The sequence below is a fragment of the Nonlabens dokdonensis DSW-6 genome (assembly GCF_000332115.1).
Lineage (GTDB): Bacteria > Bacteroidota > Bacteroidia > Flavobacteriales > Flavobacteriaceae > Nonlabens > Nonlabens dokdonensis.
Genome location: NC_020156.1, coordinates 2,970,244 through 3,200,929 on the forward strand (window position 1 = coordinate 2,970,244; position 230,686 = coordinate 3,200,929).

Sequence of the window (230,686 nt, forward strand, 5' to 3'; positions counted from 1 at the left end):
TTAATTTAGCTCATAGATTGTTGTGATTCCGCTTTCGCGAAAGCGTAACAAATAGTAACTTTATTCTACATATAAAGTATTATGACTAACGATACCATCCTCGCAGCAGAGTTACCAAATATAGAAGAAACAGACTTTCAAAAGCATCCCAAGCGGTTTTTGAACAAAAAATTAATAGCTAAGGTGCTTGTTTTTGTGCCATTATTAGCCGGTGTTGTGGTACCTTATTTTACAGTGCCAGATCACTCATGGATCTGGAAGATCACAGGTGGTTTATGGGTGTTTTTACTCATAGCGAGTATTTTTATGTCCTATAAAGAGTATTTTGTAAGAGGTTATATTTTAAGAGAAAAAGACATCACCTATAGAAAAGGCTGGTTGTTTCACAGTCAAATTACCGTTCCATTCAATAGAATACAGCACACAGAAATTAATCATGGTCCTATTGATCGTTTATTTAAATTGTGTCAGCTGGATATTTTTACTGCTGGTGGTAGCTCTAGCGATTTAAGCATCAGTGGTCTCGATCCTAAAGAAGCTGCAAAACTCAAAGAATATATTTCTGGAAAACTATCTGCTCATGCTTGATTTAACCACGCCGCAACGACAGAGCAAGAAAATCATTCTCTTTTACTTATTTAAAAGTTTTAAGGGATTGTTCCTATATTTCGTATTTGCTATGTTAGGCAGTAGATCTAGCAGTCAGTATGGATCTTATATTACCATGTTTATTATTTTTATTGCAGTAGTCTCGTTAATTTCACCAGTACTCAAATACATATATTTTACTTTCCATATAGAAGAAAACGAGCTTATTATCCAGAAAGGGCTCTTACAAAAAGAGCGCAAATCTATACCTCTGGAGCGTATTCAGTCTATCAATATCAATCAAAATGTAGTACAGCGTATTCTAGGAATAGTTTCTCTAGAAGTGGAAACAGCAGGTTCTAAAGCAAAAGAATTAGAAATTCCTGGACTCGATAAAGTTTTTGCAAGTCAGTTCAAAGAATTATTACAAGAACGCAAAGAAGAAATCACAGAAGAAATTAATCTTGAAGAAGTAGAAGAAACATCTGCTTCAGACGAATCACAAACAGTTACTACTGAAACAGTAAATGCAGCAGCTACCAAAAAAAGAACCACAGCTCCAGAAACTGTCATTTTAAAACTAGGTTTTCTAGACATTTTAAAAGTAGGTATTACTCAAAACCATTTGAAAAGTGGTGGTCTAGCTATAGGAGTTGCTTTTGGAGGCTGGTATCAGGTAAATGATATTTTGCAAGGGTTTTTCTCTGATTATATGGAAGAATTTTCTTGGGAAAACATTATTTCCAGTGCCAGTGCAGGAATTGCGGTGAGCTTTTTGATTTTATTTTTATTCTTCTCGGTCATCATAAGTATGGTGTTAGCTTTCAATAAGTATTGGGATTTTAGTATCGTTAAAAAAGGTGATGATCTTGAGGTGAAAATGGGGCTGCTCAATAAAAAAGAAGTCAAAATTCCTTTAAGTAAAGTCCAAGTATTGGAGTTTCATTCTAATCCGTTGCGTAAGCTACTAGGTTTTAAAACCGCCCATATTTATCAAGCCCAGTCCACAGATAGCAAATTAGGAAGCGTATCTGTTCCCGCATATAAAAAAGAGCATCGAATCATGTTGCAAAATTTGATTTTTGAAGATTCTATTGAAGCGACAGAACAGGAATTACATTGCAATCCTTATTCTTATGCACGATTGAGGTTTTATATAGCATCTACTATTATTTTTCCGATCATGGCTGTCGCTTATTATTTTGAACAATATGTCGCAATTGTACCATTAATCATTGTTTTGATTTTACTCGTACTTGCCGCTTATATGTATGGGAAAAGCAGTAAAGTCATAAAAGATGACGATTTTGTGGTTTTTAAAAAGGGTTGGATTTTTCCGCAGACTATTATCTCGCCAGTTTTCAAAACTCAGGCAGTAGAAAAATGGCGTAGCGTATTTTTAAAACGTAGGCGAGAAGCACATTTTAAATTACACACTGCTGGTGGCACAAGAGGATTGAGGTATTTCAAGGAAGACCAGCTGGATCACCTAATCAATACAGTAAATAACCAAGTTATTTTTAGTGAGAAAAAATGGATGTAAGGTTGAGGTAGGAACAAGTAATTTGTTTTACCATCCAAAAGCATCATTAAGTTCTTGATAAACCACCTTTCCAGAAACGATATTTAATCCAGATCGCAATGTGGCATCTTTTTCACAGGCTTTCTCCCATCCCATTTTTGCCAATTTTAATACATAAGGTAGCGTGACATTAGTAAGCGCTACTGTTGAAGTATATGGAACTGCGCCAGGCATGTTAGCTACCGTATAATGTACTACATCATCAATAATGTACACAGGATCTTCATGAGTAGTAGGACGTGTAGTTTCTACGCAGCCACCTTGATCTACCGCTACATCTACAATCACGGTTCCTGGACGCATTTCTTTAAGCATGTCTCTTGTGATAAGATTTGGAGCTTTTGCCCCTTTAAGCAATACGCCACCTATGATCAAATCATGCGTTTTAATGTGTTTTCTAATATTAAATTCATTTGAAAACTCTGTAACTACGTGTGGTGGCATGACATCATTTACATACCTTAAACGCTTCATGTTGATATCCATTATGGTAACATGAGCTCCTAAACCAGCAGCCATTTTTGCTGCTTGAATTCCTACCACTCCAGCTCCCAAAACCAATACCTTACCAGGAGCAACTCCCGGAACACCACCTAAAAGCACGCCACGACCTTTTACCGGTTTCTCTAAGTATTTTGCTCCTTGTTGTATTGCAAGTCTACCTGCAACCTCTGACATAGGTGTAAGGAGTGGTAACGTACCATCGGCATCTTCTACAGTTTCATAAGCAATGCAAACGGCTTTTGATTTTATCATCGCCTTAGTTAAAGGCTCGCTTGATGCAAAATGAAAATAGGTAAAAACTAGTTGTCCTTCTTTTATTAAATCATACTCCTCGGCGATAGGTTCTTTAACCTTTACGATCATCTCACTACTGTCGTACACTTCTTCAATGTGATCTAGAATAACAGCGCCGGCACCTTCATAATCCTCATCAGAAAAACCACTTCCTTCTCCAGCACTTTTTTGTACATAAACCGTATGATTGTCTTTAACTAGTTCAAAAACTCCTGCAGGAGTAATTCCTACTCTGCTTTCGTTATTTTTTATCTCTTTAGGAATCCCTACAACCATGTTGGTGTTTTTTAAATTAAAGGGCTAAGTTGGTTTATTTTATATAAATATGAAAGTAATTACTAAATTTTATAGGGTATGAGGTTTAAAATAATACGATATATGTATTTATACCCTATAAAAAATAGGGTGTAATATCAATATTGTATTTTAAAGAATAGGATGAAATAAGTTCCGCTTTCGCGAAAGCGAGATCAGAATAAAAATTATTAAAAGTTTCACGAGTTCAAAAAATCGATAGAACACGACCGATTTCTATAAAATTAAAAAGCGTTCAAGTATGTAAATCTTCTCTTCTATTCTCCTTATTATCGTGAAAATAGGCGCGTAAAAGATAAAGCCAACACAGAAAAATAATTGTAAAAATTTATGCTATCGCTGCGTGAGAAGCAGTTTTCTTGTGCTGAATTAAATCTGTAATGGCATCCCAAAGCTGAATGCGCTTTTCTAAAGATTGCTTAGCAACTATGAGTGTTTCATTCCATTTTTGGTCATCGTCCTGACACAATTCTGCAACCATTTCTAGCGATAATGGTCCGTGCTCATCGCCATCCAGCTCAATATGTCTATTGAGGTAATAATTGATCTTGCTGTATTGATGGTCTTTTTGCTCAGCATTTTCTAGAATTTCTAGAAACATATCAGGAATTACATCTTCACGTCCAAAGGTAAATGCAGACGCTACTAGGTGCATTTTATTAGTCTCGATAATAGAGAAGGTGAACTTTACAAAATCTGCTATTTTTTCCTCAATGCCTATTTCATTCAAGGCAAAATTTACCGATTGTCCTGATTTTATATGATTGATAAATGCATCTATTTCACTCGTAGAAGCATCCATTTGCTGCATGGCTTCCAGATACATTTCAAAATGACTTTTAGGTTCTCCTAGCTCGTTTACATCGCTTTCTTCACCATGCACTATTTCATTGATAAATCTCGATAGGACTGGGTTTTCTGGCGGAGTCCATGGTGAGTTAACATTAGTAAGATTTACTTGAAGAGTTTTTAATAAAGACATAAAATCCCAAACAGCAAACACATGATTTTCCATAAAAACTTTAATATCCTCTATGTTTTTGAGGTTGTTATAAAGCTTATGATTCTTTAATTGAGATCTCAGGTCTACTAGTTCGTTTTCTATATGTTGTATTCTCGTCATTGTAGGAATCTTTGTCTTATGGTTATAAGTAAGTTGCTTACTGAAAAAGCAAAAATAATACTATTCAGTTCGAACTTTTTCTTAAAACTTTCAACAAAATGGTAAGTTTACTAGATACAATGCTGCGATCGAAATTCCTTCATTTGCGATCATTCATATGAAAGTACTTTGGGGATAAATTGAAGCAGGTTTTAGTAGTTTTATGCTGCAGTGCTTTGTTTTAAACAGTTATTTTTATTCGTTTTATTTGATTTTGGTATTGAATTTCAGTTGTTGATAATGCGTTTTGATCAAGTCCATTATGAATGGAAAAAAAATTATCATTATCAGATTCCGATTCTTTTTCTAACACGAATTCTATTCCAGTAAGTATATCTCCGGTCTCATATTTTTCTCCAGTTTCTACTGATTGACTCAAAAAATTGTAGGTTAGAATATTGATTCCTATAATTGGCTTATTCAAGTTTTTAGTCAACTCCGATTTTCCGTCTTTTTTCCAAACTAAAGGCATTTCTTTTTCCAATCCATACCAATCCAGTTTATCAGTCAATTCAAACGAATTAATTGTTAAGCTAAATTCGTCCAATTTATAAGCAGTAAATTCAAATCTTTTTCCCTCAATTTCGAGAACTATTGGTCCATCTGTCAGCCATTCGTTTTCTTTTGTGTTCCACATTATCCAAAATCGGTCTATGCTCTTTCCTATAAGTTCAAATAAGATTTTGTCAAATTCTATTCTAAAACTCTCTGCTGAATTATAGAATTTTGGTTTATAAGTAGGAATTCCGAGCATTCTTTTTTAATTGGTAACAAAGGTCTAGTATAAGAAAATAAGGGCAATTGTAAATGATACTTTTCAGATTGAGCTAAAGCCGAATTTTAAATTTTGTTAATTATTTTAATCTTTTTAATTAAGTCAAATTTAAAAATTTGGCGACTTTCCAAATATACCTTACTTCAATTAAGCAACTGACTAGCTATAAGCCGTATAAGTTGTCGTGCATAGTTATTTAATGTCCGTGACCTTGATTTTCACTATTCATTTTTATAACTTGTAACCTTTGTTCCGCTAAAGTTTCTACTCCGTATTCAATTCGTTCAGCATCGGTTATTTGTGTCGTATCAATTTCTGATAGTATCCAAGGTTCGTCTCCTTCTTTATAAAATTGAGTCCCGTAAATTTGTGGTTCTCCTTTGCTTAATAAATATCTGTCAGTTGTTGCTGCAAGAAGCCATTTGTTAATTGTTGAATCCAAGTCAATGGCTTTTTTCATTAACCTTACTGCTTTTCCATAATCAGTAGAATCGTTTCCGTGTTGAAAAACCATTGCAGCATTCTTGTAATCTTTCGCAGTTTTAATTTTATTCAAGGCTATAATTTCATTTACTCTTACTCTTCTTAAACTGTCTCTTTTGTTTAATTCTTGCCAATTTATGTTGTCAGTTTTTCGGTCATTTTGGTCGTTTTCATAAATTTCAATTAATTCAGCATTGTCAATTTCGCTAATTTCTTTTTCAGATTCCTGTTTTTTTTCAGTTTTGCAACTTAAAATAGTAACTATTAAAATCAATAATGATATTCTTTTCATATGGTTTGGTTCAAATTATGCGCATTTTTTATTTTACTTGCAGCGTGCAAATTAGAAAAGTATTTTCGGATAAAGCTAAAGCCAAATTTTTAAATTTTACTATATTCTTGTAATAGAAATTGGCCTAAATTGTTATTTAGATTTGGCTTTTAAAACAAGCCTTTGCCATTGCAAAATCAGGATACATTTATGATGATTCTTACAGAAATACTCTAGTGATGAAATAAAGCAGATTTCACTTATTTTTTACCACAGCACTTTGTCGTCCTACGTTATTCTTTTGATTAGTTTTTCGTATTTGTACTCAATTTCTTTCCTTCTGTTAGATTTTCCTTTAATTTGTCCATAAACTTTATCCGACTTTGATTTATATTCTATCGAAGTTTCTGAACAACCCCACATAAAGTAATCGTCTTCTTTTTCGTTTGTAAACCTATCAAACGAGTACTTTGATAAAGTTGGTACAATCACATAACTTTTTCCCTTTTTCAAGTGTCGTATTCCAGATCTGCATACAGCACCTCCAAAAGAACCAAATAGTCTTATTTTTCTCTTATTTAATATACCTTTTATAACGGATAAAACTTCTAAATCTACAGATTGCCAATATTCAGCTGTTCCGTTATAATCTGTTTTTAATGTTTCATTTATTGTTTCTTCAAGCGAATGAAAAGTTTTTCCATTGTCAAGATGAAAATTTTCTTCAATTACTTTAACCGTCAGAACTAAATCAGCTTTTTTCGCCGTTTTGATAAAATTTCCGCCCCAATCGCAGCTACAAGCAAATCCTGAAGTTGAGATAAATAGTGAAAATATTATTAGCAAGTTTTTTGTCATAATGTAGCACAACGATTTGTATATGGTTTGTTGGGTGTTTTAAGCACTTAATTTAGCAAATAAAAACCGAATAGAAAATCTGCGAGGATTTTAGTAAGTAGGCTATAACTAGCAATTAATTTTATACTGTGTTGTGTGTAGGCTTTTCTTTCAGATTATTAATTTCAGTTATCAATTCCGCTTTTTGATTTTCCGTCAGTTCATTAAATAATTTGACTTTCTTTCCTTTATACTTAAATATTATTTCTCCCATTATATGACCAAAAAGTAATTTTCTATTCAGAGCGATATTCCGCAATGTTTTGTCATAAGTCGATAATGAGTTTTCTTGGGTTTCATTCCGAATATTTTCTACGTGTTTCAATTCAAAACTTTGTGTTTTAGTTAGAAAAGTTCCTTTTTTACTTAAAGTCATTTTTCCTTTTTCAATTCGCAATTCTTGTCGTCCATTAATCAGCCACAAAAATTGTCTTAATCCGATAGTCGCTGCAATTGGATGAACAACAAAAAACACAAGTATAAATTCCGTTGAAATTTCATTTCCGTTTATAAAACCTTCGATAATTCCAGAAAAAAAGAGTCCACAAGAAAATAACGTAAATCCGAGTGCAATAAATGTATTTCTTGAATTATTTGATGCAAATAAGCTATTACTTTTCGGTAAGCACACAAACTTTTTCCTATTCAAACCGAAAGTAAAAATTCGGCTGTATTGGTATTGAAAATTTATTAATTTATCTTTAATGTTCATTGGTTTGTCAGCTCACACACAACGGCAGTTCGTCTCAAAACTGCGTGATTTCAGTTTAAATATACGTTAGAAAAGTGAAGTGAATGGATTTTGAGAAAGTGAGTTGGTAAGATTATTTTTGGTTTGAAAAGGCTTAAAAATGTTGATAGGAGCTTAAAAATGGCTTTATGGCGTTGTTTATTAAGTATAAAGGCTAGTTTTCCTTGCTCTTTTATGATGTTTAGGATTCTTTTGAGGTTGTATGCGATAGCGATGAGGCCAAAATCTGCACTGGCGTTCTGGATTCCTTTTTTAGTAATAATGTGATCAAAACCCCATTGGCGCTTTATGGTGCCATATGGATGTTCTACGATGGCTTGTCTTTTTTTATAGATCTCTGGTTGTTGTTGTACTCGTTTAAAATTAGCTTCTATGTACTGTTTGTATTCACTACGCTGGACTATTTTACCGTTTGCTTTTGATGTGGTGCATAGCGACCTGACTGGGCAGCTTTTACAGGCGCTACTCTTATATTGCTTAAACTTATAATTACGTGCTTTGTACCAGTTTCCATTGCTTTTAAGCTCGTGACCTTGCGGACATTGATAGCTGTCAGATGCTTTATCGTATTTAAAATGTTCTACGTTATAAGCTGGATCGGGCGCTTGACTTTTACGTCCTATAGCTGGTATGGCTACTAGGGTATCGATACCTAAATCGTGTGCTGTTTTAAACTCGCTGCCCGTGTGATAGCCTTTGTCGTAGAGAGCGGTGAATTGGTTGGTTTTAAGGATGGATTTTGCTCTGCGCAGCATGTTTCCCATCGCTTTTTTATCATTCTCGTTAGTAACTTTATAATCTAGGAGTACTTTATGGTCAGCATCTACCGTGGTTTGTGCGGTGTAGCATACTTCTGTGATCATCCCACGAGTAATTTGGTGCCTGCTATCTGGATCGCTGGTGGACAACTGCGGATTTTCGGTCGTGGTATCTTCCTTCAGCGTTTTATTGATTCCTTCGTAACGCTTGCGCTGTTTGTTGTGCTTGTCGATTTGGTCTTTGTGGTCTTGCTTTTCTTGGTCGTTGTCCGCTTTTGCAAGAGCGGTATTATGCTCCTCTAATTTTTTATCGATGTACTCGATGTGTCGGGCTACTTTTTTGAGGTTGTAATTGTTTTTCTTGCTGTTTTGAGCTCTGAGTTTAGTGGAGTCTCCAGCGATTAAGGTGGCGCCTATCAGGTTGTGGTTTTGGGCGATACTCACGGTGGCTCTAAAGACGCGTTTAATGGCTTTGGGGTTGTTTTTTCTAAACCTAGAGATGGTGTTGTGGTCTGGTTTGAGATTGCCTAGCAACCAGATGAGCTCGATGTTGCGATTGCATTCCAGTTCTAGTCTTCTAGAGGATCTCATGCGGTTCATGTAGCCATAGATGAAGAGTTTGAGAAGATCTGCTGGATCATAAGGTGGTCTTCCTTGAGATGCTAGTGATGCAAAGCCTAGATGTTCTAAATCGAGACTGTCTACAAAGGTGTCAATAGCCCTAACGGTATTATCAGCGGCAATCATGTCATCTAGGCATGTGGTGTATAAAGTGAGCTGACTGCGCGACTCTTTTTGCAAGTATTCCATATATAAATATCGGAAAAATCGATATAAATATCAAGCAGAATGGGAGAGTTTTGAGACAGTCTGACGGTCTCGGCTATGAGTAGTTGCGTGGGTTAGCACTTAACTTTGCAAGTACACACCAAACTGAAAATCCGCGAGGATTTTCAGAAGTAAGCGAAAACAAGCAATTACTTATAGCCATTGTTGTACACCGTTTTTTTATTCAGTTGTTATTAGTTTTTCGTCAAACCAAACATCTTCATATTCCTTTTTGTCAATTAAGAAACGATATCCAACGTCAAGTCCGAAATATTTAATTAATTCAGGTCGAATTTGAAGTAAATGTTCCGCACACATTGGTTGGAAAAAATCTTCAGATTCCGAATATTCTCCTGTCCATATGTACCAACCTGTAATTCCTTTTTCTTCTGGATGTCTTAATCCGTGAATTGGGTCAGCATTTAAGTCCGAGCCGATTCCAACTTTCAGTTTTTTATTTATCGGATTCCATTTAGACTCGTATTTTTCACAAATCTTTTTTTGTCTGTCGATATGTACATTCCACAAATTATAATCCACTAATAAATCCTCATCCGTTTCCAATTGGTGTTTCCAAAGTCTTATGTTCTGTTTCGTAATCGGAAAGTTAATTTCTGGACTGTCCCATTGATAAATGATGTCAGATATAACATCATCTTCCCAATCAATGTGTTCTTCGGTTATTAGATTCCACGCATAATTTTCAAAATCCTTTTCTTTAATTTCTCCATTCAGATATTGGTCGCATTTTGCGATTAAGTCCGAACGTGATATTTTGATTTCTTGATTCAATTCTGCGTTTTTCTTAAATGGTGTACAACGTGTTCTATCTACTCAAATATACACTTTATCCACCTTAAAATCAGGATAAACCCATAGTACTTAAAGTCATAACAAACTAAATATAAGTTATGCAACTCTGTTATTGTACAGCAAATTTGGAGATTTTAAAAGGAGCTAATGTGTTGATGCGATTTTCTTTAAAAGCAGTATCATTACAGCTCAATCAGTATAAAAACATCTTTGACAAGCTCAGACTGACAATTAAAGACTTATGCGCTCAGACAAACAACCTCTTAAAATTGAAACAATTTCCCTTTACCAACTAACAATCTTAAACTAATACCTACTTCAGTAAACTCAAAACCTGCGGCTGTGGCGCTGGCGATGTTGCTGTATTTTCCATAAGCGCCTAATTGTAATCTTGGCGAAAAGCTGTACGTTGCTCTTGCTTCTGCTCTTAATAAGGTAGTCGCGTCGTCGTTTTCTACAAATTGGTATCCACCAGCGACATTGGCATTGTAATTCCATTTTCCGGCAGTTCCATTAAGATCTAGAAATGCTTCAACGGCTTGGTATTTACTTGGGCTAAAGTATTGCTCAGGGATTTGCTCTGCATAACTCAAGTATTGGTAATTGATGCCGCCTTTTAAGGCTGGAGATTTAGTAAAGGTGTAGTACAAAGAAGTAAATAATAAGTTTCTAGAGTTACCATCGGTTTGTTGTGTATGCATCAATCCTGTGTACCATCCAAGATTAAAAGTCGTTCCCATATTATAATTGAGCATGTAGTTATTCAAGAAAATCTTTTCGTCTATCAGCGCAGCGTTAAAATTTTGTAGTTCGCGGCTGTAACCTATTTCTAGATTTTGTAAAGCAAAAGGTTGTGTTTTTAAGAAAATAGAACCGTTAACATCTGTATAGCTATTAGTGTCTGCATCTGCTTTGGTAAAACCTACTGTATTCTCAATCCAGGTGTTGTTTTTGATTCGGTATTTAGAACCTAACACGATATTGGTGTTGTTTGCCATATTACCTTGTGTCATGTTTTCAGTCGTTCTATAACTGTAATTTAAACTAGTCGTAAATCGATCAGAAAACGGAATCGTAGTGTTGATGCTAGCTCCATAAGCTTCGTTATCGCCGTTATCTCTCGTGTAAGCCGCAGTAGTATTTACAGATGGCGTTAAAGAATTATCTATGATGCCGATCAATGCTTTGGCATCTTTTTGTTCTGGATAATAGCTCAATGTTATTTGAGCATATTCATAAGCTCTGGCAAGATTTCCTTGACCTCTGTAGGCGTTGGCTATTCCTAGATTACCAGTAAAAGAAGTACTGTCTTTTGCGAGAATAGCTTTGTAATAATCAATACTTTTATTGATTTTTCCAGTATACATAGAAAGTGATGCGCTCAACGCAACCATACGGCTATTAGTTCCTAATTGATCGGTTAGTGAATCAATATGTGTTCTTGCTTGCTTGTATTTACCGTTCCAGATTAAGGCTTGTACATATCGTTCCTGACTGTCCATCATTTTTATAGAATCGTTTTGTGCAAGTTCAGTAGCTTTAGTGGCAAGTTCTAGAGCGTTTTTATCTTTTCGCATCAAATGTGCTACGAGTGACTGACCTATAAGACCAGTTACTGGATTTTCTAAACTGCTGTACACCGCATTTGCTTTTTCAAAATCTTGGCTCGTTACATAAACGTTTGCTAGTGACATAGTAGAATCATGATCGTTTGGAAAATCTTGTAAATTTTGTTCTAATAACGCAATGGCTGTCTTATAATCTTGAAATACCAAAACCTGAGCCGCTTTTCCTAACCTCATATATTTTCTAGAAACCATAGCATTTGCATTTCCAGGCAGGATCACAAGGGCTTTATTCACATATAATAAGGCGTTGTCATATTCTTTTAAGTTAGATAAGGTGTTGGCATAGCCTAAAGTCGCAGGAAAACTAGTGGAATCTTGCTGCACCAAATTCACATACATGGTTTTTGCATCTTCATAATCTTTATTCCACAACAGTGATTCGGCTACATTCAAGGACACTTCAAAGTCCGTAAGATAATCTGCTTGTAGTTTTGTAAACAACTCTTTTGCCTGAACCGTATGACCGTTAAGTCCTAAAGCACGACCGTAGCAAAGTCTAGCCGTCTTATTATTAGGATAGCTTTCAAGAATGGTGGCAAAAAACTCTTGCGCCTCGCTGTATTTACCAGTTTCTAAGTAAGTAAAACCGGCACTCATATCTTGTGCATAAGACGTCGCGCTGATCAATACGATAATAAGGAAAACTAACTTTTTCATTGTGGGATTATTTACAGTTGCAATTTATAACCACTTCCAGCCGAGTTAATCTGTGGCTATCTACCATTCGACTATACATTTGGTCGATTCAAAGAGGTTCATTTTGCAAAAACGTCAGTTCAGCGACCTCAATCAGAAAAAGTTGTTCTTTATGAAGACGTTGTAATCTCTATATAAAGACGGTTTTTATTCCGCTTTCGCGAAAGCGAGCTGCTCAAAAGAAAGCAGAACACATATTCAACCCATAATCTGGTTAAAAGTTATTTTCTTACCACTCGTCTACAGCATATTTCATCTCGTCGAAATACTGGGTTTTAGACTTTGATAAGACCGCATATTTGTACCGTAATTAAAAAATCAGAACAGTTATGTCTTTAACACTTATAAAAAACAACGACCCATTAAGAGTAGTTCATAATGTGAAAGCAGCACCTGAATATGCTGGATTATCCATCGTTCACAGACGAGTGAATAGAGGTGTGATCCAATTAGTAACTTCTATATAACAGCATCATGATCGCCATCGCACACAAAATAAAAAAGACTTTTACACAAGAACAACTCTTTATGCTGAGCGCCTTTGTAGTGAATGGCGGGAATTATTTATACAATTTATTATTAGGTCGTTATTTAGGACCAGCTCAATTTGCCGATGCTGCGATATTGATCACTTTGCTACTTGCACTCTCATTTGTAGCGATGACGTTTCAACTTACCGTAACAAAATTCACGGTCGAGTTAGCACAGCTACAACGAGAACACCTCATTGCAAAAGCATACAAATATGCCCTAAGCACAGGAATCGTTTTAGGAATGGCTACCGTAGTTTTTGCTGGCGAGTTGCAAACTGTTTTCCAGACGCAATCTGCTGGAATGTTCGTTGCATTTGGACTGGCGATACCTTTGTATTTTATCATGAGTGTGAATCGTGGGATTTTACAAGGTGATAGTAAATTTGGACCTCTGGCGATGACTTATCAATTAGAAATGCTGTGCAGACTGCTACTCACCTTTACCTTTTTGATCCTATTTGATTTACCATCAGAATATGCCGTTTCCATAGCTATCGCGGTTTCTTTTATCGCTGGTTTATTTCCTTTTCAAAAAGGTGCTTTAAAAAAAACACAACAACTCATTCTACCTAAAGAACAGCAGAAAAAAATTACACTTTTCTTTGTGCTTACTGCTTGTTATGAGCTCACGCAAATCGTGTGTAACAACAGTGACATCTTATTAGTAAAACATTACTTTCCATCTTATGATGCAGGATTATACGCTTCACTTGCCTTAATAGGTAGAGTGGTTTATTTTGTAACCTGGATGTTTGTGATGCTGCTGTTACCACAAGTATTAGAAAGCCGCAAAAATGGTAAGAATCCAGTTCCTGTATTAAAAAAGTACCTAGGTTATATTTCTTTACTATCTCTTGCGATTGTAAGTTTCACGTTCTTATTTCCAGAATTTGCTGTAACCATTCTTTTTGGCGAGCAGTATAAAAGTATTGCTGGACTTTTAGGGTGGTATGCGCTGGCGACTTCGTTTTTTGCACTGTCTAATATTTTTGCGTATTACTTTCTTTCTATTGATAAGTATCAGCCTATTATCATTACAGCAGTTTTTGGTATGTTACAAGTGGTGGCGATTATCTTTTTTCACGAGAGCCTTTTTCAAGTAGTGATGGCTCAGGTTTATGTGATGGCAGCGCTGCTTGTAGCACAAGTTTCTTATTTCTTTTATGATCAGTATAGTGGTTGATTATGGAGTTTTATAAAAAGCGAATAGAAAATTTGTAAAGTTTTTTATCAGGTGGCTCATATCCTAATTGCTACTTATCTTCCTTCTAGTTAAAGTGAATTTGAATAAAAAAACTGGATTATATTTAATCAAAGAAGATAAGAAATAAGAAGTTGAGAGGTCAGTTTGAGCGCAGTCGAAAACGATTAAAAAAGGGAAATCAATAAACAGTCTCGACGGCGCTCGACTTGACAATTTTATGAAGACTTGAAAAAGAATGCTTGATTAAAAACTAAGATCAAATTCTCGATAGCTAGTACTTTTTAATCATAATGAAATCTGCATTTTGCAATCAAAATTTCGTTTTCTCGGTATTGGTAGATGAGTCTATGTTCGCTATCAATTCGTCTGGACCAAAAACCTGCGTATTTATGTTTTAATGGTTCTGGTTTTCCTATTCCGTCAAAAGGATTTCTAGCGATGTCTTTAAGAAGTTCATTTATTTTCTTCAGTTTTTTCTTATCTGTCTTTTGCCAGTACAAATAATCTTCCCAAGATTCGTCTACGAAAACATACCTCATTTTAATCTTCTATGAGGTCTTGATTAAACGTAGTTCCGTTTTTTAACTTGTCTATAGCAGCATCTAATCTCAATTCATTTTTTCTTGAAGAAAGCTCGTGATTTGTAGCCATTAAAGAATTGTACTCTTGTAATGACATCACTACAATTCCAGCATCTTTGCCACGATTGATGAGCAAGGTCTCAAAGTTCATTACAACTCGGTCTAAGTAAGTCTTAAGGTCTTTTCTAAAATCAGAAACGGTTGTTATTTGCATGGCAATGTATTTAATATGTACAAATATATGTACATAATATGGTTTATGCAATATTCTTTGATGACAAGCAGCAGTATTAAAAAACTCAAACGAGCGGAAACGATCATTCATCGATACATAATGTCGATCCATCGTAATTTCTCAAAATCAAGGGAAGTATACTAGATATTTGTACTGTCAAATAACAATAACAACAGTTAAAAATAAATACCATGGCATTAGAAATCAAAAACATAGAAGGAGTAATTTGTTTAAAAGGAGCAGTATCTAGCTCTCATATTACTGAGGTAGTAAATTTCTTTAAAGGATTAATAGCGATAGAATCTAGAGTAATTGTCAACTTTTGTGATGTAACATCAAACCAGAAATCATTACTTAGAGAATTCATCAAATTAGAAAACAATCTGACTGATGATCAAGAGTTCCTTTTTTATGGAGCCACTCCAGCTGATGCTGTACAGTTATACAAAGAGATTAACAATCCGCAAAACTTTTACAGCATAGCCGCTTAATATTTCCAAATAGTTCCAATACTTTAAAATCAAGATTATGAAATTAGCTTTAGTAACCGCATATCCTCCAAGTAAAGTAACGCTTAATGAATACGCTTTTCATTTAGTAAAACACTTTAGACGGCATGAAGAAGTTACAGAAATCGTTTTACTTACTGACGACACTGCTGCAAATGCTGAGATTGATTTTAAAGAGGAAGGTTGCAAAGTAACAGTGCAGCCATGCTGGAAGTTTAATAGTTATAAAAATCTGTTTAGTATCGCAAAGGCAATAAGAAAAAGCCGTCCAGATCACGTACTGTATAATTTACAATTCATGAAATTTGGCGATAAGAAAGTACCTGCAGCATTAGGATTGTTCTCTCCATGGTTGACTAAGTTGATGAAAGTAAAAACAACTGTTTTACTTCATAATATTATGGAAACAGTAGATTTATCTAGCGCTGGTTTTACAGATAATAAAATTAAAATGGCAGCTTTTAATTTCATTGGAGAAATGCTTACTCGTGTAATTCTTAAAGCAGATAAAGTAGTACTTACCATTAGTAAGTATGTAGATATCTTAGAAAATAAATACAACGCAAAAAATTGTGTATTGATACCACATGGTACGTTTGAAATCCCAGAAGAGCCAAGTTATGAACTTCCTGAAGGACCACTTAAGATTATGACTTTTGGGAAATTCGGTACTTATAAAAAGGTAGAGAAACTTATTGAAGCAGTAGAACTAGTTAGAAAAAATACAAGACAAGATCTAGAAATTGTGATCGCAGGAACTGATAACCCTAATACCTTAGGATATCTAGAAAATGTTCAAAAGCAATACCGTCATGTTTCTAATATTACCTTTACTGGCTACGTAGCAGAAGAAGACGTTCCGGTAATCTTCTCAGAAAGTGCAATGGTGGTATTTCCTTATACATCTACTACAGGAAGCTCTGGCGTATTGCACCAGGCTGGTAGTTATGGAAAAGCTGTAGTGATGCCAGATTTGGGAGATTTAAGCATTTTAGTGAAAGAAGAAGGTTACAAGGGCGAGTTTTTTGAGCCAGAAAGCGTAAAAAGTCTAGCTGCAGCAATAGAAACTCTTGTAGTAAACAAAGCCTATAGAAATAAAATTGCCAAAACTAATTATCAAGCTGCAACTGCATTACCAATGTCAGTAATTACTAAAATGTATTTGAACACTTTTAATGATCAACTGGTAGCAGCCACTCAAATGGCTGTTGCAGCTTAATTGTTTTGAATATTTATTATCTAACATGCCAAGTATTTCTCTTGGCATGTTTTGTTGAATAAGAAATACTTTTCGATTAGATCTATATTAAGCAGACACGAATAGTTGACATGTCAAATCTTACGAATTCTTTTAAGAACTCCTTTCCTTAGAAAAGGAAAGGTGGGCAAATTGGAGTTTACGGAAATTTGGTCGGATAGGTTGAATGATGCTGGTATTGAAACCTAATACTTTTCTTGTCTAATTGAAATGAAAGGAAACAAATACTAATCAATAAAAAAGTATCGAGAACTGATTTAGACGATGCCAACACGAATAGATGATTTGTCAAAACTTTCGGTGTTGTTTCCGTTCCTCAACCTTAAAGGATTTGGAAACAAAAGTTCTTTAGTTCTTAAGGATTAGAAACCTTACCCTTTAGGGTTGGGGAAAAGGTTTCGAACTAATTATTTTTAATCAACAAATAAGCAGGCTTCACACCAGTAGAATCGATAATCCCAAAATGCGCCTGTTTATTCTTACGCCATGGTAAGGAACCAGCAACATCAGTTGGGATGTCATCAAAATCATATAATGTCCAAAAGAGATAGTTCACGCTGTCTCTTTCTTGAGTTTCAAGAAGTTTACCGTAAAATTCGGCTTGATCATAAACGTTGTTTCCATCTAGTGTCCAGAAACCATCATAACTAGGCAATCCTATTTCTTGTAATACAACAGGTTTTGAAGTTTGACTTTCTAAGGCTTTGTGAGAAGCGCTTAAGTCATCGATATCTTCATAATAATGGTAGGAAATAAAATCAACTTCATTTTCTAAATGCAACGCAGATTTAGTATTGGACCAACCTATAGTTACTGGGTGAGTGGAATCTATTTTCTTAACTGCTTTTATGGTCTGAGATAACCAAGAAAGGACATTTTCTTCTCCACGGTTTTCAAAATCAAGATTAGGTTCGTTTTTAATGTCCCAGGCTAGAATTCCTGGATGATCCTTAACCTCACTTACAATAGCTCTCAGATGTTTATTTGTCAGAGTCCAGTTTTTCAGATCATAATCACCATAGAAATCAAAAAGCGTGATCATCACTTTTAAGTCGGCTTTATGAGCTTGATCGAGTAGCGTTTTTAGTCTTTTCAGTTTTACTCGGTTCACATTTGCTTTTCCAAAATCTTCATAACCTATAAAAACACGTATCGTATTTAAGTTCAAATCTTTTATGATTTTAAAATCATCAGCCAGAAGCGTAGAATCAACAGCTTCATTAAACGTGTCCCAAGGATGCGCTTGCGGATAATAATTAACTCCATTGATCATCTCTATCTCCAGCGGAATCGTTTGATTATAAGTCTCCACTTCATTTATAGCTAGCTTTTCAAAATGACGCACACGCCAGAATCCATCTTCCAGCAGTAGAATAATTCTGTAATCTTCATTAAACTCTCGCTCATTTATAAACTGTTTGTTGTGGTAAATTTTCTCAATTCCTGTAACATTTTTGTCTGTTAAAACAGCGATGGTTCCATCGGCGCTATAAAATTCTAGAGAAATGTTATGACTTAAAGTTGTGGATTTAATTTGGAGTTCTTGAGCTGCATTGTACTCAATTAATGCATTTACTTTTTTTCGAGCACTTTCTGTATAATGATCATAAACTCCATCATTGTTGTTGTTCTCTAAAGCTAGATTTTTAACGTACCATGCGTCTAGATAATCTTGTTCTATTTTTAGCTGATTTGCAGGTTCCAAAGGTCTTCCAGGATTGTCAATGTTTTCCCAGGTTACTTCAGGCAAGTAATAGTCTGTACGAGCAAGATCTAAGTGCAGCATTTTGGAAGTATCTGCACCAGTATTGAGGTATGCGATCACCTGACTGATTCCGTAAATAATTACAGCATTAACCGCTAGAAAAGCAATAATGATAAATGATCGATATAGAAGTTTGTTTTTTTTCACTTCAGCTCTATAAATTTGGTGGTCGTTAATCCTAAAGTTTTGATCTGGATATCATAGGTGTTCGGCTCAATTATTTTTGTGTCAAAGGTGTACGTCGCGATACCGTTATGTGTTTTTAAAATGATTTCGCTGCCATCAATTTTTAATTGTACAGGAATTCCATCTGGAACGAGTTGTCCTAAATAACTGGTTAACGGTCCTATAGTAACTGTTTTATTTTCTGAAAAAGAAAAAGGTATTTTATCAATGATGGATTTAAATGTGATGTTTAATTCTGGACTTTCTACCATTCCATTGATCACTCCTTTTACCGTCCAGGTAGATGGTGCTTGTGGATGTAACGCTTTCGCGAAAGCGTAACCATTAACCGTATTCGCCGTAGTTTGCCAGCTATTGTCATGGTCATCTTTAATGAAAAAAGTAACTAAAGTCCCATCGGTCATAATATTACCATGTGAATCTTTTATTTGATCGGTTTGTAAAATTATAATTTCATTTCCATCAGCATAATTGTGATTGCTGGATTTTGTGATTTTAAAAGGGACAGCGATGTCTGGAAAAATGTCCACGACCAGTTCTTTAGAAGAAATTTGTTGCAACGTACTTCCAGTGATTAATCTACCAGTAGTCAACGGCGCTGGAATGCGCTGCCAGGCAAATCCAGATTGAATTTTCTTTGTAGTAGTAGTAATATCGCCTTTGAACTGCTTGCTCATTTGTACAACTGTTTGATCTGGTAACATGTTATCCAGGCTATCTGCAGGAATGCTCACCAACATGGTGTAATCGCGCTCATTTGAAATAATACTGCGTGGCCCGACGTAGTTCTCTACAGTTTTAAGTTGTTTGATATTAGGTAATAATTTAAAAGAACCTCTTTCTAAGGTTGTTTCTCCCGCAATAAGTTTCCATTCTATAATTCCTGCATGTTGAGAAATAACTTCTGGAATGTGAATAGCTAACTGATCTTGATCCAGCTGAGGTTTTATAACCGTAGTTCCGTAGGTTCCTGATACGACAAACTCTAGTAATTCAAAATCCTTTTTATCAAAGGACTGAAATTTAATTTCAATTCCATTTTTAGTTACCACTTGATCAATAGGTGTAACTATTTTAAAAGCGTCGGCGGCGATGGCTGTTTTTCCTATTTTTTGCTTTTCTGAACAAGAATAGATGATCGCTGTCATCACGATAAGAGCCCAAAACGTTATGTTGCTAACTAACTTTCTCATCGCGGATTCCCTATATAGGCGTTAGTAGTTATCGAGATAAAGGAATAAGGTTTATTGTAGACAGATAGTAAAAACTCCTTCTCACCAGACTTATTTCTATTAGGATGCACTTTATCAGAAATACTTTGATTAGGCAATCCGTTGATAGATACATTATCCAGATGTGATGATAGAACGATAGGTAAATCTAAATCATGAAGAACGATAGAAAACGGTCTTTTGCGTTGTGGGCGCACACTTTCATCTATATAAACTGCCTCAGTCCAGATCAATTCCTTGTTCTCATTATAATAGCTGATGAGTAGTTGTGGTATAGTCGCTGCTTCAATACTAGGGTTAAATAAAAATCCATTTAATTGCGATTCATTAATGTCAATCTGTGAAGGAGCAACGGTTTGATACAAATCTGTAGTAGCGACATTTGCTTTTACTTGCACTTCAAAATTAGAAGGCACTTGGTATAACTTTTCCTCATCATAAGTAATGTCAAATTGAATCAGGAAAGGAGTTGTTTCCTTGGGTAGTAATTTATGTTTCACGATATCTTGTGAATTATATCGCGCTATTTCTTTATTGTCGCGGTCATACAAAGCTCCAGTTACGGCAATATCTGCTGGAATATTATCTACATTTTGAATAGATCCCACAATATAGAAAGTAGAATCGCGCTGTATCATTTTGGCCGTAGTAACTTCTACAACAGGTTGTTTCAACACATCTTCATGAAAGGTTTGTTCTGAAGTGATTTTACGTTTTCCATGATTAAAAAATCGCGTTCCGCTTTCAAACATCAATTGATCTGGTGGGATGTCAGGATCTACTTCTTCGGGAACGATAAACCAATCTCCTTTATTCTTTGTTATAGAAAGTGTATCTGTGGTCTGGATTTCTTTAAGAGGTGTAATCCATTTGATTTTTGCAATGGCTTTTGCGGTGGATTCATTTTGGTCGACAACGGTTACCGCGATACTGTCCATTTTTGCATAAGAGCTCAGTAAACCATCAGTAACAGATACTTCTAGCATGAACTGCGAGATATCTTTTTCACTTGCAGGATAGATGTAAGAATGGGCTCTTTCAAATTCTTTAAAATCTATCGCATCATAATATGCGGCTACTACACTTTCTGGAGTCAATTGTACTGACTTCTCAACGTAAATTCCATACACCATAATACTAGCTAGTACAATCATAACACCTAACCAGAATATGGAGATCCCGTATAACCATCCTTGACCTTTCTGTGTTTCAGGTCCGTTTTCATATATATAGAGACGCTTCTTTTCTTTCTTCCTGTAAGAATAGAACAGCATACTTCCTAAATACAAGAATATAGAAATCACAACTGTAGAAAATGGTATAATTCCCCACATTAATTTTTGAAATAAGGGAACATCATCTTTAGGTAAAATACTTGGTAATGGCGAGATTCCTGCTTTTTCCCAGACGGTAATTCCGTTTTCTAATAAACTCAATCGGTGCCAACCGGTGAAGTAGAGTAGTGGATCATAAAATTTATCATTAGAAAACACATATTTCAAATGAAACTTTTCTGGTACGGTAAGAAATTGTTGCAAAGAACCTAGTCCTTCAATACCGCGGTATTTAGAATTTTCTAGACGTTCTACAGCTCTAGAAGTAAGCTCTGGCAATCTTCTTGCCGAGTGGTAATTACCGTCCACCGTAGTCGCATTAGTCTGTGCAGATAGCCATGCCATTTGATCACCGAATCCCAAAGGCAAATAACGCCATTTATCATGATCGTCTTCATTTAAGAAGTTTACAATGGGTTGCATATTGATCTCGTCTGGCTGGCTAGGTCTGAATTTCCCTAGTGTGATGGTAAATACAGCCATGAAAATAAAGGCAACAGCAAGAAATCCGCCAGTGGATCGATGTACTACAGCGCCCCATTTTCTTTGTAAAATTTCTTTGTAATCGCCATCTGTAAAACGATAACAAAATTCACCAAACAACGGTAACGCCATGATCGATGCCCATAAGGTAAATCGGTCTAAAGTCAGAATGTTAAAAGCATTTTCACCTAGTAACTTGAGCGGTACAGGAGTTGTTCCACCAGTTCCCAAAATAAATAGTAAACTAAAGGAGAAGCCAAAAAACAACAATCGCTTGCTGTAAAATCTATATAAAAAGTAGGGTAAAAACACTAATAAAATTCCCCACGGAATAACAAAAAACACCAGTCCAGAAGAGGTCACTTCTAGAAAATTATCTCTAGAACCGTGCGGGATAGGTACTTGAGTAATAGGGTTGTTTTTGGTATTGATCCAGTAAGGTAGGATACAACCTATAATAAGGATTAATGAACAGGCACCAAATGTGATAATACGTCTCAGTTTGTTCCAGAGTGCTTTCGCGAAAGCGGAAAAAGTAATTTCCTTATTGCTATTTACTTGCTCTCGTGCGGCATCCATGATCACCGTACCTATCAAAGGAAAAATAAAAAATACCATTCCGAAAATAGGAGTGACGTGATGAGAAGTCACCGTGACAGCTAGTAAGGCAAGAGCTTTGCAGAGTGCGATTTTCTTTCCCGTTTTGAGCCATTTATAGATTTCGGGCAAGGCATGCATGAGAATGGAAATACCGATAATACTGGGCAACTGGCCAAAAATATGCAAGGTTTCTACAAAGCAAGAGGAGAAAACCGCCATGATAGCAGCATAACCGGCAACTTTTTCGTTAGGAATTAAAACTTTGGTAAATCGATAGACACCAGTAATAAACAAGACAACGCCTAGTAAAGCAACGGTAAACATCCCAAATTTAAGACCGCCGATTAAAGAAAGCACTCCGATAGTTTGATGTACCAGCGGCGGATATCCCATAACTGTGAATCCAGTATACCAGCTATAACTCCACGGCTCAAACCAGCTGGTAGCATAATGATTTGCAAAAAACAAATGAATCAAGGCATCATAAGTACGCTCTACTGTAAAAAACATTGAGGTACCATGGAATATGATTCCAAGTAGAACAGCCGTGATGAGGTATTTATTTGTTTTTGATGCCTTCATTAAGAATTTGAAATGTACTGAATCTTTAGACGATGTAAAGATAATTCTTTCGATAAATGGTACATCTATCGACGAGTGGTTTCTGTCGATGGTTCTCGTTCATCCATCGAAAAGCGCCGATTTGGGGCGCGTTAGCAAGATATGTTTGCAGTGTAATTGATAACAACTTAAAAATATATCACATGAAAACTGGAATTATAATCCCTTGCTACAATGAAGAGAAACGACTGGATCAAGACGCTTTTGTTTCTTTTATCAAAGAAAATGAAGACTACCATTTATGTTTTGTAAATGATGGAAGTAAGGACCAAACATTAGATGTTCTCCACACTATGAAAGATATGGCACCAGAGTCAATTAGTGTTATAGATGTAAAAAAGAACTCTGGTAAAGCAACGGCAGTTAGAGCAGGAGCACGTTTCTTATACAGTCAGTCGCATATTTCTAACATTGGTTTTATGGATGCAGACCTTTCTACCGATTTTAAAGATTTCAAAGACCTAGTAAAAACCTTAGAAAAAGAGAATAAAATAATGGTATTCGGTTCTAGAAATTCTGGTGGAAGCAGTAAGATAGAACGTGACTTTATGAGGAACGTTCTATCAAAATTCATCAAACAATTCATCTTACTGATTTTGGGAATGTCTATAAGAGACACACAATGTGGCGCAAAAGTATTTACAAGAGATATCGTACCTGTGGTTTACAAAGATGCTTTTTTAAGTAAATGGCTCTTTGATGTAGAGATTTTCTTAAGACTTAAAAGACATTTAGGAGAAAAGAACGTGATGAAAAGAATTACCGAGCAGCCATTAATGAGATGGGTTCATGTAGACGATTCTAAATTAGGAACAAAAGACGCTTTAATTATTCCAGCAAAATTGACACAAATCTGGTTGAGCTACAATGTGATGAGAAAAGCAGATACAATTCATAACATTTACGGAGGTGCTTTTGATTTGAACCCAACATCAACTGAATTTTCTATTGCCGCATAAACTTTTACTAATCATTAAAACATTAGATCATGACTACTTATCCTATAAAATTTGAACCTATTTTACAAGAAAAAATCTGGGGTGGAACTAAATTAAAGTCACTTCTTAATAAAAAATCAACCAGCGATTCCATTGGAGAAAGCTGGGAAATATCAGGAGTAGAAGGTCATATATCTGTAGTGAACAATGGTGCTTATAAAGGTAGTAGCATCACAGACTTGATTAAAGAACACAAACAAGACTTTGTAGGAAGTAAAAATTATAGTCAATTTGGTAATGAGTTTCCGTTGTTGATTAAATACCTCGATGCCAACACAGATCTTTCTGTACAAGTACATCCAGATGATGAAATGGCAAAAGCAGAGCACAATTCGTTTGGTAAAACAGAAATGTGGTACATCATGGATCGAGAAGAAGATGCTACCATTATCAATGGATTTAAAAACGAGAAAGTAACTACCAATTCTTTGAGAGCGATTACAAAAGAAAATGTAGATCAAATCTTAAACAAACAAAAAGTGAATAAAGGAGATGCCTTTTTTATTCCAGCTGGTAAAGTCCATGCGATAGGAGCAGGCGTTCTCGCAGCAGAGATTCAGCAAACATCTGACATTACATACAGAGTTTATGATTGGGATCGAGTAGATACATCAGGAAAAGGAAGAGAGTTGCATTTAGAGCAATCTATTAAAGCAGTAAAAAGAGATGAAGCTGCAGCAAACCCATCAACCGAAAACAGTTCTTGTAGTAATTCAAAAGTTCTAGCCAGTTGTCCTTATTTTACATCCACAGTTATGGATTTAAAACAACCTACATCTGTAGATTATAGTTCTAAAGATTCTTTTGTGATCTATATGTGTGTAGAAGGCTCCTTTGAAATTAAGATCAACGGTAGTATAGAAAAAGTAAGTAAAGGAGAAACGGTTCTTATACCAGCAAATGCCACTCAAGTTTTTCTAGATACTCAAGCCGCTAAAGTAATTGAGGTTTATGTAGGGTAGAAAAACTTATCCATTACAACAAAAACCCCAAAACACCACCCAAAACCATTACTACAATCTTAGCCAGATTAAATTTATGATTTTCACTAGCTTCTAAAATCAAAGTCGTAGAAACATGAAGAACGATTCCTGCGACTATCGCTTTTATAGGTAACATCACCTCTTGAAGAAATTCAATATTTCCAGCAGTAAGACTTCCTAACGGTGACATTGCTGCAAAAAACAAAATGATAAGGATTGTTTTGTAGGTTTTAAACTTACTATTCAGTAAAAACGAAGTCAGTATAAATGCAATAGGAATTTTGTGTACAGCTATTCCATAAAGCATTCCCATTCCATGATTGTGATCGTGCCCGTGACTTTCCTGCAGTGGCATTCCTTCTAAAAACGCGTGCAAACACAAACTTCCAAATAACAAAAACGGAAAAACACTCACGTCTTTATTCACATGCAAATGACCATGCTCTGCACCTTTTGAAAAGAACTCTAGAATAATTTGTAAAAAAACGCCACCCATAAGATAGGCAGCATAAGTACTTTCTCCAGTTCCATAGATCTCTGGTAAAAACTCACTGGCAACCGCGCTCAGTAAAAAAGCACCAGAAAAAGCCAGCAACAATTTCATACGATTTGCAGACTGAGGCTTGATAACTATAGCCGCAACAAACCCTAGAAGAACAGCAAGAAAAGGTAAAAGTAAATTCATATTTTGTTCAAAATCATCTCAGAAAATTTGGCTCAGAGATAATTAATTATGTAGTCATGCAATTTCCAAATTTATCAGAGATCTGCTTTTGCAATCGCAAATTTAGTTAATTTAGGTTTCCCCTTTGGGGAAATGTCCGCTAGGACAATGGGGCTGGCGCAAGAGTAAAAACTCACAGCTCACCAACTCAAAGACTCAGAGACTACTTTTCCTCCTCACGAGCTCTCACTTTATGCAACTTCTTCGTCCCTTTATACATTTCGTATTTCACAAGTTTAGCCTCAATTTTACCATTGTACAATTGGATCTTGCGTGATGGACGCAAACCTACAAATTTTAATGCCTCCAGATTTCCAGTAATCATCCATGCGGTAGAACCGGCATAACGTTGTTTTAACGTATCACCTATAGACTTATAAAATTCTTCCACATCTACAGAAATACGCTCATCATACGGCGGATTGAACATCAAGAATGCACTCGCGCTTTGATGATCTCTAAAGAAATCACCTTTTTCAACCGATATAAAGTCCGTGAGATTGGCGTTTTTTACGTTTTCTATCGCTTTCTCGACGGTATAACCATCAGCATCGCGGGAGATAATTTTACCGTCAAATTCGCGCATTTTTTTCAAACAACTTGCCTGTATATTTTCAAACAGCTCATTATTATAATCGGGCCATTTTTCAAAACCAAATTCTGGTCTATTAATATTAGGAGCAATGTTAGCGCCTATCATGGCTGCTTCTATAGCAATCGTTCCACTACCACACATGGGGTCAATAAAAGTGGAACGCTGGTCCCAGTTGCTCAACAATATAATTCCAGCTGCAAGCACTTCGTTAATAGGAGCGACGTTAGTCTTATCTCTATAACCGCGTTTATATAAAGGTTCTCCACTGGTATCTAGGGAAACATCTACATTTTGATCATTGATATGCACAGAAATTCGTAAATCAGGATGTTTGGTATCTACATCTGGACGCTGTCCCGTTTTATTACGTATTTGATCTACAATCGCATCTTTCGTCTTCAACGCCACATACTGACTATGATTAAAATATTGCGATGCAATCGTACCATGAACCGCAAGAGAATCGTGATGTGTCAAGTGCTTAGACCAGTCGTACTGATAGATACCGTCATACAAGTCAACTTCGGTGCGCGCTCTAAAACTATAAATAGGTTTTAAGATTCTTATCGCAGTTCGCAACATCATATTTGCTTTGTACATAAAGCCTTGGTCGCCAGTAAATTCTACCATGCGTACACCACGTTTTATGTTCATAGCACCTAGTTGTTTGAGCTCTTGTTCAAGGACTTCTTCTAGGCCAAAAAGCGTTTTGGCAATCATCTTAAAATTTTGGGACATCATCATGAGATTTGAACGGCAAAATTACGGTATTTTTGCGGTCTATGAGCAATCAAAACACATCAGATCAGTGGTACGCAAATTGGTTTGACACGCCATACTACCACATTCTCTATCGCGATCGTGATTATAAAGAAGCTGGCGAATTCATGCAGCGACTCACACAGCGGTTAGAATTGGATAGGAACGCTCATATCATGGATTTAGCCTGCGGTCGTGGTCGTCACAGCATGTATTTGAATCAGCTAGGATATCGTGTAACTGGTGTTGATTTGTCAGATAGTAGTATCGCTTTCGCGAAAGCGGAATTACAAAAATCTGCATCGCGAGTATCAAACAATCAAGAAAATGACATTCTAAGTCCTATCGATGCTTCTCGCATTGAGTTCCATGTGCACAACATGACCGTTCCATATGATCAAACTTTTGATGCGGTTTTCAATCTGTTTACCAGTTTTGGGTATTTTGATGATGCAGCAGACAATTTAAAGACCATAAAAGCTATAAAAGCTAATCTAAAGCCTGGAGGCTATGGTGTCATCGATTTTATGAACTCGCATTATGTGATCAAAAATCTGGTAGCTCAAAATTCCAAAACCGAAGAAGGGATTACTTTTCACAATTCTAGACGTTTTGAAGATGGTTTTATTTATAAAGACATCAAATTTAGGGACAACGATCACGATTACCACTTTACAGAACGAGTAAGCGCGCTCACTTTAAAAGATTTTCAAAGCTATTTTAAAGAAGCTGGACTGGATTTACTAGATGTTTATGGTAACTACCATCTCGAGGATTATGATGAAAAAACATCAGATCGTTTGATTATGGTTTTTAGGAATTAAGATAACTGTCATTCTTCTACTGTGTGCGGTTGTTTAAAAGAATTTCATAATATTTTATAGAAGATTTCCATTACCGCATTAACCTTTCCGACCAAAACTCGCTGCCGCTCTCTTTGCCCACCTTTCCTTTTCCAGAAATTTGCTTGAGCAAAATATCAGGGACCTTAAAGGAATTTTTTTAAAAACTCCTCGCCTAAGAATAGGCGAGGACAGATTGGCCTCGTGGCTCCAGCCGCGATGCAATCAGGAGTGGTTTAAGGATGCTTGAAATTTTCTCAAGGAAAAACATATTCCAATTCTTAAGCCTAAAGGCTGAAAATACTGTTTCACCAATTTTTATAATAGATTTAGAGTAGTTTCCAATACCGCATCAACCTTTCCGACCAAAACTCGCTGCGGCTTGCTTTGCTCATCTTTCAGATCCCAGAAATTTGCTTGAGCAAATTATCAGGGATCTGAAAGGAGTTTTTTAAAAACTCCTCGCCTAAGAATAGGCGAGGACAGATTGGCCTCGTGGCTCCAGCCGCGATGCAATCAGGAGTGGTTGAAAGATGTTTGAAATTTTCTCAATAAAAAAAACATATTCCAATTCTTAAGCCTAAAGGGTGGAAATACTGTTTCACTAATTTTTATAATAGATTTAGAATAGTTTGCAACACTGCATCAACCTTTCCGACCAAAGCTTGCTGCCGCTCTCTTTGCTCATTTTTCCTTTCCCAGAAATTTGCTTGAGCAAATTATCAGGGATCTGAAAGGAGTTTTATATATGTTTCCCCTTTAAGGAAATGTCCGCAGGACAATGGGGCCGAGATGCTGGAATAATAAATAAAGTGATTTTGAAATGATTCTAAATCAACTCAGCCATTTGTTTTTGCAATTCAAGAGCTTTTGCTCTTGCAGCGTCAGCAAAATCAGTATCGTTGGATGCGTATATAATACTGCGAGATGAATTAACAAGAAGACCTACTTGATCATTCTTGCCATAGGTAACCACTTCTTCTAGGCTACCGCCTTGAGCGCCTACTCCTGGAACGAGTAAAAATGAATTGGGAACTATCTGACGTATTTCTTTTAAGTATTCTGCTTTTGTAGCACCTACTACATACATTAATCGGTCACTGTTTTTGTATTGTGAAGCTGTTTTCAAGACTTCTTGATATAAGGGTTTTTCATCGACAGTTTTAGTCTGAAAATCAAAAGCACCTTGATTAGAGGTTAAAGCTAGTAAAATGGCAAACTTATCCTCAAATTCAAGAAACGGCTCCACCGAATCTTTCCCCATGTAAGGAGCGATCGTGACACTGTCAAAATTTAAATCTTCAAAAAAAGCTTTTGCATAACGAGTAGAAGTGTTTCCTATATCGCCACGTTTAGCATCGGCTATGGTAAAGTGATCGGGATAATTCTTATTGAGATAATTGATTGTTTTTTCAAGTGCCATCCATCCTTTTACACCATAAGCTTCAAAGAAAGCGGTATTGGGTTTATAAGCTACACAAAGATCATGAGTAGCTTCTATTATTGCTTTCGAGAAAGCGAAAATAGGATCTTCCTCCTGCAACAGATGAGTTGGAATCTTTTCAAGATCAATATCTAGACCTACGCAAAGGAATGATTTTTTGTTTTCTATTTGTTTGCTGAGATGTGATAAAGTCATATCGAGATGTTTTTGATCAGAAAATGAAATTTAGTAAAAGTACTTTTTAAGTCTTAAAAATGGTTTTTCAAATGCATAATAAGAAGTCATACTTAATAGTATGGTACAAATTAATGCTACTATTGAAAATAGATGCCAACTAAAACCTAGTTCAAGCTGGTCTAATAGCTTTAATAATAAATTGACTATAATGATATGAAATAAATAGAGTCCGTAAGTAAAAATACCTAACTTACTTATCCAGTAGTTATCAGGTATTTTAATCTCATTTTTATGACAAAGCGTAAATAGAATTAAGCTGGTAAAGGAGATGCCATATAAAATAGGTGCTACATAATAGAGTGGTGCGTACGATACATTAGGAAGTAAAAAACTGAGCGCTAAAATCGCAACGGCAATTCCATATTTTATAGATATAGGAATAGAAGATAATATATTAATAATCTGTCTTTTTTCTATCCACAAAAAAGCTGGAATAGCACCGAATGCAAAATAGTCTAAGTTAGTTAACAGATCTAAAGTCGGTAATCCTAGGTGCTGGTAAACGATTCTAAAAACAGAAGCGGTAATGATAGATCCCAATATTAAATGCGGTACTTTTTTGATAGGAATGTAATACATGATAATTCCCCAAAGAATATAAAAATGTTCTTCAATACAAAGTGTCCACATCAATCGTAATGGAGATACGTTAGGGAAACTATTTGTCATCATCATTTGATAGTTCTCTAGAAAAAACAATGACATAAGCCAGTTGGGTTCGTAACCTTCATTTGAAAATGGAAGCTGGAAAAACTCTAGAATATAAGGCGTTAAAAAAGCAAAAAGGATCATTCCATAAAACAGAGGCCATATTCTCAAAACTCTGCGCATGAAAAATTTTTGAAGTAAAATTTTTCCTGTTTTAGATTTTTCTTCTAATAGAATGTAAGTGATTAAAAAGCCACTTAATACAAAGAAAAAAATGACACCTACGCCACCACTTTTTGAGAAAAACGAGGCGTAATGTGATGATGGTACTGGAATATGATGTAAAAAAACCAGCAAAAATGAGAAAAACCGCAAGGCATCAAAAGTGTGAAAATGTCTTCTGGTCTTTCCCATAATTGGGGATTCTATTTGATTCTACTTTATGTCAAACTATTTAGTTCATAATTTACAAAAACATGAAAATTATATAACAGGCTTTAATAGTTCTTTTATAATTCGTGACAGATAAAATGGAAATAATATTTATCTATAATAATATAAATTATGTTTTAAAGACCTATATCTAATCCCATTGATAAAACTGCTTTTCTATAACGGACTTGATAAGCAAGAAAGTCTATATAAATTATTTATTAAATTGTACATCCAAAATAAATCCAGCTAAATCGGTGCCATCCCCAATTTGACCACTAAAGTTACCTTGAAATTTTATATCATCATTTATGTTGCTTCCAACATTCAAAATGTGTCTGTTATCAATTGCAGTATTAGTAGATAATAGATTACCGTTGATATCTGTATATTCAATTAATATAAAGTTATTGGGATTGTCAGTCAAGTTACTGGTAATTTTAAGACTTCTATTATTAATGGCATCTGTTAATAATACAGAGTCACCGTTTGATGAGGTCACGTACTGAAAATTGGTAAAGATAACTTGACCATCAGGTGCATTACCTTCTAATTGTCTAAAATTGACACTAGCTAATTCCTCTTGAAAGGTAGAATTATCTGTGGATTCATCATCGCTGTTATCACATGACTGCAATAGGAAAATGCTTAAAAATAGTAGTGAGAATTTTAATAATTTATTCATAGCTGAAGTATTTAAAAATAGTAATTGTGGTTGAAGTCTATATTGCTTTTGTTGTTTTGATACACTTTTATTGTTAGTGGTTTATCTCGATTGATATCATGTGCAATTCTGCGTGTTATAAATCATTATATCCCATCATCATTCATTTGTAACTTCTCTGTATTATCTACTAGTTGAAGTTCGTCTATGATTTTTTGAATATCACCATTAATGATATTATCTAGATCATATAAAGTAAGATTAATTCTATGATCTGTTACACGACCTTGAGAATAGTTATAGGTTCTAATTTTTGCACTACGGTCACCAGAGCTCACCATACTTTTTCGTTTCTCAGAGTCGGCTTCCATCTTTTTTGCAAGCTCCATTTCGTATAAACGAGAACGTAAAACCTTTAAAGCTTTTTCTAAGTTTTTGTGAGAAGACTTTTGATCCTGACAACTTACGATCATTCCCGTAGGCTCGTGGTGTAATTTAATGGCAGAATAGGTAGTGTTCACCGATTGTCCACCAGGACCAGTAGAAGTGGTGCGTTCAATACGTACTTCTGTCATGTCTAGTTCTACGTCAAATTCTTCAGCCTCTGGAAGTACCATTACTGTTGCTGCACTGGTATGCACACGACCTTGAGTTTCGGTTTGAGGAACACGTTGTACACGGTGTACTCCAGCCTCAAACTTGAGAGTTCCGTAAACGTCTTCTCCATTTACTTCAAGGATGATCTCTTTATAACCACCACTTGTACCATGACTCGTATCTACTACCGATGTGCTCCAGCCTTTACTAGAACAGTATTTTTCATACATACGGAATAAATCACCAGCAAAAATACTTGCCTCATCTCCACCAGCACCTGCGCGTATTTCCATTACAGCATTCTTAGCATCTTCAGGATCTTTAGGAACCAGCATCATTCGTATTTCTTCTTCAAGGGCAGGAATAGCTTCTTTAGCTTCGTCTAGCTGCATTTGAGCCATTTCTACCATATCAGCGTCGCTTCCGTCTGCAATAATCTCTTGCGCTTCTTCTAGGTTTGCGGTCAATTCTATGTAAACCTCACGCTTGTCCATAAGCGCTTTAAGGTCTTTATATTCTTTAGTAAGTTGTACGTATCGTTTTTGATCTGAGATAATATCTGGCTGAATGATCAAGTCATTTACCTCGTCAAAACGATTTTTTACAATGTTTAATTTATCTATCATGGTCTTTGTGAACTGCTGCGAAAATACGGAATTTGCTTGTAATTTTTCGGCATAAAACTTGTTGAATCTCTGTCTTACTAAAAACACTTTTACATGAAAAATATTCTTATGGTATCGAGCATTTTAATTTCAATGACTTCTATAGCACAAACCTTTGAAATAGGAGCTGGAGCAGGAAGTGGAGCGTTTTATTTTATTGAAGATATTGATGCTAACGCTGTTGCTGCCTATGATTCTCCGGCATCGCTCTATCTAGATGTTAAATATAATTTTAAGGATCGTATTGATGGTTTGAAACTAAGATTACAAAATACGAGTGTGAACGTGGTTGGAAATGATTATCAAACTCTAGCACCTATAGATGGAACGGTAGAGATGTTTACTACATCTTTGTTATACGAGCGATTGAGAACTGATAAAAAATTTAACGTCGGTTATAATGCAGGTATGGGAATTACTCATCAAGAATTTGTGAGAATTAAAAACATGAATTTACCTCCTAGAGAAGATAAGTTTATGACTCTATCTTTTGACGGTATTTTTACTCTAAGATTGGATCAAAATTTGAGATTGAACCTCAATACAGGATTATTATGGACAGATCCTATGAACACTTTTAGAGGTTCTGATAATTGGCAAACGGCAGGAGAAGATTTGAGTTTTTTAGCACAGATAGGAATCTCCTATAAATTTAATTAAATTGACATTTAAATTAGGTTTAGGTGGAGGCTGCCACTGGTGTACAGAAGCAGTTTTTCAAGCGGTAGAAGGTGTTCTTAAAGTAGAACAAGGTTATATTTCTAGCCTTGAACCATATGATCAAAAAAGTGAGGCTATTATAATTCATTTTAGTGACTTAAAGCTTTTAGAAAAAATCATTGATATTCATTTACAAACGCATGCTTCTACAAAACAGCACAGTCGTAGAAGTGAATACCGCAGTGCGATTTATTATTTTGACCTAGAAATGAAAAGTAGAGTAGAGGCTGTAACGGTCTCGCTTTCGCGAAAGCGGAATCAAAATTACATCACTCTAATATTGCCTTTTGAAACTTTTGAATCATCTAGGGAATCTATTCGGAATTACTACAAAACAAGACCTGATGCTCCTTTTTGTAAACGTTATATTGAGCCGAAGTTAGAAGTTGTGAAACGAATGAATTGATAAAAAACTTAATGTAATCTGTCATGCTGATTTTATTTCAGCATCTACTCATTGGGGACGAAAAAATTATTAATTTTAAGCTAATGGCTTTTAAATCGTTACACCTATACTGGATCTATATCTTAACGAATAAGAAACGCGGTGTTATGTATGTAGGAGTTACTGGCGGAATTGAGGATAGATTGAGAAGACATCATTTAGGAGAAGGGTCGGTTTTTACGAAAAAATACAATGCTAATAAACTCGTCTATTTTGAAGAGTTTCAGTATATAAATGATGCAATTGCAAGGGAAAAGCAATTGAAAAACTGGCATCGAGAATGGAAAATCAACCTGATAGAAGAAGAAAATCCAGATTGGAATGATTTGTCTGAAAATTGGAATACAGATTGAAACCTTTATCAAGCACTGATAAGTTTGCGAGAGAAAATTGTATTATCGTACCTATCTATGAGAAGCTGAACTAAATTCAGCTTGACAGTTAATAGGTTTTAATACTCAAAAACCCCAAACTCACTATCGATAGTAAGCTTTTTAGAATCTGCAGCTTCTACGCGACCTATAATCTTTGCATCTACATTAAATGAATTGGATATATCGATAATGTCTTGTGCAATAGATTCATTTACATAAAGTTCCATACGATGTCCCATATTGAATACTTGGTACATTTCTTTCCAGTCTGTACCAGATTCTTCTTGGATCATTTTGAAAAGTGGTGGCAATTCAAACAAATTATCTTTTATAATATGAAGGTCTTTTACGAAATGTAGAATTTTAGTCTGAGCACCACCAGAACAATGCACCATACCGTGAAGGTCATCTCGGTTGACATCGCTTAATATTTTCTTGATAATAGGTGCGTAAGTACGAGTAGGAGATAGCACTAATTTACCAGCATCCAGCGGACTTCCATCAACAGTATCCGTTAAGTTTTTTGAACCTGAATAAACCAGATCTTCTGGAACGGCAGCGTCATAACTCGCTGGATATTTTTCTTTTAAACTTTTATTGAATACGTCGTGTCTAGCGCTGGTAAGACCGTTGGATCCCATTCCGCCATTGTATTCGGTTTCATAGGTGGCTTGTCCTGAGCTAGAAAGCCCTACAATCACATCGCCAGCTTTAATGTTTGCATTATCTACTACATCACTACGTTTCATACGAGCGGTTACAGTAGAATCTACGATGATAGTTCTTACAAGATCACCAACATCTGCCGTTTCTCCACCAGTGGAAATGAGTTCTACGCCGTGAGATTTAAGATCGGCGATGAGCTCTTCGGTTCCATTGATGATGGCCGAGATTACTTCGCCAGGAATCAAATTTTTGTTTCTACCTATGGTGCTAGAAAGTAGAATATTATCTGTCGCACCTACACAAAGTAGATCGTCTACATTCATAATGAGCGCATCTTGAGCGATCCCTTTCCAAACCGAGATATCTCCAGTTTCTTTCCAATACATATAAGCGAGACTGGATTTAGTCCCAGCGCCATCGGCATGCATGATGAGACAGTGGTCTTCAGATCCTGTAAGAGAATCGGGAACGATTTTACAAAAGGCTTGTGGAAACAATCCTTTATCTACGTTCTTAATCGCATTATGTACGTCTTCTTTGCCAGCGCTCACACCACGCTGTGCATATCTTTTAGAAATGTCTTGGCTCATGTTGCAAAAGTAGTATTTAGTATGTAGTAGTTTCTATGTAGAAGTTAGAATTTAGGAAAAAGTATGAAGAGGTTGTTAAGAAATATAACAGTCATGCTTTCGCGAAATTGGAACCGTTCCAAAAGCTATAAATTAAAAATCTTGATTATTTCTTAACCTTTGTAGCTTTTCGAGCGGCATGTATTTCCTTTACTTTATTCAATCGTTCTGGACTATACCTAAATGCTCTGTTGAATAGGTTTTTTAGTGATAAATCGTTCACATCTTCGGTAACTTGTTCTAGTTGAGCGACACGAGTACGTAAGTTGTTTAATATTTCTAAGCGTTTTGCGTCTTGATTAGAAGTATTTTCTAGGTACTTTTTAACTTGGTATGGTAAATCAAAATTTAGTACTGTTCCTAATTCTTGCGCCTGCGATGCGGTCATTAGCAAATTCCAGCCTAGTCGTTCCCAACTGTAATTAATTTGCATTCCAGCGATGCGAGTAGCTACTTGATCTTTTAATTCTACAGAAAGTACTACGCTCAAGGAGTCGCTATATTTTGTAATGCGTTCTTTTATAAACTTACCGTCCGTGAGTCCTTTTTGAAACACCTCATGAGGTACTTGAATATGAAAATTTTGATCTAAATATTCATAGTCATAAGATAACCAGTCTATGGTTTTTACACTATCTATCTTTTGACGCTCTTGATCGCTTATCAAGCTTTTGGCATTTTCAGGTATTTTTTGAGCAGTGGTAATACAACTTATTAAGATGCAGAGCGTACGTATCGTAAAATTCATAAAGGTTTTTGAAAAAGGTTTGTTATTCAGTATTGTTATCCTTTGGTATTAAATTTAGATTAACACGTTGTGTTCTTGTTTCTAGGGTTTCTAGAAATGCAATAACCGCATCGATTTCTTCTCTAGTAAGTTCTAGCTTTTTAAGTAAAGGTGATGTTGTAGGTATAAGAGAATCTCTACCTTTTCCTAAATATTTCTTTTGAATAGGAGCTGGATTTCCTAAGTTGTAAAATTCTACGACGTCTAATAAAGATGGAAAATGACCATGATGCATCCATGGACCAGTCCTTGAAACTTCTCGTAGAGTAGGAGTTCTAAATTTACCTAGATCTTCTGGATTTCCTGTGACATAATATCTTCCAAAATCTTCATCTTTAGTTCCAAAAAGAGCCTGTCCATCATTATGATATTTATTATCACTGAAGTAAGGTGTATTATGACAGTTGATACATTGGGCTTTTGTCCTGAACAGGTGTAAACCTAATACCTCTTGATCTGTAAAGGCGTCTTTTTTACCAGAAATAAAACGATCGAATTTACTTTTGGGGCTTACGATACTACGTTCAAAAGTGGCAATTGCTTTTTGAATACGTTCTAGAGTTACCTGTTTATCGCCAAATGCTTTTTTAAACAATGGCGCATACCCATCTATGGCGGCGATATTATTTACTGCTATATCCAGATTAGAATTCATCTCTACATTATCAGGTATAGGAAATTGAGCTTGATCTTCTAGGCTACTTGCTCTTCCATCCCAAAACAACTCATGCGCATAACCGCTATTCATAATAGTCATGGCGTTGCGTTTACCAGTTTTACGTAGGTGACCGAAGGATCTGGTGAGATTATCTGTCCAGCCTAATTCTGGATTATGACAAGAGGCGCATGCTATTTGACCGCTTTGAGATAATCTTGGATCAAAGAATAGGGATTTACCTAGAGCCTTTTTAGCTGGAGAATATGGATTTGTTTCTGGATATTTAACTTTAGGCAATACTCCTATATCCTCAAATTGTGAACGCTTTATGGAGGCATCTAACTGTGGATCAGGCCATTTTCTAGCATCATTTTGTGAATATAAATTTCTTAATTCATCTATTTTGATGTAGCCTTTTTCTTGATCTGTTTTACAAGAAATGCAAAAAAACAATGCTACGACAGTAGGTATTATAAGATATGTAGGTATTAATTTCATTGATTTCTAAGTCTGTAATAGAGCGTTTGCTTACATTTTAATGAGGCGTTTTATTTTAGTATGTTCCGCTTTCGCGAAAGCGAAATAACTATTAAATCTATTTTTTTACAAAGCCTGTGGTGTAAAACAGGCATCATTTAATAATGGTGGATCTAAGAAATTACTTGTGTTATAAAAATGGTATCTTACGGTGCGCGTTCCTCCAAAAAGTCGATTATTAGTAGCGTTAAAATCTAATATTATTTCATAAACGCCTGGACTTATTTCGCTAAAAGTTCCATTACCGCTTATATCTATAAATTCACTAATACTACCGTTGCTAGCGCTTGTCCCTATCAAAATAGTTTGTTCTACGACTTGAACAATTCCAGAGCTAGGCGTTATCTCATCTGGAAAAAACTCTAGTGCAGGACTTACATTGAAACCAGGAGAGTTGCTTGCACTGGTAGACTCGTTTGTAAACCAGCGACGCAAGTTAAAGGAGTTTGTAGTGTTAGAATTAGGTGGCTCAAAACCTATTCTAAAAGCATGGTAATACAAATCGTCACTGGTGTCTGTCGTGCCCATATCATCACCTAGTATTGCATTAGGATCTGTTGCTGGTACTTCTACTGGAACAGTAAAAGCATTAAAATCGCGCCACTCACAAATGCCGTCTTCATTAAAATCCATCCAGTTGACTCCATACGTTCTATAAAAAGCATCTGCAGTGTTGTAAAAATTAGAGGCAGTATTGAGGTTTATGTCACGAGGCGTGATAGGTAATCTACTTAAAGAAATGGTGGAAAAACCATTGATGCTATAATTAGGAATTCCTGCAAGTGCAAAACTAGTTTTGTAGAGTAAATCATCATCGGTAAAATCTTGATCTAATGTTACTCTATAAGTAATTTCTCTAGAATTAGTAATAGGTAGTTGAGTTATGGTATAATTAAAATTACTCTGAGTTTCTTGAAGTAGATCGATACCGTCTATTTCACTAGAAAGAAAACCATTTTGAAAACCGACAGTAATATCATAAAAGTCGCCGTTAATACCGCTTACAGGTACTGTATTAGGAGAAGTAATGATGGAGTAATTTAATTCTAAATGGTTAAAATTTATAGTAAGTTGATCTAGAGGCGCCACGTCATTAGGCATTCCTATTTTTATGTTTTCATCACTTACTTCTGTCAATTCTATAAATAGACTAGGGTTAGTACTTGCGTCCCAACGTTCATTTACTTCAACAAACAAAGTGTCTACAAGTTGGGTTCCAGAAAAGGAAAGAGTAGAAGGAGTAATCTCTATATTATTTAGGTTATTCAATTGCACTGAGTAATCCACAGTTATTTCTTCCACAGGTTGAGATGTAAGAGCAACAGGTATTTTAATAGTTGTAGCGTCATTTTTATTGAACTCACTTATTGCCTGGGTAGTAGGTGCTATAGCTGGCGCTTCAATAGGTTGATTGTTACGGTCTAATTGCAAGAAAAATCTAACAAACTGACCGTTATCATTACTATATCCAGTATTATCATCTGTATCGCAACAGGTGAAAGCAGCCATTACAAGTATCAGTAATATTTTATTAGTAACCTTCATTCTGGATCATGTTTTGATTTAACTCAATACTCTCAAATGGTATAGGTAAAATAAAGAAATTAGATGGATAATTTAAATTGCATACGTTTGCTATACAGCCATTATCACGCAATATATCTCTTTTGAATCTTGCGATGTCATAAAGTAAAAAGCCTTCTACTGCTAGTTCTCTACGTCTTTCAAGAAATATTTCTTCTAGTACGTTATTGGTGTTTGTTATAGAGGCTAATCCTGCGCGCATGCGTATATCATTGAGCCATATTAAAGATTGTGAATTACCAGGTGAGAGCCGTTCTTGTGATTCGGCAGCTATTAAGTACATCTCACTCAATCTTACATTAATTCTAGAAGATGCTATTCTTACATCATCTAATAATGTAGATCCATATTTTGTAGTAAAGTAGTAATCTTGAGAAATTAGATTGCCATTAATCAGTGTAGGAATGTTTTGTAAGCTATATAATTGCGACCTAATATCACCTGGCTCAAATAGCTCTATTAAGTCCAGAGATACCACATATTCCTCATAAAGTGTAGGACTAGAATAAGAGTAAAAATCTTGAATAGAAGATGTTGTTCCATTATTATCTGATGCTAGTGGTGTATTGAAAGATAATAGCGTTTCATTAATACGATCTACACTTTGCCACTGTTCAACATAATTTATCGCTGGTGTTAATACAATGCCAGAGGTATTGATAACATTTGAAGATTGATCTAAGGCAGTTTGCCAGTCTTCCATTTGTAAAGCGATTCTGGAATAAATAGCTCGAGTGCTTATTTCATTAAAATACCCTATAGGGTTTCTAGTATCTATAAAAGGAACATCTGTATATAATTGTAAAGCTATATCCAGATCTGTTTTCATAGATTGATAATTTTCTGCCACGGTTGCTCTCGCAGGAAAATCAACTGCTACCTCTATGGGTGTTGTGTTATAAACAATGCCTAGATGACTGCCATTTGAGGTAAAACCGTGGTGTTGTGAGAACTTTAAACTTAATAAGTAATGCGTGTAAGCTCTTGAAGTGAGTAATTCAGCTTGCAGTTGATTGATTCTTTCTGTAGATAAGAAATTGAAGTCATTAATACGTGACAGTAATATATTTATATGATTAATGATGTTGTAATAACTTTCATAAGTGCTCTGGAATTCTGATTCCATCGCCATATCATTAAACTCGTAAGAATTTGTAAAATTATTATCAATATCTACTTCAGGAGTTGCATCTAGGTCCGGTGAGAAAGAAAGGTTGCCGCCTATTAAATCGGGATAAATAAACACACGTTCAGAAGTTACTGTAGCTTCTAGATCTAAATACATGCCACGTAAAGCCTCTTCAACACCTGTCTCTGTAGTAAGTTGCTCATCAACAGAAACAAGTAAACCTGGTTGGACTTCTAAAAAGTCACTACAGCTATTTAAGCTTATTAAAATGGTGATGAAATAAATAATCTTTCTCATGATCAAAAAGTTGTGTTAATTCCTAAAGAAAATGTTCTCATTTCTGGATAGCTGTTCCTTAGTTCTGCGATGCCGTTAGATCCTGTAGACCTATCATTAAAGAACCAGTAATATAAATTACTCCCATTAACATTTACTGTACAGGTTTTGAGAGGTATTTTCCAGCCTTCGGTATTAAAATTATAACTTAAAGTAACTGCCTTAAGTTGCACATTTGATCCATCATAAACATACCTAGAAGAGTTGCTTACAGAAGGATTAATTGCTACAACAGGAAGAGCAGCAACATCTCCAACTTCACGCCATGCATTGTTAAATATATCTACACTGTTATTTCTATTAGATATTTGATTATAATTATCAATTAATTCCCTTCCTATGAGTATGTCGTTACCTATACTATAACTTGTAATAATGGAAAGATTAATTTTTTTGTATTTAAAATTATTGCGCATACCACCATAAACGTCAGGCTGGCTATCTCCTATAATCTCCCAATCTGCTGAAGTGAAATTCTCATTCACAAATTGCGCATCATGCACCTGACCATCTACTATAAATAATTCTCTACCAGTAGCAGGGTCAATGCCTAATGAATTAAAACCCCAAAAAGCGCTGGTTGAAGTTCCTACACGCTGTGCTCGTGCTTGTTGTTCTGTACTTTGATTAGATCCTGTTCCTTCAAGATCTAATACCTCATTATTTAAAGTAGCTAGATTAAAGGACGTACTCCATGAAAAAGATTCTGTATTTAACCAATTTGCGTTAAGTGTTAATTCAACTCCTTGATTAAGCATGCGTGCACCGTTAATTTGTATATTAGAATAACCAGATTCTGGTATGGCATCTCTTTGCACGATCATGTCGCTTATATCGTCTTTAAAGTACTCAACAACTGCACTGTATTTTTTCAAAAAATTAAAATCAACACCTACGTTAAACTTAAAGTTGCGTTCCCAACCTAAGTTAGAATTGGGCGCCGATTCTTCTGGTTGGACGTATCTTAACCTATCAGATCCGTCAAATAGGATTTCATAAATACCTAAAGACCTGAAAGATCCTATTCTTGAATTTCCTGTAAAACCGCCACTTACTCTTAACCTTAAAAAATCTACAAACGTGCTAGATGATAGCATATCTTCTTTAGTTAATACCCAACTAGCACCTAAGCCACCGTTATAAGCAGTATCATTATCTTCTCCAAAAGCTGAACTCTGATCTATTCTAAAATTTGCAAGCAAGAAATATTTTTTATCAAAATCATAATTGAACTGACTAAAAAAGGAGCGATTATAACTTTCTAGAATATCTTCATCAAAATCACTGATTTCTGCCTCACTTATAGGCCTAGGTCTATCAAATACAGCAAAACCACGACCTCTTGAAAATGAGAAGTCTGCTTTTTGCCCTCTGGTTTCCAGACCTGCAATAGCTTCAATATTGTGTTTCTCATTAAACGTATTTTTATAGTTTACATTAAAGTTCCAGTTCCAGTTGCGAGTATCCCTATCTCTTAAATTGCGACGCCCTATATTGCCATTACTATCTATACCTGAGCCATTTAATCCATTAAAAAACTGTTCTTGATCTTTATTAGAAAAATCAAGTCCTACAAGTGTTCTTACACTCCATAGATCATTAAATTCATAACTTAATTGCGCACTTGATAGTAAAGCTGTGGTAGTTGCTTCAGATATATTTTGTTCTATTGCTGCGATAGGATTACCAAAAAAATCTACTTGTGTAAAATTTCCACTCATATCTCTTACAGGAATAGTAGGGTCTAGGGCAAAATTAAATAAGGTATTAGGGTTGTTTTTGGTAATTAAAGAAGGAGCAACTTTTAATGCAGCTTTGAATTTTTTACCTTCATAGTTGATACCAAAAGATGCATTTATCTGATCAAAACTATTACCTACTTGTGATTCTTGACGATTTTGGTAGGTGACGCTTCCGCGAAAGCGAAAATCACCAACTCCACCATTAGCTCCAGCCGTATATCTTTGATAACTTCCTGTTTGATTTAATAATTCAAACCAGTCTGTATTTACACCATTCCAAGGAGTTACTAAATTAAAATCGCCGTTATTAAAATTGAATAGGTTGCGTACCTCATTGTACTGCTCACCGTTCATGTATTGTATTCTATTAAAAGCGGTACTCACACCTGCCTGTACACTGGCGTTATAAGCAATTTTACCACTCTTTCCATTTGCAGTGGTAATTATAATAACGCCGTTTGCGGCATCTGCGCCGTAAAGTCCTACCGCAGCGGCATCTCTTAAAATCTCTATACTTTCTATATCCTGAATACCTACTCTTGCTAATGGATTCAAAAAGTTTTCATCAAAGCGACCATTTCCATCAAAAAAGCTACTGCCGTCTATTCCTAATTCTTCACTTAAAAAAATACCATCTACTATGATTAATGGTTGCGTAGATGTTCCTATACGGGAGCTATTAAGAGGTGTTAAACTTCCCTGACCACGTATATTGATATTAACCGGTTCTCCTAAATTAGGATTAGTTTCTATGAATACCCCTGCGACTTGACCTTGCAGAAGCTCGTCTATACTTGTAGCAGGTTGTTCCAGTCCTAATTCCTTAGGTTTAATAGACGCTATACTTCCTACTACTTCTTCTCTTCTTTTTTGAGTTCCATAAGAAGAGGTAATAACTACCTCACCTAAAGATTCTATTTCTTCCTCTAATTCAATAATGAAGACAGACTTATCTCCCACAACAATTTCTTGAGATTTGTATCCCAAATAAGATATTAATAAAACGGCATTATTAATATCATTTGATTTTATAGTGTAATTAAAAGTACCGTCCATAGAGGTTACTGCACCTTTTTTAGTTCCTTTAATAAAAATAGTAGCACCTAGAATCTCTTCTTTATTAGCTGCATCTACTACCTTTCCAGAAATGTTACGACTACTCTGAGCTGATAAAGAACAGCTTATCAAAAGCATGTATAGTAAAAGTAATTTTTTCATAAAGTCACAATGTAAAGATACTAATTAAAAAGAGCCGCAAACAAATGAATGAAGTACGGCTCTTTTTTAATAATGAAAATCTTACTCAACAATAAACTTGCGAGCAATGGTTTGATCAATAGAATTTAGTTTCAAAATATAAATACCGTTGTTTAAATCGTCGTTAATTTGGTCATTTTGTAAAATGCCTCCAGACACTTTTCTACCAGAAAGGTCATAAACTTCATAAGAACTTACATTTGAAGTGTCACCGCTTAAATTAAGCGCACCTCGTGTAGGATTAGGATAAATAGATATACTATTCAAACTAGTAACTTGTTCAATAGATGCCGTAGCTGGGTCAAAAACAAAAAGTTCATTTCCTGTCACGCCATCCTCTTCACCTTCAAAATAAAGTTTATTGTTATAAACTACCATGTCATCCACATCTTTTATAGTAGCATTCAATTGTGTGGATGTTATTCCATTTGTAGAATGTAAGTATTTTGCACTATCAACATCGCTGTCTCCTGCATAATAAATAACACCATTCAACTCAATTAAATCACTAGGATTATGATCTTCTATACTGTTGGAGCTTATTTGAATGATGGTGCCAGCAACAGTATCATACTTGAATAATTGATCTATAGAAGATGGAGCAATAAGACCTTCAAAATAAAGATCAGTACCTATTGCGGCATACTCTCTAACACTTCCTATGCCTTGAATAGTAGCCTGACTTACTTCAATTGTGCCAGCCGCAGTTCCGTCGGTTTCCCATAAATTACCTAATGCTTCAAAATATAATTTAGTACCGATAGTCGTAAAATTACTAATTCCTGAATTGCCTGATCCTGCTGATATATCTAGAACTAGAGTGTATGTGTCTGTCGCAGGATTATAGGTGTATAACTCTCTTCCAGTAGTCGCTTCATCTGGAGAGTATTCCATATACGCATATATCAAATTGTTCCAAGATGTTAAGTCGCTAGCAAGAGTCGTCGCGGTTGGATTGACGGCATCTGGAGCAATAATTGCTGTCGTGCCATTCCATTCTGTCAGCTGGTTATTCACACCATTTTGATTTGTAGTTAAAAAAACTGAATTGCCTAGAACAACGGCGTTATTAGGGACGTCTCCAGCTATAAGAGGGAATAAATCTACTTTAGTTGTTCCCGCAGCAGTTCCATCTGAGGTCCATAATTCTGAAGCGCCATCATTTGCAGTAAAGTATAAGGCATTATTAAATATGAAGTAGTTAAACGGACTACTACCAGCAGAACCTGTTCTAATATCTGCGACCAGACTAGTTCCAGCGGCAGTGCCGTCCGTTACCCATAATTCACGACCTACGTCAGTTCCGCCTGTGTTTGTACCAGAAGAGTCATCTGCATCAAAATAGATTAAATTATTAAATACGGTTAAGTCTCCTGGTGATCCGTTGCTAGTTCCAGGATTTATATCAAGCACTAGAGTAGGTGCCTGACCATAAACTAAAGTTGATAATATTACAAAGATACTTAGAGAATAAAGTTTTTTCATAGCTTGTTATTTATAATGATTCAAAATTACGATAGATATAAAAACTAACCAATTTATTTAGAGGGATTTTTTGTGTTTAATTTAATGAATTAGATATAGTGCATGTTGTAGTGACGTATGATATCGTTTTTAACAGTATACAAGATTATTCCGCTTTCGCGAAAGCGGAATTATTAAAAAAGCCCTAGAAATTAATTTTCTAAGGCTTTGTAATTTATAAAATAAAAGTGAATTATCTAGTGAAAAGTAACTCACGATATTTAGTTAGGGGCCACATTTCGTCGTCAACCAATAATTCTAATTTATCACAGTGGTAACGGATCTCGTCAAAGTATGGCTTCACTTCATCACAATAAAGTGCCGCAGTTTCTTCGGCATCTTTTGCATTGTTTGCTTTCTTACGAGCATCAGTCATTTCAGTAATTCCTTTGTTGATTTTCTCGATGTGTTCTGAGATTTCTTCAATAAGAATCATTTGCTCTTTGGCCATTTTCTTGAAATCTTTACCGTAGATTTCTTTTAATCCTACTACGTTTTCTATTAATCTGTTTTGGTATTTAACAGCGGTAGGAATCACATGATTGCGTGCCACATCTCCTAAGATACGTCCCTCAATCTGTATGCGCATTGCATATTCTTCTACCTCAATTTCATAACGAGCCTCAGACTCGATCTTGCTCATAATGTTTAGATCTTCAAAAAGCTTGATGCTTTTCTTAGAAACTTTTGCTTTAAGAGCGTCAGGAGTAGTTTTATTATTACTTAATCCACGTTTTTTAGCTTCTTTTTCCCAAGCTTCTCCATATCCATCTCCTTCAAAACGAATTTTCTTAGACTGCTTGATGTATTCACGTAATACGTTAAAAATCGCCTCGTCTTTCTTAAGTTTTTTGTCTTTTATAAGAGCGTCTACTTCTGCTTTAAATTCAATTAATTGTTGTGCAACAATGGCATTAAGCACTGTCATTGGATTAGCACAATTTGCAGTAGAACCTACGGCACGTAACTCAAATTTATTACCTGTAAATGCAAATGGTGACGTACGGTTACGGTCTGTATTATCCAGAATTACTTCTGGAATTTTACCCACTACGTTTAATTTAAGGTCTGTTTTTTCTTCTGGAGAAAGTTTACCGTCGGTGACTTTTTCTAGTTCGTCTAAAACATTAGTTAATTGAGAACCTATAAAAACAGATATAATTGCTGGTGGCGCTTCATTTGCTCCTAGTCTGTGATCATTTGATGCACTTGCGATAGTTGCTCTAATCAATTCTTCATGATCGTGTACCGCTTTGATGGTATTCACAAAGAAGGTTAAGAATTGTAAATTCTTCATAGGTGTACTTCCTGGAGAAAGTAAATTCACACCTGTATTTGTCGCAAGAGACCAGTTATTGTGTTTTCCAGATCCGTTTACACCTGCAAATGGCTTTTCATGGAATAGAACTTTAAAGAAATGTCTCGCTGCAACTTTTCTCATCACATCCATTAATAAGGAGTTGTGATCTACTGCAAGGTTTGCTTCTTCAAAAATAGGAGCTAGCTCAAATTGATTAGGAGCTACTTCATTATGACGAGTTTTTACAGGTATACCAAGAAGCATACATTCTGTTTCCATATCACGCATAAAATTCAATACACGAGTAGGAATAGCGCCAAAATAATGATCGTCTAATTGCTGTCCTTTTGCAGAAGAGTGACCTAACAACGTACGGCCAGCCAATTGTAAATCTGGACGTGAGTCTGCTAGCGCGCTATCGATAAGGAAGTATTCTTGTTCCCAACCTAAAGTAGCTACTGTTTTAGTTACGTTTTTATCAAAATATTTACAAACATCTGTTGCAGCACTATCGATAGCTTGCAAAGATCTTAAAAGAGGTGTTTTATAATCAAGTGCCTCACCTGTATAAGCTACAAATACAGTAGGAATACAAAGAGTTGTTCCCATAATAAATGCAGGAGATGTAGGATCCCAAGCGGTGTAACCACGAGCTTCAAACGTGTTTCTTATTCCGCCATTAGGAAAAGAAGAAGCATCTGGCTCTTGTTGAACGAGTTGTCCACCACCAAACTTTTCTAAAACCGTACCGTCCATTTCCAATTCAAAAAATGCATCATGCTTTTCGGCAGTTGCACCTGTTAATGGCTGGAACCAGTGCGTGTAGTGAGTAGCACCATTTTGGATAGCCCACTCCTTCATTCCTGTAGAAACATGGTCTGCAACGCTACGGTCTATTTTGCTTCCATTATTGATAGCATCTTGCACACTTTTGTAAGCATCTTTGTTCAAATGCTGACGCATAGACGCTTTGTCAAAAACGTTTTTACCGAATATATCGCTTCTTCTAGCAGGTTCATTTACTGCTATTTCTTTGCGATCTAAAGTTTCTTTTAAAGCTTGAAATCTTAATGTAGACATCGTTATATGTTTTTTTATTATAAGATGCTGCAAAAGTAATGTATTAATTTATTAGTACCCTAAAATTTTATAGGTCAAGTATTAAAATTAATAATTATTTAATGCACAAACCCTAATTTTTATAGGGTTGAAAAAGCTAAATAAAGAAAAAGTAAGTAAGCTCCTAAGAAAGCGATGCCTTTAAATCTGGAAATCTCATATTTTTTAGGTATAAATGCCATAGGAAGTAATAAAAAGGCGATTCCCAACATCCAATAAATGTCGTTGTTGAGTAAACCCATTCCTTTTTCTTCAATTTGAATAGGTTGAATAATCGCAGTTATTCCTAAAACAGAACCTATATTGAAGATATTAGAACCAATTAAATTACCCAATGAAATGGCTTTCTCTTTTTTTAATGCTGCAATTATTGATGCTGCTAGCTCTGGAACAGACGTTCCTACGGCAACCATCGATACTGCGATAATACTTTCTGGAATGCCTAGGCTTGCTGCAATATCTACAGCTCCTTTTACGAGTAGCTCACTACCTTGCCATAAAGCGAGACCACCGAGTATGAGGAACATAATAATCTTCCACCATACGGCTTCTTGAAGTTCTTCTTCTATTTCTATAGCGTCTGGCTTTTTACGAGCTCTTCTTAATAAAAGAAAAATGAATAAGATCAAAAGTGTTAATAATACAAATCCTTCCCAGCGTACCAAGTTATTTCCAGAAAGTAATAACACATATAATAGGACGCTGAAAGCCATCATCCACTGCCAATTAAATTTAAAGAAGTCTTTATCTATGGCTAGAGGCGCAATAAGTGCCGTAGCTCCTAATACTAAAGCAATGTTTGCGATATTAGAACCTATAACATTGCCTAATGCAAGACCGGATAAACCATCTAAAGCAGACTGTATGCTAACGATAAGTTCAGGCGCACTAGTGGCAAAAGATACTACCGTAAGACCGATGATCATTTTTGACAACTTTAGTTTTAGAGATAATCCTACTGAAGACCGCACTAAAAACTCACCACCGATTACTAGAAGCACCAATCCTATAATTAGATAAAAAAGACTCATGAATTTCAACTGTTTTAAGATTGTAAAAGTATCAATAATTAATATTCTGTATTGAAGATAACATCAATTCTTTCTAACCATTTAATTACCTTAGAGTAAAAGAAAAAACGCCCAGATTAGGGCGTTTTAAATTTAATAGAGGGAAGATTTTAATGAGAATGATTACCATTATGGTCGTGGTGATCATGAAATGTAACTTTCCCAGTTTCCATGTCATAAACTGCTGAAACTATAATTATTTCACCTTTATCTTCCATTTGTGCCATGACTGGAGACGTGTCTCTTATATCTTGTACAGTTCGTATGGCATTCTTTTCAATAACATCGTTTGTGAATTTAGTATTAGTAGATTTACGCTCTCCATCAGTTTCAACTCCAGTAATAGAAGGTTCGATCTTTTCAAGTAAAGCAGCTAATGAATTCATATTCAAAGATTTTGCATCCACTTTATCAATAGTAGATTTAACGGCGCCACAAGAGGTATGCCCCATAACTATCACAACCTTAGAACCAGCAACAGCCGTAGCAAATTCCATCGATCCTACCATATCTTCATTCTCAATATTTCCTGCAACACGCGCTACAAATATATCACCTATACCTAAATCAAAAACATCCTCAACTGGTACACGGCTATCTACACATGATAACACTATAGCCTTAGGATACTGTCCTAACATCGCTTCTACACGTTGTGCAGAATGATCTCTTCTGGTTAGGTTATTATTTACAAAGTTTTCATTCCCTTTTTTCAATCTGCCAATTATTTCTGCAGGAGACATGTCAGCTTGATCCTCGGCTGTTAAGATGCTTTTTACAGGTTTTTCTAATTCTTTAACAGCAACAGTAGGAATCTCTTCTGTTGTTACTTCATTTTCTGTATTTTCATTACAAGCGACTAATCCAGTCATGATTAATGCAGTTGTAAATAATTGAAACGTTTTCTTCATTTTTTTTATTTAAAGTTAGTTGTTAAAATGTATGATGTAAACTGAACTGCAGCTGGCCTTTGCCCCAGTTTACTGTTTTTTGATTCATCCAGCCCAATTGTAATCTCAATTTGTTAGTGAGCGCATATCCTGCACCTAAATAAGTACGATTTCTATCAAATAATTCTATTTCTCTGCCATCACCTATTTCAGTTTGACCATTTATAAAAATTTCATTGTATAACGCGATATAGATGGCATTTTTAGATAAATCTTTTTGATTTATAGGAACGTTTAAAAATAGGTTATAGCGATATCTCGTTCTAAAATCTTGGTTTTCTACAAAACGTTGCTCGTACCTGAATCGGTGTGTGATGTAAAAACGTTCTCCTAATTTTTGAGGTAATAAAGCTTCTTGATAGATTCTGTTTTCACCACTGGTATCGTCTGACTCGCCAAATTCCCCTGTTGTAATATTAGCATATCCTACAGTGAATGTAATATTTGAATTATCAGGACTGTAAGTGATTCCTGATCTCAAAAGTAGTTGCTCCATATCTCCTAAACCTTGCCAGTCTCGGTATTGAAAATCTCCTTGAATTCCCCAATTAGAATTACTAAACTTAGCATTGTAAAAATACATATACCATGCGCCCGTTTGAGAACTTTCAAGTTGCGCAATACTGATGCTACTGGAAAGAATAATTATAATGAGAATTAGTTTTTTCAATTTGATGTTTTTTAAAATTCGATAGCGCAAATTTAAAGTAATACTCACTTTTATAATAGTATTACTATCATAAATAATTGTTATAATTTTAAATAGCTCTCAACGAATGCTTAAACATCTGTAAAACAGATTTTTGAACAGTATTTTCACATTCTATACCGTCATATGTATTCCATATTTTTCTTTTAAAGGAAAAGATTTTAGGTTCTCGCTTTCGCGAAAGCGAGATCAAAAACTAACTTTATGGAGTAACAAGTTGAAATGGGATGTCATAGAACACTTTGCAAAAGCGTCTATGTTATAAAAAAAAAATAGCTCGTAGTAAATAATGACGCAAGAGACTCTTTTAAATTGAAGGATAATTATAGAGGCTAATCAAGCAAAGCAGGCAAAACAATTACATGAATAGTAGGTATCAACTTCACGCCATTTAATGTGAAGACACAAGCATAGATGTGTTGAGCTTTTGAAACGGCAATGGAAAAGTCTATAAATTGATCAGTTTATGTTGTTAGAAGTAAACTTGCTAATCGTCAAGCGCGACGACATCATCTTCATCCAGAATTTCACAAATACATCTAAAGCCAGTTTTTAACTCTTCTTGATCGTAATATTCGAGCTTGCGATCTAGTAAGGAATTGTAGACACCATCTTTAGCGATTTCTTTGATTTCCATGATAGTCATTTGATTTTGATCATCTTGCATTCTTCTAAATAAACTGAAATCGCCGGTATAGGCATAAATTTGATCTTGATACTTGGTTAATTTGAACTCTCGTTCTAATTTATTTTGTGCAGCTACGACTTCTCTTTGAGTAGGTAGTCTATATTTCACTTTATAAGGGAATCTAGCTCGTTGAGATTTATTTTTACTTTTGATAGCATAAACAGAGTTAGCTAGATCAGTTCTCCACAGGCAATATAATTCCGCTTGTTCTTTTGAAATATCAACTACGGGATGCCATTGAAAGAATGGACTGCTGGTGTAATTACCCATACTCAATTTAGTAGTTATCATCTTGCGAGGATCTTGATGGGTTACCTCCATTAAAAGTCTGGTGTTTCCCGTCCATGGAATAAAAACACTGTCTTTATCAACATCGTATCTAGGAAATGATTTGAGTTTTTCATGTTTTTCAAGAGACCAGTAGTTTTCTACATTGCTTAAAAACTCTTTATACATCAAGTTAGTGACTGGTACACGATCGATGTATAAATCTTCAGTGAGCATGATAGTTCCTGGAGGCGTTGAAGGATCTTCTTGATAAGGATCGTTTGCATCAACAGATTGAAATAAACCGCAACTGCTTGTAAGTGATATTAGTAAAATTATTACAATCGAGTACTTTGTAATTTTGGTCATCATGGTAGTATGTTAAAAACTAAAGGCAAAAAAAACATTCAAAAGTAAATAATTAACAATTGTAATCTTCATTTTTGTAGAAATTAGTTAAACAGTAAATATTTACCGATGAAGTTTTTTATAGATACCGCAAATTTAGATCAGATCGCCGAGGCTCAAGACATGGGAATTCTCGATGGAGTTACCACTAATCCGTCGCTTATGGCAAAAGAAGGGATTACTGGTCAAGAAAATATTATCAACCATTACAAGAAGATTTGTGAATTAGTCGACGGCGATGTAAGTGCCGAGGTTATTTCTACCGATTTTGATGGCATGGTCAAAGAAGGTGAGGCGCTTGCAGCTCTTAATGAACAAATAGTTGTAAAACTACCTATGATTAAGGATGGTGTCAAGGCATGTAAATATTTTACTGATAAAGGAATTAAAACAAATGTAACTTTAGTCTTTAGTCCAGGGCAAGCACTTCTTGCTGCCAAGGCTGGAGCCACTTATGTTTCTCCTTTTATAGGTAGACTGGACGACATAAGCACTGATGGACTCAACCTCATTGCAGAAATAAGAATGATTTATGATAATTATGGTTTTGAAACAGAGATTCTAGCTGCCTCTGTAAGACATACCATGCATGTTATAGACTGTGCAAAATTAGGAGCAGATGTGATGACAGGTCCTCTTTCTTCTATTGAAGGATTATTAAAACACCCACTTACTGATATAGGACTTGCTAAGTTCCTAGCAGATTATAAAAAAGGAAATTCTTAGAACTAACCTTCTTATAAAACTGAGAATAAAAAAGAGCTTTTTCGGTTAGAAAAAGCTCTTTTTTATTCTCAGTGATTGAAATTATTATCTGCTTAAATATCCCAACAAGGTGGTTTCTATTTTATAATGAAATAAATTGATATTAGGATCTAGAATGATTAACTCAGGTCCTATTAACATACTTCTGTTTTCGTTTCTTAAAGCGAGCTGCTTGCTTATAGATTGATTATCTACTAGTTGAAACTCTGAAGACTCATTGAACCCAAACTTTGAACTGGCTTCTCTCCATGTTTTGCTTTTAGGATCATCGAGGTTAATTCCTATAAAGTTAATTTCAGGATATTTAGATCTTAATCCGTTAACTAACTTATGAATACGCAGCGCATAAGTCTCGTTTTTATCAGACCAATAAAATAACACACTCAAACCTTTAACTTGATCTGATAGCTGCGTGGTATTTTGATCGTATGTATACAATTCAAAATCAGGAAGTTTATTCCCAGGATCTAAATTGATATAAGTGGCTGCCATTTTAGTAATCTCATTTTTCAATTGTTCATCTTCAGACAGTTCTAAAAATTGATCTACAAGTTTGTTGATTTCGGCAATGTTTTTTCTACTTCTTATAAAGTTTCTAGTTTCATTTCCAGCAAAAAGACTTTTTAAAGTTTCATTGTTGAAGAGACTATCGATAACGTTTAATTTTTCACTTCTGTATTCAAAGCCGTTGCGATCTACCAGTTTCCCGCTACCATGTTTTAATGCGCAATTGTATAAAGCTATATTGGAGACTAAAGAAGTTATGTAAGGCCTATAAGTGTATTTGTTAAGTAACTCCGTATTATTTAATTCTAGCTTGTGGCGGTGTGCATAGAAATTTGAAGGTAAAAAATCACTTTTTAAAATTTCGTTTTTACCAAAGTGCGTATAAGCATATCGTTCTAGTCTGGTCCAAGAATTAAACTCAATAATACGCTCTGTTCCTTCTACAAAATCATCAGTAAAATTATTTTCCTTAGCGATTTTCTTCAATTGTTTAATTGTAGCACCAGTAAGACTATCAATCATTTTTTTGAAGTCTATAGGTTCACGCTGGTACTCGCTTAATATTTTTCTATTATTTGTTTCTGTTTCTAGAAATAATTTAATCAAATAATTATTTTCTTTAGAAGTGGCTCCTGTAAAAGCGAGGGACTCATCAAAAGCTTTGGTATTTAGTCTCCATCTCAAAGAATCTCCAGGACCTATGTAAATGGATTGGTATTCATTTCCATGAACAAAAGTGTAGAATCCGGTGGCAATATTTTTATATTTTTTATCAAAAACACCCTTATCGTTCAGTTGCAGTGTATCTTGAATATCTATGTAGTTTCTAATCACCACATAATCTGTAATAGGATTGATTATTTTTCCTGCTATAGAAATCGACGTGGTTTTACTCGTCGTTTTCTCCTCACAACCTATTAAAAGTAACAAACAACCTATAAGTAATGTAGCAGGGAAAATGTAATGGTTACGCTTTCGCGAAAGCGATATAATATCAAACATAAAAACGATACAAATTTCAGATTAAAACAAAAAAAGGCTTATTGCTTTAATTGTCAAGTTAAGGCACTGTTAAATTGATAGCAAAGAGTTCTTTTTAAACACTAAAGAATCAGTATTTTTGCAAATTCAAAATTGAATTTATGTTAACGGTTTCTAATTTATCGGTACAATTCGGTAAACGTATATTATTTGATGAGGTAAATGCAAAATTTGGCGGGAGCAATTGCTATGGTATCATAGGGGCAAATGGAGCAGGAAAATCTACATTTTTAAAGATGCTTACGGGCAAAATGGATCCTACAAGCGGTCACGTACATCTGGAATCTGGAAAAAGACTGTCTGTTCTAGAGCAGGATCACAATGCGCATGATGAAGATACGGTACTGGAAACCGTGCTTAAGGGTAACAAGCCTTTGCATAAATTAAAAACAGAAATAGATGCGCTTTATGCCGATTATACTGATGAAAATGCAGAGAAAATAGGTGAGCTTCAAGTAAAGTTTGAAGAAATGGACGGCTGGAATGCAGACAGTAGTGCTGCTTCATTACTTTCTAATCTTGGGATAGGAGAGGAGTATCATTACACTCTTATGGGTGATATGGATAACAAACTCAAAGTACGTGTGCTTCTTGCGCAGGCACTTTTTGGTACTCCAGATGTTCTTGTAATGGATGAGCCTACTAACGATCTAGATTATGAAACCATCACGTGGTTAGAGAATTTCCTTGCTAATTATGAAAACACCGTCATTGTGGTTTCTCACGATAGACACTTTCTAGATGCGGTATGTACTCATATCGCCGATATAGATTTCGGTAAGATCAATCAGTATTCTGGAAATTATACCTTCTGGTATGAATCTTCTCAATTGGCTGCAAGACAGCGCCAGCAAGCCAACAAAAAGGCAGAAGAAAAGAAGAAAGAGCTGCAAGAATTTATCGCTAGATTTAGCGCAAACGTTGCCAAATCTAAACAAGCTACATCTCGTAAGAAAATGATTGATAAGCTTGATATTTCTGAGATCAAGCCTTCTTCTAGACGTTATCCAGCCATCATATTTGATCGCGATAGAGAAGCAGGTGACCAGATTTTAAATGTAGAAAAGCTTACTGCTTCTATAGATGGAGAGGTTCTTTTTAAAGACATTGATATCAATCTTGCTAAAGGTGATAAAGTCATTTTATTCTCAAGAGATAGTCGTGCTACCTCTTTGTTTTATGATATATTAAATGATCGCGCTACAGCAGATTCTGGTAAATTTAATTGGGGTGTTACTACCACTCAAAGTTATTTACCAGTGGACAATGCAGAGTTCTTTGACGTAGATATGAATCTAGTAGACTGGTTAAGACAGTATGCACAAACAGAAGAAGAGAGAGAAGAGGTTTACTTAAGAGGTTTTTTAGGTAAAATGATATTCTCTGGAGAAGAGGCGTTGAAGAGCGCAAGAGTTCTTTCTGGAGGAGAAAAAGTACGTTGTATGCTTTCTCGTATGATGATGAAAAGAGCTAATGTACTAATGGTAGATGAACCTACAAACCACTTAGATCTAGAATCTATTCAGGCTTTTAATAACAGTTTAAAAAACTTCAAAGGAACAGTATTGCTCACTACTCATGATCATGAGTTTGCTCAATCGGTAGGTAATAGAGTTATAGAACTTACTCCTAACGGTGCTATAGATCGTTACACCACGTTTGAAGAGTACATGGACGATAAAACTGTAAGAGAGCTTAGGAATAAAATGTATACGGTCTAGTTTACCGTTTAAGTTTTCAGTCTCTGCATCCAAGATACTTTGCATGCTGCGCTATTAAAGGTTTATAAATTTCTCCATCCATTTTCCCCTTTTTGGGAAATGTCCTAAGGACAATGGGACTTGGGGAAATTTCCGCTATGACTATAAAGGTTGTTGTAGTTATTTTATTTTCACTTTATATTAGGAACAGTCTTTGCTTTAATCATGAGAGGAATGATTAAATTTGTAAAACACCAGAGATTATGGGAATAATAGGTCGCAGAAAGAACAAAAAATACGATTACGAACCAAGGTATTATAAAAACACTACTGGAAGTAAACCATTTGAAATCAAACACAAATTTGATGACCAGCGTACAACAGTTCAAAACGTAGGTTTAAAAGGTAAGTTTGGAAATGCCATGCAAGATTTAAAGCACGGCGCAGATGCTGTAGTAAAAAGAAGGTTACTCATTATTATTTCGATTCTTGTACTCATTTTTCTCTGGATTATAGACTTTGATTTATCCATTTTTAGATTCTAATTGACTTCATGTCAGATATAATAAAATTATTACCAGATCACGTTGCAAATCAAATTGCAGCTGGAGAGGTTGTTCAACGACCTGCTAGTGTGGTCAAAGAATTATTAGAAAACGCCATTGATGCTGGTGCAACACAAGTACAACTTATAGTTAAAAATGCAGGTAAGACACTTGTTCAAGTAATTGATAATGGTAAAGGAATGAGCATGACAGATGCTCGCATGGCTTTTGAACGACATGCCACTTCAAAAATTTCAAATGCAGATGATCTTTTCAACTTACACACCAAAGGCTTTAGAGGTGAAGCATTAGCATCTGTTGCAGCAGTTTCTCAAATTTCTGTGAAGTCTAAAAGACAAGAAGACGACCTTGGGACACTTTTAGAAATAGAAGGTAGTAAAGTAACAAAGCAAGAACCTGTTGTTTCCTCACAAGGAACCATGATAAGCGTACGTAATTTATTTTACAATGTACCTGCGAGAAGAAAATTTCTAAAATCCGACCAAGTAGAACTGCGCAATATTACCGACGAATTTCATCGAGTAGCGATGGTACATCCAGAAGTTGCGATGAGTTTTTCTCATAATGATAATTCCTTATTCAACCTAATAAAAAGTACTCATAGACAGCGTATTGTGAGTATTATGGGTGGTAAGACTAATGAAAAACTTGTACCTGTAGAAGAAGAAACAGAGCTCATGTCTATCAAAGGGTATATCGGTAAACCTGAATTTGCAAGAAAGACCAGAGGATTGCAGTACTTCTTTGTGAATGGAAGATTTATAAAGCATAACTATTTGAATCATGCAGTGCTAAGTGCATTTGATGGTTTATTAAAAGAAAAGTCAAATCCAGCTTACTTTCTGTATTTGACTGTTCCTCGCGATAGTGTGGATATCAATATTCACCCTACAAAAACGGAAGTAAAATTTGACGATGAGCACAGTTTGTATGCTATTCTAAGGGCAAGTGTTAAACATGCATTAGGTCAATTCACGATTAATTCTATTGACTTTCATCAAGAAAAGCAATACGAGGTACCTTATGAGGTGGCAAAAAATAAAACTTCCAATTCTCCCAGGATAGAAGTTGATCCAGATTTCAATCCGTTCCAGCAGGAGAAAAGTAATGTGAGTAACACAAGAACTCAAAGTTTTCAAAAACCAGCTGCTGCACCATGGGAATCATTGTATGCGGGAATTGAAGAAAGCTCTAAACTCATAGACGAGTCAGAAAAAGAGCAGGTAACTTCTTCTATGTTTGAAAAGCATGAAGTAGAACAGCGCAACATTTTTCAATTGCAACGCAAGTTTGTTATCAGTACTTTGAGTAGTGGTTTATTAGTAGTTAATCAGCAAAGAGCACATGAGCGTGTGTTGTATGAAAAATTATTGCGACAGCTTACAGTTCAAAATGGAGTAAGCCAGCAATTATTATTTCCCATTAAATTAAACCTTCCTGCTGAAGAGGTTTCTATATTACTCCAGCTTCAAGACGAGCTAGAGCATACTGGTTTTTTATTCAAAAGCTTACACGACAATGTAGTTGAGATTGAAGGATTACCTCTGGAGTTGAAAGAAAAAGATGTTCCTTCTGTACTTGAAGCGGTTATAGCAAAGGAGCAAGAAGATGTACCAGAATACAGCTATTCTCCAGCTGATGGACTAGCACAAACCATGGCGGCTTCTATGTCTATTAAAACAGGCGAAGCGCTAACCAAAGAAGCGATGGAAAATCTAGTGGATGAATTGTTTGCTTGCAAAGAGCCTGAAATTACCGCATCAGGCAAAAAAATATTTATAAATCTATCAGGAGATAGTCTTAACTCAAAATTTAATTAGATGTTCAATATCAGATTATCACCTATGGTTAAGAATTTATTGATTCTTAATGTTGTAATTTTTGTTGGAATGGCCTTTCTAGCGCGTGATCTAACGCCTTTCTTTTTTGAAACATTTGCTTTGTGGTTCATTGACAATCCTAATTTTCAGGTTTGGCAGCCGCTCACTCACATGTTTATGCACAGTTTGTCAGACTACACACATATTCTCTATAATATGTTGTTTTTAGTTTTTCTAGCTCCAGCAATTGAACAATGGATGGGTTCTCAGCGTTTTCTTTTTTTCTATTTAATGTGTGGTATTGGAGCGTTTTTAACTGTTACCGCAGTAGATTATTATAGTTTCTTATTTGACACTGCAGAGTTTATGAATGATGGATATTATAGACCTTCCGTAGGAGCAAGTGGAGCAATTTACGGAGTCATGGCTGCATTTATGTATTTATTTCCTAATCGTACGCTGGTTTTGTTTCCTATCCCAATTCCTATAAAAGTTAAATATTTGATAGGGTTTTATATGATCAAAGAATTACTTGCTACCTTGGGCTATATTGATAGTGCCAAAAATGTTGGTCACCTTGCTCACTTAGGTGGAGCATTGTTTGGTTTTATAATGATCTGGTACTGGAAGAGAAATGATATGGACGAATACAGAATAAATTAACTATGAACGTTTGGGATCAATTTAAAGCAAAATACGCCGTTTTTGATACAAGTGGTAAACTCATTACTGTAATATTTGCGACCACACTGCTAGGTTGGATATTGAGTTATGCTTATGCTCCAGCTTATTTACAAATTGTTCTTCCTAATGGTTTTTTACCTGCTTTGTTACAACCATGGAGTTGGGTAAGCTATGGATTTCTTCATGATGGTTTGTTTCATTTTATAGGTAATGCTTTTGGTATCCATATAGCAGGAAGGTATATTCTTAACATTTTTAGAGGAAGGCAGTTCCTAACATTATTCTTTTTAGGAGTTTTAGCAGGTGCTATTTCGTTTGTGGTAGCTACTGGATTACTACCAGATTTTTTCAGAGGTAACTTGCTATTAGGTGCAAGCGCTGGAGTTTTTGCCTTGATCTTTTTTGCGTGTACTTATTTTCCAGAGTCTGAGTTTCGTTTGATTTTTGTAAATATCAAATTAAAATATTTTGCTTACTTCTTTCTTGCTTCTAATCTCGTTATGGTTGCTTTACAGGTGAATACTGGCGGCAGTCTTGCCCACTTAGCTGGTGCTGCTGTAGGCTATTATGCAGCCACTCGTATGAGAAGTGGGATTGATGTTCTTGAAGGTTTTTCAAAAACAGGAGATTATATCGTGAATCTTTTTAAGTCAAGTCCTAAAAAACCTAAATCACAGCGTAAAGCCAAGATGAAAACGGTTTATAAAGGGAAAACTTCTCAAACAAAGGCATCAAAAGTTGCTGCGACAGATCAAGCAAAGATCGATGCGATATTAGACAAGATCTCATCTAGCGGTTATGAATCACTATCTAAAGCTGAAAAGGACTATCTTTTTAAAGCTGGGAACGATAAGTAGCCTATAAATATTTTTATTAGTTTCAATGATGTTCTTTATTCCGCTTTCGCGAAAGCGAGATCCTCAACCTACTTCTTATTCTTAACTTTAATTTTCTTAAGTTCTTGTTGTGTATATGGCGTAGGCAACTTCAGTTTAAAAACCACAGCTAGAATACGTGTAGCAATCACCGTTATAGCAGATACTGGAAAAACGATCTCGTTAGGAACTTTCAATTCTACCAGAATAAAATAAACGCCACCACCTAATATACAAGCTGTTGCATAAATGTTTTTCCTGAAGATTACCGGAATCTCATTAATTAATATATCTCTTAATACACCACCAAAACAAGCTGTGATACAACCCAATGTGATGCAAATCAAAGGATGCAAACCTGCTGTTAATCCCATTTCTAGACCTACGACGGTGTAAAGGCCTATACCTATGGCGTCAAACAAGAAGAGTGTTTTACGTAGTTTAAGGAGTCGTTTTCTAAAGAAAAATGTGATGACAACACATAAAAGAATGGTGTAAACTAAATTCATATTACGCATCCAGGAGACTGGCTCTACGCCTATAAGAATATCACGTAAGGTTCCTCCACCAGCTGCTGTAACAAAAGCTATAATTACAATACCAAACGGATCTAATTTCTTTGAAAAGGCTGCGAGCGCTCCAGATATTGCAAATGCTATTGTACCTAATAAATCGATTACTTCGATAAAATTCATTGGCCTTGAGTTAAGTAAGTGTAATCCTTGAGTACCGTGCGTATGTAAACGCCGTCTCTTAAGTCTGATTGTGTGCTGAGAAGCGATTCTACTTTAATGCGTAAAGCTCGAAGTGTCATATAATCGCGGCTTTCTCCTGCAAGTCGGTAAATATCTTTGATTTCATTCACATCGGCATCAGATAATATATAAGCATTTTGGAATTGTGGTTGATAGTCGGGATCCAGCTCCTCTAGAATAGTGTGTGAAATTTTAGTGCTTTTTCTGGTATTAATGACAACTGTTTTTGCACCTAGATCGCCCATGCGTTGTTTTCTTTCTGAGAATAATATTCCAACAACGCCTACTGTACCTACAAACAACCATATGTCTACTAGTCTAAATATCCAGCGCACCAAAAAATCTGACCACTGTGCGGGCGAGCCATCTTCTTTTACAACCTTAATTCCCATTACAAATTTACCTACGGTGCGACCATTAAATATAATGTGCATGAATAAAGAATAACAAAATATGGGAATAAATGAAAGTTCGGCAATACCAAAATTATTATCCTTATCAAATAGTCCAACAGCTTGGTAAACGGTGAAGGATAAAATTAATATATAAATGAAAAACACCACTAAATCGAGCAGAAAAGCAAGTAAACGTTTCCCGATTCCAGAATATTCGTACTCAATGTTTACATTTTGTGCCGTGTTAATTGCAGTATTTGACATACAGTTGTAAGTTTATATCTTTAAAAAAAAAGCTCATGCGTGAAGCCGCTTTTGTGAAGCAAAATAAAGAAAAATGGATCGCCTTTGAAAGAGCATTAGATGCTAATGTGAAAATTAATCCTGATCATTTATCAGACTTGTACATTCATCTTACTAATGACCTTGCTTATGCGCAAACCTACTATAAGAATTCAAATACTTTAAAATATCTGAATTCGTTAGCGAGTCAAGCGCATCAAAAAATCTATATCAATAAGAAAGAAAGCAAAAATACTATTGTAGATTTCTTTAAAACTGATTTTCCATTATTTTTTTCGTCCTACCAAAAAGAATTTTTATACGCTATTATCGCCTTCTTTGTTGCCATTTTTATAGGAACCATAAGTACCATCTATGATGATAGCTTTGTGCGTCTTATTCTAGGAGACGGATATGTAAATATGACACTTGAGAATATTGCCAAAGGAAATCCCACAGCTGTTTATCAAGATGCAGGTCAAGGTGGAATGTTTTTAGGAATTACCATCAATAACATTAGAGTTGGGATGTTGTGCTTTGCTTTTGGACTGCTTACCTCACTAGGTGCCATTTATATTATTTTGAGCAATGGTATTATGGTAGGTGCATTTTTTACTATGTTTTATAAAGAAGGAGTCACATTTGATGCCTGGCGTGTTATAATGTTGCATGGTACGATAGAACTTTCTATTATCGTAGTATGTGGAGCAGCAGGTATCATTTTAGGAAATGGAATTTTATTTCCAGGAACTTATGAGCGCAAATACTCTTTTGTAAAAAGTGCTAAAGCTGGTTTAAAAGTCATGGTGAGTACCATACCTTTATTTATTATTGCAGGTTTTATAGAAGGTTTTATTACTAGATATGCGTTTATGCCTGCTATAGTCAACTGGTTGATAGTCATCGCGAGTGCCGCATTAATAGTATGGTATTACGGAATTTATCCTAGAATAGTTAAAAATAAATATGAGCAAATATATAGAGCCGAGGCTGCGTAGAGATTTTGGAGGTGTTGTAAATGCCTACTTCGACTTTCTTAAGGGTGATCATAAAAATATGTTTAAGGTGTTTATAACCTATAACTTTATTTTTATCATCCTTCTTTTTCTTACTAATTACATAGCAGATACTGGAGTTTCTACACTGATAGCATTGTCCTCTGGAACTTACCTAGATCAGACGCTTGATAATTCTCTAGAAACTAGTTTTGCAGCAAGCGCTATTGCATTGATTGTTAATTTTATAGTGACTTTATTCAATGCATGTCTAGCTGGTAGCTATATGAGGATTTATGAAAGAGATCGCGCTAATAATCCTAATGCAAAAGAAGTATTTCATTATGCCAAAAAGAAACTGGCAGGTATGTTCTTAATTATGTTAATAGGTGGTATTGCGGTAATTCCAGTTGCGATAGCATCTGTTATAGCGATAATCATTCCTATAATAGGAGCTTTAGTCATATTTCCGGTCATTATGATTTCTTATTTCACCTGGTTAGGCTTAAGTATGTTTTCTTATGCTTATGATGAAAATCTCGATGCTGTTGCAGCTCTAGGAGTAGGATGGAATCTTCTTTTTTCTAAATTCTGGAAAGCCATAGGAGTTTCTTTTGTAGTAAGTATGCTGTTGTACATCATGTCTGCTTTATTTCAATTAGTACCTACAGGTTTAATATGGTTTATAAGTTATAATAGTAGCGGCGATAACGTTGAGCTAGAAGAAAATGTCCTATTACGTATTGTAAAGTTTATCTTCTATGCGCTAAATAGTGTTTCAGGTATGTTAGTTTATTTCTTAATTATGTTTATGATAGGCTACTTATACTTCAATTTACATGAGTCTAAGTATAACGTCTTTCTTAAGAATCGCATCGCAAAACTAGGAGTAAGGGATGAAGAATAACTTTAGAATCTTACTTTTCATTCTATGTATAGCGAGCTCTTTTTTATCCAGTTCGCAAATAATTGAAAACTTAATTAAAGACATTGAAGATCAACCAGTGGAGATAGTTGATACTTTAAATCGAGTTTATGATACTCGAGAATTAACCGTAAGAGAAATTGATAAAGATCTCAGTGAAGAATATTCTGGTGGAGAATATAATTATGAGCGTGTTCAAGGTAGTAGTGAGAATATTTTTGCACGATTCATGAGCTGGGCACTTCAAGGTCTACAAGATATTTTTGGTTTCACGCTTACTCCTTTAACGGTCGAAATCTTGACCTATTTGTTTTATTTCATCATTGGTGTTCTAGTGATTTACATGATAGTAAAACTGGTGAGTAATGAAAGTGCATCAAAGTTGTTTGGTAAGTCAAAAGAGAAAGGAACGGTAGTAACTATAGAAGATACTCATATTGAAGAAATAGATTTTACAGAAATGATTCAAGATAGCGAGCGAGAAGGAAACTATAGAAACGCCATTCGTTATCAATATTTATCGCTATTGAAAAACTTAAGTGCCAAACAAATGATCTCATGGGATTTTCAAAAAACCAATACCGATTACTATAAGGAATTGAAAAATCCATTAGATAAAGAACAATTTAAAAAACTATCCTATCTATACGATTACGTATGGTATGGCGAGTTTGCCATAGATCAAGATTCTTATAAAGAAGCAGTAGATGAGTTTAAAACTCTTAAAAACCGTGCGGCCTGATGGATAAGAAATCTAAAATATACTTATATATCTTCTTCGGATTAGTCACGCTACTTTTTATTGCTGAACTTGTAACGCCGCCACCATTGAGCTGGGAAGAAAGTTATACCAGTGGTGATAAGATTCCTTTTGGCGCACATGTGTTGTACGATCAGCTGGATGACATTTTTGAGGATAATGAAGTGAGCACTGTAGAAGTAGATCCGGTGAGTTTTCTTAAGAATAAAGAAGATGAGGTAAATGCTAACTATGTTTTCATAAATAACTACCTAGGTTTTGATAAAGTTGAGGTAGATTATTTGATCAAGTTTGCAGAGCGAGGCAATAAAGTATTTGTTTCTACCAGAAGCATTACTGGTGCTCTCGGAGATTCTTTAAAACTAGAATCTAATAGATTTTACCAGTATTATGAGCAGGATACGGTACGAGTGCGTTTGAATAATCCGCAGTTTGAGAATCGCAGTTATATTTATCAAAGAGGTAGCGCTTACCGTCATTTTGTTAATTATGATACTACTAGAACCACAGTTTTAGGTGAAGTCTTACCATTTGAGCCGGTAAAAGGTTATTTAAAAAAGTTCCTTGGTGAAAAGAAAGATTCTACTAATTCTTTGATTGAAAGTGCCATCGAGAAATCAAAGTCCAGACAAGTACCTCAGGCTAATTTTGTTGAGGTAAAAGTAGGCGATGGAGCTATTTACTACCATTTAAACCCTATCGCTTTTACAAATTATTATATGCTCCAAGAAGGAAAAGAACAGTACGTTGCAGAAATTCTTTCTTACCTAAATGATGGACCAGTATATTTTGATGATTATGGTAAATCAGGTAGACGAGTAGTGGTATCACCATTACGTTTTATACTGACTAATACTGCTTTAAAATGGGCATGGTACGTGACTTTATTTACGGTGTTCATTTATTTTTTATTTAAAAGTAAGCGAGAACAAAGAGCTGTTCCAGTAGAAAAACCACTTGAAAATAGTACGGTGGAGTTTACCAAAACTATAGGGAATTTATATTTTCAGAGTGGTGATGTAACAGGCATCATCAATAAAAAAATCAATTTTTTCCTAGAAAAATTGAGATCTAAATACTTTGTGAATACAGAAAAAATGGACGAGGTATTCATTAAACGGCTTTCTGTTAAAACAAATATGCCAGAAAAGCAGACTAAAGACATCATAGAATATATTAATCACTTGAGATCTAAACCAGTACACAGTGATTACGAATTAAAACAACTCAATAAAAAGATACAAGACTTTTTTAAAGAATAGGAAATGGAAGACACGACTCATAACAATAACATGGATTCTTCGCAAGAAAATTCAGCAAGCCAGCCACCACAGCAGCCTGCACAAGAGCAATTTGTTCATAAAAGTGAAGAGAATAGTAATGATAACGCTTTCGCGAAAGCGGAACAACCATCATCATCTCAACAACCACAAGTAGAAGACAAGAATGCATCCTTACAATTTCAAAACAGGCTGGACTTGAACCACCTGAGCGCGGCAGTTTATAAAATCAAAACCGAATTGCGTAAGGTAATCGTAGGACAAGAGGAAATGATCGATTTACTAATTGTTTCTATTCTTGCAAATGGACATTCCCTAATTGAAGGTGTTCCTGGTGTGGCAAAAACAGTTACTGCAAAATTGCTTGCAAAAACGATGCAAGTAGATTTTTCTCGTATTCAATTCACTCCAGATTTGATGCCTTCTGATATTCTAGGAACCTCAGTTTTTTCAATGAAAGAAAACGAGTTTGAATTTAAGCCAGGTCCTATTTTTTCAAATATTATCTTGATAGACGAGATTAACCGTGCACCAGCAAAAACACAAGCGGCATTGTTTGAAGCTATGGCAGAGCGTCAAGTGACGATAGACGGCAAAGAATATGATTTAAATGCTCCATTTTTAGTATTTGCAACACAAAACCCTGTAGAACAAGAAGGAACATATAGATTACCTGAAGCACAATTAGACCGCTTTTTATTTAAGATTAACGTAGGTTATCCTAATCTAGAAGAAGAAATTAAGATATTAAGTGATCACCACGCTCGTAAAAATAAAGATGCTGAAGCAATGGTTACTGGTGTACTGAGCGCCCAAGAGATTAAAAAGTATCAAACTACAGTAAAGGAGATTGTAATAGAAGATAATCTTATTAAATACATTGCAAAAATCATACTTGATACACGTAATAATCCTAATCTTTATCTAGGTGCCTCACCTCGTGCTTCTATCGCAATAATGAACGGTTCAAAGGCATATGCTGCAATTATGGGACGTGATTTTGTCACGCCAGACGATATTAAATATATCGCCACTGCTGTTATGCGACATAGAATTATACTCACTCCAGAAAGAGAAATGGAAGGTCTAACTGCAGATCGTGCTGTTGCTCAAATTTTAGAAAATATAGAGATTCCTAGATAGTGAAGAAATTTTTTAAAAGCCTCTTTTTGCAAAAACGATTTTTTATCGCACTAGGTGCTCTAGTGGTGCTATTTGTTTTTGCATTCTTTTTTAAGCGACTAGAAGATTATCTTAAACTTGGTTTCTTTGTTATCATAGCTTTATTACTAGTAGATATTCTTTTGCTATATAGATCTAAGAATGGTATTAAGGCTAGTCGTATTTTACCTAGTAAATTATCAAATGGTGATAGCAATCCTATAGAAGTGCTAGTAACAAATCAGTATAATACGGCAATTGATATAAAAATCATAGACGAGTTACCTATTCAGTTTCAGAAACGGGATTTTGGAATTAATTACCATCTCAAGGCAAAAGAATCAAAGACTTTTACTTATACCATAAGGCCTACAGAAAGAGGTGAGTATCATTATGGCGCTCTTCAAATTTTTGTCAGTAATTCATTAGGTTTTGCGCAACGTCGTTTTTCATTTAATGAGAAAGCGATGGTTCCTAATTATCCATCTTTCTTGCAAATGCGAAAGTATGAGCTAATGGCTTTTACAAATAAGTTGAAAGACTATGGTCTTAAAAAGATAAGAAGGATAGGGCATACCATGGAATTTGAGCAGATTAAGGATTATGTTCAAGGAGATGATGTGCGTAATATCAACTGGAAAGCTAGTGCAAAACGCAACCAATTGATGATCAATCAATTTCAGGATGAGAAGTCACAACCTGTTTATTCTGTTATAGATAAAGGTCGCGTCATGAAAATGCCTTTTGAGGAATTAAAACTAGTCGATTATGCTATTAACGCAACACTAGTCATCTCTAATATCGCTTTAAAGAAAGGTGATAAGGCAGGAATGTTTAGTTTTTCAAATAAGGTTTCTAATCAAGTAATGGCACAAAAAAGAGCCTCTCAAATGAACTTGATTCTGGAGACTCTATACAATCTAGACACCGATTTTAAAGAAAGTGATTTTGCGAGATTGTATATAGATATCAAAAGAACTATTACACAACGCAGTTTGTTATTATTATATACAAATTTTGAAACTATGGATGCACTTCATAGACAACTTCCTTATTTACAAGCGATAGCAAAAAGTCATCTACTTGTTGTGATCTTTTTTGAAAATACAGAACTTAAAGAGCTTGCGTTAGCTCCCGCAAATTCTACACAAGAGATATATCAAAAAACCATAGCCGAGAAATTTGTCTATGAGAAAAAATTGATTGTGAATGAATTAAATAAATATGGAATTCAGACCATACTTACAGAACCTCAAAACTTGACTGTAAATACAATCAATAAATATTTAGAAATTAAAGCACGTGGACTTTTATAATGGAGAAACAAAAGAAACTATACTTTTTTAATGACAAACTTAAGGATTTACCTAAATGGGTATCGACGAGTTTAAGTATAGGTTTAGGTATTCTTCTTGCTGAAATGATTTTCAAAGTCACCGAATATTCATGGCCAGCTTATATTGTTGTTGCTATTTATCTAATGATTATAGGTTATTCTATATTTAAAAGCACTAGAAAAAACGCTTTTACTTGGGTAAAAGAAACGGAGTTCAAGATTGAAATAAAAGGTAAAAAATTAGACGTAGATGCTACGTTTTTATCTGATTTCTATGTTGAAGAAAACCAATTACACATTATTAGAATCAATCGTTTAGATAAATTTCCAATAGATCATTTCTCAGAAAAAGACATAAAAAAAATGTTGCACCTAATGAAGTTGCAACAAGCTAATGCTAATAATTGATTTAAAACTAGTCAGAACATATTTTTGATCTAATTAAATCAATATCTTCTTTAATCTCCAATGCTTTATCATTAAGCGCATCGCTATAATCCCGATCCTTTAGGGCTGCTTCAAAAGATTGTTTCATTAAGGAGCAATAGCGCTTTTCTAAACGTTCTAATTGCGTCAAGTCGGTGTGAAAAGTGTCTGGATTTTTTTGCATTGTGAGCATGAATAAGCTATTCTATTTTCAAGATTCAAAAATAATTTCTAATCTAAACATCTTCACTTAGGGTATTGTTAAGGTTTTTTACAAATCGGTTAAAGTATTACTAATAAAAAAAGCTATGAATTGAGTTTCATAGCTTTTCTAGTATATGGTTGACTAAAAAGTACTTCTTATCGATTGTCTTGTAAAGCAAATACTCGTTGTAAAAGATCGGTACTTCTTGCGCTTACTTTGTTACGTATTTCTATTTCTTCTTGAGAGATCATTTTGAAAACACCTTCCAGTGCTTTTTGAGTTACATAGTCAGTTAAATCTGGATTTACAGAAGATGTGAAAGGAAGAGTGTTGTATTTGTTTATAGCACTTCCCCATAACTCTGTAGCACCTACTTGACTTAGACTTTTTTCTATCACAGGCGAGAACTTGGCATAAAGAGCTTGTTGAGTTCTATTCTCCAGATAAGAAGTCGCCGCACGTTGATCTCCAAGCAAAATATTTTTGGCATCATCAAAGGTGATGTCTTTTACCGCGTCTACAAAAATAGGTAGAGCTTCTTTAGTAGCGTCTTCTGCGGCACGATTTAATAACTTTAAACCTTCATCTGCAACACTGCTCAAACCTATCTTCCTAAGACCATCATCTACCTTTTGTAATTCTTGGGGCAACAATATTTTTACAAGCTCATTCTTGTAAAAACCATCTTTGCTCATAAGTTTACTCACTTCTTTATCGATTCCTTGGTCTAAGGCTTGTCTTAAACCATTTCCTATGTCTACTTGTGATAATGCGCCTCCACCTTGAGGTAAATTATTAACTATTTCTTGTAAACTTCCACAACTGCTCAAGGTGAGCATAGTAATTAAGACGATTGCAATTTTCTTCATGAGTTGTATTTTTTTCAAAGATATGTGAAAACATACGTTCTAGTAAATAGAAATTTATAGTATAATGGCATTAAATTTGATCAAAAACTTATTTTTTTAGATAAATGCGAACATTTTTTTTACCTACCATATTAATATTATTATTAAGTAGCTGTAGTAGTACCAGGAATCTTGAAAGAAATATAAAAATAAGACCAATAGAATTGAATAAAAACATACTCACCGGTCTTTATGAAAACAAAATTCCTGATGATAGTTCCAATAGTTTATGGAATGACCTTTGTCTACACCTTCCAGAAATGAAACACGCTCTTTCTGAAGGAAATAAAGTGTTCCTAGAATATAAAAATGATAATAAAATCATTGCAGAGTTATATCAGGATAATGAACTTTTAGATAAAATGATATTATCTGGTAAACCGAAAAAGAGTTATTTTTTAATTACTAAAGGCAGTAATTATTCAACTATTATATTAGTTTCATCATCTATAAGTAAGAAGTCGATTATAGGGAATGATGTACATGGCGATTTATTGCTTTCACAAAATAAATCCAGTAATGCCATGTTACTTGATAAAAACTTAGCAAAAGAGCAAAGTGAAGTAACAGCGACCTATATGAGGTTAGGAAATAAACGTCCTGTCAAAATTAGTAATTAACCACCCTTTTGAATTTTTTGATTTTATATTATGAAAAACTTATTCATTCTTGTTCTTTTGGCTTGCTTAACGGTAAGTTGTTACACAACTCAAAGTCTAGCTAACAGAGTTGAAACGAAACCAGTCGTTTTAACCAAAGAACTACTAACTGGCTTGTATGAGAATAAAATACCAGATGACTTTGAAAACAGTTTGTGGAACGACTTGTGTTTACATAATTCAAAAAAAGTGCATAATGTAAGTGAAGGCAATCAAGTATTTATAGAGTTTACAGAGGACAAAGAAATAAAAGTAGAACTCTATCAAAATTCCATTTTGTTAGATACTATGACCTTACCTGGAAAGCCTAAGAAAAACTATTTTACAATCAGAAAAGGCAGTCACTTTTTTACGCTTATTATATTGACCTCTAAGGTGAGTAAGAAAACCATTATCGGCAATGATGCAAACGGCGATTTACTTCTTTCTCAAGGAAATTCAAGTAACACAATGGTTTTAGAAGATGATCTTGGAGACGATTTTGAAACAGTTACCGCTACCTATATGAGATTAGGAGATCAAAGACCAGGTCTTTAAAGTCGCAAAAACAAAAAGCTCTTAGATAATTATTCATCTAAGAGCTTTTTATTTTGTATAAGATTCAATTATAAATCCAATCTATAAATCACATCAAAACCTAAAAAGACAGCACTAGCAAACTCAGTGTTCAATCTATTTCTATCATCTCCTTCCACTTGAAAAGTCAGAATTTGAGCTCCTACAGTATCGCCTGTTCTATACAAACCATAGTCTGTCGTGTCTAATCCAGCTTTTGCTCTCAATATCAGTTGGTCTTTTAACAACGAGTAGCCTGCATAGAAACCAAATCTTATGGACTCTTCTTGAACATAGCCATCTAAATCACCACCTACGTTATAAGACTTAATAGAGGTACGTAAATCTGCTCCAAGGCTGAATTTCTTAGTAATGCTATAGTTAGCCTCCATACGTATAGGGAAGGCAGCATCGATGTAAAATTTATTATTAGGTGTTCTGTAATAAACTCCTAAAAGAGGCGTAATAATAGCACCAAATTCTTCTGAAGAGCTGTACAAACCATACTTTGTTCTAAATCTATTCTTATGACGGTATTCTAGTAATGCGATGGCACCAAACTGAAAATCGTTGGAACCTACATCATTAAAATTAGAAGCTAGCTTAGGAAGTATCAAATACGTACCAGTCCACTTTCTAGAATGGTAAACTTTTGCTCCTAGATTTAATCTAGTCATTGTAAGTCCTTCACTACCTATATCAGATCTTAAATTAAGATTTGTATTCTCAACAGTTAAACCTGTTATCAAAATCGTTTTATCATTTACAGGAGTAGGGTAGAGGAATTCAAAGTTAAGGTTAGAAACGTCTGTTTCATTTTGTCCATCTACGTCTTCTAAGGTAGTATTACCTACATTTAAACGAGCGAGATCTAAATAGTTTTGAGCACTTGCAACTCCAAAACTAAAAACTAGAGCCATTAAAGTAATTGTATATTTCATAAGGGTTTGTTTATTTGATTCGTAAAAATATACAACGTGATCTATTAAATGTTCAAAAATTCTATTTTTTTATTCATTTTTCTACCTTTCGGAATCAAAAAAGCCTTTGAATTTTATAATCAAAGGCTTTTTGCTTATATAAATTAGGATTAAGAGTCAATAGATCCCATTACTTTTTGGGCAAAACTGTTTGCAGCTTCTATGCTGCTCATTCCTTGTGCAATATTGTTGTGAACCTCTAGCGCTCCACAAATATTGGTAATGAGTTCTCCTACTACATCCATTTCTTCTTCAGTAACCGACCTGTGCTCAGTAAAACTTTCAAGAACTTCAAGAGTTGCATTTAGAGATTCTGGAGTAGCATTTTTTTGTAAATGTCTAATTACTGGTAACTTCATGTACGAGGTCTTTTAGATTTTCAAATTTATTAGTCTGTACTTGGTTAACAAAAGCTCCGTTTTTAAAAGTTGCAAATGTAGGCAAGTTGTCTACTGTCGCTAGTTTACGTGACTCTGGAAATTTCTCAGCATCGGCAAGTACAAAAACGGCGTTTTCGTTTTCTTGATCTAACTTTTTAAATTTTGGTTTCATTACACGGCAGTTACCGCACCATGAAGCCATATACTGTACTACAACTGTTTCATTTTCTGAAACTATTTGCTGTAGATTATCTTGATCTAATGTTTGCATTTTGATAGTTTTTTAAAAAAGACAAGGAAAGTAGGAAAGAAATATCTCTCTACTTTCCTTGTCAATTTGATAGAATATTCTAATTAGTTTTTAGAAAGATACTCTGCAGTGGCGTTGCGATTTGCGCCCATTGCTTCTTTTCCTTCTTCCCAGTTTGCAGGACATACTTCACCATTTTTCTGTACGTGAGTATATGCATCTATCATTCTTAGGAATTCGTTTACATTTCTTCCTACTGGCATGTGATTCACACCTTCATGAAATACAGTTCCTTCTTCATCGATAAGGTAAGTTGCTCTATAAGTAACATTATCACCTACAAGAATGTGATCATCTAGCTCATCGCTAAATTCTACTTCTACATCTAAAATATCTAAAGTACCTGCTAGATTACGGTTAGAATCTGCAAGGATGTTGTAAGTCACACCTTCAATTCCTCCATTATCTTTTGAAGTGTTTAACCATGCAAAGTGTACCTCTGGAGTATCACAAGAAGCACCGATTACGATAGTATTTCTTTTTTCAAATTCTCCTAAAGCTTCCTGAAATGCGTGTAACTCAGTTGGGCATACAAAAGTGAAATCTTTTGGGTACCAAAATAAAAGAACTTTCTTTCCCTTATTTTTTGCTTCATCAAGTACATTTAATTTAAATGTATCTCCCATTTCATTCATTGCATCTACATCTAGATTTGGGAATTGTTTTCCTACTATAGCCATTTTTATTTATTTAAAAAATTAGTTTTTGTTTTCTGGTTGCAAAAATAGTGTCCGCTTTCGCGAAAGCGGAATAATTTCTATCTAGTTAACAAATGTTATAATAGTTTTTGCCTATTTAATAAAGCATTAAGAATAGAAGTATCTGATAATTGCTGAGGAGTTGAAGCAACGACCTGCTTGCAATAACCTAAAACAAGCCAGCAAAACTAGTAATTTATGATGAATGGAGATTCCAAATAATCTTCACCGTAGGAATAGAATCGCCATCGATGACTTGGTAATTTTCTTCTATAGAAATGATTTCTTCAAATTGTACTTCTTTTTGTAAACTAGAATCCCAGTAGGTTTGAATACCGCGGTAACTATATGGATAACTTGAATTATGGAGAATAGGAGTAAGTTTTATGCTTCTATATTCAAGGCCAGATGTGTATAGTTTTTGAGGACTTGGTTTTGTTGTATTAGGAAAATTAGCGTTATTTCTGTTTAGTTGGTGCTCTTCTACTAATTCTTCAAATTTCTCTTCAATGTAACCTTCATAAAAAGCCACTTTATCAAAATCTTCTTCTACCGCAAGCTCATTGGCATCTTCTGTCACTTTGTAGCTCATTTCATCGGCGGCATTTTTACAACTGGCGATTATCACAATAAGTAGTAAGATTACATACTTTTTCATCTTTGAATTCTAAATTTTAACTTGGTTATTTGCTCATTTCTATAGGTCGTTTCGATAATTTCAAGACGTTTTAAGGTAGATGTGGGCGTTGTTAGTTTATTGATAAAATCTGCTTTTTCATACAAGGTAACACCTATAGAATGAGGTAAGACTTCCATGATGATGGCATCTCTAGCGATGAGCTGATTTAATTGCGCTTTACGCTTTTTAAATTCTTCTACCTTACCGTTAGAATAGTAATCCAGCATGAGCGCATAATCATCTGTGCGTAACGGTAATTGCTCAAATTGTTCTCCATTTAAAACTCTAGTGATGGTATCATTTTTATAATAAGGAGAAGATACTACAAACTTAATTAAACTGCCAGATGTGGTTCCTTTAAAGCATCCTAAAGAGTCCGTTTTGAAATATTGCGGGCTTTCATTTTCATTCAAGACTTTGATGTCTAAGATTTTGTTTTCGATAGGTGATTTACTATAAAAATCAATAAAGCAAAATTCGTATTCTGTTTTAGAATTCATAAAAGAATATATCCATGAAATACACATAATTACAACGACAAGAATCAGGATGATGTAAGGCTTTTTTGATCTTAGCTGTCTAGGTTTTTGGATGTGTTGCGATCTTGTTTCTTCTATTTTGAATGGTTGTTTGTGTTCCGCTTTCGCGAAAGCGTGCCAATTATCCTCACCTATATATTGCGCCAGCATATTTAGTATGTCAATGCGTGGCAATTTTTCAGGATTATTTTTAACGTAGGTATAGAACCATTTTTCACTTATGGTACTGCCAGTTTTAGACCTTAAATCATCCTGAAAATGTATAATTTCTTGTCCTTTCCAGCTTTTAATCTGACCGACATCATATCCTGTAGAACTTTCATACTGCTTTTCTACTCGATGCAGCAATATTTTGAATAAGTCAATGTCAGTAATGGTTTTCATAGAATGCGGTAGCTAAAATACCTTTTGTAAAACAGTTTACAAAGCTTTTACAAGAGCTTTACAAAGAGATTTTTGCTACCGGTAATAGGTTTGTGATTCATTATAAAAATAAATATCATGAAAAATACCATTTCAATTATAGCGACAATAGCTTTATTGCTTCTAAGCAGTTGTCATCAAGAAGGAGCTTATCAAGAGAGCCTAGAGATGCAAAACGAGAGCACGCCTACAACTGTTGAGGTACGCTCAACTAACGATCAAAGCAAAACTTCTGCTCAAAAACCCAGTTACAATCATCTTAAAATCATTAAAACTGCAGACGCTAAGTTTAAAGTTAAAAATCTAGATAGTTGTACCAGCAAAGCACAAGAGTTGATCCATAAATGGAATGGCTATGTGGCAGATATGCGATACACTCAAAATGATTACCAGCTTGAAAACAGAATGGTATTTAAAGTGCCTGCGGCCAACTTTGACCAACTACTGAACGATTTTACCCAACTAGCAGATTTTGTTGATTATAAGAACATCACAAGCCAAGACATTACCGCAAACTATGTGGATCTTACTACACGACTAGAAACCAAAAAAGAGGTCAAAGAAAAGTATGATAAAATCTTGCGCAGCAAGGCAAAAACGGTTGAAGAAGTACTTAAAACCGAGGAGAAATTAAGAGTCTTGCAAGAGGAAATAGAAGCGGCAGAAGGTCGTTTGAAAATGATGCAAAATCAAGTGTCTTTAAGTACGATTGAGATTGAGTTTTATGAAACAGTTGCTTATAAAAAAGAGCCAGAAAGTTATGTCATCACTTTCAAAGATCAAGCGATCAATAGTGTAGGTTATGGCTGGGGTTTTATAAAAGGAGCTGCGTTGTTGTTATTGACTTTATGGCCTTTGTTTTTTATAATTCCTTCAGTTTACTTTGGAATCAAATGGTTAAGGAGAAAATAGATTACGATAGAGTAGAGGCAACCTCAAACTTTGATTTAAAGTTTGAGGTTGTTTATGGTTTTAGAGCTTACGAATCAATAAGAATGTCACAAAATAGATTCTGTTCAAGTTACTCCGCTTTTCTTTATGACTCATAAGCTCTTAAAACAAGCTTTTGCCATAGTAAAATCAGGACTCATTTACGATGATTCTTACAGAAGTACTCTAGTGATAAAATAAAGCAGATTTTACTTGTTTTTTACCACAGTACTTTGTTAGTGGCTTTTTTCTTTTACTATTTTAATGATGGTTTTATTGAATTTATCAGGCTCTTCTTCAGGTGGTTCGTGCCCTGATTGTTCAAACCATATATATTCTTTTTGCGGAGCCTTTAAACTTTTTAGATATCGCTCTGCAACAACACCAGGCAAATTCCAATCATGACGACCAGCCATGAAAAAAACTGGAATTTCTAAAGACTTAATACCTGTTAGATCTGTGTCGAATACTTTCGATGTTAATCTAGAGCTCGTATAATTATAAGCTTCATACCAGTCATAATCCTTGTAATCATCATAAACGTGTTGCTCGGCTTTCTCGATTTCTTTAGCAACTTCTGGATTGAATATCGTTCCGTTGTATTTCACTAACAATTGATATTTGCTCATAAAACAATCCAATTTTGTTTTACAAACAGATGTGTCTCTTTGTTCTATCAAGCTTAGTTGATTTAACACGGCAGTATCTTGTTTTTTTTGTGCTTGGTCTTTTAGCCATTGCATAGATACATCCCAATTTTCTTTTGTATCAATAATTTGAGAGACACCTAAATAGGCATAATAGTCTTCAGGGTACTTTTCGGCTAGTTTTAGACCAATAACGCTTCCATAAGAAAATCCGAGTAGAACAATTTTCTCTTTATTGAATCTCTTTTTGAGGTATAATGTCAATTCATGGGCATCACTAACCAAACTTTCAATGCTTAGATTCTTTGGGGTTGGGTTTTTTTGATAAGAAAGTCCACAACCTGCTTGATCCCAAGAAACTAAAATCATTTCTTTGGTTAAATCAGCATTAAAATATCGGAGATGCGGTGTCTGTGGCCAACCTGGTCCACCATGTAAAAAAAGCAATACAGGTAATTGATCTGAAGCACCTGTCATTTCTACATATTGCTTTTCACCTCCTAATTCGACAAAAGTTTTTTCTTGAACAGGTTTTGTGCTTTCAGATTGCTCTTCTTGTCCATCTTTTTTGTTTTGACAACCCATCATAAGAAAAACAGATACTAATACTATAATATTTTTCATTGCTTTACTATTTTATTCAATCTCAAGAATACTTTCGTTAATATCAAATTGCCGCTAACGGGCAAAGGTATAATGCGTGTGAGGCGTTTTAGCTGAGTAGCGTTATCCTTAGTTGTTTTAGTTATAGTTGTAAAGTTAACTAAATTTTGAATTGATTCGCCTCGCAATGAGCATTTAAAACGCCTGATGCGCTTTATGCTATGGCTCATGCCAGTTAGTTGTGGCAGCGATAATTGACTAAGTATGCACCGGAATTTAGATAAGGCGTTTTACACCTTTGCCCGTTTCTGTCTCCGACGAGTATAACGAGAGGAAGACATGAAGTAGTTTGGGAGTCTTAAAATTGTTAATTTGTTGAGCCTACAGATAGGTTAATCGTTTTCACAACAATTGCGTAATCTTATTTTAGTATCCTAAACAACCAATTAAAATTTTATAGCTTAGAACTACGGCTTCAAGTAATTGGCCTGAATGGTCTAGTGAATGAAACTTAGCGAATTTTACGCACTACTTTTTCAGTTTAAAACATATTGTAATTTATTGATATTCATTTATATAAACTAAAAAAAAAGCTACTTTTCAGATCTGTTGTTAATCTTTCGTTATTTTTTATTTAGAGCTTCAATCCTTTCTTTATAGTAATCTTTACCACTTAATTCAAAGGCCTTGTTTAAGTATTTTAAGGTATTCTCTTTATCGTTTTGAGATTCATAATATTCAGCCATTGATTCATAGGCAGTAGCATTTTTAGGATTGTATTTGATATTCATTTCAAAAAACATGAACGCCTTTTTAGGTTGTCCCATTTGCATATTCATGTAACCATAGCCACTTAACATTTCGTCAATCATTGGTGCAGTAGGAACACCAAAATGTTCTGTATAAATTTGTTCCTGTACCTTCAATAGCGAAACCAATTCTTCTATAGAGGTTTCTGGGTTATTATATTTTTGAGGAGATTTAAACTGATACCATTGAAAAAGAAAAATTAGCCCATCTCTTATTGATGGTAAAGGAACTGTACCATGTAAATCTTCATTATAGACTTTCCATGAAAAATTTAATCCATTCTGTTTTTGAGATGTAGTATAATTTGAAAACTCAATGATTGAACGCGCAAACAATGTAAATTCTGAAGAGTCATCCATAATATTCTCCATGTTTATTTCTTCATTCCACATATGTAGCTGCTCTGCAGCTAAAGACACAAAGAGGGACTTTCCTTCATAACTTTCTGTACTCAGTTTTTGTTTTGCCTGTTTCAATAATTTTTGGTCATCCCAATCCAGACTTGGATCTATGGCTATATAGTTTTGAAAGAGATGTTTATGATTAACCAACATATTTATAGTAAACAATCCGGCATAAGAATGTCCAATTAATGTACGATAGTTCATGGTTGGATACTTATTGTCAATATATGGGATGAGTTCCTCTTCCATAAATTTGGTAAAGGTTTCTGCACCTCCAGTTTCATAATCAAATGCACTACCGCGTCTCATTTTTATCTGCGATGTAGTTAAATCTCTTGTTCGCTTCTTGCGATTAGAAACCCCAACAAGTATCATATGCGGTAAGTAATGTCCCCAATAATTACCATAAACAGCTTCCAAAGTGCTTTCTAGTGAAAATCCATCCATTAGATAAATCACGGCATATTTTTCATCACTATCTGGCTGAAAATTATCTGGTAATCTAACCCAAAAGTCACGACTTTCATTTAAAGTTTTAGAAAATATGGAATCCACTATTCGATTTTGAAATTGCTCCGTTTGGTACTCAGTTGTTTGTGCAATTGCATTTTGATTTACCATTAAAATCGATCCGATAAGTACTAATAAGTAGATGGAATGTTTCATTATTTTTTTTCTTGAATTTAAATTTACTAATTAATTTATTCTTGGAAATTTATCATATTTAAAAATTTGGCGGTCTCCAAAAATAGTGTCTAAATTTAATGAAGAAAAAGGTTGTTTTTTACCTCAGTTCTTTGTTGTGTGTAGTTTTTATATTCGAACACATTTGAACGATTTCCATTGATTTTTCAGATATTTGCTAGGTAAGTTATCACCATTTCTATCCATTATTCTATTAAGTGAATCACAAACAGCCCTTTCAGCTCTTATATCACAAGCATTCTTTTCTTGACGGTTAATAGCGTCTTTTAAACATTCAGTATATTTTTTAATGGCCTCGTTTATGTCTTTTCGAATAGTGTCTAGAATCCTCATATCAATCTGCATAAGAGAATCAATAAAATCCTTTGCCTCATTTAGGTCAAAATTTGATGGTTTATCGATTTCCTTTTTATCAAAAAATGAGCGAATATTTTCAACGGTTGATGAGAGTCTCTCAGAAATCAAAAAATCAGCGACTTTTATTCCAGTTTCTATATATTTCAAAACTACTGCTCCACTAGCTGCAGCTGCTAATGCTCCTAAGGCCATAAATTTATCGTTTTAGTTATAATAATATTACTTTAAGTTTCTTCAAATTACACACAACGTCTCGTATATGAAACGTAGAGTGGAAAAAGACGCTATAGTTTCGGATTATACACAAGCCGAATTTTTTAATTTTTCTTATTATCTTTTTTTCTTAATAAGCCAAATTAAAAAATTTGACGGACTAGCCAATATGGCTTAACTTAGATTAAGCAACTGAATAGCAATGAGCTATATACGACTTAAGTTTGAATCTTATTAAATTTAGATATAAATAAGAAAGAACAAAAGAGAGGAATAAGGTTATTATATACGCAGAGACCTAGATCTCGTCAACATTGAAAATCACCTCTCTCTTTCTACACAGATTTCGTACAGTTCTATGAGGCTTTTTAGACCTCGATTTTAAGTCGTTGAAACTCGCGTAGGTAGTCCTTTCAAAAATCATTTAGTTATGAATAAAGATATTAAATTTTATGGAATTGATATCAGCCATTTAGTCTTTGATGTTACGGACCATTGTGGAGATCATTATCAGTTTAAAAACTCTCCTGCAGGATTCAAAAAGTTTGCAAAACTCTTAGATCAAGATAGTCATTGTGTAATGGAAGCAACAGGATATTATCACTATCAATTAGCTTATTATTTACTAGAAGAAGGTATCAAAGTATCGGTAGAGAATCCATTATCAGTAAAACGATTTATACACTTGTCTCCGACGAGTTACGCTTTCGCGAAAGCGTGACGAGAGGAAGACATTTGTCCAAAATAAAGACCGATAAGAGTGATTCAAAACTAATCTGTGAATATGCAAAGCAGGTTGAATTAAAGCTCTGGAGAGGTAATTCTAAGCATCAATTAGAGTGTCTTCAAATGACTAGACTGCTTGCTGTGTATACAAAACAAAGCACAGCGCTTAAAAATAAACTACATGGAGAATCGGTACTAGGAAATCCAAGTAAAGCAGTTGTAAGCTCTCTTAAACGTAGTTTACGACAAATTAAAAAAGAGATGGAAATGCTAGAGGAAAACTCCAGATCTTAGTTAAAGAAGTTCATAGCGATGTGCTATCACGATTAAAAACGATACCAGGAATAGGAAAGAAAACAGCGCTGATGCTAGTGGTTCTAACCGATGGATTTGATCGATTTACCAGTGCTGCAGAATTATGTAGTTATGCCGGATTAACACCAGTGATAAGAAAGAGTGGAAGTAGTGTAAAAGGAAGAAGTAGGATCAGTAAAATAGGAAATCAAAAATTAAGAAACCTATTATTTATGTGCAGCTTTAATGCATGTAAATACAACAAGGCATGTAGAGAAATTTATGAGCGAATAGTTGCCACTTGTCTCCGACGAGTGAGGCACGATCGAGAGGAAGACATGAGTAAAAAACTAGCCCTAATTGCTGTCTGTAATAAGCTCTTAAAACAAGCCTTTGCCATAGCCAAATCAGGACTCATTTACGATGATTCTTACAGAAGTACTCTAGTTATAAAATAAAGCGGATTTTACTTGTTTTTTACCACAGTACTTTGTTGTGAGCTGGCTTTTTACAGGTATTCAATTAAGCTAATTTTTTGCACCTTATGTTTTTTAAATTTTATTGGATTCAGTTGTAAAATTATATCATCACTTTTATATTCAATCTCAACTTGTTTTGGTAATAAATATTTAGTTTTATTTCTTTTGAGGTCGTTGAAATATTGAATATCTTTTTTGAACCGATTTGTAACGTATTCTTTTAAGTGTGATAATTTTATACTATCCAAATAACCAATAGCTCTTTCAATCGAATCAATTTCAATTTGAAATGTTTTTTTTGCTCCAAGCGTATCTTTAGGTTGTAATAAGTGGCCAAACAAATGCAGTAAAATGTAAAATCTATCATCAATTTTTAAATTACAATCGATTTTAATACTTAAACCATCAGATTGTCCATTAATTGGATGCTTTAAATTGTTAGAAGCATCAACTATAATTCCAATTTTTTTCAATTCATTTAGTAAAATGCTATAATCATTTTTTTTTATCATTATGGCTTGAGCATTTGAGAACCAATATTAGCAGTCACTTGTACAACAAAATCTTTTAATTCTTTATAAAATACAGATTCTGTTAACCTTTTTTGATTAATTATTTTGTGATAGTCTTTAAAATCTTTAAAGTTATATTCAAATTGATTTATTATACTATCATAAAAATCTTTTGGTAAGGAATCAAAAGCTTCCCTAAATGAATTGGGGTATATTATTTCTAAATATTGATTTTTATGAGATGTAATGATATTTAAAACTAAATCTTCATCTTCAAAAAGGATTTTTTCTGCAAGCCAGAAGTCGAAGTGTTCATTATCGTCTTTATAATTGAAATCTGAAAATGGGATATTTGCAATATTATTATTTTTCAAGGCCTTTTCAGTTGCTATGTCTGGTACTCGAGCGGTTAAAAGAGTATTGACCATAAAGTACGGACTTTTCGATTTCGGTTGATTTTTTTTATAGTAAGTAATCATTTTATTTAATCGTGAATGGTTGATATGGTAAATAAAATATTTACTTTGACTATTCCACTCTGATACATTAAAATAACATCTGTTTGCGTCTATGTTTAATCCCTCTAAATTTAAATCTAAAAGAGCATATATCTTTTTTGACATTAAACCTTGAGAATCGATACAATTTAAAATGTATGACTTTTCTAGAACTCTATAAATTGAACTTAAATTCCTGCCAAAAGTTTCTGCAATTGAGCTGGCAAAATCACAAGAAATTGGATAATTAAAATGAATATACCTTATTCCTCCAAACTCATTAATTTCGATAGTTTTAGCTGCTTCTTCTTTGGAACTTTCACAAATAAACTCAACTAATAACTTCCTTGAATCATTTGCAAGATTTATAAAAACTTTAATTGGTTTATTTTCAATCCAAATCCTTCCATTTCTCAAGTCAAAATTATTAGCTTTGAGTTGTTTATATAATAGCATTCTTAAATATTCGAAAATCGATTTTTCAATATCAGCTTCTTTATTCGCTAAATCGCTAAAAGATAAATTTATTAGATGTAATTTGAAGTTTTCCAAAATGTTTTTTTAAGCTTGCTCACAACGGTAAGGCTATGATTCGTTTCACGCATCAACCCTTACCGTTAATTCTTAGTTGATTGCTTTAAAGATATTACTTTGATCTAAATTACTGTCTTCTCTTTGAAATGAATTATCGCTAGTGTTGTTAAATGTCAATCATTTGCCACTCGTCAATAAATGAAAATAAAACTTCATAAGGAATCTATGCCCTTTATACCTGAGTATAAGGGACGTTGATTTCTGTAAGATCATTCTGTAGCTGTCATAATTTCAGAGTGTTAATGCGTATTTCTATTCTATTTACGCTACCTTTTACAAGTTGTTTGTACGTTTTTACGTTCTGAAAACACGAGTTTTCAACGATGCAATCGAAACAACTTGAAAGGCCAGCTACATCGTAATATCCAGCATAATACTGCTAAATTAAACCTGTGCTCAGAATAGGATCGATGAATTTCAATGTTGCGAAATCGTTGATTTTTTTCAACGGTTAGTATAAGAATAGTAGTGGATTAAAACTCGATAACTGTTCGGTTAAGCACAAAGCTTTTTTATATTCACTTACTTTGGATTTAGCACTAAAACCGCTATTATTTTTATACATTGTTACCCAACGTATTTTTCTTCATTCCAAAGTTCAATCCTTTTTTCTATTTCTTTTATCGGAAGCCTATTATTTAATAGCATTAATTGTTTGATTTTTTCAATTGCGTCTTGAAAACTTATCAGATTTTGAATTAAAAGTACATCAAAGAGATAAATTATTCCACGAACTTCAATTTTATCTTTACTGGCTTGTTTTCTTAGTTTTCCGTCACCAGTTAAAAGAATTCCTGACATTTTCTTACTGTAATACCAAACAGAACAATCTTCAAAACTTAGTCCAGTACTTTTTCCCAAGATTGTAGTTATACCTTGAAAATCTATTGTTTCTGTGGTTTCTATTACCGTAAGTTTTTTTCCATTGTTTAAATTTGTAATTGGTGTCTTCTGCTCATCATTTAATTCATCAAGAACAAAGTCTGTCGTATGTAAATCAAAATCTAATTTGGAAAAAGCATCTATAAGTTCGAGTTTTACTAAGTCGATTAAGATATTAGCATCATTAATAACAATTTTCATAATGCTAAAACTATATTAACGAACTTTCCTTAACATTCTCAATATTCTTATTTAATAGTGAGGATGCTTTACTTATGGAAATGTTTTCTTGGGATAAAGCTCTGTAAACTAATTGTTCGAATCGAGAAGATTTTTCTGGGGTTTCAAAACGTGACGCGTTTACTTCTCTATTTAAAGAAGGATTAAACCTAGTTTTTTTATAAAAATCGGTATGTCGTTGTTTACTCAAAATTCCAGAATCAACTAATCTATATACAATTGCTGGAATACTTATTCCGTATTTTTTTTGAGTAGCGATTAATTCAGCAAGAGTAATGTGGTTTCTTTTTCCGCCAAATTCTTTAACAACAATTTCTCTAGGGAAGAGAAATTCAGCTGCAAATTTGTTACAAAACTGTTCTTCTTTTTTGGTTTCACAATTAGGAAGATTGAGTAGTAAATGTCCTAGTTCGTGAAGTAAAGTAAACCTCTTTCGTTCAACAGGGAAATTTCCATTAACAACAATTACTGGGTATTTTCCATTAACATAAGTAGCTAAACCATCAAACTTGTCGTCAACGTCATACAACTCAATAACTTTAATTTCTTTATCTTCTAATAATTGTATAATATTATGTATTGGGTCAATGCCAATATTCCATTCAGTTCTTAATTCTAGTACTGCTCTTTCTACGTCTTCCAATTTGTTAATGCTAATATTCTTTATTGCGTTTTTAAAACGATAGTCAATAGAAAGAGTGTCTTCTAACCAAAGATAATTTTCTAAATTAATTTTGATTTGTTCTTTTAAAGAGCTTTGTTTTTTTATCGAAAAACTAGATTTTTTTCGAAAATTTATTTCGCCTAGTTCAACTTGAAAAGAACTAAAGAAATAGTCGATTTTCAATCCGAATAACTTTGATAATTTTAGAAATTTTGAACTAGTCGGTATAGCTTCACCATTTTCATATTTGCTTACCATTTGCTTTGAAACACCTAACTCGTCCGCAACATTTTGTTGAGACAAGCATTTAAGTATTCTTGCATTTTTAATGCGATTAGCGATTAAGTTTTCCATCATTCAAGTTTAGTGGTTGACAAAAGTATATAAATTTAATGAATTGTCAACTAAAAAACAAAATATTAACGGTTTTCTTATATGTTGGGTAACGGCAGTTCGTCTCAAAACTGCCTAAATTTAGTTTAAATTTACGTTAGAAAAGTGATGTGAATAGATTTTGAGAAAATGAGTTGGTATAATTATTTTAGGTTTGAAAAGGCTTAAAAATGTTGATAGGAGCTTAAAAATGGCTTTATGGCGTTGTTTATTAAGTATAAAGGCTAGTTTTCCTTGCTCTTTGATGATGTTTAGGATTCTTTTGAGGTTGTATGCGATAGCGATGAGGCCAAAATCTGCACTGGCGTTCTGGATTCCTTTTTTAGTAATAATGTGATCAAAACCCCATTGGCGCTTTATGGTGCCATATAGATGTTCTACGATGGCTTGTCTTTTTTTATAGATCTCTGGTTGTTGTTGTACTCGTTTAAAATTAGCTTCTATGTACTGTTTGTATTCGCTACGCTGGACTATTTTACCGTTTGCTTTTGATGTGGTGCATAGCGATCTGACTGGGCAGCTTTTACAGGCGCTACTCTTATATTGCTTAAACTTATAATTACGTGCTTTGTACCAGTTTCCATTGCTTTTAAGCTCGTGACCTTGCGGACATTGATAGCTGTCAGATGCTTTATCGTATTTAAAATGTTCTACGTTATAAGCTGGATCGGGCGCTTGACTTTTACGTCCTATAGCTGGTATGGCTACTAGGGTATCGATACCTAAATCGTGTGCTGTTTTAAACTCGCTGCCCGTGTGATAGCCTTTGTCGTAGAGAGCGGTGAATTGGTTGGTTTTAAGGATGGATTTTGCTCTGCGCAGCATGTTTCCCATCGCTTTTTTATCATTCTCGTTAGTAACTTTATAATCTAGGAGTACTTTATGGTCAGCATCTACCGTGGTTTGTGCGGTGTAGCATACTTCTGTGATCATCCCACGAGTAATTTGGTGCCTGCTATCTGGATCGCTGGTGGACAACTGTGGGTTTTCGGTCGTGGTATCTTCCTTCAGCGTTTTATTGATTCCTTCGTAACGCTTGCGCTGTTTGTTGTGCTTGTCGATTTGGTCTTTGTGGTCTTGCTTTTCTTGGTCGTTGTCCGCTTTTGCAAGAGCGGTATTATGCTCCTCTAATTTTTTATCGATGTACTCGATGTGTCGGGCTACTTTTTTGAGGTTGTAATTGTTTTTCTTGCTGTTTTGAGCTCTGAGTTTAGTGGAGTCTCCAGCGATTAAGGTGGCGCCTATCAGGTTGTGGTTTTGGGCGATACTCACGGTGGCTCTAAAGACGCGTTTAATGGCTTTGGGGTTGTTTTTTCTAAACCTAGAGATGGTGTTGTGGTCTGGTTTGAGATTGCCTAGTAACCATATGAGCTCAATGTTGCGATTACATTCCAGTTCTAACCTTCTGGAGGATCTCATGCGGTTCATGTATCCATAGATAAAGAGCTTGAGAAGATCTGCTGGATCATAAGGTGGTCTTCCTTGAGATGCTAGTGATGCAAAGCCTAGTTGTTCTAAATCGAGACTGTCTACAAAGGTGTCAATAGCTCTAACGGTGTTATCAGCGGCAATCATGTCATCTAGGCATGTGGTGTATAAAGTGAGCTGACTACGCGACTCTTTTTGCAAGTATTCCATATATAAATATCGGAAAAATCGATATAAATATCAAGCAGAATGGGAGAGTTTTGAGACAGTCTGACGTCTCTGTATATGGCTCGTAGCGTGCAAATTATGAAAATATTTTCGGATGAAGCACGAGCCGAATTTTTTAATTTTTCTTATTATCTTTTTTTATCAATAAGCCAAATTAAAAAATTTGGCGGACTAGCAAATATACCTTAACTTCGATTAAGCAACTAACTAGCTATGAGCTATATACGTTGTTGTAAGCAGTTTTTATTTTTCCGATATTTCAAATCTAAATTTAGCAAGTTCTTTAGTCTTTTCTCTAACAGCAGCAATCATATCAAAGTGTATTTCTATTAAGAACTTTTTTTCCATTTCGTTTGAATGTATATCCGTGTAATTCACATTCAATTCGAGTGGTGGAAAAAAGTCTTCTAATGATTTTTTCGGTCCTTTTTTGCCAATTTGGTTAACCATATACAACCAATACAAACTAATGAAATAGTCAGGAATAACAATTTCAGTTTCTCTATTTTCATTAGAATATGGAAGTATAAAATTGAAATTTCCACCAATATTATCTTCATTAACATCAAAAGCCCATTTTATATTTGCTTTTTTAGAGTCAATAGTCAAAAAATCATCTCCGCTTTCCCATTTTACGCCTTTGTTTTTACAAATAACTTTTTGTGCTTGATTTAGGTCGAAAGTCCAAGTCCATCTAACATTTTTTGCAACACCAAATCCGATATTATTAATTCCGATTTTCAATTCGTTAAATCCGTCTATTTTTTCATTTTCCTCCTTTTTATTCTTGTAAGAATACAGATAAATTGAATCAATTTCATCATCAAAATCTCCTTTATAGACATAAAATGAAAAGTTTGCCATATTTATGTCTGGATGATAACTATGAACTCTTTGCTTACGCATTTCATTTATAGTAAGAAGAGCAATAATTGTAGTAATAAAAGTTATTGTGGCGATAACTATATTTATCCAATCAGCAGTAGTTATGTTTAGTAAAATATTCAAATGTTTCTATTTCGGATATTGGTTTGGTTAAATTGCTTACAACGGTTAGTATATGGCAAGTAGGGCAGTAGAAAGCAGTAACCTTTCATGTTTGCACTGAGCCAAAGCGTTGTATTTTGTTTTTATCTTGTTCATTTTAAAAGCCAAATCAACGATTTGGCGTTGTTTGTAAATAGCACTGGACTTTCCTAAACCGCTGAAAGCCCTATTTGCTATATACAGTGTTACAGGCAGTTTTTATTTTTAGAATGTTTCGTATTCATATCTAAATATTTCTCTGTTTCCATTAAAGTCTTTCTTGACGAGTTCAACTTTGTCAGTCTTATCATATTTATATGAATAGACTGTTTTTTGCTCTCTACTTAGGTTCTCTTTAACAAGCTTTGTTAATTGTCCTTTTGAGTTGTAATTATAGGTTTCTATTCTTGTCTGATTGTCGTCCTCATCTAGCAATTTCATCTCAATCAAATTACCGTTTTTATCGAAGCTATCAATTCTGAATAACCTTTCATCATCTTCGGTATAATGTTCAAGTCCATTTTTGATTTTAACTTCATCCAAATATCTTTTCTCACTAACTTTTGTTCCATTCTTGTCAAATTGAACTTTTGTTACATACTTTTTGTCGTCCAAATATTCATAATGGTATTGAACATAAATCTTGTCATTTTGAAACCTTGTTTCAAGTAGCCATTTCATGTCATTATCCTTTACATATACATTCTTCAATATGATTTTCCCATTCTTATCATATTCTGAATATGTGCTGATATTCTCATTTTCTATAGATGTTCGTTTCCTGAAAAGTAGACTGTCCTCAATTTTGTACATCAATTGGGCGCCATCTTTATATTTATAGTAGTAACCATATCTAAATGAACCATCTGTCGAATAGTGTTTTTTCTCAACCATTCGGTTTTGGTCATCCCACTTGTAAGTCGATTTTCGGACGGCATTATTCTCCATTCCTATTGTAGTAATAAAATTTCCATTTGTGTCAAATTCCATTGAGGATGATAAAAGAGTATCCCTGTAGAAGGTTACTTTTTTCAGTTTATGCTCCTTGGCAAATTCATTAGTTGCTTGTCCAATGATTAGCTTATTGAAAATACGTTCAGGTTCATGCTGTATTTTACTCTGTGCAAAACCAACTTGTGAAATAAGAATTAATATTATTAGTAGTCTAACTATCATTTGGTTCAAATTGCCTGTAACGGCAGTTCGTCTCAAAACTGCGTGATTTCAGTTTAAATATACGTTAGAAAAGTGAAGTGAATGGATTTTGAGAAAGTGAGTTGGTAAGATTATTTTTGGTTTGAAAAGGCTTAAAAATGTTGATAGGAGCTTAAAAATGGCTTTATGGCGTTGTTTATTAAGTATAAAGGCTAGTTTTCCTTGCTCTTTTATGATGTTTAGGATTCTTTTGAGGTTGTATGCGATAGCGATGAGGCCAAAATCTGCACTGGCGTTCTGGATTCCTTTTTTAGTAATAATGTGATCAAAACCCCATTGGCGCTTTATGGTGCCATATGGATGTTCTACGATGGCTTGTCTTTTTTTATAGATCTCTGGTTGTTGTTGTACTCGTTTAAAATTAGCTTCTATGTACTGTTTGTATTCACTACGCTGGACTATTTTACCGTTTGCTTTTGATGTGGTGCATAGCGACCTGACTGGGCAGCTTTTACAGGCGCTACTCTTATATTGCTTAAACTTATAATTACGTGCTTTGTACCAGTTTCCATTGCTTTTAAGCTCGTGACCTTGCGGACATTGATAGCTGTCAGATGCTTTATCGTATTTAAAATGTTCTACGTTATAAGCTGGATCGGGCGCTTGACTTTTACGTCCTATAGCTGGTATGGCTACTAGGGTATCGATGCCTAAATCGTGTGCTGTTTTAAACTCGCTGCCCGTGTGATAGCCTTTGTCGTAGAGAGCGGTGAATTGGTTGGTTTTAAGGATAGATTTTGCTCTGCGCAGCATGTTTCCCATCGCTTTTTTATCATTCTCGTTAGTAACTTTATAATCTAGGAGTACTTTATGGTCAGCATCTACCGTGGTTTGTGCGGTGTAGCATACTTCTGTGATCATCCCACGAGTAATTTGGTGCCTGCTATCTGGATCGCTGGTGGACAACTGCGGATTTTCGGTCGTGGTATCTTCCTTCAGCGTTTTATTGATTCCTTCGTAACGCTTGCGCTGTTTGTTGTGCTTGTCGATTTGGTCTTTGTGGTCTTGCTTTTCTTGGTCGTTGTCCGCTTTTGCAAGAGCGGTATTATGCTCCTCTAATTTTTTATCGATGTACTCGATGTGTCGGGCTACTTTTTTGAGGTTGTAATTGTTTTTCTTGCTGTTTTGAGCTCTGAGTTTAGTGGAGTCTCCAGCGATTAAGGTGGCGCCTATCAGGTTGTGGTTTTGGGCGATACTCACGGTGGCTCTAAAGACGCGTTTAATGGCTTTGGGGTTGTTTTTTCTAAACCTAGAGATGGTGTTGTGGTCTGGTTTGAGATTGCCTAGCAACCAGATGAGCTCGATGTTGCGATTGCATTCCAGTTCTAGTCTTCTAGAGGATCTCATGCGGTTCATGTAGCCATAGATGAAGAGTTTGAGAAGATCTGCTGGATCATAAGGTGGTCTTCCTTGAGATGCTAGTGATGCAAAGCCTAGATGTTCTAAATCGAGACTGTCTACAAAGGTGTCAATAGCCCTAACGGTATTATCAGCGGCAATCATGTCATCTAGGCATGTGGTGTATAAAGTGAGCTGACTGCGCGACTCTTTTTGCAAGTATTCCATATATAAATATCGGAAAAATCGATATAAATATCAAGCAGAATGGGAGAGTTTTGAGACAGTCTGACGGTTTTGTATATAGAAAGTTGCGGTTTTTGTTTGTTATTTTTTGGCATTTTAGTTAATTTAATTTCTTACTGGTTTTTGTGTTGTCAATTAGTTGAGCAATTTTCTATATACCGTGTTGTGCATAGTGTAATTTTCGTTATGTTTGGTTTATGACTATACAAGAATTTTTAGACGAACACTACCAAAGACTTTCGGATTTCACTTCAAAACAAATATCTGACTTTAATCAAGACTTCCCTAACAAGGCAGACCACTTTATAAAACGTTCTCATTATTTAAGTCAACAGATAATCGAAAACTCAAACGATTTGATATCCGATGTATACTCGGATGAAAATTTAGACCCTGAACAACGAGTTATTATAAAAGGTACTTCTATACCGATGACTCAATTTTTACTAATGGGTGTGTCTAAAAACCAAATAGAGTGTTTAAAAAGATTTGATGATGCAGTGGAAAAGCTTTTTATTCAGTCTTTTGAATGAATGTTCCGTAAAGATTTTCTATTTCTGGATCTACTTTTATTTCGACGGTAAAAGGCAATAAATCTTTAACTTCATCTCTTTGGCTAATATCGATTGCTTGCTGAAGTAATCTCGTTAGATACATACTTATTTTTAGGTTAATCTGCGATAACAGTTTTACTTTTTTTTCAAGTTCCTCATAACTCGGTTTTTCTTTTGTTGTACTCATAGTTTGTTTTATATTATGCACAACGGTCTTGGCTATGCGCAGTTGCGTGTCTCAGCCTTATGTTTCTAAATATAACCAAACCGTAGAAAATTTCGCAGAAATTTTTGGGATGAGCAAGAACCGAGCAATTGCGTATAGCCAGTGTTGTGCAACGTTAATTCGCGAAGTAATTTAATATTCGGTATTCAATTTTAGTGTTGGTTGCACTTATCACTTCAAGTCTCAATCCTCTAAACCCAATAATTCTATCTTCACTTAAATCGTACTGCAAATCTTGTGTAAAAGCAGGTCTTGCATAATCATTTACAAACTCTCGGTATATAAATTTAATTCCATTTCCAACTTTACCATTATAAATGAATTCCTGCTTATAATAATCATCACTTTTAATTGGTCTTTGAGTAGAAACGTATTCTATCTGATACTTTGAAGGTTTTAATCTTAATCCAGTTCCTGTAGGTCCTGTGCTATAAACTTTTGGCATTTCCCCATTTTTTGAAATAGCTATACCATAAGTTTGGTCATTCACATTTTCATACAATTCAAAATCTTCCGTTTCAAATTTTTTGATAAACGTTTCTCCTACCTCTAAAGTTTTTACCAGCATATTCGGCTTAATCTTTACTTCCTTAGTTATTTCTATCGCACTATATTTTTTCGCAGTTTCCTTAGAAACAAGGGTAATTCCAATTTCAGAAGTGTTTATTTCATTAATCTCAGGCGTGAGAATAGTTTCGGAATTTGGTATTACGGGAAATTTTTTGATTCCGCAAGATGTAATAAAAACAGACAATAATAGTAAAGTGTAAATTTTTTTCATTTTTTGTTTTAGTGTTTGGTTATAATGTTGCACAACGGCAGTTCGTCTCAAAACTGCCTAAATTTAGTTTAAATTTACGTTAGAAAAGTGATGTGAATAGATTTTGAGAAAATGAGTTGGTATAATTATTTTAGGTTTGAAAAGGCTTAAAAATGTTGATAGGAGCTTAAAAATGGCTTTATGGCGTTGTTTATTAAGTATAAAGGCTAGTTTTCCTTGCTCTTTGATGATGTTTAGGATTCTTTTGAGGTTGTATGCGATAGCGATGAGGCCAAAATCTGCACTGGCGTTCTGGATTCCTTTTTTAGTAATAATGTGATCAAAACCCCATTGGCGCTTTATGGTGCCATATAGATGTTCTACGATGGCTTGTCTTTTTTTATAGATCTCTGGTTGTTGTTGTACTCGTTTAAAATTAGCTTCTATGTACTGTTTGTATTCGCTACGCTGGACTATTTTACCGTTTGCTTTTGATGTGGTGCATAGCGATCTGACTGGGCAGCTTTTACAGGCGCTACTCTTATATTGCTTAAACTTATAATTACGTGCTTTGTACCAGTTTCCATTGCTTTTAAGCTCGTGACCTTGCGGACATTGATAGCTGTCAGATGCTTTATCGTATTTAAAATGTTCTACGTTATAAGCTGGATCGGGCGCTTGACTTTTACGTCCTATAGCTGGTATGGCTACTAGGGTATCGATACCTAAATCGTGTGCTGTTTTAAACTCGCTGCCCGTGTGATAGCCTTTGTCGTAGAGAGCGGTGAATTGGTTGGTTTTAAGGATGGATTTTGCTCTGCGCAGCATGTTTCCCATCGCTTTTTTATCATTCTCGTTAGTAACTTTATAATCTAGGAGTACTTTATGGTCAGCATCTACCGTGGTTTGTGCGGTGTAGCATACTTCTGTGATCATCCCACGAGTAATTTGGTGCCTGCTATCTGGATCGCTGGTGGACAACTGTGGGTTTTCGGTCGTGGTATCTTCCTTCAGCGTTTTATTGATTCCTTCGTAACGCTTGCGCTGTTTGTTGTGCTTGTCGATTTGGTCTTTGTGGTCTTGCTTTTCTTGGTCGTTGTCCGCTTTTGCAAGAGCGGTATTATGCTCCTCTAATTTTTTATCGATGTACTCGATGTGTCGGGCTACTTTTTTGAGGTTGTAATTGTTTTTCTTGCTGTTTTGAGCTCTGAGTTTAGTGGAGTCTCCAGCGATTAAGGTGGCGCCTATCAGGTTGTGGTTTTGGGCGATACTCACGGTGGCTCTAAAGACGCGTTTAATGGCTTTGGGGTTGTTTTTTCTAAACCTAGAGATGGTGTTGTGGTCTGGTTTGAGATTGCCTAGTAACCATATGAGCTCAATGTTGCGATTACATTCCAGTTCTAACCTTCTGGAGGATCTCATGCGGTTCATGTATCCATAGATAAAGAGCTTGAGAAGATCTGCTGGATCATAAGGTGGTCTTCCTTGAGATGCTAGTGATGCAAAGCCTAGTTGTTCTAAATCGAGACTGTCTACAAAGGTGTCAATAGCTCTAACGGTGTTATCAGCGGCAATCATGTCATCTAGGCATGTGGTGTATAAAGTGAGCTGACTACGCGACTCTTTTTGCAAGTATTCCATATATAAATATCGGAAAAATCGATATAAATATCAAGCAGAATGGGAGAGTTTTGAGACAGTCTGACGGTATTGTATATGGCTCGTAGCGTGCAAATTAGCAATTATTTTTCGGTTAAGCACGAGCCATATTTTTAATTTTTATGTTTAATTTTTTACAAAAAAAAGTAAATTTAAAATATGGCGGACTCGTAAATATGCCGTAATTTTGAATTAATCAACTAACTAGCTATGAGCTATATACGTTGTTACCTGCTGGCTTTATTCCGAATTTTTTATTTAAAATATTCTTACAATTCCAACTCCTAAATTCCAATTATCATAAGCATTGAATTTTAAATCATAACTCAGATTAAAAATGACTTCATATTTGCTATTTATCTTGATATTTGGCTCCAAACCTAAACGCACTAAAGTAAACGTTTCTTCTTCGGCATATTCTATTCCTACACCTGCAATGATGCCTAACTGGTGAATAGGCTTGAAGGTTGTAGCAGCTACTAAAGAAATAGGATAAGAACGTTCTATAATAGCGCCTTCTTCAGCATTACGACTTAGGTCTTGTACGACAAAATCTTCTATAATTATATCTGTATGAATTCCTATTGACCATTTTTTAGACAGACTGCGATTATAACTCATCATCCAAGATGGTAAAGCCAGCCATTTTGTTTTCTCATTTTGGATACCTTGGCTAATGTGCGCGTGACCTACCAAAATACTAAAACTGTTTTTATGATGTTCTGTGTGGCTCACAGCTTGTTGGTTTTGTGCGGCAATTGTTTGCGAGAGTAATCCGAACAAAAAACAAAAAATAAAAGCAATTTTATTTTTTTTAAATTTTTTCTTATGGTTCATAATTTTTATCTATTACAGTGTGTACCCATTCAATAGCTAAACTCAATGTATCAAAAACTCCATACGGTTTATTGTAAAATTTTCTTTCAAACTCAGCATTAGAGCGCATTTTTTGGGTCTTAGGTACTATTGCTATGGCTACCAAGTTTAGTATCTTTTCAGTTTCAGGATATATAAGAGGATTAACGGCATATGAATTTACACGGTTAGAGATATATACCATATCCTTACCTTTAAAATGCTTTTGAATAATATCGTTTAATTCTTCCTCGTGTGGCATATTTACCAAAACACCTTCCTTAATTTGTATAATCAAAAATTGGTCAAAAATAAAAATGTCAGATTCTTTTAGATTATAATGATGAAACATTTCCAAATAGCTGATTTTAATGGTACTTATTTTCTAGTTTGAGTTTTTTCCGATGACTTTCTTATAAGATAATAACTTCCTGAAAGCCCTATTAAAAGTATGCCCAAGCCAAGATAATAAAGTGGTTCTTTATCTAATTTTAAATCAATGATATGTCTTGATAATCCTATGATAGCTACCAGAATTACGACTTCGGCATGGACAACATTTTTTTCCAAATAAATCTTCATTGTTTGAAGAAGTTCAATACCAATTAGCACAAGCATAAAACCACCAAAAATAGTGTGTAGCGAGAGTAAAATGTTCTGTTCTAATGTAACTGTTTGTGAGATACTATCTACGATACCGTTATATAGAAGCCATAGGAAAACAACAATGCTATAAAGTACTACAGCGAGTAAAGCGGTAAGTAAAACGATAATAAGAAAACGTTCTATTTTAACAACTATGTTCAATATTTTTTTATTCTGACTCATAAACTATCTTTCCTTCTTTTATAGTATTTAAAACTTTGATGTCTTTTATGGCTTCAGTATCTACTTTTAAAGGGTTAGCATCCAGAATTACAAAATCTGCTATTTTACCTTCGGTTAGTGTTCCTTTTTTGTTATCTTCCCAATGCTGATATGCACTCCAATCTGTAATACATTTCATTGCTTCATAAGGTGTTAATCGCTCATCTGCACCAATTGATTTTCCGCTTCGTGATGTTCTACTTACCGCTGTCCAAACCATACGCATTAGGTTTGGTAATGCTACTGGTGCATCTGTATGAATAGTAAGTTTTAGGCCTTTATCTAACGCTGTACGTGTTGGACTAATTTTTTGCCCTAGTTCTTCTCCTATTAATTGCTCGTGCCAATCTCCCCAATAAAATGTATGTAATGGAAACAGCGAGACAATAACATTCAATTGTTTAAGCGAATCCAATTGGTCAGGTCGTATATATTGTCCGTGGATAAGTACGTTACGTAAGTCTTTTTTTCCTAATTCTTTTTCGGCAGCTTGCAAACCTTTAATCATTTGGTCAGCAGCAGCATCGCCATTGGCATGGGTTAATATCTGCCAATTGTTTTTATATGCCATTTTATAAACATCAGCAACGTCGTTATCATCTGGTATGGCTGGATAACCTTTGTAATCTCTTGGTGCGCCATCTGGCGGCAGTAGATAGGGCTCTGTTCGCCAAGCAGTTCTTCCTTGCGGCGAACCATCGAGTGTCATTTTTATACCACCAATTCTGTAATGACCATTGTACTCTTTTGAATTCCACTTTGTATCCATATATTTTGCCGATGGATAGTCCATGTAAGATACCACATCAATATCAAACATTCCTTTATCTGCAAATGCAGCCATAATTTCATGCTGTTGCATTGCTTTGCCTTCTTGAATAGTGGTATATCCATAACTTTTGGCCATTTCTAAGCCTGCTTGCATTTGTTTGGCTAAATTTTCTGGTTTAGATGCAGTTACTGCTTTTGCCATATAGGGAATAGCAGCTAGTTCTTCTAAAACACCATTAGGTTCTTTACTGTTGGGCATCCTTCTGATAATTCCGCCTTCTGGGTCTGGTGTTTCTGAATTAATCCCAACCATTTCCAAGCCTTTAGAGTTCATTACGCAAAAATGAGCTGAAATATGCATAATCATAATAGGATGCTCTGTTGAAACTTTATCCAAATCTTCCTTTGTAGGAAAACGTTTTTCTTCAAGCTGTGAATCATCAAATCCGAGACCGAAAATCCAACCTGTAAGTTCAATGTTTTCTGGTGTAGCCCAAGTTTTTAATGTACTTATAATATCATCAATGTTTTTAACTTGCGCATCTGGTGGCGGTAATAAGTTAGCGCCAGATGCTTGCGGACCGAATCCAAAAAAGTGAGCGTGACCATCAATAAGGCCTGGAAAAAGTGCTTTTCCTTTTAAATTTATAACCGTCGTACTATCGCCTTCAAGTTCTAAAACTTCTTCTTTGGTTCCGATTTTTTGTATTATACCATTTTTTTCAGCTATCGCTTCTACGTATGCAGGTTCATCGCCTTCCATAGTTATGATATCTCCATTTATATAGATTGTATTGGCTGCTTGTTCTGGTGTTGCCCTTTTAGTTGAATTGTTACAACTAAAAATGCAAAAAGGAAGACATAATATGATTAATTTTTTCATCATTTATTATAGATTTAGTTTATTAAAGAAAGAATGTAGCTCCTAAACGAATCGTTGTTGCTTCGTTAGTGAAATTAGGGAAATACCCAATGTTTGCTTTTAGTTTGTTGGGAATTATCATATGGTTAAGATTAAACTCTCCAGACCAATTGTCATTCCATTCTCCATCGGTATTTAGGTAGGTTAAAATAGGGTTTACAAATAAAAACCACCTTTCGTTAAAGCTAATACTTACATTGGCTTGCACCAAAAAACCTGTGCTTGAAAACTTAAATTCATCAGGAATAAGGTCGGTGGATGGCTCTGTGACGTGTACAACACTTAATCCTGGAAACATCAATATTTTTTTTGATAAAGCAAAACCATAGACTGAACCTGCCGAAAGTACAAAACTACTTGTTCCAAGACCATCTTCAAATTTTCCTGTTGGTAGCGTTATATCTAAAAAAGGTGCGATAACATTAAACTTTTCAGCTGTCATTTCACGTTTTACTACTGCGAAATAGCGTAAGCGTACATCGCCTAATCCAAAAGCAGAAGTGGCATCATTGTGCAATATCGGTATTTCGGCAAGGATTAAGTTATTAGGATTGAATGTATATTGTATATTTCCTCTAAAGCCATAAAGATTTGTGCCATCCTTTAAAGAAGTATATTCAAACTGAGTATTGACTTGTGTATAGAGATTTGTAGGGTTTGAGGCGTCAACTTCATTTTGTGAATTTGTAGCTTTATCTTGTGCAAAATTTGTTAAACAGTAAAAGCATAAGATAAAAGTTATATAGTTGTATTTCATAAATTTTGATTGTTGCTAAGATTATAATTGCAAATATATTGAGATTATATTAATGTTATTACGAATGTTTGTTTAGCTTGCAGGTAACGGTAAGGCTATGATTCGTTTCACGCATCAACCCTTACCGTTAATTCTTAGTTGATTGCTCTAAAGATATTACTTTGATCTAAATTACTGTCTTCTCTTTGAAATGAATTATCGCTAGTGTTGTTAAATGTCAATCATTTGCCACTCGTCAATAAATGAAAATAAAACTTCATAAGGAATCTATGCCCTTTATACCTGAGTATAAGGGACGTTGATTTCTGTAAGATCATTCTGTAGCTGACATAATTTCAGAGTGTTAATGCGGATTTCTATTCTATTTACGCTACCTTTTACAAGTTGTTTGTACGTTTTTACGTTCTGAAAACAAGAGTTTTCAACGATGCAATCGAAACAACTTGAAAGGCTAGCTACATCGTAATATCCAGCATAATACTGCTAAATTAAACCCAAGCTCAGAATAGAATCGATGAATTTCAATGTTGCGAAATCGTTGATTTTTTTCAACTAGTATATATGAGCAATTTAATTAAAAACTATATACTAACCATACCGTTTTGGGCGTATATGAGAACTTTTTTGGTATTTTTTTTATATTGCGCTTTTAGGTGTATATGAGAACTTTTTACGAATTTCAACAATTGTTGACAATTAAACGCTATGCGAGTAATACCATAGAAACTTATATAGGTTTGCTTATTCCGTTTCATAAAACGATAGGAGTAGACAAAGATCTAGGAATGTTGAGCGATTTTGAAATACTAGAATATTTTAAAAATATTGTTCTTAACAACAACTATGCAGCTGCTTCTCAAAAGCAGCTTTCTAGTGCCATAAGATTGTATTATAAAGAAATGTACAATCGTGAGGTAGATTTTTCTACTCTCGCCACACGACCAGTACAGCGAGCACTTCCTGTTATTCTTTCTAAGCAAGAGGTAAAACTCATTTTGAGTGTACTAAAGAATAAAAAACACATCGCGATGCTTACGACCATTTATGCCTTAGGTTTAAGAAGTAGCGAGCTTATTCATCTTAAAATAGTTGATATAGATGGGCAGCGCAATCAAGTATTCATAAAAACTGCCAAAGGTAAAAAGGATCGTGTCGTCCCTTTTCCAGAAAAGCTCAAATTTCTACTGCGTGATTACATTAAGGAATACCGTCCTAAGGAATACCTTTTTGAGGGCAGCGGCGGCGGTCTTTATTCTACTGCAAGTCTACGAGCGGTTTTTAATAAGGCCAAAAAAGCAGCAGGCATCAAAAAATACGTAACGCTTCACGGCTTGCGTCATGCTTATGCGACTCATCTCATGGATGCTGGCACAGACGTGAGAATCATTAAAGAACTTTTAGGTCACAACGACATCAAGACCACGCTTATCTATACGCACGTGACTCAAATAACGCTGGAGAACCTTCCTAGTCCATTAGACTTACTGTAAATGTAGAACGATGTAAGTATTGCTACCGCTTTCGCGAAAGCGGAACTAGTAAAAACCTCTTTTTTATATTCCAAAATTAATTCCTACCACAAAAGCACCATATTTTCTGCCACTGGTCATGCTATACACATAATCCACACGGAAAGGCCTGAACTTGCCAAAACCTATGTTATCGATTCCAGCGCTGGCCTCAAAATACGGCCTGCGGTCGGTAAACAAAGCTTTACCGCTCAAGATCAAATCATAATTGAGCTGATTCAAACCTGGGATTTTGCCCAGTACAAATCCTTTAAAATCGTGCTGCAAGTGAATTTGAGCATAATCACTATTAGTACTGTAATCGTAGTAATTCAATAAGCCAAAACCATAAGGATTTAACGCCTCTAATTTAAAACGCAAGCGGTTGCCATTAAAATGCTGGAAGTCTACAAACGAGATCTCCTCGCCATCTATAAATGTACCGGCATTCATCCAGTAACTACTGCGGCCTAGGTTGCCCATATCAAAGCTCTGATACAAATTTGCACTCAACTGGTGAAAGTTGTTACCACTCTCGCTACCGGCAAAACCACCTTCATATCGCAGTGCAATTGTAGGGTATTTCTCGTTGCGTATGTTGTACTTCTGGTCAGGATAACTCTGGTATTTCTGTCCTGGTCGTATGGTAATTCCTAAGCCTAGTTTAAGAACTTCATGCTCTGTAATAAAGGCATTTCTATTATTATCCAGTTCTACGGGATTATTACTGGTATAATCTACATCACTTTGAGTAAACCACACTTGGTCGGTCGTGTTGTTAAGTGGTTGCCTTCTCTCATAGTTTGCTCTGGCACTCAAATAAAAACCATTGGCCACTTCTTCATAATAGCTGGCGCCTACAAAATCTACTTCATAAAATTTGGCAAAATTGCGTTCAAAGGCAAGACTAGAAATCGTGTTTTCTAAAGTACTTATAGGATTACCGTTGTTGATTTGTCTTGCTTCCGTTCCAGCGGCAAGAGAGATATTCCTTCTATTAGTTCTATTAAACCTATAATTTGCTCGTGCGGTGTAGCGCAGTCTATCGTCTGAGATTCCATAATTAATATCACTACTTATATACAGGCTGCGGTTGTAGTCGTCATCAAAACCTTTAGAGTAACTAAAACTGGTTCCCAGTACATAACCTTGCACGGTATTGAATCCTTTAAAAGAGCCTAAATCGATCAAGCCATCGTAGCTGTAGCGCTCGTTTTTATTGCTATTTCTATACGTATAACCAGTAAGAAGTGAAGTCATTCTAAACTTATTATTCACACGATCTACACTGTCTTTATATTTAGGATCGTTGCGCACTTTTGCAATACTGTCTTTAACGATATAATTTTTGCTTTCTTCTACCGTAAGCGGTACTGGACGTTTTTTATTCCAGTAAGTGGTATCTTTTTTATTGGCATCGAGTTCAAAACTCAAGACTTGTGGTCCGAAGCTGTCTTTATCAAACTGCGGCGCAAAATCATAGTTGGTATAATTGGCAATAAACCTTCCATTTCCTTTAAAGCCCAAAAATGCAAATTCAAAATCGATACTCTGTGATCTTTTGATCCAGTCGCCGCTGCTAGGCTCATAGGTAAAGTCTTGATTAAAAGTCAGTTTTTCAATCACTGGCACGTTAATGTTTTCACCTAGAGTAGTAAGCTCCAGACCGTAAATAGTCCATTGATCTTCTACGATATAAATAATACCGTTAAAAGTATTATCCTTAGGACGTTTAGAAGTCACCTCTATCTTGTTGATCAAAAATTGATTCTCGTCATAAAAAGCACCTAGTAATTTGTATTTGTAATAGCTAAAAGCATAGTCTGCAATAGGAGAGACGATGCGGTTGTTTAAATCGATGTTGTTGTTATAGAAATCAAAATTAGCACTCTCTGCACTGTTAACGCTAAAGCCGTTATCGTCTCCAGAAATTTTACTCGCAATAATATGTTCTTTAAAATCGTCTGGAGCGTCATAAGCGATTTTAGAAACCGTTTCTGACAGGTAAACTACACCACTGCGCGTTATGGAATCCAGCGATCCTTCCATATCGCCTATTTCTTCTCCCATAAACTTCTCCGGTACATCTTTCATGCGCCATAAACCACGGGAATAGAAGTCTGCTTTATAGCTAGAAAATTTCTTACGGTTTTTCTCTCTGTTTGCAATGGCTTCTCTTATCACACGATTTGCAGGATTCACTCCAGAATTTACTACGACTGTTTCTAGAGAGGCTACTTCTTCTTGCATGGTTACATCTAGAACCTGACCGTCTTTTTTATAATCTACTACAATGGTTTGCGGCTGGTAACCTAAGGACTGAAAGACAATCTCATAATTTTTAAAACCATCTAATTTTAAGGAATAACCGCCATCGATGTTTGTGGTGGTTCCTTTGTAGGTTCCTTTAATGTAAATAGAGGCAAATGCGATAGGTTCATCATTGGCATCAGTTAAAGTTCCAGTAAGTTGCGCTTGCGCAAAAACGGAGACTAACAAAGCTATAATAAATGTAACAGCAGTTTTAGTAATAAAATTCATTTGGGTTGGTTTTATAACGTTGCAAATTAATAAAGCCTTGCCAATTTATTGTGTTAACAAGCTTTATCTATTGTTAAGACGTGAAGGTATTAAAATAGTTGTCTGTAAAGCAGCCTTTTTTTCTTTAAGGTAGAGAAAAGGTGTAGTTCAAGTTCATGAACAACCGATTACTTCAACTATAGGAGAATCAAAGATCGTCAGTTCGAAAGAATAAAAAAATAAAATGAAGTCAAATCATTACCTAGGTGCGGAATTGTTTCTTCACCGCATCGAGCCTGCGTTTGTTATCGCGGTCTTTTAAAGTTTCTCTCTTGTCGTATAACTTTTTCCCTTTTGCAAGAGCGATATCTAATTTTGCCAATCCTTTTTTATTGACAAAAAGTTTTAATGGAATAATCGTGTTACCAGTATTTGCGACGGCTTTTTCTAACTTTTTAAGTTCCTTGCGGTTCAATAAAAGCTTGCGTTCTTGTTTCGGCTGGTGATTAAAATAGGTGGCATGAGAATATTCTTGAACCGTCATGTTAATAATAAACAGCTCATTATTTTGAAACTCACAAAAGCCTTCGGCAATACTCGCTTTTCCTAATCGTATGGCTTTAATTTCAGTTCCAGCCAGTACAATTCCTGCCGTATACTTGTCCAGTATCTCGTATTCAAACCGCGCTTTGCGATTCTTGATCTCTATTTTGTTCTTAAATTCCATAAATACGGGACAAATATACTTTAATAGGTTATGGAATCTCTTATATCTTTGTGAAATGAAAAACAAACTTTATTTACTTTCTGTCATTTGCCTAGGAATTATTTCATGTATTGATAAAACGCCAGACGCGCGTGAGATCATGGATCAAGCCATGCAATCGCATGGTACATCAATTGCTGGAAACGGGACGCTAGAATTTAATTTTAGAGGGATTGATTACTCTGCTACTCGAGAAAATGGTCGTTTTACATATAAAAGACACTTGACGATCAATACCGACTCGATCATAGACCAGCTCGATAATGACGGTTTTACACGTTTTAAAAATAATCAACCACTCCATCTAGCAGACTCTCTTTCTACGAGGTATGCTGCTAGCTTGAACTCAGTGGTATATTTTGCTCAGTTGCCATACAGTCTTGATGGCGATGCGATTTATGTCAAGTATATTTCTCAAGACACTATTCAAGGACAAGCCTATCATGAAATCGAAGTGACATTTGACGAAGATGGCGGTGGAGAAGACCACGAAGATGTGTTTATGTATTGGGTAAATGTAGATGATTTTTTTATAGACTATCTCGCTTACTCGTACTGTGAGGAAGAATGTGGTTACCGCTTTCGCGAAAGCGAGAACAGAAGAAACCTCAATGGGGTGACCATCCAAGATTATAACAATTATAAGTCAGAAAAAGCACAACCAGACTTGTCCAAAATGGATGATTTGTTTGAAGAAGATAAGCTGATTAAGTTGAGTGATATCGATCTCAAACGAGCTGAGTTTACAAAGAACTAGTTTCCTTTTTATAATTTAATTCCAAATTGCTTCTTAGAATACCGTGGAAGAGGTAGAGTAGTGGATGGTTTATAAGGATAGTGAGCTTGTATTTTAAATTTGGGAGCGTTTGTGTTTTGTTATCATCCTTTCTCAATCGTCTAGCATATGGAACGATACTCTTTCTTTGCGTATTGAATGAGCATAAAAAAAGCCTTTGATTTCTCAAAGGCTTTAGTATAAATGAAAGTTATGTGATTTATTGTATGATCACTTTACGTGTTTGTAGGCCGTAATTAGTAAATAGTTGCACGATGTAATTACCTTTTGCAATGTTTACTGTGCTCACTGATAATATACCGTCTTGCTCACTTACGTCCCAAGTTTGTACTTGTTGTCCTAACATATTTGTAATAGTGATCGTATCGATAGTGATGTCTGCACCTTTTTTCACATTAAGTGTATCCATATTATTAGGAGTATAAACTACTAGATCGCTAGATGCAATTACCACTTCTTCATTACTCAATGTTGAAGCATCTGTAAACACTATAGAAAAACGAGTATCGTTAATTCCACCAGATAGAGTAGGGCTTACAAAGTCACCACTCATCAAGTCCGTATAGGTGTTAAGTACATTATCTTTTAAGAAGATTTGTTGCGTAGGATCTATATTTTGAACATCATCTAATTGAATAGTAAAAGAGCCTGATGCTTGTAGTTTTACCATAAGTGGTAACTCTACTGAGGAGTCCATGGAGTTGATACCTTGTATGCTTAAATTATCATTACCTACTACAAAAGCCATGTCTTCTCTTTGTTCGTCGATTTGTAAACCATCAAACGCATTATCATAACCCATGGTAGCATTAGGATCTACTGTTAAAAGGATTTGTCTGTATATAGTACTTGGACTAGCAAAACCGATTCTTACTTTAGGTCTTGTGTCAGTAAAGCTATTGTAATCGTCATAAGCACTGCTTCCAGAACTGTTTCCTGGAGCAGAAACAAATAGACTACTACCAGAAGCTTCTGTTACAAATTGTCTTTGGTCATTTCTAAACCTAATGGTACCGTCAGAGATTCCAGTTACAAAGAAACCTTGTGCCACAGGCACAAATCTTTCAGGACGCTTAGTAGGTATTCCACCTTGATTAACGTCAGGATTTGAAGTACCTATAGTAGCATTAGGGACACCACCGGAGAAATTATACATTGCATATCCACCTTGATAGTTGGCAAGAATATGTGTATTTCCACCCCAGTGTTCCCAGAAGTATAAAGTACCGTCTAAATGTGGGTTATCAGAAATAAATTCATGAGCATCTAGCGCACTAGGGTATGGATTTCCTATAAGGTAATCGTTTCCTGCATCTATATCTAAATCGATATCACCATTATTAGGCTTACCAACGAAAACATAGTTTTGCTCACCAGCAGCTCCTGTTCCTTTCATTGTGAAACCTTCTCCAGCATTTAATCCAACATTAGGACCCACATATTCCCAGTTAGAATAAGTATTACTAGTTAAGTCTCTATAAGCATACAACCATCTACCAGAAATAGTTGCGGCAGTTGTTGCATCTCCAGGAATACCATCTCTAACGTTTCTAGAAGTGAAATTTAAATTTCTAGGGTTGTTTACCAAAGTACCGTCTTTCAAGTTACCACCAATGGTGTAACCGTTATTATTATTGTTGTTGCTAATACGACTTACTGGAGATGACCAGTAATTGTAATCAAATGTAACTCCAGTACCTTGCTGATCTCTCTCTACAAATCCAGTAGAAGTAGCGAGTAAATCACTGTCGATAGTTTGAACCAATTGAGACTCACCTTTTAGATCAATAGAACTCGTAAGGTCTAAAACGTGTGTAACTGTTAAACCGTGATCATTATTTACATTAAGCTGATTGCTCTCTACAAATAAACCTAATACGGTAATATCACTACTTGTAATAGTTACTTCGCTATTTGTTTTCACAATATTCCAATCTATTCTTTCTACGCTACCATTAATCACTCGAGTGCTTCCTGGAGTATATTGTAATGAACCGTTATCCCACACGGATTGATTTTCCCAACTACCATTTGCTGCGCTTTCATAAGGAAGTGGAGCGGTTTGAGTTCTTAGTTCAAAGAAATCTTCATTTGCCATTCTACCATAACCTTTGTTAACGCTCTCATCATTCAACGCAGAACCTATAAAACTGTTCATGCTGTAATAAGCTACTAGTCTTTCCCAATCGATACCCATGATATCATTCTTAGTAATCGAGGTAGGAATTATGTTTCCTGATACAAATGAAGCGTTTTCTCGAAGCTCTTGATTCATAATAAATCGTATTTGATTTTGTGTAAGAGCTACATCCCACATTCTTATTTCATCAAGTTCACCTCTGAAGTGTTCTACAGCAGTTTCATCTTCTTCAATTCTGGCACCTAAACCTAATAAATTTGAATCGGCCATAGGAGCATCAAGTGGAGCCTGAATATCTTGAACACCGTCAATATAAATTTTTGCTAGTGTACCATCGTAAGTTACCGCAATGTGTCTCCATATTCCATTATTTAAAGCTGTGTTAGATATTACTTCTTCTATAGAGGAAGCACTGTTCCATCTCAGGATGATTCGATTATCATCTCTAAGAGATAATTGGAAACCAGAACCGTTAGCTCTTTTAGCTACTATAGTTCTTTCTGTATTAGTGCTATTTGTTCCTTGACTTAGTACCCAAGCTCCTGCAGTAAACCTACCTCCAAAGCCTTGTGGGTTATCTACAATAACGTTGTCATTAACTCCGTCAAAAGAAACACTTCTATCTTCAAACATAACATCTGCAATGGCTAGAGTAAAATATTTTACTCCATCAAAATTATAAGAAGCTCTTTGGTAAACTCCATCTTCATTAAAGAACCTGGTATCAAGGTTAGTTGTAAAGCTAGGGTCGTCAGCAACCATTAAAACATATTCTCTATTTGCACTCAACGCTGGAAGACCAGAGAAATCACTTGTAGCTACTCTTACTTCTGTAGTAGCAATATCAGTAGTTGTTTGTTCCTCAATTTTCCAAACACGGTTCATTCTAGTGATGCTAGTTAAAACAGCATTGCTTATTCCTACATCATGATTGATTATATTTGAAAATGGGTTCAAGTCTTGACCGTTATGACCCCATATGAGAAAGTCTTTGTCATTTTCAAAACTTTGAGCATTTTGACTTCCCAAATCTTCGACTCTGTTTAATCCTACAGCAACGATGCTAGTAGAATTTTCACTTTTAGACTGCTTTTGAAATAACTCTGAACTATCGTCTCTACCTATTCCAGCCACATCGTAGTTAAAGTAAGTGTTTGAGGAATAATCCCAGATGATGTTGTTATCTGAATCTAGATAGTCCCAATCTGCTCTATGATCATCAAGCGTACTTGTTGGGTTATGAAGAGAAACCCCATTTTTTATAGCCAAATAAGAATAGATTTTTTGTTGTACAGCGTCCGATTTTCTATCGCGGTAACTAAAAACTTCTGTTATTTCTCCATCTAGGTGAGTTTCAAAAGGAAGACCATTTAATTGATAACGACCAGCACCTAAATAGAATGGTTTATTTACGATGGAATTGAAATCCATATTGGCATTTGTAAATTCTGAGAAACCTGTAGCATTGTCAATTTTTCTACCATTTAAATAAATCTCTGTTCCGTTGTTGTTAGGGTTGTTCTTAACATTCAATATGTGAACATCATCAAAAGTTCTTGTTTCACTTACAAAGCTTCTTCCATAACTCTCCGGAGCAGGTGATGTCTGACTAAAAGAACTTACACTATGAGAAATTACAGGGTCTTCAAATCTAACGGAAACAGGTCCCCATCCTAAACCAGAAGGGTCTTGTGAAGGACTTTCTTTAGACACTTTAGCTCCTATTAACATTGTTTCACCTGATAATTCTTTAGTCATATCAATAGTACTTCTTACTACAATCCAATAATCGCTAGAATTAAATCCTCCTTTACCTCTCAAATGTTGCTGAGCGCTTCTATCAAAAGCAACTGTAGAATTAAAATTAATATTATTGGTAACGTTGTTTGCATAAACAGGAGCATTTGTAGCAACTTCAAATGCATCATTGTCAAGTGCTTGATCTTCCCAAAGAGGTAAAGTAGTACCGTCAGTAGAAGATATATCTTGAGATCTCAACCATAAAGTTAAGTTGTCGTTTACATCTGCAGGTCCATCTGCTGCTAGATCTGGATTTGTTTTCCTACCTGTTATAATGATGTTATCAAATAATACACCATCATCTCTAGTATTATCATTGTCACTCGCAAATTGAATTCTGAATCTTAAAAGTGGATTGTTTTCTGTAAGTCCTGGTAATTCGTGACTTGCTTCTTCAAATCTACTTAGGCTAGGATCTCTGTCGGTGCTGTCTCCAGCCCAAGCGTCGGCTCCATTTGAGAAACCGTCTACATCTCCAAAATTATACCAATTGTCACCTGTTGTATCGCTTCCTAAAGTAGACCAAGTTATTCCTCCATTTACAGAATATTGAACACGCATACCGTCATCATTGTCATTGGTATTGGTTCTAAAGTCAATGTAGAATTTTAAATCAGTATATCCCAAAGTGGATATTACTGGACTCGTTAAAGTAGCGGTACGGTTACTAGGATAATTGTTCCAGTTATCAGTGTACCAATAATTTCCTTCTCCTTTCTCATTAGGAACAGTTCCCAGACTGAATCGAAATCCACCATTAGTGGATGTGTTCCATCCAGCAGTTCCATTATCAAAATTTTCATAGTACAAAGTAGAGATTGGACTCAAAGTTTGTGCGGTAATATCAAAGTTATAAGAACCTTCATCAGCGTCGTCAGAATTGAATCTTATTGTTGCATCGCTTGTACCGATAGTCGCTCTGGAATATTCTACTGTAAAAATTTCTGAATTTCCCGCTGGTATAACAGTAGCAGGTTGTAGAACCACGTTGAAATCTCCAGCATTGGTTCCAGTAATAGTAACTGGTGCTCCAGTCAAATTTAAATCTGCTCCACCAGTATTTTCAATAGTAAACGTTCTAGTAATTACTGTACCTAAGTCAGAAGTTCCAAAATCTGTTCCATCAGCTAAATTCGGTGCATTAGAATTATCGCTAATATCGATACCGAAACCGACTACATTAATTTCTGGTGAAAGTGTACAACTACCGCCACCTGAAACATCAAAATTTGCAGAAGCTGTACTTCCTGTATTTAAGGAACCTGAAATCACGTTTGTACCTGCAACGGTTACCGTGATATTGGCTCCAGCTCCATTCCAACCATCACCGTAAAAATCATTTACCGTAAGTAAATATCCTGTATCATCTGGAAGACATCCTAAATTTAAAGTAGCAGAATGAGAACCAGCGGCTCCATTAGAACAATTTGAAGGGTCACAATAGGTGAAAATAGATGTTCCACTTGGATCAAAAATTTCAAAACTATTATCTCCAGACCACTGTGGCCAGTTAACAGAAACTATTACCTCAGAGGATTGGGCAGTAATTAAATTTGAACAAGTTAAAAACATTATAAGAGCATAATATTTTAAAAATGTAGGGTAAGTAATTTTTTTCATTCGTACCTGATTTAAATGATTTAAGTCAGGTTAAATATATAAGCAGATAAACGATCAAATACGCTTTTTAACAGTTTTATCGCTTAACAGCGCTAAAATCATACACTTAATCGATAATTTGCTATTTTAAGAATAACATGTTAAAGTGTTTTAACACTGTTAATCGATAAAATAAACTACGATTTAACAGTTTATTCACATTTGTTAATTATAAGAATAAGTGGTTTTAAAGTTAATTTTTAGAAGATTTTAAATATAGAATGCTCTTTTAAATTTGCGAATAAAATTTTTAGAAATGAAACTCGATGATTACAACAATGACTCAAATAAAGAAAGAGTAGCCATAAAAAAAGCTCCTATCTTTTAAGATAGGAGCTTCGTAGCGTGGGGCGGGCACGATCCGCCGACCTCAGCATTATGAGTGCTGCGCTCTAACCAACTGAGCTACCACGCCATTAGAATAGTGTTGTTGTTTAAGCGGCTGCAAATATACATTTATTTATTTTTTCAAACCAAATGATATCTATACTTAATTTTGAATTATTTGATTTTTGAGTAATAAAATTAAGTCCTATATTGCCGCAAAAGTTTATTCCATGCAAGATCCAATCAAATTTGATTTAGAATTTCCTATTCAAGCATCACCGACATTATTATATCAGCACATTGCAACTCCTTCAGGAATGTCAGAATGGTTTGCAGATAACGTAAATAGTCGTGGAGAATATTTTAGATTTATCTGGGATGGACAAGAGGAAAAAGCTAAAATAATGAAACGAGTATCAGGTGAAAGAGCTCGTTTTCAATGGGATTATGATGAGGATACAAAGAAATTTTTTGAATTGAGAATACAAGTTGATGAAATTACAAAGGACGTTTCCTTAATGATTACCGATTACGGTGATGATGATGATGAGGTAGAGGAGCAAAAAATGTTTTGGGAGAATCAAGTCGGAGCCTTAAAAAAAGTACTAGGTTCTAGATAATCCATTATTAAAGAATTAATTTTGAGCCCTGATGAAAACAGGGCTTTTTTTATGATATTACTGAACGGAGAATTTGTTGCCGAGCAAGAGGCAGTCTTACCATTTAATAACCGAGGAACTTATTATGGCGATGGTGTTTTTGAAACCATGAGATGCTTTGAAGGTAACGTATTACTTTTTGAAGAACATTATTTTAGACTTATGTCTAACATGCGCATTTTGAGAATGTCTATTCCTGAGTTTTTTACTCCAGAATATCTTGAAGATAAAATAAAGCAACTGCTACAAGAACAAGATTTACATCACAACCATTCTAGAATAAGAATTACGGTATGGAGGAAAACAGGTGGTTATTACACTCCTTCAGATTTATCCGTAAACTTTTCTATCGCTGCAACATCCTTAGAAACTAAATTTGAGAATGTGCTTATAAAGGAAATTGATTTATTTAAAGATCATTTTGTGTATGCATCCATGCTTAGTACTTTAAAGTCAACTAATAAGAATGTGAATATTCTCGCAGGTATTTTTGCTAAAGAAAACGATTATGATGATTTACTTCTTCTTAACCAAGATAAAATGGTTGTAGAAGCAATTTCTGGTAATGTGTTTTTACGAAAAGGGGATGAGATTAAAACTCCTCCTATATCTGATGGTTGCTTGAATGGAATAATGAGAGGTCAAGTGATTACGACTTTGAAAAAAATGATCAATTACTCTATTACAGAAGAAACTATCACGCCATTTGAATTACAAAGAGCGGATGAAATATTTATTACTAATATGATAAGAGGTGTTCAAAGCGTTACAAAGTATCGTAAGAAGACCTACGATCAAGCAACAGCAAATGAGCTGAATGAGTCTCTTAATGAATTTTTCTTTGATTAATTATAGGAAGGATTTTCTGGAGCATTAGACCACAATTCATATTCACCGCCTAATTTTTTCATCTTTTTCTTCCAGATGTCGTGCATGTTGTTAGATAAGATATTTTTACTATCGGTGTTTTCAACTACTACCCAAGAATTCCCTGCTAGTTCTTCACTAAGTTGATTTGTTTCCCAACCAGAGTACCCTAAGAAAAATTTGATCTCGTCCCCTGAAATTAAACCGTTATTAAGAAGATCGCTTACCGCGTGAAAATCTCCACCCCAATAAATTCCATCTTCAATTAAATGGGAGTCTGGTATAAGTTCAGGAATATTGTGTAAAAAATAAAGGTTATCGGTGTCCACCGGTCCTCCTTGATAAACCTCAAGTTCAGTAGAAATTTCTGGTATCAATTGATCCAGTGTACAATCTAAAGGTTTATTAAGTATAAAGCCCACGACTCCATCAGTGTTAAACTCAGTAAGTAAAACAACTGACCGTGAAAAGGAATGATCGCCAATGATTGATGGTTCCGATACTAAAAGGTTACCTCTTTCAGGTGCTTTATTTTTCATAAAATCTTAAAAGATATGTTTAAACATAATCAAAAATTACCAATTTATCACAATTCTATAGAAAATAACCATATTTGAGATGGCGATCTCATTGCGATAAGATGCTTGTTGTGCTTATCCTAATTTGATAAATGAAATAGGGTAAGTTGTAGAATCAAAAAAGTCCCTTCTTTATTATGTAAAGAAGGGACTTTTAAACAAGTTAAACTAAGATTCTTAGTTTACCGCTTTTTGTAAATCGCTACCTGCTTTGAATTTCACTACTTTTTTAGCAGCAATCTTGATAGTTTTTCCAGTTTGTGGGTTTCTACCTTCACGTGCAGCTCTTTTAGAAACTGAAAATGATCCAAATCCTACAAGAGATACTCTATCTCCTTTTTTAAGAGATCCTTCTACGTTACCTAAGAAAGATTCTAATGCTTTTTTTGCTGCTGCTTTTGAAATGCCAGCATGCTCTGCCATTCCTTCGATTAAATCTGTTTTGTTCATAATTGAATTTAAATTAATGTTGGTTAAACTAAAACGTGAAACAAATTTATACGGATTATGCGACCACACAAGGATTACAAGCTAAATCTCTTTCATTTGTTCATAAAACTAACAAATTGTTAATAACTATATGCATTTTAAAGAGATTTCTTCTCATGCCTCGCCAAATCTAGCATCTTGGTCAAACGTATAACCGTTTAAGAGATCTTTTACCTTCATTCGTTTTTTATTAGGTAATTGCATCTCTTCTACCTCTATCATATTTTCTTTACATGCTATAGTTAAAGTTCCATTTTCAATCACAAAACTACCAGGAAGCATTTGATGTTTTTTATTGATAATTTTTACTTTGTGAATCTTAACAGTCTTTTCTTCTTTATCTTGAATTACGGCCTTAGCCACTGGATAAGGATAAAGTCCTCTTATAAGAGCGTCTACTTTATTTGCTGGCTCGTTAAAATCAATTAAAGTATTCTCATTATTAAGTTTAGGGGCAGCTCTTAGATGATCGCTTTCTTGTTGAACAGACGTAGTTACGTTACCTGCAGCGATAGTATGAACGGTTTCCAGACACAATTCTGCGCCCATAATCATTAATCTGTTATATAAACTACCTACGTTTTCATCAGGTAGTATAGTGGTTTCTTTATTTGCGATTATAGCGCCAGTATCAATTTTATCGTCTATAAAAAAGGTCGTTACACCAGTTTTTGATTCCTGATTGATAATTACCCAGTTAATAGGAGCGGCGCCTCTATACTGCGGTAATAAACTAGCGTGTAAATTAAAAGTACCTAGCGGTGGCATATTCCATACTGCCTCTGGTAACATTCTAAAGGCAACGATAACTTGAAGATCTGCTTTATAGGATGCGAGTTCATTTAAAAAACTATCTGCTTTTAGATTTTTAGGTTGTAAAACTGGAATTTCATGTTCTACAGCATACTTTTTAACATCACTTTCATTTATTTTTCTTCCACGACCAGCTGGTTTATCTGGAGCAGTTACCACAGCAACTACTTCGTGTGAAGAATTATGTAATTCTTTTAAAACTCCTGTGGCAAATTCAGGTGTTCCAAAAAAGACAATCTTTAATGATTTATTCATGTAAGGTGTATTTATTATTATCGGTTAGGATAATAGTTTTGTTTTCTAATAGTTCTTTAATTGCTTTTATGACCGTTTCACGAGCTAATTTGCTGCGGCTCAAAATTTCTTGAGCACTCACTGGCTTTTTTTGAATCAATGCCAAAACTTCATTTTGTACATTTTCACCTTTTTGCTTAGTCACGCAATTACTGCAATGATTGCAATTTTCTTTAAGTTCTTCATCAAAATAAGTTAAAATCATTCTATTGATACAGTCTTCAGTATTAGTCACTAATTGTATCACAGATTTTAATTTTGCCAGCCGTATTTGATTTTGCTTTTCTAATTCTTTTGAAAACCTATTAATGGTGCGGTCATCATCCCTAGGCGTTAAATAAGTAATTTGTAAATCGGTATGAGCAATGGTCGCGTCTATAAAATCTTGGTTTTTCAAAAGCTCTATAGTTTCAAACACTAAGTCCTCATTAGTATTACTTCTCGTAGCAATAAGTGATGGATTAATTTGTAATGTTTGGTTTTTACTACTTCCGTAAGTCCTTAATATAGATTGAATGATGGCATTAACTTCAGGACGGTTTCTTACAAAGTTTATGATGTTTGTTCCGCTTTCGCGAAAGCGGATACTACAACGTCTATGGAAACCTTGTGCAAGATGGATGACACTAAAGCGGTCTAAGGCATTTAAGGCGCTGTATGCCTGCATTCCATTGAGCTCATAAGTTTTACAGAATTGAGAAAAGGATAAGGGCTGTGTTAAGTTCTCGCCTTCGCCCAAAGCGATTCTCAGAAAATTAGATAACTTTCTATAAATAAATTTGAGATAATCAACAGTAGGTTGTGATTTTACAAATTGATTATAGGCATGCTGGATGTCGTTGCGATTATAAATGAATTGAGCTGTGCTAAGCGTGCCATCACGGCCAGCTCTTCCAGTTTCTTGATAATAGCTTTCTATACTATCAGGCAGCTGCAAGTGAACAATACTGCGCACGTCTGGCTTATCGATTCCCATCCCGAAGGCATTTGTAGCCACGATGACTTGAGTTTCATTTTTGAGCCATGCAGTAGAGGTTTTTGAGCGCAATTTATTAGAAAGACCACCATGATAGAATCCAGAAGTAATACCTTGTTGTTGTAAGAGTAAACTGTATTCCACAGCGTTTTTTCTACTTCGTACATAAGTTATGCTGGAGCCAGAATGTAGCGCATAAAACTCTTTGAGTGCTTGTCGCTTATCTGCAGTATGAAGAATCTGATAATGAATATTTGATCTTTCATAACTGGACTTAAAAACTTGTGGTTGTTCCAGCTCTAACACAGTAACAATATCTGCTTGAACTTCTTTTGTTGCTGTGGCTGTCACCGCAATTACCGGTACTCGAGGATGCAATTCTCTCAAAGCATTAATCTCACGATAAGCTGGTCTAAAGTCGTGTCCCCATTCACTGATGCAATGTGCCTCATCTACAGCAATGAGGTTGACGTTCATTTTAAGTATACGTTCTTGAACAAGGTCTTGTTTCAGTCGTTCTGGACTGAGGTATAAAAAATCATAATTTCCATAAATACAATTGTCAAGAATGTCATCGAGTTCTCTGTAAGAAATTCCACCGGTAATACCAGCAGCTTTGATACCTCTTTTCTTAAGTTGATCGATTTGATCTTTTATAAGTGCTACTAAAGGCGAGATGACGATACAAATTCCGTTTAGTTGAATACCTGGTATTTGATAACATATAGATTTTCCTCCACCGGTAGGCAATAAAGCAAGTGAATCTTTTCCTTCTAGAACGTTTGCTATTATTTCTTGCTGTAAAGGTCTAAAAGATTCATAACCGAACCGATTTTTGAGTATATGTAACGAATTCTCGATCAATATTATAGGTGTTCTTTTATAAAGAGGTATCGACTATTAATGTCTAACTTAGGAACTGAGATAGGAGCATAGCCTAGTTTTTTATAAAAATTCAAAAGAATATCACCTAAAACCACTGCTTGTTCATAGCTTTCATAGCGCTCATTATCACTTTCATAAATCTGTTCCCATGGAGGCAAAAAGAAAACTTGATCATATTTATAATCTTTACAAGCTTGAATAAAATGATCTGGAATTTCATCGCCAGTAAAAACGTGGTATGCCGGTACATCAGGAATTCCTCGATCGTAAAAATTGATGCCTTCTTGGATGTTTTTAAACTGCTGGATTCTTCCTTCAAGTAACTGATTGCTAAAAGCAAATGGATCAGAAAGAAAAAGTTGCTCAATCCCTTGCTCTTGTGCTTTGGCGGTTACTTCTCTAGAGATCTCATGATGAACGTAATAGCCGTTTTCTTCTATAGTTGCAAGGACACTAGTTTTTCCAGACCCAGGACCTCCTATTATTAAGATTCTTTTGGTTTTTTCCATAAGGTTACAAAATAACTAAATCTAAGGATAGCAATCGATAGTATCATTAATTATATTTGCAGTATAGTTATGGATAGAAAGAAATCAGAAGAATTTTACACTAAGTTAAAGAGCCAGCTTTTAGATACTAGTTTATGGCCGTCAAAATATTTGTATAAGTTTATTGTACCTTCAAACGGTACTCAGATTAAAGAAATTGAACAAATTTTTGATAATACTGGTGCAGTTATCAATACCAAACAATCCAGTAAAGGAACTTATACCAGCGTTTCCATAATTGTAAACATGAAAAATCCAGATGCTGTGATCGCAAAATATAAAGAGGTAAGTAAAGTTGAAGGAGTTATATCGCTTTAAGACTTTTTTAATTCTATTTTGTGTATTTTGCAGCTCTTCATATTAAGAAATACATTTCAATTTGATATCATCATTAGAATACAATACAGAGCGCAACCAGCTTGTCATACCTGAATATGGAAGACATATTCAAAAATTAGTCGAGCATTGTAAAACTTTGGAAACAAAGGAAGAGCGCAACCGCATGGCAACAGCTATCATAGGAGTCATGGGAAATTTGAATCCGCATTTGAGAGATGTTGCAGATTTTCAACATAAACTTTGGGACCAGTTATTTGTTATTGCTGGTTTTGACCTTGATGTAGATTCTCCATATCCTATACCAGATAAGGAAGAACTTGCAGCGAGACCTAAGAAAATGACTTATCCTCAAAAGAGACCACGTTATCGATTCTATGGAAATAACATCCAAGGAATGATTAATGTAGCATTAGGCTGGGAGCGAGGTGAGAAACGTGAAGCACTAGCTTATATCATTGCAAATCATATGAAAAAATCATTCCTTAACTGGAATAAAGATTCTGTGGATGATTCTGTGATTTTCAAGCATTTATTTGAATTGAGTGACGGCGAAATTAATCTAGCTGCAAAAGAAGAAGATCTTCTTGAGTCTAAAGCACTTATTTATCGCAATACAAGTACAAATCGTTCTAGAGCTAACACAAATAAAAAGCAATACTCTAAGAAAAATAATAGAGGAAATAACAATAATAATAGACGCCGTAGAAATTAATCCTACCTAAACTATTAAATTGAAGCATAAAAAAATCCCATTTCAAATTCTTGAAATGGGATTTTTAAGTTCATCAGGTCAATTTATACTGATTTCCTTGTATCTTCTGTATTCATTCTCCATGCGTCTAACATCCATGAAGTGGTTTCTAGTTCTCTAATGTAGGCTCCTATTAAATCAATGGTACCTTCATCTCCACATTCATCAGCAGTCTCGACTACCTTTGTCATTTGGCTTAAGATATGACCGTGATCATCTATTAAGTTATTGACCATTTCCATATCAGATAATTCTGATTTAGTCTCCTTCAAATTAGATAACTCTAAGTATTCACTGTAGTTAGAAGTAGGTTGAAATCTTAGCGTTAAAATACGTTCAGCAATTTCATCTATTTTGATAATAGCGTCGTCGTACATTTCTTCAAATTTTACATGAAGATCAAAAAAGGAATGTCCCACAATATTCCAGTGGTAGTTTCTTAGCTTTTGATAGTACAAATGATAATCCGCAAGAAGTACGTTAAGTTCTTTACTTGTATTTTTTGCTTTCTCTATATCGAAGTTTAAATAATTCATTCTTTATTTTGATTTTTCTTGTTTGTCTTTGATTGTTTCAGTCTCTAAACTGAAGTCTCTATTTTTTGTTTTGGTATCTCCAAAACTTGATAAAGGTTGGTCTTTTGTCTTTCTTTCAAATTTCTTGTTCATGGCGTTTGTTTTTTATAAAGATAAGTGTAGAATCGAGTTGTTTATTTGAAAATTGAGTTAAATCATGTTTATGATATCACAAATTGCTAAGACTAATATCCTCATAGTCTTAATTTATTGCATTAAATAAATTTACTTAACAATAAAAAAACTTTCAAAATCACCAGAATCCAGCTGCATCCATACCAGCGGAGCAAATCCTCTTTCTAGACTTTTTGATGCATTTTCAAGAACTTCCCGAAAAGTGAAAGAATCTGACATAGAGAACGGTGTCATTTTCCAGGCATATTTTTCAGGTAAGAAGTAAGTGTTTTTGGTTTCCGCTTTCGCGAAAGCGGATATCTTAAAATAATACCCTACAATACATGCTTTATTGATGTATTTAAAATCATGATTCCAATACTTATGTGGAATAAATAAATGAGCTAGAAAACACACTTGCTGCCTTATTTTTTCTAAAGGAATGGAATGTGAAGTCAAGATATCTTCAGTTTCTTGAGAATAAAGGAGTGGCAGTTGATGGTTCTTGAGGTGCTTGATTTTCCTGATCAAATGATCTCTGCGATTAGGGCCTCGGTATTTGCTCAATTCGATTAAAAGATCGCTCTTCTCAGTTGAGGCAAACTCTGGATCATAGATATAAAATTTATAAACCAATTCAATATGAATGATGTGACCAGTAGAAATTTCTTTAACGATATAGTCTAATTCTCCTACGGTAACTTTCTTTTTAAAGATTTGTACATTGGAAAGCAGAAGCTTGTAATTATTAGACTCTTCTACACAAAACTTGAAGAAATATTCGGCTCTCTTGCCTAAAACTGTCCCTTGCGGAATCGACGGTAGCTCAAGAGCATCTCCTTCTTTAAGATGATTGAAATCAAAGTTTTTAAGATAAAATTGTTTTAATCCTAAAAGGCTTCCAGACCATAAACTTGCTGTTTTATAAAAGGCTTTAAAACGCGCAAAGTTATTATTCATGGATTTTATATTTTAGAATGCTGACTCTTTAAATAACTGCCAGCTGCAGGACCTAAATTAAATAAAAGGTCAAGACCGCTGAGAGGTTGTAAAAAGCCATGCTTTTCTTGGAACACCTGGATATAAGGATCTAGGATGATCGTTTGTTTGGCTTTTGCAGTAATTAACTGTTTTGCTTTACTATCGTTACTATAGGTCGAGGTATTTCTTATTTCCTTATCAATATTCAATTGTTCTAGAAGAAACATTGTTGCTTTTACATTCCAGTCCAGTAATAACTCAGGAATATCTTCATAGAGCTGTTCTAATTCATCTTGATAGTATTCAAAATAAGGACTACTGTAATAGGCACTTTTGATGCTTTTTAAGTGATTAGATTTCCAGCTTTGTGAATGATCTATTTCAATGGTTTTATAAGGAACAGAATGACCTTTTTTTTGATGAAGGATAGGTATGTTGAGCGATAGTTTACCATTAGCTGCCGCAATATTTGTACGATTTCTATAGGTTTGCTTTACATAGCTGTCGTGCACCTCAAAAGCAAGCTGAGTTGCTTTGTGAATATGGATCAAAGAAATTACATCAGGAAAATAGGAAGGATGTATGATAAGCTCCTGCATGTATTTCTCGCTTAAGATTTCTCTTTATTTTCTTTTTTGTTTTTCATGATTTTTCTCACCACAAAATAACCAGCAAGTAACACTAAGAAATAAACGAGATAGGAAGTAGGTTGTCCAGAACCATTTACCGTAGTAAACATTCTTCCAAATCTAAAACCATTAGGAAATGATTTATTACTATCATAACTCATCCATACAAAAACTGGTTTTCCTACCACATGATTAAAAGGTACATAACCCCAGAATCTACTGTCTAGACTATTACCACGATTATCTCCCATGAGCCAGTAGTAGTCTTGCTTGAAAGTGTATGAAGTAAGTGGCTTACCATTTAGAAATACTTCATTTCCTTTGTAAGTGACGTCGTTAAAGATGTTCATCTCACTACCTTCATAGACCTCTATAATTCTTTCAAAGTATGCGATGTTATTTTGATCAATATCAACTGTCATTCCTTCAGCAGGAATAATAAATTCTGCTCGATCTTCATTATTGTTTCCAGTTCTACCGTCATAAGGGAAAACATTTGGTTTGAGATAAGCAGTTTCAGGATCTTTAAAATCCCTTCTCCATTGCTTAAATGGTGATCCTACATCTAAAGTTCTACGCTTGTAGCTAGAAATGATCCCGTCATTTTTGAGACGTTCTACGGTTTCTTCGGTTGCGGTGAGTTGTAGGTCGTTGGGTATTTGTCTGTCAGCCTGAGTTATGGTCTCTGTTATATCATAATTTTCTATCATATAAGCACGATCGGCCATCAAGTCTATACGAGCGGCTACTACGTCAAATATAAATTGTGGTTTGGCTCGTTCTGGCAAGATCAATAATTCTCCATTGATAAATATATCTCCATCTTTCATGGACATTTTATCGCCAGCTATCGCAACACATCTTTTTACATAATTAGACTTTTTATCGATGGGCTTATAATAATATTTTCCATCGTCATAAGGATAAGTGTTAGTAGAGTCTGCAGGGAAATTAAAAACTACGATATCGTTTCTTTCTATTTTTTGGAATCCAGGCAATCGCATGTAAGGAAGCTGTGGACGTTGCAAGTAACTTTTAACTCCTACAATAGGTATTGTATCGTGCACCATAGGAGCTGCAATAGGAGTCATGGGTAATCGAGCTCCGTAATGAAACTTACTTACAAATAAAAAGTCACCAGTAAGTAATGTTTTTTCTAAAGAAGAAGTAGGTATTATAAATGGCTGCATCACATAAGTATGCACAATAGTAGCTGCAATTACTGCAAATAAGATCGAGTTAGTCCATTCTCCAGCTGCTGTTCTAGGATTTAACTCTCTTTCTTTAATATGATTTAAAGGTTGTGTATAGTTAATGTAATAGATATAAAACCCTAAAGTGACCACGCCTAAAAAAGTATCTTTAGGTTTATTGTAACCAAAAGACCTTAAAGTATCTACCCATACTACGATAAACATCATAATATTGACAACAGGTAAAAACAGTAGAATAGTCCACCACCATGGTCTATTCATAATTTTCATTAATGTAACAGCGTTAAATACAGGTACAAATGCCTGCCATGCTTTGTATCCAGCAGCCACATACATTTTCCATGTTCCTAATCCATGTATTACTTGGATTACTAAAAATGTAATCAACCATTCTGTCCAGTTCATATAACTATTTTGTAGTATGTAAGATTATTCTAGGGATTGTTACAGTCCTAAAACATCTTTCATGGTAAAAATTCCTTTTTTATTAACTATCCACTCAGCAGCGATAACGCTACCTAAGGCAAAACCATCTCTGGTGTTTGCCTTATGAATAATTTCTATACTATCGATATCGTTTTTATAGGCTACACTATGTGTTCCTTTAACATCTTCTTCTCTTACGGCATCAATGGCAATCGAATCCTCTTCAGACTGCGTACCTAAGTGCCATTTCTCCTTTCCTAATTTTTCAGAAATACCTTCAAATAAAGTGATTGCTGTGCCACTAGGTGCGTCTTTTTTCTCGGTATGATGTATTTCTTGCATGCTAACTTCGTACTCAGGAAAGGACTGCATCATTTGTGCTAGTTTTTTATTCAACTCAAAAAACAGATTAACTCCTAGACTAAAATTAGAAGCATGCACCATACTTCCCTGACTTTTCTTTACCAGTTCCTCAATCTCGGTTAAATATTCATTCCATCCTGTTGTGCCACAAACTATAGGTATTCCTGCTGGAATAACTTTAAACAAGTTATCTAAAACACTCTCAGGACTAGTGAATTCTATAACGACATCTGCACCTTTGATGTTTTCAACTGTATCATCTTGACGTCCTATTCTTGCGGTAATGCTATGACCGCGCTCTACCGCTATTCGTTCTATGGTTTTACCCATTTTACCATAACCTAATAGTGCAATTTTCATTCTAAAAGGAATAACTTAAATTAAAACCATAGGTGTTTCCTATAGCTAAGGTATTGTAATCAATGTAGGGAAGGACACTTAAATTGCGATCTACATTAAATTGACTTAAATGCCCATCTACGTTTGCATCAATTATTTGCAAAACATAAAGTCCTGCCGTAAATAAAATACTCAACTCTTTATTGCGTTGTGATGTTCTTTGTGCTCTTTCAAGTGCTGCTGTAGTAATAATAGGCGTACCATCTTCATTAGAAAACTCGTCATTAGTTCCACCGGCGAGTCTTATTCTGAAGGCATCTCTAAACCTGTTGTATTCTTTATCGTTTACCGTGTAAACATAAATAGGAATACCTACCGCAGCAACGGCTAGTGGTATTTTCCAATACTTTTTATTGTAAGCTTGACCTAATCCAGGAACGACTGCACTATAAAAAGCTGCTTTAGACGGTCGGTTTGCATCATAAACTCTAGTGACGCTATCTTGAGCTACAATAATGTCATTAAGATCTACAGTAGTGTCTGGATCAGTTTGCGACATTGCTTGAAGGCCAATAAAAATAAATATGTAGAATAAACACTTATTCATTAATCAATTTTACTATGCGCTCAAAGTCTGCTTTTGAGGCATAATTGATAGTAATTTTACCTTTTCCAGAACTAGACATCGTAGTAGTTACTTTAGTGTCAAGAAAAGAGTTCAAATGGCTTGTTTTCTCGGCTACATTTTCTGGTAAGGAGTTCTTTTTAGTTTGCTTTCGCGAAAGCGTACCAGTTTTCAAATCCTTTACTAGTTTCTCTGTATCTCTTACAGAAAGGCTTTCGGCTAGAATTTTTTGGTAAATATCTAACTGCTGTTCTAGACTTTCTAGGTTGATCAAAGCACGTCCATGACCCATAGAAATAAACCCATCTCTCATACCTGTTTGAATGATAGGATCTAATTTTAAAAGTCTTAAGTAATTTGCTATTGCGCTACGAGATTTTCCTACACGATCACTCATTTGCTCTTGTGTAAGATCTATTTCTTCTATTAATCGCTGGTAAGAAAGTGCGATTTCAATAGGATCTAAATCTTGACGCTGTATGTTTTCTACTAGTGCCATTTCTAGCGACTCCTGATCGTTTGCAATACGCACATAAGCAGGAATGGTTTCAATACCTAATAATTTGGAAGCACGACACCTACGTTCTCCAGAAACGAGTTCATACTTTCCAAAACCTTTTTTACGTACCGTAATAGGTTGTATAACGCCTAGTTCACTGATGGAAGATGCCAGTTCTCTTAATTGCTCTTCATTAAAGCTCGTTCTAGGCTGAAAAGGATTCATGTCTATATCCTTCAAAGGAAGATCGATCACGTTTCCTACTATTTGATCGGCATTTTTATCTTCTGCCGTCTTGATATCATTGCTAGGATCTTTTAATAGAGCAGATAATCCTCTTCCTAGCGCTTGTTTCTTTGTTGCTTTGGCCATAGTGCTTAAGCGTTTTTCTGTATAAGTTCATTTGCAAGACTCAAATAATTCTCTGAGCCTTTACTTGATGCATCATAGTTAATAATGCTTTCTCCGTATGATGGTGCTTCACTTAAACGTACATTTCTTTGAATGATTGTCTTAAAAGTAAGTCCTTCAAAATGTTGATTTACTTCTTCCACCACTTGATTTGATAATCGCAATCTGCTATCGTACATAGTTAATAGTAATCCTTCTATATCAAGTTCTGTATTGTGGATCTTTTGAACACTTTTTATTGTGTTTAAAAGCTTACCTAGTCCTTCTAACGCAAAATACTCACACTGGATAGGGATTAATACTGAATTACTAGCGGTAAGCGCATTTAAGGTAAGTAAGCCTAAAGAAGGTGCACAATCTATAATGATATAGTCATAATCATCCTTCACTTCTTTTAACGCTTCTTTCATCATGTACTCGCGTTTTTCTTTATCAACGAGTTCAATTTCTATCGCAACAAGATCAATATGTGCTGGAATAATATCTACGTTAGGAGAATCGGTTGATAAAATTAATTCTTTAGGAGCAACAGAATTCTCAATTAACTGGTACGTACCTTGAGAAATAGATTCTACATCGATTCCTAAACCAGAAGTTGCATTTGCTTGCGGATCAGCATCTATGAGCAATACTTTCTTCTCCAAAACACCTAAACATGCCGCTAGATTTACTGCAGTAGTTGTTTTTCCTACACCACCTTTTTGATTTGCTATTGCAACTATTTTACCCATGGAAGAATTTAAATTTTAAAATGCTAAAGTAAATATTTTACGGCGGATTTTAAGACCAATTATGATAATAAGATGAACAAGATTTTAAAGCTACTCAGGATGAGATTGCTATTGCAAGTAAACATAGAAATTTGTCATTTGAGATAGGTCTCCATGACTTAAAGCTGAGTAAACTGTTTAAGACCTGAGGTAACGACTATCTTAGATAGTTTATTTAAAAGTAAACGTCTTCATTCTTAGTTTTTGAAACAATAAGTATAATTTTGTCTTATGAAAAAACTCTTAGTATTAGGGAATAACTGGCCTGAGCCTACTACTACGGCAGCTGGATCAAGAATATTGCAATTATTAAAAATTTTCCAGAACGATGGATATGAAGTTCATTTTGCAAGTGCAGCTTCTAAAACGGCCTACTCCATAGATTTTAATCAACTTCTAATTAAAGAGCAATCCATTGTTTTGAATAATCCTAGTTTTGATTTATATATAAAAGATTTGCAACCAGAATTAGTTATGTACGATCGATTCATGATAGAAGAGCAGTACAGCTGGCGCATAAGAGAAAATTCTCCTGAGACTAAACATATCTTAGATACAGAAGATTTACATTTTTTAAGAAAGGCTAGGGAAGAAGCCGTAAAAAAGAAGAAGGATGTTAACTTGTTCAATGAAACGGCGATGCGTGAAATAGCAGCTATTTATAGATGTGATCTCACCTTGATCATTTCTAAAGTCGAGTGTGAGATCCTTCAAACGTCATTTCAAATCGATAGTGATAAACTATTCTACCTTCCTTTTCTAGTGAATGAAGCCGAAATAGCAACCATTATGGAATATGCACTACCATTTAAGGCAAGAGCTCATTTTGTGATGATAGGTAATTCCCTGCACCAGCCTAATTATGATGCGATTTTGTTCATGAAAAAAGAAATCTGGCCACAAATTAGAAATAATGATCCTAATGTAGAGCTACATATTTACGGTGCTTATCAAACTCAGAAGATTCTTCAATTAAACGATAAAAAATCTGGATTTTTAATAAAAGGTCATGCGTCAGATGCGATTGAAACGATTAGAAAATACCGTTTGCTTTTGGCTCCTATACGATATGGCGCAGGTCTGAAAGGTAAGATTTTTGATGCGATGAAAGCTGCGACTCCGGTAGCCATGACCACTATCGCTGCTGAAGGGATGTTTGAAAACACAGCAACTTATGGTTTTGTGGATGATGATCCTGTCAACTACGCCCAAAAATGTCTTCAACTATATAATTCAGAATCGGAGTGGCAATCTGTGAGTCTGGAAAATTCCCATATCTTGAAAAGTAATTATCTAGGTTCCGCTTTCGCGAAAGCGTTATTAACAAAAACCTCTCAACTTATTTCTTACAAATCTCCTGAAATTAACAGGAACAATTTTTCTTCAAAAATGTTGAATTACCATTCTAATAAAGCCACCAAATTTATGAGTAAATGGATTGAAGAAAGGAATGCAAGTCAGCGATGAATTTAGTCGATAAACTCCATAATTATATTGATCTAAAGAGTTATAAATTAACTAGTGCCGTTTATCGATTTTATCATTTTATTAGACTGAAATTAACGTTTGTTAATCAAATTAAGTAACCAAAGTTAATTTTAGTAGTGATTTTTGTTAGATATAAAAGACTTAACATTTGTTCAAAGTTTACTTTTTCGATAAACGGTAAGCACTTTATCGATTAATGAAATTAACGTATTAATTTGATGCTACTGATTACTAGTTAATTATCTTATGCGTGCATAATACTTATATGCAGTGCATAACACTTTACTTGTTTGAAAGGTATTGCACAACTATTCTTGTCGCAATCACTCAAAAAGTGAAAACATGAATAAAATTACATACTTAAACCGAAGGAATATCATCCTTCTTTTTTTCTTTTTTGTCTTACAAATATCGTGGAGTCAGGTAACGATTTACGATGCAAATTTCAGTAACTATTCCGGATCAAATTTCTGGACACAAAATGTAGTTTCAGGTTCAGGATGGTCCATTGGAGCAAATGCTGGGCATCCTTTTGGAGACGGAAATTATATGTTTAGCTCAAAAGATGCAAACGGCCGGTATTTACCTAATACTAATAGTTCCATAACATCTCCAGTAATTGACCTTACTGGTTATGATAGGATGACTTTCTCAATGGACATAGATAGTAAGTTTCCTAACACCTATGATGGTTTTCATATCGAATACACAAATGATGGTATTGAGTGGATTGTACTAGGTAAAATAGATGATAGAGCTGTAAATTGGTATAATTTCGGTAGCTTGTCTGGTACAACTGCTTTTGGCTTTGGTAATTGGACAGGTGACAGGACTTGGGAAACTGTATCTATCGATTTGCCTTCGCAAGGGTTTGACAACCAGTCTAATGTTAGATTTAGAATTGTATTGGGAACAAGTGGATATAATCATGATATAGGCGTAGCCTTTGATAATGTGAAAATTGTAGGTTATTCTCAACAAGTAAAAAATTATTCAGATTGTGGTCTCGGTATAGGTCAAAACTTAGAACTATGGTTGAATACAAGAACTCTTGCTGGTTTAAGCGATGGCGACCGTGTAAGTCAGTGGACTAATATATCATCACTTAATCCACTATCAAATATTAGTGCAGAGTGGACCAGTGCCACGTCTAGTGGAGCATTGCGTCCTACTTATTATGATAATCCTGCAAAAAACACCAACTTTAATCCAGTTGTATCTTTTGATGGTACTAATGAAATGTTTGGGAAATCTGGATTTTATAATAGAGATATATTTATTGTGATCAATCCGACGGCTACTATAAGTGCATCTCGTCCTACTGAAGACGTTTTCTTAGGTGATGATTATTTAACTTATGCGGGAAGTCAAGATGTTACAGGTATCTCAATTAATGACACATCAGCAAGATATGGACCTTATCCAGACATTGCGGCTTATAATCAGGGAGCGCAAGCTTCTTATGGTCGTGCCATTGTTCATCCTACTCTTGTTTATGATAGACCAGTGATCTTTAATGCGAGACTTAACGCTACTGGCGATGGAATGGATCTTTACCTCGATGGAGTTGATCTAGGTCTAACTTTAGATCCTGCCTTGATGCGAGAAGAAAATGCCACGACTTTTAAAGATATCCTTAATTCTAGATATTGGTTAGGTAGATCAGAGTTTTTTGGACCTAGTTTTACAGGAGATATTCTGGAGATCATGTCTTTCTCTGAGCGTAAACCAGATATAGATAGACAGCGTTTAGAATCTTACCTAGCTGTAAAATACGGTATCACTCTAGGGTTATTTGCAGTTCCTGAAATTAATCTTCCGCATGTTCCAGGTGCTTATTTTGATTCTGATGGGAATCCGCTTTGGAATGCCGTTAGCGATGCTGGTTATACCTATAATGTAGCAGGAATAGGTTATGATGACTGTTCTTTACTAAATCAGAAGCAAGCAAAAAGTGTGGACCCATTTACGTTTATCACAGTTGGTCTTGGGGATATTTATGACACTAATAGTGCTAATCCGAGTACATTTGAAGCAAGTGGAGATTTTCTAATGTGGGGTAGCACTCGATCCACACTTACCGCTTTGCCTGATGCGTTAGAAGTGACTTTAGGTCCTAGTTTAGTAACGACCTTTACTGATGTGACAGAACGTACTTGGAAATTCAAGGAAATATCTCAGGTTGGTAATGACATTCCTGAAGTAAAATTATCGGTTTCTACCACTGGTTTAGCTTCCTTACCTACACTAGTAGGAAATGATGCATATGTTATGATTTTAGCCGATGACGATGCCTTTACGACAAATGTAGAAACAGTATTTCTAGAAACAGAAGGTACTAATCAAACTGCTTTCTATGATTTTGATGGAACACGTTATGTGAAATTTGGAGTGGCGCATGAGGTGATAGCTTCAAAAGATATTCTTTTTGATGGAACTAATGACTATGTTGCTATGGGCGACGAGTTAGAATTGTCTGGCGATTATACCATCTCTGCTTGGGTAAAAACCAATGGTTCTAATTCTAATGGAACTAATAAAACTATTGTTTCAAAACGTGGGTCAGGAACCGATGGATATCACTTTTACTTAAGAGATGATAACCACATTGAAATGACGCACAATGGAAGCTCTACAATAACAAGTAATACTGCTCTTAATGATGGTGTTTGGTATTATTTGACATTGACATATGATTCAGGTCAAGCAAGTCTTTACATTGATGGTTTTAGAGACAGAAGAAGAAATATTGACCCAACTTCTACAAATACTTCTAAGTTTTGTATCGGTTCTAGATATGTGGATAAAAATAATATTCTTGATAACTTTTCAGGTAGCATCGATGAAATTAGAATCTTTAATGAGGCTATTTCACAGCGACAAATTAGATTCCTAATGAATCAAGAAATTGAAAAGGATGGAACTGGTATTAAAGGAGCTATAATACCCAATACTATTTCTAGAAATGATATTTCTAGCCTAGAATGGGACTCCTTAGAAGCTTATTTCAACATGAATACTTACATAGGAACTCATTTAAATGACGCATCTGGTAAAAAGCACCGAGGTAGTTTGATACAGCCAGATAACTTTAATATTAATGAGCAAACGGCACCACTGCCATATATTTCAAATAGCGATGCTGATTGGAATACTGCGGCTGCTTGGACTAATGGAGATTCCATGTTTATTCCAGGCTCAAGAAGATTGATAAATGGAAACAATAGGTCTATAAATTGGAACATAGCGGTTGTAAATCATGAAATCACAGCAGATAACAGAAACTACACCTTATTAAGTCTAGAAGTCTCTAATACAGGAAAATTACTTGTTGAAAATGATAGAGGACTAACACTTACGCATCAATTGAAATTGGACGGTAGTATTGATCTTGTAGGTGAATCTCAGTTAATACAACAAAACAATAGTGACTTAGTGGCTTCCACTACTGGTAAAATAGAAATAGACCAGCAAGGAACTTCGAATAACTTTGATTATAATTATTGGAGTTCTCCAGTGAGCACGATCAATGATGGCACAAACAACAATGGATTCTCTATTGCTGAAGTTTTAAAAGATGGAACTTTGGTAAACAATCCTCGTGATTTGACATTTACAGCTCGTAATGTGCCTAATGGTACTCCTGGAACAGCAAGTGTAGCAGCTACTATTTCTGGTAGATGGTTATGGAAGTATGGTAATACAACGAGTAATACCTACGCAAATTGGGAATATGCTGGACCAGATGGTAATCAATTTACTGGTGAAGGATGGACCATGAAAGGAACAGGAGCAGCTGGAACAACTCAAAACTATGTATTTGTAGGTAAACCTAATAATGGTAATATCAATCTAGATATAGATAATGGCAACGACTACCTTGTAGGGAATCCATACCCTAGCGCACTAGATGCTCATGAATTTATTAGTGATAATCCTGATACCGATGGAACGGTTTACTTCTGGGAACATTGGGGTGGAAATACGCACATTCTTGCAAACTATCAAGGAGGTTATGCCACTTATAATTATTCTGGTGGAGTAGGTAATGCAACCATTGGAACCTCAAACCCAGATGTAAATCAAGGAGGAATACCTACTAAACGACCAGAGCAATTTATACCTGTAGGTCAAGGTTTCTTTGTTACTGGAATAAATGATAATGGACAGATTCGCTTTAGAAATGATCAAAGACAGTTTGTAAAAGAGTCTAGTGGACAAAGTTTATTTGTGTCAGCACCTGGTGCTTCACCTATTGCTGCTGCCGGAGACATCAATACTCCTACTGACCCACGTATGAAAATAAGAATAGGTTTTGATTCTTCAAATCTTATCCATAGACAGTTGCTTGTTACCGTTGATAGTAGTGCCACATTTGGAATAGATAGAGGTTATGATGGTAAATTACTAGATGAACAAATGGACGATATGGCCTGGAAATCTTCAAACGAGAAGCTTACTATTCAAGGTATTCCATCGGTAAACGATCTAACAGAATTACCACTTTTCATTAAAATAAATAACGATAGCACATTTAATATTGTGATAGATGAGTTGAGAAATGTACCTGTAGATCAAGATGTATTTGTAAAAGATGCCGTGTTAAATACTTATACAGACATTAAAAACGGTAGTTATACTAGTCCTATGCTTGCCTCAGGAACTTACGAAGATCGTTTTTCTATCACTTTTTCTCAACAGTCTACTTTGAGTGAAGAAGTGCCTCTTATTAATGATAATGATCTTATAGTTTTTACTCCTAGCGGATTAGAACAATTGCACGTTAAGAAGTCTAATACGATATTATTAGAAGACCTTACTCTTATCAATATGTTAGGGCAAAATGTGAAAACTTACGATATCTCAAATGAAAACGATATTATCAAAGTGGATATTTCACAATTAGCAAGCGGAAACTACATTGTTAAGATGAATTCTAATTATGGTATTTTAACTAGAAAAGTTATCATAGAATAATTGATATAACTCATATTTTATACTAAACAAGCCTGTTCTAATTAAGAGCAGGCTTGTTTGTTATAACTCGTTTCAGAGCCGGCAAACTTATTTAAATACACTTAATGATGCATTTGATTGTTATAATTCCGCTTTCGCGAAAGCGAGATAAAAACAGTCCTAACTACATTTATATAACTCAAACGACTTTATCTACACACCAACTTTTTTCTGGAAGAACAAAAATTTAAAAAGCTTGAAAACGGCCAGCGATACTATTCCTACTGCAAGACCGGTTATAAACTCTGCGATAATGGATGGAAGTGCGTGCAATAATTCTTCTATCATATGAATATTATGTAAAAAGATCCCGCCGGCAACCAAAAGCAAAGCGATAGTCCCAATAACCGATAGGCTTTTGATAATCCATGGTAGGGCATTTACTAGAAAAGTACCAATGAATTTAGAAATACTTTTTTTACCATCACTCAACTTTATAAGTCTTACACCTAGATCATCCATTCTTACGATACCAGCGACGATACCATAAACTCCTATCGTTGCAATTATCGCAACAACTGAAACAACTAATATCTGGTTTAAAATAGGTTCCTCTACAACAGAGCTCAAAGCGATAATCACAATCTCTACCGATAGAATAAAATCAGTCACAATCGCCGATTTAATTTTATCTTTCTCTAGTGCTAGAATTTCTTCTTCAGTTAATTCTGGTGCTGCAATCGTTGCTTCAGGCGATTCATGAGGGAAAATCCATTCGTAGATTTTCTCAGCTCCTTCAAAGGCGAGATAAATAGCTCCTAGCAGTAAAATTATAGTAACTACTACAGGTAAAAATGCACTTAACAAAAATGCGATAGGTAGAATGATCAATTTGTTGATAAACGACCCTTTAGTGATTGCCCATAAAACTGGTATCTCTCTAGAAGAAACAAATCCAGAAGCTTTCTCTGCATTTACGGCTAGATCATCTCCTAAAATCCCTGCTGTTTTTTTGGTAGCAATCTTACTCATAGAAGCAACATCATCCATAAGAACACCTATATCATCTAGTAAAGCAAAAAATCCTGAAGCCATTTATAAGTTTTTAATTCACTGTAAAAGTAAAATATTTTAGTGCCTTTGAAAGGCAAACTGATGTTAAGAAATGAAAGGTCGTTTGTGAACTTAGCAGGAGTTTCCTCTAAATATGCTCTATTCAAAATCTACTTTACTCTTAGGAAACTGCTGGTTTTTGTAATTTAGGATTGATTGCTTTCATTTATGGCCTCTTGCAGTACTTTTTCAAAAACCTCCACTGGTTGTGCTCCAGTCACTGCACTTTTTCTATCAAAAACAATCGTAGGCACAGAATTTACACCCAAGTTTTTCCAATAGTTTTGTTTGTCCCTTATTTCTTTTTGGGTTTCTTTATCTTCTAACCTACTAAAAGCTTCTTCCACATTTAATTCTGCTTCTTGTAAGGCTTGTTTTAATATCTCTCGATCAGACACATCATTATTATTTGTGAAAAATGATTTGGTTAATATCATTTTGAGCTCTGTTTGCTTATCAAACTCCTTAGCATATTCTAATAAAATATGCGCTTCAAAAGTATTGGACATTCTCATGTCATCATTATAATTAAATACAAAATCAACTTCGGCACCAGCAGCTTTCATTTGTTGTTGCATTTGTGCGTGCTGTTCAGGACCAGCGCCATATTTTTCAGCGAGATGTTGTTGTAAATTTTGACCTTCTGATGGCATATTGGGGTTCAACTCAAATGGTTGCCATTCTAATTCTATTTGATCTTCTATCCCTAAATTTTTAATAGCCTTTTCTAGACGTTTGTAACCTATGGTACACCATGGACATACTACATCAGATATAATATCAATTTTTAATTTACGTTTCATACGATTAGTTTTTATTCTACTGCCGCGAAAACAAAATTATAAAAAGCTCTTTGTAGCAATTGACTCTTTAAGGGAATTATGGGAAAAAGTAAGAAACTATTATTAATAGTAGTAGTGACAAATAAATTTTTAAAACAACGTTTTTTTTAGCAAAATAAGGACTGATTTATGATGATTGTTATAGAAGTACTACAGTGCCTATAATAATAGAGATTTTACTTAATTTTTACCACAGTACTTTGTTGCCAACAGTATTTTTTAGAATGGCAATTCAAGCTTTTTATCGACAAAATCTCTCAGTTCGTTTTTAGTCCTTATCAAGCTTCTGATTTCACTAAAGCTTGCCAAAAACTCAACAAAATCATCTTCTAAATCTTTACTCGTAATTTCATAGTCGTTAGCTAAATCTTTCAGAGATAAATATTCCTTCAGTTTGGTTTTATATACTATTTCTCTTAACTCGTCTTTCTCTAAAAATTCATTAATGTTTATTGAATTATTAGAGTTATGTCTCCTCATCATAATCATTTCCTTACGCAAAGACTCTATAGATTCTAAAATATACTTATCTGAACTTATCTCAGTCTCTTCAATGTTTGTTATTTTATATTCGCCAAAATGCTTTAAAAACGTAGTATAATTTGGGTTTTCCTGCGAAGCGGTATGAGTTGCAATTATCTTCTGTGACAATTCCTTTTTAAACTTAACAATTTCATTAAATCTCAAATCTCTTGGATATTCCAAATGTTCAATTGGCGATGTGTCAAAAGAATAATTTGTTTTATCATCTTTGATAATTATCGTTGGTTTATCAAATGCCAATCTTAATCCTAATTCAAACATAACGTTCGGATTTTTTGCGCTTACGTCGCAAACTACGATTGGGTTTTTATATAAATTTTGAATAATTCGCTTTTGAATAACCCCAACATCACTGCCATTACTCACTAAGTTTGCATCAAAATCACTCATTGAAACAGCGTCAGTAATTATCGACAGCACGTCTTTCCAATGTTCAGAGCTTAAGCCGTCAATTGCAGAAATAGGCATTACTATTCCGCACTTTTTTCTTTCCTCTGTATTCTCGTTTTTTAATGGTTTTTCACTCTCTTTTTTCTTAGCCATATTTTTTTTGATATTGTAGGTAACTCGTTATATCAATTCAAATATAATCTTTATCCATTTAATTTTCCGGATAAACGCATGTTTACAAACCATTAATCAAATCTTAGTACAACTTAACATAACCAAAAATTCCCAGCGGCTAGCTGGGATTTTGAGTTAAAAAGTCTTTGAGTCTTTTAAGTATTTAAGCTTCAACGGCTTCTTCTTTCCATTGAAGTTCCACCTGACGTTGTCCTTTTAAAATATCCTCCATTGTTTCTCGCTCTCTTATTAGGTGAGCAGCGCTATCGTACCACAACACTTCTGCAGGTCGATAACGAGAATTGTAATTGCTTGCCATAGAAAAACAATAAGCTCCAGCATTAGAGAAAGAGAGAATATCACCTTCTGTTATTTCAGAAATTTGACGATTGTTTGCAAACGTATCCGTCTCACAAATATATCCTACCACGCTGTAAAATCTGTTTTTACCTTCTGGGTTTGAAATGTTTTTTATTCCATGATAAGAACCATAAAGCATCGGTCGTATCAAGTGATTGAAACCAGAATCAATACCTGCAAAAACAGTAGAGGTAGTCTGTTTCACCACGTTTACTTGAGCAAGAAAATGACCAGCTTCACTCACCAGAAATTTACCAGGTTCAAACGCCATGGTGATATCACGACCGTAGTTTTTACAAAATGCGTTAAAACGCTCACTAAGTTGCTCGCCAAGATCTTCAATATCGGTAGAAACATCACCTTCCTTATATGGTACTTTGAAACCACTTCCAAAATCTATAAATTCCAGATCTTTAAATTTTGCAGCCGTTTCAAAAAGGATTTCTGTAGCATAAAGAAAAACACCTATGTCTAGAATATCGCTTCCCGTATGCATGTGCACACCATTAACGGTCATTCCTGTATTTTCTACAATTCTTAATATATGAGGTATTTGATGTATAGAAATACCAAATTTACTATCGATGTGTCCTACAGAAATATTAGCATTTCCACCAGCCATCACATGAGGATTAATCCTTATACAAACTGGTGTTTTAGGATGTTTAGAGCCAAATTGCTCTAAAATAGAAAGGTTATCAATGTTGATTTGAACGCCTTTTTCGGCTACTTTTTCAATTTCCTCCAGTGAAACACCATTAGGTGTAAATATTATTTTTTCAGGAGCAACGCCAGCAGCGAGTCCTAATTCAACTTCTTGTAGACTAACGGTATCGAGTCCAGCGCCTAGCTGTTTAAAAAGTTTCAAGATAGAGATGTTAGACAGTGCTTTTACTGCGTAGTGAATTCTTAGGTTTTTCGCTTTCGCGAAAGCGGAAACTAAACGTTCATACTGCGCTACAATGACATTTGCATCATAGACATAGACCGGACTACCGTGTTCTCGAGCTATGTTTAATAAATCTTGATTATTCATGTAATAAACTTAAGCCTACAAAAGTACTAGAGTGAGAAAAATAAAAGTGAATTATATCTTAAATTTTTAAGTATTGTGTAGATATGGAAACTAGAATAATTGTATAACCGAATTTATGTATTCTTTTAGAAAGATTTCTTTTTCTTTAATGGCTCACTTGCTTATTTTTGCTAATACTTAATTGAACTTTAAAGAACATTTATGAATCTTCACGAATATCAAGGTAAAGAAATACTCGCTAGCTATGGGGTGACCATACAAAGAGGTAAAGTTGCAACCACATCAGACGAGGCAGTAGCAGCGGCAAAAGCACTAACTGAAGAAACCGGAACAGGATGGCATGTAATTAAAGCCCAAGTTCATGCTGGTGGACGTGGTAAAGGTGGTGGAGTAAAACTAGCTAAAAACCTTGATCAAGTAAAAGAAATTTCTGGAGAGATCATAGGAATGGATCTTGTAACGCCACAAACTACCGCCGAAGGTAAACGAGTACATCAAGTTCTTGTTGCTGAGGATGTTTACGAGCCAGGAGAAGCTGAAATAGAAGAATTTTATATGTCTGTTCTTCTTGACCGTGCTCAAGGAAAGAACATGATTATGTATTCTACTGAAGGTGGAATGGATATAGAAACTGTAGCAGAAGAAACGCCACATTTAATATTTACTGAAACTATCGATCCAGCTCATGGATTACAAGGTTTTCAAGCGAGACGTATTGCTTTTAACTTAGGTTTGAGTGGTAAAGCCTTTAAAGAGATGACCAAATTTGTGAACTCTTTATACAATGCTTATTTAGGATCTGATAGTGCTTTATTTGAAATCAATCCAGTATTGAAAGCATCAAATAACACGATTATCGCCGTAGACTGTAAAATCACTTTAGACGAGAATGCATTATTTCGTCATAAAGATCTTGCTGAATTAAGAGATACAAGAGAAGAGAATGCTACTGAAGTAGAAGCAAAGGCCGTAGGATTGAATTATGTTGACCTAGATGGTAACGTAGGTTGTATGGTAAATGGTGCTGGACTTGCAATGGCAACGATGGATCTAATCAAACAAGCTGGAGGATCTCCGGCAAACTTCCTAGACGTAGGTGGAACGGCAGATGCTAAAAGAGTAGAGGAAGCTTTTAAAATTATCTTGAAAGATAAAGGTGTGAAAGCTATTCTGGTAAACATTTTTGGTGGTATTGTACGCTGTGATCGTGTAGCGCAAGGAATTATTGATGCTAAGAAAAGTATGGGTGATGCTATGAATGTTCCATTGATTGTAAGATTACAAGGAACAAACGCAGAGATCGCAAAAGAACTTATTGACAACAGCGGAATGGACGTACAAAGTGCGGTAGAATTTCAAGAAGCTGCAGATAAAGTACAGGCGGTAATAGCAAAGTAAAAAACTACAGCCATTGAGTTGGCAAATTAATTATTATATAAAAACCACGCAATTTGCGTGGTTTTTTTGTTTGAGTGATTATTGTTTAATATGACGTAATATATCTAGTCAAATAATGATGATATAATTGACTGCTTAAAGGAGTCAACTTTATTTCGAATCGATGAAGAGTAATTCACCGAAGAGGTGTTTAATCCTCATCCTCTTCAGCTTTTTTGAGGTCTTCAACGGTTATTTCTGGAAGTGCATCAGGATCTGCCATTTCTTTTTCAGAATAATCATCTTCATCAAAAGATTCCATTTGCATCGAAAGACGCTTAGAAATCTTTACTAAATATTTAGTGTCTTCAGTAATTACTTCTACAGCTTCTATAGTTTCATACTTGTGATTTTTAAATGAAATCACATCATCATCTCCATATCCATCGGGATATTTTTCCACGAGCAAGGCAAGTACTTCTGGCGTAAGTTTTTTATAATCAACAATTATATTTCTCATTGTAAAATCAATTTAATAATATCGAAAGTATAAGTTTTTTTAGAATATACAAACAAATAAAAAGGCTTATTTAATTAATTATAGCAAGCCGAAAGCCTTGATCACATCCTCTTCAGGAACAGTTTGATCTGTTATAAAAGTACCTATAGATTTTAATAGTACAAAACGTATCTGACCATTTACATTTTTCTTGTCATGTGTCATTAATTCAAGCATTTGTCTTATTTCAAACGCTGAAAATGATAGCTGCATATCTAGGTTTTTGAACCAGACTTCTATTTCTTGAAATTCGTTTTTACTCAATCCAGTATGTAAATGACTGAGAAAAGATTCTAAATACAATCCAGCTGCAATTGCTTCTCCATGAAGTAATGATTCATGATTCTCACTAGATAAACAAAAAGATTCTATGGCGTGTCCTATAGTATGACCGTAATTCAATGATTTACGAGCACCTTTTTCAAAAGGATCACTTTTTACCACATCATTTTTAATTACCACACTTTGATAAATCAAACCTTCAAAAATATCAGAGTAATAATCATCTTTTACTTCTATCATATTCTCCCAATACTTGCGATCTCCTATGAGGCCGTGTTTAAACATTTCAATAGATCCATTAAGGAGTTGCCTTTGATCTAGGGTCCTAAGAAATGTTACGTCTATTAAAGTCATTTGTGGAGGAACAATGACGCCTATCTGGTTCTTGAGATGTCCCAAGTCTACGCCATTTTTACCACCTATCGCCGCATCTACCATTCCTAAAACTGTTGTGGGCACATGAATAAAAGGAATACCTCTTTTAATTGTTGAAGCTACAAATCCTCCTAAGTCCGTAATCACGCCACCGCCTAGATTAATCATTAGACTATTGCGATCACAACCTAGCTCTATCATGGCGCTCCATACACCGCTGCAGGTTTCTATATTTTTGAATTCTTCTCCTGCATCTATCTCGATGACTTCTATGCGAGCATTAGTCTCTAATTGAGGCATAAATAGCGGATAACAATTCTCCATAGTATTCTCATCTACTAATATGAAAACACAACTAGGTTTTTGAGAATCTATGAATTTATTCAGTCGAGAATAGGCTTCTTTGTTAAAATGTATGGCGTAATTATTATTTGTAATCGAGTTCATTGAACAGTAACTGTGATGATTATATAAGTTCCGCTTTCGCGAAAGCGAGACCTAAAATAGGTTCTTGTTATTATTCTCCAAAAGTAGCGTCTATATGATTAATTTAATCTTTTATGCAATTATATTTGTTACATGAATGAGAATCCTTTTAATAATACTGCTAACGCATTTTCTTTAAAATCTGATAAAGATCTTAAGAAAGCGCATTTTATTTTCAGCTCGATGTCTAAGCCATGGCTTGTAGATTTAGGCTCTAAGGCAACCATGCTGGCGCTTAACTGGAAGTTGCCAGTAAAAGGAATTATCAAGGATACGATTTTTCATCAATTTTGCGGTGGAACGACTGATGAGGAGTGCATGCCGCTGGTCGAGAAAATGTTTGAAAAAGGTGTGAGCTCTATTCTAGATTACTCAGTAGAAGGGAAAGAAAATGAAGCCGATTTTGACGCTGTGGTAGGGAAAAAGTTGACGCTCATTCACATGGCGAGTGAAAATAACGCCTTGCCGTTTGAAGTAGTAAAACCTACTGGAATTGGAAGATTCTACATCTGGCAAAAAATTACAGAAAAAAAAACCTTAACGCCACCAGAAGAACTGGAATGGGAGCGCATTTATAATAGGGTAGATCTACTATGTAAAACAGCTGTAGATAATGATATTGCATTATTATTTGATGGTGAAGAAACATGGATGCAAGATGCGGCCGATGACTTGATACGTGAAATGATGTTGAAGTACAATCACGGTAAAGCTTATATCTATAATACCATTCAATGTTATAGACATGATCGTCTGGATTATATCATGGAATTGTATGAAGATGCCAAAGCAAATGATTTTATTGTAGGTGCAAAAATTGTAAGAGGAGCTTACATGGAGAAAGAACGTGAACGTGCAATTAAGTATGGCTATGAAAGCCCGATATGTAAGGATAAAACTGCTACAGACGAAATGTTTAACCATGTCATGCATTATATTCTAGACCGACTAGACACTATAAAGTTATGTATAGGAACTCATAATGAAAAAAGCACTCTTGATGCGATGAAAACGCTAGCTGAAAAAAACATAGAGCCTAATACAAATGATGTTTGGTTTGGACAGCTTTATGGAATGAGTGATAACCTTACCTTTAATCTTGCCGCACTAGGTCATAATACGTTTAAGATTCTTCCTTTTGGTCCTATTGAAGATGTGATGCCTTATTTAATTAGAAGAGCGCAAGAAAACACATCTGTAGCAGGGCAGACTGGTAGAGAGTTAACTCTTATCAAGCAGGAAATGAATAGAAGAGGTATATAAATTTCATATTTGAAAGTATTTTACCTTTCATGAATTAATCCACGTACCACTCGAATATACCTGAAAATAAAATTGAGATAGGTATCATCTGAAATAGAGCTGTAATAATCAAGAAGTAAAAATCAATTTTTGATTTTTTGATGAATAGATAGAGCATCATTAAGAAAAACCAAGTCAAAAAAGAATACGTCCAAATTAGCATAAATTGCTCTATCCATGGTGAATAAAATGAATATAATTCTAGCTCTTTAGGATCGGGATTATTATATTTAGGATAATACCCTAAATGATTACTTGCTTTGATATAAAATGAAAGTAAAGAAAATGAAAAAGGTAAGCTTAAAAATGATAAAAAATAAATAAAATGTTTTAAAAACCTTATCATCTCCACTATTGCGTCATTAAGTTAAATCGTGACTAAATCATTATATCGTCAAGAATATTAAAAATTACTGGCTCAATACTTTTACTACCTTAACGTAACGCTCGCAATTCTGAACCCAAAGTGAGGTGTTCTTTAGCTCCTGTCTTCCAGAAATATGATAAAAATTACATGGAATGGTATCGGTATTAGATTTTGAAAAATCTACACTACCATACTTGAGTATAAGTTGGATATCTAAAGTATCAATTTCTCTTTGTTCTAGCATCGTACGCATTTCTGGAGAGAAGCGCACAAAGTTTTTTCTACGGATATCGTTTATAACTCGATCTTCAGGAAGCCAGGTACATTGGGTTCTTTTTCCGGTAAGGAAAAATATTAAGAAAACCATTCCAATAGCAAAACCACCACCGTAAAAACCTAGTCTTTTTATAAACTTCATATTCTTTTTAAAATATGAGCAAATTTACATCGGTATGAGATAAATCATACCATTGACCTACAGATTTGTTTGTAACAATTCCATGATATAAATAAATCCCACATTTAAGACCTTGATCCATGCGTATGGCATGTTCAATTCCACCATCGTTTGCAATATTTAAAATATATGGTGTGAACATATTGCTCAATGCAACACTTGCTGTTTTGGAATATCTTGATGGAATATTAGGGACACAATAATGGGTTACTCCTAACTTACTAAAAGTTGGTTTGTCATGATTTGTCACCTCGCTCGTTTCAAAACAACCACCCATATCAATACTAACGTCTATAATTACTGCACCATTTTTCATGTTTTCAACCATTTGCTGAGAAACGACTACTGGTGTTCTATTCTCGCCTGTAAGAGCTCCTATAGCAACATCACAGCGCCTTAAGGCTTTTGATAAATATTTGGGTTGAATGGTAGAAGTGTACACTTGCTGATTTACCTTGTTCTGAACATTGCGCAATTTTGAAATGGAGTTATCAAATATCTTAACGCTAGCACCTAGACCTAAGGCAGTCCGTGCAGCAAACTCACCAACGACTCCAGCTCCCAATATAACTACATCAACAGGTGGAACTCCAGTTATGTTCCCAAATAATTGACCAGTTCTATTAGCTCCGCTAGAAAGAATTTCTGAAGCAATTAATACTGAGGCAACACCAGAAATTTCGCTTAACGCATTAACTGCTGTAAATTGACCTTCGTCATCAGTAATAAATTCATAGGCTAGTGCGGTCACTTTTTTCTCAGCTAGCTTTTTAAAATATTTTTGGTCTTGTGTTTTAAGTTGCAAAGCTGAAATCAATACGGATTGAGGTTTGATCATTTCTATTTCTTCCATAGAAGGTGGCGCAACTTTGAGGATAGTCGGACAAGAAAATACTTTTGTGGTGTCCGAGGTCATTTCGGCACCAGCATTTACATAGTCTTTATCAGAAAAGTTACTTGCTATTCCCGCTCCTTTTTCAATGAGTATGCGATGCCCATGAGCGCAAACTGCTGCCACTGCATCTGGAGTGAGGCAAATACGTTTTTCTTGATGTTGAGTTTCTTTAGGAATCCCTATGAACAGTTCTTTTTTGGTAATCGTTATCTCTAGTCGCTCTTCTTGAGGAATAAGTTGATCTTTAGTAAAAGGTGTTGCTATAGAGGACATCTACGTATTTTTTTCTTTCTAAATCTACAAAATAGATTACTTAAACCAGCGATCGCTAGGTTTTTTTATTTCATCTTCTATCTCACTTATGTCTATGCCGTGAATACGATCAAAAACTTTAATTCTAGCTAAATAAGTAAGAGAGAGCGAAATAATCACCACTGGTACTATAAAATACAACTCGCCAGAATCAATATAGGTAGAGGAGAAATCAAAAAGGTTATAAAGCTGAAATGCATAAAGACTTATTGGTATGATAATAACATGGTACCACCAATGCTTACAAGTCAAAAACCAAATGATTAATAATAGTAAAGGCACGATTTTTTGAAAAAGTATCCATGATGCCATTAGTCGATTATCGTCAAAAGATTTAGACAAAGAATTAAACAGAGAAGTATCCCAAAGCCAATCTGGCAAAGCTTCATAATAGTAAAAGGCATAAGGTAAAACCGCCATAATCACAGCAACGGCACTACCTACAGCTAATGCTTTAGTTCCTTTACTTTGCCTTCTTGATGTATTCATAGATAAAAATTATAATGAAAAAAGCTCACTGCAAGTAAATGTAGTGAGCTTTTTTAATTATATCAAATTTATTTTAGCCAGTTACTGGTGGCTTAAACTTTGCTAATAATTTCTTTTCGATTTTAGAAGTTTTTGTTTCTTCAGGTTGAAATTGCACTGCGGCACCGGCAAGGGATACACCGAAAATTGCCAATAAAGCTAACGCTTTAATAGATTTGTTGTTCATAATAAAAGGGTTTAAGTAAATAAGTGATACTAAATTACAAACAACAACCATAAATGCAGCAGTAATTTCTCACCTTTTCGATGAAAAACTGTTACCACATGTTAAACTACATGATTCCAAACTTAAACAAGAGTAATTATTTCTCTCGTTAAGATTATTGGGTATTTTGTAAAGGCTTTAAGCTTAATTTTCTTGTGTTTGAATCAATTATTTCTATTGATACTTCCTGATATTCAGATAGAAACGGTTTTGAAAACTCTGGCCACTCAATTAGCTGAAATGCATTTTTTATCAGATAATCTTCAAAACCAATGTCATATAACTGCTCAGAATGTTCAATTCTGTACAAATCAAAGTGCATCACGTCTGTTTGAACTCCTTTATACTCGTTGACTAAACTAAAAGTAGGAGAGGTGATCGCATCTATTACTCCTAATTGTTTACAGAGTGCTTTTATGAGGGTAGTTTTTCCTGCTCCCATTGGAGCATCAAACAATATTACCTTTGACTGCGCATGATTTAGAAGCTGCTCAGCAACAGCATCGATTTCAGATAAATTATAAGTAATTTCCATTATCTAGGTTCAAATATGACAAATGGTATCAACATCTCTTCTAAAGAAACACCTCCATGCTGATACGTATTTCTATAATAACTTACATAGTGATTGTAGTTATTAGGATATGCAAAGAACAAATCTCCTTTTGCAAAAATGAAACTACTACTCATATTAATCTTGGGTAATTTGATGCTACTAGGGTCTTTAGCTGCAAGAACATCTTTATCTTCATAAGATAAACTTCTACCAGTTTTATATCTTAAGTTCAAGCTTGTATTTTTATCTCCGATTACTTTGCTAGGTGAAGTAACATTAATAGTTCCATGATCAGTCGTCAGAATTAACTTAAAGCCTAACTCTTGACCTTTTTGTATAATATCAAACAACGGAGAGTTTTTAAACCAGCTTAAAGTTAGTGATCTATAACTTTTATCTGTACTTGCAAGTTCTTTAATCACTTCCATTTCTGTTTTAGAATGAGAAAGCATGTCTACAAAATTGTAAACTACAACTGTAAGATCATTGTCTTTTTGACTTTTAAAGTTATCGGCAAGTTTACGCCCTTTATTCTCATTAGTAATTTTATGGTACTGATGTGTGATGTTTAAGTTTAGTCGTTTTAACTGCGCTGTGAGAAAGGCGTTTTCATGCATGTTTTTCCCACCTTCATCAGTATCATCCAGCCATAAATCTGGATGCCTTTTCTTCATATCTTCTGGCATCAGGCCAGAAAACAACGCATTTCTTGCATATTGAGTAGCTGTAGGTAATATGGAACAGTAGGTTTCTTCCTCCACTTTCTTATAGTAATTGTTGATCAAGTTTTCAAACACTCGGTATTGATCTAATCTAAGATTATCAACTACAACAAGTAATACAGGATCTTCTTTTTTAAGATGTGGAGCTATTCTCTCTTTAAATAAATTGTGACTTAAAATAGGATTGTCCTCGTCACCGTCAAACCAATCTGGATAGTTTCTATCAATAAATTTACAGAACTGTTGATTTGCTTCGTTCTTCTGAGCTTGTAAAATTTCAAACATACCAGAGTCGTCAACATCCTCTAATTCAATTTCCCAATAAACTAATTTCTGATAGAGTTGCACCCATTCTTCATAACTATTGATCATAGACATGTCCATAGCTATTTTTCTAAACTCACGCTGATAATCACTTATTGTTTTATCATTGATAAGCCTAGAATGATCGAGATTCTTTTTTACCGCAAGTAGTATTTGATTGGGATTAACTGGTTTGATAAGGTAATCGGCTATTTTAGAACCGATAGCTTCCTCCATAATATATTCCTCTTCACTTTTTGTGATCATTATCACAGGTAATTGAGCTTGTTTTTCTTTGATTTCGTGCAAGGTTTCCAGTCCCGTTAAACCTGGCATGTTTTCGTCTAAAAAGATCAAGTCATAATTGGTCTCTTCAATTGCTTCCAGCGCCTCAGAACCACTTATTCTTGTGTCAATCGTATATCCCTTTTTCTCCAAGAAAATGATGTGAGGTTTTAATAAATCCACTTCATCGTCTACCCATAGTATTTTGATCTCTGCCATATCAGTATATTTGTATTAAAATGCTGTTCCCTTGAAACAACAGAACAAACTTAAAATATTAAACGATCCTATCTACGGTTTTATTTCGATTCCTTCAGAAGAGATTTTTAGAATAGTAGAACATCCATATTTTCAACGTCTACGTCGTATTACTCAAATGGGCTTGAGCTACCTGGTTTATCCTGGAGCACACCATACTAGATTTCATCATGCATTAGGTTGTTTGCACCTCATGCAAAAAGCAGTACAAGTACTTAGATCTAAGTCAGTTGAAATATCAGTAGAGGAAGAAGATGCGCTCTACAAAGCCATCTTGTTACACGATATAGGACATGGACCGTTTTCTCATGCCTTAGAATATCAAATTATAAATAAGGTCACTCACGAGCAACTTTCTTATCATTTTATGAATGATTTGAATCGCGAGTTTAACTGTAGTTTAACGCTTGCCATCCAAATATTTAAAGGAGAATACCACCGTCCGTTTATGTTAGAATTGATTTCCAGTCAGCTAGACATGGATCGATTAGATTATCTTAAAAGAGATAGTTTTTATACCGGCGTTGCAGAAGGTAACATCAACAGCCAGCGACTCATTACAATGCTTAATGTAGTGAATGATAAACTCGTAGTTGAGGAAAAAGGACTTTACAGCGTGGAAAACTTCCTATCTGGTCGAAGGTTGATGTATTGGCAAGTTTATTTACACAAAACAGGAATAGGCGCTGAGCATTTACTGCAATCTGTTATTAAGCGTGTTAAGGAACTTCTTGAAAAAGGAGTTAAGGTAGACTTACCAGATAATCTCAGATATTTCTTTATTAATGATCATCCTGATTTTGAAACAAATTCTTTGGATCTCGAACGATTTGCTGCTTTAGATGACTCTGATATAATTTTTACGCTCAAACTAAGCATGAATCATCAAGATTTTGTTTTGAGCGAACTTTGTAAAATGATCCTGAATCGACAGCTGCTCAAAATAAAATTTTCAAGTAAACCTATTCCACAAAGTAAAGTTCAAAAGCATTTACAAAAACTTCAGAAATCTTATCAACTAAGTGAGCACGAAGCATCTTACTTTGTGTTTTCTGGTGATGTTGTTAATCTCGCTTACGCGAAAGCGAAACCTATTCAAATAGTAAATAAAAAAGGTAAATTAATAGAACTTATAAAAGCAGGTAAGGAAGATAGCTTTAAAGCTTTGCTCAAAGAAGTGAAGAAATATTACTGTTGTTATCCAAAGCTGCAAGATTGATATAAATTAGTACTTTTGCTACAATGAAATTTACCATCAAACAAATTGCGGAAATTCTAGAAGGAACCATTGAAGGAGATCCAGCTATTGAAGTAAATAAACTCTCAAAAATTGAGGAAGGTGAATCAGGAAGTTTGAGTTTTCTCTCAAATGCAAAATACACTCCTTATATATACAAGACAGAAGCAAGTGCGGTTATCGTGAATAAAGATTTTGTTTTGGAGCAAGAAGTAGATTGCGCTTTAATAAGAGTAGAAGACGCCTACCTCGCATTTTCTAAGCTGTTGGAATATTATCAAATGGCAAAGAATAATAAATCTGGTATTGAACAACCATCATTTATTCATAAAACGGCTTCTTATGGAGACGGTTTTTACCTTGCGGCTTTTGGTTACATAGGAGAAAATGTAAAAATAGGAGACAATGTAAAGATATTTCCTAACGTCACTATTGCCGAAAATGTAAGCATAGGAAATGATTGCATCATTCAATCTGGAGTTCAAATTATGGCCGATACGATCATAGGAAATCATGTTTCTATCAACTCCGGAAGTGTAATAGGAGCTGATGGTTTTGGATACGCACCTAAAGAAGATGGTAGCTATTCAAAAATTCCACAGACGGGAAATGTAGTAATCGAAGATCACGTTAATATAGGAGCGCTTACTACTATTGATAAAGCTACTTTAGGAAGTACGATTATTAAATCTGGTGTAAAGCTAGATAACCAAATTCAAGTGGCCCATAACGTTGAGATAGGAGAAAATACAGTAATCGCTGCCCAAACTGGTATTGCAGGATCTGCAAAAATTGGTAAAAACTGTAGAATAGGTGGACAAGTAGGAATTGCTGGCCATATAGAAATAGAAGATAATGTAGGCATTCAAGCACAAAGCGGTATAGGCAGAAAATTAAAAAGTGGATCCATAGTTCAAGGTTCTCCAGCATTTGATTTCGGAGACTGGAATAGGAGCTATGTGCTATTTAAAAATTTAAGAAAAATCGAATCGAGAATCACTGATCTTGAGAAAAAATAAGGTGAAATGACGGTAACAGAATTTAAGCAAACTACAATAAAAGACGAAGTAACCCTATCTGGAGTAGGATTACATACTGGTAAAAAAGTTACCCTAGTCTTTAAAGCGGCTCCGGAAAATCATGGATATGCTTTTCAAAGAGTTGACCTAGAAGGTAGTCCGATTATTGAGGCAAATGCCAACTACGTAACTGATACTAAAAGAGGAACTACTTTAGATAAAAGAGGTGTTCAAATCAATACGTGTGAGCATGTTCTTGCTGCATTAGTTGGTCTAGAAATAGACAACTGCTTAATAGAAATCGATAGCAGCGAGCCGCCCATTATGGATGGTTCTTCAAAATTCTTTGTAGAAGCTCTTGAGAAAGCTGGTAAAGTCGAGCAAGATCAATTCAGAGAAGAATATGTTATTAAAGAGATCATCTCTTATAAAGACGAGGAAACCGGTAGCGAAATTATCGTTATGCCAGCAGACTCCTATCAAATTACCACAATGGTAGATTTTGGTACTAAAGTATTAGGTACTCAAAATGCTACACTAGAAAAGCTGAGTAATTTCAAAGATGAAATTTCTAGTTCTAGAACATTTAGCTTTCTTCATGAAATAGAAATGTTATTAGAGCATGGACTCATTAAAGGTGGTGACTTAAACAATGCTATAGTTTACGTAGATAAGGAGTTGTCAGAGAAAACAACTGAAAGCCTTAAAAAAGCATTTAATAAAGACAATATTACCATAAGACCTAATGGTATTCTAGATAATCTTGAATTGCATCATCCTAATGAAGCTGCGCGACACAAATTACTTGATGTTATAGGCGATCTAGCACTTGTAGGTTATAGAATTAGAGGAAAGGTAATTGCTACAAAACCTGGACATTTTGTAAACACACAATTTGCTAAAAAACTATCTAAAATAATAAAGAAGGATATTAAAGATAATGTCCCTCAAGTTGATATTGATAAGGAACCACTTATGGATGTCGTTCAAATCATGAACGTACTTCCACACAGGCCGCCTTTCTTGCTTATTGATAAGATCTTTGAATTATCAGATTCTCATGTGATAGGTTTAAAAAATGTAACGATGAATGAACCATTCTTCGTAGGTCATTTTCCAGGACAACCAGTAATGCCAGGAGTTTTAATAGTAGAAGCTATGGCGCAAACTGGAGGGATTCTTGTTTTAAGTACGGTTCCTGATCCAGAGAATTACTTAACCTTCTTCATGAAAATGGATAATGTAAAGTTCAAAAGAAAAGTATCTCCTGGTGATACACTAATATTTAAATGTGACCTCATATCTCCTATAAGAAGAGGTATTTGTCACATGCAAGCTTATGCTTATGCAAATGGTATTCTTTGTGCCGAGGCTGAGTTAATGGCACAAATTTCAAAAGTAAAATAATGAATCAACCACTAGCATACGTACATCCTGGCGCAAAAATCGCAAAAAACGTTGTAATTGAACCCTTTACCACTATTCATAATGATGTAGTTATAGGAGAAGGTTCTTGGATAGGATCAAACGTTACTATCATGGAAGGTGCTCGCATAGGAAAAAATGTAAGCATATTTCCTGGTGCTGTAATAAGCGCTATTCCTCAAGACAAGAAATTTGAAGATGAAGACACGGTAACAATAATTGGTGACAATACTACAATTAGAGAATGTGTAACCATCAATAGAGGTACTTCTGATAGAATGAAAACTGTTATAGGTAAAAACTGTTGGATCATGGCTTATTGTCACATCGCTCACGATTGTATAGTAGGAGACAACTGTATCTTTTCTAACAATAGTACTCTAGCTGGTCACATTACGGTCGGTGATTATGTCGTGCTTGCAGGAATGGCTGCTGTGCAACAGTTTTGTCAGGTAGGTAGTCACGCATTTGTATCTGGTGGATCATTAGTGCGTAAAGACGTTCCTCCATATGTAAAAGCTGGTAGAGAACCTTTGAGTTATGTAGGGATCAATTCAGTTGGGCTTCGTAGAAGAGGCTTTGAGCTTGAAAAAATTAGAGAAATACAAGATATTTACCGCATTCTTTATCAAAAGAATTATAACGTTTCTCAAGCGGTAGAAATAATCGAGGCAGAAATGAGTGCCACACCAGAACGAGACGAAATATTAGAATTTATTAAAAACACAAAGCGAGGTATCATGAGAGGATACATCAGCAAACAATAGAATATGGCAAGTACAAGCGACATTAGAAAAGGATTATGCATCCGTTACAATCATGATATCTATAAAATCATTGAATTTTTACATGTAAAACCTGGAAAGGGACCTGCATTTGTAAGAACAAAGTTAAAATCGGTAACCTCTGGAAAAGTTATTGATAATACGTTTTCTGCAGGGCATAAAATTGAAGATATCAGAGTAGAAACTCAAGCTTTTCAATTTTTATATCAAGATCCAGAAGGATATCACTTTATGAATACTGAAACTTATGAGCAAATACGTTTACAAGAATCTGTTCTTGATGCACCTGGATTGCTTAAAGAAGGTGAGATTGTAAAAATTCAAATTAATACAGAAGATGATTCGCCATTATCTGTAGACATGCCTCAATATGTAGTTCTTGAAGTAACAGCTACCGAACCAGGAGTTAAAGGTAATACGGCAACTAATGCTACTAAACCTGCAACCGTTGAAACTGGTGCTGAGGTAATGGTACCACTTTTCATTAATGAAGGTGACGTTATCCGTATCGATACTGAAAAAGGAAACTATCACGAGAGAATGAAGCAATAGTGAAGTTCCCTAAAGCATATACACTTTCTGAAATAGCTGCTATCATTGATTGTGGTTACAAAGGTGACGCAGCATTTCCAGTTTTGGGAATGAATGAAATTCATGTGGTAACGCCTGGTGACATTGTATTTGTAGATCATCCTAAATATTATGATAAAGCATTGGAGAGCGCCGCTACTATCGTTTTGATTAATAAAGAGGTGGAATGTCCTGAAGGTAAAGCTTTACTCATTTCAGACGATCCTTTTAGGGATTTCAATAAACTAACAAATTATTTTCTTCCTTTTTCCGCTTTCGCGAAAGCGCAACTTCCCAAAAGCATAGGAAAAAATTCTCATATTCATCATACGGCCAGTGTAGGTAAAGATGTTGTCATAGGAAGTAACACGATCATTCATGCAAATGTTAATATAGGGGATCGTACCATAATCGGTGATGATGTAACCATTCATGCTGGGGTAGTCTTAGGCGGCGATGCATTCTATTACAAAAGAAGGCCAGAAGGTTATGATAAATTACTGAGTAATGGTAGAGTGGTGATTCATGATCGAGTTGAGATAGGTGCAAATAGCACAATAGATCGAGGTGTTACAGGAGACACAACTATAGGCTATGGAACTAAGTTAGATAATCAGGTACAAATAGGACACGATACTGTATTAGGTAATCATGTTCTCATTGCAAGCCAGACTGGAATTGCTGGTTGTGTAGTTGTAGAAGATGAGGTTACCATATGGGGCCAAGTAGGGATAACTAGTGGCATAACTATAGGTAAAAAAGCTGTGATATCTGCAAAGTCTGGTGTTAGTAAAACTCTTGAAGGAAACAAACATTACTTCGGCATTCCAGCAGATGATTTTAGAAGTAAATACAAAGAAATTGCTGCGATAAAGCAAATTCCTGAAATGATGCAATTGGTCAAAGAATTAGATAAAAACCGTTAATATTTTAACGAAAAGATAGAATTTAAAACTAGGTTAACATTTCAATCTTACCTAGTTTAGCATAAAATTAAACAAATTGATAAATGGCTGTTTCAGCAAAAAAAGTAGTTTTAAATTTTTTAGATTCTGACGTATTTGTTAATACAGAATTGTTTGATAAATACATGCATAAAGATTTAAAAATGAATTGGCATGCAAGTTCTGGTTACAGAGAGTTTGACTATGATGATTACTATAGATTATGCCAGTCTACAGCGGCATCTTATGAAAGTATGAGAACAGAAATCTCTCACATTTTCAGCGATAAAAAAGAGGTAGCTGCTAGGTTTACAGTTTACGTAAGAACTAATGAAAACCCAAGAGAAGAAGTACCTATAGGTTATTTTGTTTCTATTTTTAAAGTAGAAGATGAAAAGATCATTGAAGTGCATCAATCCAGCCATCCATCACAAGATTAAATAAAAATACTCCATACATAAAATATAAAAAATGAGCGTTTTAGTAAACAAAGATTCTAAAATTATAGTACAAGGTTTTACCGGTAGTGAAGGAACATTTCACGCAGGTCAAATGATCGATTACGGTACTAACGTAGTAGGTGGTGTGACGCCAGGAAAAGGTGGTCAAGAACACTTAGGTAAACCAGTTTTTAATACAGTTCAAGAAGCTGTTGAAAAAGCAGGTGCTGATGTTACTATCATTTTTGTGCCACCAGCTTTTGCTGCTGATGCGATTAAGGAGGCTGCTGATGCTGGTATTAAAGTAATCATCACGATTACAGAAGGTATTCCAGTGGCAGACATGGTAAAAGCTGCAGATTATATTAAAGATAAAGACTGTAGACTAGTAGGTCCTAACTGTCCAGGAGTAATCACTCCAGGAGAAGCAAAAGTAGGTATCATGCCAGGTTTTGTATTCAAAAAAGGAAAAGTAGGTATCGTTTCTAAATCTGGAACGCTTACTTATGAAGCATCTGACCAAGTGGTAAAACAAGGTTATGGTATTTCTACAGCAATAGGTATAGGTGGTGACCCAATCATAGGTACAACTACAAAAGAAGCTGTCGAATTATTCATGAATGATCCAGAAACGGAAGCTATCGTGATGATAGGTGAGATAGGTGGTCAGTTAGAAGCTGATGCGGCAAAATGGATCAAAGAAACTGGAAATAAAAAGCCTGTTATAGGTTTTATCGCAGGTGAAACTGCTCCTGCAGGAAGAACTATGGGGCACGCAGGTGCGATCGTAGGAGGATCTGAAGATACAGCACAAGCTAAAAAAGCTATTATGTCAGAATGTGGAATTCACGTTGTGGATTCACCAGCTGAAATCGGTAAGAAAGTTGCCGAAGTATTAGGATAAATTTTCTTAAACCAGAACAAGTAACAGTTAATCGGCGCTTGTTCTGGTTATTTTATATAAACCAACTACTTATGAAATTATTAGAAGGTAAAAATGTCATCATTACTGGTGGTAGTCGTGGGATAGGTAAAGGTATCGCTGAGGTGTTTGCAAAACATGGAGCAAACGTAGCATTTACTTATGCCAGCTCTGAAGGTCCTGCTCTTGAGTTAGAAAAAGAACTTTCTTCACTAGAAATCAAAGCAAAGGCTTATAAAAGCAATGCAGCAGATTTTAAAGAAGCACAAGAACTTATCGATCAGGTAACAAAAGACTTTGACAGCATTGATGTATTGATCAACAACGCTGGTATTACCAAAGACAATTTGTTAATGAGAATCAGCGAAGAAGATTTTGATAAAGTAATTGAGGTCAACCTGAAGTCTGTTTTCAATATGACCAAAGCGGTTCAACGTACGATGTTAAAACAACGTAGCGGTAGTATCATTAATATGAGTAGTGTAGTAGGAGTCAAAGGTAATGCTGGTCAGACCAACTATGCAGCTAGTAAAGCTGGAATTATCGGTTTTAGTAAGTCTGTAGCTCTAGAATTAGGTTCTCGTAACATTAGATGTAACTCTATAGCACCAGGTTTTATTGAAACTGAAATGACTGGAGCGCTCAACGAGGCAACAGTTCAAGGATGGAGAGATGCCATTCCTTTAAAACGCGGTGGTACTCCAGAAGATGTGGCAAATGCATGTGTATTTCTTGCCAGTGATCTTTCTACCTACGTAACAGGGCAAACTCTTAACGTAGATGGCGGAATGCTAACTTAATAAAAAAATACTTTTATGACCGTAGTTTTGATGATTGTAGCTGCAGGTATTGCTGCCTTAATAGCTCTTTTTCAGTACGGTTATATAGGTACATCAAAAAATACTAGAAAAAAACCGTGGTTTGCGTTATTGCGCTTTCTCACGGTTTTTTCTATTTTATTACTTTTTATAGCTCCTAGATTTGACTCTAAAACCTATGAATCCTTGCTACCTCAATTAGTTATTGTAGTAGACGATTCTAAGTCTATTGATTACCTCGATTCTGGTGACGCTGTGAAAAAGGATTTGGAATCGATTTTAAATAATCAAGAGCTAAATTCAAATTTTGAGATTCAGACCTATAAGTTTTCTGAAACTATACAGCCACTCGATTCTTTAGGTTTTCTTGCGACAGAGACTGACTTAAGTGTTGCCATAACGCAACCTCAAGAGTTATTTAAGAACAGAAACAAAGCGGTAGTTGTTCTCACTGATGGCAATCAAACCACTGGAAATAGTTATTCTTACTCACAAATAGATGAGAAAACAAGCTTATATCCGGTGATCTACGGTGATACTACGCAGTATGCAGATCTACAAATTACAAACATAAACGTGAATAGGTATTCCTACCTTAATAATGAGTTTCCTGTAGAAGTGTTTGTTTCCTATCAAGGTCAGGAAAAAGAGTCGCGTTTATTTAAAATTACCCAAGGAAATAGCACCTTGTATTCTGAAACACTTTCTTTTGATTCTAAGAATAGGTCGGCAATTGTGAGCTTTAACCTTACCAGTAAAGCAGTAGGAACTCAATCTATGGTGGCGACTATAGAGGCGCTTCCTAATGAAAAGAACACTCAAAACAATTACCGAAGCTTTGCGGTTGAGGTGATCGATCAACAGACTAATGTTTTGATTCTAAGCGACCAGTTGCATCCAGATATCGGCGCTTTGAAAAAGGCAATAGAGTCTAACCAGCAGCGTAAAGTCACGATTAAAAATACCAGTGAAGATTATGATCTCAATGAGTATAATCTAGTGGTAATGTATGGTGTGAGTTCCGCTTTCGAGAAAGCGTACACACAAATAGATCAATTTAATAAAAATACATGGGTGATTACAGGTAGCCAGCCCGACATTGATTACCTGAATAGTAAATACCAAAGTTTTGAGTTAGAAAACAGTTTTGACTTTGATGAGGCACAGCCTATTCTCAATACATCTTACTCTACATTTAATCTAGATCAATTGAGTTTTGATGATTATCCTCCAGCTCAAGTGCCTTTTGGAGAATTGATTTTTAATACAAATGTTGACGTACTTTTTTATAAGAAAATAGGCGCAATTGCGACTACACAACCTATATGGTTTAATTATGAAGATGGTGATTCTAAACGTGCGGTGACACTAGCAAGCGGTTTATGGAGATGGAGAGCTCAAAGTTATTTAGACGAGCAAGATTTTAAGAATTTTGATGATTTAGTGAGCAGTCAGGTGCAATACTTAGCCAGCAATAAAAAGCGCAATAGGCTAGAGGTAACTTACGAGCCATTCTACTATCAAAATAAAAGTATTTTAATAAATGCTCAATATCTGGATAAAAATTATGAATTTGAAGACAATGGTATATTAAACTTAAATATAACTAATACTGAAAATAAGGAATTGATCACCAGACCTTTTGTACTAAGTGGTAATTCTTACGTAGTTGATTTAAGTGGTCTTGAAGCAGGTGATTATAGATTCACAGTTAAAGTAGAAAATGACCAGTTATCGCGCAGCGGTTCTTTCAGTATTTTAGAATATGATATTGAAAAGCAACAAGTAAATGCGAGTGATGCTGGAATGAAAAAATTAGTAGGTAATGAAAGGGTTTATTATCAAGGACAAACAGCTCAGTTGATAGAAAACTTGAACACAGACCCATTATTACAAACAGTAGAAAGAGCAAGTGTTAAACAAACCAGTCTAATAGACTGGAAGTACCTTTTAGGCCTTATCTTGCTATTATTAGGACTAGAATGGTTTTTAAGAAAATATAACGGATTAGTTTAAAAAAGAAAATTATGGAAAAATTACCTAAAGCAGCGGTATTCACTTTAATAGGATTAGTGATACTTGCTATTGTTATTATTAAAAGTTCGGTCGTGATTGAGTCAGGACAAGCAGGAGTTTTATTTAAAACCCTTAACGATGGTGTAGATAGAGAAAATACCTATGGAGAAGGATTTCACATCATCGCTCCATGGAATGATATGATCATTTATCCGGTAAGACAGTTGTCTGTAAGCGATAAAATGAGAGTACTTTCTGTAAATGGTCTTGAAGTAACTGTAGATGGAACCGTATGGTACCAGCCAGAATATGATAAGTTACCTTATTTACACCAAGAAAAAGGACGTGAGTACGAATCTCAAATTCTTGCACCAGCAATAAGTGCTGCAGCGAGAAGTGTGGTAGGTCGTTACACACCAGAGCAATTGTATTCTAGTAAGCGTGATGTCATTCAAAATGAAATTCTAGATGAAGTTCAAAAAGAATTATCAACGCAGTACATACAAGTAAACAGAGTTCTTGTAGAAGACGTGACGTTACCACCTAAAATTAAGTCTGCTATTGAGCGCAAATTAGAGCAAGAGCAAGAAGCATTAGAATATGAGTTTAGGCTTGCTAGAGCGACTAAGGAAGCACAAAGACAAAAAATTGATGCCGAAGGTAAAGCGGTAGCCAACAAAATTTTGAGCGCTTCTTTAACTGACAAGATTCTTACTGAAAAAGGAATCGAGGCAACTTTAAAGTTAGCAGAATCTCCTAATTCTAAAGTGATTGTAGTAGGTGGCGGCGAGAGCGGTGGTTTACCTATTATTTTAGGAAATCAGTAACAGATATTATTGAATTTTAAAAAGCGCAAATCTCATGATTTGCGCTTTTTTAGTTTATAACAGTTTGACCTTTAAATGTTTTCTTATCTTTAAGAACATTTAAACGATGGTTATGTCTAGATTTTTACTTTTAATTTTTCTTACTTTTAGTGTTCAGTTTGCGCAGTCGCAGTGTCTACCAGTAACACAGTTTGATTATTCCAATTATACAGGAACAAGTGCAGAAATAAATTGGACGCCTGCAGGAACAGAAACTGCCTGGGTAATTGAATACGGTGTGCATCCCTATAACCCAGCAACTAATTCTGGGGTGATAATATTTTCTACTGGTTCTCCTATTTTAGTAGTTACTGGATTGACACCTAATGTAGCGTATGATTTCTTTATTTCAGCAGATTGTCAAAATTTAGGAACTAGTGGTCAGACAGGACCGGTTATAGTTCCTTCTAATTCAATTAACGGTAGAATTATTTATGATTCAGATTCTAATGGTTGCAGTACCACTGATCCCATGGTGAGTGGAATGCGTATAAACGCCCAAGCTACTTCAGTTTCGTCTTTGTTCTCTGCCATTACAGATTCAAATGGAAATTATGAAATTTTAGTTCCTAGTGGAAACTTCACTTTAGATATGGATTTCAATAACTCGATAGTTAGCGTAAATCCTCAAAGTACAAATATTTCTTTTCCGAATAGTAGCAATAATTTTACACAAGACTTCTGCATTGTTCCAATAACATTACAACAAGATATAGTCGTCAGGATAATACCTATTAACCAAGCTAGGCCAGGTTTTAACGTGATGTACGATGTAATAGTCAGTAATCAAGGTACTTTACCAGTTAGTGATGTATTGAAATTCTCTTACAACAATACACTAATGACTTTTTTGTCAGCATTACCTACACAGGATAGTACAACTGCAAATAGTATTTTCTGGAACTACACTTTAAATCCATTTGAAAGCAATACCTATAGAGTTACAATTAATTTAAATGCACCAACACATCCTACTAATCCATTAAATGGTGGAGATATTATCTTACCAAATGCTAGTAGTTATCTTAATAGTGCTGATGTTGATCTTTCTAACAACTTCTATGTATTAGATCAAACTGTAGTAAACAGTTACGATCCTAATGACAAAACTTGTCTACAAGGCAATACTATTGAGCCAGATATGATAGGTGAATACTTGGAGTATCTGATACGTTTTGAAAACACAGGAACGGCAAGCGCCATTAACGTAAGAGTTAAAGATGTCATCGATACCTCTAAATTTGATATAGACAGTTTTGCGCCGTTAAACTCTAGTCATGAGTATTATGCCAGCATCACAAATGGTAACGAAATTGAATTTTACTTTGACGACATCAATTTAGATTTTAACGATGCGACAAATGATGGTTATGTTCTATTCAAAATCAAAACATTGAATTCATTAGCACTAGGCGATAGCTTTGATAATACTGCCGAAATCTATTTTGACTTCAACTTTCCGATTATTACCAATACCGAGACTGTTACTATTTTAAACACGACAAGTGTTGCAGATCCTACTGAAAATAGCATCTTGCTATCTCCTAATCCATCACAAGACTTTATAAGCCTTGATGCTGCCTTCACGATTGAATCGCTTTTGATATACGATATTCAAGGAAGAATGCAGTCGCAATATGATGAGTCGACAACGGATTTTGAAGCACCTATTTCTATTGCAAAGTTGAGTCAAGGCGTTTATTTTCTTGTTGTAAATAGCGATCAAGGTCAGGAAACGTTGAAGTTTATTAAGAAATAAAGATTCTTTAGGGTTTTGTAGTTAAAGCTCTTAGATCATGAACAAGCAACGTGTCAAACCCTTTTCGTTAGTAGCAAGCTACTTAACTTTTTTCCCTTCATCTGAAGGGAAATACTTTATTTAGATATTATTATAAGTTCCTCCTGAAATTATTGAATTCTAAAGACATTTTTAATTCTTACTAAGTTGACTTTATTAGTCATGCGTTGAATTAGTTGAGCATTTGCAATGCGGATTGCTGCAAACAAAATACGAGCAAAACAAACACCTAATAATAAATTAGTATACTTTACAAAAGCGCGCTATTCAGTATTGTTTATATTATAAAAGCTTTAGTGCTAGTACAAGCATTCTCCATCCTTTCCGACCAAACCTACGCTGCGCTCCAATTTGCCCACCTTTCCTTTTCTAAGGAAAGGAGTTTTTAAAGATGGCGCAATTTCCATATCGAGCGCATCTGTGATGCGTTTGAACTAGTTGAGCATTTTTAATGCACATTGCTCCAAGTAATAAAAGAGCTTTATGAAATGTTTTTAGGAATGAAGCCTTGAATCTGTTTGCAAAGCAATTTTCAACTTCAACTTTAACTTAAGTTTAAACTTAAACCTAAATTACGATCCATAAATACGCGTGTCTGCAATACCTACGATGACCCATTTGTCGTCTATAAAAAAGAGTGTGAACTTATTAGTTCCTATATGCGATAACAAATTATTGAAATAGAATTCATAAGTGGTAGAAACAGTTGCGACCTGAGTATCGTTGCTGTAACTGATCTCAATAAGGCGTTCTTCAAAGGGAATACTATCTGGTATACTCGCAATTCCTTTTAAGAATCCGTCTATTTTTGTTTTGTTGATCATGCGTTGTTCACCTTTGATAGACATTGAGGTAAGCATGATTTCTGGTAGGATCATTTCTTTTAATGCCACCGTATCTTGCGCGTGAAAATTTTTAAAAAAGGTCTTCACAGCATCCACAGGATTAGGTTTTTCAATAGTCACCACGGTAGAATCTTGTGATATAGGTTGTTGTGAGTAAGCTTTCGCGAAAGCGAGAACACAAATAGCAGTAAATAGAAGTCTCATATCGTATCCATTAAATTGAGCTGTAATATTAGTACTTTTGCTAGACTTAAAACAAGTTTATGTCTACCGCAAAGAAGCAATATAAAAGAGTAACCGTTAAAACCCTTGTAGAAATGAAGGGCAATCACGAAAAGATCTCGATGTTAACGGCTTATGATTATACCATGGCAAAAATTATCGATAGCGCAGGAATAGACGTGATTCTTGTGGGCGATAGTGCGAGTAATGTAATGGCTGGACATGAAACGACCTTACCGATAACGCTGGACCAAATGATTTATCATGCCAGTAGTGTGGTGCGAGGTACAGAACGTGCTCTTGTGGTGGTAGATTTACCTTTCGGTAGTTATCAAAGTGATCCTAAAGAAGCTTTGCGCAGTGCGATACGCATCATGAAAGAAAGTGGCGGACACTCCGTAAAACTAGAAGGTGGAAGCGAGGTAAAAGAATCTATAAAACGTATTCTTAATGCAGGTATTCCAGTGATGGGACATTTAGGACTCACGCCACAATCCATTTATAAATTTGGTACCTATACGGTTAGAGCCAAAGAAGAAGAAGAAGCGGCAAAACTAGTGGAAGACGCACTTGCGTTACAACGTTGGGGTTGTTTTGCACTGGTTCTAGAAAAAGTACCAGCAGCACTCGCAAAAAAAGTAGCCGACCAACTTACCATTCCAGTAATAGGAATAGGAGCAGGCGCTGGCGTGGATGGCCAGGTTCTCGTTTCTCACGATATGTTTGGGATGACACATGAGTTTAATCCGCGATTTTTACGTCGTTATTTGAATCTATATGAAGATATGGGAAATGCGGTAGCCAACTATGTAAAAGACGTCAAGGCAGTCGATTTTCCTAATGAAGAAGAGCAGTATTAAGAGTTAAGAAATAAGAATCAAGAAACAGGAATCAAGAGTTAAGAAACAAGAGGTAAGATTCAAGACTCAAGAAACTAGATTCAAATAGTATGAACGTCTCTTTTTAGGAGGCGTTTTTTTGTGGTTGGTGGTTTGGCTTTTGCTGTAGATCAGAAAGACTGCTAAAACTTTAATCCAACAGATTTTAGTTCACACACTTTTCAGAATAGTTTCTGGCGGCTTTAGTTCTTAGCAAATTTTATTAATGGATCTAAGTTACCATTATCAGCCTTTTTTAATGCTTTGATGTATTCTTTCCTCGTTTCGTTTGCTTTAACCATATTTGATTGATGCCACGTGAATATTTCACCACCAAAAATAGATTCGATAATGATGTCTGCCATCATTCTTGAATGCCTACCATTCCCATTTGGGAAACAATGAATAGATACAAGACGGTGTTTAAACCTTATAGCGATTTCTTCTGGTGGATACGTTTTATTGTCAATCCAGAACTTTGTGTCGTCCAACAAATTCTTTAATTCTATTCCAATATTTGGCCACGAGATTCCGATGTTCTTTTCAGTTCTTCTAAATTGACCAGCCCATTTCCAGACATCGCTATACATTCTTTTATGCAAGTTTTTGATAAACTTTTCTGTTAGAATATTTCCAGGTTTAAATTTTGTGTAAATGGTCCATTCGACTGCTTTTTCTATGTTAAGCTGTTCAAATTCATCCAATTCTTCATGAGTAGTAATTGACTTTATTTTTAGACCATTCTTTTCCTCTTCCTCTAATGGAGTTTGTCCATTTTTATAATCAAATTCTAATCCCATAGTGACTTTCTCATCTCACGTTTTAATTCAGCAGCAAGCTCCTTAATCGTTTTGTCCAATTTTTGATCTCCTATTCCTTGGTTTTCTAATTGCATTGTTTGATTGGTTCGCATTACTATTTTTCGGGCTAATTCCTCGGCTTTATTCTCTATCAAATTGTTGATGGTTCCATTTTTTGGAACTAACGCATATACTAACTTAAAGTCCATTGCCTCAGCTGCATCTTTTAGGGAATTAAGTGTTATCGTCCCGCTCGCCTCACTTTCTTCAATTCTTTTCACACCTTGCCTGGTTATATTTAGTTTGGTGCCTAGTTGAGCCATAGTCATATGCAGCGCAGTACGAATGGTATTGGTCCATCCACGTTCTGGGATTAATACTTTGCTAGTTTCATAAAAAGGCTGTAATTTTTTATCCAGCTGTTCGATCAAAAGGTGGTGCTTATTTCTCATCACATGTAAATGTTTACGTTTACAATACAATTTATATGTAAACATATATATTTACAAATATAATAAAAAGTAAACTTATATGTTTACTTTTGAAAACATCATAAGTAAATGATCGCGGTTTTAAGCGTAGTTTCTTACTGTGAATGTATAAAACAAAAGTAAAATAGCATCTACGCGAGTATTTCCTTATTCAATAAGCTGCTATTACAACTTCTGTAAGAAGTAGTGGTTTTTATGGGTGGTAGTTTCGCTTTCGCGAAAGCGAGTTTTTAGAAATTAAATGTCCTACATTTTGAAACCCTTATTTTAATCTATAAATGGTTTTATTTTTTTCTGCTATGTTATCCAAAATAGAAGTAACTAATTTTAAAATGGAAGATGTTATTTCGTAAGGTGGTTTCAAAACTGATACTATCATTTGATACTATCAAAGATACTATCATTAATGATTTGTTATATAGAGAAGTAGACCTTTTTTAATTGAGGACAGTGGCTTTATATTTAAAAAAAGCATCAATTGCATACTGTAGCAAGCCCTTAAAACAAGCTTTTGCCATCGCTAAAACGGATTGAAATGGTGGTTGATTCTGCTCATATTTCTTTGAGAATGGTTATTGTGTCAACCCAAATAATAACTTTTTAAATACATTTTCAGTAATTATCTTATGTTTATCAATTATAAATAATGGTAATTTATCATTGGTTTTGTTATCAATTTTCTATAATAAAAGCGTACTATTGATAGATAAATTATTTAATTATGAAAAAAATTACCATATTCTTATTCGTATTCATAGTTTTTGAGTTTGCGACAGCTCAAAACCTTGCTCTTAATGGTACGGCCACCGCAAGTTCTGTCGAAAATGGAGGGACTTTGGCAGTTAATGCTAACGATGGTAATGCTGCTACACGTTGGGCATCTTCTTTTTCTGACCCAGAATGGATTACTATCGATTTAGGTGCTAGCTTTGATATTGGACGAGTGGTATTAAATTGGGAAGGTGCATTTGGAAGTTCTTATGAAATACAAATTTCTAATGATCCTACATTCACCACATTTACTACTGCTTTCACTACAACTACTGGAGATGGCGGCATTGATGATATATCGGTTAGTGAAACAGGTAGATATGTGAGAATGTATGGCACGGTAAGAGGGACACCTTTTGGATATAGTCTATGGGAGTTTGAAATTTATGAAGCAGTAGACCCTTTAATAGACACTTCGTTAAGTGACCTTACCGTCAATGGATCAACAGTAGCTGGTTTTTCATCAAGCACCTTAGATTATAATATTTTATTACCTATAGGTACAACGGTTGTCCCAACGGTTGTAGCTACCGCAGCACAAGCATCACCAGCAACAGCTGTGGTTACTAACGCTGCATCGCTTCCAGGAGTAACTTCTATTCTAGTAACTGCGCAAAATGGAACAGATACCAATACCTACACCATTAGTTTCACCGTAGAGATCACACCTGTAAATCAAACTTTTGATTTAACTTTTGAACCAGGATCAGTTGGCAGCGTTGCTACTAATTGGAATGTGTTTGAAAACGATTCTAATCCACCATTTGAAGTGGTGTCAAATCCAGATGCCACTGGTGTTAATACGTCTCCTACGGTAGCCAAATTAATAACCTTAACAGCAGGTGAACCTTTTGCAGGTTGCGAAACACAACATGGAACCATCTGGAAATGGGTTTTAGACGGGACAACTACTACTATTACCATAGATGTTTATAAAACGGTAATTAGTGATGTTGGTATTAAAATGGTAAATGAAACTTCGGGCACTATTTTTCAGCTGTTACAACCCAATACAGTTACAAACGCATGGGAAACCTTAACCTATGATATCACAAGTGCTATAACAAGTGGAGATAATAATGACGTAGACCAAATTGTAGTCTTTACAGATTGGCAACCTAGAACTTCTGATAATATTTCTTATTTTGATAATATTTCATGGGAAGGACTTAAATTAGCCGAAGCACCTTTACTTAGCATTCCCACTATGGATACAACTGTAATTAAAGTTTATCCTAACCCTACACAGCAAGTTTGGAATGTAACCTCTAGTAATCAGGTTTTAAATTCCATTGAAGTATTTGACGTTTTGGGAAAACAAGTATTGTCCCTACGCCCAAATGCTAATGATACCATCATTGATGCTACTGCGTTAACAAACGGCTTATATATTGCAAAAATAACAACAGACACAGGTAGTAAAAGTCTAAAACTTCTTAAGAAATAAAATGTAATTTTTAGCCATTTATTTAAAAACGCTTCTTTTTAGGAGGCGTTTTTTTATGGGTGATAATTTCGCTTTCGCGAAAGCGCGTTTTATACTATTTTCACTATTCTAAATTTAAAATAAAACCACCATCAAACCATCCAAACCTATCATTACATGAGCCAACTTAACGATATCGTGTCGCAGCGCAAGAAAGGATTAAGCTCTAGCGAGATAAGACAAAAGCTGGAAGAAGATGGAGTAGAAGAGGCCCAAATCCAGTTCTACCTACAAAAATCTGACGAGCTGTTTTTTAATCAAATGATGAGTCCTAAAAAGACGGAAACTGCTTCTACTAATAATGCCACCAAAGTCATAAAAATCATTACTTTGATATTGTGCTTACTGCTCTTAATAAGCATCTTTTTGGGCTACATCACCACTGGTTTATTAGGTCTATTAATAATTTGGATTTTGATTAGGTATAGTTCTTTTTGAGAGTGAGAGTAGTAGGGAAGATTTCTTTAATAAGTTAGTTCATTGTAATCCATCGCTTTCTAGTTTAAATTACACCAAATGATTTCATCATTCTTCAAAGTGAATCTTGGAAAAAAGTTAAAATTAGTAGTAACATCAAATTCTGGTTCCAATACAATCCACCATTCAAAATTCTCTTTTTTCAAATTAATAGCAGACAAGAAATACATCGTTTGTAATTCACTTTTAGTTTTTTCCCATTTTGAATCGCGATAACATTCTTCCATATATTGGAACAATTTGTCATTTATGCTTTTCCATCTTTTTTCAAATTCTTGTATTTGCTTAATTTGTTTATTAGAAGGAACATTTTGATCTTCAACTTCAATAGTTAATTCAATTAGAGCTTTTGAAATAGGCATTTTGATAAGTCCAGACCACTCAAATTCGGTTTTATTTTTATGAAGCTGTAACTTGCCGTAATTAGCTAAGATAAATTCTGGATTTTCTTTATTCCAATTCAGCAATTTTATATTTTTTATTTAATTATACTTAAAAATTATGAATAACAAAGTATCGAAATAAATAAGTCTTTGCTATTATCGCAAAATAAGGATTGATTTAGGATGATTTGTCTATAAGTACTTTAGTTATATAATAAACGTGATTTCACTTGTTTTTCATCACAATAATTTGTTGGGGACATTTATTATAATTCGCTCAATATTTTCATAAGGTTCATTTTCCTCCATATACTGCAATGAATCAAAGGCAATTCCTGTTTTACCTTTTTTAATTTCAGAGTTAACAATTTGTTCTAGTTTTTTAATTCCGACAGCACCTACTCCGAAGTAATCTATAATAATAGAATTGCTTTTTTCAAAATGAGCTTTTATTATTAATGCTTTTCGATTTGTAAAATTTATAAGTTCTAACCTTTCGTTTAATCCAATATCAAGTTCATTTGCAATTCTTGAGGCGTTATTCTTATCAATTTTCATTTTTTGGATTAAATACTTTTCTACTGTTAAAGGAAATAAGCGTTCAATAAATGAATTTTGAGAGTAGTTTTTTGCCCATGGTAAATTAGCATTAGTTTTTTGTAAATGCTTAATTGATTCAATTGTAAGGTCAAATTCAATAATCCGAACACTTGGAACATAAATCCGTATTAGTTTTCCACTTCTGAGTTCAAAATCTGGTACAGAAATTCCGTTTATTTCAAACTCTTTACTATAAAAAATAGTGTTCGTCATAATTATACTAAATGGTTATATATGAATCTCTTAACTTGTAAATAGCGATAAGTTTAAGCACAAGTCCTACTTCCAAAAGTCTTTCACTTCCTACATGATCTTTGACGCTAGATATTTCTGGACTTCATAAACATCAATGCTTTTATTGAACTTTTTACTTACTGAAGGTATGTTTTCACTCGAAATATAAATTTTCAACTCAGCGTCCAGATCAAATGTTCCAGCAGTTTCTAAGGAAAGTCTTGATATGCTTTTATAGGGTAATGATTTATACTCTACTTTGCTTCCCGTGAGTCCTTGCACATCAATTAGTATCAATCTTCAATTCGTTATCCATAATTCTGCTTACCAGCGTATAGTAATTGAATCTATTTTTGACTCTAAATTTTCACCTCTAAGTTCAATTCTTTTTTTCTCATTATTCCACCAATCGTCATTTAGTTGTTTTTTATCTATTGAACAACTTGCATTAATCCATTCGATCTTAAAATGAATATGTTCCAAATCTGGCTGGAAATTTTCCAAATGTTCATTATGCATAATTTCCGAAATTGAAACTCCTAATCTAACGTCAGATAAAGTATGAAATTTAGTACTTTTAATACTTATTAAACGGATAAGATCATTAATATTACCGTTTTCTGAAGTCTCTACAGCTAGAAGGATTTCTCCGTTTGAATTATAAATTTCATAAGAGTCATACATATCTTCTCCTGGATGTTCACCATATGCTACAGTCTTCCTAATTTGGTTACTTGGAAGTATTGTGTACAAATCTTTAATAGTCATTCCTTTTTTTAATATTCCAACTCTATTCTTATGAATTCTAAAATTATCAAAAGTGTAAATGCCTTTATACAAATAATCAGCATTAATAGACAAGTTATTTTTAGTTTTAATTACTAAACTTTCTGAAATTTCGCCAGATTCTATAGATGTATGACAATTAGGGCAAACAGAAATTAGATTTTTAAAAACAGTATTTGCAGGGTTACCATCTATATGATGGTGTTCTAGCTTTGAAGCATCTGCATAATTACAAAACGGACATTTCAATTTAACTTCTTGAAGTAGCTTTATTTTTAATTTATAATTTGGATTTTTTCTTTTGTTCAAATTTATTGGTTCATTTTAGTCATTTACGATAATATAGTCAGATTTTTTAGTTACGAAAAAAATATTGACTTTTCAAATATACTTTAATATTGACAAGAGAACTGTTTGATTGTTTACTATACATTGCTTAAGCGGCTGTTTTTTTTCTTAAAGTTTTAATGTTTCTAACATCCTTTCTAACTCATGCACTTTATCCTTTTGATTACGATTACTATACTGCCGTTTTAGGAATAAAAACTCTTTGTCGAGCCGTTTTTGTAGTTGTTCCTTTGATTGGTCTAAAAGAGGAAATTTGTCGTTTGATAAAATATTCAAAAGCGAATAAAGATTGTCATAGTTTTCTATGAGTTCTTGCTCAAAGAATTCTTTGTGCTCTGAAAAAATTTGATTGGCAACTAAGAACAATAAGTGCAAAGGCATTTGATAGTATTCAGAGCTGTCAATATGAGAAAATCTGTCTTGCGTTAAAATATGATTAGTTAATCCTTTGAAAAAGCTTTCTTTCTCGTTTCTGCCTTTGAACCCAGATTCATTTTCAAAGAGCAACGCAACTCCCGAACAAATAAAAGATTCTTTTACCAATGGTGAAAAGTCAATTTTGGAAGGGTTCCAACCTTGATGAATAGTTTTAAATTTATTGATTAACTCTTTCGCTGTTTGAATAGGGTTGTCTTGTTGGCTTATTATAAATCCTAGACTTTTTAATGCAGACCAATATGGTTCTGTATAAGTTCTGTCCCAAAAGAATTTGTCAGAGCTAATATAATTTGTTATTGCCTCAAGTAAAGTTGAAAGGATATTTTTGTCTTCTTTGTGCCTGATAACTTCTACATAGAAATTGAACTTTTGTAAATTAAATGACTGCAAATCTAAACTCAAAAATTCAACAGATTTTTTCTTGTAAGTTTCTGTCAATAATTTTATTTCTGAATTGTAAATGTCGTTTGGCTTATACTGACGACTATTTATTCTTGGTCTATAACTAAAAATCCAATCTTCAATCTCCGAATTTGATAGTGCTTTCTTCAAAGACTGAATTATGTTCTCGTAGTTCTTTTTCTTTGTTTCAATCCATTCTATTTGTTTCTCAATTCCTTTTTCAAAAAACTGTTCATTTCTTTCATTTTTTCTTTCGGAATCTTCGTAAATGGAAAAACGCTCTGTTAGTTTATTTGATGCTTCAAAATAATTGTGTGCTACAATTAATAAGAGAACTTTCAAATTAGATTTTACAACTGTTTTTTCATCTGTAAGTTTAGAAGCTAATTGTAAATACTCTTTTGGACTAAAATTTAACGAAGATATAAATACACAATCTTGAATTATCGGAAGTTTTAGATTGTCCCAAAATTCAATCCAAAGAGAAATATCTTTTCTAATAAGAACGGAAGATATAAAACTAAACTCGTGGTTTAACATTATATAATCCGAATGGCGTGTTGCTTCTTGAGCAAAACCCCAAAGATTTTCTTTTGGAAGTTTTGATATGGAATTCTCATATCCATTAAAAAATTCTTTGTCATACGTTCTAACAGCATCAAGTAATTTGTCAGGGCTAACATTTATGTTTACCCATTCTTCCTTTTTGTTTAAAACCCAGTCTATTGGAAGATTTTCAATTAAGTCAGCATAGAAACCGTGAAGCATTTCGGTTTTATCTAATAACGATTTCAATACTACTAAAGAACTAAAGCGTGAATCTTGAGCAATGTTCAGGGCTAATTTATTCTCTAACCACGAATGAATGTAATTTTGAATAACGTGAGTTTCATTATAGTGCCCGTCTTTTTTGAATATTCTACTCAGAAATTTATTGAAAACAAATTCTGACAGACTTTTTTCTGAATGAGCTTTATATGACGTATAAAGCGGATTGTCTTCTAAAATTTTCTCTAATTCTTTATCTACGTTAGGGGCATCAACATCTTTAACCTCTGCATTTTCACCAGCTTTAATTGATTTGTATAATAAGTCAGCAACATTGCTTATAAATGGCATTATAGAATCATTCAGTGATGAAATTCCACCTAAGAGTTCAGCGAGTTTGCGTTCTGGATATTTTTGCTCAAGAGCGTAAAAGTCATATTTGTAAAAAAGGTCTTTATTCATTAAAGGTGTAAATAGGTTAATGGAATTTCGTGTTGATTGGAACTATTCCAATATTTTTGAAAAATTGATATTATAAAATCCCTTGTGTCTGGAGTGGATACTTTGAGAATTCCTGTGGATTGTTCTGATTTTAAATGATAACCTAAAGAACTACCGATTAAATACACATCGGTACTATCAATAATCAAGAATCTATCATGAAAAAATCTTCCGCCTTGATTCGCCACGTCTCCTTTATTGATAACTCTCAAACCAAACCTACAATCTTTTGCTGGTGCGATTACGACCTTTACTGCATTATGGACATCCGTTAAATATGATTGAGTTGAGTCTAAGCCTTTTAAAGTTAGAATCTTAATAGTAATGTCGTTTTTAATGTTTGTAAATATGTTTTGGTCAGCATTGGGTGGTTTTACATTGAAATAAGGATCCCAAATAATTACTTCATCAATAGCGTTATCAATCAAGTCTTGATACATCAAGGGATTGTCGCTGGGATAAGTGTCTTTATGGTAAAACCAATATTCACTTTGTCCGCATTCGTGCATTCTAAGCGCAGCATTTACAGGATTTGTCAAAAAAATATTAGCCATTTTCTGTTTCTTTAGCAAAGTCCATGATATTTTGAGAAAACTCATCTGAGCCATACCATTTCTCAATCTCTTTGATTATGAGTTTTCCTGAAGAATCAGGAACTTTAGCAATGCATGTTGCTCTGTTTCCAAATTCATTGAATGAACTTCCTATGAACCAAACATTTTTATCTGTAACAATAAATCTGTCGTGAAGAATGCTGTTGCCTCTAAGAATGCGGACTTCAATTTTTCCGAATGGTTTGCTATTGTATTCTTTAACTACAGTTGCTATTTTTTTAGCTTCTTCTTTTGAAACAGCTTCTTTACTGTTAAGTATCTTTATTTTAACCCCTGAATTTTTAATTTGAAATGCAAACTCAACAATGTCCATACTACTGAAATATGGGTCACATAAATAGCAAGTATCATTAGCGTTGTTTATGATTTCTCTGATGATAGATTTTGCGTTTTCTTTCAGTTTGCTTTTTTCAGCTTCATCTTTTGCTCCAGAATAAAAAATAAATTCTTTGCGTTCGGCAAGTTCTATGTGATGTCTTTCTTTGTCTGCGTTTTTGAAATAATATTCAGGATTGAAATCCTTGGTTTTTCCAACAACAGAAGGTTCTACTTTAGAAAATTTTTCTACTACAAATTCTTTCTTTTCTTTTTCCGTTTCAACTTTGACGTGAAAGTCTGCTTGTTTCATAGACAATCCTATTTGAATTCTCCTTAGAAATGTCGCAGGTTCGTGAATGGCAATCAAATCATTATCTTGGTTGTAGATTCTAAGTTCAAATAGATGTGGTTCGTGAGGTAGTTCTATAAGGCCTGCTTGCTTTGTTATTTCAAATGTTTTATCTAGAGCTATTGCATCTCCGTGTTTGTCTATAATTCTAAACTTCAATGACTCAAAATTCTTTTTGCGTGTTAGTATTTTGTAAAAGACACCTGTTGGGTTAGTAGAAAGGGAGATTTCCACTTCTCTAAAATATGGATTTGGTGCAGACAGATAAATGTTCCCAATGTGCTCTCTTTTTTGTAAAATGTCAAAACCTAACCACTCCATAGTTAATTCTTGCATTGCTAACATTTCCTTTGTTATACTTGCAGAAATAAATTTATTGTCGGTTTTTCGATCATTGTCAATTTGACTCCAAACCAATAAACCTGATTTTCTTTTTGGAAGGATTGAAGCAACACCTTTGTCTATGTAGAAGTTAGAAGCGAAAACTAAAGGATAATTTCCTGAAGGTTCTTTTACAAAAGTTGTATTGATGAAAGATATTTCTTGTCCGTCAATAACAAAATTTTCAAATGGTTTGTCAAACGCCTTTAAAGCAATATCAACAGAAGCTATTTCGTCAATGGAAAGATAAAATGAATATTCGTCTAATTTCGATTGATCGGTTCTAACAGAACCATTTTCCCATTTGTCGTTTGGAATATAGTAAGAATATTCATCGTCAGTTTGCAATTCAATTACAGAGAATAAATGATACCAATTTTTCGTCAGCTTGTCTTGAGCTAAAAGAGATGTCCGAATGGCTTTGGTGTATTTTTGCCCTAGTTTTTCTATCATTTACTTTATTGATTTTTAGTTGTTTGAATAGCCGCCAACTAGTAGTATTTTAATAAACACACTCCTTATCCCATAAAAACAAAAGGAAATAAAGCACATCCAACTCACCATTCCACCGCCCAAATTACAACCTCAAAATCTTCTTCCTTTACGGGAAACCGTAACAAGGAGCAATACAGCAGCAAATGATTCTTTAAATCTAAATTATTTAATCCTACCCAAAGCGGTATTTCGTACAACAAATCAAAATTTGAGTATAAATACCCATGCTTTTTTCTAACTAAAAACAGACTTTTGATCTTGTTCATTTAGATTACTACTAACTACTGCCACTGAAAACTGAAAACTGCCACTGAAAACTAAGACTTGTAACTGTTCATTACTTGTGAATACTTCACATAATATCGCTTTACAAACCACTCCAAGTTCTTTATTTTTAAAAATTACAATTAAAATTATTCATGGGAACATTTATTATCGAAGGTGGACATCAATTAAAAGGAGAAATTCAACCTCAAGGTGCTAAAAATGAAGCGCTTCAAATACTTTGTGCGGTCTTATTAACCGACCAGCCAGTAGAAATCAATAACGTTCCTGACATTATAGATGTCAATAAATTGATCGCTTTACTCAACAATCTAGGCGTTAAAGTGACTAAAAACGGTAAAGAATCCTACACTTTTCAAGCCGATAATATCAACCTGGACTGGTTACAGTCTGAAGAATATAAAATCCAAGGTCGTGGCTTGCGTGGTTCCATCATGTTAGTAGGTCCATTACTGGCTCGTTTTGGTAAAGGATACATTCCGCGTCCTGGTGGAGATAAAATCGGTCGTCGTCGTCTGGACACGCACTTTGAAGGTTTTATCAAACTAGGCGCAAAATTCAGGTACAATAAAGAAGAATATTTCTACGGTGTAGAAGCAGACGAGCTTCACGGTGCTTACATGTTGCTCGATGAGGCATCGGTAACAGGTACCGCAAACATCGTGATGGCAGCCGTTCTTGCCAAAGGTAAAACTACCATCTACAACGCTGCTTGTGAGCCATATTTACAGCAATTGTGCAACATGCTCGTGCGCATGGGTGCTAACATTTCTGGAATAGGTTCTAATATGTTGATCATAGAAGGAGTGGAAAAATTAGGTGGTACGACGCACCGCATTCTGCCAGATATGATTGAGATAGGTAGCTGGATAGGTCTTGCTGCGATGACTAAGTCTGAGGTGACGATCAAAAACGTTTCTTATGACGAGTTGGGAATCATTCCAGCCACATTTAGAAAGCTAGGAATCACTATCGAGCGTCAGGGCGATGACATTCACATTCCTGCACATACCGATGGTTATGAGATCCAGAATTATATAGATGGTTCGATTCTAACCATTTCTGACGCGCCATGGCCAGGTTTCACACCAGATTTATTGAGTATTGTTCTAGTGGTGGCAACGCAGGCTAGAGGTAGTGTGTTGATTCACCAAAAGATGTTTGAAAGCCGCTTGTTTTTCGTTGATAAATTGATCGACATGGGTGCTAAAATCATTCTTTGTGATCCGCATAGAGCGAGTGTGATTGGGTATGATTTTCAGTCGCAGTTAAAAGCAACAACCATGACCAGTCCAGACATCCGCGCCGGAATCTCTTTATTGATCGCTGCTTTGAGTGCCAAAGGTACTAGCACCATTCACAACATTGAGCAAATAGACCGTGGTTATCAAAACATCGACACGCGTTTGCGTGCTATAGGAGCAAAGATCACTCGTTTAGAATAAGTTTTTTAGGTTTCCGCTTTCGCGAAAGCGGAATTATTTTAAAGATCTGTATTTGATTTTATGACTTTTGACTTAAGAAAAGGTTGTTTCTATAAAGCTGTTGTGATAATAGCCAGCTTGTTATGTGTCGCTTATAATAGTTATGCTCAGCAAAAATTACCAGTAAAAGAGCAAAATGAAGCTTTTGTAGACAGTGTCGAGAATATATTCCCAAAGCCATTAGGATTAGTAAATGATTACAGCAATGTCTTGACTGATGATCAAGTGTCTTTTCTATCTGATTTATTAGAGAATTATAAGAAAGATTCTTCGAGGCATGTTGTCCTTGTTACGATTGATAGTATGGAGCCTTACCAAGATATCGTGAATTATGGTACTGATTTAGGTAACTTTTGGGGAGTTGGAACTAAGGAGAAGAATAATGGAATACTTATCGTATTCTGTAAACCTTGCAGTCAAGTAGGAATAGCCACTGGAAAAGGAACAGAGCTGGTTTTAACTAATCAAATTTGTCAAGAAGTGGTAAATAAGGATATGCTTCCAAAATTTAAAAACAATCTGTATTACGATGGTTTATTAAGCGGCGTAGAATCACTTTTAAAGCAATGGAAATAAATTAACTGTTGAAGATGGCAATCAATACTGCCAACACCCAACTCTTATCTTCCCTCAAAGGGAAGACGGTAGTTCGGGAGTTGTATGATCATTGCGACTTAGCTAGAAATTTAGGTTTTCCCTCGGAGGGAAATGTCCGCAGGACAAAGGGTGTAGCGCATGAGTAAATTCTTGATAATAACACCGCCAACACCCAACTCTTATCTTCCCTCAAAGGGAAGACGGTAGTTTTGGTGTTATATGAACATTGCGTCGCATCTAGAAATTTAGGTTTTCCCTCGGAGGGAAATGTCCGACCTGTGCTGAGCCTGTCGAAGTAAGGACAAAGGGTGTGCCGCATGAGTAAATACACGAGATTAAAACCGCCAACACCCAACTCTTATCTTCCCTCAAAGGGAAGACGGTAATTCGGGAGTTATATGAACATTGCGCCCTAGCTAGAAATTTAGGTTTTCCCTCGGAGGGAAATGTCCGCAGGACAAAGGGTGTAGCGCCTGAGTAAATTTTTGATAATAACATCGCCAACACCCAACTCTTATCTTCCCTCACAGGGAAGACGGTAGTTTTGTAGTTGTATGAACATTGCGACTTAGCTAGAAACTTAGGGCTTTCCCTTTGAGGGAAATGTCCGCAGGACAAAGGGTGTAGCGCCTGAGTAAATTTTTGATAATAACATCGCCAACACCCAACTCTTATCTTCCCTCAAAGGGAAGACGGTAGTTTTGTAGTTGTATGATCATTGCGACTTAGCTAGAAACTTAGGGCTTTCCCTTTGAGGGAAATGTCCGCAGGACAAAGGGTGTAGCGCATGAGTAAATACACGAGATTGGTTGTTTACACCTAAAAAAGTGTGACATCAATTTAAAACTATCGATATTTCTATTTCGAAAGCTCTTTTAGTTGATAACGACTTACTTATAACAAAACCTTTAACTAAAAATAACTTCTTTGTGATCATTTTAGGCAAGGAATTTGATAACTTGCAGGTATGAAAAAGTTAGTTGTATTTATTTTTATGCTTTCACTCGGTGTTTCTTTTGGTCAAGAGACTCCTAAAACAACACCTAGAACTATAGAACCAGTACCAGAAACAAAAAGTGGTGGCTCTATGTTGTTTCCTGAAAAGAAGGAATCTAAGACCTATACGAGACCTAAAGAAAATAATGAGATCAAGATGCGTATGGAAACCGATCTTGTAGATCCAGGCATCAAGTACAAAAATCAAAAATTTAAGAAAGATGCTCCGGTAGGTGCTGGTTTTAGAAGTGATACGTTTTTAGGCGAGATAAGAACCGGAGAGAAAATTTTAAGATTGGTATGTAGAGATCACCAATTTGAAGATGGCGATATGGTGCGCATCTGGCAAGATGATAAAATCCTAGTCGATAAAATCTACTTGAGAAATGCCTATCAAGGCGTAGCAATACCGCTTAAAGATGGGTTTAATAAACTAGAAATTGAAGCCTTAAATCAAGGGACTTCAGGACCCAACACCGCAGAGTTTAAAGTGATGGATATGAAAGGTAAAGTAGTGCAACAAAATATCTGGAATCTTGCATCTGGTGTACGAGCTACATTGATTATTTTAAAGAATGATAAGTAAGTAAATCCTTTTTTTGAGTTGTAAACTAAATCAATCTAGTTGATTAGTAACCTCTTTTACGGTTTTATAATTCAAACTTTTTACAGTAAAATCACCTATTCGCACACGAGCCAGTCGCAATACAGGAAAACCAACTGCTGCACACATTTTACGTACTTGTCTAAACTTGCCTTCCTTTAAAGTTACAGAAACCCAAGAAGTAGGACCATGGCGCTCATCTCTAATACGCTGCAAAGTTTCTGGAAGATCAGGTATATCTTCAATGATTCTTGCTTTACACTCTTTAGTTTGATATAAACTACCATTAATGCTGATCTCGATTCCAGAAGTCATTTTTTGAACGGCTTCATCGGAAATGATACCATCTACTTGAGCGTAATACTCTTTTTCTACTTTCCCTTTTTTATTGATATGACTGCTCAGTTGGCCATCGGTAGTGATGAGGAGTAATCCTTCGCTGGTTTCATCTAATCTTCCTACTGCCATGCAGCCATCAGGAAAGTCGTGTAAATCACCTAAGAACTTTTTATTTTTTTGATGCCTATCGTTAGTCATGAACTGACTGAGCATTTTATAAGGTTTGTAGATTAAAAAGTGTCGGTGACTCATGTGGCAAAGGTCTTGAAAACCTTTTAGACGTGCAGCATAATCTAAAATAAATCTCGCATGATATGAGAAGGAATTGCCAGTTCTTGTTCTTTCATATTTGCTGGAATTCGTATTAATTTAATGACCGATAATCCTGACTCGGTAAGAACTTCTCTTAATTCTTTGATTCTAGAATTAGTGAGCTGGATGCTTAAAATAGACTGCTTTCCTTTTTTGATGTGTTTAGGAACTAATGCTAAAAGTTCTCTTCTTTTTTGCTGGTCAAATTGTTCCATTTTTAAATCGAGATAAGTAACGCCTAGTTTGCGTTGTAAAGCAGTCCATATTTTTGAATACGTAGTTGAGCAAACTTTTTCTCCTATAATCGCGTAGTATTGTTGTGCTAGTTTTTTCATAATTCGAGTATTTATTAACTGTTTAGTAAGTCGTTTTTTTTAAAAGCTATTCCTTTTCTAATCAAATATGCATGATAGGCACTTGGAATATCATGCGTCCATTCTGGTAATATGAGAGTGATCAAAATACGATCGATATGAGAGATCAATCCCATGATAATAGCCATTATAAATGGAATTCCAGCATGATTAAAACCTATTAACGAGGTAAAAGCTATCAATAGTGTAATTCCCCATAATTTTGATAAAAAGGCATGCGTACATGTTTCTTTTTTAAACCTGACAATGCTGATGATGTAACAAGCGATTTCCATTGCGAGAATGGCATAAATAACAATGGCGTGATTTGCAATAAGCTCCGGATATAAGATCCAAGTTGCAAAACCTATGGAAAGCCAAAACACCATATCGGTCTGGCTGTCCATTCTTCTTAATTGAGCGCTAGAAATACCTTGTTTTCTTGCAATGATTCCGTCTAGTATGTCTGAGATCAAACCTAGGTACATCAAAATCACAATTCCTATTTTTGCACTATCTCCTATAAAATAAGCAAGGCTCAAAATTATTGGTGCAAGAAGTAAACGAAAAAGTATCAATGCTTTTGGAATATTCATAACTCATCTTTTTGAACTCACTCCAAATCTATGGGCTTCTTCAGGTTTTCGTTTTGCGCAAATCAAGTAATCTATAATTTTTAATTTGTGTAAAATGCAAAATAGAGGCAGGATGATGGATATTATTGCGCTTTCGCGAAAGCGGAATTCTCCACCAACACCGCAAAGTTTCAAGGCATAAAAAAACCGCTTCATTAATAGAGATGAAGCGGTTTTTACCTTTAGGGAAAGAAGTCTATTTCAAAAAGTCGAGCAAGATCTCGTTCAGCTCATCGGTATGAGTAACATACAAACCATGCGGAGCGTCTTTAATAATTTCTAATTTGGAGTCTTTTACCAGTTTGTGACCTTGTTTTGAACTAGGTTCTATAGGTACGATATTATCAGCGTCTCCATGAATAAATAAGGTAGGAACGTCTATTTTCTTGAGCGCGTCTCTCAAATCGGTTCTACCAAAAGCATTGATACAATCCAGCGTTCCTTTAGGACTTGCTGCAGCAGCAATTTGGAAATTGTAGTCCAGCTGTCCTTGGGAGATGCGGTCTTTGTTATCTTCATAATTTACAAAACCTTCTCCAAAACCTTTTAAGAATCCTAATCGGTCATTTTTCACATTTTCTTCCATTCCCTTGAATACATCGTCAGGAGCACCATCTGGATTGTCCTCTGTTTTTAAAAGGAAAGGAGCAATAGAACTTATAAAAATTAACTTGCTGATTCTGCTGGTTCCAAAAGTATCTACGTACTGTGCCACCTCGCCGCCACCCATAGAAAACCCAGCGAGAATAACATCAACTAAATCTAGTTTTTTGATCAGATCGTGCAAGTCCTCTGCCATGTTATCATAATTATAGCCGTTATAAGGTCGTGATGATTTACCAAATCCTCTACGGTCGTATGTAATCACGCGATGTCCAGCTTTTATCAAGGTTTGAACTTGATATTCCCACATGGCGCCACTTAATGGCCATCCATGAATAAGGATGATAGGTTTGCCACTACCGTGATCTTCATAGTATATATTTACGTCTGCGTCTTTTTGTGCTGTTGTTTTTTCCAAGTATGGCATTTTATATTTTTTTATTACTCTAAATGTAGATAATTACCACTTAAGAGTGTGGTAAGGAAATGTGAAATAGTATGGAATTAAGAATTGTAGTTAGATGATAATCGTTTCACCAAACAAATAATCAGATCACTGAAATTAATGTCTTTTTCTCAAGCTGAAAAGCTTAGTAATAACTAGCATTACGATTAGAAACAGTAAAATGGGAATAATAAGAACGCTAGCAGCTTGATAAAAACGATCTATTTCAAAGTTTGAATTGGTATAATATCTTGTAGGCAGATGATTCATTGAAATGAACGTATACGCTTTTATGATGGTATAAACCCAGCATAATTTCAAGAATACGATTATAAAATAAAGAAATTTAAACTTAGAAAACAGTTTTAAACTCAACAATAACAGCACACTTCCTAAAATAATTCCACTAGTTAATAAGATAGTAAGTGCATCATAAGACCCTATAATAAAATAGGTGTCATGCACGTTGAAATCTAGTGTAGAATCTGCCAAGTTTAATGTATAAAAATATATAAAAACAAACAATGCTAAGCTTGACATTAAAAAGATCAAGCTTGAAAAAAACTCTACTTTATGGAACTTAGATAGCAATTTTATAACTCGGTAGAACCTTTTCCTTCTCTTATAAGAACAGGCTCGTCGCCAGTAAGGTCTATGATCGTAGAACCTACGTTACCACCGTAGCCGGCATCAATAACATAATCTACTAAGTGTTCCCACTTTTCAACGATAAGACTTGGATCTGTAGTGTATTCTATAACTTCATCTTCATCTTTAATAGAAGTAGAGATGATCGGATTCCCCAATAATCTTACTAATTCGGTGGCGATTTTATTATCGGGAACACGTATTCCCACCGTTTTCTTTTTCTTAAAAACCGTAGGTAAATTATTATTTCCTGGAAGTATAAAAGTATAAGGTCCAGGCAAGTTGCGTTTGAGAATTTTAAAAGTATTAGAATCTATCTGACTTACATAATCACTTAGGTTGCTTAAATCTTCGCAAATAAAAGAGAAATTAGCTTTTTCTAATTTCACTCCTTTAATACGAGCTACTTTTTCAAGTGCTGTCTTGTTAGTAATATCGCAACCTAAACCATAAACAGTATCTGTAGGATAGATGACAAGAGCACCATTTTTCATTGCTTTGGCGATGCGTGCTAACTCTTTTTGATTGGGGTTATCTTCGTAAATTTTAACAAGCTCTGCCATGATAACTAGTATTGAGGTTGGAATAAAAGTTTAAATGGTAACCATAAAAATAACAATGCAATTATGGCAATGATGACACGTACCCAAAACTTCAAGTTGCTATTGCCAGAATTAGGAATCACCTCATAGCGGTGTTTTCCATTGCGGTCTATTTTGATCGCAACACGGCTCTTAGCATTGTCTGAATCTGATTTTTGATTTTTAACAAACCAAAACCATGCAGCTACAACAACAATAGTTAGCAATACCATTCCTACCATGTTACTGATACTAGATTGTAAAACTTGTTGTGATATGGTTTGTAATTGATTCAAACGAAATTATTTATTTGATAAATTTAATCAATAAAGTTGATTAATCTATACGTTCTACTTCACTTTCTAATTTTAAAACGCTGGCGCCATCATCTTGTTTGATATACAAAGCTTTATTGCCTTCTTCGCCATTTCTAGTGACTTCATTTCCGTCTATGGTTCTGGTCACTGACTTAGTAAATGTAGATTGTACTTTGCCTTGTGCTGTTCCGTTTCCCCAGCTCCATTTTACGTTTGTTCCTTCTTTAATCATGATTTTTTGTTTAAAGATAGTTGCGATACCGCTTTCGCGAAAGCGTGCTAACAACATATTAACCTCACATTAATAGAACTTTAAGAGGTGAGCTTACTTCACTTATAGTTTGCTCATAAGTTTTTTAACCCATTTCAGTTTATTAGAATAAGGCGCGTACTTCACTGGCAAATCGATCCACGTGCCGCGATGAACAACGCTTTTATAATGGGAGAATGTTTCAAAGCTATGTTTACCATGGTAGGAACCTATCCCACTATTACCAACGCCTCCAAACGGTAAACGGTCGTTGATAAACTGCACAATACTGTCGTTAATCACGCCACCACCGAAGGAGAATCGCTGCACAAACCAATCTTCAAATTTAGAATCACCTGTAAAACAATATGCGCCTAATGGTTTTTCATAGCTCTCGATCCAACTTTCTAACTCTTGCTCAGTGGTGTAACTTATTACAGGCAAAATAGGACCAAAGATTTCATTTTCCATCACCTTTGAGTCTCGCGACGGTTCATTGATCAAAGTAGGTGCGATGTAAAGCGATGCCTTATCATGGTTACCACCGGTTAAAATGGACTCTCCAGCTATCATTTCAAGTAATAGGTCAAAGTGTGCATCTCTAATGATTCTAGGATAATCAGGGGATTTTTTAATGTCTTCTCCAAAGAATTCTTGAAGTTGGTTTTTAATCTCAGTGACTAATTGCTCTTTAATAGAATGATGCACTAGCAAATAATCTGGAGCAATACATGTTTGTCCGGCATTGAGAAATTTTGCCCACACAATTCGTTTTGCTGTGACTTTAATCGCTGCAGATTCATGCACCACACATGGATTTTTACCGCCTAATTCTAAAGTTACTGGGGTAAGATGTTTTGCAGCCTCTTGATAGATTTTTTTACCTACACCAGGACTTCCAGTAAAGAAAATATAATCCCATGACAACGCGGTTAATTCTTGCGCCACTTGTGCATCACCTAATTGAACGGATACATGTTCTTGATCAAAAGCTTCTTCAATAATCTCTTTAAGTAAGGAACTCGTTGCGGTGGAGAACTCACTAGGTTTTAATACGACCGTATTGCCTGCTGCAACAGCACCTATTAAAGGAGCCAGTGCTAACTGGAATGGATAATTCCAAGGTGATATAATTAAAACATTTCCATAAGGTTCTGGGTATCTTCTCGCTTTACTAGGGAAATTTAGAATAGAGGAGGAAACTTTAGTGGGTTGCGACCACTTTTTTGTACGGTAAATAAATTTCTTTAACTCTGCTATGATAACGTTGTACTCGGTCAAAAAGGCTTCGAACTCACATTTTCCAAGATCGTTTTCAAGAGCTGCGTAAACGTCTTGTTCTCTTTTTTCAATGATCTTTTTAAGACGTTGCAAACTTTCTACGCGATATTTAATACCAATCGTTGTGCGACTTTTAAAGAAATTGATTTGTGCTTGATGGAGTTCTTTTATTTGCATGAGTTATAACAGGTCGTTAGTAAATAGCGTTGATGAATTTAAATGGTGTTTTTCTAATTTTTGATCTTGTAACCATTGTAGAAAAGTCTTGATGCCGTCAGGATTCATTTTACCCCATTGTTCTTTATCTCCTAGAACAGCACAAGTTAATTCAATAGCTGTTTTTAAATCCATATTTTGATCCTTTTCAGGAACTAGCTTGCGCAGTACGTCAGCAGAACGCTCAGGATGTTCTTGAGCATAATAAAAACCTTCTTTAGTCGCTTTAAGAAAAGACTGTAATGCTTCTGAATTAGATTTTACAAATGTTTGAGAACAGGCAATTACCGGAGAATAAGAATAGGGAATACCGTAGTCTTTAAGTTTAAAGTATTCCAGTTCGATATTATTTTGTTGGGCTTGGACTGCTTCCCAATTGGTAAATATCCATGTGGATTCTACAATTCCTTTTTCCATCGCTTCCCAGATTTTCAACTTATCTGGATAGACACATTCTAAGATTCCTTTACCACCATCGTTTTTAATCATTTGTCTTACTATCGCATCTTCATAACGTGCATCATAAGAAGCATAAGTGGTATGATCTAATTCTTTAGGAGAGCTTATTCCTTTACTTTTTTTACATACTATAGCACTCAGGTCTTCTTGAAATAATGCCGCAATAGCTATAAGATTAAAAGGTTTGTGTTTAGTCTGATAGCTCATTACGCTTTCTAGAGGGCATAATGCCATATCCACTCGACCTAGTTCTACCTTCTTAGCTGGTGTCGTTTTGTAGTTATCGGCATTAGGATCTAGAATTTCAATATTTAAGTTAACATCAGTATAGTAACCTAATTCTTGTGCGATAAAAAATCCGATATGATTTGCATTAGGTGTCCAGTCTAGAGCAATTTTAAGTGAAGTCATTAAGAAACTATTTTTTGAATTACTAAAATAGCGTACTTCTCAGCAGATTCACCAAAAATTATGTTAGAATGATTCTAGTAATTTCTTTTGAGGCACCAACTTAACAAATAAGAACAATTATAAATTTGCAACCAGTTTCCAGATAGCATCTTTCTTATTCACAGGAGCAATGATTTTAACGGGCTCTTTTCTCACCGGATGCACAAAGGCTAAATACCTTGCATGTAAATGAATGCTACCGTCTTTATTACTGCGTTTTGCACCATATTTTAAATCACCTTTTATGACACAGCCTATTTTTGCTAGCTGCGTTCTGATTTGATGATGACGTCCTGTTTCCAGTTGTATTTCAAGTAAGGTATAACGATTTAGTTCTTTTAAAACAGAGTAGGAGAGTGCTGCTTTTTTAGAATTAGGAACTTCGTGATCGTGCGCATAGCTTTTGTTTTGCTTTGGGTTACGGACTAAAAAATGCTCTAATCGTGCTTTTTTCTCAGGTACTTTTCCTTCCACTATTGCCCAATAGGTTTTGTTAGTTTCATGATCAGCAAAAAGCTTGTTCATACGAGGTAAAGCTTTTGAAGTACGCGCAAAAATAACGACGCCGCTAGTAGGTCGGTCTAGCCTGTGCACCACGCCTAAGAATACCGCGCCTGGCTTATCGTATTTTTTGGCAATATAGTCTTTGATCAAATCTGGAAGAATCTCATCACCAGTTTTATCACCTTGCACCAAGTCACCAGACTCTTTATTGATGGCGATAAGGTGATTGTCTTCAAAGAGGATTCTATTGGTAATGTTATGTTTATTCAAAGTTTCGAAAGTCTTGAGAACCGATAATAGTGCTTATTTCTACATAATCGGTCATAATTCTATAGTAAATGACATCAGAACCGCAAACGCATTTGCGATAACCTGATTTAATATCTTCTGCTACTTGAAAAGAATAGGGGTTTCGAGCAATGGAATCAAAATATTCATATAGTTTGTCGTAGTAACTTTCAGCTTGCGGTATTCCAAATCGATAGACACCATAATCATATATTCTAATTATATCATCCTCCGCAATAGTTGTCAGCTTATAACTTAACATTTGCTCTAGTTCTGGCTATTTCTAAGATTTCATCTTTCGTTTTTGTTGAAATCCCACTTTTTTCAGCTTTCTCGAGCTTCATTCTTATGTAATCAATTTCTGCTCTTTGATTTCTGGCTTGCCTTATGAGATCATTAACCACTTCGCTTTTGCTAGCATATTCTTTGCTAGCGACTTGAGACTTTAGCCATTCATCATTTGGTTCGGTAAAGGAGATACTTTGTCTAGACATAACAATCGATTTGGTGTAAATATACACCAATATTCTTACTGCTCAAATAGTCAAAGAGTATTTACAATATATAAAACCAATTCTACCTTGGTAACGTAAATAAACTATGAGAAACCTTACTATAGCACTTCTTTCTGTAATTTTATATTCTAATCACTTACATGCTCAAAAAATAGATAATCTCACTTCTATAAGAAATATAAATAACGATCATTATTTTAGGTTCCACTACGACAACGATTATTTTGCAGCCACTGACGAGAATTATACACAAGGATATAGTTTTGAATTAGTTACTCCGTTTTTTAAAAAGAATCCAGCTAACTTTCTATTCCTGAAGCCAAAAGATTCAGAAACGCAATATGGACTTACAATGGAGCATATAGGCTTTACACCAGACAGATATGATCTACCAGAAATTCAAGTAGGTGATCGGCCGTTTGCAGCAGCGATATATTTAAAGAGTTTCATTATAGAGACTGACACAATTCACAAGAGCCGATTCACTTCTTCATTAAATATAGGAATGATAGGACCAGCAGCCTTTGGTGGTGAAATGCAAATTGGAATACATGAAGCAACAGGAAATAAAACGCCACGTGGTTGGGGCAATCAAATAATAAACGACCTTGTTCTCAACTATGAAGTTGGATATGAAAAACAGCTCTTAACTTATAAGAACTTCTTTTCCTTTCAAACACAAGGAAACCTGAAAGTGGGAACACTCTTTACAAATGCGTCAATAGGTTTCAATGCTACTGCTGGTATCATAAACTCTTCATTTAATTCTAAAAGGAACAAAAAAGGGTTTCAGTTGTATGCTTATGCGCAGCCGGTCATAAACGTTATAGGTTATGACGCAACACTTCAAGGCGGTTTATTTAACAGGAGCAGTCCTTACACTATTGATTCTAAAGACGTAAAGCGATTAACAGCCCAATTTAATTATGGAATCGTTTTAAAAACAAAAACGCTTTATTTTGAATATACTCGATCTATGATCACAAGAGAGTTTGAGACTGGAAGTTACGCTAATTGGGGCGGCATTAGGATTGGGTTTACGATTTAACTCTAAAACTCATCCTTTGAAAACATCTTTCTTAGATTTGCTTTTTTGCTTTTCAAAAATCTTCCATAGAATTAAACTGACACTTATTGTAATTCCTAAACTATTGATAACGATAGGAGCGGTGCCATTCTCAAAAAGCCATAGATTAAGACTACAGATTAACAGCGTGATACAACCCACCATAATCCGTATACTCCAATTGAACTGAGTCTGCCAAAGCACATCGGCGATAGCTTTCATACTATTGAATTCCATAACAAGATCATATTAATAATTTGATGGATTGACAAACTGATTATCCTTAAAAATAATGAACCATACGTTGGTATGAGTAACATATCGATTTTCCCTTTTAGAAAAACCTGGAGCTAAGATTTTCATAGAAGAAATTGCATCTACTGCAAGTTTTTTTAAATCAGTATTGTTACTAATATTTCTTATGATTTCTAATTTACCATTTGGTTTGAATTTAACACCTATGTTCAACGTGTCTGCTTTTAGAATTACTTTGCGTTTATTTGCTTCATTGATTATAGAGCGACTTATAGAATTTTCTAAGCAAGATGAACTTGTGGCATTTTCACAACCTTTCACTAATGGATAAGCAGGCTGATAGGGAAATGTTTGATCAACTTCTTGTATTACTTCACTTCTCTGCTCATTTTTCTTTGTTGAACAAGAAATCAATAGCATGTTTATCAAAGCGTAAAAAAAAATAAACTGTTTACTCATGAAATTGTATATAGGTCTTTCAAAGATAAGTTACTGTTTACCACCAAAACAATCAAAAAATCCCCATTCACAAAATGTAAACAGGGATTTCCATAACTTTTAAATTCAAATTTCATTTAAAACAACCCTTCATTCTTATTATTAAAATAATTGAAGTCGTGATTGTTTTGAATCTTCAATAAGGATTCATAAATCATTTTGATTACGTTTTCTACGTCATCTCTATGAACCATCTCTACCGTGGTATGCATATAGCGTAAAGGAAGTGATATCAGCGCACTTGGTACGCCACCATTGGAATAAGCAAAAGCATCCGTGTCTGTTCCAGTGGAACGAGAAGTAGCTCTTTTTTGATATGGAATCTCGTTAGCATCTGCTGCGTCCATGATTAGGTTGCGCAGGTTGTTTTGTATCGCCGGTGCATAGGCTAGGACAGGACCTTTTCCTATTGCAGCGTCACCATTAGTCTTTTTATCAATCATAGGTGTAGTGGTGTCGTGTGTCACGTCAGTCACTATCGCTACATTAGGCTTTATAGTTTGAGTGATCATCTCTGCACCACGCAAGCCTATTTCTTCTTGAACCGAATTAGTGACATAAAGTCCAAAATCTAAGGTCTTTTTATTCTCCTTCAATAATCTAGCAACTTCTGCAATCATGAATCCGCCCATACGGTTATCTAGAGCTCTACATACAAATTTGTTTTTGTTCAATACAAAGAACTCATCTGGATAAGTAATGACACAACCTACATCTACACCTAGCGCTAAGACTTCATCTTTCGTCTCACATCCACAATCTATAAAAATGTTATCTGGTTTAGGCGGCGCTTCTTTTGATTTATTTCTAGTATGTATGGCTGGCCAGCCAAAAACACCAGTTACAATTCCACCTTTAGTATGAATATTTACTCTTTTTGATGGAGCGATTTGATGATCAGAGCCACCGTTGCGCACTACGTAGATCAAACCGTCATCTGTAATATAATTCACATACCACGAGATTTCATCGGCATGCCCTTCTATAACCACTTTAAACTTTGCGTCTGGATTGATAACACCTACTGCACTTCCATAATTATCTGTAATAAAGTCGTCTACATAAGGTTTTAGGTAATCCATCCACACCTTTTGACCGTTCCATTCATAACCAGTAGGAGATGCGGTATTGAGGTATTCTTCAAGAAAATCAAGTGATTTTTTATTTAAAATGCTAGTTTCAGCCATGTTATAATATTTAGTTTGTGAAGATAATAATATGCTTTTAAAAACGCTTGTATTGTTAGTGGTTTCTTATTTTTGGAACACTTTTGGCACTATAACTTTTATGATCAAAAATGTATGCTTTTTATTAGGTGTTTTTTGTGTTCTCGCTTTCGCGAAAGCGCAACAAAATCCTACATCACAACCTATAAAAAACGACTCTGTAAAAAAGGATACCACCGAGTATTTCTACATTGACGGTGACTCAGTAAGTTCTATAGAACTGGATAAGGTAATGCTATTACAGGACTTAAACTTTGACAGCAGGTACGAGCGCATCAGGTATTTATTATTAAAACGTAAAGTGCTTAAAGTATGGCCGTATGCAAAAATGGCAGCAGAACGACTAACGGTACTCGATCAAAGACTAGCTTCTTTAGAAACTAAAAATCAAAGAAAGAAATATTCTAAAATGGTGGAAGATTACATCGAAGATGAATTTAAAGCCGAATTGAAAAAACTGACCAAAACAGAAGGTCAAATTTTAATCAAGCTCATACACAGACAAACAGGTGATACGGCTTATGCCTTATTAAAACGCTTGAGAAGCGGCTGGAGTGCGTTTTGGTTTGATAAAACCGCCAGTCTATTTGACATGTCATTAAAAGAAGAATACTTACCAGAAACGGTTGTAGATGATTTTTATGTAGAAGATATCTTGCTCAATCATATAATTGATGAGAAACTTGAGGAACAAGAACCAGCCATAGAATTTGATTACTTTAAAGCACGCAGTAACTGGAAAGACTACGAGCGTAATTTACCTCCTACGTATGATAGCATTCAGCTAGCGGCTCGCGCACAGCGTATTAAAGAATACAAAGAGAAGAAAGCGAGAAAAGAACGACGTAAAAGAAAATAGCTGTTTTAAGAGTTATTCATTAGTGTCAAATTACTCAGTTTATTTAAAAAGATTCTAAATAACTTATTAAAAAGCTTTTTTAAATTCCTTTTCAAACTTATTTTTGCTATTTAAAATCATTCTATATAGTAAAATATGAGCAGAAAAACTTCTCAAAAAGCAAGAGAATTACACAGGTATTTAGGTTTTTTCCTTGCAGGGATAATGGCAGTTTATGCAATAAGTGGTATCGTTTTAATTTTTAGAGATACGGACTTACTTAAAAAAGAAATTATCACTGAAAATGTTATAGAAACCAATTTAGCAGGTGATCAAATAGGTAAGAATCTTAAAATCAAAAATTTCAAAATAGATCGTGAAGAAAACGGTATTGTTTATTTTAAGAACGGTAGTTATGAAATAGCTACTGGAAAAGCGACAATTATAAAGAAAAAGCTTCCTTATGTACTGGATAAAATGGCGCATTTACATAAAGCAAAATCTGGTGAGCCATTGTTTTTCTTAAATATCTTTTTTGGTCTGGCGTTGTTATTCTTTGTTCTCTCGGCGTTCTGGATGTTTATGCCAGGCACTCAAATTTTTAGAAAAGGTGTGATTTATGCAGCGGCAGGAATGGCGCTTACCTTAGTTTTACTATTTGTTTAGACATTAAAAATCCTCCAAAAGAACCAAGTTCTAAAGGAGGATTTTAAAATCAACCAACTTTAATTATACTCTTTTCAACTGTATAATACCTACTGAATTAAGTATTCGGATTATTACATAAGTAATATCAATCTCGTACCATTTCACTCCAAAATTAGCTCGATTTGCGTGTTTATGGTGATTGTTATGGTAACCTTCGCCCATCATTAAGAAATCAAAACGAAATAAGTTCTTGCTCGTGTTTTTCATTTGGAAGTTGACATATCCATAAATATGACCAAACCAGTTGATGATAACGCCATGAATAGGCGCCATTAAAAAGGCAACTGGCAATAGCAACCATTGCCACCATGCTGTCACAAAGTAAACGAAGAATAAAACATAAAGCGCAATCCACAACAAACGGGAAAAACGTGAGCTTGCAAAACGGTCAAAAGATTTCCATTGAGGTACATTCTTAGTAAATCTAGGGTCTACTGCTATGCGATCTAGATTGATATCTTGATAAATAGTTTTAGTCTTCCACATCATCGCAAATAAGTTGTCATCGTATTTAGGAGAATGAGGATCTTTCTCTGTATCGGTAAATGCGTGGTGCATGCGGTGCATGATTCCATATCCATAAGCACTCAAATAACTCGAGCCTTGAAAAATCCAGGTAAGAACAAAAGTGATGCGTTCCATAGTCTTAGACATTGTAAAAACTTGGTGCGCCGCATATCTATGTAAAAAGAAGGACTGGAAGAATAATCCTCCATACCATAATATTAAAACGAACAAAATAACCGCCATATACTTTTTTTTACAAAGGTAGCGGCGGCAATAGGTTTAAAAAATGAACCTAAGTCAAGAAATTCGCTTTCTTATTCGGCTCAAAGCTTGTGCTGTAACACCTATGTAAGAACTGATGTATTTTAAAGGCATCACGCGTATGAGTTGTGGACGTTCTTTAAATAGTTTTAGGTAACGCTCTTCAGCTGTGAGTGTTAACAGGTTTTGTTCCCGTTTTGATTTCAATAAAAATAAACGCTCTGCAGTCAGTCTTCCTATTAAATTTCCTATTTGCGTTTTTTGATACACCTCTTGCAAGTCATCATAAGTAATGCTCAACATTGTAGTCTCGGTAAGAGCTTGCAGCTGGTATAAAGAAGGTGTCCTGGTTAAAAAGGAATCGTAAGCACTTATGAATTGGTTCTCAAAGCTAAAACCAAAAGAAATATCATTTTCATCATTTTCCTTAGGAATAAATAAACGCACAATACCAGATTGTATAAAAGAAATATGATTTTCTATCTCTCCCAATTTCAGAAAAATTTCTTTTTTCTTAATGGTTTTCTGGCGCAATTTCGAGGTAAAAAATTCCCAGTCGTCATCAGAGATGTGCGCGATGCTTTCTAGATATTCTCGTATTTGTTCCATGAACTTTAAGGGACTGCAATAATAGCTTCAAAGATAAACCTAATAGTGGTATGGAATTAATGGAAGTTTGCTAATTTAAACTTAAGAATACGTTTAAAATGATAGGTGTTTGCACTGTTCCGCTTTCGCGAAAGCGAGATAATATTCATTATTTTTACATTAAACTACAAAAGAAATGAGTTCTAAAATCATCAACATACAGCAACTGGATTTCCCATGGCAAACGCAAGATCCGTTTTTATTTTGTGCGCATCATAGAGATTTGTATCCAGCAGGAGATGAGCAATTAGGAATTCCAAATCATTTAAAATCTGGCAGAAATATCGGTCAAGATTTTATGATCAAAGATGGTTTTAGAATGTATCATGGCAGTCATGTACCTGGTTTTCCTTACCATCCACACCGAGGTTTTGAGACGATAACTATTAACAAAGAAGGAGTTGTAGATCATTCAGACTCTTTGGGTGGCGCAGGACGTTTTGGAGCTGGAGACGTGCAATGGATGACAGCAGGAAAAGGAATCTTGCATAGTGAGATGTTTCCTATGTTACATGATGATAAGAAAAATACCCTAGAAATTTTTCAGGTTTGGCTCAATTTGCCACGAGTGAGTAAAATGGTGCCGCCACATTTTAAAATGCTGTGGAGTGAAGATGTACCTGTTATTACACATACAAATGATTCAGGAAATACAACTACTGTAGATCTAATCGCTGGGATGTTAGGATCGTACACATCACTAGAACCGACACCTAACTCTTGGGCTGCGCATCCAGAAAACGAAGTGCTGGTTGCAACTATGAAAATGGATACTGGTGCAACATATCTTTTGCCAAAAGCACTAAGTAGCGAGGCAAAAAGAACCTTGTATTTCTATCGTGGTAGTAAGATTGAAATTGATCATACTACCGTAAAAGAAAACCATTCCTTTGAGGTAAAATCAACTGATGATTTAGATCTAAAAAACACTGGTGATGAGCCTGCTTATTTACTTATCCTACAAGGAAAACCTATCAATGAGCCAGTTGCGCAACACGGTCCATTTGTCATGAATACACAGCAAGAAATAAGAGAAGCCTTTGCAGACTATCAGCAAACACAATTCGGTGGCTGGCCGTGGCCAGAGCAAGAGCAAGTTCATGATCGTAACAAAGGAAGGTTTGCATTACACAGCGACGGTAGAGAAGAGGTTAGGAGTTGAATTTGAACTTGAACTTGAACTTGAATAATTGCATAATCAACCTGTGAGGTTTTGCCTGTTCTAATTATTATACTAGGAGTAAAATGCAGGCAAGGCAACCTCAAAGGTTTTAGTAGTCTTCTGGTAGGTATTATCCGCTGGATTTCTAACTCAACTAAAACAAGCCTGTACTGAGTTTATCGAAATGCTCTGTTTTCAAAAATATTTTAAAGAATAAAATGGTCAGTCTGAGCTTGTCGAAGACGTTTTTCTATCTCGATCTAACCAGTATAAGTAACGACTACTTTACAATTAGGACACTCGATTTTCTTACCGGTCTTTAAATCTTTGGGGTGAAACGAGATCGGTGTGCGGCAATCGGGACATGGAATCATCGTAGAACCACCTTTCTTTTCTTTGGCAAACTTTTTAAAAAGATAAATTTTTTCAGGTTCTAGGTCTGTTTCTTCTTCAACACCTAATTTATAATCACAATTAGAGCAACTATAGACTTGACCTTTCAAATATTGATCTATATCTATAGTAATAGGTGTTTTGCACTGGGAACATAAAACGTTAGTAAGCATGAAGTCGATTGTTAGGCTCTTTCAAAAGTAATGATTTAAGTATTGTAAATTTCTCCATTTAAAAACAATTGAACTTCAAACAAGAAGAACCTAAAAGCACACCAAGTTAGATGGATTTACGCATTTATTAAAATGTTATAGATTTTAAAATTATGGGTAATTGTTAATCCTTAGGTCTAATTTTGTTCATTATTTTAATTTAAAATGGAGTTTTAGATCAACATTCTAAAAAGAACTCTTATAAATACCACTTTCAAATCATGAAAAAAGTATCCTTATTATTCGTTATTTTAATCCTGTTTGCAGCGTGTAAAGAAGCTACAACAGATAAGGTTTTAAAAGAAGAAACGTCAGAAAAAACCGAAATAAACGAAAATGCAACAAATAACGCGTTTACTCAAAGTATGGAAGAAGCTCATCAAAAAGAAGCATTTCTTAAAAATGATGCGGTACAATATGATTTTCAGGTAAGCTTTGGAGGTAATGTCTTATTAGATGCAAAAATCACCCAAAAAACAGACGGTTCTATGGTGCGTATTGATAATCAAGACGGAACTGTAATTCTAGCAGATCAAGATGAGGTTTTTTCTTCTCCTGAAATTGCGGATAACTCCATGACTCGATTTCACGCATATACATGGTCTTATTTCTTTGCCTTACCTTATAAATTAAACGACCCAGGAACACAATGGAGTGATGAAAAAAATCTCACATTCGGAGAACAACAATATCCTACTTCAAAGTTAACTTTTGAAAATGGAGTAGGAGATACGTCAGATGATTGGTATGTCGTTTATAAAAACCCTAGTTCTAATGTTCTAGAAGGAGTTGCTTATATCGTAAGTTACGGTAAAGGCGTTGAGAAAGCAGAGGAAGAACCTCATTTTGCCAAATACAACGATTACGATATGATGGAAGGTATTCCAGTTTCTACAAATTGGACTTTCCATAACTGGAACAAAGAAGAAGGTTTTACAGATCAAATAGGGAAAGCAAGCATAAAAAATGTAAATTTTCTAGACGATGCATCAATCATGTTTGAACAAAATGAAGAAATGGTAGCGGTTCCTATGCCAACTGAATAGTTACTTTGCTCAAGGATTTAAAATAAACGTTGCTGGCCGTTATGAAGATCGATACCTTCTAACTCCAGCAACTTTTTCTTTGCAGGAAGTCCGCCAGCATAGCCAGTTAAAGAACCATCAGCTCCTATAACTCTATGACAGGGAACAATAATAGAAATCGCATTAGCACCATTTGCGCTCGCAACCGCTCTTATGGCTTTTTCATTTTTTAGCTTTCGCGAAAGCGAGATATAACTACAAGTCGCTCCATAAGGAATGCTTTGTAACTCGTTCCAGACGCTTTTTTGAAAATCGGTTCCTGATAGTAATAAGGGTAGATCAAAATTTCTCAGGTCACCTTTGAAGTACGCATCTAATTGCTGACTGGTTTGATCCAGTAACTCGTGATTTCCTGATTTAAAATTAGCATCTAAATGTTTGATGATTCTAGCATCGATGGCATCTCGCATTTTGCGGTATTTCCAGTCGGCTAGGCATAGTTTATTTTCATAAACGCCTAAAATCAATTCTCCTACGGGACTTTTATAACTAGAAGTTATGATGTTACTCATAACGCAATGCCTCGATAGGATCTAGTTTTGCGGCTTTTACGGCAGGAATAACTCCAGAGAAGAAAGCAATGATGATAGAAGTTATGGTAGCAGCGATAATGGCCGTCCAAGGTATCTCAAATGGAATTTCAAACCCAGAAGAAACGGCAAAACCTATGAGCATACCCAGCAAGATTCCTAAAATACTACCGTACTGACTTATGAGAAATGTCTCAATAAAAAACTGCCAGGAAATGGTACTGCGTTTAGCACCTAATGCTTTTCTCACGCCTATTTCTCTCGTACGTTCTGTTACCGACACCAGCATGATATTCATTAAGGCGATGGAAGATCCAAAAATGGTAACTATACTTATGATCACTGCGGCAACACTCAATGCAGAGCTAACAGAATTTAAATCTTCCATCAGTTGATCACTTTGGATCACACCAAAATTATCTTCTTCCACAGGTTGTAATCCTCTAATGTTGCGCATCAATATGGTGGCATCACTTTTGGCACTTTCCATTAAATTTTGCTCAAAGACTTTAACGCTCAAATCATAATTGATGTTAGGCGATGTATAAATACCACGCGCTGCGTCTATGGGAATAAGTACTCTCAAGTCCACACTATTCCCAAAAGTGGAGCCTTTCTCTTCTAAAATACCAATAACGGTAAATTTATTCCCTCGAATGCTCAAGGTTTTCCCCATCGGATTGAACCCTTGAAAAAGGGCGTCTTCCATATCGCTACCTATAATGCAAACTTTAGAATTGTTCTCGATGTCTAGAGAAGAAAACATTCTTCCTTCATCAAGTTGTATTCCTGCATTCTCAGCATAATGTTCGTTAACACCAGCAACGATTACTTTTGGTTTTGTTTTACGGTCTTCGCTTTTTACTTCGGCCATGCTGGTGGCTTGAAAAGAAACGCCTACTTGAGTAAGAGGCGTGTCGTATTTGTCTTCAAATTCTCTTACCTGTCGGTAGTTGATGATAGGATTGATCTTAGTTCTTTTTCCACCACCTTGACGCTGGAAACTACGCGCATAGCGTTGCACGTAAAAAGTATTAGTTCCTATTCCAGAAAAACCATTGTTCAAAGTAGAAGAAAGCGCATTTACAGCACTCAGAATTCCTACTAGCGCTGTAATTCCTATGGCGATAATGATAATGGTAAGAATAGTGCGCAGCAGCTGTCCTTTGATGCTTTGTTGCGCGATACTGAAATTTTGACGTAATAACCCTAACATGAAAAGTAAGACTTGAAAAAAGAGATAAAGTTACAAGTTATAGCGGTAAATTTTCCTTTTATTAAAATTTCATTAGGAAGAGACGTCCTTGAACTGTTTATATTTGCAAGCTCAATACAAATTATGGCACAGAAACCGTCTATTCCTAAAGGTACAAGAGATTTTAGCCCGCTAGAAGTACAGCGCAGGCAATACATCATGAACATTATCAAGCGTCATTTTGAACTGTATGGATTCATGCCTATTGAAACGCCTAGTTTTGAGAACTCTGATACCTTGATGGGAAAGTATGGTGAAGAAGGCGACCGATTGATTTTTAAGATTCTTAATAGTGGAGAATACCTTAAAAAAGCAGATGCTAATTTGTTAGAAACAGGAAAAGAAAATCAGCTTACTTCTCAAATTTCAGAAAAGGCATTGCGCTACGATCTTACCGTTCCTTTTGCGAGATACGTAGTCCAAAACCAAAACGATATTACCTTTCCGTTCAAGCGTTTTCAAATGCAAAACGTATGGCGAGCAGATCGCCCGCAGAAAGGTCGTTTCAGAGAATTTACACAATGCGATGCCGATGTGGTAGGAAGCGATTCCCTACTTCAAGAAGTAGAATTGATCCAATTATACGACGCTGTTTTTACTGATTTAAAACTTACTGGTTGCACGATTAAAATCAACAACCGTAAGGTACTTGCTGGTATTGCTGAGGTTATGGACGCCGAAGATAAATTGATCGACTTTACCGTAGCTCTGGATAAACTCGATAAAATAGGAAAAGATAAAGTACAGGAAGAAATGCGTTCTAAAGGCATTGATCAAGAAGCAATAGACGTACTCGATCCTGTTTTTAGCCTTTCTGGTTCTTATGCAGATAAGATCGCTAGTATGAAAGACCTGCTTAAGGAGTCGCAAATAGGGCTTCAAGGAATTGAGGAGTTAGAATTTATCAATTCCTTTATAGATGACACTGCATTAAAAAGTGCGGTTCTTGACCTAGATATTACGCTGGCTCGCGGTTTAAACTATTATACCGGTTGTATTTTTGAGGTTGCTGCTCCAGATGGAGTAGAAATGGGAAGCATAGGCGGCGGCGGCCGTTATGATGATTTGACCGGTATTTTTGGGCTGAAGAATGTGAGCGGTGTAGGAATCAGTTTTGGACTGGACCGTATTTATTTAGTGATCGAACAGTTGGGTCTATTTCCAGATTCCGTTAGAGCAGGAGTAGAGGTGTTGTTCATCAATTTCGGTGTGACAGAAGCGCGTTATTGTGCTGGATTGTTGTCTCGCTTTCGCGAAAGCGGAATCAAAACAGAGCTCTATCCCGATAGCGCAAAGATGAAAAAACAAATGTCTTATGCAGACCGTAATGAGATTCCTTATGTAATTCTTGCTGGTGAAGATGAGATTGCGAGCGGTAAACTCAACCTTAAGAATATGCGCACGGGCGAGCAATCGCTGTTAACCGTGCAAGAGGTGATCGAGCGATTGAGATAACGAGATAAGGATCATTTTGTGTAATTTGTCGTTTTAAAAGATGCACTAGTTGGTATCAAAAACGATTTACCATGAAATTTACTCCAGGCTTTTTACTATTTGTAGCATTATTGCTGTCTATATCTTCTGTCTCGCCCGCAATGGCGCAAAAAGATGTTTTTATCAAAGAATATCTAGAACGACTGGAAACCTCAAGAAATTACCTAGTTCTCGTGGCGCGTTCTATGCCTGAGGAGCATTACAGTTTTAAAGCTACACCAGCATCCATGAGCTTTGAAGAACACCTCATGCATATCACGTGGGCGATGGACTGGCACAGCCAGTCGTTAATGGATGGACGCAAAGCAAGAGACTGGAATACCGACATGGAATTGCAAGTAGATCAAAAGTCCAAAGAAGAAATGATTGCTAAAATCAATGAGACTTTTGATACAACTATTGCTTTTATTTCTGATTTTGAAGTCAAAAGGCTTGAGGAACGTTTGGATTATTTTGGCGCAAATAGAACCAAAAGGCAAATTTTACTCTTACTATCAGATCATATCACACACCACAGAGCTCAAATGCTTGTTTACCTGCGATTAAAAGGTATGAAACCACCTAGATATGTATTGTATCAATAAGCAAATAATAAACGCAACAAAAACGTGCGTTTATCCCGGTAATTTACATGGGATAAAGAGTATATTTGAGTGGATATAACAAGTTGTGGCACATTTAAAGAAACATTGAAACAATACAAGAACATATTAGAAAATATTAATAGATACGTTTCTCTAAACGAAGATGATGAGAAACAATTTATCTCTATTATAAGGACGACAAAAATAAAACGAAGACAATTCATTGTCCAGCCAAATTTTATCTGTTCTCACCAAACTTATATACTAAACGGAGCTTTTAGAAGCTATTTTGTAAATGATGAAGGAATTGAACACACAATTCAATTTGGGATTGAGGATTGGTTTATAAGTGACTTTAACAGCTACGTAAATCAAAGTCCTGCTTCTTTATTTGTAGAAGCTTTAGAGGACTCAACAGTTCAGCAAATCTCTTATGAAGATGTTGAAAATCTTTGTGATAGAAATCCAAAATTTGAACGTTTTTTTAGACTTGTAGCTCAAAAGTCATTTGCTTTTTCTCAACGAAGAGTTTTATCAAATTTAGGTAAGTCAGCCGAAGAACGATATTTAGAATTCCTTAATCTGTATCCTGCTATTGTCCAAAGAGTACCTCAATATGCTTTAGCTTCCTATCTTGGAATGTCAGCAGAGTTTTTAAGTAAAATTAGAAAGCGTATTACTACAAAATCTTGAACTACTTCAAGAATATTTCCTAAACCAGTTCATTTTTAAAGTTGGCGCATTGCCACACCTTTGTAAAGTCAATTTTGGCTTTATATTAAACAAAGAAAAATGAATACAGAAACAAATTCTTACCAAGAAAATTTAAAAGAACTACGTACAAATTTAGGAACAATGCTTCCTAAAGACGCATTAAATGTTTTCGACCAAGATGCAGAAAACCTACAATCCAACCATAATTCCATTTTAAAACTACAAGTTGGAGACAAAGCACCAGATTTTTCACTTTCTAATGCAACGGACAAAACAACCAAACTTTCAGAATTACTTAAAAAAGGCAAAGTTGTACTTACTTTTTACAGAGGTTCTTGGTGTCCTTATTGCAATCTTCAATTAGCTCACTATCAAAAATCATTGACTGAAATTCACGATTTAGGCGCAGAATTAGTTGCTATTTCACCCCAAACACCTGATGAATCTTTAAACGTAAAAGAAAAGAACGAACTTGATTTTGAGGTTTTAAGCGATAATGGAAATATTGTTGCAAGAAAATATACAACTGTTTTTAAAAATGCAGATGCACCAGTAAATACAATGACCGAACTCGGTTTCAACTTTGATGCACATTATTCTGACGACTCAAGGGAATTGCCAATTCCAGCGGTATTTGTTATCGAAAATGACGCAACTGTTTCTTTTGCAAAATCTTTGGGTGGCGATTATAGAAATTGAGTAGAAGTTTCAGAAATCATTAACGCTTTAAAAAAATAAAAACAATGAAAAATAAAATATGGTTAATCACAGGAATATCGAGCGGATTGGGTAAAGCACTTGCTGAATCTGTAATTGAACAAGGAGATTTTGTAATCGGCACATTCCGAAAGCAATCGCAAGTTGATGAATTTAATAAAAACAGTACTAAAAACGCACAGGCAATTTTATTGGATATAACCAATGAAAAGAGCATTGAGGACAATATCAAAAACATTATTTTTGAACACGGAAAAATTGATGTTTTAGTCAACAATGCAGGGATGGGATTTGTTGGAGCAGTTGAAGAAACATCATTAAAGGAGGTAAGAACTGTCTTTGAACCTAACTTTTTTGGAACTCTAAAAATGACACAGTCTGTTTTACCATATATGCGTAAAGAAAAGAGCGGAAACATTGTTCAGATTTCTTCACACGGAGGAATTAAGGCTTTTGCAGGTTTTGGTATTTACAACGCCAGCAAATTTGCTTTAGAAGGCTTTAGTGAGGCAATGGCACAAGAAGTTGCACTTTTGGGTATAAAGGTTTCTATAGTTGAGCCAGGACCATTCAGAACAAATTTCGCAGGAAATGGACTTGGACAAGCGGAAAATGTAATTGACGACTATTCCAATACAGCAGGAGCATTTAGAACTAAATTAAAAAGTGTTGACGGAAAACAAGAAGGCGACCCAGTAAAAGCATCCAAAGCAATTATAGACTTGGTGAATTCCGAAAATCCAACGCTTCGTTTACCTCTTGGAAAAGTTGCATTAATGACAATCGGAATGAAATTAGACAGCATAAAATCGGACTTGGAAATAAACCGAAAAACCTCTGAAAACGCTGTGTACGGATAAAAACGTGCCAAAACAAAGTACTGTGGTAAAAAACAAGTAAAATCCGCTTTATTTTATAACTAGAGTACTTCTGTAAGAATCATCGTAAATGAGTCCAGATTTTAATAACATCGAGGTTGGAGCATTTTATGAAGTTTCAATATTTTTAAATGGGATATTTTCTACTAAAAAAGATGCATAGTTAAAATTTAAAAATTTGGCTTGTGCTAAATCTGAAAATAATTTTCTAGTTTGCACGCTACGAGACGTATACAGAGACTTTGGCAGTCTTTAAAGCACTCAAACTCTTCAGAAAAATCAAAGTAAATGAATAAGAAAATTTTATTAGTAATTTTGGGAGGTATTGTTGCTTTTACTCTTTATAAGTCATATTACTATGACAATATCTTTCAAATTTTTATTTATTTATTATTTGGAATACCTTTCATTATTATATTGATTAAATCAATTCTTGAAGAAACAAAATCTTATAAAGCAAATAATAAATTAACAATTTTTTCAAACTCATTAATTGGAATCTTTGTTTTACTAATAATCATTGGAATTTATTCATATAATGAAGAAAAAGTAAATAAACCATCGCTGATAAAGGCTCGAATATTTGGCGGATATGCAGATTTTAAACAAAACGGAGAATATGTTTTTGTATGTGGAAGTTGGGCAAGTAGATCACACTTCTATGGAACTTACAAAATAAAGGACAGCATAATTACAGTTGACAGAAAAGAATTTGATGACGTACTGACTACAAATAGGTTTGTTATTCGAAACTCGGATAGTTTAATTACTGAAAATTATAAACACAATGAGATAACGATTGACAAATATTTAATACAAATAGATAAAAATGGGAAAGAAATAAAGCGAAAATATAATCAGTGTAATTACAGATTACCGATTGTAGTTGATAATTTAAAATAATAACGATTTGCCAAAACCGTATAAAATTAGCTGCTGGTTTTAGCCAGTTTACGAAAGTCCTCGCGGATTTTCTATCTGGTGTTTATTTGCTAAATTAGTTACTGAAACACGCAACGAAATCATACATAACACGTGGTGCTTAATTTCGGAACAGCCTGTTTACTCAATCAAAACAAGAGTTTACTCATTATGAATTTTAGTATTTTTAGTAATGATATAGATTTGATTTATAGATAATCTTAAAATGAAAAAAACAGTTGTACTAATTATATTATGCCTTACATTTCAATATTCATTTGGACAAAATAAAAATGACTTTTACACATCATTTTCGGAAAGTGGAATAAAACATAATTTGAATTTTGACAAAAATAACATAGTTCGAATTAGCAGTATTCGTCGCCATATGTCACCCTTTTATAACTTAGTTGGAACTTATAAAAAAAGAGGAGATTCCATTTATATAAAAATTCAAAAAATCAACTCTTTGGAAGTATCAAAAGCGAAGAAATTTGGATTTGAATCATTTAGCGAAATGGAATTAGTCCTTTACGCAAATGGTTCGGAATTAATCGACCCAAAAAACCGAACTGTTTATGTAACTTCAAGAAAATTAAACAGAAAAAAGATAAAGCGACAATCTATAGCTTTTATCGACAACAAAAAATATATTTATGAAAGGCTTGTAACAGATGGTTATGGTCTAATAAGAAGAGAACCAAGAAAAAATAAGAGTTTTGATAAAGCATTAGCGGAAGTTCTGAAAAACCCTGACAATTACGAAAGAACAATAATACGTGGATTAACAGCTTACGAAAAATATGGATTGATTGGAATAAACGGAGTTTCAATTATTAATAAAAAAAACTAAGCACAACAAAGTACTATGGTAAAAACAAGTAAAATCTACTTTATTTTATCACTAGAGTACTTCTGTAAGAATCATCGTAAATGAGTCCAGAATTTAATAACACCGATGTTGGGACATTACATGAAGTTTCAATATTTTTAAATTTGACGATTTCTACTAAAAAAAGATAAATAGTAAAATTTAAAAATCTGGCTTGTGCTTAAACTGAAAAATTAATGTCTTTTTACACGCTACATTTCATACACAAGCCGTTACCACACATTTGAAAAAAACATTATTCATAATCATATCACTATTTTTATTGAATACTGCCTTATCGCAGGAAATTCACAAAACGTATATCTATAAAATTGAAAAGACTAAATCTCGATTGGGTAGCGGAATAAAATGGAATTATTTGGATATGGATAGTTTAGTATTATATAAAAACCAAACTTTCCATTGGACGAAAAAATATATGTTTCATCAAATTGACTTTACCGAATTAAAAGGAAAATGGAAAATTGAAGATGACACATTAAAAATCTATATCAAATCAGAAACCGATACTGGAATTAGAAACAAATGGAATGAAATTGATAAGTATTGCTCTTTTGAGGTAAGACGCCGAAAAATCAAACCCATTGATGGAATTGAATTTGCAACTAGAAAACTAAAACTGATAATAGATTGATTTTTATAAATTGAGCAAAAATTTTCAAGTCAAAAATTATAATCTGTCGAGAAATACGTGCTGTAACAAAGTACTGTGGTAAAAACAAATAAAATCTGCTTTATTTTATCAATAGAGTACTTCTGTAAGAATCATCGTAAATGAGTCCTGATTTTAATAACACCGAGGTTGAAACATTTTATGAAGTTTTCACGATTTTAAATTTACTGTTGTTTTATTTTCTATTTCGTAGTTGTATTTGTTCCAGAAACAATATTCAGAAAAAGACGCGTAGTTAAGATTTAAAATACTTGTACTGAATTTATCAAAGTATGGCCTGTACTTAATCTGGAAATAATGTCTTATTTTGCACGATATCAGATGGATAAAACTGTTTTGATTCATTATTAGAAAGCACTAACCAATGATAAAGTTCTTTAGAAAAATTAGAAAAAACCTACTTTCAGAAGGTAAAACAGGAAAGTATTTCAAGTATGCTATTGGAGAAATAGTTCTAGTTGTAATTGGAATTTTAATCGCATTACAGATTAACAACTGGAACAATGATCTACAAAATTTAAAAAAGGAACAAGATGTTTTAAAAAATTTAAAAGCTGAAGTTCTACAGAATTTAAAAGAGATTAAAAGAGACCATGAATTCAACGTAGAGTGTTTAGATGCTTGTTACACCCTTTTAAATATCGATAAAACCAAATCGGTAAATCCTCTTAAAATAGACAGCTTGATGGGTACGGCTCTAGACTACGCCACTTTCGACGCGCGTTTAGGTGTTGTTAATGATGTTATTTCTTCAGGAAAACTGGAGCTGATAAAAAACGAAGATCTAAGACTTTTATTAAATCAATGGACTGGCGAATTGAGCGATTATGTAGAGGATGCAATGGTACGAAGAAACTTTATTTCTAATAATTACGACATTTTAACGAGGCACATACCTGTAAGGAATGGTGATAAAACACAAGATAGATCCGATTATAAAAAAACATATACAATAAAACCCATAACTGTAGATATTAGTAATTATCAAAAATTTATTGAAGATACAGAAGTTGATAATGCTTGGTACAGCCACTATATAAATCAATCTTTTGTAACGATTAATGAAAAAGAGGTTGAGCGTTTTTTATTGAAAATTTTAGATCTAATAAATAAAAATATCGATGATTAAATTCTTCAGAAAAATACGTCTGGATGCGCTTTCGCGAAAGCGGTTTCCCAAATACTTCACCTACGCCATAGGTGAGATATTCCTTGTGGTTATTGGAATTCTAATTGCTCTAGCCATTAGTAATTGGAATAATAATCGTCAACAAAATAATACTATTAATTTTTACCTTGAAAAACTTTTAGAAGAAGTCACGCAACAAATTACGATTACCGAAGAGCACATTAAACGAAATGAGGGCTTGGTACAAAAGCAAACAAAAACGCTTAAAATACTAGCCTCAAAAAACGAAAGTGCCATTCCTGAACTTAGAGAAATAATAGGTGCTACTGCCACCGTCTGGACAAATGAGTATTCTTTTGACACCTTTAACGAGTTTAAGCAACAAGGATTACTAAGCCAAGTGAAAAATCAAAAACTAAAACAGTTATTAAAGGATTTAGAATCTATTTTGACACAAGTTAAAAGCTATGACAACTATTTAGATGACCAGTACAATACGTTAATAGAACCCTATTTTGCCAAGCATATTAATTACGCACAAAATGCATTGCCTGCCTATAGACAAGGTCTCGTTTCTGGCGGACCAAAAACGGACTATAAAGCACTATTTGATTCTATAGAATTGTGGAATGTAACCAGCCTTAAACTGGAAACAACTAATGGCAATCTCTATGCTTTAAACAAAATGTTAGAAACACTTAAGGCGTTAAAATTAAACTTAGAAAAAGAGATTAGTAATGATTAAGTTCTTTAGAAAAATACGTTTGGATGCGCTTTCGCGAAAGCGTATACCAAAATACCTCACCTACGCCATTGGCGAAATCATCCTCGTGGTCATAGGAATTTTAATTGCGCTGCAGATCAATAATTGGAACGAAAACAAAAAATCAGTAAAACTTGAGCAAACCTACTACTGTAAAATTGCCGAAGATTTACAAGTAGATATTAGAAATATTGATAGTTCATTAGTAACTATAGATAAGCGACTAGAAAGAACAGAACGGTTTTTGAAAAATCTTTTAAAAATCCAAAAGGATAAACAAGTTATTTTCAAAGACTTCATACCGACATTTAGATATTATAAATTCATCCCAACCAAACCAGCTATTGTCGATATCACTTCATCTGGAAAACTTGAAACGCTTAGAAATCAAACGTTGAAAAACAGAATTTTAAGCCATTACACTGAACAAGACAATGCATTACAAATCATTGAGATAAATGACAATGCACATATCCAAAAAATTATTGATATTGAAAAATTTGCCGATTTTGGATTCCAAGAAATACCACAATATCAAAACTTATTTGATGAAGAATTACAAGGATTGTTATCGAGCACACAATGGCAACAAAATTCGGATGACGAATTATTTGTAAAGGTTAAGGATGCTATGATTTTAAATATAATTAGAAGTGATCGGGAAAAAGAGCTGCTTAACGGTATTAAAGATAATGCCGAGGAATTGAATAATTTATTAATTGAAAACTGCAATTGATGTGCTGAAACTCTTTGAGAAACTAAAAAAAATAAAGAAATAACATAATGTATAAAAATAGTAGCGTTTTAATTGCCAAATTGAAAGTAAGTAAATTTTAAAAAGGTCTATGTTTAATTAACAAGTACGTTCTTGTAAAGATGCTACAATTCTTATAATAGAACGTCAGATGTTATAGGTCATTTAACAATAAAATGAGATAGCTGAGAATAAATCAAGGAATACACTAAACCAATAGAATTATGAATAAAATAATCAACCGACTGACTTTACTGACAACACTTTGCATAATAGCTCTTGGGTTACAAAGTTGTGAACAAAAACAAAAGGAAGAATCGAAAGCAATTGAAAAAGAATTGGTTGTTAAATCCGAAGAGCCTGAATATTTTTTGTTACGACCAGAAGTAGAAAAAGCATACGGATATTCACACGCTGTGAAAATCGGTAATAGCATTAAAATTTCAGGAGCCGTAAGCATGGACGATGAAGGAAATCCGACAGCTATCGGTGATATTGAACAACAGATGATAAACTGTTATGCTGATTTGGAAAAAGTATTAAAACACTTTGACTGTACTTTTGATGATGTTGTAAAAGAAGACATTTTTACAACTGATATGGCGCAAATGTTAGAAAAATCAGCATATAGAGCAGAAGTTTATAAGAACGGATTTCCGACTGGATCTTGGCTTGAAGTAAAGGGACTGGCGCTTCCTGAATTGATGGTTGAAATAGAACTTGAAGTACATAAGCCAGAATAAATTTTATGACTTATATAAAAAGAAAACGAGTAATTTAGACACGAAAACCTATGATAAAATTTTTTAGGAAAATTCGACAAAATTTACTTTCAGAAGGGAAGACTGGAAAATACTTCAAATATGCCATTGGCGAAATTGTTCTTGTGGTGATCGGTATTTTAATTGCATTATCGATTAATAATTTAAATGAACAACGCAAAGCAAATATTAAAGAACAAGCTATTTTAAAAAGGCTTGAAAAGGAATTCATATCTAATAGAAAACAACTTCTTGATAAAATCGAACTCAGGAATACGTTAATTGAAAGTTGTAGGCAATTACTGGAAAATTTTGATAACCCAGAAAATGCTTCACGCGATAGTGTATTTGTCTATTTAAGTACAATTCAGCCACCTACCTTTGATCCTATTCAAAATGACCTGGTAAGTTCTGGAAATATTGAAATTTTGAAAAATGAAGAATTAAAGCAAATGCTCGTTAATTGGAGCACAGATGTGATTCAACTTCAAGAAGTGGAGCGAATATTTCTCAGATTTTGTGAACAAGAATTCTATCCTTATTCCAATGAAATAGATATTCAGCGTGAATTAGCATATTACTATTACAAGAACATCCCAAAAAATTTGTTGGACCCTAGACAAGTTAAAAACCTCATACCAGGAAAATCAAAACTCGTTACAAGAACTACGGATGAACTTTTGAAAGACGTGAAACTAGAAGGTATGGTCGCATGGTCATTGACTCTAAACATGTTCAACAATCAAGAATCTGAAACATTAATGAAGAGAATTAATAGTATCTTAAACGTCTTAGATGCAGAAATCAAAAAGTAACGAAAGCACAAAAGCGTGTATAATTAATTGCAATAAATTAATAATTTTATTTACTTCTGCATTTATTTTATTATTAGCCTCATGTACTGACATAAATTTTAATTCTAGTAAATGGAAAGCTTGGAATGAAAGAACTGGTAAATTGACTTTAAGATGGGATATGTGCGATGATTTAATTGAAGAACATTTATCTATTGGAATGGAAAGAGCAAGAATTGTTGAGCTCTTAGGAGAACCATCTTCAGATTGCATTCAATCAGATTGTGATATGATCTATGAATTAGGTCCTTGTAGAAGAGGCATAAATTACGGCAGCCTATACCTGTCTTTTAAAAATAATAGATTAATTGAAATTTTTAAACACTGCGGCTGAAATTGCAAGGAATAAAATCAATTGAATCAAAAATAATATGCTTTGCGTGATCAGTATGTAACAACATTGTTGATGACTCCAGTTTGTATTTTTTTTCTATCTCATTATTATGGTGGTTTTACCAAGTCATTTTTTTGAATAATAAGTATACATAAAGTCTCAAAGTCTTACAGTACAACTATAACCAGTTTTTAACGAGTTTGATCAAAAATCAAAACCTATAGTGCCGTTTTTAAAACTTAGATTTTTAGAGGGAAATATCTGCTGCAAGAGCTTAGAATCATGAAATTTTGCAGTGGTGTGATGTGCAATACTTCCTTTATGAATGCTCACTACTTCGTCGCAAAGCGATAAGGCGAGCTGTATTTCATGCGTTGCAAAAAGTATGGTTTTATCATGCTCGTGGCAGTACTCTTTAAGTTGCAACAATAAATCGGCTTTGTGGTTGATATCGAGATGGCTCGTAGGCTCGTCCATGAGTATGTAGTCGGTATCTTGAACTATCGCTCTAGCAATTAAAACACGCTGTAACTGTCCATCGCTTAGAGTTCCTGCTTTACGGTCGTGTAGTTTATGCAAATCAAATTTTTCTAACACCTCATCAATGATTTCATGATCCATCGCAGCCAGCTTACCGATGTAGTTAGTATAAGGTGCACGGCTCAATTCAAGTAATTCTCGCACGGTTAGAAATTGACTGAAAGCTCTTTCAGTAAGCACAATAGAAATGAGTTTGGAGCGATCTCTTGGAGCAATATTTTGCCATTTTTGATTATTGATTGAGACTTTTCCGTTGATGATGTGTTCACCGCTAGCAACGGCCCTTAAAAATGTCGATTTACCAGATCCATTAGTTCCTATGAGTGCTATGAGTCTCGCTTTCGCGAAAGCGATATCACCAGCAAACTCTGCTACTACGCAATGGCCATAACCTACCTGTATGTTTTCTATTTGAATCATTAAAAATGTAGGTTACGTTTGCGCATGATCAACCAAATAATAAGCGGTGCGCCCAGTAATGACGTGACCGCGTTGATGGGTAATGAATAATTTGAAAATGGTAATTGAGAGACGATGTCGCAAAAAAGTAGAAGCGTGGCACCTAATAAAATGGCGGTAGGAATCAGAATTTTATGATTGACTGTAGGTAAAATGAGTCTTGATAAATGAGGTACCGCAAGTCCTATAAATGCGATAGGTCCAGCAAATGCGGTGATGCTACCAGCAAGAATACTGGTGATGATAATAATGATCCAGCGTGTGTTTTTAATGTTTATTCCTAGACTGAGTGCATAACTCTCGCCCAAAAGAAGTGCGTTCAATGGCTTGATGATCCATAAAAGCAATACAATTGACACCAAAAATAGCAAGCTGATGATCCATAAATCACTCCAATCAATATTTCCTAAACTTCCTAACGACCAAAATACATAACGTTTCAGCTCGTCGCTGCTGGAAAAGTAACTAAGAATACCTACTACAGCACTACTTAAACTTCCTACCATTAAGCCTACGATAAGCAAGCCCATCGTATCTTTAATGCGCAAGGACATAAGGATGATTAATAAAAGCACGGCAATACTACCTATAACACTTGCGGCGATGATTCCTATGCCAGAGATGGCGCTTATTCCTAAAGCCGTTGCGCCCATAATTACAAGCGCAACGCCTAATCCTGCGCCACTAGAAATTCCTAGAACAAATGGTCCCGCCAGCGGATTCCTAAAGAGCGTTTGCATGAGCAAACCTGCGATAGCTAGTCCTGCACCAGTTAGCACTGCCATAATTGCTCTAGGCAATCGTAAATCGGTAATAATGTAACGCATGGTTTTACTCGTTTGCCTATTATCAATTCCCAACAATGCGTCCCAAACTTGAGAAGGTTTTATAAAAACAGTTCCCAGACAAACATCTGCAATAAAAAAGAGCAGCAATAATGCGGTCAATATGAGGAGTTGTTTTTTCAAAAAGAGTAATTCTTCTATTTAAGAAGTAGCGAAGATAACGCACTAAGGTAGATTGTGGAAAACAGTGTTTACTCTTGTTGTATTTTCTTCAATTCATAGTTGGTACTGCGGCCACCAGCTTTTTCTTTTTGCAATATATTTTTCTTTATTAAATCTTGTATATCTCTCAAAGCGGTATCTGTGGAACATTTATTAATTTTTGCCCACTTAGAGGTGGTTAATTTACCTTCAAATCCATCTAAAAGCTTATTGAGCATCTTTTTTTGACGATCATTATTGACCTGTTTTGCATAGGTATTCCAAAAATGATGCTTGCAAATCACTTTATTAAGAGTAATTTCTGATGATTTCACAGAATTAAACAAGCATTCAAGAAACCAAGTGATCCATCTGGTAACATCTAGATAGCCTTGTTGTACCTTTTCTAAGGTATTGTAATAAGATTTGCGATCCTTTCTTATTTGAGAAGACATGCTGTAATACCTTTGTGGTATTCCATCAGCTCGGGCAAGCAACATGTCTGAAATGGCTCTAGAGATTCTTCCATTACCATCTTCAAAAGGGTGTATCGTTATAAACCAGAGATGTGCAAGAGCAGCCTTTATAAGTGGTTCTATAGTATCATTAGAATTATACCAATTTAAAAAGTCAGTTATTTCTAAATCTATAGTAGTTGACGCTGGCGCTTCAAAATGTACTTTTTCCTTACCTAAAGCACCAGATATTACTTGCATAGGACCAGTGGAATCTTTTCTCCAATCGCCAACTACTATCTCAAACATACCACTTCTTCCTGTTGGGAATAAAGCTGCATGCCAGTCAAATAATCGTTGTCGAGTCAAAGGCAACTGATAATTTTGTGTAGCATCTACTAACATATCAACAACACCATCTACATTGCGCTCTGAATAAACAGCGTTTTCTATTTCCAGTCCTAATCTACGAGCTAGTGAAGAGCGCACCTGTTCTACATCGAGGATTTCGCCTTCTATTTCTGTAGATTTCAGAACGTCCAAAGTAAGTGTTTCTAAAAGTGCTTCAGTTTTAAAAGAAAACCCTAGAGCTTCCATTTTGCCGACTAATTTTCCTTGTTGATTTCTTACCTTACTTACTAATGGTAGCAAAGCATCGTTGTCCCAACTAAAATTAGGCCAGTCGTTTTTTTGATAGATATAAGGTTTAAGTGTCATTCACCGCAAATTATGCGGTGAATATACGGTTTATTCACCGCATTAATAAACATTCACCGCATAATTTGCGGCGATTAGAGGTGTTATTCACCGCATTTGAATCAGAAAGTATTAATTATTGGAAATTTCCTCATTCAAAACACCACTTAAATATGCTCCCATACTCATGCAGGCTTGTAGTAAATAGCCGCCAGTAGGAGCATCCCAATCCAGCATTTCTCCTATGCAATAGTGATTGGGTTTATTTTTAAGTTCAAATGTTTGAGTAACTGCATTTCTTGAAACACCACCTATGGTAGAGATCGCTTCATCTATAGTGCTAGAATCAGTTATTTCTAAAGGAAATTTTTTAATGAATTGTGCTAAGGTTGTGGTAGTTAAATACTCTTCTTTAGTGAGATGAAAATAGAGCAAGTCCAGTTGTGCAGCGCTTAATTTGAGTTCCTTTTTTAAAATACGTGTGGTATTGCTGTAAATAGATTGCTTTAATTTCTCTATGACCTTTTCTAAAGTAAGCATAGGTTTAAAATCGATGTAAACAACCGCTTTTGAAGACGCCTCAAGCTGTTTTCTTATTTGTGGACTCAACCCATAAATTGCATTACCTTCTAATCCTGATTTGGTTATTACAGCCTCGCCTTTCTGAACTTGATCGTCGCAAGAAATAGCAATATTTTTTAGCGGACTTCCTTCATGCTTATTAATGAAATCAGTCTTCCAGATAGTGTGATAGGCACAATTAGAAGCTTTAAAGGCAGTTGTTGCTACTCCATTATTTGCAAAGGTTTCTAGCCAGTCACCAGTAGAACCAGTCACTTTCCAGCTGGCGCCACCAAGGCAAAAAACCACAACATCTGCAACTATTGATTGTTCATTAATAATAGGATTTCTATTTTCATCCCAATTTTGAAAAGTATGGTCGTATTTAAATTTCACACCTTTTTCTTCTAGATGTTTGAGAACCGCATTGAGTACTTCAATGGGCTTGATTCCTTTTACAGGATAAACTCGTTTACTACTTCCCACGTAGGTAGAAATTCCAATTTGATCAAGCCAATTCCTAAAATCAGTATTGGTAAAATGGAGTAGAGGAACAGCAAGAAAATCACTAGGTGTGTATTTTTTAATCAGTTGTTCCACAGGTTCAGAATGGGTGAGATTAAAACCACCTTTTCCAGCGACAAGAAATTTGCGACCAGCAGTTTTATTTTTTTCATAAATGGTAACAGCAAACTTTTCTGGATCTAAGAACGCCGCCAGCATAAAAGCCGATGGTCCGCCACCTATAATTGCTACTGTTTTCCTCATGCGGCAAAAGTACTAGTTAAATCTGTTCTTTACTTTTGAATGACGGTCTCATCTTACCATTCTTAGAATTATTTTTGTTGGTGTCATTTTGGAATCCTATTGATTATACCATATTTTGCCTTTTTTTCACAGATGAAATCAACTTTTTGTTTCCTTTTATTATTGCCTTTACTGGTTGCTGCACAGATAAATGAAAGCGACACGCTTCGTCTTAAAGCAAACCTTTCCTTAACCGGTCTTTATCAAGCTGGAAATGTTGAAACGGTAATTTTTAGAGCAAAATCTGATTTTAGTTTTACACCTTTTAAAAAATGGGTGTTTAAAACAACCAACTCTTATGTCTATCAAGAATTTGGAAAAGAAAAAGCAGATGAAGATATTCTAAGTCTCAATTTTTTGTATTTCAATCCAGAGCGTCGATTCTATCCACAGATCCTCACATTTTTCAGTTCTAATTTTAGAAGAGAAATCGATGTGCGTTATATAATGGGAGCTGGAGTGACTTATCAAGTATTTAATAAAGAAGACAATTGGTTAAAAATGTCACTTTCTAGCGAGTATGAGCAAACCACTTTTGACAGAGCATCATTTAACATTTCCCAATATAATGGCTGCGATGCTATAGATACGTGGAGAGGTACGTTCTGGATAAATGGCAAGCACACGCTGTTTAAAAAGAAAGTCATCTTCAATCATGTTTGGTACTATCAACCATCATTAGAGCAAAGCAATAATTACCGCTGGCAAGCAGATTTGAGTTTGGAGTTTCCTATTTGGAAATTCTTGAACTTTAAAGTGAATTACCTGCATACGTTTGAAAGCATAGTCATAGAAAATCAAAAGGAAGAAGATCAGTTTTTGACTTTTGGGTTTACTATAAAAAGTTACTAGTTACCATTTGTTTAATGGTATTTCCCTTATTTAGATGTTAATTCCGCTTTCGCGAAAGCGAGAACTGTATAAATCTATGGCAAGTTGAATAAGCATCTAAAAAAAAGTCTTTAAATTTATCTGAACAAATGCAAAGACAAAACACCTCCATATGAAAGTTACAGCCGAAAAAAACGATAAGATTGCTCAAATGACTTTTGCATCTGTGTATCCTCATTACATCAATAGATTAGAGAAAAACGGCAGGACAAAAGAAGAATTTCATCAAGTGATAGAATGGTTAACTGGTTTTGATGCAGAAAAAATACAAGAACTGATCGATCAAAAAGCAACTTTTCAAAGCTTCTTTGATCAAGCAACAATACATCCTAATGCTCACCTCATAAAAGGTGTCATTTGCGGTTATCGTATAGAAGAAATTCCAGACGAATTTGAACTGTATAGAAAATGCAGGTATCTCGATAAGTTGTATGATGAACTAGCAAAAGGTCGTAAAATGGAGAAAATTTTACGTGAAGAAAAAAAATAATATTGCTCATTATCAAATCTTACAAGTCATATGAAGTGATGGCTAATGGCAAATTTCTCTTAGACTAGCTCTATACACAGTAATTATCGAGCAAATGGAGTAAAAGCCACATTTCACTTTAAATTCTATTCCATATCATAAAAGTTTTCTTAAAGTATTAGAATAGTTGTTAGTAATTGAAGAAGCAATGGTCTAAGAGTACGAGAGATGTGTTAAAAGATTAATGATTGTTCATTTATCAAGTTACCTTTGTCATGAACAGAAACTTGAAGTAACAGTGTTTGTGAACGTTTCTCCATATGTTACTCATTTAAATCCATTTAAAAACGCTCTTGAAACAACTACTCACAACACTAGAATTATTCTTAAAAAGTTCAGACTTCGATCGAGGAGTTCGTTTAGGAATCAGTATCGTGATTCCATTTGGTGTGCTGTACTTGTTAGGCTATGTGCAGTATGCTCCAGCTTTTGCAGTAGGATCGTTTCTTAATGCGCCTGGAGACGTCCCTGGTAGTGCTAAACGCAAGGTAAACGCAATATTAATCAGCATAGGGCTGACCATGCTTATTACTTTGATCATTCAGTTTTCTAAACCTATCCTGCCGCTTTTATTGGTTGTTTTGGGACTTATTTCTTTTCTAGTCTCGATTATTTCTGTTTATGGTTTTAGAGCTTCATTAGTATCGCTATCTGGATTACTCGCCATGGTTATTGCTTTTGCAGTAAATAAAGAAACACCTTTAGAAATCATTATTCAAGTAGGTTTAATGGGACTTGGCGGACTTTGGTATCTATTAGTTTCCTTTGTTTTTAGAAAATTAGCGCCTAAAAAAGATCAAAACCAACTGCTATCTGATGCTTTATCATTAGTTGGGAATTACTTAAAATTAAGAGCCAAATTACTGACTAAAAAGTCCACTCGAGACGAGCGTTTTGAACAAATTCTTAATCTGCAGAATCAAATTAATGATAAGCACGAGACTTTACGCGAGATCATCTATTCAGAGCGCAAGCGATCGGGCCGCTCTAGATATGAAGAAAAACAATTGCTTATCTTTTTATCTACCGTTCAAATATTTGAATTGATAGAAGCGACGCGACTGGATTACAAAACCCTAGATAAAGTATTCGGAGAAAAAAAGAAATACCTCAAAGCGGCAAAAAAGCTCAATAAAATAATGGGTAAACGATTGATTTTGCTTTCTGAATTATTGATTCAAAAAGATAAAATCCCTAACGACGATAAATTAACAGAAGCTCTATCAAAAGCAGAAAGTTCTATTACCGAGTATATCAATACTATTAAACTTCCAGAAGCCAGAGAAGGCGCGTTGTTATTGAAGAATCTCTATGATTATCAAGAACAACTTATTCAGGAAATTAAAGCGATAAGACAAGCGATGGAAAATGTAAAGGAAGCCTCTAAGCTTTCTTTAAAAAGACAAGATTCCAGCAAATTCTTGACCCTACAAGAGTACCGGCTTAATGTGCTGACTCAAAACTTTAGTTTTAAGTCAAAAGTATTTCGTCACTCTTTGAGATTTGCTATCGCTATTGTGTTTGCTTATTGCATCGGTTATTTCTTTGATATTCAAAACACTTACTGGATCCTATTGACCATTGTTGTAATCATGAGACCTAGTTATGGTCTTACTAAAGATAGGTCTAAGGATCGAGTTATAGGCACACTCATAGGTGCTGCGATCGCTATAGGAATAGTGCTAGTTACCCAAAACGAAATCATCTATGGCGTCCTTGCAGTCGTCTCCTTAGTACTTGCATTTTCATTACTTCAGCGCAATTATAAGTCGGCAGCGGCATTTATAACCATAAGTATCATATTTGTATATTCCTTTATAAATCCAGACGCTTTTGAGGTCATTCAGTACCGTGTTATTGATACCATCATAGGCTCTGCAATTGCGGTAGTAGCTAACTATTTGATTTTACCTACTTGGGAAGCAGATAATTTAAAAGACGTATTGCTTAAAGCGCTAGAGACTAATAAAACCTATTTACTCGCTACGCAAAAATTCTATGCAGATGCTCAAGGAGAGAAATTATCTTACAACGTAGCCAGAAAAGAAGCATTTCTTGCCATCGCAAATTTAAATGCAGCTTTCCAGCGGCTGACTCAAGATCCTAAATCAAAGCAAAAGCAATTCCAGTTGATTTACAAGATTGTAACGCTCAATCAGACCATGATTTCGGCAGTGGCATCCATAGGTAATTTCATTAAAAATCATAAAACCACGCCAGCATCAAAAGAGTTCAATACACTTATTGCCAGTATTTCAAAATCCTTAGAAGCCTCTTACGATAGCATTGATAACAATAATGCCAAAGAAAAACCATCCATAGAAGAAGAAGATCACTCACCAGAAAAGTTATTACACAAGTATCAAGAACTATCCGACTCCAGAGATAAAAACCTTCAAAAAGGCAATACCGAGCTGGACGAAGCAACATTGCACCATCTTCAAGAAGCGTTCTTAATTGCTAACCATATGAAATGGTTGCAGTCGCTATCAAAAAGCCTGTATAAAGCCACCGAAAGCTATAGAAAATCTCTGGTAGAAGACAGTCAGTAAATTTTTCTAGCGTGTTCTTTACTAGTTTCTACTACCGCTTTCGCGAAAGCGAGTACCACAACAAACGCCTCAACCATTTTACAGACAGCTCCTACAAAAACAAGCCTTTATCTGGAGTTGCTACTGGATAAAGAGTACATTTGGGTTGATATATTGAGTAGTGCATAATGCGGAAAATCGTGCAAATCATCGACATTTGAACTAAAAAAGCCAACGCTAAATTGCAACGCTTAAAAAAATAAAAGAGCTGTTTCTTCCCAACGCTCAAAATTTGCATAGTTCAAATAAAAAGTCTAATTTTGTTACTCATAGTCAACAGGGATAAAAATGAATAAAAGCATAATAAATGAACTGCTTGATTCTCAAGAGATAGAACTCATTGAGAAACATCTCATTTATTCTTTTCTTCAAAATAATAATTTAGAACCAAGCAAAAGTCCAATAATTTCAGAACTGTTAACTGATTTTAAAACCGAACCAGAAGTTTATTTAATTGCTTCAACTCTTCACATTAAAGACTTAAAACTTTTAGAAAACTATCTTGAGCTATTAATTCCAAAAAACGACAGAAAAGTGAACGGAGCATTCTTTACTCCTACTTATGTTGTTGACTTCATTATCAAAGAAACTTCTCCAAAAATCAACGATAAATGTTTAGATCCAAGTTGCGGTTGTGGAGCATTTTTAATTGGCTTGGTAGAATATTATCAAAAGACTTTCAATAAAACCGTGAAGGAAACCATAAAAGAAAATATTTATGGTTCTGATATTTTAAATTATAATGTAAAACGCTCAAAAATAATCTTATCACTTTATGGACTTCTAAACAATGAAATTATTGAAGAATCTGACTTCAATATTTATAATCAAGATAGTTTAAAAGCTAATTGGGAAAATGAATTTGAAATAATCGTTGGAAATCCACCTTATGTTAAATTTCAAGATTTAAGTGACGAGAATAGACTATATTTAATAAACAATTGGAAAAGTATAGAAAACGGAACTTTTAATTTGTATTTCGCTTTCTTTGAATTAGGTTACAAACTACTAACAGAAAACGGAAGGTTAGGATACATTACTCCAAATAATTATTTTACTTCTTTAGCAGGTTTATCACTTCGCCAATATTTTCTGCAAAATAAATGTGTTACAAGAATTGTAGATTTTAGGCACAAAAAAGTTTTTGACGCTCAAACATATACAGCAATTACCTTTGCTAATAAAAAAATTAATGAATCTATTTTGTTTGATAAAATTAAAGACGAACAAACTTGTTCTGACTTTCTAATTTCAGCAAATGGTTCGCCAAATTTTTTGAAAAATTTAGATGTCAGTAAATGGCGATTATTAAAAACAAAAGAACAAGTAAACATTAAAATAATTGAGAGCGTGGGAACTCCAATAAAACAATTATTTAATATAGCTGTTGGAATTGCAACCTTAAAAGATGAAGTCTTTTTTATAGATTCTGTAAATGAAAAAAACGGATATTTAACAAAAACCACAGAAAACGGAACATTCTTAATTGAGAAAGAAATAACAAGACCTGTTTATAAAATATCTCAATTTAAAAGTCAAAAAGATATTGAAAACAACACTTTAAGAATTATTACACCATATCATACTAATTCCAAAAATGCTGTTCCAATTTTAGAAGAAGAGTTTATTATAAAATACCCCAAATGCTATGAGTTTTTACTTTCGGAGAAAGAAAAATTAGAAGGTCGTGGAAAAGGCAAAAAAGTGTTTTCTCCATTTTATGTTTGGGGCAGAACACAAGGAATTACGCGTTTCGGAAGAAAAATCTTAAACCCAACTTTTAGTAAACATCCAAGATTTCTATTTGTTCCAGAAGAAGATGCTTATTACACAAATGGCTACGGGATTTATTTTGACAGAGACCATTCTAATAATACAACATTATTTGAGGATTCAACACATGAAATGTCCAAAGAGGTAAATATTTTAGTCGTTCAGAAAATTTTGAACTCTATTGTAATGGATTATTACGTAAGCAACACAAGTGTTTCTATTCAAGGAGGTTTTCCTTGTTATCAAAAAAACTTTATTGAAAAATTCACTATTCCAAACTTCACAAAAGAAGAAATTCAAATATTAAATAGCCTTGATAACAAAATGGAAATTGATGAATTTTTAATTAAGAAATATCAAGTTAATATACCTGGCCCAAAACGTTTGTCGTGTATATCAAGTAACGTTCTTGTTAATCCATCATAATTTAAGTTAGCCATCGATGCTATTGAGTTAGCTGGCAAGATATTATCATTAATTAAATCTTGAGTAGTATTATAAACTTTTACAGGGTTTTGCGAAAAATCTGCAATAATCAAGGCTACTCGTTCATATTTAAAATCATCGTCTCTTTGACTTGCTCTCATATTCAGGGCAGAAAATCCTTTTATGTATTTTTCTAAATAATTGGAAGTTGAATTAGTAAAAGGTTTATAAATCACATTATTCAAAGCTAATTGTACTGAATCTAATTCTCTAACTGAAATCAAGTAAACCTCACCTAAAACCATTTTTGGTACACGTCTATGTAAATTTAATGGTTCTGCAAAAGTTCTCTCAAACATTGTATCTATATTTTTAGATAAACTACTTAATTGACTTCTAACATTTATTGATAAAACGTGTTCTGAAAACAATTCGCCATACGGTTCTGTTGTTCCTGTATTGTACAAACCATTGAAATCTATTCTTTCAACTCTCGGAGTTTTATTGTTTGGAAATACACAAATATCTTGTTTCTTAAACTTTAAAAATCCAGCTAATGTCTTTTCACCACGAGATCGTCCGCTTGGTGGTTGAATTAAAGTAGGATTAACATTTTCCGCAATTAAAGAAGACTTTACAACTTCGTGTAACAAATTAATTATTTGTTGAGAAGTGATAAGCGATTTTTTTCCATTAGCACCTGAATGTCTAATAACATCTTCTATAGCTGATTTAATTACCTCTAGAGCTTCTGTAAGACTAATTGGATTAGCAAGACAATTTGTAATTCTTGTGTCTATATCAGATTTAATCTGTTGTAATGTTCTCAAAATGCTTTGTTTTAAAAAATTCCTTTAAATCTACTCCAAGCGCTGACGAAATTTTCTCAATGTTTACAATCGATATATTTCTCTTTCCATTTTCTACACTTGCAATATAACTTCTATCCAAATTAGACGCATATGCCAAATCTTTTTGAGACATCTGCTTGACATCTCGTAATTCCTTGATACGGCTTCCTATTTTAGATTTAATCTCCACAAGTACAAAAATGAGGAAATGTTGACTATAAATCAAAGACTATAAGTAACATCTGAAAATAAAGCCAACGCATAAAGCCATACACATTTGCAATTCGCTACAACGAACTCTACGCCAAAAATCGCAAAAGAGTATGTCTTTGCCAACGCCCACATTTGAACTAAATAATAAACAACGGAAAACCAAGCAGAATGTGAAAAGCACTACTTACAACAAAGTACTGTGGTAAAAACCAAGCAAAATCTACTTGATTGTATCACTAGAGTACCTCTGTTGGAACCATTTTAAATGAATTTTGATTTGGCTATAGCAAAAGCTTGTTTTAAGGGCTTATTACAGTCAGCAATTAGGGCTAATTTTTACTCATGTCTTCTTTTTGTAACGCTTTCGCGAAAGCGTACTCGTCGGAGACAAGTAGGAACAATTTGCTCCTAAATTTCTCTAGAAGCTTTATCGTATTTATACGCATTAAAACTGCACATAAACAATAGATTTCTAAATTATTGATTTCCTATTTTACTGATCCTACTTCTTCCTTGTCACTATTGTACTTTCCTGAAATCGGTTAACTTAAAATTAATCATTTAATTACAGTCATAATAGAAGTCATCGCCTAATCAAATCATACGGATTATTTTTATATATTCGTACGTATAAAATAATTGATTATGGATACAAAACTGACTTTGAAGCTTAATCAAAGGGTTATTGAAAAAGCAAAAGAATATGCTTCCAACAAAAAAATGAGTTTATCTCGAATTGTAGAGGCTTATCTGCAATCTTTGACTTCCGAAAATGACACCTCTGAATTTGAGATTTCACCTTTTGTGAAAAGCATCTCAACAGGAACTGAAATCCCAGCTGATTTGGACTATAAAAAAGAATATTCTGATTATTTAATTGAGAAAAATAAATGAGCAAAAGGATTTTTATAGATACGAATGTTATGCTGGACTTTTTAGGAGAGCGAAAACCGTTTTATGAACCGATTGCTAAGATTGCAACCTTAGCGGAAAAAGAAAAATTGACAATGGTTGTTTCACCTATTTCATTTGCAACAGTAAACTATTTTATATCAATATTTGAGAATGAAAAAATTGCGAGGGAAAAACTAAGAAAATTTAAGATAATCTGTGAAATATGTTCGCTAGATGAACAAACGATTGAAAAAGGACTCAATTCTTCGATAAAGGATTTCGAGGACGCATTGCAATACTTTAGTGCGACAGAATCGGCATGTGAAATCATAATAACAAGAAATGGAAAGGACTTCAAAAAATCGTTATTACCTGTTATGACGGCAGACGAATTTTTGAAATCTTTGAATAAAAATTAGCTACACACAAAAGTAGCCATGAGTAATTGCTTGATCTTGCCTAACCTGGAAATTCACGCGGACTTTCTATAAGGTTCTTATTTGCTAACTTAAGCGCTTAAACACGCAACAAACCAAATACAAACACGTTGTAAAACATTAGAAGAACACCAACAAAATTGACAAATAACAGAGAAAAATTATTACTCGAATCATTAATCGACTTTGAAAATCAAGCCAACAAACTGATTGAAATACTTGCAGATGAATTTGAATTAAATCTTGCGGATGCACATCCATTTAATAAATTGATTACTAGGACAAACAATCTCTGGAAAGGATCTATAAATGGAAAATGGAATTATCAGTTTCACGGAGATGCTTGTAGGTTTGAGAATAATGAATCTGGACAAGTTGTCGATGTGAAAATAAATCGAAATGGAAATTTTGGAACAATTCATAATTTCGGTTTGTTTCACTTCATTCAAACAACTCAAAGTTTGAGTCACGTACTGAAAGAAATAAGTACTGAGGAAATTGTGTTTGAAACTCTAGCGAAACTAGAGAGTAAGGAATTTATTATTGAAATTGACGAACCACCATTCAGTACTAAAATATTGAATAGAAATAAAATAACGTTTTATAACAAAGTACTGTCATAAAAATACAAGTAAAATCTACTTAATTTTATCACTAGAGTATTTCTATAAGAACCATTTTAAATGAATTTTGATTTTGCTACAATAAAAGTTTATTTTTAATACGGAATAATGCGATAGACATCATGTAATAATGAAGTTGTTGTCTAATTGAGGTTTACACAGATTAATTTTTAATTAGTCCTTCCTTATCAAAATCCACTAACCAATGATAAAATTCTTTAGAAAAATTAGACGGAAAATGTTGACTGAAAATAAATTCAGCAAATATCTTCTTTACGCCATTGGTGAAATAGTACTTGTTGTAATTGGGATTTTAATTGCCTTATATATTAATAATTGGAACAGCATTTGAATCGCAAATGAAAACAGGATAACTTATCTTAAAAGTATAAAGGAAGATCTAGTATCTGATAAAATCGCATTTAGTGAGAATATTGAATTTTATAAAGATTTTTTAGAAAATAAAGGTAGATTGTTATCTCTTACTCAATTTCAAAACATTTCAACAGATAGTCTTTCTAACATAATCATTCCTGTATACGTGAGCTATGGTTTAAATACCACAACCTTTGACAAAATAACCAATTTAGGACTGTCTCAACTTTCTAAAGATGATAGTCTTTCCCAGAAGATATATTCTTACTATACCTATGAAAAAAAGTACTTTGATACCTTTATAAAGTGGGAAGTTGAATCTACAACTATTGAAGGGAACTACTGGTGGTACAATCAGAATGAATACGAAGTAAATTCGTTTAATAATTTTCCTCAATTTCAAGATGAAAAACAAAACCGACAAAATTTAATAAAACTTATTACAAGTCCAAAAGGAAGAAATTATCTCACGGCTTATTATGAAAGAAAACAAAGAGTTTTAGAGAGTTATGAAGGGATGAGAAATTTAGCGATTGGATTAATTGATGAAATAGAACAAGAACTAACAGGAGAATAAAATAAAGATGGTACAACAAAATGCTGTTGTAAAAAACAATGCAGGTATTTCAATAAATTGACTTATCATGCTGCGATCATAACTTTATTTATATACTTACTCTTAGCAATTACCGTTTCTTCTTTTATATTAGACCTCTTATAGTAATCTTCACGTTATGAAAATGTACATCATTGTAAAAGACACTATTCCAGATAAACTAGTTCCGGTGATTACTGCTCATGCTTCATTGGCTTGTTATAAAAAGTATGAAACAAATGAGGATATGCAAAAGTGGATCAACGGCATTTTTAAAAAAGTAGTTTGTGTAACCAATGAAATAGAATTTGAGAAGCTTAAAGATGAGCCTAATTTTGTTGCTTTAACAGAATCATCTTTAGGTAATGAAGAAGTTTGTTTAGCATTTTGTCCTAGAGAAGAATATCCAAAAAGATTTAAATTCCAAAAAATGTGGACGCCTCAGAATAATTAAGTTGTAAAGTGACGTATACCGTTGGTTAGTTGAATGAAGGAATTAGAAAATTGTGTTGAGCCTAGTTGCGCATAGAATATGAAGCTGAATTTGGAAATAAATTAGGTAATTGAGGTATACAGATTTTGGAATTGCTATACATAAGGATTTGCGTATTGATAATATGATCCACTATTAATTATATTCAAATTATTTAAAAAAAATGCAGTAATTTTATCGAAAACATCTAAAAATTTACAGTTCAAACCTATTTGATGAAGAAATCACTTTTATTAATTATTATATTAACATTAAGCTCATGTGCTTCAATATTTTTAAATACAGCTTTAGAAAAGGTTGGAGTATTTGATGATAAGGCAGAAATAAAAATCATTAGTAATAAAAAAAAGAATTTGGCTTTCATTGGTATGCATCACATAGGTCGACCAGAATTCTATAACGATGTGGCAAAAAAAACAGATTCTCTTCAGCAGTTAGGGTATGTGGTATTTTATGAGGCGACTAAAAAAGATTTATTAAACGATTCTTTATCAAATGATATTTATGAAAGGAAAGCTAGAAAAATTACAGGTATAAGTAATTTCAAATATTATGACACTGTCAATAATATAATCGGTGGAAGATTAAAGTATAAAGGAGATTATAAATTGATCAACCAACCGTCTTATCTTGAAATGAAAGTAAATATGAAAACGGCCAAAAATGCCGACGTTATTTTCAATTCGTTAATTGATAATTTTGAACAAAAGTATGGTGTCGTAGAATTAAGTGATTGTGATAAAAATACCACAGTTGATTCTAAAGAGTACAATTGTGATAAAATAGATAAAGAATTAGCAGATAGGTTTAGTGAAGAGTTTATAGTTGATTTTAGAAATAAAAATCTAGCAAAGGAAATTTCAGATTCAGAAGAAAAGAATATTTTAGTTATCTACGGGAAAAATCATTTGGTTGGCTTGATGCTAGAACTACAAAAAAATGATGTAAACTGGAAAGAAACTGTCCCAACATTGAACTCATCAATGCCATAATTATTTTTTTTAAAAAAATTGTAAAACTTTTATTTTAGGGTTAAAGCATTTTCTGTTTATTCCATAGCTTTTTTTGATTCAATAATGACCTCAAAACACCTAAAATCAATTCTCAACAAAAGACCTTTTAAAATCATTAGACTTTAAATGATGCAATTAATTGCTAATTTATAGCAAAAAGGCTCCTGAATATTCTATTCGCTTATTATTTACTACTTTAGTTATTAAATTAAGTGAGTGATTTCATACAGACTCGTAAATTAAATATCAAATGAAAAGAAAGAATCAAGATAGGAAAGTAAAAAAAACTAAAGTATTTGATTTAGATGGAATTGAAATCGTGAAAAGCGATTTATACATCAATGTAAAAGTAGAGCCGAAGGGCTCAAAAAGTAAAAAAATTGATTTTGATTTATAGTAAAAGCGATCTTTTTAAATAACCTTAAAAACCAAAAAAAATAGTATCAATGTTCCAAAATAAAACGAGACTCTTATTTATAATATTTGTAATTTCTTGTGTTTTTCAAGCATACGGTCAGGAGAGATGCATCAATGGAGATTGCTTTAAAGGTCTATCTCGTATGCAAACTGACCAAGGGATGTTTATCGGAAACTTCTTAAACGGTCAAAAACAAGGACTTGGTATAACTTATATAGATGGGAATAATGCCAAATATGTTCATTACATAAAAGGAGTAAAGCAAGGTGTTGAATATACTTTTAAAAGAATAAGTGATAATAGAACTGAAAAAGTATTTCAATACTATGATCAAGGTAAACCCATTTATCCTGCTGTAAAGTTAGAGTTTGGGGCATTCTCAGGTTTTAAAGTGAAGATGAGTAAATATGGAGGTTGGGAAAGTTTAAAAAACAAATTTGACAAGAGTGGCATATATAAATCGGGAAATAAAGAAATATATGCTGGACGAGTTGATGAAGGTTCTGTACTAATCGCTATCAATGATAGCAAGGCAATAATACCTATTAGAATAAACGATGATCAAAGTCTCTATTTAAATAACACTATTGATAGTAATTCTTATGGTTATAAGTTTAATCCATTATATATTAAATGGGTAAGTGGTGAAATGACTCTTATCACTGGTTCAAAAGAAAGCTACGAAGATGTTTATTTTCTTTATGTTAAAGGTGGTTGGTCTTTAAAAACACCTCATAAAGGATCTTGGGAATATTTTAGTAATGGCGAGATTCAAGACGGGAAATTGGAATATAAAATGGATTATGATAAACTCTTAAGGCAAAAAACTCCTGATATGCCCAGCCAAAAGGGACTAAATAAACATTTGTTAAGTGAAATACTTTCGAATCTTGAAGACATTTCAAATAACGATACAGATCAAGGGTTTTCTACCTTTCAATTAAAATATGTTTTAGAAAAGAAAAATCAATGGCCACGATTTGGCCTTGATATAAATGAATATTATTATTTAAATGTGGCTTCTGTTTATCTCACAATGAATGATTATAATCAAACGATTACAAATCTTCAAAAAGCAGAACAGTTTAATCTTAACTCCTATGAATCATTATTATATGACTTCAAAATTAAATCCTTCTTAATAGAAAAGATGTCTTCACATTTTCTTAAAAATAATAATTCTCGAAATATAAATGATGCAAAAGAAGTTATATCTAAACAAATTATGGATGTAATTAGCATTTTAGGAAGGCTTAAGAATAATTACCAGTGCGAATACAAAGACATTAAAGATCTAGATGACAAGATTGAATTTTACCAAAACATATTTTCTAAATTGAATTAAGCTACTTTAAAGTTTGAAGTATAATAATACTAATTCAGAAAAGATTATTTATTACAAGTACAGTTTAAAATAATGCTTCAATTTAATTGTTGTTGATCTTTTTCTAATTCATTTATGATTTCTAATCAATTAAAATCCATACTTGGGAATAGACCTTTTAAAATCATTAGACTTTATCTGATCAGTATTTTGTGTTTCTTATCCTTTTATTATCTAGAAACTTCAGATTTACTTGAGAAACTTTTAGAGATGCCTCTTTTTTCTCGTTTTGATGGATTCGACACAATTATTCTTTATGGATTATTAAAATATGCTTTTTTAGCCGTTGGAATATGTATAATTATTTTTCTCAGTTTAATACTGATAAAAGAAAAGATATTAAAGGCTAGATAATAACTCTTTATACTTAAAACTTCCATTATAAACACGTAGCTAATTTTATATCAAATTACATGAAACAACTTAGTTTATTTACCATTTTATTCTTGGGAGCTATTTCTATGGCTCAAAACCACAAGGATTCTCAAAGACTTTCTGCATTAGACTACATGAAATTATATAGTAATGTCAACTGTGAGAATCAGTCAGGCACTATGCTGGAACATAAGATTTGCTTGAATAAGAAATTTCAAAAAGTAGATTCTGTTCTTAATCGCCGATTTGTTTCTTATCTAGATATTATTCCAAACGACTCATTAAAATCAAAGCTAAAGGTCTATCAAGAAAATTGGGTTTCTAATAGACGCTTACAGAGTGAGTTGTATTCGATGGACGCACAAGGCAATTCCTTGGGTATCCTTTATTTGACTGCCATGATACATACTACTCAAAATAGAATTGAAGAGCTGGAACTATTAATAGGTCGGTAAAAGGTTTTTTGAAAACGATGAGCTATTTATATATCCCGCTTTCGCGAAAGCGGAATCACAACCTAAAAACTACTCACAACTAGTAGATAACTTCATAAAAATAATGTGGAGTTTGACTACTAAATCATTCAAATTGTAGAAATTTGTCACTGTAAAATCTTATATCATGGCTGCTACAATAACCGATACCAATTTTAATTTCCCTAACCAAAAGAGCGTTTATAAAGGGAAAGTGAGAGAAGTATATAACATTAATGACGATTTATTAGTAATGATCGCTACAGATCGTTTGAGCGCTTTTGACGTAGTAATGCCTAAAGGAATTCCGTATAAAGGACAGATTTTAAATCAAATCGCTACTCAAATGATGGCTGCGACAGAAGATCTTGTCCCTAACTGGTTGATCGCTACGCCAGATCCTAATGTTGCCATAGGACATTTGTGTGAGCCGTTTAAAGTAGAAATGGTGATACGTGGTTATATGTCTGGCCACGCAGCGAGAGAATACAAAGCTGGTAAAAGAATGCTTTGTGGTGTTGCGATGCCCGAAGGAATGAAAGAAAATGACGCTTTTCCACAGCCTATTATCACTCCAGCTACTAAGGCTGAAATGGGCGACCACGATGAAGATATCTCACGTGTGGACATCATAGCAAAAGGAATCGTTTCTGAAGCAGATTACCTAGTTCTCGAAAAGTATACGCGAGCTTTGTTCCAGCGAGGTACAGAGTTAGCTGCAAAACGTGGTTTGATACTGGTAGATACTAAGTATGAATTTGGTAAAACTAAAGATGGAAAGATCGTCTTGATCGATGAAATCCACACACCAGATTCTTCTAGGTATTTTTATGCAGACGGTTACCAAGAACGTCAAGATAGAGGAGAAGCTCAAAAACAGCTGAGCAAAGAATTTGTACGCCAGTGGTTGATTGCAAACGATTTTCAAGGTCTTGAAGGGCAAAATGTTCCTGTAATGACTGACGAATACATCACAAGCGTGAGCGATCGTTACATTGAGTTGTACGAAAACATCACTGGTAAAAGTTTTGAAAAGTCAGACACGTCTAACATTCAAGAGCGTATTGAAAAAAATGTTTTGAGCTGGATGAAGTCCAATTAAATTTTCAGCTAAGTAGGCGTAAAGTAATTCTTTAAATTAATTTCATTAAAATATTAGCATTTTCTTCTGTTTAGAATCTTAACAGAAATTTACCTATGGAAATTATGTTAAATCATTGATCTTTTATCAATTTGCATCAAAGTAAGAATAAACCCTTTATAAGTTACCTTGAGCGATAAAAACGAAGAATTAAAACCTAAGAAAAGAAAATTTAGATGGCTGCGCAGGATACTGCGCGTCCTCTTGGGTATCCTTATATTCCTCATTCTTTTGCTGCTTTTTATCCGCAGTCCTTGGGGACAAAACATTATTGTAGATTATTTAGTTTCCTACGTAGAAGATAAAACGGGTACTGAGGTTCAACTCGATCGCGTGTTCATCACTTTTGATGGAAATGTGCAGGTAGAGGGCTTGTATTTAGAAGATCAATCGCAAGACACGCTAGTCTATTCGCGCAGTTTAGAAGCAAACATTGGTTTGATGCCGCTTATTAACGGGACAGGAATCGAAATCAATGAAGTAGACTGGAATGGTCTTACCGCTCGAGTAAAACGCGCAGATACCATAAATGGTTTTAATTACCAGTTTTTGATGGAAGCTTTTGCCACAGCACCAGATACTACAACAACTTCAGAGCCTATGAATCTGCAAATAGGCGATATTCAACTTACTGATTTTGACATTATTTATGACGATCAAGTAGAGAAAATGGACGCTGTGGCGCAGTTCAAGCAGCTATCCTTATCCATGAACAAAATCGATCTCAATGCCATGGTGATAGATGTGGAGTCGCTAACTTTAGAAGATGCCTACATCGATTATGAGAAGGATTTGGTTACCGCTTTCGCGAAAGCGGAATCAGATTCCAACCCTAACAAAGACACCAACCTCGCTGAGGCTATAACAGATGATGCAAATGATTCTCCATTACCATTCTTTAAAGTCGGTCAATTATTATTGAATCGCGTAGAGTTAAATTACAACTCTGAGCCTGATGGAATAGTGATAAATACCAACTTATCACACCTAGAAACAGTCATTCCTAAAGCCGATGTAGAAAACAACGATATAGAAGTAAGCTATTTCAATCTATTTGATTCTCAAGTCGAGCTAAAAATGGCAACTCCTGAAAGTGCCTCAAATTCAAATGTTTCAGAACCTTTTGTTTTTGAATGGCCAGACATGAATATTAGTCTAAATGATCTAGAATTTAGAAACAATATGTTCACTTACCAAGTAAATAATAATAAACCTGAAAAAGGAATCTTTAATCCAGAAGCGGTTGCTCTAGAACAAATTGACATCAAATTACGTGACTTCAAATTAGAAAATAAAACAGCTCAAGTAACCATTAATGAGGCTCAAGCAAATGAATATTCAGGATTACAACTACATCAATTAGAAGGTACTTTTAAAGTTACCGATCAACAAATGATCGCCAGTAATCTCAAAGCGCAAATGAATAATAGCGCCGTTTATGGAATTGCACAGTTGGGTTATGACTCATTGAATAACTTTTTTAATATTCCGCAAGATGTTGCTGTTGATCTTAATGTATCCGACTACGTTTTTGATATGAGTGATATCTATTACTTCCAGCCATCGCTTGCTTCAAATGAATACATTGAAAAAATAAATCAAAACAACTTCAGAGGAAACCTCAATGCAAGCGGAACGACCTCAAATCTGTTACTCAATGACCTCAAGGTAAACTGGGGCAACAATACATCACTTACCGCAAAAGGTAAGTTGTTTAATATTACCAATGTCGATGAGTTGCGTTTTGATATCGCTTCCCTGAAAGCCAATACCAATAGAAAAGCCTTACTAGCTTTTGTAAAAGAAGAAGATCTAGGAGTTACAATACCTAAAGAAATAGCTTTAAACGCCACAGCAAATGGTTCTTTAAATGACGTTACCGCTCAAGCAAACCTTAATACAAGTTTAGGGAACGTTTCAGTAGATGGAAATTTTAGTAATAAGAATCAAATAAAATTTGACACCAAGTTAAAAGCGCAAGAAATCAACCTAGCCGAATTGCTAGCAATGCCTGAGTTAGGAAACTTAAGCCTTGCTATAGAAACAAAAGGAAGTGGTAGTGACATCAACACTCTAGATGCCACTATCGATGGGGAAATTGAGCAATTTGCTTATAATGAGTATCCGCTAGAAAATATTCCTATTAATGGAAGTATTGACAATGGTAAAGCACAAATCAAATCAAAATTTAAAGACGAAAATATCAATATCGCTCTAGATGCAAATGCTGCACTTGATACGGAATTGACTACTGCAAGCGCATTTGTAGATGTCGTTGGGATTAATCTACAAGCTTTTGGAATCGCTTCAAGAGATGTCAGAGCAGCAGGGAAATTAGGCGTAGATTATAGCGGTAATGCTCAAAAATATAAGGTAAAAGCAAATATAGACGATGGAATCGCTGTTTTTGATCAGCAATCTTATCTTCTAGGTGATCTTGATATGGATGCTTTTGTAAATACCGATTCCACATCTGTAAATGTGCGTAACAAAATGCTCGATTTAGAATTACGCTCTAATACCGACCCACAAAATCTTGCAAGTGCTTTGCAACGTCACATAGATCGTTATTTAACTTCTAGCACAGCAATGGATACGGTGCAACCTGTAAAAATGAAAATTAAGGGAAAGATAAGTCCAGCACCTATCTTACGTGATGTTATTTTACCAGGATTGGAATCCCTTGATACTATTCAAATAGGCGTAAACTTTGATGAGCGCAAGCGTATTTTAGATAGTCAGATTGAGATACCATACCTTCAATATGCAGGTAGCAAGGTAGATAGCCTAATTGTTTCATCTAACTCAGATGCAAAAAATTTAGAATTTAATGTAGGTTTTAAAAACATCGCTTCTGGTCCGATACAGATCAAACGTACTGATTTAACCGGAGTAGTTTCTAACAATATTTTGAACCTAGAATTTACCTCCTACGATGATGAAGAACGATTGATGCATTTTGCGAGCACGCTTTCGCGAAAGCGAGACCTCAATGGAATAGAAAATTTAATCTTCAATCTGTCATTAGATGATCTAATTTTAAATAAAAGACCGTGGACTATTCCTAACGACAATGAAATAGCAGTAGGAGAACAGTCGTTGATTTTTCAAAATTTTAAACTGACTAACGAAAGCCAAAGTATAGAACTGCGCAGTGACTTAAACAATATAGAAAGTGAGCACATAGGCGTGTTGTTTAAAGGGTTTAGGCTACAAGGGCTTCTTAGCTATTTAAATCCAGATGAAAAATTGGCAACTGGTGCGGTGAACGGAGAATTTATTGTTGACGACATCTATGGAACTACTGGCTTCATAGCAGATATTGAGGTGAACCAATTAAATGTTCTAGAAGTTCCTATGGGAACATTACAACTCGATGCCAATTCTCTAGATGGTTCTCAATATGATATGGATTTGACCATTAAAGGTGATGACGTAGATCTAGAATTGAAAGGCGATTATAAAGCAAGTCAAGTTGCTGCAAATCTAAATCTTGACCTATCAATTAATAAAATTGCGATGAAAACCATCGCAGGTTTATCAGGAGGTTTTTTGGCTGAAGGTTCTGGAAGTATGAATGGAGATTTTAAAGTTACGGGAACCACTTTAGAACCAAAATATAATGGAAGAATCAACTTTAATCAAGCAAAAGTGAATGTCGCAATGCTGGATACTAGTTTTGAGTTGAGAGATGAGACCATCATTGCAGATAATACGAGTATCACCATGAATAATATTAAGGTTTATGATGCCCAAGGTGATGTTTTTAGTGTTGATGGAGAAGTAGGGACTGAAAATATTTTTAATCCTACGTTTGATTTAAAAGTAAAGGCCAATAGCTTTATGGCTCTTAATAGTACTGCAGAGGATAATGATTTGTACTACGGGAAAGCCACCTTTGATGCTGACGCAACTATAAAAGGAGATTTAAATCTACCTGTAGTAAATGTAAATGCTACCGTAAAAGATGTGACCGATGTCACTTATGTTTTACCTGCCACAGAGCTAGATGTAGTGGAGAGAGATGGAATCGTACAATTTGTCAATAAAGAAAATCCAGACGCCATATTAACTCAAACTGAAGAAGAATCTGTTACACTTACTGGTTTTGATATTTCTGCCACTATAAAAGTGAAAAAAGATGCCAAAATCACTATTATTATTGATCCTGCAACTGGAGATCAATTAGAAATAGCTGGTAAAGGAGATCTTAGATATAGAATGACACCTAATGGACGTATGACGCTATCAGGTAGATATGAAGTAGATAATGGTTTTTATAAATTCAATTTATATGACATTGTTTCTAGAAAATTTGAGTTGACTAAAGGTAGTAGCGTGACTTGGTCTGGTGATCCATTTGCACCGATATTAGACGTAAGTGCTTTGTACAAGGTAGAAACCAGCGCCAGCGCATTGATGGCGACTCAAACAAGTGGAGCAGATATAGACACTAAAAATCAATTCAATAATGAATTACCGTTTTTAGTTTATTTGAATATAGACGGAGAATTAATGCAACCAGAATTAGATTTTAATATTGAGTTGCCAGATGATGAGAAAGGAGCTGCAGGTGGACAAGTAAATGCTAGGTTACAACAATTAAACACGCAAGATCAAGAATTAAATAAGCAAGTATTTTCTTTACTTGTTTTAAATAGATTTTTTCCTACCAGCGGCGCAGATGGTAGTAGTGGAGGAACGGCTACTATTGCAAGAGATAATTTGAATCAAGCATTGAGTGATCAATTGAACCAGTATGGAGGAAAACTTTTAGGTAATTCTGGTATTGATTTACAATTCGGTTTAGATAGTTATACAGACTATCAAGGTACTGGGACTCAAGACAGGACACAATTAGATATTACAGCAAGCAAAAAGTTACTCGATGATCGATTGATTGTAAGTGTAGGAAGTGAAGTAGATATTCAAGGAAGTTCACAAGACGGTGAAGAAGCTCCAGCAATAGGAAATGTGAGTCTTGAATATCTTGTGACAGAAAACGGACGATGGCGTTTAAAAGGTTTTAGAAGAAATCAGTTTGATAATGTGGTAGATGGTCAATTGATTGTAAGTGGTATTTCTATTATTTTTAATAAGGAATTCAACGAGTTCAAGAACTTATTTAAAGACACTGAAAGTCCAGAAGAGAAAAAGGCAAGAAGAGAAGAAGAAGAGCAAAAGAGAGCTCAAAAAGTAGCGGAGGAGCAAAAGAGTACCGATGAAAAGAAAAAAAAATAACTAAAAATCAAAACAATTAAACCAAACTACCTAAATAGCAATCTTATTTTAAAAACACTTATGGTCTTCTTGATCATAAGTATTTTGTCATCTTGTGCCGTAAAAAAATACGTTCCTGAAGATCAGTTTTTATTTACAGGTGCTGACTTATCTATAGAATTAGACTCACTGACTGATGTTAAAAATGTAGAGGCTTTAAAAGTAGAATTAGAAAAAGTTTTAACACCTGAGCCTAACACCACTTTTTTAGGAATGAGACCAGGTCTTCATTACTACTACAAAGTAAATAAAGATAGTGCAGGCTTCATAAGCCGATTTCTAAATAAAAAAATAGGAGAGAAGCCCGTTTATCTAGCTGACGTAGAACAAGAAGCTACAAGAGATTTATTGCGCAATAGATTAGAAAATAGAGGTTTCTTTTTCAGCAATATTACTTCTCAAACGTCACAAGACGAAAAGAGTAAAGAAGGTAAAGTTTCTTATTCTATCAATTTGCCTAATCCTTATCGATTAAAAACCTATCAAGTAGATAAAGATTCGATCCCTTTTTATCATGTTTTAGAAGAACAAGTAAAAGAGTCTCCTATTGAAATTGATTCTCGTTTTGATTTAAGCGCTTTAAAGACAGAAAGAGAACGAATAGACAACAACCTGAAAAATAAAGGTTACTACAATTTCAATTCACGTTTTTTAATCTTCCAAGCAGATAGTAATCAATATGATAACAGAAAGTTTGATCTATTTGTAAAACTAAAAAAAGACGTGCCATCTAAAGCGGTAAAACCTTATCGTATTGAAAAGGTAAATGTGTATCCTTATAACGTAGCTGGTCAAGATTCTGTACAAAATGATACTGTGATGTATGCTAATAAAAACTACATCCAGTCCGAAGAGTTTTTTAGACCAGATCGTTTAGACGATTTTATTTTATTGGAGAAAGGTGATTTATACAGTCCGTCCAAGTCTAAAGCTACGAGTCGTAGATTAGGAACCATAGGTGCTTACAAGTTCGTAAATATCGAATACACAGAGATAGATCAAAAAGAAAATGATAGCCTTAATTTTCTTGAGGCAAACATATATTTATCACCACTTAATAAAAGAGCGATAAGGACAGAACTACAAGCGGTGACCAAGTCTAACGATTTTACAGGACCAACTTTAGGAGTGACTTTTTCTAATCGTAATCTATTTAAAGGTGGCGAGTTACTCAATATCAATGCTACTGGAACCTATGAAGTACAAATTGCTGGAAATAATGAGGCAGGATTAACGAGTACAGAATTTGGTTTAGGTGCCGATCTTATCTTCCCAAGAATGCTAGCACCTTTTAAAGTAGATAAAAACTACTTTGAATACTCCATTCCTAAAACAAAAGCAAGCCTCAAGGCAGATATTCTCAATAGAAGCCAGCTTTATAGTTTACTGACATTTTCTGGGGATTTTGGTTACATCTGGCAAGCAAACAAATACGTGACACATGAGATTGATCCTATATCCATAAACTACGTGAGACCATCAAATATATCTGATGAGTTTCAAGCCATACTTGACAACAATGTTTTCTTAGAAAGTAGTTTTGATCAGCAATTTATATCTGGATTAACCTATGCATTTACTTATAACGGCATGTTGAGACAAAACAAAAAGTCACTCTTTTATGTTCACAGTACTTTTGACATTGCTGGAAACAGCATCAGTTTACTCAGTCAAGAAAATGACGAAGGTAAAAATGAGTTTTTAGGTTTAGAGTATGCTCAATACGCAAAAGCTGATGTTGATTTTAGATACCATTATCGCTTGACACAAGAATCTAAAATTGCAACAAGACTTTTTGCTGGTTATGGTTTGCCTTATGGAAATAGCACAGTTTTACCTTTCAGTAAGCAATATTTTTCTGGTGGAGCCTACAGTGTTAGAGCTTTTAGAACACGATCTTTGGGACCGGGAACTTATCGTCCAGAAAATGCAGACGACCGTTCCTTTTTTGATCAATCTGGTAATATCAGGCTAGAAGCAAATGTGGAGTACCGTTTTCCTATTTACAGCTATTTTAAAGGCGCCATTTTTGCCGACGCTGGTAATGTATGGACTACGGCAGGTAATGGACTTGAAGGTGGCGAGTTTGGAAGTAATTTTATCAACGAATTTGGGATAGGAGCAGGAATAGGACTGCGAGTAGATGTGCAAGGATTTGTTATTAGATTTGACCTCGCCGCTCCATGGCACGATCCTTCTGAGGTAGAAGGCGAGCGCTGGAATTTTGACGTAGCAAACCCAGTTTTTAATTTTGCGATTGGGTATCCGTTTTAGTTTGTTGAGGTTCTCGCTTTCGCGAAAGCGAGATAAAACTATTCCATAGCTTACTAAAAAGTCTATTAATGGTACCAAATACCTTGTTTACTCAAAGAGTTAAACCATTCTAAACTTTTACCCATAAGATATTTTCTAATTGTATTTTTAAAATAAAAACATGATCACAACCATCAATCCATATAACGGTAAAGAGCTTAAACAGTATGAAGAGCTTACCAAAAAAGAAATCAAAGTTAAGCTAGAAAAGGCACAAAAGGCTTTTGAAAGCTGGCAAACTAAGAGCTACGAACATCGAGCAAAACACATTAAAAAAGTAGGTGATCTGGTCAGAAAAAATAAAGATCAGTATGCTAAACTCATGACACAAGAAATGGGAAAACCTATCACCCAATCTCGCGGCGAGTTAGAAAAATGTGCTTGGTTATGTGATTTTTATGCAGAAAAAGCAGAAGGCTTTTTAGCAAACGAGCATGTGGAAACAGAGCATTTTAAATCCTACGTGAGTTATGAACCTATAGGTGTAGTTCTTGCTGTGATGCCGTGGAATTATCCGTTTTGGCAAGTTTTTAGATTTATCGTTCCAGCTTTGATGGCTGGAAACGTAGGTGTTTTGAAACATGCCAGTAGTGTTATGGGCTGTGCAGAATTAATAGATCAAATCTTTCAAGAAGCAGAGTTTCCTGAAGGTTGCTTTCAAAACCTTGTGATAGGTAGCGATAAAGTAAATGCGATTATTGAAAATGATATTATCAAAGCCGTAACCTTGACTGGTTCTAAACCTGCGGGAGCAGC

The 230,686-nt window shown here is 34.7% G+C and carries 221 protein-coding genes, 1 tRNA gene and 3 pseudogenes (1 of these 225 cut by a window edge); 95 read left to right on the forward strand and 130 right to left on the reverse strand.

Annotated elements, in window-relative coordinates:
* Positions 1-81: 81 nt before the first annotated feature.
* Together DDD_RS12970 and DDD_RS12975 are read left to right on the forward strand one after the other, a co-directional pair.
* Positions 82-588: a PH domain-containing protein gene (locus DDD_RS12970; RefSeq protein ID WP_015363359.1), complete on the forward strand. Its 507-nt coding sequence runs from the start codon at positions 82-84 to the stop codon at positions 586-588.
* The gene (locus DDD_RS12975) at positions 581-2,131 is read left to right on the forward strand and encodes a PH domain-containing protein (protein WP_041567162.1); all 1,551 of its coding nucleotides are present in this window, start codon (positions 581-583) and stop codon (positions 2,129-2,131) included. Before DDD_RS12970 ends, DDD_RS12975 begins: the two co-directional genes overlap by 8 nt.
* A 27-nt stretch (positions 2,132-2,158) precedes the next feature.
* Here DDD_RS12975 and ald read toward each other — a convergent pair whose 3' ends face one another.
* From ald to DDD_RS13020, 9 genes are all read right to left on the reverse strand, one after another.
* Positions 2,159-3,244, reverse strand: a complete 1,086-nt coding sequence (gene ald, locus DDD_RS12980) for an alanine dehydrogenase (protein WP_015363361.1) — start codon at positions 3,242-3,244, stop codon at positions 2,159-2,161.
* 367 nt (positions 3,245-3,611) lie between these two features.
* Positions 3,612-4,406, reverse strand: a complete 795-nt coding sequence (locus DDD_RS12985; protein WP_015363362.1) for a DUF3050 domain-containing protein — start codon at positions 4,404-4,406, stop codon at positions 3,612-3,614.
* 220 nt (positions 4,407-4,626) lie between these two features.
* A complete protein-coding gene (locus DDD_RS12990) occupies positions 4,627-5,199 on the reverse strand; it encodes a hypothetical protein (protein ID WP_015363363.1) in 573 nt (190 codons plus the stop codon).
* Between the two features lie 217 nt (positions 5,200-5,416).
* The gene (locus DDD_RS12995; RefSeq protein WP_015363364.1) at positions 5,417-5,995 is read right to left on the reverse strand and encodes a DUF6624 domain-containing protein; all 579 of its coding nucleotides are present in this window, start codon (positions 5,993-5,995) and stop codon (positions 5,417-5,419) included.
* A 267-nt stretch (positions 5,996-6,262) separates the two neighbouring features.
* On the reverse strand, positions 6,263-6,832 hold the full coding sequence (locus DDD_RS13000) for a hypothetical protein (RefSeq protein WP_015363365.1): 570 nt from the start codon (positions 6,830-6,832) through the stop codon (positions 6,263-6,265).
* 121 nt (positions 6,833-6,953) lie between these two features.
* Positions 6,954-7,583: a hypothetical protein gene (locus tag DDD_RS13005; RefSeq protein WP_015363366.1), complete on the reverse strand. Its 630-nt coding sequence runs from the start codon at positions 7,581-7,583 to the stop codon at positions 6,954-6,956.
* Between the two features lie 50 nt (positions 7,584-7,633).
* The gene (locus tag DDD_RS13010; protein ID WP_015363367.1) at positions 7,634-9,190 is read right to left on the reverse strand and encodes an IS1182 family transposase; all 1,557 of its coding nucleotides are present in this window, start codon (positions 9,188-9,190) and stop codon (positions 7,634-7,636) included.
* Positions 9,191-9,388: 198 nt separating this feature from the next.
* Positions 9,389-10,000, reverse strand: a complete 612-nt coding sequence (locus tag DDD_RS17330) for an immunity protein Imm33 domain-containing protein (protein WP_015363368.1) — start codon at positions 9,998-10,000, stop codon at positions 9,389-9,391.
* Between the two features lie 284 nt (positions 10,001-10,284).
* Positions 10,285-12,306 (reverse strand): tetratricopeptide repeat protein, encoded by a 2,022-nt coding sequence (locus DDD_RS13020; RefSeq protein ID WP_015363369.1) that lies wholly within the window; start codon positions 12,304-12,306, stop codon positions 10,285-10,287.
* Positions 12,307-12,674: 368 nt separating this feature from the next.
* Between DDD_RS13020 and DDD_RS18030 the strand changes: the two genes are divergently transcribed.
* Both DDD_RS18030 and DDD_RS13025 read left to right on the forward strand, forming a co-directional pair.
* The gene (locus DDD_RS18030) at positions 12,675-12,812 is read left to right on the forward strand and encodes a hypothetical protein (RefSeq protein ID WP_015363370.1); all 138 of its coding nucleotides are present in this window, start codon (positions 12,675-12,677) and stop codon (positions 12,810-12,812) included.
* 7 nt (positions 12,813-12,819) lie between these two features.
* On the forward strand, positions 12,820-14,061 hold the full coding sequence (locus DDD_RS13025; RefSeq protein ID WP_015363371.1) for an MATE family efflux transporter: 1,242 nt from the start codon (positions 12,820-12,822) through the stop codon (positions 14,059-14,061).
* A 302-nt stretch (positions 14,062-14,363) separates the two neighbouring features.
* On the opposite strand, the gene DDD_RS13030 is transcribed toward DDD_RS13025, so the two are convergent.
* A complete protein-coding gene (locus DDD_RS13030; RefSeq protein WP_015363372.1) occupies positions 14,364-14,621 on the reverse strand; it encodes a Txe/YoeB family addiction module toxin in 258 nt (85 codons plus the stop codon).
* Position 14,622: 1 nt separating this feature from the next.
* Positions 14,623-14,877 carry a type II toxin-antitoxin system Phd/YefM family antitoxin gene (locus tag DDD_RS13035; RefSeq protein ID WP_015363373.1) on the reverse strand — a complete coding sequence of 85 codons (255 nt, stop codon included), beginning with the start codon at positions 14,875-14,877 and terminating at the stop codon, positions 14,623-14,625.
* A gap of 212 nt (positions 14,878-15,089) precedes the next feature.
* Here DDD_RS13035 and DDD_RS13040 point away from each other — a divergent pair, with 212 nt between their 5' ends.
* Positions 15,090-15,389: a hypothetical protein gene (locus DDD_RS13040; RefSeq protein ID WP_015363374.1), complete on the forward strand. Its 300-nt coding sequence runs from the start codon at positions 15,090-15,092 to the stop codon at positions 15,387-15,389.
* Between the two features lie 37 nt (positions 15,390-15,426).
* Positions 15,427-16,626 carry a glycosyltransferase gene (locus DDD_RS13045; RefSeq protein ID WP_015363375.1) on the forward strand — a complete coding sequence of 400 codons (1,200 nt, stop codon included), beginning with the start codon at positions 15,427-15,429 and terminating at the stop codon, positions 16,624-16,626.
* A 442-nt stretch (positions 16,627-17,068) separates the two neighbouring features.
* Here the strand turns inward: DDD_RS13045 and DDD_RS13050 are convergent, their stop codons facing one another.
* Genes DDD_RS13050 through DDD_RS13060 form a run of 3 tightly spaced genes read right to left on the reverse strand, consistent with a single transcriptional unit; the run spans position 17,069 to position 22,847 of the window.
* Positions 17,069-18,577, reverse strand: coding sequence for a glycoside hydrolase family 2 TIM barrel-domain containing protein (locus DDD_RS13050; RefSeq protein WP_015363376.1), 1,509 nt, complete (start codon positions 18,575-18,577; stop codon positions 17,069-17,071).
* A complete protein-coding gene (locus DDD_RS13055) occupies positions 18,574-19,809 on the reverse strand; it encodes a hypothetical protein (protein ID WP_146250824.1) in 1,236 nt (411 codons plus the stop codon). Before DDD_RS13055 ends, DDD_RS13050 begins: the two co-directional genes overlap by 4 nt.
* The gene (locus tag DDD_RS13060; RefSeq protein ID WP_015363378.1) at positions 19,806-22,847 is read right to left on the reverse strand and encodes an integral membrane protein; all 3,042 of its coding nucleotides are present in this window, start codon (positions 22,845-22,847) and stop codon (positions 19,806-19,808) included. The genes DDD_RS13055 and DDD_RS13060 overlap by 4 nt, the downstream gene beginning before the upstream one ends.
* 182 nt (positions 22,848-23,029) lie before the next feature.
* Here DDD_RS13060 and DDD_RS13065 point away from each other — a divergent pair, with 182 nt between their 5' ends.
* The gene (locus DDD_RS13065; protein ID WP_015363379.1) at positions 23,030-23,845 is read left to right on the forward strand and encodes a dolichyl-phosphate beta-glucosyltransferase; all 816 of its coding nucleotides are present in this window, start codon (positions 23,030-23,032) and stop codon (positions 23,843-23,845) included.
* Between the two features lie 29 nt (positions 23,846-23,874).
* The gene (locus tag DDD_RS13070; protein WP_015363380.1) at positions 23,875-24,846 is read left to right on the forward strand and encodes a type I phosphomannose isomerase catalytic subunit; all 972 of its coding nucleotides are present in this window, start codon (positions 23,875-23,877) and stop codon (positions 24,844-24,846) included.
* A 13-nt stretch (positions 24,847-24,859) separates the two neighbouring features.
* On the opposite strand, the gene DDD_RS13075 is transcribed toward DDD_RS13070, so the two are convergent.
* Positions 24,860-25,552: a ZIP family metal transporter gene (locus DDD_RS13075; RefSeq protein ID WP_015363381.1), complete on the reverse strand. Its 693-nt coding sequence runs from the start codon at positions 25,550-25,552 to the stop codon at positions 24,860-24,862.
* 202 nt (positions 25,553-25,754) lie between these two features.
* Positions 25,755-26,924 carry a THUMP domain-containing class I SAM-dependent RNA methyltransferase gene (locus tag DDD_RS13080; RefSeq protein ID WP_041567163.1) on the reverse strand — a complete coding sequence of 390 codons (1,170 nt, stop codon included), beginning with the start codon at positions 26,922-26,924 and terminating at the stop codon, positions 25,755-25,757.
* 44 nt (positions 26,925-26,968) lie between these two features.
* On the opposite strand from DDD_RS13080, the gene DDD_RS13085 reads away from it, so the two are divergent.
* Positions 26,969-27,769: a class I SAM-dependent DNA methyltransferase gene (locus DDD_RS13085; RefSeq protein ID WP_041567164.1), complete on the forward strand. Its 801-nt coding sequence runs from the start codon at positions 26,969-26,971 to the stop codon at positions 27,767-27,769.
* Between the two features lie 847 nt (positions 27,770-28,616).
* On the opposite strand, the gene pyrF is transcribed toward DDD_RS13085, so the two are convergent.
* From pyrF to prfA, 4 genes are all read right to left on the reverse strand, one after another.
* Positions 28,617-29,426, reverse strand: a complete 810-nt coding sequence (gene pyrF / locus DDD_RS13090) for an orotidine-5'-phosphate decarboxylase (protein ID WP_015363384.1) — start codon at positions 29,424-29,426, stop codon at positions 28,617-28,619.
* Between the two features lie 30 nt (positions 29,427-29,456).
* A complete protein-coding gene (locus DDD_RS13095) occupies positions 29,457-30,530 on the reverse strand; it encodes an acyltransferase family protein (RefSeq protein ID WP_015363385.1) in 1,074 nt (357 codons plus the stop codon).
* A gap of 232 nt (positions 30,531-30,762) precedes the next feature.
* Entirely contained in the window at positions 30,763-31,233 is a 471-nt protein-coding gene (locus tag DDD_RS13100; RefSeq protein ID WP_015363386.1) for a hypothetical protein, read from the reverse strand.
* Between the two features lie 125 nt (positions 31,234-31,358).
* Positions 31,359-32,435 (reverse strand): peptide chain release factor 1, encoded by a 1,077-nt coding sequence (prfA, locus tag DDD_RS13105; RefSeq protein ID WP_015363387.1) that lies wholly within the window; start codon positions 32,433-32,435, stop codon positions 31,359-31,361.
* A gap of 93 nt (positions 32,436-32,528) precedes the next feature.
* On the opposite strand from prfA, the gene DDD_RS13110 reads away from it, so the two are divergent.
* From DDD_RS13110 to DDD_RS13120, 3 genes are all read left to right on the forward strand, one after another.
* Positions 32,529-33,134: a hypothetical protein gene (locus DDD_RS13110; RefSeq protein ID WP_015363388.1), complete on the forward strand. Its 606-nt coding sequence runs from the start codon at positions 32,529-32,531 to the stop codon at positions 33,132-33,134.
* Between the two features lies 1 nt (position 33,135).
* Complete coding sequence (locus DDD_RS13115) at positions 33,136-33,600, forward strand: peptide-methionine (S)-S-oxide reductase (RefSeq protein ID WP_015363389.1); 465 nt, start codon at positions 33,136-33,138, stop codon at positions 33,598-33,600.
* Between the two features lie 83 nt (positions 33,601-33,683).
* Complete coding sequence (locus DDD_RS13120) at positions 33,684-33,992, forward strand: GIY-YIG nuclease family protein (protein ID WP_041567458.1); 309 nt, start codon at positions 33,684-33,686, stop codon at positions 33,990-33,992.
* A gap of 98 nt (positions 33,993-34,090) precedes the next feature.
* Here the strand turns inward: DDD_RS13120 and DDD_RS13125 are convergent, their stop codons facing one another.
* From DDD_RS13125 to DDD_RS13175, 11 genes are all read right to left on the reverse strand, one after another.
* Positions 34,091-35,269: an AIR synthase related protein gene (locus DDD_RS13125; RefSeq protein WP_015363391.1), complete on the reverse strand. Its 1,179-nt coding sequence runs from the start codon at positions 35,267-35,269 to the stop codon at positions 34,091-34,093.
* A gap of 145 nt (positions 35,270-35,414) precedes the next feature.
* Positions 35,415-36,056, reverse strand: coding sequence for a hypothetical protein (locus tag DDD_RS13130; RefSeq protein ID WP_015363392.1), 642 nt, complete (start codon positions 36,054-36,056; stop codon positions 35,415-35,417).
* 22 nt (positions 36,057-36,078) lie between these two features.
* Entirely contained in the window at positions 36,079-37,251 is a 1,173-nt protein-coding gene (locus DDD_RS13135; RefSeq protein ID WP_015363393.1) for a cytochrome-c peroxidase, read from the reverse strand.
* Positions 37,252-37,356: 105 nt separating this feature from the next.
* On the reverse strand, positions 37,357-38,835 hold the full coding sequence (locus DDD_RS13140; RefSeq protein ID WP_015363394.1) for a hypothetical protein: 1,479 nt from the start codon (positions 38,833-38,835) through the stop codon (positions 37,357-37,359).
* Positions 38,822-40,300 carry a RagB/SusD family nutrient uptake outer membrane protein gene (locus DDD_RS13145; RefSeq protein WP_015363395.1) on the reverse strand — a complete coding sequence of 493 codons (1,479 nt, stop codon included), beginning with the start codon at positions 40,298-40,300 and terminating at the stop codon, positions 38,822-38,824. Before DDD_RS13145 ends, DDD_RS13140 begins: the two co-directional genes overlap by 14 nt.
* A 2-nt stretch (positions 40,301-40,302) precedes the next feature.
* Positions 40,303-43,299 (reverse strand): SusC/RagA family TonB-linked outer membrane protein, encoded by a 2,997-nt coding sequence (locus DDD_RS13150; protein ID WP_111474791.1) that lies wholly within the window; start codon positions 43,297-43,299, stop codon positions 40,303-40,305.
* Positions 43,300-43,380: 81 nt separating this feature from the next.
* Positions 43,381-44,823 (reverse strand): T9SS type A sorting domain-containing protein, encoded by a 1,443-nt coding sequence (locus DDD_RS13155; RefSeq protein WP_015363397.1) that lies wholly within the window; start codon positions 44,821-44,823, stop codon positions 43,381-43,383.
* 232 nt (positions 44,824-45,055) lie between these two features.
* A complete protein-coding gene (locus tag DDD_RS13160) occupies positions 45,056-47,242 on the reverse strand; it encodes a glutamine synthetase III family protein (RefSeq protein ID WP_015363399.1) in 2,187 nt (728 codons plus the stop codon).
* Between the two features lie 119 nt (positions 47,243-47,361).
* On the reverse strand, positions 47,362-48,312 hold the full coding sequence (locus DDD_RS13165; RefSeq protein WP_041567167.1) for a calcium/sodium antiporter: 951 nt from the start codon (positions 48,310-48,312) through the stop codon (positions 47,362-47,364).
* A 149-nt stretch (positions 48,313-48,461) separates the two neighbouring features.
* The gene (locus DDD_RS13170; RefSeq protein ID WP_015363402.1) at positions 48,462-49,262 is read right to left on the reverse strand and encodes a carbonic anhydrase family protein; all 801 of its coding nucleotides are present in this window, start codon (positions 49,260-49,262) and stop codon (positions 48,462-48,464) included.
* Between the two features lie 22 nt (positions 49,263-49,284).
* The gene (locus DDD_RS13175) at positions 49,285-49,971 is read right to left on the reverse strand and encodes a DUF2490 domain-containing protein (protein ID WP_015363403.1); all 687 of its coding nucleotides are present in this window, start codon (positions 49,969-49,971) and stop codon (positions 49,285-49,287) included.
* Positions 49,972-50,104: 133 nt separating this feature from the next.
* Between DDD_RS13175 and DDD_RS18035 the strand changes: the two genes are divergently transcribed.
* On the forward strand, positions 50,105-50,275 hold the full coding sequence (locus tag DDD_RS18035; RefSeq protein ID WP_015363404.1) for a hypothetical protein: 171 nt from the start codon (positions 50,105-50,107) through the stop codon (positions 50,273-50,275).
* A gap of 222 nt (positions 50,276-50,497) precedes the next feature.
* Here DDD_RS18035 and DDD_RS13180 read toward each other — a convergent pair whose 3' ends face one another.
* Positions 50,498-51,337: an SUMF1/EgtB/PvdO family nonheme iron enzyme gene (locus DDD_RS13180; RefSeq protein WP_015363405.1), complete on the reverse strand. Its 840-nt coding sequence runs from the start codon at positions 51,335-51,337 to the stop codon at positions 50,498-50,500.
* A 105-nt stretch (positions 51,338-51,442) separates the two neighbouring features.
* On the opposite strand from DDD_RS13180, the gene fsa reads away from it, so the two are divergent.
* On the forward strand, positions 51,443-52,099 hold the full coding sequence (fsa, locus tag DDD_RS13185; protein ID WP_015363406.1) for a fructose-6-phosphate aldolase: 657 nt from the start codon (positions 51,443-51,445) through the stop codon (positions 52,097-52,099).
* An 84-nt stretch (positions 52,100-52,183) separates the two neighbouring features.
* Here the strand turns inward: fsa and DDD_RS13190 are convergent, their stop codons facing one another.
* Positions 52,184-53,647 (reverse strand): redoxin domain-containing protein, encoded by a 1,464-nt coding sequence (locus tag DDD_RS13190; RefSeq protein ID WP_015363407.1) that lies wholly within the window; start codon positions 53,645-53,647, stop codon positions 52,184-52,186.
* Positions 53,648-53,787: 140 nt separating this feature from the next.
* Here DDD_RS13190 and DDD_RS13195 point away from each other — a divergent pair, with 140 nt between their 5' ends.
* From DDD_RS13195 to DDD_RS13215, 5 genes are all read left to right on the forward strand, one after another.
* Positions 53,788-55,407: an ABC-F family ATP-binding cassette domain-containing protein gene (locus DDD_RS13195; protein ID WP_015363408.1), complete on the forward strand. Its 1,620-nt coding sequence runs from the start codon at positions 53,788-53,790 to the stop codon at positions 55,405-55,407.
* Between the two features lie 242 nt (positions 55,408-55,649).
* Complete coding sequence (locus DDD_RS13200) at positions 55,650-55,931, forward strand: hypothetical protein (protein WP_015363409.1); 282 nt, start codon at positions 55,650-55,652, stop codon at positions 55,929-55,931.
* Between the two features lie 8 nt (positions 55,932-55,939).
* Positions 55,940-57,772, forward strand: coding sequence for a DNA mismatch repair endonuclease MutL (gene mutL, locus DDD_RS13205; RefSeq protein ID WP_015363410.1), 1,833 nt, complete (start codon positions 55,940-55,942; stop codon positions 57,770-57,772).
* Positions 57,773-58,435: a rhomboid family intramembrane serine protease gene (locus tag DDD_RS13210; protein WP_041567168.1), complete on the forward strand. Its 663-nt coding sequence runs from the start codon at positions 57,773-57,775 to the stop codon at positions 58,433-58,435.
* 2 nt (positions 58,436-58,437) lie between these two features.
* Complete coding sequence (locus DDD_RS13215; protein ID WP_015363413.1) at positions 58,438-59,313, forward strand: rhomboid family intramembrane serine protease; 876 nt, start codon at positions 58,438-58,440, stop codon at positions 59,311-59,313.
* A gap of 68 nt (positions 59,314-59,381) precedes the next feature.
* Here the strand turns inward: DDD_RS13215 and DDD_RS13220 are convergent, their stop codons facing one another.
* Together DDD_RS13220 and DDD_RS13225 are read right to left on the reverse strand one after the other, a co-directional pair.
* Positions 59,382-60,026, reverse strand: a complete 645-nt coding sequence (locus DDD_RS13220; RefSeq protein ID WP_015363414.1) for a trimeric intracellular cation channel family protein — start codon at positions 60,024-60,026, stop codon at positions 59,382-59,384.
* Positions 60,023-60,745 (reverse strand): RDD family protein, encoded by a 723-nt coding sequence (locus DDD_RS13225; protein ID WP_015363415.1) that lies wholly within the window; start codon positions 60,743-60,745, stop codon positions 60,023-60,025. The genes DDD_RS13220 and DDD_RS13225 overlap by 4 nt, the downstream gene beginning before the upstream one ends.
* 35 nt (positions 60,746-60,780) lie before the next feature.
* Here DDD_RS13225 and DDD_RS13230 point away from each other — a divergent pair, with 35 nt between their 5' ends.
* Genes DDD_RS13230 through DDD_RS13260 form a run of 7 tightly spaced genes read left to right on the forward strand, consistent with a single transcriptional unit; the run spans position 60,781 to position 67,628 of the window.
* Complete coding sequence (locus tag DDD_RS13230) at positions 60,781-61,761, forward strand: stage II sporulation protein M (protein WP_015363416.1); 981 nt, start codon at positions 60,781-60,783, stop codon at positions 61,759-61,761.
* Positions 61,730-62,665 (forward strand): hypothetical protein, encoded by a 936-nt coding sequence (locus DDD_RS13235; protein WP_015363417.1) that lies wholly within the window; start codon positions 61,730-61,732, stop codon positions 62,663-62,665. Before DDD_RS13230 ends, DDD_RS13235 begins: the two co-directional genes overlap by 32 nt.
* Positions 62,655-63,425, forward strand: coding sequence for a hypothetical protein (locus DDD_RS13240; RefSeq protein ID WP_015363418.1), 771 nt, complete (start codon positions 62,655-62,657; stop codon positions 63,423-63,425). The genes DDD_RS13235 and DDD_RS13240 overlap by 11 nt, the downstream gene beginning before the upstream one ends.
* A complete protein-coding gene (locus DDD_RS13245) occupies positions 63,425-64,705 on the forward strand; it encodes a DUF4350 domain-containing protein (protein ID WP_015363419.1) in 1,281 nt (426 codons plus the stop codon). Before DDD_RS13240 ends, DDD_RS13245 begins: the two co-directional genes overlap by 1 nt.
* Positions 64,706-64,708: 3 nt before the next feature.
* Entirely contained in the window at positions 64,709-65,866 is a 1,158-nt protein-coding gene (locus DDD_RS13250) for an AAA family ATPase (protein WP_041567169.1), read from the forward strand.
* Between the two features lie 26 nt (positions 65,867-65,892).
* Complete coding sequence (locus DDD_RS13255; RefSeq protein WP_015363421.1) at positions 65,893-67,200, forward strand: DUF58 domain-containing protein; 1,308 nt, start codon at positions 65,893-65,895, stop codon at positions 67,198-67,200.
* Positions 67,200-67,628 (forward strand): hypothetical protein, encoded by a 429-nt coding sequence (locus DDD_RS13260; RefSeq protein WP_015363422.1) that lies wholly within the window; start codon positions 67,200-67,202, stop codon positions 67,626-67,628. Before DDD_RS13255 ends, DDD_RS13260 begins: the two co-directional genes overlap by 1 nt.
* 7 nt (positions 67,629-67,635) lie before the next feature.
* On the opposite strand, the gene DDD_RS13265 is transcribed toward DDD_RS13260, so the two are convergent.
* Together DDD_RS13265 and DDD_RS13270 are read right to left on the reverse strand one after the other, a co-directional pair.
* Positions 67,636-67,839, reverse strand: a complete 204-nt coding sequence (locus DDD_RS13265; RefSeq protein WP_015363423.1) for a Lacal_2735 family protein — start codon at positions 67,837-67,839, stop codon at positions 67,636-67,638.
* Positions 67,840-68,006: 167 nt separating this feature from the next.
* Positions 68,007-68,720, reverse strand: coding sequence for a DUF4197 domain-containing protein (locus DDD_RS13270; protein ID WP_015363424.1), 714 nt, complete (start codon positions 68,718-68,720; stop codon positions 68,007-68,009).
* A gap of 203 nt (positions 68,721-68,923) precedes the next feature.
* On the opposite strand from DDD_RS13270, the gene DDD_RS13275 reads away from it, so the two are divergent.
* Together DDD_RS13275 and DDD_RS13280 are read left to right on the forward strand one after the other, a co-directional pair.
* Positions 68,924-69,379 carry a hypothetical protein gene (locus DDD_RS13275; protein ID WP_236613378.1) on the forward strand — a complete coding sequence of 152 codons (456 nt, stop codon included), beginning with the start codon at positions 68,924-68,926 and terminating at the stop codon, positions 69,377-69,379.
* A gap of 30 nt (positions 69,380-69,409) precedes the next feature.
* Entirely contained in the window at positions 69,410-69,955 is a 546-nt protein-coding gene (locus tag DDD_RS13280) for a hypothetical protein (protein WP_041567171.1), read from the forward strand.
* Positions 69,956-70,023: 68 nt separating this feature from the next.
* Here the strand turns inward: DDD_RS13280 and DDD_RS13285 are convergent, their stop codons facing one another.
* The 6 genes from DDD_RS13285 to DDD_RS13310 all read right to left on the reverse strand — a co-directional run bounded on the left by DDD_RS13285 (position 70,024) and on the right by DDD_RS13310 (position 73,943).
* Positions 70,024-70,914, reverse strand: a complete 891-nt coding sequence (locus DDD_RS13285; RefSeq protein WP_015363427.1) for a DUF6268 family outer membrane beta-barrel protein — start codon at positions 70,912-70,914, stop codon at positions 70,024-70,026.
* A gap of 149 nt (positions 70,915-71,063) precedes the next feature.
* Positions 71,064-71,312 carry a DUF6952 family protein gene (locus DDD_RS13290; RefSeq protein ID WP_015363428.1) on the reverse strand — a complete coding sequence of 83 codons (249 nt, stop codon included), beginning with the start codon at positions 71,310-71,312 and terminating at the stop codon, positions 71,064-71,066.
* Positions 71,293-71,604 carry a thioredoxin family protein gene (locus DDD_RS13295; RefSeq protein WP_015363429.1) on the reverse strand — a complete coding sequence of 104 codons (312 nt, stop codon included), beginning with the start codon at positions 71,602-71,604 and terminating at the stop codon, positions 71,293-71,295. The genes DDD_RS13290 and DDD_RS13295 overlap by 20 nt, the downstream gene beginning before the upstream one ends.
* A gap of 83 nt (positions 71,605-71,687) precedes the next feature.
* Positions 71,688-72,323 carry a peroxiredoxin gene (locus DDD_RS13300; RefSeq protein WP_015363430.1) on the reverse strand — a complete coding sequence of 212 codons (636 nt, stop codon included), beginning with the start codon at positions 72,321-72,323 and terminating at the stop codon, positions 71,688-71,690.
* 214 nt (positions 72,324-72,537) lie between these two features.
* The gene (locus tag DDD_RS13305; RefSeq protein WP_015363431.1) at positions 72,538-72,999 is read right to left on the reverse strand and encodes a hypothetical protein; all 462 of its coding nucleotides are present in this window, start codon (positions 72,997-72,999) and stop codon (positions 72,538-72,540) included.
* Entirely contained in the window at positions 72,996-73,943 is a 948-nt protein-coding gene (locus tag DDD_RS13310; protein WP_015363432.1) for a hypothetical protein, read from the reverse strand. Before DDD_RS13310 ends, DDD_RS13305 begins: the two co-directional genes overlap by 4 nt.
* A 117-nt stretch (positions 73,944-74,060) precedes the next feature.
* Here DDD_RS13310 and DDD_RS13315 point away from each other — a divergent pair, with 117 nt between their 5' ends.
* Positions 74,061-74,894 (forward strand): DUF4349 domain-containing protein, encoded by an 834-nt coding sequence (locus tag DDD_RS13315; RefSeq protein ID WP_015363433.1) that lies wholly within the window; start codon positions 74,061-74,063, stop codon positions 74,892-74,894.
* Between the two features lie 254 nt (positions 74,895-75,148).
* Here DDD_RS13315 and DDD_RS13320 read toward each other — a convergent pair whose 3' ends face one another.
* From DDD_RS13320 to DDD_RS13330, 3 genes are all read right to left on the reverse strand, one after another.
* A complete protein-coding gene (locus DDD_RS13320; protein ID WP_015363435.1) occupies positions 75,149-76,183 on the reverse strand; it encodes an alpha/beta fold hydrolase in 1,035 nt (344 codons plus the stop codon).
* A gap of 602 nt (positions 76,184-76,785) precedes the next feature.
* Positions 76,786-78,042 carry an alpha/beta hydrolase-fold protein gene (locus DDD_RS13325; protein ID WP_041567173.1) on the reverse strand — a complete coding sequence of 419 codons (1,257 nt, stop codon included), beginning with the start codon at positions 78,040-78,042 and terminating at the stop codon, positions 76,786-76,788.
* Positions 78,043-78,189: 147 nt separating this feature from the next.
* Complete coding sequence (locus DDD_RS13330) at positions 78,190-78,630, reverse strand: alpha-amylase (RefSeq protein WP_015363437.1); 441 nt, start codon at positions 78,628-78,630, stop codon at positions 78,190-78,192.
* 451 nt (positions 78,631-79,081) lie between these two features.
* On the opposite strand from DDD_RS13330, the pseudogene DDD_RS17745 reads away from it, so the two are divergent.
* Positions 79,082-80,129, forward strand: a pseudogene (locus DDD_RS17745) (IS110 family RNA-guided transposase).
* Positions 80,130-80,179: 50 nt separating this feature from the next.
* On the opposite strand, the gene DDD_RS13350 reads toward DDD_RS17745, so the two are convergent.
* The 8 genes from DDD_RS13350 to DDD_RS13385 all read right to left on the reverse strand — a co-directional run bounded on the left by DDD_RS13350 (position 80,180) and on the right by DDD_RS13385 (position 89,395).
* The gene (locus DDD_RS13350; RefSeq protein WP_015363442.1) at positions 80,180-80,662 is read right to left on the reverse strand and encodes a hypothetical protein; all 483 of its coding nucleotides are present in this window, start codon (positions 80,660-80,662) and stop codon (positions 80,180-80,182) included.
* Positions 80,662-81,711, reverse strand: coding sequence for a hypothetical protein (locus DDD_RS13355; RefSeq protein ID WP_015363443.1), 1,050 nt, complete (start codon positions 81,709-81,711; stop codon positions 80,662-80,664). Before DDD_RS13355 ends, DDD_RS13350 begins: the two co-directional genes overlap by 1 nt.
* Before the next feature lie 609 nt (positions 81,712-82,320).
* On the reverse strand, positions 82,321-82,836 hold the full coding sequence (locus tag DDD_RS13360; RefSeq protein WP_015363445.1) for a PIN domain-containing protein: 516 nt from the start codon (positions 82,834-82,836) through the stop codon (positions 82,321-82,323).
* Positions 82,837-82,846: 10 nt separating this feature from the next.
* Positions 82,847-83,893, reverse strand: a complete 1,047-nt coding sequence (locus DDD_RS13365; RefSeq protein WP_041567174.1) for a helix-turn-helix domain-containing protein — start codon at positions 83,891-83,893, stop codon at positions 82,847-82,849.
* A gap of 120 nt (positions 83,894-84,013) precedes the next feature.
* Positions 84,014-85,570 (reverse strand): IS1182 family transposase, encoded by a 1,557-nt coding sequence (locus DDD_RS13370; protein ID WP_015363452.1) that lies wholly within the window; start codon positions 85,568-85,570, stop codon positions 84,014-84,016.
* 261 nt (positions 85,571-85,831) lie between these two features.
* The gene (locus tag DDD_RS13375; RefSeq protein WP_041567175.1) at positions 85,832-86,596 is read right to left on the reverse strand and encodes a hypothetical protein; all 765 of its coding nucleotides are present in this window, start codon (positions 86,594-86,596) and stop codon (positions 85,832-85,834) included.
* Between the two features lie 243 nt (positions 86,597-86,839).
* The gene (locus DDD_RS13380; RefSeq protein ID WP_041567176.1) at positions 86,840-87,790 is read right to left on the reverse strand and encodes a hypothetical protein; all 951 of its coding nucleotides are present in this window, start codon (positions 87,788-87,790) and stop codon (positions 86,840-86,842) included.
* Between the two features lie 48 nt (positions 87,791-87,838).
* Positions 87,839-89,395, reverse strand: a complete 1,557-nt coding sequence (locus DDD_RS13385) for an IS1182 family transposase (RefSeq protein ID WP_015363367.1) — start codon at positions 89,393-89,395, stop codon at positions 87,839-87,841.
* Between the two features lie 215 nt (positions 89,396-89,610).
* Between DDD_RS13385 and DDD_RS13390 the strand changes: the two genes are divergently transcribed.
* Positions 89,611-89,946: a hypothetical protein gene (locus tag DDD_RS13390; RefSeq protein ID WP_041567177.1), complete on the forward strand. Its 336-nt coding sequence runs from the start codon at positions 89,611-89,613 to the stop codon at positions 89,944-89,946.
* Here the strand turns inward: DDD_RS13390 and DDD_RS13395 are convergent.
* From DDD_RS13395 to DDD_RS13430, 8 genes are all read right to left on the reverse strand, one after another.
* Entirely contained in the window at positions 89,927-90,154 is a 228-nt protein-coding gene (locus DDD_RS13395) for a hypothetical protein (RefSeq protein ID WP_041567178.1), read from the reverse strand. The genes DDD_RS13390 and DDD_RS13395 overlap by 20 nt on opposite strands.
* 154 nt (positions 90,155-90,308) lie before the next feature.
* Positions 90,309-90,974 (reverse strand): hypothetical protein, encoded by a 666-nt coding sequence (locus DDD_RS17340; RefSeq protein ID WP_015363451.1) that lies wholly within the window; start codon positions 90,972-90,974, stop codon positions 90,309-90,311.
* A 63-nt stretch (positions 90,975-91,037) separates the two neighbouring features.
* The gene (locus DDD_RS13405; RefSeq protein WP_015363452.1) at positions 91,038-92,594 is read right to left on the reverse strand and encodes an IS1182 family transposase; all 1,557 of its coding nucleotides are present in this window, start codon (positions 92,592-92,594) and stop codon (positions 91,038-91,040) included.
* A 276-nt stretch (positions 92,595-92,870) separates the two neighbouring features.
* Positions 92,871-93,347: a hypothetical protein gene (locus DDD_RS13410; RefSeq protein WP_146250832.1), complete on the reverse strand. Its 477-nt coding sequence runs from the start codon at positions 93,345-93,347 to the stop codon at positions 92,871-92,873.
* 91 nt (positions 93,348-93,438) lie between these two features.
* Positions 93,439-93,819, reverse strand: a complete 381-nt coding sequence (locus DDD_RS13415) for a hypothetical protein (protein ID WP_236613414.1) — start codon at positions 93,817-93,819, stop codon at positions 93,439-93,441.
* 26 nt (positions 93,820-93,845) lie between these two features.
* Complete coding sequence (locus tag DDD_RS13420) at positions 93,846-94,295, reverse strand: phosphate-starvation-inducible PsiE family protein (RefSeq protein ID WP_015363455.1); 450 nt, start codon at positions 94,293-94,295, stop codon at positions 93,846-93,848.
* Entirely contained in the window at positions 94,282-95,991 is a 1,710-nt protein-coding gene (locus DDD_RS13425) for an amidohydrolase (RefSeq protein ID WP_015363456.1), read from the reverse strand. Before DDD_RS13425 ends, DDD_RS13420 begins: the two co-directional genes overlap by 14 nt.
* A 19-nt stretch (positions 95,992-96,010) precedes the next feature.
* Complete coding sequence (locus DDD_RS13430; RefSeq protein WP_015363457.1) at positions 96,011-96,784, reverse strand: hypothetical protein; 774 nt, start codon at positions 96,782-96,784, stop codon at positions 96,011-96,013.
* A gap of 659 nt (positions 96,785-97,443) precedes the next feature.
* Between DDD_RS13430 and DDD_RS13435 the strand changes: the two genes are divergently transcribed.
* A complete protein-coding gene (locus DDD_RS13435) occupies positions 97,444-98,274 on the forward strand; it encodes a tyrosine-type recombinase/integrase (RefSeq protein ID WP_015363458.1) in 831 nt (276 codons plus the stop codon).
* Positions 98,275-98,337: 63 nt separating this feature from the next.
* On the opposite strand, the gene DDD_RS13440 is transcribed toward DDD_RS13435, so the two are convergent.
* Both DDD_RS13440 and smpB read right to left on the reverse strand, forming a co-directional pair.
* Entirely contained in the window at positions 98,338-100,833 is a 2,496-nt protein-coding gene (locus DDD_RS13440) for a DUF5686 and carboxypeptidase regulatory-like domain-containing protein (RefSeq protein WP_015363460.1), read from the reverse strand.
* Positions 100,834-101,074: 241 nt separating this feature from the next.
* Positions 101,075-101,539, reverse strand: coding sequence for an SsrA-binding protein SmpB (gene smpB / locus DDD_RS13445; protein ID WP_015363461.1), 465 nt, complete (start codon positions 101,537-101,539; stop codon positions 101,075-101,077).
* A 55-nt stretch (positions 101,540-101,594) separates the two neighbouring features.
* On the opposite strand from smpB, the gene DDD_RS13450 reads away from it, so the two are divergent.
* The gene (locus DDD_RS13450; protein ID WP_015363462.1) at positions 101,595-102,335 is read left to right on the forward strand and encodes a DUF6503 family protein; all 741 of its coding nucleotides are present in this window, start codon (positions 101,595-101,597) and stop codon (positions 102,333-102,335) included.
* 238 nt (positions 102,336-102,573) lie between these two features.
* Here the strand turns inward: DDD_RS13450 and DDD_RS13455 are convergent, their stop codons facing one another.
* Positions 102,574-107,934, reverse strand: a complete 5,361-nt coding sequence (locus DDD_RS13455) for a LamG-like jellyroll fold domain-containing protein (RefSeq protein ID WP_015363463.1) — start codon at positions 107,932-107,934, stop codon at positions 102,574-102,576.
* Positions 107,935-108,314: 380 nt separating this feature from the next.
* Positions 108,315-108,388, reverse strand: a tRNA-Met gene (locus DDD_RS13460).
* Between the two features lie 142 nt (positions 108,389-108,530).
* Between DDD_RS13460 and DDD_RS13465 the strand changes: the two genes are divergently transcribed.
* Together DDD_RS13465 and DDD_RS13470 are read left to right on the forward strand one after the other, a co-directional pair.
* Positions 108,531-108,920 carry an START-like domain-containing protein gene (locus DDD_RS13465; protein ID WP_015363464.1) on the forward strand — a complete coding sequence of 130 codons (390 nt, stop codon included), beginning with the start codon at positions 108,531-108,533 and terminating at the stop codon, positions 108,918-108,920.
* Between the two features lie 51 nt (positions 108,921-108,971).
* A complete protein-coding gene (locus tag DDD_RS13470; RefSeq protein WP_015363465.1) occupies positions 108,972-109,808 on the forward strand; it encodes an aminotransferase class IV in 837 nt (278 codons plus the stop codon).
* On the opposite strand, the gene DDD_RS13475 is transcribed toward DDD_RS13470, so the two are convergent.
* The 5 genes from DDD_RS13475 to DDD_RS13495 form a co-directional block, all read right to left on the reverse strand.
* Positions 109,805-110,365 (reverse strand): YqgE/AlgH family protein, encoded by a 561-nt coding sequence (locus tag DDD_RS13475; protein WP_015363466.1) that lies wholly within the window; start codon positions 110,363-110,365, stop codon positions 109,805-109,807. The genes DDD_RS13470 and DDD_RS13475 overlap by 4 nt on opposite strands.
* 216 nt (positions 110,366-110,581) lie before the next feature.
* Positions 110,582-110,854: an HU family DNA-binding protein gene (locus DDD_RS13480; protein WP_015363467.1), complete on the reverse strand. Its 273-nt coding sequence runs from the start codon at positions 110,852-110,854 to the stop codon at positions 110,582-110,584.
* 153 nt (positions 110,855-111,007) lie between these two features.
* Complete coding sequence (gene fmt, locus DDD_RS13485; RefSeq protein WP_015363468.1) at positions 111,008-111,961, reverse strand: methionyl-tRNA formyltransferase; 954 nt, start codon at positions 111,959-111,961, stop codon at positions 111,008-111,010.
* Positions 111,954-113,840, reverse strand: coding sequence for a RecQ family ATP-dependent DNA helicase (locus DDD_RS13490; RefSeq protein WP_015363469.1), 1,887 nt, complete (start codon positions 113,838-113,840; stop codon positions 111,954-111,956). Before DDD_RS13490 ends, fmt begins: the two co-directional genes overlap by 8 nt.
* Positions 113,841-113,842: 2 nt before the next feature.
* Entirely contained in the window at positions 113,843-114,370 is a 528-nt protein-coding gene (locus DDD_RS13495; protein WP_015363470.1) for an AAA family ATPase, read from the reverse strand.
* Between the two features lie 69 nt (positions 114,371-114,439).
* On the opposite strand from DDD_RS13495, the gene DDD_RS13500 reads away from it, so the two are divergent.
* Complete coding sequence (locus DDD_RS13500) at positions 114,440-114,727, forward strand: DUF493 family protein (RefSeq protein ID WP_015363471.1); 288 nt, start codon at positions 114,440-114,442, stop codon at positions 114,725-114,727.
* Between the two features lie 61 nt (positions 114,728-114,788).
* Entirely contained in the window at positions 114,789-115,460 is a 672-nt protein-coding gene (locus tag DDD_RS13505; RefSeq protein WP_015363472.1) for a DUF4290 domain-containing protein, read from the forward strand.
* 83 nt (positions 115,461-115,543) lie between these two features.
* On the opposite strand, the gene DDD_RS13510 is transcribed toward DDD_RS13505, so the two are convergent.
* The 9 genes from DDD_RS13510 to DDD_RS13545 form a co-directional block, all read right to left on the reverse strand.
* A complete protein-coding gene (locus DDD_RS13510; RefSeq protein WP_015363473.1) occupies positions 115,544-116,035 on the reverse strand; it encodes a Dps family protein in 492 nt (163 codons plus the stop codon).
* Positions 116,036-116,038: 3 nt separating this feature from the next.
* A complete protein-coding gene (locus DDD_RS18355; RefSeq protein WP_015363474.1) occupies positions 116,039-116,167 on the reverse strand; it encodes a hypothetical protein in 129 nt (42 codons plus the stop codon).
* Positions 116,168-116,299: 132 nt separating this feature from the next.
* The gene (locus DDD_RS13515) at positions 116,300-117,148 is read right to left on the reverse strand and encodes a DUF1853 family protein (protein WP_015363475.1); all 849 of its coding nucleotides are present in this window, start codon (positions 117,146-117,148) and stop codon (positions 116,300-116,302) included.
* Between the two features lie 5 nt (positions 117,149-117,153).
* Positions 117,154-117,768, reverse strand: a complete 615-nt coding sequence (locus DDD_RS13520; protein WP_015363476.1) for a WbqC family protein — start codon at positions 117,766-117,768, stop codon at positions 117,154-117,156.
* A gap of 11 nt (positions 117,769-117,779) precedes the next feature.
* Positions 117,780-119,417 carry a signal peptidase I gene (gene lepB / locus DDD_RS13525; protein ID WP_015363477.1) on the reverse strand — a complete coding sequence of 546 codons (1,638 nt, stop codon included), beginning with the start codon at positions 119,415-119,417 and terminating at the stop codon, positions 117,780-117,782.
* A 39-nt stretch (positions 119,418-119,456) separates the two neighbouring features.
* Positions 119,457-120,161 (reverse strand): 4-hydroxy-tetrahydrodipicolinate reductase, encoded by a 705-nt coding sequence (dapB, locus tag DDD_RS13530; RefSeq protein WP_015363478.1) that lies wholly within the window; start codon positions 120,159-120,161, stop codon positions 119,457-119,459.
* Between the two features lies 1 nt (position 120,162).
* Complete coding sequence (locus tag DDD_RS13535) at positions 120,163-120,747, reverse strand: DUF5683 domain-containing protein (protein ID WP_041567179.1); 585 nt, start codon at positions 120,745-120,747, stop codon at positions 120,163-120,165.
* Positions 120,740-121,636, reverse strand: a complete 897-nt coding sequence (locus DDD_RS13540; protein ID WP_015363480.1) for a ParB/RepB/Spo0J family partition protein — start codon at positions 121,634-121,636, stop codon at positions 120,740-120,742. Before DDD_RS13540 ends, DDD_RS13535 begins: the two co-directional genes overlap by 8 nt.
* A gap of 5 nt (positions 121,637-121,641) precedes the next feature.
* Entirely contained in the window at positions 121,642-122,406 is a 765-nt protein-coding gene (locus DDD_RS13545) for a ParA family protein (RefSeq protein WP_015363481.1), read from the reverse strand.
* A gap of 270 nt (positions 122,407-122,676) precedes the next feature.
* Between DDD_RS13545 and DDD_RS13550 the strand changes: the two genes are divergently transcribed.
* Together DDD_RS13550 and DDD_RS13555 are read left to right on the forward strand one after the other, a co-directional pair.
* Complete coding sequence (locus DDD_RS13550; RefSeq protein ID WP_015363482.1) at positions 122,677-123,912, forward strand: glycosyltransferase; 1,236 nt, start codon at positions 122,677-122,679, stop codon at positions 123,910-123,912.
* Between the two features lie 363 nt (positions 123,913-124,275).
* The gene (locus DDD_RS13555; protein WP_015363483.1) at positions 124,276-128,910 is read left to right on the forward strand and encodes a LamG-like jellyroll fold domain-containing protein; all 4,635 of its coding nucleotides are present in this window, start codon (positions 124,276-124,278) and stop codon (positions 128,908-128,910) included.
* A 192-nt stretch (positions 128,911-129,102) separates the two neighbouring features.
* On the opposite strand, the gene DDD_RS13560 is transcribed toward DDD_RS13555, so the two are convergent.
* From DDD_RS13560 to lysA, 4 genes are all read right to left on the reverse strand, one after another.
* A complete protein-coding gene (locus DDD_RS13560) occupies positions 129,103-129,984 on the reverse strand; it encodes a DUF808 domain-containing protein (RefSeq protein ID WP_015363485.1) in 882 nt (293 codons plus the stop codon).
* Positions 129,985-130,148: 164 nt separating this feature from the next.
* Entirely contained in the window at positions 130,149-130,805 is a 657-nt protein-coding gene (locus DDD_RS13565; protein ID WP_015363486.1) for a DsbA family oxidoreductase, read from the reverse strand.
* Between the two features lie 258 nt (positions 130,806-131,063).
* Positions 131,064-131,930, reverse strand: a complete 867-nt coding sequence (locus DDD_RS13570) for an RNA helicase (RefSeq protein ID WP_111474779.1) — start codon at positions 131,928-131,930, stop codon at positions 131,064-131,066.
* A gap of 184 nt (positions 131,931-132,114) precedes the next feature.
* Positions 132,115-133,347, reverse strand: a complete 1,233-nt coding sequence (lysA, locus tag DDD_RS13575; RefSeq protein WP_015363488.1) for a diaminopimelate decarboxylase — start codon at positions 133,345-133,347, stop codon at positions 132,115-132,117.
* A gap of 201 nt (positions 133,348-133,548) precedes the next feature.
* On the opposite strand from lysA, the gene sucC reads away from it, so the two are divergent.
* A complete protein-coding gene (gene sucC / locus DDD_RS13580) occupies positions 133,549-134,745 on the forward strand; it encodes an ADP-forming succinate--CoA ligase subunit beta (protein WP_015363489.1) in 1,197 nt (398 codons plus the stop codon).
* Positions 134,746-134,935: 190 nt separating this feature from the next.
* Here the strand turns inward: sucC and DDD_RS13585 are convergent, their stop codons facing one another.
* Entirely contained in the window at positions 134,936-135,244 is a 309-nt protein-coding gene (locus DDD_RS13585; protein ID WP_015363490.1) for a hypothetical protein, read from the reverse strand.
* A 78-nt stretch (positions 135,245-135,322) separates the two neighbouring features.
* The gene (aroB, locus tag DDD_RS13590; protein WP_015363491.1) at positions 135,323-136,387 is read right to left on the reverse strand and encodes a 3-dehydroquinate synthase; all 1,065 of its coding nucleotides are present in this window, start codon (positions 136,385-136,387) and stop codon (positions 135,323-135,325) included.
* 132 nt (positions 136,388-136,519) lie between these two features.
* On the opposite strand from aroB, the gene DDD_RS13595 reads away from it, so the two are divergent.
* Positions 136,520-137,689 (forward strand): proline dehydrogenase family protein, encoded by a 1,170-nt coding sequence (locus DDD_RS13595; RefSeq protein WP_015363492.1) that lies wholly within the window; start codon positions 136,520-136,522, stop codon positions 137,687-137,689.
* 449 nt (positions 137,690-138,138) lie between these two features.
* Here DDD_RS13595 and DDD_RS13605 read toward each other — a convergent pair whose 3' ends face one another.
* The 6 genes from DDD_RS13605 to porX form a co-directional block, all read right to left on the reverse strand.
* Entirely contained in the window at positions 138,139-138,513 is a 375-nt protein-coding gene (locus DDD_RS13605) for a DUF4258 domain-containing protein (RefSeq protein ID WP_015363494.1), read from the reverse strand.
* A gap of 7 nt (positions 138,514-138,520) precedes the next feature.
* A complete protein-coding gene (locus DDD_RS13610; RefSeq protein WP_015363495.1) occupies positions 138,521-139,720 on the reverse strand; it encodes an alanine dehydrogenase in 1,200 nt (399 codons plus the stop codon).
* A gap of 36 nt (positions 139,721-139,756) precedes the next feature.
* Positions 139,757-140,248 (reverse strand): hypothetical protein, encoded by a 492-nt coding sequence (locus DDD_RS13615; protein ID WP_015363496.1) that lies wholly within the window; start codon positions 140,246-140,248, stop codon positions 139,757-139,759.
* Between the two features lie 73 nt (positions 140,249-140,321).
* Positions 140,322-140,474, reverse strand: a complete 153-nt coding sequence (locus tag DDD_RS18040; RefSeq protein WP_015363497.1) for a hypothetical protein — start codon at positions 140,472-140,474, stop codon at positions 140,322-140,324.
* Between the two features lie 154 nt (positions 140,475-140,628).
* Positions 140,629-141,048 (reverse strand): tRNA (adenosine(37)-N6)-threonylcarbamoyltransferase complex ATPase subunit type 1 TsaE, encoded by a 420-nt coding sequence (gene tsaE / locus DDD_RS13620; protein ID WP_015363498.1) that lies wholly within the window; start codon positions 141,046-141,048, stop codon positions 140,629-140,631.
* Positions 141,048-142,598, reverse strand: a complete 1,551-nt coding sequence (gene porX / locus DDD_RS13625; RefSeq protein ID WP_015363499.1) for a T9SS response regulator signal transducer PorX — start codon at positions 142,596-142,598, stop codon at positions 141,048-141,050. The genes tsaE and porX overlap by 1 nt, the downstream gene beginning before the upstream one ends.
* Before the next feature lie 31 nt (positions 142,599-142,629).
* Here porX and DDD_RS13630 point away from each other — a divergent pair, with 31 nt between their 5' ends.
* The 12 genes from DDD_RS13630 (at position 142,630) to DDD_RS13685 (ending at position 155,438) form a co-directional block, all read left to right on the forward strand.
* Positions 142,630-143,856 carry an HD domain-containing protein gene (locus DDD_RS13630; RefSeq protein WP_015363500.1) on the forward strand — a complete coding sequence of 409 codons (1,227 nt, stop codon included), beginning with the start codon at positions 142,630-142,632 and terminating at the stop codon, positions 143,854-143,856.
* A 23-nt stretch (positions 143,857-143,879) separates the two neighbouring features.
* A complete protein-coding gene (gene lpxD / locus DDD_RS13635) occupies positions 143,880-144,893 on the forward strand; it encodes a UDP-3-O-(3-hydroxymyristoyl)glucosamine N-acyltransferase (RefSeq protein WP_015363501.1) in 1,014 nt (337 codons plus the stop codon).
* Positions 144,894-144,899: 6 nt separating this feature from the next.
* A complete protein-coding gene (locus DDD_RS13640) occupies positions 144,900-146,300 on the forward strand; it encodes a bifunctional UDP-3-O-[3-hydroxymyristoyl] N-acetylglucosamine deacetylase/3-hydroxyacyl-ACP dehydratase (RefSeq protein ID WP_015363502.1) in 1,401 nt (466 codons plus the stop codon).
* Positions 146,300-147,085: an acyl-ACP--UDP-N-acetylglucosamine O-acyltransferase gene (gene lpxA, locus DDD_RS13645; protein WP_015363503.1), complete on the forward strand. Its 786-nt coding sequence runs from the start codon at positions 146,300-146,302 to the stop codon at positions 147,083-147,085. The genes DDD_RS13640 and lpxA overlap by 1 nt, the downstream gene beginning before the upstream one ends.
* A 3-nt stretch (positions 147,086-147,088) precedes the next feature.
* Positions 147,089-147,655 (forward strand): elongation factor P, encoded by a 567-nt coding sequence (gene efp, locus DDD_RS13650; RefSeq protein ID WP_015363504.1) that lies wholly within the window; start codon positions 147,089-147,091, stop codon positions 147,653-147,655.
* A complete protein-coding gene (locus tag DDD_RS13655; RefSeq protein WP_015363505.1) occupies positions 147,655-148,599 on the forward strand; it encodes a UDP-3-O-(3-hydroxymyristoyl)glucosamine N-acyltransferase in 945 nt (314 codons plus the stop codon). The genes efp and DDD_RS13655 overlap by 1 nt, the downstream gene beginning before the upstream one ends.
* Before the next feature lie 83 nt (positions 148,600-148,682).
* Positions 148,683-149,057, forward strand: a complete 375-nt coding sequence (locus DDD_RS13660; RefSeq protein ID WP_015363506.1) for a nuclear transport factor 2 family protein — start codon at positions 148,683-148,685, stop codon at positions 149,055-149,057.
* A 31-nt stretch (positions 149,058-149,088) separates the two neighbouring features.
* Positions 149,089-149,961: a succinate--CoA ligase subunit alpha gene (sucD, locus tag DDD_RS13665; protein ID WP_015363507.1), complete on the forward strand. Its 873-nt coding sequence runs from the start codon at positions 149,089-149,091 to the stop codon at positions 149,959-149,961.
* 71 nt (positions 149,962-150,032) lie between these two features.
* Positions 150,033-150,779: a 3-oxoacyl-[acyl-carrier-protein] reductase gene (fabG, locus tag DDD_RS13670; RefSeq protein WP_015363508.1), complete on the forward strand. Its 747-nt coding sequence runs from the start codon at positions 150,033-150,035 to the stop codon at positions 150,777-150,779.
* 15 nt (positions 150,780-150,794) lie between these two features.
* A complete protein-coding gene (locus DDD_RS13675; protein ID WP_015363509.1) occupies positions 150,795-152,813 on the forward strand; it encodes a hypothetical protein in 2,019 nt (672 codons plus the stop codon).
* Between the two features lie 11 nt (positions 152,814-152,824).
* The gene (locus tag DDD_RS13680) at positions 152,825-153,640 is read left to right on the forward strand and encodes a prohibitin family protein (protein WP_015363510.1); all 816 of its coding nucleotides are present in this window, start codon (positions 152,825-152,827) and stop codon (positions 153,638-153,640) included.
* A gap of 112 nt (positions 153,641-153,752) precedes the next feature.
* On the forward strand, positions 153,753-155,438 hold the full coding sequence (locus tag DDD_RS13685) for a DUF7619 domain-containing protein (protein ID WP_015363511.1): 1,686 nt from the start codon (positions 153,753-153,755) through the stop codon (positions 155,436-155,438).
* Positions 155,439-156,049: 611 nt separating this feature from the next.
* Here DDD_RS13685 and DDD_RS13690 read toward each other — a convergent pair.
* Complete coding sequence (locus DDD_RS13690; protein ID WP_015363512.1) at positions 156,050-156,526, reverse strand: 3-methyl-2-oxobutanoate hydroxymethyltransferase; 477 nt, start codon at positions 156,524-156,526, stop codon at positions 156,050-156,052.
* A 59-nt stretch (positions 156,527-156,585) separates the two neighbouring features.
* Here DDD_RS13690 and panB point away from each other — a divergent pair, with 59 nt between their 5' ends.
* Complete coding sequence (gene panB, locus DDD_RS13695; RefSeq protein WP_015363513.1) at positions 156,586-157,404, forward strand: 3-methyl-2-oxobutanoate hydroxymethyltransferase; 819 nt, start codon at positions 156,586-156,588, stop codon at positions 157,402-157,404.
* Positions 157,405-157,625: 221 nt separating this feature from the next.
* Here panB and DDD_RS13700 read toward each other — a convergent pair whose 3' ends face one another.
* Both DDD_RS13700 and DDD_RS13705 read right to left on the reverse strand, forming a co-directional pair.
* The gene (locus tag DDD_RS13700; protein ID WP_015363514.1) at positions 157,626-158,222 is read right to left on the reverse strand and encodes a mobile mystery protein B; all 597 of its coding nucleotides are present in this window, start codon (positions 158,220-158,222) and stop codon (positions 157,626-157,628) included.
* A complete protein-coding gene (locus DDD_RS13705) occupies positions 158,213-158,674 on the reverse strand; it encodes a mobile mystery protein A (RefSeq protein ID WP_015363515.1) in 462 nt (153 codons plus the stop codon). Before DDD_RS13705 ends, DDD_RS13700 begins: the two co-directional genes overlap by 10 nt.
* Before the next feature lie 760 nt (positions 158,675-159,434).
* Here DDD_RS13705 and DDD_RS18045 point away from each other — a divergent pair.
* Both DDD_RS18045 and DDD_RS13715 read left to right on the forward strand, forming a co-directional pair.
* Complete coding sequence (locus DDD_RS18045; RefSeq protein ID WP_015363517.1) at positions 159,435-160,931, forward strand: galactose-binding domain-containing protein; 1,497 nt, start codon at positions 159,435-159,437, stop codon at positions 160,929-160,931.
* Positions 160,932-161,087: 156 nt separating this feature from the next.
* Entirely contained in the window at positions 161,088-161,408 is a 321-nt protein-coding gene (locus tag DDD_RS13715) for a hypothetical protein (protein WP_015363518.1), read from the forward strand.
* A 59-nt stretch (positions 161,409-161,467) separates the two neighbouring features.
* Here the strand turns inward: DDD_RS13715 and DDD_RS13720 are convergent, their stop codons facing one another.
* The 7 genes and pseudogenes from DDD_RS13720 to DDD_RS13750 all read right to left on the reverse strand — a co-directional run bounded on the left by DDD_RS13720 (position 161,468) and on the right by DDD_RS13750 (position 168,022).
* Positions 161,468-161,914 carry a hypothetical protein gene (locus tag DDD_RS13720; RefSeq protein ID WP_015363519.1) on the reverse strand — a complete coding sequence of 149 codons (447 nt, stop codon included), beginning with the start codon at positions 161,912-161,914 and terminating at the stop codon, positions 161,468-161,470.
* Positions 161,915-162,070: 156 nt separating this feature from the next.
* Positions 162,071-162,643 (reverse strand): hypothetical protein, encoded by a 573-nt coding sequence (locus DDD_RS13725; protein ID WP_015363520.1) that lies wholly within the window; start codon positions 162,641-162,643, stop codon positions 162,071-162,073.
* Between the two features lie 90 nt (positions 162,644-162,733).
* A pseudogene (locus DDD_RS17755) lies at positions 162,734-162,964 on the reverse strand (PH domain-containing protein); the annotation flags it as partial.
* 24 nt (positions 162,965-162,988) lie between these two features.
* A complete protein-coding gene (locus tag DDD_RS17760; RefSeq protein ID WP_015363522.1) occupies positions 162,989-163,759 on the reverse strand; it encodes an HNH endonuclease signature motif containing protein in 771 nt (256 codons plus the stop codon).
* A gap of 147 nt (positions 163,760-163,906) precedes the next feature.
* Positions 163,907-165,868, reverse strand: a complete 1,962-nt coding sequence (locus tag DDD_RS13740; RefSeq protein ID WP_015363523.1) for a hypothetical protein — start codon at positions 165,866-165,868, stop codon at positions 163,907-163,909.
* The gene (locus DDD_RS13745; RefSeq protein WP_015363524.1) at positions 165,868-166,461 is read right to left on the reverse strand and encodes a hypothetical protein; all 594 of its coding nucleotides are present in this window, start codon (positions 166,459-166,461) and stop codon (positions 165,868-165,870) included. The genes DDD_RS13740 and DDD_RS13745 overlap by 1 nt, the downstream gene beginning before the upstream one ends.
* Positions 166,454-168,022 (reverse strand): VPA1262 family N-terminal domain-containing protein, encoded by a 1,569-nt coding sequence (locus tag DDD_RS13750; protein WP_015363525.1) that lies wholly within the window; start codon positions 168,020-168,022, stop codon positions 166,454-166,456. The genes DDD_RS13745 and DDD_RS13750 overlap by 8 nt, the downstream gene beginning before the upstream one ends.
* 461 nt (positions 168,023-168,483) lie before the next feature.
* Here DDD_RS13750 and murA point away from each other — a divergent pair, with 461 nt between their 5' ends.
* The 3 genes from murA to DDD_RS17350 all read left to right on the forward strand — a co-directional run bounded on the left by murA (position 168,484) and on the right by DDD_RS17350 (position 172,012).
* Positions 168,484-169,794, forward strand: a complete 1,311-nt coding sequence (gene murA, locus DDD_RS13755; RefSeq protein WP_015363527.1) for a UDP-N-acetylglucosamine 1-carboxyvinyltransferase — start codon at positions 168,484-168,486, stop codon at positions 169,792-169,794.
* 60 nt (positions 169,795-169,854) lie between these two features.
* Positions 169,855-170,409 carry a TPM domain-containing protein gene (locus tag DDD_RS13760; RefSeq protein WP_015363528.1) on the forward strand — a complete coding sequence of 185 codons (555 nt, stop codon included), beginning with the start codon at positions 169,855-169,857 and terminating at the stop codon, positions 170,407-170,409.
* 988 nt (positions 170,410-171,397) lie between these two features.
* The gene (locus tag DDD_RS17350; RefSeq protein WP_015363529.1) at positions 171,398-172,012 is read left to right on the forward strand and encodes a hypothetical protein; all 615 of its coding nucleotides are present in this window, start codon (positions 171,398-171,400) and stop codon (positions 172,010-172,012) included.
* 30 nt (positions 172,013-172,042) lie between these two features.
* On the opposite strand, the gene DDD_RS13770 is transcribed toward DDD_RS17350, so the two are convergent.
* From DDD_RS13770 to DDD_RS13830, 13 genes are all read right to left on the reverse strand, one after another.
* Complete coding sequence (locus DDD_RS13770) at positions 172,043-172,621, reverse strand: pseudouridine synthase (protein ID WP_041567180.1); 579 nt, start codon at positions 172,619-172,621, stop codon at positions 172,043-172,045.
* Between the two features lie 41 nt (positions 172,622-172,662).
* Positions 172,663-173,016, reverse strand: a complete 354-nt coding sequence (locus DDD_RS13775; RefSeq protein WP_015363531.1) for a hypothetical protein — start codon at positions 173,014-173,016, stop codon at positions 172,663-172,665.
* A 14-nt stretch (positions 173,017-173,030) separates the two neighbouring features.
* Positions 173,031-173,630, reverse strand: a complete 600-nt coding sequence (locus DDD_RS13780) for a CDP-alcohol phosphatidyltransferase family protein (RefSeq protein ID WP_015363532.1) — start codon at positions 173,628-173,630, stop codon at positions 173,031-173,033.
* Positions 173,631-173,865: 235 nt separating this feature from the next.
* On the reverse strand, positions 173,866-174,699 hold the full coding sequence (locus DDD_RS13785; RefSeq protein WP_015363534.1) for an alpha/beta fold hydrolase: 834 nt from the start codon (positions 174,697-174,699) through the stop codon (positions 173,866-173,868).
* A gap of 135 nt (positions 174,700-174,834) precedes the next feature.
* Complete coding sequence (locus DDD_RS13790; protein ID WP_146250821.1) at positions 174,835-175,209, reverse strand: hypothetical protein; 375 nt, start codon at positions 175,207-175,209, stop codon at positions 174,835-174,837.
* 101 nt (positions 175,210-175,310) lie between these two features.
* Positions 175,311-175,928, reverse strand: coding sequence for an L-threonylcarbamoyladenylate synthase (locus tag DDD_RS13795; protein WP_015363536.1), 618 nt, complete (start codon positions 175,926-175,928; stop codon positions 175,311-175,313).
* 5 nt (positions 175,929-175,933) lie between these two features.
* Positions 175,934-176,242, reverse strand: a complete 309-nt coding sequence (locus DDD_RS13800) for a hypothetical protein (protein ID WP_015363537.1) — start codon at positions 176,240-176,242, stop codon at positions 175,934-175,936.
* A gap of 40 nt (positions 176,243-176,282) precedes the next feature.
* Positions 176,283-176,495 (reverse strand): hypervirulence associated TUDOR domain-containing protein, encoded by a 213-nt coding sequence (locus tag DDD_RS13805; RefSeq protein ID WP_041567469.1) that lies wholly within the window; start codon positions 176,493-176,495, stop codon positions 176,283-176,285.
* 102 nt (positions 176,496-176,597) lie between these two features.
* Complete coding sequence (locus tag DDD_RS13810) at positions 176,598-177,971, reverse strand: aldehyde dehydrogenase (protein ID WP_015363539.1); 1,374 nt, start codon at positions 177,969-177,971, stop codon at positions 176,598-176,600.
* Positions 177,972-177,974: 3 nt separating this feature from the next.
* Entirely contained in the window at positions 177,975-178,880 is a 906-nt protein-coding gene (locus tag DDD_RS13815) for an ABC transporter substrate-binding protein (RefSeq protein ID WP_015363540.1), read from the reverse strand.
* A gap of 117 nt (positions 178,881-178,997) precedes the next feature.
* Positions 178,998-179,693 carry an RluA family pseudouridine synthase gene (locus DDD_RS13820; protein WP_015363541.1) on the reverse strand — a complete coding sequence of 232 codons (696 nt, stop codon included), beginning with the start codon at positions 179,691-179,693 and terminating at the stop codon, positions 178,998-179,000.
* A complete protein-coding gene (locus DDD_RS13825; protein ID WP_041567181.1) occupies positions 179,686-179,973 on the reverse strand; it encodes a type II toxin-antitoxin system RelE/ParE family toxin in 288 nt (95 codons plus the stop codon). Before DDD_RS13825 ends, DDD_RS13820 begins: the two co-directional genes overlap by 8 nt.
* A complete protein-coding gene (locus tag DDD_RS13830) occupies positions 179,960-180,205 on the reverse strand; it encodes a ribbon-helix-helix domain-containing protein (RefSeq protein WP_015363542.1) in 246 nt (81 codons plus the stop codon). The genes DDD_RS13825 and DDD_RS13830 overlap by 14 nt, the downstream gene beginning before the upstream one ends.
* Before the next feature lie 106 nt (positions 180,206-180,311).
* On the opposite strand from DDD_RS13830, the gene DDD_RS13835 reads away from it, so the two are divergent.
* The gene (locus DDD_RS13835) at positions 180,312-181,274 is read left to right on the forward strand and encodes a lipid A deacylase LpxR family protein (protein ID WP_015363543.1); all 963 of its coding nucleotides are present in this window, start codon (positions 180,312-180,314) and stop codon (positions 181,272-181,274) included.
* A 9-nt stretch (positions 181,275-181,283) separates the two neighbouring features.
* Here DDD_RS13835 and DDD_RS13840 read toward each other — a convergent pair whose 3' ends face one another.
* The 3 genes from DDD_RS13840 to DDD_RS13850 form a co-directional block, all read right to left on the reverse strand.
* Entirely contained in the window at positions 181,284-181,529 is a 246-nt protein-coding gene (locus DDD_RS13840; RefSeq protein WP_015363544.1) for a hypothetical protein, read from the reverse strand.
* Positions 181,530-181,541: 12 nt separating this feature from the next.
* The gene (locus tag DDD_RS13845; RefSeq protein ID WP_041567182.1) at positions 181,542-182,006 is read right to left on the reverse strand and encodes a hypothetical protein; all 465 of its coding nucleotides are present in this window, start codon (positions 182,004-182,006) and stop codon (positions 181,542-181,544) included.
* Between the two features lie 116 nt (positions 182,007-182,122).
* Positions 182,123-183,232, reverse strand: coding sequence for a M42 family metallopeptidase (locus DDD_RS13850; protein ID WP_015363548.1), 1,110 nt, complete (start codon positions 183,230-183,232; stop codon positions 182,123-182,125).
* Between the two features lie 31 nt (positions 183,233-183,263).
* On the opposite strand from DDD_RS13850, the gene DDD_RS13855 reads away from it, so the two are divergent.
* On the forward strand, positions 183,264-184,130 hold the full coding sequence (locus DDD_RS13855) for a DUF4294 domain-containing protein (protein ID WP_236613379.1): 867 nt from the start codon (positions 183,264-183,266) through the stop codon (positions 184,128-184,130).
* Positions 184,131-184,265: 135 nt separating this feature from the next.
* A complete protein-coding gene (locus DDD_RS13860) occupies positions 184,266-184,775 on the forward strand; it encodes a membrane protein (RefSeq protein WP_015363550.1) in 510 nt (169 codons plus the stop codon).
* A gap of 63 nt (positions 184,776-184,838) precedes the next feature.
* Here the strand turns inward: DDD_RS13860 and DDD_RS13865 are convergent, their stop codons facing one another.
* Together DDD_RS13865 and DDD_RS13870 are read right to left on the reverse strand one after the other, a co-directional pair.
* A complete protein-coding gene (locus DDD_RS13865) occupies positions 184,839-185,567 on the reverse strand; it encodes an acyl-CoA desaturase (RefSeq protein ID WP_041567183.1) in 729 nt (242 codons plus the stop codon).
* Between the two features lie 54 nt (positions 185,568-185,621).
* The gene (locus DDD_RS13870) at positions 185,622-186,194 is read right to left on the reverse strand and encodes a Crp/Fnr family transcriptional regulator (RefSeq protein ID WP_015363552.1); all 573 of its coding nucleotides are present in this window, start codon (positions 186,192-186,194) and stop codon (positions 185,622-185,624) included.
* 175 nt (positions 186,195-186,369) lie between these two features.
* Here DDD_RS13870 and DDD_RS13875 point away from each other — a divergent pair, with 175 nt between their 5' ends.
* Positions 186,370-187,395 (forward strand): pirin family protein, encoded by a 1,026-nt coding sequence (locus DDD_RS13875; protein WP_015363553.1) that lies wholly within the window; start codon positions 186,370-186,372, stop codon positions 187,393-187,395.
* Between the two features lie 260 nt (positions 187,396-187,655).
* Here the strand turns inward: DDD_RS13875 and DDD_RS13880 are convergent, their stop codons facing one another.
* Complete coding sequence (locus DDD_RS13880) at positions 187,656-187,961, reverse strand: hypothetical protein (protein WP_015363554.1); 306 nt, start codon at positions 187,959-187,961, stop codon at positions 187,656-187,658.
* A gap of 260 nt (positions 187,962-188,221) precedes the next feature.
* Here DDD_RS13880 and DDD_RS13885 point away from each other — a divergent pair, with 260 nt between their 5' ends.
* Entirely contained in the window at positions 188,222-189,046 is an 825-nt protein-coding gene (locus DDD_RS13885; protein ID WP_015363555.1) for a DUF6503 family protein, read from the forward strand.
* A gap of 17 nt (positions 189,047-189,063) precedes the next feature.
* Here the strand turns inward: DDD_RS13885 and DDD_RS13890 are convergent, their stop codons facing one another.
* Both DDD_RS13890 and DDD_RS13895 read right to left on the reverse strand, forming a co-directional pair.
* Positions 189,064-189,597: a methylated-DNA--[protein]-cysteine S-methyltransferase gene (locus DDD_RS13890; protein ID WP_015363556.1), complete on the reverse strand. Its 534-nt coding sequence runs from the start codon at positions 189,595-189,597 to the stop codon at positions 189,064-189,066.
* Positions 189,590-190,831, reverse strand: coding sequence for an ABC transporter permease (locus DDD_RS13895; protein WP_015363557.1), 1,242 nt, complete (start codon positions 190,829-190,831; stop codon positions 189,590-189,592). Before DDD_RS13895 ends, DDD_RS13890 begins: the two co-directional genes overlap by 8 nt.
* 123 nt (positions 190,832-190,954) lie before the next feature.
* On the opposite strand from DDD_RS13895, the gene hisS reads away from it, so the two are divergent.
* The 14 genes from hisS to DDD_RS13965 all read left to right on the forward strand — a co-directional run bounded on the left by hisS (position 190,955) and on the right by DDD_RS13965 (position 202,338).
* On the forward strand, positions 190,955-192,325 hold the full coding sequence (gene hisS, locus DDD_RS13900; RefSeq protein WP_015363558.1) for a histidine--tRNA ligase: 1,371 nt from the start codon (positions 190,955-190,957) through the stop codon (positions 192,323-192,325).
* Positions 192,326-192,396: 71 nt separating this feature from the next.
* The gene (locus tag DDD_RS13905; RefSeq protein WP_015363559.1) at positions 192,397-192,948 is read left to right on the forward strand and encodes a DinB family protein; all 552 of its coding nucleotides are present in this window, start codon (positions 192,397-192,399) and stop codon (positions 192,946-192,948) included.
* A 69-nt stretch (positions 192,949-193,017) separates the two neighbouring features.
* Positions 193,018-193,641: a Crp/Fnr family transcriptional regulator gene (locus DDD_RS13910; RefSeq protein WP_111474783.1), complete on the forward strand. Its 624-nt coding sequence runs from the start codon at positions 193,018-193,020 to the stop codon at positions 193,639-193,641.
* 99 nt (positions 193,642-193,740) lie between these two features.
* Positions 193,741-194,361 carry a peroxiredoxin-like family protein gene (locus DDD_RS13915; RefSeq protein ID WP_015363561.1) on the forward strand — a complete coding sequence of 207 codons (621 nt, stop codon included), beginning with the start codon at positions 193,741-193,743 and terminating at the stop codon, positions 194,359-194,361.
* 44 nt (positions 194,362-194,405) lie between these two features.
* On the forward strand, positions 194,406-195,239 hold the full coding sequence (locus DDD_RS13920) for an oxidoreductase (RefSeq protein WP_015363562.1): 834 nt from the start codon (positions 194,406-194,408) through the stop codon (positions 195,237-195,239).
* 306 nt (positions 195,240-195,545) lie between these two features.
* A complete protein-coding gene (locus DDD_RS13925) occupies positions 195,546-196,160 on the forward strand; it encodes a hypothetical protein (protein ID WP_015363563.1) in 615 nt (204 codons plus the stop codon).
* 244 nt (positions 196,161-196,404) lie between these two features.
* Positions 196,405-197,031, forward strand: a complete 627-nt coding sequence (locus DDD_RS13930; protein ID WP_015363564.1) for a hypothetical protein — start codon at positions 196,405-196,407, stop codon at positions 197,029-197,031.
* Between the two features lie 457 nt (positions 197,032-197,488).
* Entirely contained in the window at positions 197,489-197,704 is a 216-nt protein-coding gene (locus DDD_RS17890) for a hypothetical protein (RefSeq protein WP_015363565.1), read from the forward strand.
* A gap of 403 nt (positions 197,705-198,107) precedes the next feature.
* Positions 198,108-198,872 carry a DUF6090 family protein gene (locus DDD_RS18140; RefSeq protein ID WP_015363567.1) on the forward strand — a complete coding sequence of 255 codons (765 nt, stop codon included), beginning with the start codon at positions 198,108-198,110 and terminating at the stop codon, positions 198,870-198,872.
* Positions 198,865-199,617, forward strand: a complete 753-nt coding sequence (locus DDD_RS17360) for a hypothetical protein (RefSeq protein ID WP_015363568.1) — start codon at positions 198,865-198,867, stop codon at positions 199,615-199,617. The genes DDD_RS18140 and DDD_RS17360 overlap by 8 nt, the downstream gene beginning before the upstream one ends.
* Positions 199,610-200,371 (forward strand): DUF6090 family protein, encoded by a 762-nt coding sequence (locus tag DDD_RS17365; protein WP_052329270.1) that lies wholly within the window; start codon positions 199,610-199,612, stop codon positions 200,369-200,371. The genes DDD_RS17360 and DDD_RS17365 overlap by 8 nt, the downstream gene beginning before the upstream one ends.
* Before the next feature lie 242 nt (positions 200,372-200,613).
* On the forward strand, positions 200,614-201,132 hold the full coding sequence (locus DDD_RS13955) for a RidA family protein (protein ID WP_015363570.1): 519 nt from the start codon (positions 200,614-200,616) through the stop codon (positions 201,130-201,132).
* Positions 201,133-201,182: 50 nt separating this feature from the next.
* Positions 201,183-201,965 carry a DUF6090 family protein gene (locus DDD_RS17370; RefSeq protein ID WP_015363571.1) on the forward strand — a complete coding sequence of 261 codons (783 nt, stop codon included), beginning with the start codon at positions 201,183-201,185 and terminating at the stop codon, positions 201,963-201,965.
* A complete protein-coding gene (locus DDD_RS13965; protein WP_052329271.1) occupies positions 201,946-202,338 on the forward strand; it encodes a hypothetical protein in 393 nt (130 codons plus the stop codon). Before DDD_RS17370 ends, DDD_RS13965 begins: the two co-directional genes overlap by 20 nt.
* 204 nt (positions 202,339-202,542) lie before the next feature.
* On the opposite strand, the gene DDD_RS13970 is transcribed toward DDD_RS13965, so the two are convergent.
* From DDD_RS13970 to DDD_RS13985, 4 genes are all read right to left on the reverse strand, one after another.
* The gene (locus DDD_RS13970; RefSeq protein ID WP_015363573.1) at positions 202,543-203,298 is read right to left on the reverse strand and encodes an ABC transporter ATP-binding protein; all 756 of its coding nucleotides are present in this window, start codon (positions 203,296-203,298) and stop codon (positions 202,543-202,545) included.
* Positions 203,298-204,305: an iron ABC transporter permease gene (locus DDD_RS13975; protein WP_041567186.1), complete on the reverse strand. Its 1,008-nt coding sequence runs from the start codon at positions 204,303-204,305 to the stop codon at positions 203,298-203,300. Before DDD_RS13975 ends, DDD_RS13970 begins: the two co-directional genes overlap by 1 nt.
* Positions 204,306-204,373: 68 nt before the next feature.
* On the reverse strand, positions 204,374-205,495 hold the full coding sequence (locus DDD_RS13980; RefSeq protein ID WP_015363575.1) for a Fic family protein: 1,122 nt from the start codon (positions 205,493-205,495) through the stop codon (positions 204,374-204,376).
* A gap of 111 nt (positions 205,496-205,606) precedes the next feature.
* On the reverse strand, positions 205,607-206,803 hold the full coding sequence (locus DDD_RS13985) for a BaiN/RdsA family NAD(P)/FAD-dependent oxidoreductase (protein ID WP_015363576.1): 1,197 nt from the start codon (positions 206,801-206,803) through the stop codon (positions 205,607-205,609).
* Positions 206,804-206,935: 132 nt separating this feature from the next.
* Here DDD_RS13985 and DDD_RS13990 point away from each other — a divergent pair, with 132 nt between their 5' ends.
* The 4 genes from DDD_RS13990 (at position 206,936) to DDD_RS14005 (ending at position 213,052) form a co-directional block, all read left to right on the forward strand.
* Positions 206,936-207,694 carry a DUF481 domain-containing protein gene (locus DDD_RS13990; RefSeq protein WP_015363577.1) on the forward strand — a complete coding sequence of 253 codons (759 nt, stop codon included), beginning with the start codon at positions 206,936-206,938 and terminating at the stop codon, positions 207,692-207,694.
* 151 nt (positions 207,695-207,845) lie between these two features.
* Positions 207,846-208,223, forward strand: coding sequence for a DUF2200 domain-containing protein (locus tag DDD_RS13995; RefSeq protein ID WP_015363579.1), 378 nt, complete (start codon positions 207,846-207,848; stop codon positions 208,221-208,223).
* A gap of 332 nt (positions 208,224-208,555) precedes the next feature.
* Entirely contained in the window at positions 208,556-210,814 is a 2,259-nt protein-coding gene (locus DDD_RS14000; protein ID WP_015363580.1) for an FUSC family protein, read from the forward strand.
* Positions 210,815-211,141: 327 nt separating this feature from the next.
* Positions 211,142-213,052: an Eco57I restriction-modification methylase domain-containing protein gene (locus tag DDD_RS14005; RefSeq protein WP_015363581.1), complete on the forward strand. Its 1,911-nt coding sequence runs from the start codon at positions 211,142-211,144 to the stop codon at positions 213,050-213,052.
* Here DDD_RS14005 and DDD_RS14010 read toward each other — a convergent pair.
* The 3 genes and pseudogenes from DDD_RS14010 to DDD_RS18410 all read right to left on the reverse strand — a co-directional run.
* Positions 212,983-213,882 (reverse strand): hypothetical protein, encoded by a 900-nt coding sequence (locus tag DDD_RS14010; RefSeq protein WP_052329272.1) that lies wholly within the window; start codon positions 213,880-213,882, stop codon positions 212,983-212,985. The genes DDD_RS14005 and DDD_RS14010 overlap by 70 nt on opposite strands.
* Positions 213,860-214,129 carry a helix-turn-helix domain-containing protein gene (locus tag DDD_RS14015; RefSeq protein WP_236613380.1) on the reverse strand — a complete coding sequence of 90 codons (270 nt, stop codon included), beginning with the start codon at positions 214,127-214,129 and terminating at the stop codon, positions 213,860-213,862. Before DDD_RS14015 ends, DDD_RS14010 begins: the two co-directional genes overlap by 23 nt.
* 248 nt (positions 214,130-214,377) lie before the next feature.
* Positions 214,378-214,632 (reverse strand): annotated as a pseudogene (locus DDD_RS18410) (hypothetical protein); the annotation flags it as partial.
* 129 nt (positions 214,633-214,761) lie between these two features.
* On the opposite strand from DDD_RS18410, the gene DDD_RS14020 reads away from it, so the two are divergent.
* From DDD_RS14020 to DDD_RS14080, 13 genes are all read left to right on the forward strand, one after another.
* Complete coding sequence (locus DDD_RS14020) at positions 214,762-215,010, forward strand: DUF6364 family protein (protein ID WP_015363584.1); 249 nt, start codon at positions 214,762-214,764, stop codon at positions 215,008-215,010.
* Positions 215,007-215,429, forward strand: a complete 423-nt coding sequence (locus tag DDD_RS14025; protein WP_041567187.1) for a type II toxin-antitoxin system VapC family toxin — start codon at positions 215,007-215,009, stop codon at positions 215,427-215,429. The genes DDD_RS14020 and DDD_RS14025 overlap by 4 nt, the downstream gene beginning before the upstream one ends.
* Before the next feature lie 158 nt (positions 215,430-215,587).
* A complete protein-coding gene (locus tag DDD_RS14030) occupies positions 215,588-216,070 on the forward strand; it encodes a DUF6896 domain-containing protein (RefSeq protein WP_015363586.1) in 483 nt (160 codons plus the stop codon).
* Positions 216,071-216,542: 472 nt separating this feature from the next.
* Entirely contained in the window at positions 216,543-217,022 is a 480-nt protein-coding gene (locus tag DDD_RS14035; RefSeq protein ID WP_015363588.1) for a hypothetical protein, read from the forward strand.
* Positions 217,023-217,179: 157 nt separating this feature from the next.
* Complete coding sequence (locus DDD_RS14040) at positions 217,180-217,494, forward strand: aminoacyl-tRNA hydrolase (protein WP_015363589.1); 315 nt, start codon at positions 217,180-217,182, stop codon at positions 217,492-217,494.
* A 254-nt stretch (positions 217,495-217,748) separates the two neighbouring features.
* Positions 217,749-218,525: a hypothetical protein gene (locus DDD_RS14045; protein WP_015363590.1), complete on the forward strand. Its 777-nt coding sequence runs from the start codon at positions 217,749-217,751 to the stop codon at positions 218,523-218,525.
* A gap of 271 nt (positions 218,526-218,796) precedes the next feature.
* Complete coding sequence (locus tag DDD_RS18050) at positions 218,797-218,943, forward strand: hypothetical protein (RefSeq protein ID WP_015363591.1); 147 nt, start codon at positions 218,797-218,799, stop codon at positions 218,941-218,943.
* Positions 218,944-218,992: 49 nt separating this feature from the next.
* Positions 218,993-220,309 carry a hypothetical protein gene (locus DDD_RS14050; protein WP_015363592.1) on the forward strand — a complete coding sequence of 439 codons (1,317 nt, stop codon included), beginning with the start codon at positions 218,993-218,995 and terminating at the stop codon, positions 220,307-220,309.
* 452 nt (positions 220,310-220,761) lie between these two features.
* The gene (locus DDD_RS14060; RefSeq protein WP_015363594.1) at positions 220,762-221,178 is read left to right on the forward strand and encodes a lysozyme inhibitor LprI family protein; all 417 of its coding nucleotides are present in this window, start codon (positions 220,762-220,764) and stop codon (positions 221,176-221,178) included.
* Between the two features lie 166 nt (positions 221,179-221,344).
* Positions 221,345-222,298: a phosphoribosylaminoimidazolesuccinocarboxamide synthase gene (locus tag DDD_RS14065; protein WP_015363595.1), complete on the forward strand. Its 954-nt coding sequence runs from the start codon at positions 221,345-221,347 to the stop codon at positions 222,296-222,298.
* A gap of 168 nt (positions 222,299-222,466) precedes the next feature.
* The gene (locus DDD_RS14070; RefSeq protein WP_015363596.1) at positions 222,467-227,578 is read left to right on the forward strand and encodes a translocation/assembly module TamB domain-containing protein; all 5,112 of its coding nucleotides are present in this window, start codon (positions 222,467-222,469) and stop codon (positions 227,576-227,578) included.
* 60 nt (positions 227,579-227,638) lie between these two features.
* A complete protein-coding gene (tamL, locus tag DDD_RS14075) occupies positions 227,639-229,891 on the forward strand; it encodes a translocation and assembly module lipoprotein TamL (RefSeq protein WP_015363597.1) in 2,253 nt (750 codons plus the stop codon).
* Positions 229,892-230,051: 160 nt separating this feature from the next.
* Positions 230,052-230,686, forward strand: the 5' portion of a protein-coding gene (locus tag DDD_RS14080) for an NAD-dependent succinate-semialdehyde dehydrogenase (protein ID WP_015363598.1). It continues 718 nt past the right edge of the window; the window shows 635 of its 1,353 coding nt (coding positions 1-635); it begins with the start codon at positions 230,052-230,054; its stop codon lies off the right edge, out of view.

Bases quoted from the DNA above. Each gene is read 5' to 3' on its own strand.
- lpxA (WP_015363503.1), top strand. From the start codon at position 146,300: ATGAATCAACCACTAGCATACGTACATCCTGGCGCAAAAATCGCAAAA.
- DDD_RS13465 (WP_015363464.1), top strand. From the start codon at position 108,531: ATGCAAGATCCAATCAAATTTGATTTAGAATTTCCTATTCAAGCATCA.
- DDD_RS13190 (WP_015363407.1), bottom strand. From the start codon at position 53,647: ATGTTTGATATTATATCGCTTTCGCGAAAGCGTAACCATTACATTTTC.
- DDD_RS13535 (WP_041567179.1), bottom strand. From the start codon at position 120,747: ATGAATAAGTGTTTATTCTACATATTTATTTTTATTGGCCTTCAAGCA.
- DDD_RS13680 (WP_015363510.1), top strand. From the start codon at position 152,825: ATGGAAAAATTACCTAAAGCAGCGGTATTCACTTTAATAGGATTAGTG.
- DDD_RS13840 (WP_015363544.1), bottom strand. From the start codon at position 181,529: ATGGAATTCAATAGTATGAAAGCTATCGCCGATGTGCTTTGGCAGACT.
- pyrF (WP_015363384.1), bottom strand. From the start codon at position 29,426: ATGACTTTATCACATCTCAGCAAACAAATAGAAAACAAAAAATCATTC.
- DDD_RS13610 (WP_015363495.1), bottom strand. From the start codon at position 139,720: ATGTCCTCTATAGCAACACCTTTTACTAAAGATCAACTTATTCCTCAA.
- DDD_RS13890 (WP_015363556.1), bottom strand. From the start codon at position 189,597: ATGAGTAACATCATAACTTCTAGTTATAAAAGTCCCGTAGGAGAATTG.
- DDD_RS18140 (WP_015363567.1), top strand. From the start codon at position 198,108: ATGATAAAGTTCTTTAGAAAAATTAGAAAAAACCTACTTTCAGAAGGT.
- DDD_RS13390 (WP_041567177.1), top strand. From the start codon at position 89,611: ATGACTATACAAGAATTTTTAGACGAACACTACCAAAGACTTTCGGAT.
- DDD_RS13845 (WP_041567182.1), bottom strand. From the start codon at position 182,006: ATGAGTAAACAGTTTATTTTTTTTTACGCTTTGATAAACATGCTATTG.
- DDD_RS17890 (WP_015363565.1), top strand. From the start codon at position 197,489: ATGTTTCATCAAATTGACTTTACCGAATTAAAAGGAAAATGGAAAATT.
- DDD_RS13315 (WP_015363433.1), top strand. From the start codon at position 74,061: ATGAAAAATACCATTTCAATTATAGCGACAATAGCTTTATTGCTTCTA.
- DDD_RS13595 (WP_015363492.1), top strand. From the start codon at position 136,520: ATGAATGAGAATCCTTTTAATAATACTGCTAACGCATTTTCTTTAAAA.
- DDD_RS13455 (WP_015363463.1), bottom strand. From the start codon at position 107,934: ATGAAAAAAATTACTTACCCTACATTTTTAAAATATTATGCTCTTATA.
- DDD_RS13470 (WP_015363465.1), top strand. From the start codon at position 108,972: ATGATATTACTGAACGGAGAATTTGTTGCCGAGCAAGAGGCAGTCTTA.
- DDD_RS13870 (WP_015363552.1), bottom strand. From the start codon at position 186,194: ATGGAACAAATACGAGAATATCTAGAAAGCATCGCGCACATCTCTGAT.
- DDD_RS13925 (WP_015363563.1), top strand. From the start codon at position 195,546: ATGAATAAGAAAATTTTATTAGTAATTTTGGGAGGTATTGTTGCTTTT.
- DDD_RS13125 (WP_015363391.1), bottom strand. From the start codon at position 35,269: ATGAGCCAAGACATTTCTAAAAGATATGCACAGCGTGGTGTGAGCGCT.
- DDD_RS13235 (WP_015363417.1), top strand. From the start codon at position 61,730: ATGAGCAAATATATAGAGCCGAGGCTGCGTAGAGATTTTGGAGGTGTT.
- DDD_RS13035 (WP_015363373.1), bottom strand. From the start codon at position 14,877: ATGCAAATAACAACCGTTTCTGATTTTAGAAAAGACCTTAAGACTTAC.
- DDD_RS13955 (WP_015363570.1), top strand. From the start codon at position 200,614: ATGAATAAAATAATCAACCGACTGACTTTACTGACAACACTTTGCATA.
- DDD_RS13985 (WP_015363576.1), bottom strand. From the start codon at position 206,803: ATGAGGAAAACAGTAGCAATTATAGGTGGCGGACCATCGGCTTTTATG.
- hisS (WP_015363558.1), top strand. From the start codon at position 190,955: ATGGCACAGAAACCGTCTATTCCTAAAGGTACAAGAGATTTTAGCCCG.
- DDD_RS13040 (WP_015363374.1), top strand. From the start codon at position 15,090: ATGGCATTAGAAATCAAAAACATAGAAGGAGTAATTTGTTTAAAAGGA.
- DDD_RS13395 (WP_041567178.1), bottom strand. From the start codon at position 90,154: ATGAGTACAACAAAAGAAAAACCGAGTTATGAGGAACTTGAAAAAAAA.
- mutL (WP_015363410.1), top strand. From the start codon at position 55,940: ATGTCAGATATAATAAAATTATTACCAGATCACGTTGCAAATCAAATT.
- DDD_RS13245 (WP_015363419.1), top strand. From the start codon at position 63,425: ATGGATAAGAAATCTAAAATATACTTATATATCTTCTTCGGATTAGTC.
- DDD_RS17360 (WP_015363568.1), top strand. From the start codon at position 198,865: ATGATTAAATTCTTCAGAAAAATACGTCTGGATGCGCTTTCGCGAAAG.
- DDD_RS13835 (WP_015363543.1), top strand. From the start codon at position 180,312: ATGAGAAACCTTACTATAGCACTTCTTTCTGTAATTTTATATTCTAAT.
- DDD_RS13285 (WP_015363427.1), bottom strand. From the start codon at position 70,914: ATGAAATATACAATTACTTTAATGGCTCTAGTTTTTAGTTTTGGAGTT.
- DDD_RS13300 (WP_015363430.1), bottom strand. From the start codon at position 72,323: ATGGCTATAGTAGGAAAACAATTCCCAAATCTAGATGTAGATGCAATG.
- DDD_RS13980 (WP_015363575.1), bottom strand. From the start codon at position 205,495: ATGACACTTAAACCTTATATCTATCAAAAAAACGACTGGCCTAATTTT.
- tsaE (WP_015363498.1), bottom strand. From the start codon at position 141,048: ATGGAAATTACTTATAATTTATCTGAAATCGATGCTGTTGCTGAGCAG.
- DDD_RS13640 (WP_015363502.1), top strand. From the start codon at position 144,900: ATGACGGTAACAGAATTTAAGCAAACTACAATAAAAGACGAAGTAACC.
- DDD_RS13605 (WP_015363494.1), bottom strand. From the start codon at position 138,513: ATGAAGTTTATAAAAAGACTAGGTTTTTACGGTGGTGGTTTTGCTATT.
- DDD_RS13555 (WP_015363483.1), top strand. From the start codon at position 124,276: ATGAATAAAATTACATACTTAAACCGAAGGAATATCATCCTTCTTTTT.
- DDD_RS13220 (WP_015363414.1), bottom strand. From the start codon at position 60,026: ATGAATTTTATCGAAGTAATCGATTTATTAGGTACAATAGCATTTGCA.
- tamL (WP_015363597.1), top strand. From the start codon at position 227,639: ATGGTCTTCTTGATCATAAGTATTTTGTCATCTTGTGCCGTAAAAAAA.
- DDD_RS13305 (WP_015363431.1), bottom strand. From the start codon at position 72,999: ATGAAAAAGTATGTAATCTTACTACTTATTGTGATAATCGCCAGTTGT.
- DDD_RS13540 (WP_015363480.1), bottom strand. From the start codon at position 121,636: ATGGCCAAAGCAACAAAGAAACAAGCGCTAGGAAGAGGATTATCTGCT.
- fsa (WP_015363406.1), top strand. From the start codon at position 51,443: ATGAAGTTTTTTATAGATACCGCAAATTTAGATCAGATCGCCGAGGCT.
- DDD_RS17370 (WP_015363571.1), top strand. From the start codon at position 201,183: ATGATAAAATTTTTTAGGAAAATTCGACAAAATTTACTTTCAGAAGGG.
- sucD (WP_015363507.1), top strand. From the start codon at position 149,089: ATGAGCGTTTTAGTAAACAAAGATTCTAAAATTATAGTACAAGGTTTT.
- DDD_RS13365 (WP_041567174.1), bottom strand. From the start codon at position 83,893: ATGGAAAACTTAATCGCTAATCGCATTAAAAATGCAAGAATACTTAAA.
- DDD_RS13045 (WP_015363375.1), top strand. From the start codon at position 15,427: ATGAAATTAGCTTTAGTAACCGCATATCCTCCAAGTAAAGTAACGCTT.
- DDD_RS12985 (WP_015363362.1), bottom strand. From the start codon at position 4,406: ATGACGAGAATACAACATATAGAAAACGAACTAGTAGACCTGAGATCT.
- DDD_RS13780 (WP_015363532.1), bottom strand. From the start codon at position 173,630: ATGAATATTCCAAAAGCATTGATACTTTTTCGTTTACTTCTTGCACCA.
- DDD_RS13740 (WP_015363523.1), bottom strand. From the start codon at position 165,868: ATGAATAAAGACCTTTTTTACAAATATGACTTTTACGCTCTTGAGCAA.
- DDD_RS13660 (WP_015363506.1), top strand. From the start codon at position 148,683: ATGGCTGTTTCAGCAAAAAAAGTAGTTTTAAATTTTTTAGATTCTGAC.
- dapB (WP_015363478.1), bottom strand. From the start codon at position 120,161: ATGAAAATTGCACTATTAGGTTATGGTAAAATGGGTAAAACCATAGAA.
- DDD_RS13510 (WP_015363473.1), bottom strand. From the start codon at position 116,035: ATGAATTATTTAAACTTCGATATAGAGAAAGCAAAAAATACAAGTAAA.
- DDD_RS13785 (WP_015363534.1), bottom strand. From the start codon at position 174,699: ATGCCATACTTGGAAAAAACAACAGCACAAAAAGACGCAGACGTAAAT.
- sucC (WP_015363489.1), top strand. From the start codon at position 133,549: ATGAATCTTCACGAATATCAAGGTAAAGAAATACTCGCTAGCTATGGG.
- DDD_RS13030 (WP_015363372.1), bottom strand. From the start codon at position 14,621: ATGAGGTATGTTTTCGTAGACGAATCTTGGGAAGATTATTTGTACTGG.
- DDD_RS18040 (WP_015363497.1), bottom strand. From the start codon at position 140,474: ATGAACAACAAATCTATTAAAGCGTTAGCTTTATTGGCAATTTTCGGT.
- DDD_RS13370 (WP_015363452.1), bottom strand. From the start codon at position 85,570: ATGGAATACTTGCAAAAAGAGTCGCGTAGTCAGCTCACTTTATACACC.
- DDD_RS13815 (WP_015363540.1), bottom strand. From the start codon at position 178,880: ATGACTTCACTTAAAATTGCTCTAGACTGGACACCTAATGCAAATCAT.
- DDD_RS13880 (WP_015363554.1), bottom strand. From the start codon at position 187,961: ATGCTTACTAACGTTTTATGTTCCCAGTGCAAAACACCTATTACTATA.
- DDD_RS13360 (WP_015363445.1), bottom strand. From the start codon at position 82,836: ATGAAAATTGTTATTAATGATGCTAATATCTTAATCGACTTAGTAAAA.
- DDD_RS13080 (WP_041567163.1), bottom strand. From the start codon at position 26,924: ATGTCCCAAAATTTTAAGATGATTGCCAAAACGCTTTTTGGCCTAGAA.
- DDD_RS14025 (WP_041567187.1), top strand. From the start codon at position 215,007: ATGAGCAAAAGGATTTTTATAGATACGAATGTTATGCTGGACTTTTTA.
- DDD_RS13885 (WP_015363555.1), top strand. From the start codon at position 188,222: ATGAAAAAAGTATCCTTATTATTCGTTATTTTAATCCTGTTTGCAGCG.
- DDD_RS13110 (WP_015363388.1), top strand. From the start codon at position 32,529: ATGAAAAATATTCTTATGGTATCGAGCATTTTAATTTCAATGACTTCT.
- DDD_RS13690 (WP_015363512.1), bottom strand. From the start codon at position 156,526: ATGAGACTTCTATTTACTGCTATTTGTGTTCTCGCTTTCGCGAAAGCT.
- DDD_RS13240 (WP_015363418.1), top strand. From the start codon at position 62,655: ATGAAGAATAACTTTAGAATCTTACTTTTCATTCTATGTATAGCGAGC.
- DDD_RS13750 (WP_015363525.1), bottom strand. From the start codon at position 168,022: ATGATAGAAAAACTAGGGCAAAAATACACCAAAGCCATTCGGACATCT.
- lepB (WP_015363477.1), bottom strand. From the start codon at position 119,417: ATGAACTGGACAGAATGGTTGATTACATTTTTAGTAATCCAAGTAATA.
- murA (WP_015363527.1), top strand. From the start codon at position 168,484: ATGGGAACATTTATTATCGAAGGTGGACATCAATTAAAAGGAGAAATT.
- DDD_RS13295 (WP_015363429.1), bottom strand. From the start codon at position 71,604: ATGCAAACATTAGATCAAGATAATCTACAGCAAATAGTTTCAGAAAAT.
- fmt (WP_015363468.1), bottom strand. From the start codon at position 111,961: ATGAATAAATCATTAAAGATTGTCTTTTTTGGAACACCTGAATTTGCC.
- DDD_RS18030 (WP_015363370.1), top strand. From the start codon at position 12,675: ATGTCTTTAACACTTATAAAAAACAACGACCCATTAAGAGTAGTTCAT.
- DDD_RS13550 (WP_015363482.1), top strand. From the start codon at position 122,677: ATGAAAAAACTCTTAGTATTAGGGAATAACTGGCCTGAGCCTACTACT.
- DDD_RS13495 (WP_015363470.1), bottom strand. From the start codon at position 114,370: ATGGAAAAAACCAAAAGAATCTTAATAATAGGAGGTCCTGGGTCTGGA.
- DDD_RS13440 (WP_015363460.1), bottom strand. From the start codon at position 100,833: ATGAATTTTATTACTAAAACTGCTGTTACATTTATTATAGCTTTGTTA.
- DDD_RS12975 (WP_041567162.1), top strand. From the start codon at position 581: ATGCTTGATTTAACCACGCCGCAACGACAGAGCAAGAAAATCATTCTC.
- DDD_RS13060 (WP_015363378.1), bottom strand. From the start codon at position 22,847: ATGAAGGCATCAAAAACAAATAAATACCTCATCACGGCTGTTCTACTT.
- DDD_RS18045 (WP_015363517.1), top strand. From the start codon at position 159,435: ATGAAAAAAATTACCATATTCTTATTCGTATTCATAGTTTTTGAGTTT.
- lpxD (WP_015363501.1), top strand. From the start codon at position 143,880: ATGAAATTTACCATCAAACAAATTGCGGAAATTCTAGAAGGAACCATT.
- DDD_RS13025 (WP_015363371.1), top strand. From the start codon at position 12,820: ATGATCGCCATCGCACACAAAATAAAAAAGACTTTTACACAAGAACAA.
- DDD_RS13065 (WP_015363379.1), top strand. From the start codon at position 23,030: ATGAAAACTGGAATTATAATCCCTTGCTACAATGAAGAGAAACGACTG.
- DDD_RS13830 (WP_015363542.1), bottom strand. From the start codon at position 180,205: ATGTCTAGACAAAGTATCTCCTTTACCGAACCAAATGATGAATGGCTA.
- DDD_RS13850 (WP_015363548.1), bottom strand. From the start codon at position 183,232: ATGGCTGAAACTAGCATTTTAAATAAAAAATCACTTGATTTTCTTGAA.
- DDD_RS13430 (WP_015363457.1), bottom strand. From the start codon at position 96,784: ATGAAATACAACTATATAACTTTTATCTTATGCTTTTACTGTTTAACA.
- DDD_RS13230 (WP_015363416.1), top strand. From the start codon at position 60,781: ATGCGTGAAGCCGCTTTTGTGAAGCAAAATAAAGAAAAATGGATCGCC.
- DDD_RS13280 (WP_041567171.1), top strand. From the start codon at position 69,410: ATGAAAAACTTATTCATTCTTGTTCTTTTGGCTTGCTTAACGGTAAGT.
- DDD_RS13325 (WP_041567173.1), bottom strand. From the start codon at position 78,042: ATGAAACATTCCATCTACTTATTAGTACTTATCGGATCGATTTTAATG.
- DDD_RS13545 (WP_015363481.1), bottom strand. From the start codon at position 122,406: ATGGGTAAAATAGTTGCAATAGCAAATCAAAAAGGTGGTGTAGGAAAA.
- DDD_RS13225 (WP_015363415.1), bottom strand. From the start codon at position 60,745: ATGTCAAATACTGCAATTAACACGGCACAAAATGTAAACATTGAGTAC.
- DDD_RS13310 (WP_015363432.1), bottom strand. From the start codon at position 73,943: ATGAAAACCATTACTGACATTGACTTATTCAAAATATTGCTGCATCGA.
- DDD_RS13420 (WP_015363455.1), bottom strand. From the start codon at position 94,295: ATGAGTCAGAATAAAAAAATATTGAACATAGTTGTTAAAATAGAACGT.
- DDD_RS13195 (WP_015363408.1), top strand. From the start codon at position 53,788: ATGTTAACGGTTTCTAATTTATCGGTACAATTCGGTAAACGTATATTA.
- DDD_RS12990 (WP_015363363.1), bottom strand. From the start codon at position 5,199: ATGCTCGGAATTCCTACTTATAAACCAAAATTCTATAATTCAGCAGAG.
- DDD_RS13130 (WP_015363392.1), bottom strand. From the start codon at position 36,056: ATGAATTTTACGATACGTACGCTCTGCATCTTAATAAGTTGTATTACC.
- DDD_RS13095 (WP_015363385.1), bottom strand. From the start codon at position 30,530: ATGGGAAAGACCAGAAGACATTTTCACACTTTTGATGCCTTGCGGTTT.
- DDD_RS13560 (WP_015363485.1), bottom strand. From the start codon at position 129,984: ATGGCTTCAGGATTTTTTGCTTTACTAGATGATATAGGTGTTCTTATG.
- DDD_RS13685 (WP_015363511.1), top strand. From the start codon at position 153,753: ATGTCTAGATTTTTACTTTTAATTTTTCTTACTTTTAGTGTTCAGTTT.
- DDD_RS13385 (WP_015363367.1), bottom strand. From the start codon at position 89,395: ATGGAATACTTGCAAAAAGAGTCGCGCAGTCAGCTCACTTTATACACC.
- DDD_RS13135 (WP_015363393.1), bottom strand. From the start codon at position 37,251: ATGAAATTAATACCTACATATCTTATAATACCTACTGTCGTAGCATTG.
- DDD_RS18050 (WP_015363591.1), top strand. From the start codon at position 218,797: ATGAAAAGAAAGAATCAAGATAGGAAAGTAAAAAAAACTAAAGTATTT.
- fabG (WP_015363508.1), top strand. From the start codon at position 150,033: ATGAAATTATTAGAAGGTAAAAATGTCATCATTACTGGTGGTAGTCGT.
- aroB (WP_015363491.1), bottom strand. From the start codon at position 136,387: ATGAACTCGATTACAAATAATAATTACGCCATACATTTTAACAAAGAA.
- DDD_RS13180 (WP_015363405.1), bottom strand. From the start codon at position 51,337: ATGATGACCAAAATTACAAAGTACTCGATTGTAATAATTTTACTAATA.
- DDD_RS13380 (WP_041567176.1), bottom strand. From the start codon at position 87,790: ATGATAGTTAGACTACTAATAATATTAATTCTTATTTCACAAGTTGGT.
- DDD_RS13085 (WP_041567164.1), top strand. From the start codon at position 26,969: ATGAGCAATCAAAACACATCAGATCAGTGGTACGCAAATTGGTTTGAC.
- DDD_RS14065 (WP_015363595.1), top strand. From the start codon at position 221,345: ATGGCTGCTACAATAACCGATACCAATTTTAATTTCCCTAACCAAAAG.
- DDD_RS13260 (WP_015363422.1), top strand. From the start codon at position 67,200: ATGGAGAAACAAAAGAAACTATACTTTTTTAATGACAAACTTAAGGAT.
- DDD_RS13320 (WP_015363435.1), bottom strand. From the start codon at position 76,183: ATGAAAAATATTATAGTATTAGTATCTGTTTTTCTTATGATGGGTTGT.
- DDD_RS13250 (WP_041567169.1), top strand. From the start codon at position 64,709: ATGGAAGACACGACTCATAACAATAACATGGATTCTTCGCAAGAAAAT.
- DDD_RS13265 (WP_015363423.1), bottom strand. From the start codon at position 67,839: ATGCTCACAATGCAAAAAAATCCAGACACTTTTCACACCGACTTGACG.
- DDD_RS13725 (WP_015363520.1), bottom strand. From the start codon at position 162,643: ATGACGAACACTATTTTTTATAGTAAAGAGTTTGAAATAAACGGAATT.
- DDD_RS13930 (WP_015363564.1), top strand. From the start codon at position 196,405: ATGAAAAAAACAGTTGTACTAATTATATTATGCCTTACATTTCAATAT.
- DDD_RS13215 (WP_015363413.1), top strand. From the start codon at position 58,438: ATGAACGTTTGGGATCAATTTAAAGCAAAATACGCCGTTTTTGATACA.
- DDD_RS13570 (WP_111474779.1), bottom strand. From the start codon at position 131,930: ATGGCTAAGAAAAAAGAGAGTGAAAAACCATTAAAAAACGAGAATACA.
- DDD_RS13000 (WP_015363365.1), bottom strand. From the start codon at position 6,832: ATGACAAAAAACTTGCTAATAATATTTTCACTATTTATCTCAACTTCA.
- DDD_RS13675 (WP_015363509.1), top strand. From the start codon at position 150,795: ATGACCGTAGTTTTGATGATTGTAGCTGCAGGTATTGCTGCCTTAATA.
- DDD_RS13435 (WP_015363458.1), top strand. From the start codon at position 97,444: ATGAGAACTTTTTACGAATTTCAACAATTGTTGACAATTAAACGCTAT.
- DDD_RS17350 (WP_015363529.1), top strand. From the start codon at position 171,398: ATGAAAAAGTTAGTTGTATTTATTTTTATGCTTTCACTCGGTGTTTCT.
- efp (WP_015363504.1), top strand. From the start codon at position 147,089: ATGGCAAGTACAAGCGACATTAGAAAAGGATTATGCATCCGTTACAAT.
- DDD_RS13270 (WP_015363424.1), bottom strand. From the start codon at position 68,720: ATGAAGAAAATTGCAATCGTCTTAATTACTATGCTCACCTTGAGCAGT.
- DDD_RS13875 (WP_015363553.1), top strand. From the start codon at position 186,370: ATGAGTTCTAAAATCATCAACATACAGCAACTGGATTTCCCATGGCAA.
- DDD_RS13480 (WP_015363467.1), bottom strand. From the start codon at position 110,854: ATGAACAAAACAGATTTAATCGAAGGAATGGCAGAGCATGCTGGCATT.
- DDD_RS13970 (WP_015363573.1), bottom strand. From the start codon at position 203,298: ATGATTCAAATAGAAAACATACAGGTAGGTTATGGCCATTGCGTAGTA.
- DDD_RS12970 (WP_015363359.1), top strand. From the start codon at position 82: ATGACTAACGATACCATCCTCGCAGCAGAGTTACCAAATATAGAAGAA.
- DDD_RS13100 (WP_015363386.1), bottom strand. From the start codon at position 31,233: ATGAATAAATTATTAAAATTCTCACTACTATTTTTAAGCATTTTCCTA.
- DDD_RS14020 (WP_015363584.1), top strand. From the start codon at position 214,762: ATGGATACAAAACTGACTTTGAAGCTTAATCAAAGGGTTATTGAAAAA.
- DDD_RS13500 (WP_015363471.1), top strand. From the start codon at position 114,440: ATGGATAGAAAGAAATCAGAAGAATTTTACACTAAGTTAAAGAGCCAG.
- DDD_RS13155 (WP_015363397.1), bottom strand. From the start codon at position 44,823: ATGAAAAAACTTTATTCTCTAAGTATCTTTGTAATATTATCAACTTTA.
- DDD_RS13330 (WP_015363437.1), bottom strand. From the start codon at position 78,630: ATGGCCTTAGGAGCATTAGCAGCTGCAGCTAGTGGAGCAGTAGTTTTG.
- DDD_RS13350 (WP_015363442.1), bottom strand. From the start codon at position 80,662: ATGATAAAAAAAAATGATTATAGCATTTTACTAAATGAATTGAAAAAA.
- DDD_RS13450 (WP_015363462.1), top strand. From the start codon at position 101,595: ATGAAAAACAAACTTTATTTACTTTCTGTCATTTGCCTAGGAATTATT.
- DDD_RS14045 (WP_015363590.1), top strand. From the start codon at position 217,749: ATGAAGAAATCACTTTTATTAATTATTATATTAACATTAAGCTCATGT.
- DDD_RS13905 (WP_015363559.1), top strand. From the start codon at position 192,397: ATGAAATTTACTCCAGGCTTTTTACTATTTGTAGCATTATTGCTGTCT.
- DDD_RS13795 (WP_015363536.1), bottom strand. From the start codon at position 175,928: ATGGCAGAGCTTGTTAAAATTTACGAAGATAACCCCAATCAAAAAGAG.
- panB (WP_015363513.1), top strand. From the start codon at position 156,586: ATGTCTACCGCAAAGAAGCAATATAAAAGAGTAACCGTTAAAACCCTT.
- DDD_RS13415 (WP_236613414.1), bottom strand. From the start codon at position 93,819: ATGTTTCATCATTATAATCTAAAAGAATCTGACATTTTTATTTTTGAC.
- DDD_RS13210 (WP_041567168.1), top strand. From the start codon at position 57,773: ATGTTCAATATCAGATTATCACCTATGGTTAAGAATTTATTGATTCTT.
- DDD_RS13770 (WP_041567180.1), bottom strand. From the start codon at position 172,621: ATGAGTCACCGACACTTTTTAATCTACAAACCTTATAAAATGCTCAGT.
- DDD_RS13715 (WP_015363518.1), top strand. From the start codon at position 161,088: ATGAGCCAACTTAACGATATCGTGTCGCAGCGCAAGAAAGGATTAAGC.
- DDD_RS14060 (WP_015363594.1), top strand. From the start codon at position 220,762: ATGAAACAACTTAGTTTATTTACCATTTTATTCTTGGGAGCTATTTCT.
- DDD_RS13140 (WP_015363394.1), bottom strand. From the start codon at position 38,835: ATGAAGGTTACTAATAAAATATTACTGATACTTGTAATGGCTGCTTTC.
- DDD_RS13010 (WP_015363367.1), bottom strand. From the start codon at position 9,190: ATGGAATACTTGCAAAAAGAGTCGCGCAGTCAGCTCACTTTATACACC.
- DDD_RS13920 (WP_015363562.1), top strand. From the start codon at position 194,406: ATGAAAAATAAAATATGGTTAATCACAGGAATATCGAGCGGATTGGGT.
- ald (WP_015363361.1), bottom strand. From the start codon at position 3,244: ATGGTTGTAGGGATTCCTAAAGAGATAAAAAATAACGAAAGCAGAGTA.
- prfA (WP_015363387.1), bottom strand. From the start codon at position 32,435: ATGATAGATAAATTAAACATTGTAAAAAATCGTTTTGACGAGGTAAAT.
- DDD_RS13515 (WP_015363475.1), bottom strand. From the start codon at position 117,148: ATGAATAATAACTTTGCGCGTTTTAAAGCCTTTTATAAAACAGCAAGT.
- DDD_RS13405 (WP_015363452.1), bottom strand. From the start codon at position 92,594: ATGGAATACTTGCAAAAAGAGTCGCGTAGTCAGCTCACTTTATACACC.
- DDD_RS13965 (WP_052329271.1), top strand. From the start codon at position 201,946: ATGCAGAAATCAAAAAGTAACGAAAGCACAAAAGCGTGTATAATTAAT.
- DDD_RS13805 (WP_041567469.1), bottom strand. From the start codon at position 176,495: ATGATTAAAGAAGGAACAAACGTAAAATGGAGCTGGGGAAACGGAACA.
- smpB (WP_015363461.1), bottom strand. From the start codon at position 101,539: ATGGAATTTAAGAACAAAATAGAGATCAAGAATCGCAAAGCGCGGTTT.
- DDD_RS13120 (WP_041567458.1), top strand. From the start codon at position 33,684: ATGGCTTTTAAATCGTTACACCTATACTGGATCTATATCTTAACGAAT.
- DDD_RS14005 (WP_015363581.1), top strand. From the start codon at position 211,142: ATGAATAAAAGCATAATAAATGAACTGCTTGATTCTCAAGAGATAGAA.
- DDD_RS12995 (WP_015363364.1), bottom strand. From the start codon at position 5,995: ATGAAAAGAATATCATTATTGATTTTAATAGTTACTATTTTAAGTTGC.
- DDD_RS13810 (WP_015363539.1), bottom strand. From the start codon at position 177,971: ATGCAAATAAAAGAACTCCATCAAGCACAAATCAATTTCTTTAAAAGT.
- DDD_RS13860 (WP_015363550.1), top strand. From the start codon at position 184,266: ATGAGCAGAAAAACTTCTCAAAAAGCAAGAGAATTACACAGGTATTTA.
- DDD_RS18355 (WP_015363474.1), bottom strand. From the start codon at position 116,167: ATGAACAAGAAATTTGAAAGAAAGACAAAAGACCAACCTTTATCAAGT.
- DDD_RS13895 (WP_015363557.1), bottom strand. From the start codon at position 190,831: ATGTTAGGGTTATTACGTCAAAATTTCAGTATCGCGCAACAAAGCATC.
- DDD_RS13520 (WP_015363476.1), bottom strand. From the start codon at position 117,768: ATGCAGGAGCTTATCATACATCCTTCCTATTTTCCTGATGTAATTTCT.
- DDD_RS14040 (WP_015363589.1), top strand. From the start codon at position 217,180: ATGAAAATGTACATCATTGTAAAAGACACTATTCCAGATAAACTAGTT.
- DDD_RS13200 (WP_015363409.1), top strand. From the start codon at position 55,650: ATGGGAATAATAGGTCGCAGAAAGAACAAAAAATACGATTACGAACCA.
- DDD_RS13585 (WP_015363490.1), bottom strand. From the start codon at position 135,244: ATGAGAAATATAATTGTTGATTATAAAAAACTTACGCCAGAAGTACTT.
- DDD_RS14050 (WP_015363592.1), top strand. From the start codon at position 218,993: ATGTTCCAAAATAAAACGAGACTCTTATTTATAATATTTGTAATTTCT.
- DDD_RS13760 (WP_015363528.1), top strand. From the start codon at position 169,855: ATGACTTTTGACTTAAGAAAAGGTTGTTTCTATAAAGCTGTTGTGATA.
- DDD_RS13775 (WP_015363531.1), bottom strand. From the start codon at position 173,016: ATGAAAAAACTAGCACAACAATACTACGCGATTATAGGAGAAAAAGTT.
- DDD_RS13990 (WP_015363577.1), top strand. From the start codon at position 206,936: ATGAAATCAACTTTTTGTTTCCTTTTATTATTGCCTTTACTGGTTGCT.
- DDD_RS13825 (WP_041567181.1), bottom strand. From the start codon at position 179,973: ATGTTAAGTTATAAGCTGACAACTATTGCGGAGGATGATATAATTAGA.
- DDD_RS13745 (WP_015363524.1), bottom strand. From the start codon at position 166,461: ATGGCTAATATTTTTTTGACAAATCCTGTAAATGCTGCGCTTAGAATG.
- DDD_RS13290 (WP_015363428.1), bottom strand. From the start codon at position 71,312: ATGAAGTTACCAGTAATTAGACATTTACAAAAAAATGCTACTCCAGAA.
- porX (WP_015363499.1), bottom strand. From the start codon at position 142,598: ATGGCAGAGATCAAAATACTATGGGTAGACGATGAAGTGGATTTATTA.
- DDD_RS13170 (WP_015363402.1), bottom strand. From the start codon at position 49,262: ATGAAGAAAACGTTTCAATTATTTACAACTGCATTAATCATGACTGGA.
- DDD_RS13005 (WP_015363366.1), bottom strand. From the start codon at position 7,583: ATGAACATTAAAGATAAATTAATAAATTTTCAATACCAATACAGCCGA.
- DDD_RS13150 (WP_111474791.1), bottom strand. From the start codon at position 43,299: ATGAAAAAATTACTTTTACTATACATGCTTTTGATAAGCTGTTCTTTA.
- DDD_RS13565 (WP_015363486.1), bottom strand. From the start codon at position 130,805: ATGAAACGTAAATTAAAAATTGATATTATATCTGATGTAGTATGTCCA.
- DDD_RS13425 (WP_015363456.1), bottom strand. From the start codon at position 95,991: ATGATGAAAAAATTAATCATATTATGTCTTCCTTTTTGCATTTTTAGT.
- DDD_RS13705 (WP_015363515.1), bottom strand. From the start codon at position 158,674: ATGAGAAATAAGCACCACCTTTTGATCGAACAGCTGGATAAAAAATTA.
- DDD_RS17365 (WP_052329270.1), top strand. From the start codon at position 199,610: ATGATTAAGTTCTTTAGAAAAATACGTTTGGATGCGCTTTCGCGAAAG.
- DDD_RS13070 (WP_015363380.1), top strand. From the start codon at position 23,875: ATGACTACTTATCCTATAAAATTTGAACCTATTTTACAAGAAAAAATC.
- DDD_RS13915 (WP_015363561.1), top strand. From the start codon at position 193,741: ATGAATACAGAAACAAATTCTTACCAAGAAAATTTAAAAGAACTACGT.
- DDD_RS13700 (WP_015363514.1), bottom strand. From the start codon at position 158,222: ATGGGATTAGAATTTGATTATAAAAATGGACAAACTCCATTAGAGGAA.
- DDD_RS13160 (WP_015363399.1), bottom strand. From the start codon at position 47,242: ATGTCTACATTAAGATTTCAAGCTTTAAAAGAAACTTTAGATCGCAAA.
- DDD_RS13855 (WP_236613379.1), top strand. From the start codon at position 183,264: ATGCTTTTAAAAACGCTTGTATTGTTAGTGGTTTCTTATTTTTGGAAC.
- DDD_RS13075 (WP_015363381.1), bottom strand. From the start codon at position 25,552: ATGAATTTACTTTTACCTTTTCTTGCTGTTCTTCTAGGGTTTGTTGCG.
- DDD_RS17340 (WP_015363451.1), bottom strand. From the start codon at position 90,974: ATGAAAAAAATTTACACTTTACTATTATTGTCTGTTTTTATTACATCT.
- DDD_RS13995 (WP_015363579.1), top strand. From the start codon at position 207,846: ATGAAAGTTACAGCCGAAAAAAACGATAAGATTGCTCAAATGACTTTT.
- lysA (WP_015363488.1), bottom strand. From the start codon at position 133,347: ATGAATAATCAAGATTTATTAAACATAGCTCGAGAACACGGTAGTCCG.
- DDD_RS13165 (WP_041567167.1), bottom strand. From the start codon at position 48,312: ATGAGTCTTTTTTATCTAATTATAGGATTGGTGCTTCTAGTAATCGGT.
- DDD_RS13145 (WP_015363395.1), bottom strand. From the start codon at position 40,300: ATGAGAAAGATTATTTATTTCATCACCATTTTAATAAGCTTAAATAGC.
- DDD_RS13475 (WP_015363466.1), bottom strand. From the start codon at position 110,365: ATGAAAAATAAAGCACCTGAAAGAGGTAACCTTTTAGTATCGGAACCA.
- DDD_RS13055 (WP_146250824.1), bottom strand. From the start codon at position 19,809: ATGAGAAAGTTAGTTAGCAACATAACGTTTTGGGCTCTTATCGTGATG.
- DDD_RS13865 (WP_041567183.1), bottom strand. From the start codon at position 185,567: ATGGCGGTTATTTTGTTCGTTTTAATATTATGGTATGGAGGATTATTC.
- DDD_RS13615 (WP_015363496.1), bottom strand. From the start codon at position 140,248: ATGAATACATCAAGAAGGCAAAGTAAAGGAACTAAAGCATTAGCTGTA.
- DDD_RS13020 (WP_015363369.1), bottom strand. From the start codon at position 12,306: ATGAAAAAGTTAGTTTTCCTTATTATCGTATTGATCAGCGCGACGTCT.